The organism is Sphingobium xenophagum, assembly GCF_002288285.1.
GTDB lineage: Bacteria > Pseudomonadota > Alphaproteobacteria > Sphingomonadales > Sphingomonadaceae > Sphingobium > Sphingobium xenophagum.
Genome location: NZ_CP022745.1, coordinates 564,586 through 789,390 on the forward strand (window position 1 = coordinate 564,586; position 224,805 = coordinate 789,390).

Genomic DNA, 224,805 nt, shown 5'->3' on the forward strand with positions numbered 1-224,805 from the left:
TTGTGAAGAAGGTAGATGGTGCCGGTGATGTTGGTGTCGATGACATGGCGCCAATCGGACAGTTGCTGGTCGAGAAACGCATGTCCCAGGCCATGCCCCGCATTGGCGCAGAGCAAGTCGACCTGTCGCCCGTCGGCGCGATCGAGCAACTGATCGACACCCTGGACGGTCGAAAGGTCCACCTCCAGCGTATCGACCGCAACGCCCAAGCTTGCGAGTCCAGCCGAGGCATCGGCAAAGGGCGTGTCGGCAACGACGAGGAGATCATAGCCATCTGCGGCCGCCAGTTTTGCCAATTCAGCGCCAATCCCGCTCGATGCGCCGGTGATGATTGCGAATTTATCAGCCATGTCTTTTCTCCTCACGCAGCGACGCGATCAAGGCCGGGCTTCAGCACGATCTTGGTCACCTCATTCTGCTGGTCGTGGAACATCTTGTAGCCCTTGGGCGCATCCTCCAGCCCCATGCGGTGCGAGATGAGGAAGGTCGTATCGATCTTGCCCTCGACGATCGCATCGAGCAGCGCGGGCATATAATGCTGGACGCTGGTCTGGCCGGTCTTAAGCGTCAGACCCTTTTCCATGAAGGCGCCCAGCGGAAACTTATCGACAAAGCCGCCATAAACGGCCGGCATGGAGACGCGTCCGCCCTTGCGGCAGGCATGAATGGCCTGTCGGATCGAATGGGTTCTGTCGGTGCCAAGGAACATCGACGCCTTGATCTGATCGACCACATTGTCGAGGAAGAAGCCGTGCGCTTCAAGGCCGACGGCGTCGATGACTGCATCAGGACCGATGCCGCCGGTCATCTCCATCAACGCCTCATATGTCTTCGATTCCTCATAATTGATGGTTTCCGCGCCGAAGCGCTTCGCCAGCTCCAGCCGATGAGGAAAATGGTCGATCGCGATCACCCGCTGCGCGCCCATCAGGAAAGCGGACTGGACCGCGAACAGGCCTACCGGCCCGCAGCCCCAGACGGCGACGGTATCGCCCGGCTCGATGTCCGCATATTCGGCCGCCTGCCAGCCGGTTGGGAGAATATCGGAGAGGAACAGGACCTGGTCATCATCCAACCCATCGGGAACGACGATCGGACCAACATCGGAAAATGGCACCCGGACATATTCGGCCTGCCCGCCTGCATAGCCGCCGGTCAGATGGCTGTAGCCGAACAGTCCGGACATTGGCTGGCCATACATTTCTTGGCCAATATCCTGATTATCGGCGGGATTGCCGTTATCACAGGCGGAATATTGGTGCTTGCCGCAATGGTAGCAGCTCCCGCAGGCGATGGTGAAAGGCACCACGACCCGCTGCCCCTTCTTCAACGTCGATTTTGCGCCGGTTTCGACCACCTCGCCCATGAACTCATGACCAAGGATATCGCCCGCTTTCATGGTCGGGATGTAGCCATCGTAAAGGTGCAGGTCCGAACCGCATATGGCGGTCGAACTGATCTTGATGATGGCGTCGCGCGGATTGAGGATTTCAGGGTCGTCGACGGTATCGACGCGGACATCATGCTTGCCGTGCCAGGTGAGCGCGCGCATCAGTTCTTCTCCTCGGCAAATTGCTTTGCGGTGCGGGCGGCAGTGGCGACCTCACCGGTTTCCATAAGCTGCTTGAAACGCCGCAGATCGCGCCGCGCCTGAATGGCCGGTTCACGCTGGAACATCTTGGCGACGATCTTGCCGATGAAGCCGGCGGGCGGATCATAGGTGATGGTAGCCGTGACGATGGTGCCGCGTTCGCCTGCGTCGCGAAATTCGATTCGGCCGCTATTGGGGACGTCAGCGCCTTCGACAGAAGTCCAGGCGATCAGTTCACCGTCTATCTCTTCTGTGATCACGGCATCCCATTCGACGGTCTTTCCCGCCGGCGCCTTCACCACCCAGTGGGAGCGTCCAGCGGCCAGAATGTCCACGCGCTCCACATTATCCATGAAGCTGGGCAGCTGGCTGAAGTCGCGCCAATAGGCAAAAAGTTCGGTGCGAGGGCGGTTGATGGTCACGGACTTGCCGATGAGGCTTTCATGGCCCGCCCCCTCAACGGCGGTTGCGGCCTCTTTCTTCTGCTCGCTCGACTTTGCAGTGGCCGCAGGGGCATCGTCTGTCGCATGGCTCATGGGCATAGCTCCTTGGACATGGGAAAATAGGCTGCGCCAGCATGTATGGGCGCATCAAAGGCGATCCTCGGTCTCGCCACCCATCAACGCGACGGTCTCGACAATAGTCCCATGACCGGCAGCATAAATCTTATTGATAGAGATCAGTTTTGGCACCGCGCTATGCGCTGGGCCGCGCCACAAATGGCCCCTCAAGCCTCTTCTGGTGTAAATATCCTGCCTTGGGCTGCTGGAACGGACAGTGGCGTGAGCCGTTCGCTCGGCCATCCCCACCAGTCGAGGAGTGTTCCATGAAGACCGTAATATTCGTCCATGGCATGTTTCAAAATCCTGTCAGTTGGCAGAAATGGACCAGTTATTTTAGCGAGAAGGGCTATGATTGCGTGGCGCCGGCCTGGCCGCTTCATGCGGGAAACCCAGTCGATCTGCGTGAGAGCCCGCCTGAAGGCCTGGGCGATCTCCACCTTCGTGAGGTGATCGAGGCGATCGAGGCCCAAGTGCGGCGTTACGACCTGCCGATCATGATCGGTCATTCGGTCGGTGGGCTCATCACCCAGATCCTGCTCAGTCGCGGATTGCTGTCGAGCGGCGTTGCGATCAATTCGGTCGCGCCTAACGCGATGATCGACCTCGACTGGAGCTTCATCAAGAACAGCGCGATCATCGCAAACCCCCTGAAGGGCAATGCGCCTGTGCTTATGGATGAAAAAACCTTCCATGGCGCCTTCGCCAACACGCTCAGCGAAGCCGAGGCTACAGCCGAGTTCGAGGCGACGGCTACGCATGACAGCCGCAATGTGCTGCGCGATTGCATGGGTGAGGATGGCAGGATCGATCTCGATGCACCCCACGCACCACTTCTTCTGATTGGTGGTGAAGAGGATCAGATCATCCCTGCGCACCTCACCGAGAAGAATTTCAAGGCGTACACGGATGCCGCGAGCCTGACCGAGTTTCTGCCCTTCGCCGGTCGCAGCCACTATATCTGCAATGAACCGGGCTGGCAGGATGTCGCGGAAGCCGCCTACCAGTTTATCGAGCGCAACAGCGTCGCAACCAGCGTCGGCGCGATCATCTGATAGCCCCTGCCGGTCCGCAGGCAGGGTGCCGCGGGCCGGCGCAGACTTGTCCATTCAACCCCGGACTGCTGCCCACGGAGTGTCGAGTGGCATTCTTTACCGACGGACCGAAAGCCAGGAAGCCGTCACCCACAGGATCATGAGGATTGAAAGATGGTCATGGTGCGGAACAACGGACTGACGCTCGTCCTGCTGTTGTTGTTTGGAGCGAGCATTATCGGGCAATGGATCGCGGGCTGGCATGTTCAGGTCGAAGATGCGCACCGCCATGGCGAACAGGCGCTTTCGCTCAGCGCCTACAGCTTCAGCCCCGAATTTCTCTCCAGTGTCTTTGAAAATTGGGAGAGCGAGTTCCTTCAGATGTCAGCCTATGTGGTGCTGACAGCTTTCCTCATCCAGCGCGGTTCGGCCGAGTCCAAGGACCCGGATGGCCCGCCGCGAGACGCAGACCTCGATCTCCAGGCGAGCAAGCCCGGTGCACCGAAAATCCTGCGATGGGGGCCAATCTGGCGCGCTCTCTATGCGCAATCGCTCGGCCTGGCTCTGGCCGCCCTTTTCGTCATCTCTTTCGTCATCCACTGGAGCCAAAGTGCCAGGGTGGCAGCGCAGGATGCAATAGCACATGGGGAAAAGCCGCTGACAACGATAGCCTATCTCGGCGATCCTCAGCTTTGGTTTGAATCCTTCCAAAACTGGCAAAGCGAATTTCTCTCGACTGCAGTTTTGGTGCTTCTATCCATTTTCCTGCGCCAACGGGAATCGCCGGAATCCAAGGCTGTTGCAGCCCCTCATAACCAGACGGGCGAGTAAGCAGATGTGGATGGCTCCATACTCCCGACCTCCATCCTTTTTGCGAGTCGTTAGCGAGGAACCATAGTCTGATCTCGCGGCGAACGGCATCGCGGCCTGCGTGGGCGAGGCGAAGGAAAAATTCGGATCGCTCCGGGTTCATCTCGAGCCCAGGGTTCCCGAAGCACAACCCTATATCGCCGCAGCCGAAGAGCGGTCCGCGGTGACCTGCCAAAAATGCGGCGATCCGGGTGAAATGCTGATGCGTAATCGCATCGTTGCCACCCTCTGTCCGGTCCATGGCGCGGGCTTTTCCAAGCCAGAACGACCGCCGGTGGTCACGGTTTACATGAAGTCGGAGGACATCTCGGACGAGTAGGCGCCGCTGTTGCGGCGAAGACCAAATTCGAAGTGGCTCAGGTAGCTGAGCAAATGGAATGAAAAAAAGGGGCAAGGCGCGGCACCGCTCGGCTGCCGCGCGCCCTCAACGCGAAAGTCTCTCAATATGCAGGATAATGTTACACCGTGCTCCTTCGGGAGCGCGAACGGCTTGCCGTGGATCAAAGCTGCAACCCATCGCGCCATCATGATGCTGGCGGCAGATATTGGCGGGCCGGTCGACTTCAGCCCGGAGCGGCGCTTCCCGGACACGCAGCATGCCGTGCTGCTGGAGGGCGCCAATCTCCTGATCGTCGGGACCCGGACCGGGCCGAATATCGGGCTAAATGACGTCAGCGCGGTCGCGAGGCCGTATGGTATGGACCTGCTGCTCGCGCGCTTCTCTGGTCCAGTCGCGAAATACGACATTTACCGTTGCAAAGACGACCAGTGGTTCACCGGCTATCAGCGCGCATGGTTTGAGGATCGCTTCTGGTTCTGCCCGCCCGATGATGCCGATCAGCCATTCATCCTGGCACACAGGCGCGGCCTGCAATTCTCCTCCCATGCGCCTTTCCCCGACGCCCGGCGTTTCGAGGCCGGCCTCTCGCTGGCGGGGCAGACCAGCACGCAGTGGCAGGAGGCGGCATGAGCAAAGCCAAATCGAAGCCTGCCACGGCCGACCAACCGGGGTTCCTGTCCTTCTTTCCGCTGGATCCTGCCAAGGACGGGAGCTTCAAATATATCCGCTACTTTTACAAGCAGGATGTCCATCGTGCCGGAATAGCCGACATGGTTATGGCGAAGCTGACGCCCGCCGGGCACCAGGCATCGCGTCATGACCTGCTGCTGCCTGACGCAGCCAGCGGTGAATATATGGACCTCAACTATCTGCTGCAGCGCTATGATGCGATGCTGCCCGCGGCTGAGCGGAACGGCTACGCCCAGTTTACCCTGACACTGCCATCAGATCAGCCACCGCATGTGGGATGGGAGCAGGTGCGAGCGTGGGTTCGGAGCTATTTTGTGCGTCAGGAGCAGCTCGCCGCACTGATGGTTCTCCATCTGCCCTATCTGGCGGGGTCATCAAATGCCGCTCACATCCATATCCTGCTCCCGGGGCGCCGGCTTTCGATGAATGGGTTTACCGGCCAGGCCCGCGACGTCTGCTCGGACGGTGGCTGCCATAATGCATGGAACGCATGGCTCAGCTTTCAGAAGGAAGGCGGCTCATGCGGGAAGTGACGATGATAGATCTGCCCCATGGCTGGCGCTATGGCTTTCCCAAGCCCCTCACTCTTGGTGAGGGGCAGAGCCTGCAGGACTGGTTGATCGAAAACGGATACCCCCAGGCCGAGATCGACATCTTCGGAATCGGTCATCTGCCTTGCCGATACTGGACGCGGGAAATCGAGGAACCGCCGCCTTACGAACTGAACGTACACGACATAGGGGAGAGGAGGAAGCTCATCCTGGCCCGCCGTCATGTCGCCGCGCTTCGGGCCAATCTGGACCTCATCATTCAGGCGCAGGCGGAGAATGACCGGCAGTTGGCAAGCCGCCGCGCGACCATTGGAAATAGGGCATGGCGTCTTCTATTGAGGCGATCCATCGATGAGATAATCGCCTACATGCTTCAGAAGTCTCCGACCGGGACGATGCGGCGTTCCACCAGTCCATGCTCGATGATCCTGCAGCCCGAGCCAGAGGCCGAGCGGCGGAGGATGTGGCGGGCAGCCAAGGCTGAACTGATCGAGGAATATATCCGCGCATGACCAAGGGCTTTAATCAGTCATACCGTTTTGTGCTTGGCCATTCGAGTTTTGGCTGCAGCGATGACAGGGGCCCAATTGAGGCTTTCATATTCGATCATGTTCACCGCCTTGTGAAGTACGTTCAGTTCCGCGCCGGCGCCATATTTGCGTCCGACGCTGTCGGGTGCGTGCCCGGCTAGGAGATCTGCGACTTCCTCCTTCATCGATGTGTGCCGACAGGCCCGCCGCATGGAATGGCGGAAGGAGTGGAAGACCTTTTCCTGATCGGTAATGCCCAATCGGCGCAAATGTTTGATGAGGTCACGAGAAGCCTTCTTCGTCCGGTTGCCATATTGGTCGGCTTCAAGATCGGGGAACAGCCATTCCTGGCGAGCCTGCCGTTGCTTTTCGACATAACCAAGAAAGCCGGCTTCGATGATGACCCAGTGCAGGGCGACGTCACGATAGCTGCTGCTGGTCTTGGCGCCCTTGTTGGCGATGCCAGCCGCATCTTCTGCCTTGCGCTTCCGCCTGCTGTCTCGTTCGATCGAGGCATACCAGATACCTTTTTCGCATCGGATATTCTGAGGGCGTAGTTTGCCCATTTCCTCGATCCGCATGCCGCTTAACGGCGCGAGCATCAGGAGCCAAAAATAGCTATCAGGGAAGCTGGCATGGGGGTCGGTCATCATGTCATCCGAATAAATGATGTTCAGCTCATCCGGTGTGAACGGCAACCGAGCATCGACCTCGCTTTTGGCCCCCTTCACTTTGACGGTGGAGCCGGGATTAAACGCGATGAGACGAAGCGGATCGACGGCATGTTCCAGCGTGACCCGCAATCCGGTCACGAGCTTGCCAATCGTGGCGCCCGCCAACAGCGGTAAGTCCTGATCACGTGCAACATCGATCTGATCCAGCAGCGGCAGGCATGCCACATGCTTCTTCGGTCGCGTTGGTAGCCGTGCCATCGCCTCGCGAAAATCGATGATCATATCCCGGTTGACATCGACAACATCGATATCGCCGAAAAGTTCGACGAAACGACGGATAGAGACCCGCCATTCATCGCAGAGCTTTCGGGCTGAAGCGGGCTGCTTGGCAGCCCAGTCCTCATACACCTGGGAAATTGTCATCGCCCCTGTGGGCATGCCCATGATCCTTTGGCGGAGCGGGCTATCGTAGGCAGCCGTTCCCGCTGACGCAGCAGACGCTGGCTCAGTTTGGTTATGGGCTTTGGCTTGGGGAGCAATTGGTACAGTTCGCGCTGCAATTGAGGCTGGCGTCGGCCAGGATGCGCGCATTTCTTCCGCTTCTTTCAGTGGATATTCGTTTAACCGATCAAGGAGATAACGAGCAGCAATGGCGAATCGCGCATCATTCTGGTCGACCCTGAAGCCCGCAGCTTCAAAAGCTTCCTCAACTGTCGACTGGGTCACGGAAAGGAAATCGAGATGCAGAGCGCGTTCTACCGCTTCCTTGCCGGACAAAGCTCCCTTTCGGATAGCGGTCAATGCATCACGCCGCGAATGGATGAGTGCCTGCGTCGCAGAATCGCGATAGGCTGGGTAGGGGTTGCCCAACAGTGGATGACTATCGCCCGGCTTTAGGCCCAGATCTTCCAAGGACAGGCATTCGAGATGGTCCGCTTCGGCTAAGGCGATGCCCTCCAGCTCGTAGGAAATAGCTCTGTCCATGCTGCCTAACTCAACGGACAGCCTATTTAAATAGCCGTCGATCGCCTCGGTGCCGACAAGAGTGTCCCGTGCCTTGAGCTCAAGTTCGATTAATTCGAATTTTTTCAGCCAGTCATGCTGACGAGCGGCACACAGGCGTCGGGCCTCACCCAAGTCATCAGTGCCAAGTGATTGCTTGATTTCCGCCTTGCCAACCTGTTCCCGATAGCGGGGCGGCACGATCATGCGAAACCAATATTGCGAGGAGTTTTTGCGCTTTAAGGGGGAGATCAGTCGAGTGCTCATATGGACCACCTAAATGGACCACCAGACTTCTGTGTATGGGCGCACCTCCCGGAGTTTCTCGCAAATCTGCGGAAAATCCCCGAAATGGTGACCCCTACGGGAATCGAACCCGTGTTTCAGCCGTGAAAGGGCCGCGTCCTAACCGCTAGACGAAGGGGCCGTTGGCGGCGCCACCGGATGGCGCTGCGAAGCGAGGCGGGCATTAGGAGGAGACGGCGCAGGGGTCAACCCCCCTTTTTCCTGTGTCGGATTTCTCCACCCTCAATCCGCCCAGGCCGCGTCCTCCAGATGGAGTTCGGCGGCCGGGCGGCTACCCCAGTCGTCGATCTTCGCCCGACCCGCGACCCATAGCCGCCGGTCGCGCGGCGCGCCCAATATCGCCTGCCCCAGATCGGTCTCGGCCTGCCGGAAGGCGATGGTCTTGAATGAGCGGCCATCCTCCCCGCCCATGATCGCGCGCAAATGGCCGTTGCCCACGACATCGGCCTTGATCACGCGCATCGGCCCGGCAGCGATGCGGGGGGCTGGCCAGCCCGCGCCATAGGGTCCGCCCGCCTCGATCGCGGCGATAAAGTCGGGATTGACCCCGGCGGGGGCCAGCACGGCGTCGATCAGCAGCGCCCGGTCGTCGCGGGCGCGGGCGACGGCACCTGACAACCGATCGTCAAGGAAATCGGCCAGCGCATCGACCCGGTCCGCCGCCACGGTCAGCCCCGCCGCCATCGCATGACCGCCGCCCGCGACCAGCAGGCCGCTATCCTTGGCCGCCATCACCGCCGCGCCCAGATCGACCCCGCTGATCGATCGGCCCGATCCCTTGCCCACGCCATCTTCGTCCAGCGCGATGACGATGGCTGGGCGGCCTGCCTTTTCCTTGATCCGCCCGGCGACGATGCCAATGACGCCGGGGTGCCAGCCCTGCCCGGCGATCACCGCTATGGCGCGATTGTCCTGGGCCGTCAGCAATGCCTCGGCCTGCTCCTGCACCGCCGCCTCGATCGCGCGCCTTTCTTCATTATACTGGTTCAATTGTTCGGCGATCCGCGCGGCTTCGGCAGAATCCTGCGTGGTCAGCAGGCGCACCCCCAGATCGGCCTGCCCGACACGTCCGCCCGCATTGATTCGCGGTCCCAGCGCAAAACCCAGGTCATGGCATAGCGGGGCGCGGGTCAGGCGGCTGGCGTCGATCAACGCGGCCAGGCCAATATTGCGCCGCCGGGCCATCACCTTGAGCCCCTGCGCCACGAAGGCGCGGTTCAGGCCTTTCAACTGCGCGACATCGGCCACCGTGCCCAGCGCGACGATGTCCAGCAATTCCATCAGCGCCGGTTCGGCCCGCGTTGCGAACCAGCCGCGGGCGCGCAGCACCCGCACCAGCGCCGCGCCCAGAAGAAAGGCGACGCCGACCGCCGCGAGATGACCATGGGTTGCGGCCTCGTCCCCTTCATCCAGCCGGTTGGGATTGACCAGGGCCAGCGCCATGGGCAGCGCCGCGCTGCATTTATGATGATCGACCACGACAACATCGACTCCGGTGTCGCGTGCCATGGCCAGCGCCTCGAATGCCTGCGCGCCGCAATCGACGGTGACGATCAGGGTCGCGCCCTCGCCCGCCAGCCGCACCAGCGCCTCACCGGACGGGCCATAGCCTTCCATCAGCCGGTCGGGGATATAGGGTTTCGCCGAGAGTCCGAGGTCGCGCAGCAGGCGGATGAGCAGGGCCGCACTGGTGGCGCCATCGACGTCATAATCGCCAAAAATGCGCACATCCTCGCCCCGCTGCACCGCGTCGGCCAGCCGTTCCGCGGCGGCATCCATGTCGCGGAACAGGCTGGGGTCGGGCATGAAGGCGCGGATCGTGGGGTTGCGGTGCGCATCCAGCGCGTCGCGCGGACAGCCGCGCGCCAGCAGCAATTGCGTCACCAGATCGTCGGGCGCATAGCCCGGTTCGCGCGCATCCGCCCCCTCCCCCGCCATTTCCAGGGCTGGCCAGTGATGGAGCGGGAGATGTTGAGCGCAAATGTCATGCCGCCGCTCTAGTCGCTTGCATGCAGGGATGGAAGCGCGGGCCGTCGCGGCGAATTGCCCGCCGGACGGAACCGCGGCAACTGCTTGAGCGTATTGCTGCTTTGTGGCCGCCTTCATGGCTGGCGACCAGAGGGGCGTGACGGACATATGATAATAAGACAGGCGCATCATGTCCGGCACATGTTGGGCCTTCTTATCGCGACCGCATCCCCCCTGCCGCTGCTGGCGCAGACGCCGCCGCCCGCCACCACGCCATCCTTGCCCTATGATGCGACGCAGGCTGAAGAGCCGATCCTGCCGGACGACCAGTTCGAGGCGCGCCTGCCGCAGATGGAGGGAAGCGACCCCGCCAAGCCGCTGCCGTCGATCGACAGCTGGATTGACCAGCAAATGCCCTCGACCGGCGCAGCGGCGGAATTGCCGCCTGCCATCGAGCCGGCTGAGGAGCAGGAACTGGCGCAACCGCTGCCCCCGCTGGACAGCGTAACCGTGCCCGCCAACGTCGCGGCCGACAGCGACCCGAACGCAAAGCTGCCCGACGTCCGTTATGCCACCCGGATCGAGGGTTTTGGCAAGACGGGCCTTGAAGACGAATTCCGGGATGCATCCGCGCTGATCGACGGCGATGGCAAGGCAGAGACCGCCGCGATGGTGCAGGCACGGGCGCAGGAGGATGAGAAGCTGGCGGTACGGCTTTTCTATTCCGAAGGCTATTATGACGCGACCGCCCTCGCCAGCCTCGACCAGACCGGCGATGGCACGTTGACCGCCGTGATTTCCGTGACGCCGGGCAAGCGCTACAAGCTGGGCGACATCATCGTGCAGGCCGGGCCGACCGTGCCGCCGGGGCTGGTGCGCGACAGCCTGCCGCTCAAGACCGGGGACTATATCGTCGCGACGACGGTCGAAGGCGCGGAGGCCAATGTCGCGCTGCGCTTGCCCGAACAAGGCTATGCTTTCGCCAAGGTGGGGGAGCGCGACATATTGCTCGACCCCGCGACGGTGACGGGCGCCTATACCCTGCCCGTCGACACCGGGCCGCGCGGTACGTTCCGCAAGATTACCACCAGTGGCGACAAGCAGGCGTTCGGGGCCGATCATATCGAGGTGATCCGCCGCTACAAGCCGGGCGAGGTCTATGACAGCCGCAAGGTCGATGATTTGCGCAAGGCACTGGTCGCGACCGGCCTGTTTTCCAGCGTCGCGGTCGATCCCGTTCGCACCAACGAGGCGGGGCCGGACGGGACCGAATATGTCGACCTGCACGTCGAACAGGCTGCCGGGCCGCCGCGCACGCTGGCGGGCGAGGTGGGATATGGCACCGGTCAGGGTTTCCGCGCCGAAGGGACATGGACCCATCGCAACCTGTTTCCGCCCGAAGGCGCGCTGATCGCTGGCGTGGTCGCGGGCACGCAGGAACAGGGCGTGTCGGGTACGTTCCGCCGGTCCAACGCGGGCAAGCGCGACAAGACGTTTCAGGCCGGTGCGCTGATCAACCATCAGAAATATGACGCCTATGAAGCCTTCACCGCCGGGCTGAACATCAGCTGGGCGCGGCAATCGACGCCGATCTTCCAGAAGCGCTGGACCTATACCTATGGCGCGGAAATCCTGCTGTCGAACGAACAGACGACGATCGATCCGGCGACTGGCCAGAACAAGCGGCTGACCTATTTCATCGGCGCGCTGCCGGTGCAGGTCGGCTATGACCGGTCCGACGATCTGCTCAACCCGACCAAGGGATTCCGCGCCAGTGTGCGCGTGTCGCCCGAAGCGTCGTTGCAGGGCAATGTTTCGCCGTATGTGCGCGGCACGTTCGACCTGACCGGCTATTATCCCGTGTCGGATTCGCTGGTTATCGCGGCGCGCACCCGGCTTGGCACGATCAGTGGCGTGTCGCGCGACGATGTCGCGCCATCGCGGCGCATCTATGCGGGCGGCGGCGGATCAGTGCGTGGCTATGGCTATCAGGAACTGGGGCCGAAAGATGTAAACAACGATCCCATCGGGGGCCGATCGGTCAATGAATTTGCGGTCGAGGGCCGGTATCGTTTTGGCAATTATGGCGCGGTGGCCTTTGTCGATGCAGGTCAGGTCTATAACAGCGCGATCCCGAAATTTTCCGACATGCGCTATGGCGTCGGCATTGGCGGGCGCTTCTACACCAATTTCGGCCCCTTCCGCGCCGACATTGCAATGCCGATCAACCGGCAGCCGGGCGAATCCAAATTCGCCGTCTATATCGGTATTGGGCAGGCCTTCTAATGACTCAGGATGACACCCCCGCCCAGACCGTCCCTAGCGAGGCCGTGATCGTGCGCGAAGGTCGCCCCTTGTGGCAGAAGATCGCGATCGGGGTCGTCGGCCTTGTCGTGGCGCTGGTCGTGCTGGTGGCGGGCCTGCTGCTGGGCCTCAACACCCAGCCGGGCAAGCGATTCCTGATCCAGCAGATCGCGGCGCTGAAACTCGAATCGGGCATGGCCATCGAAGTCGGACGGATCGACGGGTCGATCTATAGCGACATGGTGATTCACGATCTTGTGCTGCGCGACCCCAAGGGCGTGTTCGCGGTGTCCCCGCGCGTGCATGTCGTGTGGAAGCCGTTTCGTTATGTGAACAACCATATTTCGGTCAGCCTGCTGGAAACCCCGCTGGTGGTGCTGGCGCGCAGCCCGCAGTTCAACGCCACGCCGACCGATCCCAATGCCCCTATCCTGCCGGATCTGGACATTGACGTCGACCGGCTGAAGATCGGCAAATTCGTGCTGGCGAAGCCCGTCATCGGTCAGAAGCGCGAAATCGCGATCGACGGCGTAACCCATATCGCCGACGGCCGCGCGATCCTGTCCGCCGACGCGATCGTCGACAGCGGCGACCGGTTACAGGCGAAGCTGGACGCGGTTCCGGCGCAAAATCGGCTGGCCATGAGCGGCACGCTGACCGCGCCCAGGGGCGGTGTCATTGCCGCCATGTCGGGCCTGACCGACGGGATGACCGCGACCTTGGATGGCAAGGGGACATGGCAGGCCTGGAACGGGCGCATCGTTGCGACCAGTCCCAAGGGCGAGATCGCCAACATCGCCGTCGCCGCGCGTGATGGCGCATTCTCCGCCAAGGGGCCGCTGCGCCCCGGCCTGATGATGGCCGGCACGGTCGATCGCCTGACTGCGCCGCAGCTGGACGTCGACCTGTTTGCAGGCCTGAACGAACGGCGCGTCAACCTGAAGGCGACGCTGCGTTCCCCTGCCCTGTCCGCCGATGCGCAGGGCCTGGTCGATCTGGGCACGAGCCGGTTCAGCGCGCTGAAGATCAATGCGGCGCTGCTGACCCCCGGCGCGATCATGGAGAAGGTCAAGGGTCGCGACGTGCGCGCCGCCATCGTTCTGGACGGGCCGATGGCCACGCCGTTCATCGATTATGACATCAGCGCCAAATATCTCGCGTTCGACGCCACCGGCATCGAAAATCTGAAAGCCACCGGCCGCGCGGTGATCGACGCCGACCGCATCCGCATTCCCGTCAACGCCACCGCGAGCCGGGTGACCGGCCTTAACGCCGCGGCTGGCGGATTGATGAACAATCTGCGGGTGAAGGGCGATTTCGCCTATGCCAGTGGGAGGTTGATCAGCGACAACCTCAAGATCGACAGCGACAAGATCGACGCGACCGCAATAATCCTCGCTGATCTGGACAACGCCCTTTATCGCGGGGCGCTGAAAGGACGGGTCAATGATTACCGGATCGACGGCGTCGGCATCGTCAATCTCAACACCGATATAGAGCTGGTCCCCGGACCCAAGGGCGGCTTTGGCCTGTCGGGCCGCTTTGGTGTGCGAACAGCGCGCTGGGACAATGCGTCGGTACGCGATTTCCTGGGCGGCAACGCCATCGCCACCGGGCGGATCGGCATGACGCCGGAGGGCAAGTTCACGCTCGCCGGGCTGAAGGGCGCGGCGCCCAATTTCACCATCCAGTCGGGTTCGGGCAGCTACGACACCAACGGCCAGATCGCGTTCGACGCCACCGCCGCCTCGCGCCAATATGGGCCGCTGGAGTTGACCGTCCGCGGGACGATGGAGCGACCGCAGGCGGTGTTGCGCGCGGCACGGCCCAATGTCGGCGTGCAGCTGAATGATGTGGTCGCGAAGCTGAACGGAGAGGCCGCAGGCTATCGGCTCGAAGCGACCGGCGGATCGCCCTATGGCCCCTTCTTCGCCAATGTGCTGATCCGTACCGCCGCTGGCCCGTTGACGATCGACATCGCCAAGGCCCGCTTTGCCGGGGTCGATATGGCAGGCACGCTGCGGCAGAGCGCGGCCGGTCCCTTTGCCGGTCAGCTGAGCCTGAACGGGTCAGGCATTACAGGCGCGGTGCGGCTGGCGGCGGTTGGCGAGGCGCAGGGCGTGGATGTGAACGCCACCGCCAATAACGCCAAGCTGCCGGGCGACGCGGACGTGATCATCGGCCGCGCCATCGTCAACGCCTCCATGGTGCTGACCGATCAGCCCCGAATCCTGGCGGACGTGCAGATCGCCAACGCTGCCTATGGCGACTATGTGGTGCGCACGGCGCGCGCCAAGGTCGATTATCAGGGCGGGCGTGGCAAGGCGCAGCTGGTGGCCGATGGCTCCAGCGGCGTCCCCTTCTCGATCGCGGCCAATGCCGCGCTGCGCCCCGATCTCTATGCCGTGGCGTTGCAGGGCAAGGCAGGCAATATACCCTTCCGCCTCGCCAACCCCGCGATCATCCGTACGGAGCCGGGGGGCTATCGACTGGAACCGGCCACGCTGATCCTGCCGCAGGGCAAGGTCGATCTGGCCGGACGGTCTGGCGACAGCACGGCCATGCAGATGCGGTTCAAGGATTTTGACCTGGCGATCATCAACATGGCCTCGCCAGGACTGGGTATTGGCGGCAAGGCGACCGGGACGATCGACTATGTGCAGACCGGCAATGCTTTCCCGACTGCGACCACGCGGCTCGCCATCTCGGATTTCCGGCGCTCCAGCCTGACCGCCGTGTCCGATCCCGTGTCGATGAGCATGGAGGGCAAGCTGTCCAGCGCGGGCGGCGACCTGCGCGGGCTGATCCGGCGCGGTTCGTCGACGCTGGGACGATTCGTGGCGACGCTCGCCCCGCCCGGCCCCGGCAACAGCTGGAGCGAGCAGTTGCAGGCGGCGCCGCTGGGCGGTGGCATCCGCTATGCCGGACCGGCCGACATTCTCTTTTCCTTCGCGGGTCTTGCCGACCAGCAACTGACCGGCGGGCTGGCGGTAGCAGCCGATTTCAGCGGGCGACTGGCTGATCCGCGTATCAACGGCGTCGCCCGCGCCAATGCGCTGACCTATGAAAATGAGACGTTCGGCACGCGGGTCACCCAGATGAAGCTCGATGGCCGCTTCACGAACGACCGGCTGGAGTTGCGCGACTTTTCCGGCCGGGCAGGCGACGGCACGGTCCAGGCGTCCGGCACGGTGGGCCTTGCCGCCGACAGCGGGTTCCCGATGAATATCGCCATCAAACTCGACCGCGCCCGGCTGGCCCGAAGCGAAGCAATCACCAGCGTCGTGAGCGGGACGCTGGCCATCACCAACAGCGCGGCCAATGGCGGCCTGATCAAGGGCGACCTGAGCCTGCCCGAAACCCGCTACAGGGTCGCCTGGCAGGGTGGCACCGAGATTCGCCAATTGCAGGGCGTGCGGCGCAAGGGCGAAGGCGCGGACATTCTGGACCAGCGCCAGGCCGCGCGTCAGGCGGCGGCGAAGCCCGCTGACTGGAAGCTCGACATCCGGGTGCGGGCCGACAATGAAATCTATGTCACCGGCATGGGGCTGGATTCGGAATGGAAGACAGCGATGCGGGTGACCGGCACCACCGCCAACCCGCGGGTTGTCGGCAAGCTGGAAGTGCTGCGTGGACGCTATAGTTTTTCGGGCAAGCAGTTCGACCTGGAACAGGGGGTCATCACCTTTAACGGACCGATGCTGAACCCGGTGCTGGCGATCAAGGCGCAGACGCGGATCGATACGGTGACGGCGGGCATACAGGTGACCGGATCAGCGCAGCAACCCGACATCGCGTTCATTTCCAATCCCACCCTGCCGCAGGACGAAATCCTGTCGCGCATATTGTTCGGCGATAATGTCGCCAACCTGTCTGCGATGCAGGCGGTGCAGCTGGCGGCGGCGCTCAACGGCCTGCGCGGCGGCAGCGGCGGGTTGAACCCGATGGGCAAGTTGCAGGGCGCGTCGGGAATCGACCGCATCGGCATTGTCGGCGGCGATGAAACGACCGGGCGCGGCACGAGCCTGGCGGTGGGGCAGCATATCTCCAACAATGTCTATGTGGAGGTGATCACCGATTCCAAAGGCTTTACCGCCACCCAGCTGGAGATCGCGCTATCGAGGACGCTGAGCCTGTTGTCGAAGACCGGGACCAATGCCGGATCGTCGGCGAACCTGCGCTATTCCAAGGATTATTGAGCGGAGCGCGGGCATCGCGCTCTTGAGATTGCCGGTTCGGGCCGAACCTGTCGAAGCCCTGTCCCTACATCAAGCAGGACGACGCTTCGACAGGCGCAGGGCGAACGGGGACGGGCTGCCTAGCCCTCGTCCACGCGCGAGACGAGGATCGACTGGGCGTTCATCATGGCGTTGCCAAAAGCGGTCATGAAGGCGATGTCGGTGGCGTCGCGGCCGACCGCGATGCGAACCATGGTTTCGACCGGGGCGAGGCCGGTAGAATCGACGATGCGCCACGCCCCGTCGAGCCAGACTTCGACAACGGCATGGAAATCGGGCGGATCAAGGTCGAGGGCATAGACCGAGACGAGCCGGGCCGGAATATCGCGGGAGCGGATCAGCGCGGCGGTCAGATGGGCATAGTCGCGGCAGACACCCTGTTGGGCAACGAAGGTATCGGCAGCGGTGGTCGTGCCGTCGGAACTGCCGGGCACATAGATGAGATTGTCGCGCACCCAGTCGCGCAGCGCCGCGACCAGCGCGCCGCCCTCCAGATCGGGGAAATGGCCGCAGACGAAGCTGACGAAGCGGTCAGCCTCGCAATAGCGGCTGGGCCAGATGAAGGGCAGCACATCCTCCGGCAGGCTGGGCAGCGGGCTTTTGGCGAGGCTGGCAAGGTCGATCGCGGGGCGGTCGACATCGACGGTGGCGCGGTAGGTGCTGAGCATCCGTCCGGTGCCGGTGCGGGTCCAAGTGCGCCGGCCAACGCCGCTGCCGCCCACCTTGTTGGTCAATGGCCCGGCATTGTTGATGATATGGGACTGGCTGACGATGCGCTGATCCGGCAGCGCGGCGGCTTCCACCGCCAGCAGCACATCGGTCGGTTCGGCGAAGTCATAGTCCAGTATCGCCTCGATCGCGACGCGCATCAGGGGAGCCTTTCAAAAGCGGGAAGGAGACGCGGTAACGCGCCAGCCGCCATTAGGGTGCAGAGCATTGCGAGAGCGCAGGCAGGGCGCAAGTGCCGGACGCACTGAACCGCTTAACTTCGCATATTTCCCGGCAAATCGGACATTATCTTGCGCTGGCCCGATCCTATCGGAAAGTCGGCGTTGATGGAGCCGGACGGTAAAAGGCCCGCTGCGCAGGGGGTGCGCGGCGGGCCTTTTCAGTGCGTGAAGCGAGGGGCGGACGAGTTGCGCCAGAGATCGTTCCGGCTGATCGGGCCGGACGAGCATCTGCGCTTATTCGTCATCATCCTCCGCTTCGGGTCCGGCCATCAACGCTTCGGCAACCTCTTCGGTCTTGCCCCGGATCGCCTTTTCCAGACGATCCGCCATCTCAGGATGCGTTTTCAGAAATGTCTTGGCGTTTTCACGACCCTGGCCGATGCGGACAGAGTCGTAGGAGAACCAGGCGCCCGATTTCTCCACGATCCCGGCCTTGACGCCCAGATCGAGGATTTCGCCAATCTTGGAGATGCCTTCGCCATACATGATGTCGAATTCGACCTGCTTGAACGGCGGCGCGACCTTGTTCTTGACCACTTTCACGCGGGTCGCATTGCCGACAATATCTTCGCGATCCTTGATCTGGCCGGTGCGGCGAATGTCGAGGCGGACCGAGGCGTAGAATTTGAGCGCATTGCCGCCAGTCGTAGTTTCCGGATTGCCGTACATCACGCCGATCTTCATCCGCACCTGGTTGATGAAGATCACCATACATTTGGAGCGCGAGATCGAGCCGGTCAGCTTGCGCAGCGCCTGGCTCATGAGGCGCGCCTGAAGGCCGACATGGCTGTCGCCCATTTCGCCTTCGATTTCCGCCCGCGGCACCAGCGCGGCGACCGAGTCGACCACCAGCACGTCGATAGCGTTGGAGCGCACCAGCGTATCGACGATTTCCAGCGCCTGTTCGCCCGTGTCGGGCTGCGACACGATCAGTTCGTCAATGTCGACGCCCAGTTTCTTGGCATAGCCCGGATCGAGCGCATGTTCCGCGTCCACAAAGGCCGCCGTGCCGCCATTCTTCTGCGCTTCGGCAATGGCGTGCAGCGCCAGCGTGGTCTTGCCCGAACTTTCCGGGCCGTAAATCTCGATAATCCGCCCCTTGGGCAGGCCGCCAATGCCAAGAGCGATGTCGAGGCCGAGCGAGCCGGTCGAGATGGCTTCAATCTCGATCTTTTCCCGGCTGCCCAGCTTCATCGCAGAGCCTTTGCCAAAGGCCCGGTCGATCTGGGCAAGCGCGGCGTCCAATGCTTTTTGTCTGTCCATAGTCCCGTTCTTCTTGGAATCGATGAGTGTGAGCATAGCGGACATCGGCCTAATCCCTGTCAAGCGGACTGCGTCGATTCTCTCGGCGCCTGGCGATGATGTATCCTGTTTGTTCTAATAGAACAAGAGGGGAACGGAAATTTCCTATTCGCCCAATATTTTTCCCAACGCCCGCTCGACCGCGCCGATCGTGAAGGGCTTGGCAAGCGTGGGACGGTCGGCATGATGGGTCGGCAGATCGTCGGCCATGCCGCCCGTCGCAAAGACGAAAGGCACGCCTTTCTGGACCAGTATGTCCGCGACGGGCCAGCTTTTCTCACCCTGCAAATTGCAGTCGAGCAAAGCCGCGTCAAAGCCGCCGTCGCGCGCATGGGCGCAGGCTTCGTCGACCGAAGCGGCGACCGCATGCAAGCGATAACCCAGCGCGTCGAGATAATCTTCCAGCATCATGCCGATCATCGCTTCATCCTCGACGATCAAAATGCTCTTGCCGTCCGACATGCCGTGGCGATCCCCTGTTGATACGCGCATGCGCTAACCCATCGGTGCGGGAATGGACAGGATAATTACCTTGATCAAGCACAACTTATTCGAGGGTCATTCCGCCACGGGTCGTGTCGCCAGTGCGTCCCGCGCCGCTTCGGCCAGTTGGTTGACCGAGAAGGGCTTGGGGAGGAAAGCGACGTTGGCGATGTCGATCGACTTGCGCAATTGCTCCTCGGCATAGCCCGACATGAACAATACTGGCAGGTCGGGGAAAGCGCGACGCGCCTGCGCCACCATGGCGGGGCCGTCCATATTGGGCATCACCACGTCGGAGATCAAAAGGTCGATCGCGACATCGCCTGCCAGCACCTCCAGCCCCTGCTCGCCGTCGCTGGCGGTCAGCACGGTATAGCCCTGCCGCACCAATGCCCGTTCTGCGACGGCACGGACCATGTCCTCATCCTCCACCAGCAGGATGGTGCCGGTGCCCCATGTCTCGCTGCGCCTGACCGGCGGCTTGACCGGCGCGACGTCATTCGCATCGGAGCCAGCATAGACAGGCAGGTAGATGACGAAGCTGGCACCGCGCCCCAGTTCGGATTCGGCAAAGATGTAGCCACCCGACTGCTTGACGATGCCATAGACGGTGGACAGGCCAAGGCCGGTCCCCTTGCCCAGTTCCTTGGTGGTGAAGAAAGGCTCGAAAATCTTGGCCAATATGTCGGGCGGGATGCCAAGCCCGGTGTCCGATACGCGCAGCGCGGTATAGTCCCCCGCCGGCAGGATTTGCTGGCGCATTTCGCGCACCTTGATCGCGGGCACGGCATAGGTCTGGATATTGAGCGTGCCGCCTTCGGGCATGGCATCGCGGGCATTGACCGCCAGATTGACGATCACCTGTTCCAGCTGGCCGGGATCGGCGCGCACCGCGCCCAGATTGCGCCCATGGCTGACGTCCAGCTTCACATTTTCGCCCAGCAGGCGTTTCAAAAGATTGGAGACGTCCGCCACGATGTCGGGCAGTTGCAGGATCTGGGGCCGCAGCGTCTGCTGGCGCGAAAAGGCGAGCAATTGCCGGGTCAGGCCGGCGGCGCGATTGCTGTTCGATTTGATCTGCTGAATATCGTCATAGTCGCTGTCGCCGGGCGTATGCCGCATCAGCATCAGGTCGCAATGGCCGATGATGGCGGTCAGGATATTGTTGAAATCATGCGCGACGCCGCCCGCCAGCTGGCCGATCGCCTGCATCTTGGTCGCCTGCGCCACCTGCCGCTTGAGCTTGGATTCCTCGCTATTATCCTTGAGCGAGAGGAGCACCGCCGCCTCGCCCAGCCCGCGCACGCCAGCCAGGCTCAATGCGATCGGCTCGTCAGGCTGGTCCCGCATGCGCACGGCTATGTCGCCCGACATTTGCGGCCCCACGGCAAAGCGCCGCACCGCGTCGGCCACCGCCGCCTGATCCTCCCGCACAACCAGATCGCCGGGATAGCTGGGCTTGTCGCCGGGTTTGAGGCCAGCGACCCGCGCAAAGGCATTGTTGAGGAACAGCACCCGCCCGTCGCGGTCGGCCATGGCCAGGCCAAAGGGCAGCAGCGACAGCAGGGTTTCGATGTAGGAAAGCGCCGACGTGCCGCCGCCGCCCGCCGGTTCGTCGATCAACAGCAGCAGCATCGGCCCGTCCTGCGCGCTGACCTGCGCCGCCATGCCGTTGCCCTGCGTCACCCGCTTCAACGGCACCTGTAGCAGGCGCAGCGGCAGGCCGCCCTGCTCTTCGCGCGCCAGGAACAGTCGCCCCTTGTCATCCACGCGCATATGGCCGGCGAAATCGCGCCCGGTGATATTGGCGTCGATCCGCCCGGCGGCGCGCAGCAGGAAGGCGCCATTGGCGGCACGGATGCGGCCTTCGCCACCGATCATCACCGCCATCACGCCCGCCTCGCCCAGCTGGCGGCCCGCTTCGCCGGTCAGGAAGCGGTTGACGTCGTCCAGCGCGCTGGGCTGGCGCACCGGGGCAAAGCGCCAGAGCAGATAATCCTCGGCCCGGCCGGTACGCACCACCTCCGCATCCAGCCGCAGCGCGCCCTGCGCGATCCCGCCGACCTTCGCCTCCCCATCGCGCCAGGCGGCGCGGGCAGCGACCGACAGGCTTTCGGTGAGTGCCGGATCGCCGGTGATGCCGGGCGGGGTGGGATAGCCGGCGAACCATTCGCCAAACAGGTCGCTGGCGCAAACCAGCCGCCCGGCGCGATCGGTAACGGCGATCGCCATACTGGATGCGTCAGCGGCAGCGCGGGCGACCGTCCAGTCGGGGATCGCTTCCTTGTCGGAAAGTTGCGGCGGATAAAGGCGGCGATACCAGGCCATGAGCGCCGCGATGGTGAGGACGGTGGCCGCAAATCCGCCAGCCAGCAGCCAATTGTCGATCGCATAGAAAATCAGCCCGGCCGAAAGTGCCGCCGCCAGCAGCAAAAGCGGCAGGGCAAAACCCGATCGCGACTGGGTCAGCCACGCATCCCCATTGCTGTTCACCCGCGCGGCCATGGGCGGCCCTTCCCCTGCATCGACACTGTCAAACCCGCTTGCCCATCCTAGAGGACAGGAGCTGGTTTCTCCAATGCGCTGCTTTTATGGGCCTTGCCAATCCTCAATTTGCGCGCCTGCCATTTGCGGCCCATGCGATGACGCCAGACCCAGTCGGCAATGACATAGCCGATCGCGGCCGCAACGATCGAGATGATCGAGAGACCCAGCAGCAAGGCGGGCGCTGCTTCGGACACCAGCCAGGCGGCCCATTGGCCAATCGTGGCATGATGATCCACCAGCGTCATGAAGCCCGATGCGTCCGCGCTGCGGCCCAGCATCCAGTTGCCGATATAGACCGACAGCCACAGGATCAGCGGCGTGGTCGCGGGATTGGACAGGAAGGTCATGGCGGCCGCGACAGGAATATTGGCGCGGAAGGGCAGCGCCAGCAGCGCCGCGCCTGCAATCTGCACACCGGGGATCAACAGGAAGATGCCGACCAGCAGTCCCAGTGCCACGCCGCGGGGCACCGACCGGCGCGTGAAGCGCCACAGCGACGGTTCCAGCACGCGGTGCGCGACGGGCGCGAGGAACCTGTTATGCTCCAGGCTTTCGCGCGTCGGCGCATTGGCGTGCCACCAGCGGCTGAGGCGGTTGTCCATGGCTCAGCCCTTGTCCCGCATGATGCGCTGCTGGTCGCGCTTCCAGTCGCGGTCCTTGATCGTTTCGCGCTTGTCGTGATTCTGCTTGCCCTTGGCCAGCGCCAGTTCGATCTTTGCGCGGCCCTGGCTGTTGAAATAGACCATCAGCGGCACCAGCGTCATGCCCTGCCGCGACACGGCGCTGTGCATCTTGTGGATCTCCCGCTCGTGCAGCAGCAGCTTGCGGGGGCGTTTGGGTTCGTGATTCTGGCGATTGCCGTGGCTGTATTCAGGGATGTTGCTGTTCACCAGAAACACCTGATTGCCCTTCACCTCGGCATAGCTTTCGGCGATCGACCCTTCGCCGCCGCGCAGCGCCTTCACCTCTGTCCCCTGCAGGGCGATGCCCGCTTCGAACACATCTTCGATGAAATAGTCAAAGCGCGCGCGCCGGTTTTCGGCGACGATCTTTTTCTTGTCGAAGGTAACGGGACGGGGGCGGGCCATTAATCTACTTTTTCATCCGTTCGGTTCGAGAATCCTGAGCCTGTCGAAGGGCGAGAACCCTTCCCGCGCAGTTCTCGACAAGCTCGAACCGAACGGAGATGGGCCTTCTATACCAGCCCCGCAATTTCCAGCGCGCGGTCGACCGCGGCCCGGCTGGATTCCGACGGCCAGGTGATTGGCAGGCGGACGTCGCCGGGCATGTCGGGCCGCACGCGCGTAAGGGCATATTTAACAGGCCCGGGTGAAGAATCGCTGAACAGGGCATCATGCAAGGGGTAAAGACGATCCTGCAACGCCAAGGCACCATCCCAGTCATGCGCAGCGCAGGCCGCCTGGAAATCGGCGGTAAGGCGCGGCGCGACATTGGCGGTGACGGAGATGCACCCCTTGCCACCCATGGCGTTGAATCCCAATGCGGTTTCGTCATTGCCCGAAAGCTGGCAGAAATCCGGGCGGCAGGCGAGACGCTGTGCGCTGACCCGCCCCAGATTCCCGGTGGCGTCCTTGATCCCCACGATCGTCTGAAATTCTTCCGACAGGCGGTGGATCACCGGCACGCCGATGTCGGTGATGGTGCGGCTGGGGACGTTGTAGAGGACGATCGGCAGCGAGCAGCGTTCGGCGAGATAGGCGAAATGCTGATAGACGCCGTCCTGATTGGGCTTGTTGTAATAGGGCGCGACCACCAGCGCGGCATCCGCCCCGGCCCCTTGCGCGGCATACATATGATCGAGCGCGATCCGCGTGTCGTTGGAGCCGCAACCCGCGATCACCGGCACGCGCCCGGCGGCCTGATCGACGCAGATGGCGATGACGCGATTATGCTCCTCGACCGTCATGGTCGCGCTTTCGCCGGTGGTGCCGCAGGGGACGAGCGCGCTTGATCCTTCGGCGATCTGCCAGTCGACCAGCGCGCGAAACGCCGCCTCATCCACCGATCCGTCGCGAAACGGGGTCACCAGAGCCGGAATCGAGCCGGAAAACATGATTAAACTCCTTCAATTCTCCGGCCGGCCGGGGCATGATCAGTCAAGCGGCGCGCTATAGCGCGTCATTCAGGCGCTGATAAGGATGCATTTGCGATAATGTCCAGCATGGCGACGCCCCGAATGATTGAAAGTTACATTATCCGTATGCCCCTTGTTGCACTGTTGCTGTTTACCGCCGGCGCAAGCGCCCAGACCGAAGGCCCAGCCCCCGCGTCAGCGCCCGCCGACCCGCCCGGCGCCGTGGTCCAGCCGCTGCCCGCGCAGGACACGCCGGGGGCGCAATGGAACAGGGTGGCGTCCCGCGTCGGCATGGCCAGCGACGGCACGATCGGCGCGACGATCGACCAGTGGCGCGCGCTGCAGCAAAGCGACGGGCTGGGCTTTTCCACCTATGCAAGCTTCATCACCGCCAATCCGGGCTGGCCGGGTGAGGACAGGATGCGGCGGCTGGCCGAAACCGGCATCAATCCTGACAGCTATGATCCCCGGCAGGTCACGGCCTTCTTCGCCCGGTTCCCGCCGCGCACCGCGACCGGCCACGCCCGCAACGCCACCGCGCTGATGCAGATGGGGCGGACGGACGAAGCGCGGGTCGCCGCGCGCAATGCCTGGATTAGCGGCAGCCTGAGCGCTGCGGACGAAGCGCGATTGCTGTCTCTCTTCGGGTCCGGCCTGACGCCTGCCGATCACGACCTGCGCGCCGACATGCTGCTGTGGGCCAACGACACGGTCGGGGCGACGCGCATGCTGGCCTATGTCTCGCCGGGCAGGCGCGCCGTCTATCAGGCGCGCATCGCCTTCCGCCGCAAGTCGGCCGACGCTGCGATGCTGATGCAGGCCGCCGAACCAGTTGGCGCGAGCGATGCAGGCTTTATCGCCGACAAGGCGTTGTGGCTGCGCGACAGCGGCAACTGGGTCGCGGCACGCCAATATCTCGCCAATCGCGGCCCGCTCAGCTATCGCCCGACCAACGTCGAGAAATTCTACGAAATATTGCTGGGACAGGCGCGCGCCGCGGCCAATGACAGCCAGTGGAGCTTTGCCTGGGGCATCGCCAGCAAGATTGACGATGCCGTGCCGCCGGGCGTCGACCTGTCCGACCAGCCGATCGGCGTGCGGGACGATTATACCAGTCTTGCCTGGCTGGCCGGGACGACCGCCTTCTACAATCTCAATCGTCCGACCGACGCGGTGGCGATGTTCCGCCGCTATGCCGATGCGGCCAAATCGCCCCAGACCAGGTCGAAAGGCTATTATTGGGCCGGTCGCGCCGCGCTTCAGGCGGGCGACGCCGCCAGCGCCAACGGCTATTTCACACAGGCGGGCGTCTATCCCGACCAGTTTTACGGTCAGCTGGCGCTCGAACGGCTGGGCCGCCCGATCCCCGCGCCCGCCACGGTCGAGCGCCCGGTGCCGATTTCCGCCGCCGAACGCGCCGCGTTCGACCAGCGATCCGTCGTTCGCGCGGTCAAGGCGCTGGGGCAGATGGGCTATTGGCAGGATCAGGGCAAATTCGCCCGCGCCATCGCCAACAATGCCGACAGCGACACCGATCATTATCTCGCCGCGGAACTGGCCGAAAAGATCGGCCGCACCGACATGAGCGTCATGGTCGGCCGTCGCGCCGTTTCCAGCGGCCTGACCGGCTATGGCGAAAGCGCCTTCCCGCGCGTGCCCGTGCCGCCCACGGCGCAATATAACTGGACCATGGTGCATGCCATCGCCCGGCAGGAAAGCCAGTTCGACAAGCAGATCGTCAGCCATGCAGGCGCGCGCGGACTGATGCAGCTGATGCCCGGCACGGCGCGCGAACAGGCGGGCAAGCTGGGTCTGGGCTACAATCCCGCCTCGCTCAACGATCCCAGCTACAATATCATGCTGGGTTCGGGCTATTTCCAGCGGATGCTGGACTATTATGGCGGCAGCTATCCGCTGGCGGTCGCGGCCTATAATGCCGGGCCGGGCAATGTGAACAAGTGGATCCGCGCCAATGGCGACCCGCGCCTGCCCGGAGCGGACATGCTTCGCTGGATCGAGCAGATCCCGATTTTCGAGACCCGCAACTATGTGCAGCGGGTGCTGGAAAATGCGGTCGTCTATGAAGCAATGAACCCGGAACGGGCGAAATTTCGCGGGACCAGCGCGGTGCTGAGCCGCTATCTGGGGAAACAGACGCCGGGTTGAGAGGCCTATCGTCGCCCCCTTCGCCCTGAGCAAAGCGCAAGGCTTCGACAAGGTCCGCCCGAACGGTTATGGGATCGAGGGATGACGACCCCCTATCCCAATTATATCTCGCCCGAAGGCTTTGCCAAATTGCGCGCGGAATATGACCATTTGCTGGGCGTCGAGCGCCCCGCCATCGTCGAAGTCGTGAGCTGGGCGGCGGGCAATGGCGACCGCAGCGAAAATGGCGACTATCTCTATGGTCGCAAGCGGATGCGCGAGATCGACTTTCAGCTGAAGCGCCTGTCCAAGAAGATGAAGGACGCCAAGGTCGTCGACGCCCGGCAGCAGGGCGACAAGAGCCGCGTCTATTTCGGCGCGACCGTCACCATCGCCGATGAGGATGACAATCACCGCATCGTCACGCTGGTCGGCAATGACGAAACCGACATCGAGGCAGGCCGGATCGGCTGGTCCTCCCCCATTGCCCGCGCCCTGCGCGGCGCGGCCATCGGCGACTTGCGCCGCGTGATGCTGCCGTCGGGCGAGAAGGAATATGAGGTGATGGCGATCCGCTATCCGGACTGAGCCGCGCTTGCGCGGTGCAAGGCGCGCGCCCGCCGCCCGATAGCAAGCCACCCATGGCGGGCGTCACGACAGGATGCCGTGCCGCCCGGTCATGGCGAACAGAAGCGAGACGGCGTCTAGTCGTGCGGGCGCAGCGAGCGGTTGAGGCTTTCGAGCACTTCAGCGATCGGTTCGGTCACGGTCACGCTGCGGCCTTCGCCAAAGCGGATGCGCGTGCCGTCATTGACCGACGAGACGAAGGTGACTTGCGACGCGTTGACGGCGGTTTCAGTGCGGTCAGTGCCCACGAACATGACGAGCATGGCTTCCTCTCCTTTTTATGGACGCACAGCCTATCGCCATTTGCGCGCGACGCCAGAGGGATTTCTACGGATCGTCAGGTCGCGCCGATCGCCATGATGAAGCCGCCCGCGCGCGCTTCCAGCCGATGAGCCTCTCCGGCTAGTCTTTGTGCCACCGACTGCATCGCGCGCGCACCCAGCACGGTCGCGTCCGCATTGCCGCTGATCGCCTGCGCGCCGGAGCGGATATGGTCGCTGGACGACCCCGCTTCCGCCACGCTTTCGGCAATGGCGCGGCTGAAAGCGGCCTGGCGGGCGACCGCGTCGAACAGCGAAGCCGACAGACGGTCGGCGCGGGCCATGGCCGCATCCATATGCATATGGCCCGCCGCCACGTCAGCGACCGTCGCGCGGACATGCGCGATCCGCCCGGCGATGCCCGCCGCGGCATCGCGCGTCTGTTGGGCCAGCGACTTTACCTCGCGCGCGACCACGGCAAAGCCCTTGCCCGCATCACCCGCCCGCGCCGCCTCTATACTGGCATTGAGCGCCAGCATCGCCGTCGCGCCCGCGATGCTGTCGATCAGGGCGACGACTTCGCCGATATTCTCCGTCTCGCTCCGCAGCGCCTCGCCCTGCGCCATGCCTGCGCGGCTGCGCGCGGCGGCATCGCGCATCGCTGCGCCCGCATCGCGCGCCTCGCTCTCCATCGCCTGGAATATCTGACCCAGTTCGACGCCGCCCGCCGCGATGCTCGCCAGCCGATCGGCCGTCTGCGCCGCGGCGACCGCCATCGCCGCACTGTCCGCGCCATCGCCCGCCGCACGCTCCGCCGCCTGCGTTGCGAGCGCCGACAACTGGTCGGCCATGGCCACCATGTCCGCGATCAGCAACGCGACATCGCCCTGAAAGCCAGCACTTTCGCGCCGTATCTGCTCGACCCGTTCCGATCGCGCCAGCGCCACCTGCGCGTCGCGCTGCGCCGTCAGGCGCAGCAACAGGGTGCCGTCCAGTACGCCTGCATAGCGCCCGTCGTCCGTGACGATCAGCCCTTCGCACCCGGTCCCCTGCGCGGCATAGAGATCGACCAGCCGATCGAGGCCCGCACCCCGGTCCACAAGGGCACAGGGGCGGACATGATCGTCCAGCCGCCCGCCGAAACTGGGGTTGCGCAGCAAGGCATGGCCGAAGGGGTTGAACAGGATGCGGCGCATGTCGCGCTCATAGATCGCGCCGACGGGCCGGTCGCGCGCGTCCAGCACCGGCAGCAGGCGCAGGGCGGAATCCCGCTGGAAGCAATCGACCGCCTCACTGAGCGGACGCCCCAGCCAGATAACCGGCTTGTCCTGCGCCAGGGGCAGGCTGACCAGGCCGGGCGCGTCCGGCGGGATTATGGGGGCATGAAACATGGCCAGAGCCTTAGCCGCCCAATGGTAAACGAGCCGATAGAATTTCATGACATTTTTGTTACAAGTAACTGTTTTCACTGAATTTTATGCGGATTTGGCCGGGCGATAGCCAAAGGCGTCCTGCGCGAGCTTGACGACCGCGGGGTCGGCCGCCGGGAAATCCATCGGGACGAGTGCTTCCAGTCGTTCCGCCACATAGGTCAGCGCGGCGATGCGACCGCTCTTGCGGTGATTATTGTCAATGACATGCCAGGGCGCATGTTTCGTGTCGGTCTTTTTGAACATGGCGTGCATCGCATCCAGATAGTCCGCGCGCCTGGCCCGGTTGCGATAGTCGTCCGCGCCGGTTTTCCAGCGCTTCCACGGGATGTCCAGCCGCTCGGCCAACTGCTTGTCCTGCGTGTCCTGAGTGATGTGGACGAAGAGTTTGACGATGTTCATGCCAGCGTCGATCTGCTGCTTTTCGAACGCGTTGATTTCGTCATAGCCGCGCTTCCAGTCGGCCTTGCTGCAAAATCCCTCGACCCGCTCCACCAGCACCCGGCCATACCAGCTACGGTCAAAGACCGCGATGTTGCCGCTGGCGGGCAGGCGCGTCCAGAAGCGCCAGAGGAAATGATGGTCGCGCTCCACCTCATTGGGCGCGGCGATGGGATGGACATGATAGTAGCGCGGATCCCAGTCGGCCGACATCCGCTTGATGATGCCGCCCTTGCCCGCTGCGTCCCAGCCCTCCAGCAGAATGACGCTGCGGCGCTTGTGCAGGATATGGGCGACCTGAATCTTGGCGAGGCGTTGCTGGAGCGCAGCCAGCGCCGCATCATAATCGCCCGTGAATTTGGGCGCATCTTCGTAGGTCGCGAGGTCGATGGTCATGGGCAGCTATCCTCAATCGTCATGCCGGACCTGATCCAGCATCCAAGGCGACAGGGACAGTGTCCGACACCCTGGATGCTGAAGCAAGTTCAGCATGACGAAAAAGGAAAACTCAACCCTTCGCCTGTGGCTCCACCACGCGCACATGCAGTTCGCGCAGCTGCTTGAATTCGGCGGCGCTGGGTGCGCCCATCAGCAGGTCTTCCGCCTTCTGGTTCATCGGGAAGAGCGTGATTTCGCGCAGATTCTGCGCCCCGCACAGCAGCATCACGATGCGATCGACGCCCGCGGCCATGCCGCCATGGGGCGGCGCGCCATATTGGAAGGCGCGGTAGAGGCCGCCGAAGCGATCCTCCACATCCTGCTGGGACAGGCCGACCAGTTCGAACGCCTTGACCATCAGTTCGGGCGACTGGTTGCGGATCGACCCCGACGCAATTTCGAAGCCGTTGCAGACCATGTCATATTGATAGGCGTTGATCGTCAGCGGGTCTTGCGTGTTCAGCGCCTCCAGACCGCCCTGCGGCATGGAGAAGGGGTTGTGCGCGAAATCGACCGACTTTGTGTCCTCATCATATTCGTAGAAGGGGAAGTCGACGATCCAGCACAGGGCGAACCGATCCTTGTCGATGAGGTCCAGCGTTTCGCCGACGCGGGTGCGGGCAAGGCCAGCCAGCTTGGCGGCCTGCGCTTCCTTGCCAGCGGCGAAGAACACGCCGTCATTGTCGCCAAGACCCAGCGCCGCGATCAGCTTTGCGGTCGCTTCCTCACCATGATTCTTGGCGATCGGGCCGCCGGGCACGCCATCCTTGATGTTGATATAGCCAAGGCCCGAATAGCCCTCGCCCCGCGCCCAATTGTTCATTTCGTCGAAGAATTTGCGGCTGCCCGCGCCAGCACCGGGTGCCGGGATCGCGCGAATCCGGGCGCCGCTTTCGACCAGCGACGCGAAGATGCCAAAGCCGGAGCCGACGAAATGGTCGGTCACATCGACGATTGCGATCGGGTTGCGCAGGTCCGGCTTGTCGCTGCCATATTTCAGCAGCGCTTCGGCATGTGGAATGCGCGGGAAGCTGCCGGCCGGGGTGACGGGCTTGCCGTCGGCAAATTGTTCGAACACCTGGGCGATCACCGGCTCCATCGTGTCCCACACTTCTTCCTGGGTCACGAAGCTCATTTCCAGGTCGAGCTGGTAGAATTCGCCCGGCAGCCGGTCGGCGCGCGGGTCTTCGTCACGGAAGCAGGGGGCGATCTGGAAATAGCGGTCGAAGCCTGCGACCATCAGCAGCTGCTTATATTGCTGGGGCGCCTGCGGCAGAGCGTAGAATTTGCCGGGATGAATACGGCTGGGCACCAGAAAGTCGCGCGCGCCTTCCGGGCTGGACGCGGTCAGGATCGGCGTCGAATATTCGGTAAAGCCCGCGCCTTCCATCCGGCGGCGCATGTCCGAAATGATCTTCGTGCGCTTGACGATATTGGCGTGCAGCGTTTCGCGCCGCAGGTCGAGGAAGCGGTAGCGCAGGCGGATGTCTTCGGGATAGTCCTGCTCGCCCGCGACCGGCAGCGGCAGTTCCGCGGCAGTCGACAGGACGGTGACGGCATCGGCCACCACTTCGATCGTGCCGGTTTCCATCTTGGGATTGGTCGCTTCGGGACCGCGCGCCACGACCGTACCGTCGATCGTCACCACCGATTCGAGACGCAGCCCCTCCAGCACGCGCAGCGCTTCGCTATCCGCCTTCGCCACCATCTGGGTGATGCCATAATGGTCGCGCAGGTCGACGAACAGCACGCCGCCATGGTCGCGCTTGCGATGCACCCAGCCGGACAGGCGCACGGCCGTGCCGACATCGGCTTCACGAAGGGCGCCGCAAGTATGGGTGCGATAGGCGTGCATGGCGTTTTGGTCTTTCAGCTTCGTTTTACGGAAATGACAAAGCCCTGACGGCAGGCTATGGGCATAAGGTCACTACGACCAGCCCGCCAGGGAGCGGGCCTGCCCATAATAAGATCGATGACCATATGCAAATCCATCCGCTGATTACCGACAGCAAGACACTTTCCGATTTCTGCGCCCGCATCGCCAAATCCCCCTATGTCGCCATCGACACGGAATTCATGCGCGAAAACAGCTATTGGCCCGAACTCTGCCTGATCCAGGTGGCCGACGCGGACGAAGCCGCCGCCATCGACCCAAAGGCGCCGGGCATCGACCTGAAGCCCCTGCTCGACCTGATGGTCGACAATGAGGATGTGCTGAAAATCTTTCATGCCGGCGGACAGGACATAGAGATTGTCTATAATCTGACCGGCAAGACCCCGCACCCGATGTTCGATACCCAGATTGCGGCGATGGCATTGGGCCTTGGCGAGCAGATCGGCTATGGCAATCTGGTCGAGGCGTGGCTGGGCGTACAGCTGGACAAGGGCGCGCGCTTTACCGACTGGGCGCGCCGCCCGCTCGACAAGCGCCAGATCGACTATGCCATCGGCGACGTCACCTATCTGATCCAGATTTTCCCCAAGATGCTGGAAGAGTTGCGCAAGACCGGGCGTGGCGACTGGCTGGACCAGGAAATGGAGCGGATCAGCGATCCCAGCCATTATGAAACGCTGCCCGAAGATGCGTGGAAGCGCGTCCGCATCGCCAGCAAGAAAGCCGATGTGCTGGGTCGCCTGAAAGCGCTGGCGGCATGGCGCGAGATCGAGGCGCAGGACAAGAATCTGCCGCGCGGCCGCATAGTCAAGGATGAGACGCTGGCCGACATTGCCAGCCATCCGCCGCGCACGCAGGATGATCTGGGCAAGGTGCGCGGCCTGTCCGCGACCTGGCGCACCAATGACATCGGCGCGCGGTTGATGGCGGCGCTGGGCAAGCAGCAGCCGCTCAGCAAAGATGAAATGCCCGACCGGGAGCCGCGGCGTCCGGGGCTGGGCAAGGATGGCGCTCTGGTCGCGGACCTGCTCAAGCTGCTGCTCAAGATCCGGTCGCGCGACATCAATGTCGCATCGCGCCTGCTGGCGCGCAGCGATGACATTGAAGCGCTGGCGGCGGGCGTGCGGAACGACCTCTCGATCCTGGAGGGGTGGCGTTACGAACAATATGGCCGCGACGCGGTCGATCTGGTCGAGGGGCGGCTGGCCTTTGCGGTCAAGGGCGGTCGGCTGAAGATGACGCGGACGGAGTAAACAACATCCGTTCGTCCTGAGTAGCCATTGAGCGAAGTCGAAATGGCGTATCGAAGGATGCGTATGCGCGCCATGCTTCGATACGGGCCTTCGGCTTCGCTCAGTCCCTACTCAGCACGAACGGTGTTTGGATAAGGCAACCTATCTATGCGACAGTTCCCAGCCATGTTTCTCGGGTCAGCTTTACTTCTGTCGGCATGTCAGACCGGCGGTATCGAACGTCGCGCAGAAGCACCCGCCGTGCCCGGCAATTGCGACCCGAACGGCCTAGTGCAATTTGTTGGAGACGTTGCAGTCGAACGCTTCATCGGGCAAAAGGCGAGCGCGGAAACCGGCGCGGCGCTGCTGGCTGCATCGGGGGCCAGAACGCTGCGCTGGGGCGGCCCCGGCATGGCGATGACGATGGACTTTCGCCCCGACCGGCTGACCGTCAGCTATGACGAAGCGATGACGATCACCTCGGCGCGATGCGGGTAAACACGACAGCCGTTCGCTTCGAGCGAAGTCGAGAAGCCGACACGCCCCGTTTCTCGACTTCGCTCGAAACGAACGGGCTTTAGGACAATCATCCATGAGCGCCACCGCAGACATCGCCATCCGCATGACCCGCGCGACCTTCAATCGCGCGCTGGCCGACGCGAATCTGGCCGCGATCGGCCCGCTGCTCGCGCCCGACGCCGTGCTGGTCGCGGGCACCGACAGCGCGCTCATCACCGGGCGCAAGGCGCAACTGATTGCCTGGAAACGCGAATTCGCGGCAGCCGAGCGACTGATCTACACCCGCACGCCCGACACGATCCTTGTTTCCCCGGTAGAACCGATCGCCATGGAGCAGGGCCATTGGCAGGGCGTGGCGAGCGGCAGCGGCGAGACGCTGGCGTCAGGCGCCTATAGCGCCAAATGGCGAAACAGGGGCGGCGCGTGGATGATCGAGGCGGAAATTTTCCTGACCCTGGCCTGACCGGCATGGAGCGCGAACTGCCTGGTGGCCGCCCGCAATAGGGGCGAGGCATGGCGTCGGCTTGCCGTCATGCCATCAACCCACCCTCCCCTGATCATGCCCCTTTGCGCTGTTGCGCGCGGCGGGCAAAGATGTTGAGACACTCCACCAGCGTCGAAAAGGCCATCGCCGCGTAGATATAGCCCTTTGGCACATGCACGCCGAAGCCATCGGCGATCAGCACCGCGCCGATCATTAGCAAAAAGCCCAGCGCCAGCATCACGACGGTTGGGTTCCTGGCGATGAAATTGGCGAGCGGATCGGCGGCCAGCACCATCGCACCCACGGCGACCAGCACGGCAATGACCATGACCGCAAGATTATCGGTCATGCCCACGGCAGTCAGGATCGAGTCGAGCGAGAAGATCATGTCGAGCAGGATGATCTGCACGATCGCGCTGCCGAAGGTCAGCGTCGCCACGCTCTTCTTGTCCAGCATATCGTCGCCGCGTGCGGGATCGACATTATGATGGATTTCCTTGGTCGCCTTCCAGATCAGGAACAGCCCGCCCGCGATCAGGATCAGGTCGCGCCAGGAAAATTCGGTTTCAAAGGTCGGCGCGCCATATTGATTGGGCGGGCCGATGATCCCCAGGTCGAACACGGGCGCGGTCAGGCCGACGATCCAGGCGATCATCGACAGCAGCACCAGCCGCATTCCCAGCGCCAGGCCAATGCCGATACGGCGCGCCTTTTGCCGCTGATGTTCGGGCAGCTTGTTCGTCAGGATCGAAATGAACACCAGATTGTCGATGCCCAGCACCACTTCCATCACCACCAGCGCGACGAGCGCAGCCAGGGCGGCGGGATCGGTAAAGGCGGTGAGCAGGCTGTCCATCATGATCCTTCCGTCCGGTCTTTCGGCACGCCAGCGCAACGACAGGAAGGCCCGCTGGTTCCAACTGACACACTTTGTCACATGGGTGCGCTATCATCGGCAAAAGCGCGGTCCAAGCGACTGGACTGGACGAGACCAGTCGCATAGCGAAGGCGCGTTCTCCTTTTCACGCGGCAGCCCCCGGCTGCGGCGCACCAGTCCCAAGCGAAAGGCAGCTCATGGCCAGAACCACCCTCACCCGTTTCCTGATCGAACAACAGCGGCTGGCCAATGCGCTGCCCGCCGAATTGCGCCTGTTGATCGAAACCGTGGCGCGCGCGTGCAAGACGATCAGCCATTCGGTGAGCAAGGGTGCGCTGGGCGAAGTGCTGGGCAGCCTGGACAGTGAAAATGTGCAGGGCGAAGTGCAGAAGAAGCTGGACGTGATCGCCAACGAACTGCTGCTCGACGCCAATGAATGGGGCGGACATCTGGCGGCGATGGCGTCGGAAGAGATGGAAACGATCCACCGCATCCCCAACCGCTATCCCAAGGGTGAATATCTGCTGCTGTTCGATCCGATCGACGGGTCCAGCAATATCGACGTCGACCTGTCGGTCGGGACGATCTTTTCGGTGCTGAAAGCGCCCGACGAATGTGCCGGTCGCGAAGTGACGGAAGAGGATTTCCTTCAGAATGGCCGGGCGCAGGTCGCAGCGGGCTATGCCATTTATGGCCCGCAGACGCTGTTGGTGCTGAGCGTCGGGACCGGCGTATATGAATTCACGCTGGACCGCGAAGTCGGCAGCTGGGTCATGACCGATCCCGACATGAAGATGCCGCAGGGCAAGTGCGAATTCGCCATCAACATGTCCAACCGCCGCCAATGGTCGCCCGGCATCGCCCGCTATATCGAAGAACGGGTGATGGGCGCGCAGGGGCCATGCGGGGTGGACTACAATATGCGCTGGACCGCTTCCATGGTCGCGGACGTCCACCGCATCCTGAAGCGCGGCGGCATTTTCATGTATCCCGCCGACCATCGCACGCCCGGCAAGGCCAAGCTGCGCCTGATGTATGAAGCCAATCCGATGAGCTATCTGATCGAGCAGGCCGGCGGCGCCGCCACCGACGGCTTCATCCCGATCATGGATGTCGACGCCACCAGCCTGCACCAGCGCGTCGGCGTGATTCTGGGCGACAAGGCGGAAGTGGAAATGGTCACAGCCTATGGACGGGAATAGCCGATCGGCGGCGTTCCTGTTCAGCGATGGTCAGAGATAGGAAAAGTGGGGGAGAGCGGAGCGCCGCTCAATCCCCCTTGCTATGGCCTCGCCCTGCCGGTCTTACCGGCGGCCCCTCTCCAGAAACATTTTATATGGCGCGGCTGTAGCGCAATTCGCCTAGACCAAGCCGGAGCCAAAAAAAAGGGCCGATCCGCAGACCAGCCCAAAAAGTTTAGGAGAGGATGCCTGAAAGGCACAGTTCTTGTGCAGCCGGGGCAGAATTTTCGCAAATGCGAAGGATGAAAGCGCGGTTGCGCCAAACGCAATCGCTTGCTGCAATTTTAACCATCCCAACATCCGTTCGAGTCGCCGGTAAAGCAAATGTCAGGGCTTTGCCCCTAAGCGGGGCCGATGCATTATCGCCGCGATATCGACGGACTGCGCGCCCTGGCGATTCTGCCGGTGCTGCTGTTCCACGCCCATGTGCCGGGATTTGATGGCGGCTATGTCGGCGTTGATATATTCTTCGTCATTTCAGGCTATCTGATCACCGGCATCATCGCCCGCGAAGTCGATGATGGCCGCTTCTCGCTCGCGCGCTTTTACGAGCGGCGATTCCGGCGGATCGTCCCTGCGCTGGGGCTGATGATATTGGTGGTGCTGGCGCTGAGCGCCTGGCTCTATCTGCCCGGTGACCTGGAGGGGGTGCCACGGTCCGCGCTGGCCGCCACGCTGTTTGCCTCGAACCTGTGGTTCTTTACCGACACCGGCTATTTCGCGGGGGGCGCGGACGTCAAGCCGCTGCTCCACACATGGTCGCTGGCGGTGGAGGAACAATATTATATCGGCTTCCCGATCCTGCTGATGCTGATTGCCCGCTTCGCCCCCCGCTGGCGAACGGCGGTGGTGATGGCGATTGCGGCAGGATCGCTGCTGCTGTCGATCGCGATGCAGCGCGATACCAGCGGTTTCGCCTTCTATCTGTTGCCGACGCGCGCCTGGGAATTGCTGGCGGGGGCGTCATTGGCGCTGGGCGTCGTGCCCGCGCTAAAGGCCCGCTGGTTGCGCGAACTGGTGGCGTGGGGCGGGATCGCCGGAATCACGTTCGCGGTCGGCTGTTATGATCGCGACACGCTGTTCCCCGGCATCGCCGCCCTCGCCCCGGTGCTGGGCGCGGCGGCGCTGATCCACAGCGCGCCGGGAACGAGCGCGGGACGGTTGCTTGGCCGGGCGCCACTGGTGGGCGTGGGTCTTGTCTCCTACTCGCTCTATCTGTGGCACTGGCCGCTGATCGTGTTCACTGAATATGCGACCGACATGGCCGTTACGGGCTGGACGCGAATCGCGGTCATTGCCGGATCATTTGTCGCGGCGATCCTGTCCTGGCGCTTTGTCGAGCGCCCCTTTCGCGATTCGCAGGCGATGCCCGCGCGCACCATCTTCCGCTTCACCGGCGCGACCATGGCGCTGCTGTGCACCTTGTCGCTGGCGTTGATGGCGGCGGGACCATGGCCATCGCGTTTCGCGCCGACGGTGTTGGCGCAGGCCGCCGGGCGCGAAGACATCAGCCCCGAGCGCAAGCGCTGCCACGACATATTCGCCCGTGGCGCGACGCCATGCGTGCTGGGCGCGGCGGTCCCGCCCGATGCGATGCTGTGGGGTGACAGCCATGGGGTCGAACTGGCCTATGCGCTGGCGCTGGAGGCCAGGGCGCAAGGATGGGCGCTGGTGCAGCGCACGACATCGAGTTGCCCGCCGGTGCTGGGCTATGATGCGCCAAGGGATGCGCGGTGCGCGGCGGCCAATCGCGCCGCATTTGCCGCATTGCGCGCAAACCCCGCCATCCGCCGCGTCTATCTGGCCGCCTTCTGGGCCAATGGCGCGTTTGACGATCCGGCATTCGTGGCGAAGCTGGACCGCAGCATCGCCGCGATCCGGGCCGAAGGGCGGGAGGTCGTGCTGATCGGCGCGGTGCCTCCGCAACCCTTCGACGTGCCGCGCCGCCTTGCCCACCTGGCACGCGCCGGGCGACTGGCAGAGGCGCAAGGCGTCGCGCGGTCCTGGCTGGATGCCCGGACCGTCCATTTGCGCGCGCTATTTGCGCGATGGCAGGCACGGGGCGTCAGGCTGATCGATCCGGCAGTCGCGCTGTGCGATGCCCGGCACTGCGCGATCGAGCAGGGCGGCAAGCCGCTCTATTTCGATTCGCACCATCTGAGCGTAACAGGCGCGCGGCTGGTCATCGCGCGCGGCGGCTGACGCCTATTCGGCCGCCAGCGCATAATCGGCGCGCGGCAATTCATTCGCCAACGCCTGGGCGATGGCCATGATGATCTCCTGTATCCGGGCGAGGCCCGGCCCCGGCTGATCCAGCACGTCATCCAGATAGAGGCTGCGATCCACCTCTATCTGGATCGCGTGCATGCCGCTTTCGGGACGACCATGGCGTTCGATCAGATGATCGCCGGCATAGGGATGGTTTTGCGCCGCGACGATGCCATGGCCCGCGGCGACATCGGCTGCGAGCGTCATCAGCCGGGTGGAGGCGCTGCGCCCGAACCGATCGCCCAGAACGATTTTGGGTGCTTCCTGCCCGGCGGCGGGCGGCGGCAGCGGCGGCATGGAATGAAGGTCGATCAGGATCGCATGGCCAAAGGCGTCGCGCGCTGCCCTCATCAGGCGGGTCAGTTCGGCATGATAGGGCCGGTGAATCGTTTCGATCCGGCGCTGCGCCTCGCTCCACGCCACAGGCTTGTGCCATAATTCATGCGCGCCGACCATGCGGCGGGGGAAAAGGCCCAGCCCGCCGCGCAGCTTGACGCTGCTCTGAAGCGCGGCGTCGCGCGGCGCACCGACGAGCATGGCAGGGTCGATTTCGCGCTCGTGACGGTTGAGGTCGATCAGCGCGCGCGGGGCGCGGGCAAGGACGACGGTGAAGCCGCGCGCGATGAGCGGATGGACCAGCAGGTCGGCCCAGCGATCTTCCAGCCGTTGCAATTGTTGCCGCCGTACCCGCGCTTGCGCCAGCAGTTCGGGCGGATAATCGCGCCCGGCATGGGGTACGGAAAGGATGATGGGCCGGTCGGGATTGGCGGGGCCGAATTGGTCGAAACCCGCCTCTGTCCGGGCGGGAGGACATGGCGCGGGACGATCCAATAAGGCTCCTTTCACCGGCCATATGAGTGGCCGCACCAAAAATGGTTACTTGGCTGGATAATGTTTACACCTTGTCGCATATATCGGACAGGGACGCCACCCTGACGGGGGCATGGGGGACAGGCCGGAAACGGCAATGAGAGTAGCTGGCGCAATGGTTCGCATATTATTGGCGGAAGATGACGAGAGTATGCGGGTCTATCTGGCCCGCGCGCTGGAACGATCCGGCTATGAGGTCGTGGCCGTCGCGACCGGCACCGAAGCCCTGCCTCATATCGCGTCCGACCGATTCGACCTGTTGCTGACCGATATCGTGATGCCCGAAATGGACGGGATCGAACTGGCGCAGCATGCGGCGTCCGTAGCCCCGGACATGCGGATCATGTTCATTACCGGCTTTGCCGCAGTGACGCTGAAGGCCGGGAAGGCCGTGCCGCAGGCCAAGGTATTGTCCAAGCCCTTCCACCTGCGCGACCTGGTGCTGGAGGTTGAACGGATGTTCGGCAGCGAAAGCCTGACCGGGCTGAACTGACCCCGCCCGTCAATCCTCGATCACTTCTTCCATATCGGCCGTGGGGTTGAGCGGGATGCCGGCCATCGCGGCGGTGAGCCGTTCGCGGTCCAGCCCTTTTTCCCACGCTGATACGACGATGGTGGCGACGGCGTTGCCGACAAAGTTGGTGAGTGCCCGAACCTCGCTCATGAAGCGGTCGACCCCTAAAATCAGCGCCATGCCCGCGACGGGCACCGACGGCACGATCGACAGCGTCGCCGCCAGCGTTATGAACCCTGCGCCCGTCACGCCCGCCGCGCCCTTGGACGAAATCATCGCGACGAGCAGCAGCAACACCTGCTGTTGCAGGGTCAGGTCGACATTGCATGCCTGCGCGATGAACAGCGCCGCCAGCGTCATGTAGATGTTCGTGCCGTCGAGGTTGAAGCTGTAGCCGGTCGGCACGACCAGCCCGACCACCGACTTGCGGCATCCCGCCCGCTCCATCTTCTCGATCAGGCTGGGCAGCGCGGCTTCGGACGAGGATGTGCCGAGTACGAGCAGCAATTCCGCCTTCAGGTAACGGATGAGGTGCAGGATATTGAAGCCGGCCAGCCGCGCGACCGTGCCCAGCACCACCAGCACGAACAGCAGCGAGGTCAGGTAGAAGGTCGCGACCAGACCGACCAGATTGGCAAGCGTGCCCACGCCATATTCGCCGATGGTGAAGGCCATCGCCCCGAACGCCCCGACCGGCGCCGCCTTCATCAGGAAAGCGACCAGTTTGAATACGGCATGGCTGGCCGATTCGAGGACCGCCATCAACGGCGCCGCCTTGTCGCCGATCATGGTCAGCGCGATGCCGAACAGGATGGCGACGAACAGCACTTGCAGGATGTTGCCGTCCGCGACCGCCGACACCATGGTCGACGGGATGATGCTCATCAGGAAGCCCGTCAGCGTGGTTTCATGCGCCTTGTGCGCGAAGTCCGCGACCTTGCCCGCGTCGAGGCTTGCCGGATCGATATTCAGGCCAGCACCCGGCTGGACCAGATTGGCGACAATCAGCCCGACAATGAGCGCGAGCGTCGAAAAGGTCAGGAAATAGGCAAAAGCCTTGGCCGCGACCCGGCCGATCGCGCCCAATTCCTTCATTCCGGCAATGCCGGTGACGATGGTGAGGAAAATGACGGGGGCGATGATCATCTTCACCAGCTTGATGAACGCGTCCCCCAGCGGCTTTAGCTGCACGCCCATGTCGGGGAAGAAATGGCCAATGCTGACGCCCAGCGCGATCGCGATCAGTACCTGAACATAGAGTTGGCGATACCATGGCAGACGCGGCGTCGTCTGGATCGGCGAAGATGGCGATGGCAGCATAGGTCTGGCGTCCCCCTGTTTGCACCGCAGCATATGGGCCGTCCCTGCCCTGTCCAGAAGAATGTCGCACCCCTGCAATTTCCCGCTTGCGCAGGTCCGGTCCCCCGGCTATTGGCCCAACTCCCGTGGGCGTATAGCTCAGTGGTAGAGCACTGTGTTGACATCGCAGGGGTCGCAAGTTCAATCCTTGCTACGCCCACCATGACAAAGCCCGTCGCCTGGTTTCAGGTGGCGGGCTTTCTCTTTTGCCACAGGCGGAGGATGATATGATCCCGGTTTGCGAGACGATTTCGGGGCAACGCCTGCTGTTCGTGATGGCGGCCGACGCGGAATATGGGCCGCAACTGCGCGCCCGATTCGCGCCGCTGATGACCGGGGTTGGCCCGATCGAGGCGGCATTGGCGACCGGCATTGCCCTGCACGACATGGCGCGCGCAAACGCCCTGCCCGATCTGGTCGTCTGCCTGGGATCGGCCGGATCGCGGATCTGCGAGCTGGGCGAAGTGGTGCAGGTGGCCAGCGTATCGTGGCGCGACATGGATGCGTCGCGACTAGGGTTCGTGAAGGGGGTGACGCCGTTCGCGGATCATCCGGTCGATCTGCCGCTGGTCACGCCCCTCGCTTTGCCGAGCGCGCGACTGTCGACCGGCGCCAATATCGTGGGCGGCGATGACTATGCGGCGATCGACGCCGACATGGTGGACATGGAGACATTTGCAGTAGCACGCGCCTGCGCCCGTTATAGCGTTCCGCTGATGGGGCTGCGCGGCATTTCTGACGGGCCGGGCGAACTGGCCCATATCCATGGCTGGACGGCGTTGCTGGGCCTGCTGGACGAGCGGTTGGCGCTGGCGGTGGACGGGTTGGCGGCCGCGCTGGCAAAATAGCGACGTGCCGGGGTCGGCTACTCGCCCGCAAACGCCATGATGGCCCGCGCGGCGACGCCTTCGGCGGCGAGCGCCGCCATGCCGCCGAGATCGGGCAGGTCGATCGCGAACAGGGCCATGAGCACGCTTGCCCCCTGTTCGCGCAGCAACTGCGCCGCAGCCACAGCCGTACCGCCAGTGGCGATCAGATCATCGACCAGCAACACGCGCGCGCCCTTGGGCACCTGGCCTTCATGCAGTTCCAGCCGGTCGGTGCCATATTCCAGAACATAATCGATGCCCACGGTCTTGCCGGGGAGCTTGCCCTTCTTGCGCACCGGCACGAAGCCCTTGCCGAGCGTGAACGCCAGCGCCGCGCCGAGGATGAAGCCCCGCGCCTCGATACCCACGATCAGGTCCGGGTCCAGCGGACGGGCAATGTCGGCCAGTCGCGCGGTCAGGTCGCGCAGCCCTTCCCCATCAGCCAGCAGCGTCGTGATGTCGCGAAACTGGATGCCCGGCTTGGGAAAGTCGGGAATGGTGCGGATGAGGTCAGTCAGGTCGCTCGTCATCGCGCCCCTATAGAGAAAGGGCGCGGCTTCCTCAAGAAACCGCGCCCTTTGCTATGCTTGTCCTGTCGGACCGGACGGTCAGGCCGCCTTCTTCTTGTCCGCCCAGATATTCTGATAGGACATATAAGCCAGGCCCGTCGCGATCAGCAGGAAGATCAGCGTCGCCAGACCCGCGCGCCGACGGTTTTCCAGCTTGGGTTCGGCGGTCCAGGTCAGGAAGGCCGAGACGTCCTGCGCCATCTGGTCGACGGTCGGCTTGGGCTGGCCCGGACCATAGGTCACCTGGCCATCAGCCGTCAGCGGCGGCGCCATGGCAAGGTTGAGGTTCGGGAAATAGGGGTTGTAGTGCAGCCCTTCCGGCGTCTTGGCATCCGGGAACTCCTTGAGCAGTTCAGCCGGCTGCGCCTGGAAGCCCGTCAGCAGCGAATAGACATAGGCGCTGCCATGGTGGCGGGCCTTGGTCATCAGCGACAGGTCTGGCGGGATCGCATTGTTGTTCGCCGCCGCCGCCGCGACATTGTTCGCGAAAGGCAGGGGGAAATGATCCGCGGGCACAGGATCACGGCTCGACGCCTCACCAGTAGCCGGGTCGACCGACGGGGTCTTGATCGCCCACTGCTTGGCGATCGCCTTCACTTCGGCTTCGTTATAGCCGAGCGCCTGAAGATCGCGGAAAGCGACGAATTTCAGGCTGTGGCAAGCCGAGCAGACTTCCTTGAACACCTGGAAGCCGCGTTGCAGCTGCGCCTGATCATATTTGCCAAGCGGCCCGTCAAACGAGAAGGACACATGCTTTACCGGCTTGTGGAATTCATGCTCCACGGTCGGCTGCGGCGGTTCGGAGACATAAGCCACCGCACCAACCAGGAAGGAGATGAACAGCCAGCCTGCAAAGAAGAGGCCGACGAGGAATGCGCCAATGCGAACCATGGTCTTATCTACCCCTTATTCGGCCGGAACCGCGACGGTTTCGCCGTCGGTCTTGCCATATTTGGCCAGCACAGCCTCGGTAATCGAGCCGGGCAGCGGGAGCGGCTTTTCAAAACGCGAGATCAGCGGAAGGATGATCAGGAAGTGGGCGAAATAATAGGCACCCGCCAACTGGCTCATCATGACATAGGGTTCTTCGGCCGGCGCGCCGCCCAACCAGCCCAGGATCAGCACGTCGAGGCACAGGATCCAGAAAAACTTGTTGAAGGTCGGCCGATACTTGCCCGACCGCACCGGCGAGGTGTCGAGCCAGGGCAGGAAGAAGAGCAGCAGGATCGACGCGAACATCGCCAGCACGCCGAGCAGCTTTGCGGGCACGAAGAAGAAGTCCACGGTGAACGCGCGCAGGATGGCGTAGAAGGGCCAGAAATACCATTCCGGCACGATGTGCGCGGGGGTCGAGAGCGGGTTCGCCTCGATATAGTTATCCGGGTGGCCCAGGAAGTTGGGGGCGAAGAACAGCAGCGCGCAGAAGGCGATGAGAAACACGCCCGCGCCGAAGCCATCCTTTGCGGTATAATAGGGGTGGAACGGCACAGTGTCCTGTGGCCCCTTCACTTCCACGCCGGTCGGGTTCGAGGAACCGGGAATATGCAGCGCCCAGATGTGCAGGATGATGACACCGGCAATCACGAAGGGCAGCAGGAAGTGGAGCGAGAAGAAGCGGTTGAGCGAAGCGTTACCAGGGGCAAAGCCGCCCAGCAGCCAGGTCTGGATCGGTTCGCCCACGACCGGGATCGCGCCGAACAGGCCGGTGATCACCTTTGCGCCCCAGTAGGACATCTGGCCCCAAGGGAGGACGTAGCCCATGAACGCGGTCGCCATCATCAGCAGGAAGATGACGAGGCCGAGCAGCCACACCATTTCGCGCGGCGCCTTGTAGGAACCGAAATAGAGGCCGCGGAAAATGTGGAGATAGACGACGATGAAGAAGAAGCTTGCCCCGTTGGCGTGGGCATAGCGCATCAGCCAGCCCGCGTTCACGTCACGCATCGTCTGTTCGACGGTGCTGAACGCGACGAGATCATTGGCGCCGTAATGCATCGCCATGATCACGCCGGTGACGATCTGGATCACCAGCGCAAGACCGGCGAGAACACCGAAGTTCCAGAAATAGTTGAGGTTGCGCGGCACGGGATAGCCCGCGCCAACGGCGTTATAGGCGAGACGCGGAAGCGGCAGCTTCTCGTCGATCCACACCATGACCGGATTTTTCGGCGTATATTGCTCAGCCCAGGGAAAGCTCATCGTTTCTTACCTCAGCCTACGAGAATGGCGGTGTCGGAAGTGAAGGCGAACTTCGGCACTTCCAGGTTCTTGGGCGCGGGGCCTTTGCGGATGCGCGCGGCGGTATCGTAGGACGAACCATGGCATGGGCAGAAATAGCCGCCATATTCACCCCGATTTTCACCTTCGCCCGCGCCCAGCGGCACGCAGCCCAGATGGGTGCAGACACCCATGGTCACCAGCCACTGCTTCTTGCCATCCACGGTGCGCTCTTCCAGCGTCTGCGGATCGCGCAGCGTGGAAGGGTCCACCTTGTCGGCTTCGGCGATTTCCTTTTCCGTCAGCTGGCGCACGAAAAGCGGCTGGCTGCGGAAGGTGGTCTTGATCGCCTGACCCGGCTGGATGGCCGAAAGATCAACTTCGGTCGATGCAAGCGCCAGCACGTCGGCGCTGGGGTTCATCTGGTCGATCAACGGCAGGACGACGGCAACAGCGCCGACCCCCGCGAAACTCACCGCAGCGATGTTGATGAAATCGCGACGACGCACCCCATCATCGCCGGATAGACCCGTGCTGTCTGTATGTTCAACGATCGCCATGCACCTTAACCCTTGCAAGAACGTCCCTGATCCCGCCGGAGCGCCGTTTCCGGCGCCTTTATGTCAAGGAATTCGGATGGCCATGCGAAACGGCCCCGCCTTCCCCCCGGCGTGGTTCGCGGGCCTGATAACCTCAGTGCGCGCTCTTTGCCAACAGCAAAGTCACTGACCCTATGACAATTTGCCCCGCTGCATTATGGCGCGGGTCATGCGTATAGCCCTTTATCAACCCGAAATAGCGGGCAATGTCGGCGCGATCCTGCGCCTGGCCGCCTGTTTTGCCGTGCCGGTGGATATCATCATGCCAACCGGATTCGCCTTTTCCGACGCGCGCCTGAAGCGCGCGGCCATGGACTATGGCGCGTCGGCCGATGTCACCCGCCACGCCAATTTCGCGGCCTTCGACGCCGAACGCCGCGCGCAGGGCCGCCGCCTGCTGCTGATGAGCGCCCATGCGTCGGAGCGGTTGCCCGACGTTGCCTTCCACGCCAACGATGTGTTGCTGATGGGATCGGAAAGCGCCGGCGTACCGGAGGCGGTACGCGACATGGCCGACATCCGCATCCGCATTCCGATGGCGGCGGGGTTTCGATCCTTGAACATCGCCGTTTCCACGGGCATCGCCGTCGCCGAAGCCCTGCGCCAGACCGGAAAGTTCCCGCAATGACCCCTGCCCCGATAACCCCAGCCCCCGTGCCTACCGTCCCCTTCGCCCTCGATTCCCGGCAGCAGGCCGCGCGCGCCTGGTTCGAATCGCTGCGCGACCGAATCTGCGCCGCGTTCGAGGCGATCGAGCGGGAGGCCGGCAGCGAGGCCCGCTTTGCCTACACCCATTGGGACCGCGAAGCCGAAGGGCAGGCGCCCGGCGAAGGCGGCGGCGGCGTGCGCGGGGTGATGAAGGGCAAGATTTTCGAGAAGGTCGGCGTCAACGTCTCCACCGTCGGCGGGGAGTTCGCCCCCGGATTCGCGCAGACGATCCATGGCGCGACCGAAAACCCCGCTTTCTTCGCCACCGGCATCAGCCTGGTCGCGCATATGGCCAATCCCCACGTTCCTGCCGTGCATATGAACACGCGCTATCTGGTGACGACCAAAAGCTGGTTCGGCGGCGGCGCGGACCTGAACCCGCCCTTGCCGCGCGAGGAGGATACGGCCCATTTTCACGATGTGCTGAAGCGCGCCTGCGATGCGCATGACGGGGACTATTATCCCCGCTTCAAGGCGTGGGCCGACGAGTATTTCTACATTCCCCATCGCGGCGTGCATCGCGGGGTCGGCGGGATTTTCTACGATCATCTGGAATGTGCCGACGATGCCGGGTTCGACGCCAACTTCGCCTTTACCCGTGCGGTGGGCGAGGCTTTTCTGGAGGCGTATCCGCCGATCGTAAGGCGGCGCATGGGCGACGAATGGAGCGAGGCGGACTATGCCCAAATGCTGGAATGGCGCGGCCGCTATGCCGAATTCAATCTGGTGCATGACAGGGGGACGCTGTTCGGCCTCAAGACCGGGGGCAATATCGAGGCGATCCTGATGAGCCTGCCGCCCATGGCCAGCTGGAGCTAAGGCGCGATGGTGTCGATCCCGGTCGAGCCGGGGATGGTGGCGGCGGTCGTCACTCATCTGGAAATGCGGGCGCGCCCCCGCCCCGCGCCGATTCCACCCGCCCCGCTGCAACTGGTGCGATGGAAGGCGCCGAAGATCGATACCTATCGCGCCCTGTTTCGCCGGGTGGGCGAACCATGGCTGTGGTTTTCACGGCTGGTGATGAGCGACGAATCGCTCGCCGCGATCATCCATGATCCGATGGTCGAGATTTACGCCGTTGCTGATCCACGCGGGATCGAGGTCGGATTGCTGGAGCTGGACTTCCGCGCGATGCCCGATTGCGAACTGACCTTTTTCGGGCTGGTGCCGCAACTGAACGGCAAGGGCCATGGCAAATGGCTGATGGCGCAGGCCAAGGCGCTGGCAGGGCGCAAGGGGGTGGAGCGATTCTGGGTCCACACCTGCACGCTAGATAGTCCCGCAGCGCTGGGATTCTATATCAAGGCCGGGTTCGTCCCGACCAGGCGCGAGATCGAGACATTCGCCGACCCGCGCCTCGCCGGTATTTTACCGCGCGACTGTGCGCCGCATGTGCCGTTGCTGGATCAGTCCGCCAACGCCTGACGATAGAGGCGGGCGATCATGACCAGCATATAGACCTGGATGGCTGTCGAAATGGCAGCGCCAGCGACTCCGCCGATCAGCCGCGCGGCTTCCGCGCCGCCGATGAGGCCGCCGATCAGACCGAAGATCGCCTGCGCCGCCGTGCTGGCGATCGCCGACACAATCAGGGTGATGAGAATGAAGGCCAGCAGCCGCCAGAAATGACCGCGCGTGAGCGACCATGACTGACGCAGCGAGGGCATGACGCCAGCGCTGCCGTCAATCACGACCGGATTGAGCAGCATCAGCCGGATACTGGCGAAGAGCGCCAGCCCGACCAGCCCGAATCCCAACAGAACCCCGCCGCCCGCTGCCAGCGGCTTCGACACCAGCGACAGCAGGATCATGACGGTAACCAGCACCATCGCAGCCGCCATCAGCGCCCCGATCACCACCAGGGCCGTACCGATCAATACGGGCAGGCGATTGAGGCCCAGGCGCAGCGCTTCGCCGACGCTGATGCCGGGACGCAGGGCCAGCGCGAACAGGGTGAGCGATCCGAACCAGACCAGAAGGACCGCCACTATCAGTCCCAGCCAGTAGCTGAGGGGAACCGCAGGCATGGTCGATGCGGTGGGCGAAAGCGACCAGGCGGCGAGTTCCGGCGGGGTCATTTCCTGCAGGATCAGGCCCGGCAGCGCCACGAACAGCAGCGCGACGGGGAAAAGCAGCGTGGCTTCGCGCGCGACGAAGGCCACGGCCTCCTCCCATGCCTTGCCAATGGACATCGTTGCCATATCTTGAACTGCCTGCCTGATCGCTGCGTAAAACCGGGTCGAGACTTGATCGCTCGCCCGGCCCAAGTCAAGGAAGGGTCATGAGCCAAATTTTGCCCTTTCCCCCTGACGTCGAATGGCGCGTGGACAGATCGCCTGTCGCTTACCCGCAAGCGCTGGCGGACATGGAGGCGCGCGCCGCCGCGATCCATGCGGGCGAAGCGGACGAGCGGGTCTGGCTGATCGAGCATCCGCCGCTCTACACCGCCGGGACGAGCGCCGATCCGGCGGAACTGATCGACCCGCGCTTTCCGGTCCATGATGCCGGGCGCGGCGGGCGTTATACTTATCATGGGCCGGGGCAGCGGATCGGCTATCTCAATATCGACCTTGGCAAACGCGGCAAGGATGTCCGCAATTTCGTCCATCACCTCGAAGGCTGGATGATCGCGGCATTGGGCGATCTGGGCATTGCCGCGCGGCGAGCGGAAGGGCGGATCGGCATCTGGACCGACGACCGCGACGGGCGGGAAGCGAAGATCGGCGCGCTGGGCATTCGGGTGCGGCGCTGGGTGACGCTCCACGGCTTTTCGATCAATGTCGATCCAGACCTGACCCATTTTACCGGCATCGTGCCATGCGGGATCAGCGAATATCCCGTCACCAGCATCGCAGCATTGGGCGGCAGCGCCTCCATGGCCGCGCTGGACGATGCTTTACGGGCGCATTTCCCTGCTTTTCTCAATCGCTTGGGCCGATGCGGCACGGGGGTTGAGCAATGCGGAACGGGCCGCTAGGGTCTGGCCTTTCGCCGGGCGAGGCTGCCGGGCCTGAAGGAGACCTGGATGCGCCGTAACGCAATGACCGTAGCTTTCGCCATGCTGTTTGCGCTTGCCGCGTGTGGCAGTGCCGACAAGGGCGGCAACAAGGTCGAGATGAAGGATATGGAAGTGGTGGACGGCACTGCGACCGATGCCATGACCGATCTGGACGGGGTGCAGAGCGAAGGCACGGCGGTCGCGATGCCGAATAGCAATGCAGCCGACAATGCGGCGGCCGCTCGTCCCAAGCCAGCCGAGCAAAAGGCGCAGGCCGAAGATGCGGAGGTTCTGGCCGATCAGTGACGGTTCAGCCCTGATATAGTTTGTCGAGAGAATAGGTGGGGGATGCAGGACGTCCCTTTGGAGAATATCGTTTCATGAGCTTCCGTTCCTCGTTGCGCCCTATCCTTGCGGGTTTCGTGCTGGCCGCCGCGCCGATGATGGCGCAGCCCGCCGCCGCGCAGTTTTTCTGGTCGCCGCCCGACCTGTCGGCCCCGCCGCTGACCGATGCGGCCGCCGCGACCGCGATGGGCCTGCCCGGCGCGACGGCGGCGGAGATCAAGGCCGGGCTGGTGTGGAACCTGCGCGCGGCGCTCAATATCGCCGCATTGCAATGCCAGTTCGAACCGACGCTCCTGGCGATCAGCAACTATAACGCGATGATCGCCCATCACGACGCGGAACTCGATTCGGCGCAGTCCGTGCTATTGGGCTATTTCCAGCGGACCGTGGGCAAGGGACGGCCCGGACAGGCCGCGTCCGACCAATATGGCACGCGCATCTATTCGGGCTATTCGACCGTGCAGGCGCAAAAGGGCTTTTGCCAGGCGGCCACTGTGGTCGGGCGGCAGGCGATCTTCGCCGATCGCGGCACTCTGCATGAAGTGGCGCGCAATGGGCTGGCCTCGATCAAGAAGTCGCTCGTGGTCGCGGGCGAGCAATATTATGGATCGCCCGGCTACGACTATAGGGTCGCCATGCCCTCCCTGGCCGCCAATTGCTGGAAGAAGGGCGTTTTGCAGCCCGAGTGCCAGCAGCAATGGAATGCGCAAAAGGGCGAGGCGCAGCCCTGACCGGCGTTACCGCAGGCCCAGATATTTATGGGCCTGCACCGTCAGCCGCCAGCGTGGGCGATCCATGACCAGCGCGATCGCAGCGCGGGCATTATCCTGTGCATGAGGATCATCGAGCGGCTGAAGCAGATGATGGGCGAAGGCCCATTGCTCCATCGCCGCCACATCGGCAATGCTGTGTCCGCCACCGGGCTGGGGCCAGACCAGCTTCAATTCATGGCCTTCGCGCTGAACGACATCGCTGCCAGCCTTGGGACTGATACAAATCCAGTCGATGCCGGGATGGACGGCCAGCGTGCCGTTGCTTTCGATCGCGATGGTGAAGCCGCGGGCGTGGAGCGCGTCAACCAGCGCATCATCGACCTGCAACATCGGCTCGCCGCCGGTCAGGACGATGTAGCGGCCAGCATCGCCCGCGCACCAGAAAGCCAGGGCTGCATCGGCCAGCGCATCGGCATCGGCGAATTTGCCGCCGCCATCGCCGTCGGTCCCGACGAAATCGGTGTCGCAAAATCGGCAGATCGCCTGCGCGCGATCCTGTTCGCGCCCGCTCCACAGGTTGCAGCCGGCAAAGCGCAGGAATACCGCGCGCCGCCCGGCCTGCACCCCTTCCCCCTGCAGGGTCAGGAACATTTCCTTGACGGCATAGCTCATCGTCCGCCGCCGTTCAGGGCCGGGCGGCGTAGATGGTGGGATCGGGCAGGCCAGCTTCCTCAAACCCCTTGGACCGCAGACGGCAACTGTCGCACAGGCCGCAATGCTTGCCGTCCGGGGTGGGATCATAGCAGGACCAGCTGACCCCGGCATCCAGCCCCAGACGATGCGCTTCACGCACGATGTCCGCCTTGCTCATATGTTGCAGCGGCGCGTTGATGCGAATCGGATGGCCCTCCACCCCCGCCTTGGTCGCGAGGGCCGCCATGGTCTGGAAGGCGTCGATAAATTCGGGGCGGCAATCGGGATAGCCCGAATAGTCGAGCGCGTTAACGCCGATGAAAATGTCGCTGGCCCCGGCCACTTCGGCCAGCCCCAGCGTCAGCGACAGGAAGATGGTGTTGCGGGCGGGCACATAGGTGACGGGAATATCGTCACCCACCCCGCCCTTTGGCACAGCGATGTCGGCCGTCAGTGCCGACCCGCCAAACGCCGTCAGATCGAGCGGGAGGACGATGTGGCGCATGGCGTTGAGCGCCTGCGCCACTCGTCCGGCCGCGCGCAGTTCGACGCGATGGCGCTGGTTATAGTCGATCGACAGGGCCAGCAGATGATAGCCGGCTTCCCGCGCCAGGCCGCCCGCGACCATCGAATCAAGGCCGCCCGACAGCAGGACGACGGCGAATTTTCGTTCATTGGAACCCATGGCCCCGCGCTACCGCCCGTGACGCGCCAGTGCAAGCGGCGCAATCATGGTCCGATTACTGGCAGTCGCCGATGCGCCGGGCTTCCATTGCAAAGGCGAAGGGGGCGCCATCGGCAATCCCCTGCGAATTGATCTGGACCAGCCGGGGCGTTTCGACGCGCAGGTCGGTGCGGCCATTGCCCGCAGCGGCGCAATCATAGGTGATGGTCGCCATGGTCGGGGCGTCGCTGACCACGAAGCTGCGGCACAGCGTGCGGCCATGGCGGACCTGAAGCAACTGGCGCAGATCAGTGATGCACAGCTTGCGGGTCTGGCCGTCTTCGCTGCCCTCCCCGCGTTCGTGCAATTCCCATTGGCCAGGCTGCAACGGACGCAGCGCCGCGAGCGACGGGCCCTGGGCAGCTCCGGCCCAACTCCCCGTCATCATCGCCGCCGCGACGGCCAGCGTCCGCAGTCCGTTCCTTGCCATGATATTACCTATGTCCCGCCATGGATTACGCGCCCGATGGGCCGCAATCCGCCTACCCGACAGATGAAGCCCAATTGCGGCATTTTGATAGCGCGCGCGGGCAAGTTTGCCCAAATTACAAATGTCGTTAGCGTAACGATCCGCTCAATGCGCCGTAAAACTGTCGAGCGCGAGCGGGAAAATGCGCGAGCAAAAAGCGCAATCGACCCCGATAATGCCATCGCTGCCCGCCATTTCGACCCGCTCTTCCGCCGGAAAGCGGCCGATCACGTCACGGATATGGGCGATGTCGCAGCGGCAGCCCTTGGCCAGCGGCGACGGCTCCATGACCCGTACTTCGGGCTCCTCATGGAACAGGCGCCAGACGATGTCGGTCAGCGGCAGCGTCTCGTCGGTCAGTTCCGCCTGGCCCAATGTGATGCCCAATGCCTGGACATGCTCCCATTCCGGGTGATCGTGACGGACATGCAGCCGTTCCCGCCCCACTTCGCCTTCCGGCAGATGCTGGATCAGCATGCCCCCGGCGATGCAGCCCTGCCCCGCGTCATGGCGGGTGCCCATGCGAATGATGCTGGGGATCTGTTCGGACTGGAAGAAATATTGTTCCGCCGCATCGGCCAGCGTTTCGCCGTCAAGCGGCACGATGCCCTGATAGCGTTCGCCGGTGAGCGACTGGTCGAACGTGATGGCGAGATAGCCCTTGCCGAACAGGCCGAACAGCGTCGGGTCCGGGCCAAGCTCGGCCAGCCGGTCAGCGTCGAACTTGGCATAGCCGCGCAGTTCGCCATTCTTATAGTCAGCGACCAGCAGCCGGACGACGCCGGTTTCGGTCTGCGCCTGTAGCGTCAGCTGCCCGCCCGCCTGCTTGAGCGTGCTGCCCAGCAACGCGGCAAGCACCAGCGCCGACGCCAGCAGCCGCTCGATCGGCGGGGGATAGGCGTGGGCGGCCAGAACCTGATCCAGCACCGGCCCCAGCCGCACGATTCGCCCGCGCGCATGACGCGACGGAATGGTGAAGCCGATGGCATGGTCGATATGAGGAGGCAGAATGACGATTCCTTGTGATCCGCCCGACCCCGGTTGCGGGATCGGGCGGCAATGCATTCACCCGAATATAGGGCGGCTCTAGAGCTTTCCAAGCGCCCAGAGCAGGACCGACTTCTGGCCATGGATGCGGTTTTCCGCTTCGTCCCAGATCAGCGACTGGGGGCCGTCGATCACGTCTGCGACGACTTCCTCGCCGCGATGGGCGGGCAGGCAGTGGAGGAAGCGGGCCTGCGGCTTCGCCCCTGCCATCAGCGCGGGTGTGACCTGATAGGGCATCATCGCCGCCAGCTTTTCTTCCGCATGGGACTGGCCCATCGAAATCCAGGTATCGGTCACGACCACGTCCGCGCCGGCCACCGCCGCCACGGGATCGCGGGTCAGGGTGATGCTGGCCCCCAGCGCCTGCGCCGCTGCCGCAAAAGCGGGATCGGGATCATAGCCCTGCGGCACGCCGATGCGGACGTCGAACTTCAGCAGGCCCGCCGCCTCGATAATCGAATGGAGGACGTTATTGCCGTCGCCCAGCCAGGCCCACTGGCCGCCCGGAAGCGCCAGCCCATGTTCCACCACGGTCAGCAGGTCCGCTACGATCTGGCACGGATGCGACAGGTCGGTCAGGCCGTTAATGACCGGGACGGTGGCGTAATGGGCCATTTCCTCGATCTTGGCATGATCATCGGTGCGGATCATGATCGCGTCGCACATGCGGCTGAGCACGCGGGCGGTGTCCGCCACCGTCTCGCCGCGGCCGAGCTGGCTGGTCGCGCCGTCGAGGATCAGCGATGTGCCGCCCAGCTGGCGGATCGCCATGTCGAACGACACGCGCGTGCGGGTCGAGTTTTTTTCGAAGATCATCGCCAGCGTGTGGCCCGCCAGCGGCGCGTCAGCATCGGCGCGGCCCTTGGGCCAGCTGGCCCGCGCGGCCTTGCGGTCGATGGCATCGGCAATCATCGCGGCAATGGCATCGCCGCCTGCGTCGGACAGGTTCAGAAAATGTCTGGTCATTGGTAACAACCCCCTCGACCGTTCGGGCTGAGCGAAGTCGAAGCCGCTTCCTTTCTTGCGGAAGAAAGACGACGCTTCGACAGGCTCAGCGCGAACGAAGGTAAAATCAGGCCGCCTGGGCCTCCGCATAGCTGCGCGCGCCCGCGGACAGCTTTTCGACACATTCGGCGATATGGCTTTCGTCAATCACCAGCGGCGGCAGGATTCGGACGACATTCTGCCCCGCCGACACGGTCAGCAGACCATGATTGTCGCGCAGATGGGCGACAAAGCCGCGCGCTTCGACACTGTCGTTGAGCTTCACGCCCAGCATCAGCCCCATGCCGCGCACGTCTTGGAACAGGCCGTCATGATTGGGGATCAACTGTTCCAGCGCAGCGCGCAGGCGCGCGCCGATCGCTTTCACATGATCCATGAAACCGTCGGCCATGACCTCTTCCAGCACGGCCAGACCCGCCGCCATGGCGAGGGGATTGCCGCCATAGGTGGTGCCATGGGTGCCAAATACCATGCCTTTGGCGGCTTCCTCCGTCGCCAGGCAGGCGCCCAGCGGGAAGCCTGCGCCGATGCCCTTGGCCACCGACATGATGTCGGGCGTAATGCCATATTGTTCATGCGCGAAGAAGGTGCCGGTCCGGGCATAGCCGCACTGGACCTCATCCAGGATGAGCAGCAGGCCATGTTCGTCACATGCCTTGCGCAGGCCGGTCAGGAACTCATGCGTCGCTGGCGTCACGCCGCCTTCGCCCTGCACCGGCTCCAGCAGGAAACCGGCGGTATTGTCGTCGATCTGCGCCAGCGCGGCCTCCAGATCGTTGAACGGCACCACGGCAAAGCCGGGCAGCAACGGTTCGAACCCGTCGCGCATCTTGGGCTGGCTGGTGGCCGAGATCGTCCCCAGCGTCCGCCCGTGAAACGCATTGTCGAAGCTGATGATCTTGTGCCGGTGCGCCTGGCCATTGACATAATGGTAGCGGCGCGCGGTCTTGATCGCGCATTCGACCGCTTCCGCACCCGAATTGGCGAAGAACACGGTATCGGCAAAGGTCGTATCGACCAGCTTCTGCGCGAATTTTTCCCCCAGCGGCATGCCATAGAGGTTGGACACATGCATCAGCGTCGCGGCCTGATCGGCAATGGCCTTCACCAGCCTGGGGTGGCCATGCCCCAGCAGGTTCACTGCAATGCCGCTGGCAAAGTCGAGATAGCGCTCACCGCGCTCACCGATCAGATAGCAACCTTCGCCTCGCACCGGACGAACATCGCACCGGGGGTAAACGGGCATGAGCGGCGTAATCGACATGAGCCTTCCCTTTCTGGGCTTGATGCGCGTCCTTGCACGAAGGACTGGTGGTACAACGCAAAAAGGCGGCCCCCGCCGGGCCGCCCTTTGCGAGCATCGCCTATACAGACGCCATGTTTGGGGTGCAACCCCGCAACACGGGCCAGTCAGACCATGCTGGCATTCCTGAAAATGCGCGATAGCGCGCATGTCACAGGCCGCATCTTATCCGATCTGATTCCAGGCGTCGGCGATTTCCGCGATCAGTTCACGCGCCTGATCGACCGGCTCCGCCGACCTTTCCTTGGCGCCGACGAGCAGCAGGCGGCGCGCTTCGCGATAGATTTGCGCCAGCCCGACGGAAATGTCGCCGCCCTTGTCGAAGTCCAGGCTCGATTCGAGCGCGAACAGGATCGACATCGCCCGCGCCTGCTTGTCGGATACTTTCATCCGGTCGCCCTGGCGTTCCGCCAGCGCCGCCGCTTCCATCGCGATCAGCAGTTCGTCGAACAAGATCTTGACCAGCGCATGAGGGGTCGCGCCTTCCGTCCGGCTGCCCGAATGGACCGCTGCATAGCGCCGCGCCGCCATATTGCCTGCATAACCCTGATTGTAGAACATCGTCCTGCCGTCCCCGATTAATTCTTGCTGTTGTTCCAGATTTCAATCTGCTGATCGAGATAGCTCTGCGTCGCCTTAAGCGCGGTCAGTCGCGTTTCCATCTTGGAATAGACGCTGGTGAGTTGCGCTTCGTAGCTGGCCATCTGTGTGTCGAGCTTTTCCAGCTGCTTGGTCAGCGTTTCGCCCAGGGTCTTATATTTGGCCTGGGATTGCGCGAAGGAACCGTCCTTCAGCTGGATCTTGTCCCGTACGCTGTCCATCAGCCCCGCCAGCCCCGGATTGGTCGCCGACGCGACCGCAGGGTTGAGCAATTGCGTGATCGCGGAAGGATCGGCCGCGATGGCCTTGTCCAGCGTGTCGGTATCAAGTTTGAGCGTGCCATCGCGATTGGTGGCGACGCCAATGTCCGACAGCGTCCTGTAGGTGCCCGTGTCGGACAAGGGCGTGGAGGTCATCGCGGACAGTTGGCGGCGCATGTCGCGGATCGAGGCTTCGCCGTTCAGCACCCCTGCGGACGATGAGTCCGCGCCGGTCGCCGTGGCCGTGTTCAGCGCCTTGACCAGCGTATTATAGGCATCGACAAATTCGACCATCAGGTCGCGCATCGACGTGGTCGGCTCGGTCGTCGCCAGCGTGACGGTGGTGCCGGGCGCGGCCTTGTTCAGGTCGATGCGCAGATTGGCGATCGCGGTGTCGATGGTGTTGGTGGCGTAATGCTGCTCCACCCCGTCGAGCTTGATGATGGCATTTTGCGGGCTGGCCTTGGACTCCATGGTCAGGCTGTCGGTACCATTCCAGGCGAAGGCAGCCAGATCATCGCCGCTGACCGAGGTCAGCGAAAAATCATTGGCCGCGCCGGTCGCGCCCTTCATCACCAGCCGCGTCCCCTGCACGTCGGTCACGACCGACGCGGTGACGCCCAGTCCCGATGCGTTGATGGCGGCGGCAAGGCCGGTATAGCTGTTGTTGCTGGCGTCGATCGTGATGGCAGCGGATGAGCCGCCGACCGTCAGCGTCAGTTCCCCTTCGCCGACCGCGCTGGCGGCGGTCGCGCCCGACACCGGGATCGACGCCAGGGTACGGCCGGAAGCGAGTTGCTGCACTTCCAGCTGGGCGGGCAATCCCTTGGGCACGCCCCCCGGCAGCGGGCTGACCGAGGCAATGCTGGTGTCGTTGGATGCGGGAACCCCCGCATAGCCAGTGCCCGACAACAAGGTGGTCAGCGCGTCGGCAAAAGTGTCCAGCGAACTGGAGGCAGACGCCAGCGCGGAAATCCGTGCGCTGTTGAGGCTCTGGCGATCGGTGATCACCTTTTCCTTCGGATCGCGCGTGGCGGCGACCAGGCTCGATACGAGCGACTTGGTGTCGATGCCCGATCCAATGCCGAGTGCGGTGGTGATATTGGAGGTGACCGATGCCATTGCGCCGTCCTTTCAGAGGAAAGAACGGCGCTAGCGGCAAGACCTTTAGGAATGATTTTCGCGCGATGTCCCGGGCGGATTATCCGTTGGCGGACGCCAGCACCTGATCGACCGTGGCGCGGCTGATCGCGCCCTGAGCAGCCTTGGCATAGGCGGCCTGTTCCACCATACGCCGGGCGATGACGGTGGCGTGTTCGACCGCTTCCTTGCTGGCGGGCGGCAACGGCACCAGAATGATAGGCACCGGCATCAGCGCCTGGATCGCGCCCGCAGCCGCTTCGACGCTGGGCGGGTTGGTCGCTGATCGCAGGTCGGCCAATATGTCGGCAATTTCGACATGAACCTTGGCATATTCGGCAACGCTGGCGACATCCTCGTCAATCGAGGCAAGGTCGACCTGCGACGCGGCGCCACGCGCGCCGGGCGCTTCGCGACCCGACCTGCCGAGCGACGCAGGCGGGACGGCCTGCACCGGGGACAGCGCGCGCGTTGCGGCCCTGTCTATCGGCGATACTTCGCTGCGTGAACCATAGTCGTTCATGACGCACCATCATAATGCGTCCCCGTGAAGAGATTACGGATGAGTGCGGCTAAACTTTAATTCACCACGATGTTTTTTTGCTGGCCCGACAGATGGAGGGCGAGAAGGATGGGGATGAGGCCCGGCCCCGGCAGCCCGGCCATGCCAGCGACGATCTGAAGCAAGGGGAGGAAGAAGGCGAGCGATGGCCCGATTCGCCCCTCCCCCGCCGCCAGAGCCAGCACTGCCACGGCAGCCAGCGCCAGCGTGTCGTAGGAGAGCATGTAGGGCGTGGCCGAAACGGCGCAGGCGAGGAACAGGAGATTGGCGCGCAGGTCGTCAGGCGCAGGGCGCTGCCGGAAACGCAGCCAGACCAGAATAGCGGCGAGCAGCGCCAGCGCCGTCTGGAGCGCGCTCGCAGCCGGGACGGGCACGCCGATGACGCGCAGGTTCATGAACAGGGTGGGCATGAACGGCCCGGCGAGATGATCGGGATCACTGAGCACCAGCGACTGGTTGGCGATGCCGGTGGCGATATAGATGTGCCAGATGTCGATGCCCCAGATCAGCGCGACGACGCCCGCCAGCGTGACGCTGGACAGGGTGGCGGCGGCAAAGGCGCGCCAGTTGCCGGTCGCGACGAACAGCAAGGGGATCAACAGGGCAAGCTGGGGCTTTACCAGCAGCAGGCCGACCAGCGCGCCTGCCAGCCAGGGGCGGCTTTCGCGCCAGCGCAGCACGGCCAGCAGGATGGCGGCGGCCAGCAGCGCGAACTGGCCCGACATGAGGCCGATCAGCGCGGCGGGCGCGGCCAGAAGCAGCGCGATGATGCGCCAGTCGCGGGTCCATAGGCGCAGGGCGACAGTGAAGCCGACAATGCCGCACGCTGTCCACAGCGACAGGGCGGGAAGATAGGGAAGCAGGCCGAAAGGGGCAGCGATCAGCAGGGCAACGGGCGGATAGGACCAGAGCTGGCCGGGATAGCCCGCGCCGACCACGGGGCCGAGCGCCGCAAGATAGGTCGGCATGTCATAATAGCGGGCCGGGTCGGCCTGCCAGGCGGCGCGGCCATACATCCAGATGTTGAGGAAATCGCGCCCGACGACCAGCGATGTGCCATCGCGGGGGATGGCTGGACCCAAGGACAGGGTCAGACAATAGGCCGGAACGAATATCAGCAGCGTAAGGCCCGCGCCGATCCATAGCAGGCGGAGCCTGTCCATGGAGGCGTTAATGCTTCTTGCCGTCGGCGTCGAAGCGCAGGTCTTCAGGAACCGTGATGAACGGCCGGTCCATCTCGCTCGCCATGCGGTTTTCGACCCGGAATACGAAGGCCAGCACGGTCGCGACCGCCATGTAGAGCCCTTCATTGACGATCTGCCCGGTGCGCGAGGTGAAATAGATGGCGCGGGCGAGTTCGGGATATTGGAGGACGGTCACGCCATTCTGGTCGGCCAGTTCACGGATGGCCGCGGCGATCGCGTCGCTGCCGCGCGCGACCACGACCGGGGCGGCATCGACGCCGGGCTTGTAGCGCAGCGCGACGGCGAAATGGGTCGGGTTGGTGATGATGACGCTGGCTTCGGCCACGGCCTGCCGGGTGGAGCCATTGAGCGTTTCATACTGGCGGCGGCGGATCTGGCCCTTGAGTTCAGGCGATCCTTCGCTTTCCTTATGCTCGTCCTTGATTTCCTGCTTGGACATGCCGAGCCGCTTGGCCCGCTGCATGATCTGCGCCGGCACGTCGATGCCGGCGATCAGGAACAGACCGCCCGCCATCACCAGGCAGGTCAGGATGAACATATTGCCAAGGTCGGCCATGGCGGGTGCGATGCCCTGCTTGCCAAGACCGATGATCGCGGTCAGCCGGTCCCAGATCATCCACACGCCGATGCTGCCAAGCAGCCCGACCTTGGCGATGGACTTGAGCAGTTCGATAAGCCCCTGGGTGCCGAAGATTCGCTTGAGGCCAGCGCCGGGATTCAATTTCGACGCCTTGGGCGCGAAGGCGCCTGGGCGGAACCCGAGCGACCCCAGCAAGGCGGGCGCGGCGATGGCGGCGAGGAAGGTCGCCAGCATGACGCCAGCCACCGGCAGGGCGATGCCGGTCAGCAGGTCCAGCCCGCGTTCGGCGGGCGAAAAATCGACAATATCGTCCCGCCTGAAGCGGAGCGCCTGTGTCAGCATGTCCGACAAGGCGTCGATCATCGAGGGGCCGGTCACCGCCAGCCAGCCGATACCCGCCATCACCACCAGCGCCGTGCCCAGTTCGCGCGACTGGAGAATGTCGCCCTTCTTGGCGGCGTCCTGCAATTTTTTGGGTGTCGGTTTTTCGGTCTTTTCGCCGCCGCCGGGACTGTCCGCCATGGTCTAGCGCCCTTCCGCGATCGACTGGGCATGATCCAGCCCTGCCTTGAGCGCGACCGTCAGCCCTTCGCCCATGATCGGCGCGGCAATCGCCAGCAGGACAAGGCCCGCCATCATCGCCATCGGCATGCCGACCGCGAACAGGTTGAGCGAGGGCGCGGCGCGCGCCAGCATGCCCATGACGATCTGCACCAGCACCAGCGCGAAGCCGACCGGCAGCGCGACGGTGACGCCAGCGCCCAGCAACGCGCCGCCAAATTCGACCAGATGCCAGACCGCATCGTTGGACAGCATCGCCGCGCCGGGGGGCAGCGCCTGATAGCTTTTGACGACATAGGCCGCGAGCAGCAGATGCCCGTCCATGCCAAGCAGCAGGAAGGTCGCCAGGATGGAGAGGAACTGCCCCACCACCTGCGTCCCCTGCCCTGACGACGGATCGACCATCGCCGCGAAATTGAGGCCCATGGCGTTGCCGATCGTTTCCCCCGCGACGAAAGCGGCGGCATAGCCGATCTGGACCGCAAACCCCATGGCGAGACCAGCCAGCACTTCGCCCGCGACCATCATCACGCCTTCAAAACTGGCGATGCCATCGGGCGGCAGGACGATGGTGACGGTGTTGAGCGCGGCAAGACCGAGCGCGAGGCTGAGGATCAGGCGCAATTGCAGCGGCACGGCGGGCGCGCCGAATACCGGGGCCGCGATGAAGGCCGCGCCGGGGCGGATCATGGCGATCAGCCAGATCCACAACTGGGCCTCTACTCCTGCGAAGCCCGGTGCGATCATTGCAGCAGGTCCGGTATCCGCTCGAAAATCTCGCGGGTGAAATCGGCGATCAGCACCATGATCGAACCACCGAACAAAGCCAGCATGCCGCCGACGACGATGATCTTGGGAATGAAGCTCAACGTCTGTTCGTTGATTGAAGTCGCGGCCTGCACCATGCCGATCACCAGACCCGCGACCAGCGCGGGCAGCAAAATGGGCGCGGCGGCCAGCGCCGTGATCCAGAGCGCCTGCTGGGCCAAGCCCATGAAGAAATCGGCGTTTTCCATCAGCCGGGCAACCCAACGCCGTTCGTTTCGAGCGAAGTCGAGAAACCTGCGCACAACCGTTTCTCGACTTCGCTCGAAACGAACGGAAGGGGAGTAAGCACGCCAATCATGTCGCGAACGACCCCGCCAGGCTCCCCATGGTCAGCGCCCAGCCATCGACCAGCACGAACAAGAGCAGCTTGAACGGCATGGAGATGATGGTTGGGGACAGCATCATCATGCCCAGCGCCATCAGCGTGGAGGCGACGACAAGGTCGATGATGAGAAAGGGCAGAAAGATCATGAAGCCGATCTGGAAGGCGGTCTTGAGTTCGCTGGTGACGAAAGCGGGCAGCAGGATGGTGAAGGGGATGTCGGCGGACGTGCGGAAGGGCGGGGCTTCGGCCAGACCGGCAAACAGCTTGAGGTCGCTTTCGCGCGTCTGCTTGGCCATGAAACCGTGCAGCACCTTGCCCGACCGACCGACCGCTTCCTCTATGCTGATCTGCCCCTTCCCATAGGGGTCGAACGCCAGCTGGTTGATCTGGTCGATGGCGGGCCGCATCACGAACAGGGACAGGAACAGGGACAGGCCCAGCAGCACCTGGTTGGGCGGGGTCTGTTGCAGGCCCAGCGCCTGCCGCAGCAGCGAGAGGACGATGATGATGCGGGTGAAGCTGGTCATCATGAGGATCAGCGACGGCAGCACCGTCAGCAGGCTCATGAGGATCAGGATTTGCAGGCTGAGCGAGAGCGAGCGGCCGTCGCCCGAAATCTGACCCATGGCGCGGCTCAATGCGCCGCCATTGTCGACCGGCGCAGCGGGTGCGGCCTGGGCGAAGGCGGGAGTGGAAAGGAGCAGGATCACAAGAAAGGCGGTCGTCAGCGCCAGCGCAATTCTGATCCCGTCATTCCGGCGCAGGCCGGAGTCCGGGGTGGCATAAGCTGCGCGCCAACGCCCTGGACCCCGGCCTTCGCCGGGGTGGCGATTGTCAGGTAGCAGGAGCAAGTCAGCGAACACGGACATGATCGCCTTCCGCGATTTTTTCGATGCGGCCGCGGGTGACCGAGAGGAGGATTTTCTTGCCCTCAAACTCCACGACGGCAAGCTTGCCGAACGCCCCCATCGGCAGGGCTTCGAGCAATTTGAGCGAACGGTCGCCCTGCGCGCCGATCATGCCCGGCTGATATTTGCGCCACAGCCACAGCGCGCCAAAAGCCATGCCGCCGACCAGCGGCAGGAGGATCAGCAATTTGACGAAATACCAGACCATCATGAAGCCGCCCGCAGATTATGGTTAATGCCCTGCGTTCCGCAGTTTCGGCCGTCAAGGCAAGCGTAAAATCCGATGCGTGCGATCAACCGCGCCGTTCGATCCCGGCCAGCCGGTTTTCGGTCGCGGCAATGTCGATGATGCGGATGCCATAACGGCCATTGACCGTCACCACCTCACCCTTGGCGATCAGCGCGCCATTGACCATGATGTCGAGCAGATCGTCGGCCTGCCGGTCCAGTTCGACGATCGAGCCTTCGGCCAGATCCATGACTTCGGCAAGGCGCAGCGAGGTGGAGCCGACCTCCACCGACATGCGCACGGGAATGTCGGCCAGCAGTTTGAACTGATGGTTATTGCTCATCCGCCCGACCGGATCATCTCCACGCTCCATGCGGGGGGCCTCGCTCATGTCACTCATTGGTCGGGTCCTTGTACAATCTTTTCAATCTGGAAGGCGGCGCGGCCATCCTGTTCGCCGATGCTGCCGCGCGCGACGATGCGGTTACCCACGATCAGCGGCAGGCTGCGGCTGATGGTGACGGGAATGACGTCCCCGACCTTGAGCTGCATCAGTTCGGCGAGCGACAGGTTGGGACGGGCCAGCACGGTGCGGGCGGGAAGGCGGATGTCGCGCATGCGGCGGGCAATGCGCGCCTGCCAGACGGGATCCTTCTGATCATCGTCGGCGGGCAATCTGGTGCCCATCAGCGGTTCGACGGCGCGCAGGGCGGCCAGCGGAAAGACGAGATCGACCGGCCAGAGCTGATCGCGGGTGATGCCGATCATGAAGCGCTGGACGACCATCTGGTCGCCCGGCTGGGCGGAGGCAGCAAAACCGACGCCGGTTTCGCGCACGATCAGCGCCGGTTCCAGCGGCAGGATGTCGGACCATGTCTCGACCAGGCGGGAAAGGAGGGATTCAGACAGCCGGGCAATCAGCCGGTCCTCTGTCGGCGTGAATTCGCCGCGCGGGGGCAAGGGACGATTGCCGATACCGCCATAGAAACAGTCAACCAGGGTGGAAATCATCGCTGCGTCCATGCGCAGCAGCACCTGCCCCTTGAGCGGAGCCACACGGTAGATGGAAATGCTGGTAAAGGCGGGCACCTGGGCGGACCAGGCGGAAAAATCGAGCAGCTGCGCGTCCTGCGCCTCCACCTGCGGGCGCACGCCGCAGATCGGTTCCACCAGCGCACGGATGCGCCGGCCGAGCTTTTCGCCCAGCCGGTCCAGCCCCGACAGCATCATTGGTGCCTGCGATTCCCCGCGCCCGAAGGCGTAGGTTTGAACGTCGTCCATCTTGGTCCCCTGCCCTTCGGGTCAGGGGATTTCCCGACCTTTCAGACAGGCCTATTGAATAACGAAATTGGTAAAATAAACGTTATCAACGCCGCCATAACCCGTTTTTTGCTTCAATATATCGTTGATAATGCCCTTGATCTTGCCCTGGAGCGCCCGCTTGCCTTCTGGGGTCGACAGCATCTCCTCCGGTTGCTGCGCGAGCATCATGAGCACCTGGCTGCGGATCGCCATTTCGTGCGTCTTGATCGCGTCGATCACGCGCAGGTCGTAATAGGTGGATACCGCGACCGAAATCTGGGCGAAGGCGTCCGTATCGGACATGTTGGAGGTGAAGGGGGTCTGAAGCTGGAAATAGGTCGCCTGATAGGCGGCCGGGTTGGCAGGCGCGGGCAGGTCTATGCCCTTGCCATGCGCGCCATGGGCCGCCGCTGCGGCTTCACCATGCGGCGCGGCATGGGCCTTGGCGATTTCCTCGGCGCTTTCGCCGGCCAGCACCAGCACGGGCTTGTTGGGGTCTTCCTTGGGCCCTTCTTCCTTGGGGCTGAAGAAACCGGCGGCGTAAAGACCACCGGCCGCCCCGGCGCCGCCGACCACCATGGCGACGACGATCAGCAGGATCATTTTCATGCCCCCGCCCTTTTTCTTCTTCTTGGCCTTAGGATCGTCGCTCATCGTTCATATCCCCCAGGATAGCGCTGGTCACGCATAGCGCGCGCGAATGGCTTGGCTGGCGGCATCACCAGTCTGCTCATGGTTAAGAACGGCCGGATCCCCGCCCGCTTTATGGGCGAGTGCGATATTTTCACGCTGTTGCCAGCGGCCTTGCTGCTGCGACTGGCCCGTGCCCTGTCCGGCGCCCCGCCAGTTGGCGGACGGGCCGTTGTGCTGGCCCTGTTGCTGTTGCGAGGGTTGCTGCTGCGACGACGGGTCGGATCGCGCCGCATCGCCGACATGCGGCGCGCGTTCGATCTTCACCTCGCTGATGCGCACGGCAGACAGACCCGCGTCCAGGCGCAGCCGGTCGCTGTCCTGTCGCAGGGCGGCTTCGGCGATGTCGCTGGAGACGGTCAGGCTGACCGCTGCGCCGTCAATGCCCTGGCGGATGCTGACGTCGATCGGGCCGAGCTGGTCGCTGCTGATCTGGAACCGGCCCTGCGCGCCATTGGCGGAGAGGCCCGCAATGTCGCGCGCCAGCGAATCGATCCACTGGCCCGACACGCCCATGTCGACGACCTGCGCGCCAAGCGTGGCGGAGAGATCGACCGCGGGAAGCGCGGGGGCGACGGTCGGGATCGTCAGCGGCGGCGCGGCGGGCGCGGGGACGGCGGGGTCAATGGCTCTGGGCATCGCGTCCGTTATCGCGGCGACGGGTGCATCAGCGGGTGCCGTGTCGCCCCCGGCCGCAGGCGACGGCGCGGACTGACGGGCCATATGCTGACGCGCAAGCTGGAGCAGCGACAGGGCTTCTGCCCTGGCCGACAGTGAGCTGGACATATTGGCGGCGTTTATGATGGGCGCCGGGTCCGACGCGGGTTCGGGAAGCGTCGGCGCAGGATCGGGCGCAAGAATGGGGCTGGGCACGGTCACCGTTCCGGTCGCCGTGGCGTCAAGCGGCCTGGGCGCGATCGCGAGCGGAGCGGCCTGCCCCGGCACTGGCGCGATCGCAGCTGGCACGGCAGCAGGATCAGCGGCATTTCCGGTCGGCGTCGCTGACGCGATGGGAGCAGCTGGCTGTTCCGCGCCCATGTTGGCAATCGATTGCGGTTGATCGCCGACAGGCTGGATTGTTACGGCTGGCGCGACGGCGGGCTGGACCGTGGCGGGAGAGGAAGCCGACGGCGCGTCAGGGGATTGGTGCGGGGGCGTAGCGGGCAGCGGCGCAGCAGGCGGCGGCATCATCACCATGGAGGACGGTTGCGGCGGGGCGTCGGGCTGTTCCGTACGCGCAGCTTCGATGTCGGATGGCTCCGCGTCCGCGTCTGTCACCGGCGTTGCGTCGGACGGCGCGATAGCGGGCGCGGGCGCAGGCATTGGCGCGCCTTGTTCCGGGATCGCATGATGCTCGGCCTTGGGGGCCGGTTTGGCGGGCGTATCCGACACGGGCGTAGCGGGCAGAGGTGCCGCAGGCAGCGGCATCGTCGCCATGGCGGGCGGTTGCGGCGGGGCATCGGGCTGTTCCGGACGCTCCGCGTCGATGTCGGATGGCTCCGCGTCCGTGTCTGTCCCAGGCATTGCGTCGGACGGCGCGATGGCGGGCGCTGGCGTTTGCTGGGGGCCGATAACGGCCGCCTCGGTAGGTGCGATGTGCGCCGCGACCAGCAGTTGCGCCACCGACTGCATGGGCGCAGCCGGTGCAGGCGGGGCCGTCTGGGGATCGTCGGATGGCTGGGTGATGGGCAGCGGGCTTGGCGCGTGCGGCTTCGGCGCGGCGGCGATCGGCGCGCTGGGGCTGGGCGGCACCGCCGGGGCGGCGGCTGGAAGCGGCAAGGCGTCGCCATCTGTCGGAACCGGCGCGTTTACGGCGGGGGCATCGGGCAGAGGCGCATTGTCGCCGGGGTCAGGCATGCTGGTCTGGGGCATCGCCAAAGGCTGAGCGCCATGGCCTTGCGGATCACTGGCGGCGGCGGGCGATCCGTTTGGCGCGAGCCTGGCGGCGTCGATCATCGCGGCAAAGTCGGCCGTGCCGTCCGGCACCGCTGAGGTATCGGCCTTGCCGGTCCCGCCAACAGGCGTGCTGGCGAAGAGTAGCGCCTTGAGGCTGGCGATCATATTCATGTCAGACTTCCCCGTTTCGCTGCATCCGACGATAGCTCGGCAGTGCCGCCAGCTTGTTTTCGCGCCATTCCTCCAGGGTCGCGCGGGCGCGGTCCTTGAGGCGGGTGGCGATTTCCTTCTCGCGGTTCGCTGCAAGAGTCATGCCTTCTTTGGCCTCCACCTTGCGCCGGGCGTCATAAAGGGCGCCGTCCAGCTGTCGCCCGGCCTGTTCCAGCCGGGTGGCCAGTTCCTGCATCGCGGCGAAGGACGCGCCGGTGGCCGCCCCTTCGGTCTCGAACAATTCGCTGCGCACTTTGTTGAGGCGCTCGATATTGCGGGCGAGCCCGTCCGCCTCGTCCCGCGCGCGGGCGGTCTCCGCGACGGCCATGGCATGCTGGACGTGGCGTACGCGCAGCACGCGCTGGCGGCGGGACACAAGCCCCTTCATGCGCTAAAGCTCGCGACGAGCGCGTTGGCGCTGGTATCGAGATCGATACGGCTCTTCTGGTCCTGCCGGATGAAGTCGAGAATTTCGTGACGGCGCTGGACCGCTTCGTCGATCACCGGATCATTGCCGGGGCGATAGGCGCCCATCAGGATGAGATCGCGATTTTCCTCATAAGCGGCCCACAGGCGGCGATAATTGGCGGCGGCCATGCGATGGTCGTCGGGCACCACGTCGGCCATGACGCGCGACAGGGACTTGCCAATGTCGATGGCCGGGAAGATCGCCTGTTCGGACAGATGGCGCGACAGGACGAAATGGCCGTCCACAATGGCGCGAGCGGCGTCGACGATCGGATCGTCGGTATCATCGCCATCGGCCAGCACGGTGTAGAGCGCGGTGATCGACCCGCCGGTGCGGGAATCCACCCCTGCCCGTTCGACCAGACGGGGGATGAGCGCGAGCGCGGAGGGCGGATAGCCCTTCATCGCGGGCGGTTCGCCAAGAGCCAGGCCGATTTCGCGCTGGGCGTGGGCGCAGCGGGTCAGGCTGTCGATCAGCAGCAGCACCTTCTTGCCACGGGCGCGGAAATATTCGGCGATGGCAGTGGCGCGCGCAGCGGCGCGCAGGCGCAGCACCGGGGGATGATCGGCAGGAACAGCAACGACGATGCTCTTGTGCATCATGTGCTTCAATTTGGTTTCGAGAAAATCGCTGACTTCGCGGCCCCGTTCGCCGATCAGGCCGACAACGACCACATCGGCTTCGGCCCCGGCGATCATCTGGCCCATCAGTACCGATTTGCCGACGCCCGACCCGGCGATGATGGCGATGCGCTGGCCGCGCCCGGCGGTCAGCAGGGCGTTGACGGCGCGGACGCCAAGGTCGAACGGTTCAGTGACGCGGCCACGATCCAGAACATTGCCCTTGACCCCGTTCAGCGGCCAGACGCCGCCCGCGATGATCGGCCCCTTGCGGTCGAGCGGCTGCCCCATGGCGTCGACGACGCGGCCGATCAGCCCTTCCCCGACCTGCACCATATTGGCCTGGCTATCGGGTTCGACCCGGATGCCGTTTTCGAGTGGCGCGTCGGCGTCGAGGGGCACCAGCAATGTGCGATCGCCGCGAAAGCCGACGACTTCGGCGCGGCAGATCGACCCGTCGCTGGCCATGACGCGCGCGCCGGAGCCGATCGGACGGCGAAAGCCGGTGACTTCGAGCATGCCCGCATCATGGCTGACCAGACGGCCCACGCGGCGGGGCGTGCGATTCTGGACCTGAAGATGATCGAACAGGGTTTCGGCCTGCGCCAGCGCGGCGCGGATCATGACTTGCCCTCCATATCGTCCATCAGCGCGCGCAGGCGGGACAGGCGAACGTCCGGGCCATCCTCCACCCAGCCGTCGGCGGTTTCGAGCCGGACGCAGCCGCGGTGCAACGCCTTGTCGGGAACCAGCGACACGCCGATCGATTCGCCTTCGAGCAGGGCGATGTCGTCGGGATGGAGGTGAAGGGCGCTCTTGCCCTGATTATCCTCGATAAAGGCGGCAACGGTGTCGCAGCGCTGCACCAGCCGTTCGATGTCGATCTCCACTTCGCCGACAATCTGTTCGACCAGCCGCACGACCGTGGCCGAGAGCATGGTGGACAACATGCCGCTGGGCGCGGGGCTGAGCATTTCGAGTGCCTGCGTCAGCCGTTCATGCGCCTCAGACGCATCGGCATGGGTCTGGGCGGTGACGCGACAGCCTTCGTCGAAACCCATGGTGAAGGCTTCCAGCCGGGCCTCCTCCAGCGGATCGGCCTCCGGCTCCATTTCGATGACGCCATGGCGCATCATGGCGGTATGCTGACCGGGGACCGAGGTATAGAGGCTGCGAAAGCCGCCGCTTTCCACCTGGCGCACGCCGGTCATCGAGACCGGCGCGACATCCTGCACTGCCTCTGCGCCCCAGATTCTGGAGCCGCTTCCGCTGGCGCGGCGCGGCTCCAGAGTCCTGGTTGCCGCATTTTCCGAGCCGTCGGCAAAGGGCCGACTTGAAAATGCTTCAGACAAAGTCATTCCCCTTGCCACCCAGCATGATGGTGCCGGCGTCGGCCATGCGGCGCGCGGTGGCGATGATGAGTTTTTGCGCGTCGATCACTTCGGCAAGGCGGATCGGGCCACGTTCCTCGATCTCGTCGGCGATCGATTGCGCCGCGCGGGCCGACATGCAGCCAAAGATCTTGGCCTTGAGCAGGTCGTTGACGCCCTTGAGCGCAACAACCAGCACGGCGCTGTCGACGGTGCGCATCAGCGTGCCGAGATTCTTATCGTCCATGTCGATAAGGTTATCGAACACGAACATCTCTTCCTCGATGGTCTGGGCGATCATCTTGTCGCGCTTGGCCACCGCCTTCATGATCCGCTGCTCATTATCCTTGCGGACATTGTTCATGATCGCAGCCGCCTCGATCGTGCCGCCACGCTGCGATGCCGCACCCTGCTTCTTGGCGGGGCCGCGCAGCAGCAGCTGTTCCAGATCATCGAGCGCCTCGTTCGACACCGGGCCGAGCGTGGCGATGCGGTAGACAATCTCTTCCTGATATTCGACCGGCAGCAATTGCAGCACGTCGGCCGCGATCGGCGCTTCGAGATGGGCCAGCACGATCGCCATGATCTGCGGATGCTCCGCCTCAATGAGCGCGGCGATTTCCTTGGCGTCCATCCATTTGAGCATTTCAAGCTGGGTGGAGCGGGTCGGCGGGGTGATGCGCGCGAGGATGGTTTCGGCCCGCTCCTCGCCCAGTGCCTTGGTCATCGCGCCGCGAATATGGCGGGTCGCGCCATAGCCGATGGTGGTGCGCTTCTTCGCCTTGGTCACGAAATGATCGAGCGCTTCGTTCACCTCTTCAGGATCGACATCGGCGACGTCATACATGGCATAGCCCAGCTGGCGCACTTCTTCAGGCTCCAGGCGCGCAAGGATCTGCGCGGCCTCATCCTCGTCGAACAGCATCAGCAGGACGGCGGCGGCGGCGCTGCCCTTGAGCGCCTCTGGCCGACCGGGAACGATCTCAGGCATTTTCCTTCTTCCCCTCCTTCAGGAGGTCGCGGACGACCAGGGCGGCACGGTCGGGGTCCTGCTTCACAAAGTTGCGAATGAGGTCGGCGCGCTGGGCATAGTCATAGGTGGAGGAAATCATATCGAGCGTGACCGGGCGGGCCGGATCGGGCGCCTCGACCGCCTGCCGGGTCAGTTCGCCGGAAATTTCGCGGCCGATGCGCTGGCCATTCTGGGCCGTGTCGGCGGCGATCGCTTCCTGTGCCGCGGCGCGACGCTTGAGCAGCGGGCGACCGATGCCGAAGATGACCAGCAGCGCGACCAGCAGGGCCGAGACGTTGCGGATGAGCGGCGAGACCCAATCCGCCTCATACCAGAGGGGCTGTTCCTCCGGCGTCTTGAGGAAGCTGCGCGAGGAGAGCGCGACCACGTCGCCACGGGCCTGGTCGAAGCCGATCGCACCCTTCACCAAGGCTTCGAGGGCAGCGATTTCCTGCGGCGTGCGCGCCTTGCCATCGGGTTCATTGTCGAGCGCGACGGCGACCGACAGGCGCTTGACGGTGCCGACCGCATCCTTGGTAACGGACACTTCACGGCCCAGTTCAAAGCTGCGGTTGAAGGTTTCCTCGGTCTTCATCAGCGGGTTGGGCGGCGTGCCGGGCGTCTGCGCGGCGGTCTGCCCCTGCTGCACGGCCTGACCATTGGGATTGGTCTGGGTCACGGTCGGGTTGACGGGCGCCTGATTGCTGAGCGCGCCGGGGATGCCCGATGCTTCGCCCGTGCCCTGACCACGCGGGTCGGAGGCCCAGGTGCCCTGTTCGGTGCGCAACCTGGCTTCGTCCTGCGGATAGGTTTCGCGGGTCGCCTGCCGCTCGGCGAAATTGAGTTCGGCATGGACTTCGGTCGAGAAATTATTGGCCCCCAGGATCGGGGTGAGCAGCGCGACGACCGACTGGCGATAGCGGTCCTCGATCCGGCTCTGGATCGCGAGCTGGCGATCGTCGCCGGAGTCGCTGTCATTCTTGCTGAGCAGGCGGCCATTCTGGTCGACCAGCGAAATCTGGTCGGGCGAAAGTTCGGGAATGGACGATGCGACGAGGTGGACGATCGCGCTGACCTGCGCATCGGTGAGTGTGCGGCCATTGGCAAGGCGCAGCATGACCGAGGCGGACGGCTTGGCCCGGTCGCGCAGGAATACGCTGGGCGGTTCGACGGCGAGGTGGACCTTGGCGCTTTCGACGCTGTCGATCGCCTCGATGGTGCGCGCCAGGTCCATTTCGCGGGCCGAACGGAGCTTTTCGCCCTCGACCGCGCGGCTGGCGCCCATGGGCAGGCTGTCGATCATGCTGTTGCCGTCGGGCGCGCTCTTGGGCAGGCCCTGCGCGGCGAGCATCATCTTCGCCTTGAAATAATCGCCCTCGCCCACGGTCATCGCGCCGCTATTGTCGAAGTCGTAGGGAATGCCGTTTTGGTCAAGAACCTGCGCCACGGCGGACTTGTCACCGTCGGGCAGGCCGCGAAACAGGTCACGCTGCGGCGGTTCGCGCAGCGCCATCCAGGCGAGGCCAGCGACGGCAAGGACGCCGAGCAGGCCAAGCAGCGGCAGGCTCTTGGCTACCGCTGGCTGTTTCATGAAGCCGGTGAGCCGCGCGCGCAGCGCGTCGACCCCCTTGGCCGAGCCGAAGCCGGACGAAGCGGTCGCCGGGAGGGCGGGCCGGGCGGCAGCGCCGCCATCGATGGTGAGTGCGTTCTCGCTCATGATTTAGACCGGCATGCTCATGATGTCCTTGTAAGCGGACAGAAGTTTGTTGCGGACCTGAAGGGTCGCTTCGAAGCTGACCGACGCCTGCTGCTTGGCCAGCATGACGGCGGCGATGTCGGTGGTTTCGCCCCGCTCGAACGCGGCGGCGGCCTCACCGGCCTTGCCTTGCAGGCCGTTGACCTGTTGCAGCGCGCTGTTGAGCGCTTCGGTAAAGCCGCCGGGCGCGGTGCCGGGCGCAGTACCGTTTGGGGCGTTCGCGCCGCCGACCGACCCGGTCGAGGCGACGTCGCGCAGCGCGGCGTTTTTTTGCAGGATGGCGTTGCGGATCGCCATCACATTGTCTGTCGGAGAAATGCCGGTCATGCCCTATCCTCCCTTCAAGCCGCAGCCAGATCACGCATTTCGGCGAGCCGATAGCGCAGCGTGCGTTCGGAAATGCCGAGCTTGCGCGCGGCGGCGGCGCGGTGGCCGTCGGTTTCGCGCAGCGCGGTGCGGACCGCTTCCAGCTTGCTGTGATGGGCAACGTCGCGCAGGCGGACGGGTTCGGCCGGTTCGGGCGAGACGATATGCAGGCCCTGGGGCCGGGGCGCGCTCGCCAGATGCAGGTCGTGCGCGTCGATCCGATCGCCATCGCGCAGCACCAGGGCGCGCTGAAGGACGTTGCCCAGTTCACGGGCATTGCCCGGCCAGGCATGGGCGGCCAGCTTGTCGAGCGCGGCGGCGGTCGGCCAGACAAAACCGTCCTTGGCCATGTCCGAAAAGCGCAGCAGCATGGCGGCGGCGATCGCGGCGATGTCGCCGGGGCGTTCGGCCAGCGGGCGCAGGTCGAGCGGCATGACATTCAAGCGCCAGTAGAGATCTTCGCGGAACCGTCCGGCGGCGCATTCGGCGGCCAGATCGCGGTTGCAGGCGGCGATGACGCGGACATTGACCGGGACGGCGTGGGTCGCGCCGACGGGCAGGACTTCGCCTTCCTGCAAGGCGCGCAGCAGCTTGGCCTGAAGTGCGATCGGCAGTTCGGCGATTTCGTCGAGGAACAGCGTGCCGCCGTCCGCCGCCAGGAACAACCCTTCGGACGCATTGGCCGCGCCGGTGAAGCTGCCCTTGCGATGGCCAAACAGCATCGCTTCCATCATGGTTTCAGGCAGCGCGGCGCAATTGACGGCGATGAAATCGCCCGACGTGCGGCCCGACTGGGCGTGAAGGAAGCGCGCCATGCCTTCCTTGCCGGTGCCGGTGTCGCCCTGAATGAGAACGGTGGCTTCGCTGCGCGCGACCCGACCGGCAAGCGTCATGAGGCGCGCGCTGGCGCTGTCGCCCACCGCAGGAATAGCCGCGGGACGAGCCAGTTCGGCGATCAGGGCGAAGGCGAAGCCCATATCTTCCAGCCCGAAGGCGACACGGGCGGGCAGTCCGTTGGCGGCGGCGACCAGCGAAGGCGCGCCGTCGACAAGCGAGATCAATATATCGCGGTGCGTCGCGTGGCCGATTTCGGTCGCCAGCAGCACGCGGCGGCTATCGCGTTCGCGCGGTGCGGCGGCATCGACGACCCGGACAGCGAACAGGGCATTTTCCAGCCAGTGCTGCAACCCTGGAACGAGCGCACAGACGCCTCGGCTCATATCGAGCGATGACATTAGTTGGTCCCCAAATGGCTGGCCAGCTTGTACCCCCGTACGCCCTGGCCTTCTTCGATGGTCCCAATGTGCGCTACCGTGGTTAGCAATTGGTTAATTGCCGGCAGGACTTGCCGCATGGCGGCAATTATTTTCCGCCACGGCAACGGCCCAAACCGACTTAATATATAACGCGCGCGCGTGGAGGGCCGGTAAGCGACGGGCAAAACACGAAAAATGCAGAAAATTCGACAGCGCCCCTAAAAGCCCGCCGCACCCCGCCGTTATCCCCTTTCGAGGCCGCAAGCGCTCTAACGGATGGCAGCGACCTGATTGACACGGAAAGGGAAACACCATGACTGTTATCGGAACCAACACCGCCGCTCTGCGCTCCGCCAACGCTTCCTCGATGGCCAGCAAGGGCCTGAGCACTGCGATGGAACGCCTGTCGACCGGCAAGCGCATCAACAGCGCAAAGGACGACGCCGCTGGCCTGGCGATCGCTTCGACCATGACCTCGCAGATCCGCGGCATGACCCAGGGCATCCGCAACGCCAATGACGGCATCAGCCTGGCCCAGACCGCTGAAGGTTCGCTCGGCGAAGTCACCAACATGCTGCAGCGTATGCGTGAACTGACCGTTCAGGCGCTGAACGGCACCAACGACACCAACGCCAAGGCGAACATCACGTCGGAACTGGACCAGCTGTCCACCCAGATCAGCACCACGATGACCAATTCCAAGTTCAACGGCATCTCGCTGTTCCCGACCACGGCTGCGACGGTTTCGATCCAGGCCGGTGCGACCGCGAACGACACTGTCTCGCTTTCGCTCGGTGGCATCGACCTTTCGCCGGTCGTCGGCGCGGCGGCCGCCACGGTCAGTGCCGGCACCGCCACCACGGCGACCCTGGCGCTTTATGACACGGCCCTGTCGGCCGTATCGACCGCCCAGGCCAAGCTGGGTGCCGCGCAGAACCGCCTGGAGTCGACGGTCAACAACCTGACCGCCAACGTCACCAACCTGACCGACGCCCGCAGCCGCATCGAAGACGCCGACTTCTCGGCCGAAACGACCGCTCTCGCCAAGTCGCAGATCCTGAGCCAGGCGTCGACCGCGATGCTGGCACAGGCCAACCAGAGCCAGCAGGGCGTGCTGAAGCTGATCGGCTAAGTCAGGCCAACCGAATTGGTCGGCTGAGGTCCTGGTCACCGGACAGCCGCGCCAAGTAGCCCCCGGCACATCAACAGTCCCCACCGTGCCGGGGGTCACAACTTCGATCTAACGACCAGTATATGCGAAACCCTCGTCCCCCCGGGCGGGGGTTTCGTCGCGTTCCTGAAAATGCGCGAAAGGGCGCATTTTGTGAGGCCGCACCGGCCCGCTCCCCCACCCGGCCACCCATAGGATACTGACGTTGGATGGCCGGGTGGGGGAGCGGGCCGGTGCGGCGGCATGTCCATCGCATAGGGATATAAGGATACGCCCTTGGCTTTGGCGGTTATGCCTTCCATGATGAAAGCCATGACCCATATCAACCGGCGCGCGATGATCGCCGCCACCAGCGCTGCGCTGGTCCTTCCTCACAGGCTGATGGCGCAGGCCGCCAGCGAGCCATTTTCCTGGGACCGGCTGATTGCGCGGGCGCAGCGGCTTGCCCGTGCGCCATTTGCCGAAACGCCGCTCTATCCCGGCGCGCAGGCGATCGACTATGACGCGCTGCATCAGGCGCGCTTTGCCGAGGATCGCACCATCTGGGGCGATTTGCCCGGCGATACCGGCGTCCGCCTGTTCCCGCTCAGCCGGACGGCGGCGCAGCCGGTGCAGATCGCGCTGGTCGACAAGGGGCGCGCGACGCCGCTGCGCTATGATCCGGCCATGTTCGATGCGCCGGACAGCAATCCTGTCAAGAAACTGCCCCCCGACGCGGGCTTTGCCGGGTTCCGCATCATGAACGCCGCGCGCGACGGCGACTGGCTGTCCTTTCTGGGGGCCAGCTATTTCCGCGCGCCCAGCCCGCAAAAGCAGTTCGGCCTGTCCGCCCGCGCGATCGCAATCAATACCAGCCTGCAGGGGAAGGAGGAATTTCCGCGCTTCACCCATTTCTGGCTGGAGCGGACGGGCGACAGCAGCGTTACCATCCACGCGCTGCTGGATGGCGCGTCGATCACCGGCGCGTTCCGGTTCGTCAGCAGCCTGGGCAAGGACGGCGTGCGGCAGGATGTGACCGCCGCGCTGTTCCCCCGTCGCGCGATCCCCGAACTGGGGCTGATGCCGATGACCAGCATGTTCTGGTATGATCAGGCCAACCGCCGGCAGGGGACCGACTGGCGACCGGAAATCCATGACAGCGACATGCTGTCGATCGCCAGTGGCGATGGCAGCGTCCATGCCCGGCCGCTCGTCAATCCCGCCATGCCGCAGATCAGCGCCTTTGCCGAGCGCGATCCGAAGGGCTTTGGCCTGCTCCAGCGGGACCGCGATTTTGCCCATTATCAGGATGATGGCGTCTTTTACGACCGTCGCCCCTCGCTTTGGGCGACCCCTGCCCGGCCGCTGGGCGCGGGGCAGGTGCGGCTCTACAGCTTTCCGACGGACAGCGAATATACCGACAATGTCGCGGCCTATTGGACGCCCGATGCTGCGCCGGTGCCAGGGCGGCGGATTGACCTCGCCTACCGGCTGGACTGGTCGGCGGCGCAAAATCCGGCCGGAACCGCGCTGGCAAGGGTCGCCAATGTCTGGCGCGGGCGTGGCGACCAGCCCGACGCGCAGCGACTGGTGGTCGATTTTGCCGATGCGCCGGATGGCGTGCGGCCGGATGTGTGGACGGACGTGACCGGAGGCAGGCTGATCAAGGCGGCGGGGTATCCCGTGCTGGGGCAGCCGGGCCTGTACCGCGCGGTCATCGATCTGGCGGCCAATGCGGGCGTCCAGTCCGAAGTTCGGCTGCAATTGCGGAGTGCAGGTCGCGTTTTGAGCGAATATGTGCATTATCCAATCACAGGATGAAGGGAACCGCCAGCGTAACGAGCGGTTCTGTCCTCTGGGTCAAAGTTAATCAGGTCTGGAACGCAAGTGACGGGAGGCGTGCTGACGGCGGATGCCGTCACCGGAGAAAAGCCCATGCCAAGGGCATTTGAGCAGGTGCCGGCGGAAACGCCGATCGCCATGCCGGTGCAGGATTTTGCCGGTCGTCCGCCGATGATCGCGCGGCGGCGGTTCAATATCGATCTGTGGGCGCGCCGCCTGCTGGTCGTTCTGCTGGCATTGCTGCCCGCCGCCATGGCCGCGCATGAAATGCGCCGGTCGATCGGGCTGGACGGGATTTCGGCCTGGGAGGGCGTCTATCTGGCGCTGTTCATCCCGCTATTCGCCTGGATCGCTTTCGGTTTTGCCACTGCGTCAATCGGCTTCCTGCTGCTGACCGTGGGCAAGGGGCGCGCCGTGACGCCGCACGCACTGACATCCGCCACCACGCTGGCGGGAAAGACCGCGATCCTGCTGCCGGTCTGTAACGAGGATTTTCTGGGCGTGCTGGGTCGCCTGTCGATCATGGAGCGATCGCTGGCGCAGGTGATGGGGGGTGAACGGTTCGAATTTTTCATCCTGTCCGATTCCAACCCCGAAAATGGCGAGGTCGAGCGTCGCGCCTATCTGGAATTGCGCGAATCCTTTTCCCGCCCCGTCCATTATCGCCGCCGGGCGCTGAATATCGGGCGGAAGCCGGGCAATATCGCCGAGTGGGTCGAGCGTTTTGGCGGCGGCTATGACTATATGGTCGTGCTGGACGCGGACAGCGTGATGAGCGGTCAGACGATGGCGCGGCTGGCCGCCGACATGGAACGGCATCCGCAGGTCGGGCTGATCCAGACCGTCCCCACCGTCGTGGGCGCCGCGACGCTGTTTGCGCGCTGGCAGCAATTTGCCAGTCGGCTGTTCGGGCCGATTTCGGCGGCGGGCATGATCTGGTGGGCCGGGTCCGAAGGCATGTTCTGGGGCCATAACGCCATCGTGCGGGTCAAGGCGTTCGCGCAGAGCTGCGGCCTGCCGGAACTGCCGGGCCGCGCGCCCTTTGGCGGGCATATCATGAGCCACGACATGATCGAGGCGGCGCTGCTGCGGCGGCGCGGCTGGGACGTGCATATGGTGAACGCGGACGACAGTTTCGAAGAATTCCCGCCCGCCATGCCCGACCTGTTCACGCGCGACCGGCGCTGGTGCCAGGGCAATATCCAGCATGTGCCCCTATTCATGAAGATTGCCGGGCTGCATCCGGTCAGCCGGTTCCAGTTGCTGGTCGGCGCGTCGGCCTATTGCACGTCGCCGCTATGGCTGGCGCTGATGCTGGTGGTGCTGGGCGGCGCGCTGGCGGGTGTGTGGCCGCCGAGCGCAGTGTTGCCGTCTGGCGGGCTGCTGGCGGTGACGGCGACATTGCTGTTTGGACCCAAGCTGCTGGCGATGATCTGGGCGATGATCGACCCGGCGCGGCGGATCGGCTTTGGCGGCGCGGCACGGATGACGCGCGGAGTGATGGCCGATATTGTGCTGTCCATCCTGATGGCGCCGGTGGCCATGCTCACGCAAACGATCAATCTTTTTGGCATATTGATGGGGCGCAAGAGCAGCTGGAACGGGCAGACCCGCGACCGTGACGGCATGGGCGCGCTCGATGCGATCTGGTTGTTCAAATGGCATATTCTGCTGGGGATCGGGCTGACCGCCATGGCCGTGCAGGCCGGTGGGCTGGGCTGGATCAGCCCGGTGGTGGCGGGATTGTTGCTGGCCCCCGTGCTGGCGGCGCTGACCGCACGCAAGGATCTGGGGCGTCGGGCGGAGCAAGGCGGCCTGTTCGTGGTCGCCGATCCATGGTGGCGCACGCAAAGCTATCGCCCGCTGCGCTTTCGCTGGCCAAATGGCGACGAGCGGCGGATGGGGCCGTTTGCCGCGAATGATGAGTGAGGCGGGCTACGGCCAAAACCGTTCAGGCTGAGCTTGTCGAAGCCTTGTTCTTCTTCGCAAGAAGGACAACCCTTCGACTTCGCTCAGGGCGAACGGAGGTTGTTTGTGCTCAATGCCAGTCGCGCAGTTTCTCGCGCAGGCGGTCGAGCGCGGCTTTCTTGATCTGGCAGACCCGCGCCGCGCCAATGTCGAGCGTGTGGCCGATCTCCTCCAGATTGAGTTCCTCGACAAAATAGAGTTGCAGCACCAGCGCCTCGCGCTCCGGCAATTCGCCGATGCCGCGGGCGATCGCAGCCTTGAGCGATTCGCGTTCCAATATGTCATCGGCGCGATCCTCCACATCGGCGAACCACATCGACTGGTCGGAATAGACTTCGTCCATGCTTGTGTGCTGGACCATTTCCACGCTGTCGGCGATTTCGCGATAGGCGGCCGGTTCCAGCCCCATGTCAGCGGACATTTCCGCTTCGGTCGGGAGGCGCCCCAGCTTCTGTTCAAGCCGATTGCGCACCTTGGCCAGATCCTTGCGCCTGGCCATGGCTGACCGGCAAATCGTCGCCTGCCGCCGCAGATGGTCGATCATCGCGCCACGCACGCGCAGTTGCGCATAGGCGGCAAAACCCAGCCCGCGATCCTCAAAACCATTGGCGGCCTCGACCAGCGCGACCATGCCGATCTGGAGCAGATCCTCCACCTCTATCGCGGTGGAAACGCGGCCATGGACGTGCCAGGCGATCTTGCGGACCAGCGGCATATATTGACGCGCGAGCCGTTCCGGGCTGTTGTCCCCCGGTCTGCCATAAGTGTGGGCGCCGGACGTGATCTTGTTCATGTACATCGGTCAGCCTCTCCTCAAGCGACCCGTTCGCGCTGCATCATGGGATCATGACGGGGCGCGGGATCGTGGCGCGGCGTTGGACGTTGTTCGCCACCGACGACGGCGGCCACCTCCACACCCTTGCCGTCCGGTATTTCCAGAAAGGACAGCACGGGCGTTTCGGGCAGATGCGGCTTGAACAGCCGCGCCATCGCCCGGCGCGCGACCGGCGAGGTGACGATGGCGAAATTGCGTGCCTGCCCCAGCAGGGGCCGCGCGGCCTGCACCACGGCTTCGACGATACGGTTGGCGAGCGCGGGTTCGATCGGGTGGCGCGCATCGCCCGCCACGCGCATGGCCTGCGCCAGCAAGGCTTCGAGATCGCCGTCGAGCGTGATGACCGGCAGCGGCATCTTGACCGGAACAAGCCCCTGGATGATCAGCGCGCCGATGCGTTGGCGGACCGCTTCGACCAGTTGCTCGTGGCTCATGTCCGGGCGGGCGGCGTCGACCATCGCTTCGCAGATGCGGCGGAAATCCTTGAGCGCAATGCCTTCGGACAGGAGGGCGCGGCAGAGCGCGCTGATCTGCGTGAGGCTGAGCGTCGCGGGCGTCAGGCCATCGACCAGCTGGGGCGCCACATCCTTCAGATTGTCGAGCAGCTTGCGCGCTTCATCGAGGCCGAACATTTCCGCCGCGTTCATGGCGATCAGCTGGTTGAGATGCGTTGCCACGACCGTCGGCGGATCGACCACCGTATAGCCCGCGACGACCGCCTCGCTGCGCTTGGCCTGCGGAATCCAGACCGCGTCGAGGCCGAAGGTCGGGTCTTTCGCCGCGCGCCCTGCGACCGTGCCTTCCAGCGCGCCACTGTCCAGGGCCAGCAGGTCGTCCGGCCAGATTTCGTCCTCGCCCACGACGACACCGGCGATGGTGATGCGATATTGATTGGGTTCGAGCGCCAGATTGTCCTTCACCCGAACCATCGGCACGACAAAGCCCAGTTCCTTGGACAATTGGCGACGAATGCCGGTGATCCGCGCCATCAGTGGCGCGCCCTTGCGTTCGTCGACCAGGCTGATGAGCCCATAGCCGATTTCCAGGCCGAGCAGCGCGCCGTCCGACACATCGCCCCATTCGATCAGCGCTGGGTTGGCGGGCGGCGGCGCAGGTTCGGGTTCGGCTGCCTTTTTCTGGCTGGCCTTGCGCAGGTTCCAGGCGATCAGCCAGGAAACGGCGGCAGCCGGCAGAATGATCATGTGCGGCATGCCGGGCAGCATGCCTAGGAATGTCAGGATCGCCGCGACCGGCACCCAGGCGCGGCCGGAGCCGAACTGGTTGGCGATCTGGCCGGACAGGTCGTCCTCGCTCTTGACGCGGGTGACGATGGAGGCCGCCGCGATCGACAGCAGCAAGGCCGGGATCTGCGCGACCAGCGCATCGCCGATGGCCAGGAGAATATAGGTTTCCGCCGCCTGCCCCATAGTCAGGCCGTGGCTGACGACACCCAATATGATGCCGCCGATAATGTTGATCACCAGGATCAGGATGCCCGCGACCGCGTCGCCCTTCACGAATTTGCTGGCACCGTCCATCGAGCCGTAGAAATCCGCTTCGGTCGCGACTTCCGCGCGGCGCAGCTTGGCTTCTTCGGGGGTCATGAGGCCCGCGTTCAGATCGGCGTCGATCGCCATCTGCTTGCCGGGCAAGGCGTCCAGGGTGAAGCGGGCGCTGACTTCCGACACGCGGCCCGCGCCCTTGGTGATGACCACCAGGTTGATGATCATCAGGATGGCGAACACGAAGATGCCGACGACATAATCGCCGCCGATCAGGAAATGGCCGAACGCCTCGATCACCTGTCCCGCCGAATCGGACCCTTCATGCCCCTGCACCAGCACGACGCGGGTGGATGCGACGTTGAGCGCGAGGCGCAGCAGCGTCGCGAACAGCAGCACGGTCGGGAAGGCAGAAAAATCGAGCGGCTTGGCGGCATTGAGCGCCACCATCAGCACGGCGAGCGAGATCATGATGTTGGTGATGAACCCGATGTCGAGCATGATCGCCGGGACCGGCACCATCATGAACAGCACGACCATCAGCGTCGCGAAGGGCAGCACCGCCCCCTTGGCGGCGCTCATCCAGATCTTCGCTTTGATTTGGTTGGGAGACATGAGGAGCCGTTACCTTCCGAGGGTGGCAAGCATGAGATAGGCGAGACGTGCGGTTTGCGGCTGGGGCCGGATGCCGACATCGATTTGCTGTTCAAGGCGCTGGGTTTCGATCCGCACATAGTCGGCGGGCTGCACCGTCTTTGCGCCGTCGGGCAGCGAAGCGTCGGCATATTGGACAGGGCCGCCCAGGCTATCGGCGCCCTTCTGCAATTTGGAGGCGAAGCGATCGCGAATGTCGGCGAAGCTGCGAGGATGGCCGGCGCGATCGTAGAAGATCGAACGGTTGGCGCGCGCCGCCGACGGGAAGAGCGAGGCTGCCGTGGCATCGGGCGCGCGGTCATGGACCGACAGGAATTTGCTCGCGCCGCCTACCCCCAGGAAATGGGCAAGATAGAGATCGACCGGCTCGGCCTCGCGGCCAAGGCGCTTTTCCAGAAAGGCCTTGTTGTCGGCGGCATGTTCCGCCGCCATCACCGACGCGGTTTCGGGATGCTTGCGCAGGTCGAGTATCTGCTGGCGCAATTCCGGGTCCGACACATAATAGCGGCCATTGCTGCCCTGGCTGATCGCATCGGCCGCCCAGCCGAGGCCATATTGGCTGCCATGCTGGTCGATGACCGCCAGCCAGCTCTGGTCGATGAACTGGTAAAGGCCGGTCGCGGACGATGTCGTCGCGCGCGCGGTGGGGTTCATGCTGGATTCGATTTTGGCCTGACCCAGCAGATAGGCGAAATCCACGCCCGTACGGCGGCTCGCCATGGCGATCGCGTTCGTGACGCGATTGCCTGTCGATGTCCCCGTCGCTGTAATGTCTGCAAAAGCCGACATCGGCACATGTTCCCCACTTGGTTCTGGGGAGCATTAGAGCAAGGCTTATGCCAAGATTTGGTTAATGCTGGCGCAACTATTTGCTTTTCTGCGATTGTGGTTACGCAGACGGAGCAGGTGCGCGGCATCGATACGGCGACACCCCTCCACCGGCTGCGCCGGTCCCCCTCCGCTTGCAGGGGAGGATTTTGATGGCGCGAACATCCGCCAAAAACGAAAAACGGCGCCGATGGGCGCCGTTATTTCCTCTTGGCGTTTGGTCGCCCTTTTTAGCGGCTGTAGGTCAGCGGGGCGTTGCGCGCGCCATGGGCGGCGAGCATCGCCAGCCGCTGATTCGCATGATCGGCGAGCAGATTGACCCGTATCCGCGCGCTGTCGATCAAAGGGAGCATCGCGCTAAGCCGCGCAACGGTCTGGGGTTCGGAACGCCATGCCCCGATGGCGCGGATGGCGGCGGCGCTGTGGCTTACCCGGTTGCTGGCGATCTCGATCGCCGCGGCATCATTGCCATCCAGCACGTCGCGCAGATCCTCGAACGCTTCGAACAGATCGTCCAGCGCAGCAAGGCCAAGCGACATCTGCCCGGTTCCTTAACCAGCGACCGGCAGGTCGAGCGCGACCATGCGCTCGGCAATGGCCGATGGGTTGACGGGGTAGTTGCCCGACGCGATCGCGGCCTTGATGGCGGCGACACGATCCATGTCGATCGGCGCGCCTTCCGCCGCCATGCGCGAAGCTGGGCTGGCCGACGATGCCGACGACGAAGCGGTGGTCGAGCCGGTGGCCGACGACGCGCGCGTCTTGCCCCCTTCACGCAGGCGGTTCGCCTCTATGGCGGCGCTGATGCTTTGGCCGACGGACTTAATCATGGGTCTAATCCTTCACTCGTCCCTTACACCTATAACGGACAGGTTCAGAAATCCTTAAATCCAGGAATACGCACAAGTCCCATTTCCACAACTTGCGCAAAAATCGGTGCGGACTTCTTGTCCTCGCGCACCCGGATGGTTTCGCCGACCGCGCCATCTTCATCCGCGATCATCACGCGAGAGACGCTGAAGGCAGCGTTGCCGGCCATCAACTGCACCGGATCGCCGCGCTTGACGACATTTTCCGCCGGGGCCGGGCGGGCAGCGGGGGTGAAACGGTTGGCGGCAGCGGTGCGCGGCACAGCGCCCGACGTGGCGGCGGATGCTCCCGCGACCAGCGGCACGCGAATGCGCCAGCCCAGCGCATCGCATTTGACGATCGCAGCGCCGAACATGGGGCCATCGACCGCGGGGGTGGTGGGGCAAGCGGCAAGCTTCAGGCGGCGGTCGACCGGCGCGACGGGGCCGCCCGGTTCACCCAGATTGGCGCCTACGGTCATCGCGACCAGACTGTCGATCCGGTCCAGATTCTCGAACTTCTGCTGCGCCAGCGCGGGTTGCGCGGCCACAAGGGCAATGGCGGCAAGAAGGATTGGCTTGGCTCGAAACACATTCTGTCTCCTGAAAAGACGGAGGGTCTTTCCGGGGAATTCAGCAATATCCGTGCCAGTTTGGGCTGTTATTCGGTCTTGGCGCCCGGCGCGATGCGGATCACCTGCCCCTGCCCGCCCCTGCCATCGGCCTGATCGAGGCCGCGAATCCGCAACCGATCCTGCGGTATGCCGTCCAGCTTGAGCGCGCGGGCGACTGCGCCGAGACGGGCGGCCGCAAGATCCCAGTCGTCGAAACGCTGGCGCGCGCGGTCGCTGCCATGGCTGCGAATTTCCACGCCACTGGCTTGCCCGGCATATTGGCGGGCAATGACGGAGAGGCGGGCGCGGCCCTGATCGGTGAGCATGGCTTCGCCTGGCACGAACAGTTCGACCGCGCGAATCTCCACGCCCGGCCGCATGACGCGGCCGCCAAATTGCTGCGCGACCTGCCCCAGCATGGCGTCGCGGCGCGATCCGCTGGCCTGCAACAGGACGAAGAAGGCCAGCAGCAGAAGCAAAAGATCGGCGAAACTGACCGCCCAGCGGTTGCGCCGCGCGGCGACGGTGGTGGGCGCGCTCATGCGACTTCGCGGATCGACGCCCGGCGCAGCGGTGCATTTTCGCGCCGCGCGATGCCCAGCATCCGGGCGACGACCTCCTGCTGCCACGCCAGTTCGCGTTCGGACAGGTCGGCCAGGCGGGCGGCAATGGGCGCTGCGATCATATTGGCGATGACGACGCCATAAAAGGTGGTGAGCAGCGCCAGCGCCATGGCGGGGCCGAGCGCGGCGGGATCATCCATCGCCGCGAACATGCCAATAAGGCCGATGATCGTCCCGGCCATGCCCAGCGCGGGCGCGGCATCAGCGATCGACAACCATACATTGCGCGCACCGGCATGGCGCTGCGCCCGGTCGGCCAGCGCCTGCGCCGCCCATAATTCGAACAGGTCGGCGCGGTCGCTGTTGGCGAGCCTGCGGGCGGCTTCGGTCAGGAAGGGATTGGCGGTCTTGACCCGGTCAGTGCAGGACAGGCCGCGCAGCTGCGCCACCTGATCGATTTTGAGCATGGCGGCGCGCGCCGCATCACGATCCCGCGTCGGATCGGCAGTGACCAGCGGCACGAGCGCCGCGATCGCCCGGCCAAGCGCCGCGACCCCGTTCTGGAACAGCGCGACCAATATTATGCCCGCGACCATGGCCAATAATGTCAGCGGGTCGAACAGATGGCCCATCATCGCGATCATGCAAATTCGTCCCCATTTTGGCCGTCACCGGACAGCGGCAAGGCAGTGCCGCCGACCGGCAATTTCTTGCCGCCCTTGCCGCCCCTATCCGCCAAAGCCCCGTATTCCGGGGATTTTCGCCCTACCCCTGCGTCACCTGCGCAAATTGGCACGGCTCTTGCGAATATCAGGCTGGATCGCCCGTATCGAACGCCATCAGGCATAAGAACGGCAGCGGTCGACCAACTTTTAGGCCTGGCAAAGGGCAAAAGGCATGTCGGTGGAAGAAAGTCTGTTCGGGATCCATGGAAAGGCGCTGGCGCTTCGTTCGCAGCGTCTGTCCCTGCTCGCGTCCAACATCGCCAATGCCTCCACCCCCGGCTACAAGGCGCGCGACATCGATTTCGACGCCGCGCTGAAGCAGGCGACGACGCAAGCAAGCGGCGGCGCGGCTGACGTGTCCAAGGCCGTCGACGACGCCATGGGCTATCGCGTCCCGCTGCAACCCAGCCTGGACGGCAACACGGTGGAACTGAGCACCGAACAGACGCTGTTTGCGGAAAATGCCGTCAAATATCGCACGACCCTCTCCTTCCTTGAGGGCCGCATCAACACCATCAACCGCGCACTGAAGGGAGAATGAGCATGAGCGGCTCTGGCCCCATGAATGTTTTTGACATTGCCGGTCGCGCCATGAGCGCGCAGCTGGTGCGTCTGAACGCGACGGCTTCCAACATGGCGAACGCGGGCAATGTCACCGGCAGCGCCGCCGAAGCCTATCGCGCGATCAAGCCGGTGTTCCAGTCAGTCACCGACAGCCCAGGCGTGTCGACGGTCAAGGTCGACAAGGTGGTCACAACCGACGCGCAGCCGACCAAGCGGCACGATCCCAATCACCCGCTGGCCGATGCCAATGGCGATGTGTGGGAAGCGGCGGTCGATAGCAATGCCGAGATGATCGACATGATCGAGACGGCGCGCATGTACCAGAACAATGTGCAGGTGCTCAACACCGCCAAGTCCCTGATGCTCGAAACCATAAGGATCGGCAAATGACGACATCCACCGTCACCGACAGCGCCGGGCTTTCGGTCTATAATCCGACTGCCAAGGTCGGCACCGGCAAATCCGAAATGGGTCAGGGGGATTTCCTGCGCCTGCTCACCGCGCAGATGCAGACACAGGACCCGTTCGAGCCGGTCAACAACGCCGAAATGGTGTCGCAGATGGCGACCATCACCAATTCGAGCGGCATTGCCGAAATGAACGCCAATCTGGCGTCGATCAAGGAACAGCTGTCGGGCACGCGCCTGGGCGATGCGGCGAGCTGGATCGGCAAATCCATGCTGGTGCAGAGCAATATCGCCGCGCCGGACGCAAATGGCCTCTATGCTGGCCAGATCACCCTGCCCGCCGCAGTCGATGGCGCATCGGTCGATCTGGTCGATGGCAATGGCAATGTCGTCAAGTCGATCGATCTGGGCGCACGGCCCGCGGGCGATGTCAGCTTCTATTGGGATGGCAAGGACGACACCGGCGCAACCGTCAGCAACGCCGCGCTTCAGGTCAAGGTCAGGGGCGCGACCCCCAGCAAGGTCGCGACCTGGGCGACGATCGCCGCCGTCCAGTCTCCGGCGGACGGCTCCGCATCCAAACTCATCACCGCGCTCGGCACCTACAGCCCGTCGGACGCCATCAGCCTGAGCTAATCCACTCGTTTTTCACGCTTATTTTCACCCCCATTTTCTGTTCACCTAGGGAGTTACGCCATGACCTTCTATGTTTCCCTGTCCGGCCTCAAGGGCGCGCAGGCCGATCTTTCGGCCATTTCCAACAACGTCGCCAACGTCAATTCGACCGCGTTCAAGAAGAGCAAGGCGCAGTTCGGCGACATTTTCGCCGCCGCGCCGATGCAGACCACGCATCAGGTCGCTGGCCAGGGTGTGCGCGTGCAGGGCATCAGCCAGCAATTCACCCAAGGCACGATCGAAACCACCGACAAGACGCTGGACATGGCCATCACCGGCGAAGGCTTCTTCACGGTCAAGGCTGAAGACGGCACGATCAGCTACACCCGCAACGGCGCTTTCTCGGTCGATGACGATCGCTACGCGCTCGACACCACCGGCGCACGCATGCAGGTTTTCCCCGTCGATCCCGACACGGGCGTTCCGACCACGACCCCCACGGCTGCCAGCACGCCTGCCGATCTGGTCGATCTGCAGGTGCCGACCACCTATCAGGGTCTGCCCGACGGCGCGCAGCTGACCAGCGTGGGCGTGGCCAAGGACGGGCTGGTATCGGCCATCTATGCCGATGGCAGCACCGTCTATCTGGGTCAGGTCGCCATGGCGTCCTTCAACAGCCTGGAAGGCCTGCGCCAGCAGGGCGATGCACACTGGTCGTCCACCGTCGCCAGTGGCAGCCCGATCCTGGGTCTGGCCAATGAAGGCATGTTCGGCGCGGTCAACACCGGGTCGCTGGAGCGGTCCAACGTCGACATCACCGACGAACTGGTGTCGCTGATCGCGGCGCAGCGCAACTTTCAGGCGAACAGCAAGGCGATCGAGGCGGCGAACACGCTGACCACCACCATCGTCAACATCCGCACCTGATAAGCGAACCGCGCCGGTCTCTGCCTACAGGGTGGGGACCGGTGCGACTTTCCAGCGAACGTAGGAATTTTCCATGGACCGGCTCGTCAATACGGCACTTACCGCGATGCGCGGCGCAATGGCCCGGCAGGCGTCGATCGCGAACAATCTCGCGAACGCCAATACGGTGGGCTTTCGCGCCGAAATCGCCAATGCCGAGACCCGCTGGATCAAGGGCGATACGTTCGACACCCGCGCACAGGCATCCGAACAGGTGATCGCCGCCGACATGGCGCAAGGCGCGGTCACCCAGACGGGCAATGCGCTCGACGTGGCCCTGAACGGTGATGCATTGCTCGCCGTTCAGGGCGCCGACGGCAGCGAAGCCTATACGCGGCGCGGCGACCTGAAGATCAGTGACAGCGGCCTGCTGACCACCGGCGACGGCATGCCCGTACTGGGTGAAGGCGGCCCCATCACCCTGCCCCAGCTCGACAGCGTGTCGATCGCGCAGGATGGCAGTATCTGGGGCGTGCCGCAGGGTGGCGACGCGGCCAATCCGCAGCGGATCGATGCGCTCAAGCTCGTCAATGCGACGGGTTCCGGCATCGCCAAGGGCACGGATGGCCTGTTCCGCGAAGTCAATGGCGGCGCATTGCCGCAAGACCCGCTGGCCACCGTCACCAGCGGATCGATCGAAGGATCGAACGTCAATCCAACCAGCGCGCTGGTCCAGATGATCGAGGCGAGTCGCGCCTTTGAAACGCAGGTCAAGCTGATCGACACCGCCAAGCAGCTGGACGATGGCGGCGCATCGCTGATGCGGCTTGATAGTTAATCTGGCACGAACCTTGCTTTTATTGAGGCATCAGGCGTCCCTTCACTGCGACGCTTTACGGAGATGAGACGATGAGCAACGCCGCCCTTCATGTCGCCCGCACCGGCCTCGATGCGCAAAACACCAAGATGCGCGTGATCGCCAACAACCTGGCGAACGTCAACACCACCGGATTCAAGCGCGACCGCGCCGATTTCGAAACGCTCGCCTATCAGCAGATGATTGCGGCCGGCGCCAATTCGGACAGCGAAAACAAGTTCGCAACCGGCCTCAACCTTGGCTCCGGCGTGTCGTTGCAGGGGACGAGCAAGATCAACACCCAGGGCACGCTGACCGAAACCGGCAATGCGCTCGACATGGCGATCGAAGGCTCCGGCTTCTTTCAGGTCCAGCGCCCGGACGGCTCCATCGCCTATACCCGCGCAGGCAATTTCAGCGTCACCGCCGAAGGCACGGTCGTCACCAGCGACGGCCTGCCGCTGATCCCGCAAATCACCGTGCCGGAAGGCGCGACGTCAGTAACGGTCGGCAATGACGGCACCGTGTCCGCGACGCTCCAGGGTGAAGCGACGCCGACCCAGCTTGGCCAGATCGAACTGGCGACTTTCATGAATGCAGCGGGGCTTTCCGCGATCGGCGGCAACCTGCTGGTCGAAAGCGCCGCCAGCGGTACGCCGCAGGTCGGCGTCGCGGGCCTTGAAGGACGCGGATCGATCCGATCGGGCAGCCTCGAAACGTCGAACGTCAATGTCGTCGAGGAACTGGTCGACATGATCGAGACCCAGCGCGCCTATGAGGTCAACAGCAAGATGATCAAGGCGACGGACGAGATGCTCCAGTACGTCAACCAGAATATGTGATCGGACTGATGCGCACCCTCCTCATCGCCTTCACCGCCACATCACTGGTCGCTCTCGCCGCCGCCCCCGCTTATGCGGGCAAGAAGCGCGATACCGAGCGCGCGCTCTATGCGCCGACCGTGGTGGCGCAGCCGGTCGCGCCGCCATCCAATGGTTCGATCTTTCAGGCATCCATGGGCTATACCCCCTGACCAGCGGCGCGCGCGCCACGGCGGTGGGCGACATCATCACCATCGTGCTGGTCGAGCGGACGCAGGCGACCAAGAGCAACAGCGCCGACACCAGCCGCGACGGCAATCTGGGCCTGACGCCGCCATCGACCGGCCTGCTGTCCAAGCTGTTTTCGGCCAGCGACGTCGCCATGGGCGGCCAGAACGGCTTTAACGGCAAGGGCGGGGCGACCCAGTCCAACGCGCTGTCGGGTGAGATTACCGTGACGATCGCGGCGACATATCCCAATGGCACCATGCTGGTGCGGGGTGAAAAGGCGCTGACGCTCAATCGCGGCGACGAGTTCATCCAGATCAGCGGTCTCGTCCGCCAGGCCGATATCGGCCCGGACAACCGCATCGCATCGACCCGCGTGGCCGATGCCAAGATCATCTACACCGGCAAGGGCGAGATCGCCCGTGCCAGCAAGCAAGGCTGGCTGCAGAGTTTCTTTTCAAAGATCAGCCCGTTTTGATGGAGCGTTTCGTGATCCTAGCCTCGCGCCCGACCTTCATCCTCCCCTTCAAGGGGAGGTGGCTGGCCAACGGCCAGACGGAGGGGTGTCGCCCTATCGTTGGCGGGACACCCCTCCACCACGCCCTACGGGCGCGGTCCCCCTCCCCTTCCAGGGGAGGATGGCATAACCGCATTCTCCTCGCGCTGATCCTGCTGCTAGCCTCCTTCGCCGTGCCCGCGCAGGCGGAACGGGTGAAGGATCTGGGCACGTTCCAGGGCGTTCGCCCCAACCAGCTGACCGGCTATGGCATCGTCGTCGGGCTGGCAGGCACGGGCGACGACAGCCTGCAATATGCGACCGAGGGCATGAAGGGCGTCGTGTCGCGCTTTGGCCTGACGCTGCCGCAGGGGATCAATCCCGCGCTCAAAAATGCGGCGGCCGTGCTGGTCACCGCAGACCTGCCCGCTTTTTCGAAGCCCGGCCAGCGGCTGGACATCACCGTGTCGGCGCTGGGCAAGGCCAAGTCGCTGCGCGGCGGCACGCTGATCCTGACGCCGCTTCGCGGTGCGGACAATGAAATCTACGCCATGGCGCAAGGCAATCTGGCCGTGGGCGGTCTGGGCGTGTCCGGCGCAGATGGCAGCCAGGTGTCGGTCAATATCCCCTCGGCCGGGCGCATCCCCGGCGGCGCGACGGTAGAGCGCGCGGTGGCGACCGGGTTCGATACCGCGCCCACGCTGACCTTCAACCTTGCGGAAGCGGACCTCACCACGGCGCTGCGCGTAGCCGACGGCATCAACCGCGCCTTTGGCGATCGCCGCGCCCGCGCCATGGACGCTGTATCCGTGACGATCGACGCCATTCCGGGGGCGGAGGACCGCATCCTGATGATGGGCATGATCGAAAATATCGAGATTGCGCCCGCCGATGCACCAGCCAAGGTCATCGTCAACGCGCGTACCGGCACGGTCGTCATCAATGGCGCGGTGCGTATTCATCCCGCCGCCGTCGCGCACGGCAAATTGACCGTCAGCGTCAATGAAAGCCCGCGCATCGTCCAGCCCGCGCCGTTCAGCCGGGGCCAGACAGCGCAGGAAGAGTCGAGCAACATCAGCATCGACGAACAGAAAAAACCTATGGTTAATTTTAAAGGCGGGGCGTCGCTGGCCGATATAGTCAAGGCGGTCAACGCCATCGGGGCATCTCCTGCCGACATGGTCGCGATCCTGGAAGCGCTCAAGCAGGCGGGCGCAATGAAAGCGGAACTGGTGGTATTGTGATGCAGATCAGCGCGACATCCTCCGCGACCGCCCCGTCGGGCGCAACGCCCGCGAACAAGGCCAGTCTGGAAAAGACCGCGCAGCAGTTCGAAGCGATTTTCCTCCGCCAGATGATCGGCGCGATGCGATCCGCCAGCCTGGCCGAAGGCATTTCCGATTCCAGCGCGACCGAGCAGTTTCAGTCGATGGCCGATTCGCGCACCGCCGACGCGATGGCGAGCGGCAACAGCCTGGGCATCGCGCAATTGCTGATCAAGCAGTTCGGCGCCAAGCCTGCGCCTGACGCACCCGCCGGGACGACAACGCCATGAGCGACCTGTTCATCATCGGCGCTTCGGGCACCCGCGCCTATCGCACCGCGATGGCGGCGATTGGCGAGAATATCGCCAATGCCAACACCGATGGCTATGCCCGCCGGTCCGTAACGACGGCCGAATCCGGCGCGTCCACATCCACCATGGCCATGTATGTGTCCAAGGCGAATTTCGGCGGCACGCAGGTGACGAGCATCAATCGCGGCACCGACCCCTATCTGGACGCCACGGTGCGGCTGACTGGCATGGGGCTGGGCAGTTCGACCGCACGGCTGCGCTGGCTGAGCGACGCTGAAAATGCGCTCAACGACACGGGCACCGGCATCGGCGCGCTGATGACCGGCATGTTCCAGAATATGGAAAAGCTGGCCGCCAGCCCGTCCGACACATCGCTGCGCGTCACCACATTGGACAGCATTTCCCGCGTCGCGCAGGCCTTCAACCAGACCGCCGCGGACCTGGAAGCCGTGTCGGAGGGCATTGCGACCGAAGCGCAGGCGTCGGTCAGCACGGTCAACCGTTCGCTCGAAGCGCTGGCCGACATCAACAATAGCCTGTTGCGCGCGCAGCCGGGCACCTCTGCCTATTCGCAGTTGCTCGACAGCCGCGACGCCGCCTTGCAGGACCTGACCGAAAATCTGAACGTCACGATCAGCTTTGGCGCGCATGACAGCGCGCAGATCAGCTATGGCGGGCAAACGCTGGTACAGGGCAATGTCGCCGCCAGCCTGGTGGCGAACAGCAATGCCGACGGCACGCTGGCCCTGACGCTGGCCGACGGCACGGCGCTCGCCACGCCAGCCAATGGCGCGCTGGGCGGCCTGTTTTCTGCGGCCAGTACCGTCACCGACCGCCGCGCAAGCCTCGACACGATTGCCGGGCAATTCGTCACCGACATGAACGCCTGGCACGCGCAGGGCGTCACCGATGCCGGCAATGCCGGCGCGGCGCTATTATCCTATGGCGGCAGCGCGGCCAGTGTCGCGGCGTTGATCACCGATCCGGCGGAACTGGCCACCCGATCATCGAACGGCACGCTGAACGGCAACCTGCTGACCGTCACGTCCACCCTGCGTGGCAATGGCAGCGTCGAACAGGCCTGGACCGCGCTGATCGCCACCCATGGCAATCTGCTGGCGGCGACAAAGTCGGAAAACACCACTGCGCAAAGCCGCAGCGACCAGGCGGTCGCAGCGCGCGAAGCGGTGAGCGGCGTCGATCTGGACATGGAAGCGGCCGACCTTCTGCGCATCCAGCAGGCCTATTCGGCCAGCGCCAAGATCTTGCAGGTCGCCAAGGAAACCATCGATTCCATCCTTCAGATTCTCTGAGCCGCGAAAGGGCTGAGCCATGGTAGGTATCACCAACAAGATCATGCTCGCCGAAATCCGCCGGCAGCAGCAATTGTCGCAGAATATCGTCGACGGACAGACCGCTATTTCCACCGGCGTCACGCTGAACAAGCCGTCGGACGACGCGCTCGCATGGGTGCAACTGTCCGACGTGGGCCGGGCGCAGGCGCAGCAGTCCGCGTGGCAGACCAATATCAGCTATGGCAAGACCCGCGCCGCCAATGCCGAAGCCAATCTGGACGAGGTCAACAATCTGCTGACCCGCGCGCAGGAACTGGTGTCGTCATCCCGCAACGGATCGGTCAACGATACCAGCCGCGTCGCGATCTACGAGGAAATGTCGACCATCCGCGCGACCATCAGCGAACTGCTGAACCAGACGGACTATCAGGGCGTATCGGTTTTCGACGATCAGCAGAGCGTGCTGGTGCCGGTCAGTCGCGGCCTCAACCTGGCCGTGGTTGCGACGAGACAGGAAGTTTCCGAAGGGATCGACGTCAACGGCACGCCGATGTCGATCGACGACATGCTGGGCCAGAGCATCGCCGCCCTGCAAAGCGGGGACGACGATGCGGTTGCGGCGAGCCTGGACGCGATGAAGATCGGGCAAAACCATATCACGGTGGAACTGGCGCGGCAGGGCGTGCGCAGCAACCGGCTGGATGTGGTCGGCGACCGGCTGACCGACATCGACCTTGATCTGACCGAACGGCGCTCCGCGCTGGAATCGACGGACCTGACCGAAGTCATTTCCAATGTGAAGGCGCAACTGATGCAGCTGGAAGCCGCGCAATCGGCCTTCGCCCGGATCAACCAGCGGACATTGTTCGACCTGATCAGCTGATCCGACGAAATTAAGTCGTCGTCCTAAACCGGACGCTAACCAGTCCGTATTAACCAGATGACAGGGCGTCGCATGGGACGCCGCCGGGGGCGAAACGCCGCCGGATCGTTTATATCGGGGAATTTCGCATGTTCGCAGCCATCGGACTGGTCGTCCTGCTTGTCATGGTGTTTGGCGGCTTCGCCTTCACCGGCGGCGATCTTGGCCCGGTGCTTCACGCGCTGCCGCACGAAATGCTGATCATCGGCGGCGCGGCAGTCGGCGCGCTCATCATCGGCAACAGCGGATCGGACCTCAAGGCGCTGGGCGGTGGCCTGGGCAAGGTGTTCAAGGGCGCCAAGTACAAGAAGCAGGATTTTCTGGACTGCATCTTTCTGGTGAGCAAGCTCATGAAAACGCTGCGGGTCGAAGGACCGGTGGCGCTGGAGCCGCATATCGAAGACCCTTCGACCTCCACCATCTTCACCGAATATCCCAAGCTGATGAAGGACAAGGCGCTGATCCACCTGATCAGCGATACGCTGCGTCTGGTCGTCATCTCGTCCGGCACGCTCGATCCGCATGCGGTGGAGGAGGTGATGGATAACAGCCTCAAGACCCACCATCATGAAGCGATCAAACCCGCCGACAATCTTCAAGGGCTGGCCGACGCGCTGCCCGCGCTCGGCATCGTCGCGGCGGTGTTGGGCGTGGTCAAGACCATGGGATCGATCGACCAGCCGCCCGCCATTCTGGGCGCGATGATCGGATCGGCGCTGGTCGGCACCTTCCTTGGCATTCTGCTCGCCTATGGCATGGTCAATCCCTTCGCCAACCGCTGCCGCTCGGTGATTGAGGCGGACGGGGCGATCTACCATGTCGTCAAGCAGATCATCATCGCTTCGCTGCACGGCCATCCGCAGCCGCTGGTGATCGAGGCGGCCCGGTCCGGGCTGACCCATGCCAACCAGCCCGGCTTTGCCGAAGTGTTTGACGGCATGCGGGGCAAATAAGCCATGGCGGAAAAAAAGCGCGGCGCGAACGAGCCGGAACCCCGGCCGATCATCGTCAAGAAGATCATCGTCGATGGCCATGGCGGCCATCATGGCGGTGCGTGGAAAGTCGCCTATGCCGATTTCGTGACCGCGATGATGGCGTTCTTCCTGCTGATGTGGCTGCTGGGCGCAACCACCGAAAAGCAGCGCAAGGCGCTAGCCGACTATTTCACCCCGACCCTTGTCGAGCTGAAAATGGCCTCGGCGGGCTCCACCGGGCTGATGGGGGGCGACAGCATCACAGGCAAGGAAAATTACCCGACCACCGGCGGCCAGGGCAACCTGTCCATCACCATCCCGCGTGACGCGACCGGCACCAAGGATCAGGGCGGCAAGGCGATGCGCGCCGCCGACCGGCAGAAGTTCGAATCGATCAAGAAGGATCTGGAAGCGCGCATGGCGCGGCAGAAGGGCATGGCGAAGCTGCGCAAGAATGTGCGCTTTACCGAAACCCGCGAAGGGTTGCGCATCGACCTGATCGACGAAGCGGATTTCGCGATGTTCGCGATGGGCACCGACCGGCTTGTGCCGCAGGCCCGCGCGCTGATCAGCGAAGTCGCGACCGTGCTGCAAACCATGCCGAACCCGCTGATCGTGCGCGGCCATACCGATGGCCTGCCCTATGCGTCGGGCCGGACCATGAACAATTGGCTGCTGTCATCGACCCGCGCCGAATCGACGCGCAAGGCGCTGGCCGACAGCGGCATCCCCAACAATCGCTTCGCCCGGATCGAAGGCGTCGCCGACCGCGAACCCTTTATCAAGAACGACGCCTATGACCCGCGCAACCGGCGCATGTCGATCATCCTGGGCTGGACCCGTGGCGGCAACAATGCGGACGATGCGGATATGGACGCGGAAACCAGGGCCGCGATCAAGGAACGCGACGACCCGACCCGCGTGGCGAAAAAGGCAGCGCAGAGCCTGGACATGGGCGGCACCGGCCTGCCCGGCGGCGCGACGCTGCTGAACCCGACGGCGCCTGGGACTTCGGGGAAGCCGGGGAAGCATTGAGGATGGTTGGGTAGCGAGAGCGAGCGGGGAGCAGATTGTCTGGTTTACAGGTGCAAGCACCGTAAAGGAGACATGCCTTTCACCGTCACCCCAGCGAAGGCTGGGGTGACGATCAAGGAAATGGCCGATTCCAAGTCGCGGCACAGCATATTCCAGAGGCAACTTTTGATCGCTTTTGGACCCTCCGTCTAACCCCTCTTCCTTTAAGGACGAGGGCGTGACACCCTCACGGCGCCGCGCGCCACCAGCGTCGATCCCCAAGGGGGAAGGGAGCCTTGCTTCGCGCTGGCGTCATCTACCCGGCGCACAAAAAAGGGGCCGTTTTGGCGGCCCCTTTTGTCTCATTCGGCTTTGCGTGTGATCAGCGCGGCGGCTGGGCGCCTGCTGCGCCTTGCTGTTGCTGCATCATCTGCTGCATCTGCATGATTTCGGCGCGCGACTTGAAGTCGTGCAGTTCGACGTCGAAGACCAGGATCGAACCGGCGGGAATCGGACCTGCGGCCTGATCGCCATAGCCAAGCTGCGGCGGGATCCAGAGGCGGTATTTGCCGCCCTTCTTCATCTTTTGCAGGCCTTCAGAGAAGCCGGGGACGACGCCGTCGATCGGCATCGGCGCCTGCGGATTTTCGTCGAACACTGTGCCGTCGAGCAGCGTGCCCTTATAGCCTACCAGCGCCACGTCGGCGGTGGTAGGGCTGGGACCAGTGCCTTCTGCCAGCACCTTATATTGCAGACCCGACGGAGTGGTGATCACGCCTTCAGCATCGGCATTCTGCGCCATGAAGGTAGCGGGCGAGGCTTTGACGCCCTGCTGCCCGGCCCAGGCCAGACCGCCAGCCGCCAGCGCAAGCGCGGCGACACCAATCCAGAGGCGCGTCAAAGACCCCCTGGCGATAGGACGAAGGGGAACGGCCGTTGTGGACATGGCGACGCTTCTCGCAATTCAGGGGCAGGCAGGCAGCAGGAAAGCGGGACGGCACGGGCCGCCCCGGCGGCGCTTACTTCGCGCCGTCGCGCTCGGCGCGCTTGCGATCCATCTTGCGGGCGCGGCGCACGGCGGCGGCCTTTTCACGGGCGCGCTTTTCCGACGGCTTTTCGTAGTGACGACGCAGCTTCATTTCGCGATACACGCCTTCACGCTGCAGCTTCTTCTTGAGCGCGCGGAGGGCCTGGTCGACATTATTGTCGCGAACGATGATCTGCATAAGTCCGTCAATCTCCAATCGAAAACGAGCCTTTTGCCGGGATTTTTCAATCCGTCCCGACAGCCCGTCGCAATAGCAAAGCCTGTGAGTCGTCGCAGGTCGCCCTACGCCGTGTGGGGCGCGCCCTACCAGCAGAGTCGCAGCAATTCAACCCTAAAGCCCGCACTATGGACTAACGGGCGCGGAAAGCGGATAGTCCTGGCCATGATATAAGAGAGGATCGCCCATGGCCAGCGCCGCAAAACGCCCCGATATGTCCGCCGCCGAATGGGAGGCGCGCCAGCAGCTGGCCGCCTGCTACCGCATATTCGACCATATGGGCTGGTCCGAGCTCATCTATAACCACATCACCGTGCGGGTGCCCGGAGAGGAAAGCGCCTTCCTGATCAACCCGTTCGGCCTGGGCTATCATGAAGTGACCGCGTCCAATCTGGTCAAGATCGACATTGACGGCGCGGTGCTGGATGGCAGCCCCTATCCGGTCAACCGCGCCGGATTTGTCCAGCATAGCGTGTTCCACCGCCATCTGCCCGACGCCCATTGCATCATCCACACCCACACCACGGCGGGCATGGCGGTGAGCGCCACCGCCGAGGGACTGCGCCCGATCAGATTCTATGCCGCCGCCTTTGCCGGGCAAATCGCCTATCATGATTTTGAGGGCGTCACGATCCGCAGCGAGGAGGGCGAGCGGTTGATCGCCAATCTGGGCGACAAGCGGGTGATGATGCTGCGCAACCATGGCACGTTGGTGATGGCGCAGAGCCTGCCAGAGGCGTTCCTCAAACATTGGCTGCTCCAGCGCGCATGCGAGATTCAGGTGGCGGCTGGCGCGGCGGGAACGCCGGTGGAACTGAGCGCGGAGGTGATCGCGGTGCATCAGCGCGATCTGGCCGGGGTGCAACTGCCGGTGGGGCCGGGCGTCCCGGATTTCCAGGCGATGGTGCGGCTGATCGACCGGGTGGACCGGAGCTGGCGGGATTAGGGAGACTTGTTGTCCTCCCCCGGCGAGCGAGGTGGCTGGCCACAGGCCAGACGGAGGGGTGCCGCCCTCACGATAGGGCAACACCCCTCCGTCATCGCTACGCGATGCCACCTCCCCTACAAGGGGAGGATGCTCACGGCGGCGGGCAGTTGTTCCCCTCATCCGCCAGCCGTCGCACCTCTTGCGCCGCGACCTGGGCCAGCCAGGCGCGGCGTTCGGCCTTGTCAGCATTTTCCTCCGCCAGCTTGCGCGCGGCCTGCGCCTCGTTGCGCTGCTGCACCGCCATGCGGGCATAGGTGAAGGCGGCGATCGACAGGCCGCTCAGCAGCAGGATCAGCAGGAAGGCGAAGGAGCCAAGCGCCACGGCGATGCGGCGGCTGCGGCGCTGGTCGCGGCGGTAGAGGCTGGCATAGGGCGTACCAAGCAGCCCGGCGATCAGCTTGAGCTTGACGATATTGCGGTCGTTTTTCTGAAGGTCGGGCGCAAGCGGTTCGAGCGGTTGGGTGCGATCCAGTTCGCCCTGGGCATCCAGCGCGAACAGCAGGGGCGCGGGGAAACAGTCCGTGTCGGGATCTCCAGGCTTGCCCGCCGCAATCAGCGCGAACACCGGCGCGTCCGGATTGATCGTCTTGAAGCTGCGAATTTCCTTGTCGACCCAGACCGACCGGGCGGCAGTGGGCGAGCAGATGACGATCAGCGCATCGGATCGGGCAAGCGCGCCCAGCAATTTGGGGCCGAGTTCGGCTGCACCCGCCAGTTCATCCTCATCGCGGAAAATCGGGCGCAAACGGGCGGGGATAGGGCCACGATCGCCCCCCGTGCCGACCAGCGCCTTTGGCACGCGATAATTTTCGATCGCGCGGTGGAGCCAGCGGGCAACCTTCATGTCGGCATGGCTGTAACTGATGAAGGCGGCATAGCGCCCCGCCCCCGCCCCGCCCACCAGCGCGGTCAATTGTTTGGCCAAGTCCGCGCCGCCGCTCAGCACTGGCTTTCCAACGGCCGTGGCAGTATCCACGGGAATGGAGATTATCTTGCTGAAAGGGTTGGACATGAAGCGTAAAATCCTAGTCGCAAGCGCTGCGATGATGCTGGCACAAGGTGGCGCGATGGCGCAGCAGGCCGCGCCCGCCGCCCAGCCCGCCGCAGTCAAGCCCGCCGATCCGTTCGAACAGGCGATTGCCGCGCGGCAAGTGGCCGACTTCGCCCGGCGCGAGGGTGATCCCTATGCGATGCTGACAGCCGCACGGATGCTGAAGCAGGTGCCCATGAGCGAAGGCGAAGCAGCGGCAGGGGACGAGGCGGCCTTTTCCCCCGACGCGCTGTTTGCCGAGGCCAAGGCGCTGGCCCGTGACGATCAGGCATTGCTGTTGCAGATTCGCCTGTCCCAGTCCGCGTCTGGGCGCGGGGTGATGGCGTCGGCGTTCGGCAAGGGGCTGGTGCGGCGGGTACAGGACGTCAATCCGCGCAACGCCTATCGCTTCACCGTGACCGCCAAGGGTGGCGAGCCGCTGCGCATCGGCGCGATCGGCGACATCGGCACCAGCATGTATATCCGCCTGCTCGATGCGTCGGGCAAGCAATTGTGCCTGGACGACAATGCCGATTATGCGCCGGTCTGCGCGGTGACGCCCCGCGCGTCGGGAGAATATCGCATCGACATCGGCAACAAGAGCGCGGCCAAGAGCCGGACGGTGATTTTGAGCAATTGACCGGACGGGCGCGACAGGCATCGCGTCAGTTGCCGGTATAAAGCTCGCCGATCGACAGGCTCGCGTGCCCCGGCGACTTGGCCAGCAATTCGCGGATCGGCGCGACCAGCCAGTTGGCGGCGCGCTGATTTTCGACCGTGCGCAGCAGGACGCGGAAGGCTTCCGGCGGCTGAGGCGTCACCAGGGCAACGACATGGTCCGCGCCATAGGGAGCGATGACCTGGCTTTCGAGGACCGGCAGCGACTGGCCGGGGGCGAGGCGACCGTCGCCGTCCGACGGCGCGACCGGGAAAAGGCGCTGGATCGTGCCGTCCGACGCTATGTTGAACACAGTGGCATATTGTGGCGCGGCGACACGCTGGCCGTCCGCCTGTAGCGCCAGCGTGACCGGCGCGCCGGACGGATAGCGCGCACCATTGTCGAGCGGGCCGACGACTAGCCGGGCGCGCTGTTCGGACAGGAGCGGTCGCATCGTTTCGATCGCGGCCCATTTGTCGATGACCCCGCGCAGCTGCGGCAGGGTTTTGACATTTTGCGCGACCATGTCGCCCGTGCGGCGGAGCATGACGTGGCGGACATTGTCCCAGACGAAATCCGCGCCTTTGCCATCACTCAGGACACGCCAGGGATGGTCAGGGCCGGCGACGCTGGCCCGCGCCTTCACATCAGCGACGTAGAGGCCGGGCAGCGGCGGCGCGACGGGGGGCGCGGGTGGCGGCGGCACGGTGGCGAACAGCCCCTGCCCTTCGCGGCCCGGCGGGATGATGATGCTGCTTTCCTGCCGCTGGCCACTCAACATGCGGACCTGGACATTGAGATAGGTGCCCAGTTCACCGATGGTCAGCTTGCCATCGCCATCCTGATCCGCCGCCATGCCCCTGCCATCGGCTCCTGGCGTGGTCAGCCCCTGTTCGAACGACCATGTAAGGAAACCGCGTGTCGGCGCGCCTTCGACCGGCAGGGCATTTTCCCATGCGATCTGATCGTCGCGGGCAGCGCCGATATAGAAAAGGTTTGGCAGATCTTCCCGCGTGGCGGTGAGCGCCGCGCCCTCGACCGAAGCCAAGGTGCTGGCGAAACGCGGCGCGGGGCGAGAGCCCAGTTCGACATTGCGGCCACCCAGCGTCAGGCGCGGGGTCATGCCCATCGCGCGCGGATCGACAGATCGGTGCAGCGTGCCCGAATGGCAGGTGTCCGCCATCATCAGCACCTGCACGCCGCGCGGCACGTAGAGGGCCAGCCAGGTGTAGAAATCCTTGTCGACGATGAAGCGTTCAGCGTCCTTGCTGTCAGGATCGAAACCGGGCAGCGGCAGGAACTGGTCGGTATCGCCGTCTCGCGTCCCCTTCACGCTGGCTTCGGCCAACGCGCCATGGCCGGTATAGTAAAGGAATATCCAGTCGCCCGGCTTGGAACGTAGCCCCAAAGCATGGAGCGCGGTTTCAACCGTGGTCCGACTGACACCTTCATTGCGCAATATTGTGACATCGCTGGCGCCCTGACCGCGAATCACTGTTTCCATCGCTGCAAGATCATTTTCGGGACCAGCAAGATCCATGATCTGGGACGAGTGGAACTGCCATGCGCCCACCAATAGGGCGCGGGTTTCGGCTTTAGCGAGCGAAGGAGATGCCATTATTGTGACAAAAGCGGTTAATACTGTTGCCCAGAGTCCAAGAAGCCCCTTCCCCACTTGGGATCTCCCGCGATTTTTTGTTGCCTGTTCAGTTATTACCCCATAATCTCATAATGGTTTGGGGAGCAATAACTATATCATGACACGGGGTGGGACGATGATAATAGTCAGAAGCTTCTTAACCATTGCTGCGGCGGGGTTTTTGTTAGGATCTTCCTCCGCCGCACTGGCGCAGGCCAACCCGCCCGCGACACCGGCGCAAGGCGGGGCGGGCAACGCGACCGATGGCGCTGCCGGGCGCGGCGTGCGCATCCTGCAACCCGAAACGTCCCCCGCGAATATCGTTACGAATGGGCAACAGGCTGCGCCTGCCAATGCGTCGCAGCCGGTCACCCCTCCCGCGGCCAATGCCATCGCGCCGGCAAAGCAGCGCCCGACCGCCCCGGCCGGCGCGGGACCAGTCCCGGCGCGCGCGCCGGCTCCGGTTCCTGCCGTGCTGAAATCGTGCGACCGTCCCTTTGCCAAACCCACCCTTCGTTTTGCCAACCCGGCCCGGTTCGACCGCGCGCTCAAAGGCGCGCTGCGGCGGGGCAAGACGGTGGTGGTCGATATCGAATCGCCCTATCCGGTCGCCAATGAAGCGCCCGCGCCGCTGGGCGCCTGGCTGAACGAGGTCGAAAAAAGCGGTGGCATGGTCACCGTCAGCCCCTATTGCCAAAAGGGTCGGGGCCTGGGTGGCTTCCTTGCCAAGCTGTTCGGCGGCGGCCCGGCTGAACCCTATAAGGCTGCGCGCGCCTATGACGCGGTGCTGCATGTCGATTCGGTAGACCAGATCGTCACTCAAGTAGAATTCGCGCCGCGCAAGGCATCCAAATGACCCCACGCCCCGTTTTGTTTCCCGCGCTCCTGTTCCGCGCCATGGCAGCGCTGAGCCTGTTCGTCGCGTTGCTGACTGGCAGCGGCGCGGCGCAAGCGGCGGACGAACCCCGGCTGGCGCTCGTGATCGTCAATGGCGCGTATCAGTCCTTCGACAAGCTGGCGTCCACCTATGCCGATGGCGACAAGATCGCCACCGCGCTCAGCGCGACCGGCTTTGTCGATGCGAATGGCGAAGGGCCGGTGCAGGTGCGGCGTGACCTGTCGCGCGAAGCGATGCTGGCCGCGATTGCCGATTTCCGCGCGAAACTGACCGCTGCCGGACCCAAGGCGTTCGGCATGCTCTATTTTTCCGGCCATGGCGCGGCGCTGGGCAGCTATGGCGACGTCATGCTGCTGCCGGTGGATGCCGGGCGCGACGTGACGGCGGAAACGGCGACGCTGACCCGCGCGGCGCTGACCCGCAATCTGCTGGGGTCCGGCGCGAAAACGATGCTGATCGTACTGGACATGTGCCGGAACGTGCTGGCCGCGCCGCCGCCGTCACTGGCGCAGATGATCGCCGACCAGACCGGGGTCGAAACGAGCGCCGTGGGTGAACTGGCCGGGAGCAAGGGCCTGCGCCGCATGGTGCGCGCGCCCGCCGCCGCGATCCGGCCCGATCAGGGTTATCTGGTCGCCTTTTCCACCAGCGCGGACCAGTTCGCGTTCGACGACGGTATCTTTTCCAAGGTGCTGGCCGAGGAAATCCGCCGCCCGCAGCAGAATATCGCCGACGCCTTGAAGCGCGTGTCCGATCGGGTCGCGCTGTCGTCGGGCAAGAATTTCCAGAAGCCGACCTTCGACTATGGCCTGCAAGGCGCGCCGCCCTGCTTCATTTCCTGCGACCGGGCCGCGAATGACCGCTTCTATGATTGCGCCAACTGCCCATGGATGCGCGCCATCCCCGCCGGCACCACGCCGTTCGGGTCGCCAGCGTCGGAACCGGGGCGCGGCAGCGACGAGCCGGTGCAGGCCGATGTCCGGATCGAACGGCCCTTTGCGATCGGCGTCTATGAAGTGACGATCGCGGAATGGAATGGGTGCGTGCGCGACAATGCCTGCGCGAAGCTGGGCAATTGGGCGAAGGAAAATCCCAACCCGCTGATCCCCGCGACCGACATCAGTTATGAGGATGCGCAGGCGTTCCTGGCCTGGCTGACCGTCAAGTCAGGCCGCACCTATCGCCTGCCGACAGAGGCGGAATGGGAATATGCCAGCCGGGGCGGCGCGCCGACCGCTTTCCCCTGGGGCGACGATATTGCGCCGAGCCAGGCCAATTATGACCATACCGCCCGCTATCGCGGATCGGACACCGCGCCCTATCGCGGTTATCCCGAAAGCGTGAACGCCTATCCCGCCAACGCCCTGGGCCTCAATCAGATGCAGGGCAATGTGTGGGAATGGACATCGGGATGCACCGACCAGTCGTGCCGGATGCGGGTGATCCGGGGCGGATCGTTCGAAAGCGCGCCCGACGCGCTGCGATCGGCCAACCGTTTCACCGTGCCGCCGACCAAGCGGCGGCAGGATGCAGGGCTGCGGGTCGTGCGGGATCTGGACCCGGACGAGATATTCGCCGCGTCCTGACAATTTTTCATGTGGGTTTGGCACCGGACGGGGAAACCGGTGCCGCAAAGGGGGTAAGAGAATGAGAATATATCTGGCGACGGCAGCGCTGATCGCGATTGTGCCGGGGATGGCGCAGGCCGCGCCCTATCTGGCGACGGTGGGCAGTCCCAACAGTCTGCAACATAGCGCGGTATCGACGGCGCTGAACCTGAATGACCTGGACTATGATGACGATCCGGACACGCCGGGTTTCGACATGGAGGGGGATGCCGACACGATCGGCGCGGCGATCACCTATTGGGGCGCCTATGGCAATGAAGGCCAGCGCTATGAGCTGCGCTATCAAAAGGCGCTGCGGCCATTCGAGGGCAGCCGCGCCCGCGTGCTGATCGACCCGGTGCTGAACGTCCTGCACGTCAACAATGGCGCGACCGCGACGATGGGGACGCTGTCCACCGGGATCGAGATACCGGTCCAGCCCAACTGGCTGATCACCCCGCGTGTCGCCTATGGCGTGACCGACGCGGGCGCCTTTTTCGGATCGACCAGCAGCGACCTCATTACCCTGTCGGCCAGCAGCCGATACAAGATCGCACAGGTCGGGCGCGGCGACCTGACCATCGGCAATATGATCGGCTGGTCGACCACCACCGATTGGGGGCTGGGGCGCGATCCCGCCTTCTATCTGAAGGAAAATGTCTTCACCTTCCGCAACGGGCTCGCCTATCAATTGCCGTTCAAGGGACGGATGTTCGGCGGGCGACAGGGATCGCTGCGCGCCAGCTATACCTGGACGAAGCTGACCGACGATCCGCAATCCTATGAAAATGTGCACGAGGCGGCGCTGAGCATCGGCGTGCGTACCCGCGAAGCCGAGCAGAAGAGCAAGGCGGAGCAACTGCGCATCGGCCTGATCTACACCCATGGCACCAGCAGCTTTTCGCATGATTTCGATTATGACGCGGTGACGCTGACCATCGGCTATCGCTTCTAGAACCAGAATTTCGGGAGGAACGGGTGATGACACGTCGTTTCGTCACATGGGGCGGTCCGGCATTGCTGGCGCTCTGTGCCGCGGGATCGTCCGCGCAGCAGGGCAATGACAGCCAGTTCATGACCGGCGCTGAACCTGTTTCTCCCGAAGATTATGCCAAGCTGCCCAAACAGGGGCGGTTCCGCGCCTATCTGCCCAAGCGGGTGGACCTGTCCAATGCCTATCCTCCGCCCGGATCGCAGGGACCGCAGCCCAATTGCGTCGCATGGGCCACCACCTATGCCGCGCGCACCTTCCTGAATTTCCGCGACAAGGCGGTGCAGCCGGCCACCCCTGCCGATCAGATGAGCCCGGCCTATGTTTATAACAGGCTGCGTCCGGTCGGATCGCCGTGCGCGGGGACGATCAGCATCGTCCAGGCACTGACATTGCTCAAGAATGAGGGGACGGTCAGCCTGGCCGACTTTCCCGACGACATGACCAAATGCGCGATCCCCGCGCCCGAAGCGCTGAAGGCCAAGGCGGGCAATTACCGCCTGCTCGACTGGCGCGCGGTTGATCGTGAGGTCAAGGACGACTGGCGCACGCCGATCATCCTGGACGATGTGAAGGGTGCGCTGGCGCGCGGCGCGCCGGTGATATTCGCCATGCCGGTTTCTGCCGATTTCAAGGCCCATCGCGGCGATGGCATCTACAGCCGCGCGGAAAAGCCCGAACATGCCAGTTATCACGCCATGGCGATCGTGGGCTATGACGAGGAGCGGCAGGCGCTGCGCATTATGAACAGCTGGGGCCCGATCTGGGGTGACAAGGGCTATGCCTGGATCGACTATGAGACCTTCCGGCTGCTGACGGGCGAAGCCTATTCGCTCGAAGCGCCGGTCGTGCCGGTCGCGCCTGGTGCGCCTACGCCAGCGCCCAAGAGCGCGGCGCAGATCCTGCGCGAACAGGCCGCCGCCATGCCATGCGGCGGCGTCAGCGTGAAAGGCGGCGCGGTGTCGGGCTTTTCCGGCGACCTGAACGCCATTGCGGCGCTGCGCGAGGCGGCGTTGAAGGCGGACCCGAATGCGAAGTTCGAGGTGCGCCATCTGCCATGGCCGCAATGCGAGGCGGCGCTGACTCTGGCGGCGCCGCTGGCCCGCACGGGAACGCGGATCGCGGCGCTGACCGAGGCGGGCATGCCGCGGGACGGCGATCCGGTGACGATGAAGGAGAATGAGATTTTCGGCGTCAGCGCCACCACCACGGCGGCGCGGCCCTATATCAGCATCATCTACCTCCAGGCCGACGGCAGCGCGGTGGAACTGCATCGCGGCCATCCCGAACCCGATGGCAAGGGGGTGCGGCAGGTGATGATCGGCCTGTCCAAAACCGCGCAGCGCTATGCGGTCGCCCCGCCGTTCGGCCCGGAGATGATCGTCGCGCTGGCGTCCGACAAGCCGCTGTTTGGCGATGATGAAGTGATCAATGGCACCGAACGGCAATTTTTGACGCGGTTGCGCGCCAAGCTGGTCGGCCAGTCCGGCGACGGCGTGTCCGCCGCCTTCGTCCGCCTGCATACCAGCAACTGATCCTGGCGATGCACTGGCGCAAGGGAGCATGGCGACCGCCCGTCGCGCCGATCGTGCGGTTCGGGGCGCTGGGGATCGCCTTTCTGCTGGGCATATGGGGTTTTTCCCAGGCCTGTGAACAGGCGGGCATCGCCTCTACCCTGCCGCAGGATGCACTTCGGTCGCTAGGGTTGGCCGTCGGCCATTTCCCGCAGGCGCTGGAGGACCGCGACCTGCCCGTCGCGCTGCATATCGCGCGCTGGGCGCTGCCGCTGCTGACTGTATGGTCCATGGCCGGGCTGGCGTGGACGCAGGTGCGCAATCCCTGGCGGCTGGCGCTTGTCCGGGCGCGCGGCGACCATCTGGTGATTTCCGGCGACGCCGATAGCGAACTGGCCGCGCGGGCGGCGCTCGGCGCGCTGGACGAAGGGCGGCGGGTGCTGCTGTGGCCACGCGATCGACGCGCCGGCTGGGTCCCCGACGCGATCGAAGCCGGGGCAGCGGAGGTCGAGCAGGCGGCGACGGACGAAAGCGTGCAGGCGCTGGCGCTGGACAAGGCGCGGGCGGCGATGCTGCTGAGCCGCGAGGCGCGGACCAACATCGCGCTGGCCGCCGTCCTGATGGCTGAGGCGGCGCGGGTACGCGCCGCCGGTGATCCGCTGGACGTCATCCTGCGCGTCGATGATCTGGACCTGCGACGCAGCGTCGAGCAGCGATTCGAGCAGGGCGACCGCAAGACTGCGCGGGTACGGATGGCGGCGCTGCCGGACATCGCCGCGCGACAGCTGGCGCTGGCCCGCCCGATCGACGCTTTTGCCCGCGCGGGACAGGCGGGGCGCGGGGTGCTGGTCATCGGCTTCACGCCGCTGATCGAACGCTATGTGCTTCGTACGCTGGCGGGCGGCCATTATCGCGATGGCGGAAAGCCGGGCTTTGTCATTCATCTGGCCGATGCGGCGAAGGCCGAAGCGGGTTTCCGCGCGCGCAATCCGGGCGCAGACACACTGTCGCCGCTGCGCTTTGTCGAGGCACGCGCCGACCCGACGGGAATTGGCGCGCTGATCGACCAGCATGTCGCGGCACATGGGGAACCCGTCGCGATCCTGATCGATGCGGGCGGCGACGATCGGACGCTGGCGATCGCGCTGGCGGTCGATGCACGCTATCGGACCGCTGCGCTGGTCGCGCCGCCGATCCATGTGCGCATGGATAGCGGGTATGACGCGCGGCTGGGCGCAGGAATATTGCCGTTCGGGGCACTGGCCAATCTGGCCGATCCCGACATGCTGTTGCAGGACCGGCATGACGTGCTGGCGCGGTCGATCCATGACTTCTATCTGGAGGGACGCTTTGCCGAAGGCGAGCGGATCGGCGTGCGCGCGTCGATGCAGGAGTGGGACGATCTGCCCGAATCCTTTCGCGACGATAACCGGCTGGTCGCTGACTGTTATAGCCTGAAGCTGCGCGACATCGGCGCGCGGCTGGTGGAAGGGAGCGGGCCGTCACTGGTGCTGACGCCCGACGAGCTGGAGGAATTGTCACGCGCCGAACATGATCGCTGGATGGCGGCCAAGCTGGTGCAGGGCTGGACATTCGGGGCGGTGCGCGACGATGCCAAGCGGCTGCACCCCGACATCATTCCCTATGACGAGTTGAGCGAGGCGATCAAGGATCTGGACCGGGAGCAGGTGCGGATCATGGCGCGGTTGCTGGGCGCGTCGGGGCGGCGGGCCTTGCGGGTGCTGCGCGTGGCCATCCTACCCGGCGGCGACGGCGCCTGCCCCGATCCGGGCGCGCTGCTGGCGACGCTGTACGCGCAATATCCCGACCGGGTGCCATTGTTCGCGGGCGATCTGGCCGATGGCTGGGCGCGCGCGATGATGGGCGCGCTGCATCAGCGGGGACATTTGGTCCAGTTGCTGCTGAACGCCCATGTTCAGGCGATCATCGACAGGCTGGACGGTGCGGATGCGCGGATGGCGGTAGCGCTGGTGCGCACGGCGGACAGCCTATACGCCACGACCGATCCGGGGGAGATGCCCGATGCGCAACTGGTCCTGACGCCCGGCCCGATCGAGGATGATCGCGCCGTGCAACTGGGCGGCGACGGCACGATCGTTCGGGCACCATGGGCACGTTGAGGGGCAGCCGCAAGATCGTCGCCGCGGTGGGCGCAGGACTGTGGCTGATCGGGCGCGCGGCGCGCGGCATGGCGCGGCGGCTGGTGGCGGGCGACCGGCTGGCGCAGCGACAACTGGCCGATAGCTTGCCGCTGCATGTGTGGCGCCCCTTGCGCACCCTGCTGCCGCTCGCCGCGCTGGCGGGGATGATCGCCGGGATCGGCGCGGCGCGGCTGCTGGCATTGTATAATGCGCAGATTCCGGTCCAGTCGGCGCTGGCCGAAACGCTGCTGCGCGACATCGTGCCGCTGCTGGTCGGGCTGTTCGCGTCGGGCAGCGTGTCGGTGGCGCTGTCATCGCGGCTGGGGGCAATGTCGCTCAACCGGGAAATTGACGCGCTGGAGGCGCTGGGGCGCGATCCTGTCGGCCATGCCCTGGGTCCAGCGCTGGTTGCGGTGCTGTTGTCGGTGCCGATCCATATGATGCTTGCCGGTCTGGCGGCGCTGGTCGGCTGTGCGCTGCCGCTGCGGTTGATAGCCAATATCGGCTGGGCGCAGTGGGCGGGCTTCGCCTTTTCCCATGAGGCGGCGGCCGCGATGCTGACCGGCATGGCCAAGGTGCTGGTCTATGCGCTGATCGCCTTTGGCGTGGGCGGCGCGGTGGGGGCAAGGCGCGTGCGGTCCCCCGCCGACATTGGCCGTCGCGCGACCACGGCCTTTACCGCCGGGTTGCTGGGAATTTTTGCCGCAGCGGTCCTGTGGACAGCCCTGGCATGAGCGAGATGCTGGCATTTGAGGGCGTCAGTCTGGTGCTGGGCGGCGCGCGGGTGCTGGACCGGATCGACCTGCACATCGGCGCAGGTGAGCGGGTCGCCATCGTGGGGGAGAGCGGCGCGGGCAAGGGCTGGCTGTTGCGGCTGGCGGTCGGGCTGGCGGAACCGGGCAGCGGCATGGTGCGGCTGATGGGGATCGCGCTGGACGAGGCGGATACCGACCAGCGCCGCTTGCTGCGCGCCCGATGCGGGTTGGCGATGCAGGGCGGGTCGTTGCTGGGCGACCTGACCGTCGAGGAGAATATGCGGCTGGCGCTGGGGCGCATGGGCGGACTCGACGCGCGAGCAAGGCGGCGGATCGACCGGCTGCTGCTGGAATATGGGCTGGAGCAGGCGGCGGGCATCCGCGCCGACATGCTGTCCATCGGCGAACGGCGACGGGCGGAACTGGCGCGGGCCTTCATGCGCGATCCGGACCTGTTGATTTTGGACGAGCCGTTCGAGGGCGCCTATGCGCGCGGCGCGGCGCTGGAGGAACAGGTGCGGCGGCGGACTGTGCCGCATGGTCGCGCGCTGCTGCTGCTGACACAGGATGCGGCGCTGGCGGAACGATTGTGCGAGCGGGTCTATCGGCTGGAGGCGGGGCGGTTGGTATGAGCCAAGCACTATGTGTTCCCGCGCAGGCGGGAACCCAGTTCAAAGGGTGGGACTGGGTTCCCGCCTGCGCGGGAACACATAATGTTGTTCAACAGGAAGCAGTAGTAACCCTGCCCGACACGGCGTCCTCGACAAAGGCCGCGACCGCCTGCTCGATTGCGCCCTGAAACGCGGCGGCGCGCGCCGTGCCTGCCGCCGAGGTGATCGGCTGGGTCGCGCAATAGCGGCCGGTCCAGACCGCCTTCCCCAGCGCCACTTGCGTCACGTCGAAGGCGATAACGGCTTGCGCTGCGCCCGCGCCGGTCACTTCCTCGAACCGGTCGAGCGTGGCGACGATTCGGCGGTCGGCAGCCAGCGACAGGTCCGGCCCGGTGACGGCGGCAAAGCGGGTGCGCAGCCCGGCGACCAGCGCGCGGGCAAGCGTGGTGGCGGGCGGTTCTTCCCAGAACAGGGTCGCGGCCTGGCGGATTTCGCCGGGCGTGGCGGCATCGACATAGGCATAGCGTGCTCCGCCGCTCAATCCCCGCGCCTGCACCGGGGCGACGGCGAGCGTGGGCGCGGGCTGGAGCGGGCCGACGGCAAAGCGCGGGGAGACCCGCATGGTGACGGGGGCGTCCCCGCCTTTCAGCGCAGCGCAGGCCGGGAGCGTGAGAAGCAGGAGGATCGAGGCGAGGCGGATCATTTCTTTCCTCCCGGCGGTGGCGGATCGGCGTAGCGCTGGCCCCGGATCGCAAAGGTCGGATCGCCCGCCAGCCGCTCGCTGAGATTTCCAAGGCTGGCACTGGTGCGTTCCAGATTGGCGCTGGTGGCGATCAGCGAGGCGGATGCCCCTTCGAGGATCATCCGTGCTTCGCTGGCGCTGCCCTTCCCTTCGGCCAGCAACCCGGCGATGCTGGTCTGGTTCTGCGCCACCATCGCCTGGGTTTCGCGCAATATGCCGTTGAGCGCAGCGACGTCGATTTCGGATGCGCGCCCGGTCGCCTTGCGGACATGGGAGAGGGTGAGCGCGATGTCACCCTGCCCCGGCCTGAAGCTGCGGTCGAGTTGGGTGCTGAGCGAGTTGAGCGCGGCCAGCGTTTCCGTCGCGTTGCGGGCGACCTTTGCCATATCGACCGCGCTGCCCGATCCGTCGCCCTGCAACATCGTGGACAGCCGCTGCGCCATGGCGTTGGCGGTGCGGGCGACGGCAGCGGCTTCGCCGATCGCGACCGATGCGGTTTCGAACAGGTCGGCAGGGCGGCGGCATCCGGCAATGGCGTCTGCGCGCTGTGGCCCGGCGACAGGATCACAGCCATAGGCACGGCGGGCAGTCGCGCATTGGGCAGTCGCGGTTTCCAGCGCGACCAGTTCGATGCGCGGGGCCGTCAGCGGATTGGCGGCGGCGACGGTGGCAAAGGCGCAGGGGGATGGCCGCCAGTCCTTCGCCACGCCCATATGGACCGCGAAGGTGCGGCTGGGGCCGTCCAGTTCGACCGAGCGGACCTGCCCGATCGGCGCGCCGCGAAAATAGACCTGCACGCCGGGGGAAACGCCCTCCACATCGTCGAGCGTCGTGGCGATCACCCGCTGGCGGAAGAAGGGATCGGGGATCAGCGCGAGGATCGCGACCAGCGCCACGGCGAGGATCGCGGCCCCGACGCCCCATCTGATCTGCGTTGCTGCGTCCGGCGTCATTCACCCCTCCCCCTGCCTGTGACAACAGCCCCGCGCGGGGCTGTTGTCAAGCGGGATCGGAAGCGCCGAAGCCGCCGCCGCCGGGGGTTTGGATGACGAATATGTCGCCTGCCCGCATGGCCGTGGTGGCGGTGGGGCCGAGCGGTTCGATGCCCCCGTCCGCCCGTTCGATCGCATTGCGGCCGGGACTGCCAGGCGCGCCGCCCGCAAGGCCGAAGGGCGGGACGGTGCGGCGGTTGGACAGGATGCCTGCGGTCATATCCTCCAGAAAGCGGATGCGGCGCAGCGCACCGTCGCCGCCGCGATGCACGCCCTGCCCGCCGGAGCCGGGCCGGATCGAAAATTCTTCCAGCAAGACCGGGAAGCGGGTTTCGAGGATTTCGGGATCGGTAAGGCGGCTGTTGGTCATATGGGTCTGGACCACCGGCGCGCCATCGAAGTCGGGGCCAGCGCCCGAACCCCCGGCGATGGTTTCATAATATTGGTGCCGGGCATTGCCGAAAGTGAGGTTGTTCATCGTCCCCTGTGCGCCCGCCATGACACCCAGGGCGCCAAACAGCGCGTCGGTGACGACCTGGCTGGTTTCGACATTGCCCGCGACCACGGCGGCGGGATGGCGGGGGCGGAGCATCGAGCCTTCAGGGACGATGATGGTGATGGGCTTCAAGCAGCCGTCATTCATCGGCACCGCTTCGTCGATCAGGGTGCGAACGACGTAGAGGACGGCGGCGCGGACGACCGAAGCAGGGGCGTTGAAATTGCCGGGAAGCTGGGCTGACGATCCGGTGAAATCGACCGTGGCCGATCCGGTGCCCTGATCAAGCTGAACAGTGACCTGAACAATCGCACCATTGTCCATCGCATAGGTGAAATGGCCGTCGGACAGGCGACCGATAAGGCGGCGGACCGCGGATTCGGCCTGATCCTGCACATGGCCCATATAGGCGGCGACAGTGGCCGCGCCATAATCGTTACTTATCCGTAACAATTCCTGACTGCCGCGTGCGCAGGCAGCGATCTGGGCCGTGAGATCGGCGATATTCTGGTCGATATTGCGCGCAGGCCATGGCCCCGACGCCAGCAGCGCGCGCATGTCGGCTTCGCAAAATGTGCCGCGATCGACCAGTAGCACATTGTCGAGGATGACGCCTTCTTCCTCGACCGACACGCTGCCGGGCGGCATCGATCCGGGGGTGATGCCGCCAATGTCGGCATGATGGCCGCGCGCCGCGACATAATAGGCCGGGGCGTCGCCGCCGACGAATACGGGCATGACCACGGTGACATCGGGCAGATGGGTGCCGCCATCATAGGGGGCGTTGAGAACATAGACGTCGCCCGGCTGCATCCCGCGCCCGTCGATCGGCGTCCCGTCCCGGCCGATGCCGCGCCGCGCCATGATCGTACGGATACTGTCGCCCATGCTGCCCAGATGGACGGGCATATGCGGGGCGTTGGCGACGAGATTGCCCGCCGCGTCGAACAGGGCGCAGGAGAAATCGAGCCGTTCGCGGATATTGACCGAAGAGGCGCTGTTCTGAAGCGCCGCGCCCATTTCCTCCGCAATAGCCATGAAGAGGCCGCCCATGACTTCAAGCCGGACGGGATCGACCGCGCTGGCGTCCCCGCTCTGCGGTGCTGGGCGCGGGGCATGGCGGGTGAGGATGAGATTGCCGATGGCGTCCAGCCGCGCGCGCCAGCCCGGTTCGACGGCGGTCGTGGACACAGGGTCGATGATGAGCGCCGGTCCGTCGATGATGCTGGCAAGGGCCAGGCCCGCCCGGTCGTGGACCGGCGCGGCTTCGCCAGCGTAATCGACATGGGCGAGCGGCGGTGCTGGTTGCGCGGCGATGGCGGCGATGTCGGTCATCGCTTCGCTCGCCCCGGCAATCGCCTCTACACGGGCCATGTCGATGAGGATGCGCCCCTGCCCGGCGAAACCGAAGCGGGCTTTATGCTGGGTCAGGAAATCCGCGCGCATGGTGTCGATGTCCGCCAGGGGCACGTCGAACAGGCTGTCGGTGCCGTCATAGCGCAGTCGCAGCAGCGTTTCGATCCGGTCGGCCTGGGGCAGGTCGGCGCGGGCGTCGGCGGCCAGGGCCGTCAGTGCATCATCGAGGTCCGCCATGGTCTGCGCGTCCAGCGGCAGCGCCAGCGTGCGTTCGCGCACCGCGCGACGATCGGCCAGGCCCATGCCATAGGCCGACAGCACCCCGCCCAGCGGATGGATCATCACCCGGTCCATGCCGAGCGCATCGGCGACCAGACAGGCATGTTGCCCCCCTGCCCCGCCAAAGCTGGCAAGCGTGTAGCGCGTCACGTCATGGCCCCGCGCGACCGAGATGCGCTTGATCGCATTGGCCATGCTGGCGACGGCGACGGCAATGAAGCCCTGAGCGGCGTCGCGCACGCTCAGGGTTTGGCCGGTTTCCGCCTGCACCTGCGCGCAGATGGCGGCGATGCGCGCCTGCGCCGCATCGGCATCGAGCGGCTGGTCGCCATTCGGGCCGAACAGGCTGGGAAAATGATCGGGCTGGATCTTGCCGAGCAGCAGGTTGCAGTCGGTGACGGTGAGCGGTCCGCCGCGCCGGTAGCAGGCCGGTCCCGGCACCGCGCCCGCCGATTCCGGCCCGACGCGGAAGCGGCCATCGACGAAGCTGCAGATCGATCCGCCGCCCGCCGCGATGGTGTGGATACGCATCATCGGCGCGCGCAGTCGCACACCGGCCACCTGTGCCTCATTGTCGCGCTCATAGGCACCGGCATAATGGGACACGTCGGTCGAGGTGCCGCCCATGTCGAAGCCGATCACCGCGCGAAAACCGGCCTGTTCCGCGGTCCGGGCCAGGCCGACGATGCCGCCCGCCGGGCCGGAGAGGATCGCGTCCTTGCCCCGGAACAGCATGCCGTCGATCAGGCCGCCGCTCGATTGCATGAACAGCATGTCGGCCCGATCGCCCAGCGCGTTGCGCAGCCCGTCGACATAGGCGCGCAGCACGGGCGAAAGATAGGCGTCGGCCAATGTGGTGTCGCCGCGCCCGATCAGCTTGATGAGCGGCGCGACGTCATGGCTGGTCGAAATCTGGGTAAAGCCGATTTCGGCGGCGATCGCTGCGATCGCCTGTTCGTGCGCGGGATAGCGATAGCCATGCATCAGCACGATGGCGATCGCGCGCAGGCCGCCGTCATAGGCCGATTGCAACGCCGCGCGGGCGGCGTCCCGGTCCAGCGCGGTCAGGACCGTGCCATCTGCCATGACCCGTTCGTCCATCTCCGCCACCTGCGCATGAAGCGGGTCGGGCAGGATGATGTGGCGCGCGAACAGGTCTGGCCGGTCCTGATAGCCGATGCGCAGCGCGTCGCGAAAACCGCGCGTGATGGCGAGCAGGGTCGGCTCGCCCTTGCGCTCCAGCAGGGCGTTGGTGGCGATGGTGGTGCCGATCCGCAAGCGACAGGGCGGGATCGGCCCTTCCCCTGCCCCCGTCAGTCGGCGCACCGCCTCTACCGCCGCGTCGACATAGCGTTCCGGGTCGCTGGACAGCAGTTTGGCGGTGTGCAGCCGCCCATCGGGGCCGCGCGCCACCACATCGGTGAAAGTACCGCCGCGATCGATCCAGAATTGCCATTGCATGGCGCGGGTGATGGCGCGATGCTGGCGCGATGGCAAGGCTTTGGGGATTGCACGCTTTGCATTGGGGCTTGCCCTGCGCGCTGCATTTAACCATGAAAGGCGCCATGCCTGCCATCCGCCCCGAACGGTCGATCATCCTGTTATTGCTTGCAATGCTGGTCGTCATGATGGCGGTAACGGGTACATTCTGGCTGTATCGCAGCCAGCAGGCGAGCGCCAATTGGGTCGCACATACGTTGCGGGTGGAAAGCCGGCTGTCGGCGATGATGGTGCAGGTCCAGGCGGCTGAAAGCAGCCAGCGCGGCTATTTGCTGACCGGACGGCCCGAATTTCTGGACAGCTATAATGGATTCGATCGCCAGTGGCGCAGGGATTTGGCGACGCTCAGCCAGGATGTGAGAGACAATCCCGTGCAGGCGCAAGCGGTCGACGGGCTGGATGATCTGATCGCGCGGCGCAGCGCCTATCTGGAACGAGCGATAGCCCGCAAGCGGGCGGGGCTTCCCATCGACCCCAGCATTTTTACGCGCGGCCAGATATTGATGGCGGGCATCCGGGCACGGATCGCCACGATGAAGGCGCGCGAGGAAGCGTTGTTGCGCGATCGCACGGCGAACAATGACCGGCTGAGCATTTTGGTGTCCGGCGGCCTTGCGGTCAGCGCTGCGCTGGCCATTCTGCTGGGCCTGATGGCGCTGCGCACCGCGCAGCGGCGCATGGGCGAAGCGGTCGCGCATGGGCGGGAACTGGAACAGGCCAACGAACGGCTGATCACCGAGGCGCAGGAGCGCGAGGCCGCCGAAGCGCAGTTGCGCCAGATGCAAAAGATGGAATCGATCGGCCAGCTGACGGGCGGCATCGCCCATGATTTCAACAATATGCTGGCGATCGTCATCGGTTCGCTCGACATGGCACGGCGGCGGCTGGGTGACGATGGCGACCCCCGCGTCATCAAGGGCATCGACAATGCGACCGAAGGGGCGCAGCGCGCCGCGCAGTTGACCGCGCGGCTGCTCGCTTTCTCGCGCCAGCAACCGCTCGACCCGCAACCGACCGACGTCAACAAGCTGGTCGGTGGCATGTCCGAACTGCTGCGCCGGACGATCGGTGAGGATGTGCGCGTGGAATCCGTGCTGGCAGGCGGCCTGTGGCGCGCGAGCATCGACGCCAACCAGCTGGAAAACGCTATCATCAACCTGTGCGTCAATGCCCGCGACGCGATGCCGGGCGGCGGCAAGCTGACGATCGAGACCGGCAACGCGCATCTGGACGATGCCTATGCCGCGACCCATGACGAGGTGACGCCGGGCCAATATGTGATGGTATCGGTCACCGACAGCGGCACCGGCATGCCGCCGGACGTGGTTGCGCGCGCGTTCGACCCTTTCTTTACGACCAAGGGCGTGGGCAAGGGCACCGGGCTGGGGCTGAGCCAGGTGTTCGGCTTCGTCAAACAGTCGCGCGGTCATGTGAAAATCTATTCGGAGCCCGGCCAGGGGACGATCATCAAAATCTACCTGCCGCGCCATTATGGGCCGGATGCGACCGGCAGCTATGTCGCCCCCCTGTCCGACAGCCTGCCCCGCGCACAGGGCGAGGAAATCATCCTGCTGGTCGAGGATGAAGAGCGGGTGCGGCATATGTCGGTCGATTCGCTGCGCGAACTGGGCTATACCGTGGTGCAGGCGTCGGACGGCGAACAGGCGTTGGCGATGCTCACGATCCAGCCGCACATCGACATGCTGTTTACCGACATCGTCATGCCGGGCATTAACGGCCGCATCTTGGCCGACCGAGCGCGCGAGGCACGGCCGGGGCTGAAAGTGCTCTACACCACCGGCTATACCCGCAACGCCATCGTCCATAACGGGATGCTGGACCCCGGCGTTTCCTTCCTGGCCAAACCGTTCACGCTGGACCAGCTGGCGGTCAAGGTACGGCAGGTGCTCGACGGCGAAGTCTGATCCGCCCACCAGTTGATCGAGATTGTGGACAGGGGGCAATTTAGAACATATCAGGAACGATATGGTCGCCCTTTCCACTCGTCAAAAGCTCGAAATCCTGGCCGACGCGGCCAAATATGATGCGTCCTGCGCATCATCGGGCACGGCGAAGCGGGATTCGCGCGGGGGCAAGGGAATCGGATCGACCGAGGGTATGGGGATATGCCATGCCTATGCGCCCGATGGCCGCTGTATCTCCCTGCTCAAGATATTGCTGACCAACAGCTGCATTTTCGATTGCCACTATTGCATCAACCGACGGTCGAGCGACGTCAGGCGGGCGCGCTTCACCGTGCAGGAGGTGGTCGACCTGACGCTCAGCTTCTACCGGCGCAACTATATCGAGGGGTTGTTCCTGTCTTCGGGGATCATCGCCTCTTCCGACTATACGATGGAGCAGATGGTCGCGGTAGCGCGCTGCCTGCGCGAAGAGCATGATTTCCGCGGCTATATTCACCTCAAGACCATACCCGATGCAGACCCCGAATTGGCGCATCAGGCCGGGCTGTTTGCCGACCGATTGTCGATCAATGTCGAATTGCCGACACAGGCGGGGCTGGAGCGGCTGGCGCCGGAAAAGGATGGCGTGCGGATCGAAGGCGCGATGGCGGGCATGCGCCATGCGATGGAGGATATGGGCGAGGCGCGGCGCAAATATCGTCATGCGCCGCGCTTTGCCCCCGCCGGGCAATCGACCCAGATGATCGTGGGGGCGGACGATGCCAGCGACAGCGCGATCATCACGCGCGCCAGCAGCCTGTATGACCGACACAGGTTGCGCCGGGTCTATTACAGCGCCTTTTCGCCAATCCCATCGCCCAGCGCCGTGCTGCCGCTCAGGCGACCGCCGCTGTTGCGCGAACATCGGCTCTACCAGTCGGACTGGATGATGCGCTTTTACGGCTATGGCGCGGAGGAGGTGGCGAGCGCGACCGATCCGGTGACGGGCTGCCTGCCGCTCGACATCGACCCCAAGCTGGCCTGGGCGCTGCGCCATCGCGACATTTTCCCCGTCGACGTCAACCGCGCCCCGCGCGAAATGCTGCTGCGCATACCCGGACTGGGGGTGAAGGCGGTCAACCGCATCCTCGCCAGTCGGCGTCACCGCCGGTTACGACTGGACGATGTCGCGCGACTGACGACATCGATCAAGAAGCTGCGCCCGTTTCTGATTGCCAGCGATTGGCGCCCCGTGCAGCTTTCCGATCAAGCGGACCTGCGCAGCCAGATGACCCCTGCCCCCGCACAACTTGATCTTTTTTCATGAAAATGACGCATTTTCCGGTTGATCGCAGGAATGGATCATGAAACTCTTGACACTCAGTCATCCAAGGGGGTCAGGGTCTTGGCGACAATGTTCGACGGTCATGCCATCGCCAGCCGGAAGGTCGGTTACGCAAAGCGGATCAGCACGCATCTCGCTGCGGCGCTGGTCACCTTCTGCCTGTTGCAGATTTTCATCGTTGCCAAGATGGGCGGATCGCTGGTGCTGCACCTGGGCATCATCGTCGCGATCGCGGGCTTTGCCGTTGCAGCGCGCGGTCTGGAAAGGCGCTGGCAGATGCTGGAGAGCAGCGACCTTTCGCGCAACGGGCTGGCGCTGCGGTTCCGCCGCGACCTGCTCCAGCTTTGGGCCGCCAGTCTGGTCGGCGCGATGCTGTGGATACCGGTGGCGATCATCTTCCGCTTCCTGTTCGGCTGACGCGGACCTTATTGCCGGTTTCGCCGTTCTCCTCCCGAACCCAAGAGGAGGATAGGTGATGGCCGACCGCACGATTTTCGACCGCCTGAAACAGGATCATGACGCGCATCGTCAGCTTTTCGCCAAGATGGCGGACGCGAAAGACGATTCCGACCGGCTGAAAAAACTGTTCGATCAGTTCAAGGTAGAGGTCAGCGCCCATGCGGCTGCAGAGGAAGAGACGCTCTATGCGACCATGCTGGCACGCCCGGACCTGCGCGAGGATGCGCAGCACAGCGTGTCCGAGCATAAGGAAATCGACGATTATCTGGAAGAGCTGGACGACCTGAAGTTCGATGGCGAAGCATGGCGCAAGAAATTCGCCAAGATGAAGGAACGCTACCTCCACCATATCGAGGAGGAGGAAGAAGAGATGTTCCCGAACGCCGCCAAGGATTTGACGGCTGACGAGGAAAAATCGCTGGCCGCCACCTTTGCCAAGCGCAAGCCCGCCGAACTGGCGCGCGCAGAGGCCGACAGCTAAAACGCCCATGTACCGCGCGTCGCTGGCCGCCCCGGATGATTTTGACGGATGGCGGGCAAAGGCGCGCGGCTTTGCGCTGGCCGGGGTCGATCCGGCCGACATCGTCTGGCAGGTCGGCGGGGATGATGGCGACCTGTTCGCCAGCGATGCGCCGCCGCCCGTTGCGGCTGAAGGCGCCTTCGGCGTGCCACGCGCCTTCGTCGATCTGGCCCAGAGCGCGATCCTGCATCGTGATCCCCAACGCTTCGCCCTGCTTTACGCGCTGCTGATGCAGTTGCGCGACCGGCCTGGCACGATGGAGGACAAGGCCGATCCGCTGCTGCGCCGGATCGAGGGACTGGCCAAGGCGGTGCGGCGCGACATCCACAAGATGCGCGCCTTCGTCCGCTTCCGGGCGCTGGAGGATGCGGATGGCACACGCTTTGTCGCCTGGTTCGAGCCGGAACAGCATATCGTACGCGCCAATGCGGGCTTCTTCGTGCGGCGCTTCGCGACGATGCGCTGGTCGATCCTAACGCCGGAATTGAGCATCCACTGGGATGGCGAGACGCTGTCCGAGGGACCGGGCGCAACGCGCGGCGATGCGCCGGGGGACGACCCGGTAGAGGATATATGGAAGGGCTATTATGCCGCCATCTTCAATCCGGCACGGTTGAAGGTCGGGGCGATGCTGTCCGAAATGCCGAAAAAATATTGGCGCAATCTGCCCGAAGCGGCGCTCATCCCGGCGCTGGTGGCGGGCGCGCAGGCACGCGAGGCGACGATGATCGGAACAGCCCCTTTACCTGAAAAACGGCCCGGCAACGCCATGGCGGCCTGGACCGCGCTGCGCGAGGAAGCGCGCGGCTGCACCCGCTGCCCGCTCCATGGCCCCGCGACCCAGACGGTGTTTGGCGAAGGGCCGGTCGATGCGCCCCTGTTCTTCATTGGCGAGCAACCGGGCGATCGGGAGGATCTGGCCGGGCGGCCCTTTGTCGGCCCGGCGGGGCAATTGTTCGACGCCGCGCTGGCGGAGGCCGGGGTGGATCGGGCGCGGGCCTATGTCACCAATGCGGTCAAGCATTTCAAGTTCGAGCCGCGTGGCAAACGCCGCATCCACCAGACCCCGCAGGCGGGCGAGGTGCAGGCGTGCCGGTGGTGGCTGGAACAGGAACTGGCGCTGGTGCGCCCGCGCGTGATCGTGGCGCTGGGCGCAACCGCGGCGCGCGCCCTGCTGGGCAAGGCGGTGACGATCGGCAAGCTACGCGGCACGGCGATCCCGCTGGCGGACGGCGCGGAAGGCTGGATCACGGTGCATCCGAGCTATTTGCTGCGGCTACCGGATGCGGCGAAAGCGGCGGAGGAGCGGGCGCGGTTTGTCGAGGAACTGCGCGTCGTGGGAGAGCGGGTGCGGGGGTTGGGGTGAGGGTGGGTGGGTTCCGGAATGTTTGCTTCCCAGCCCGCCGGCGCAGAAACGGACGTTTTGTGAGGCCGGTCAGCATTTTGTGTAGTCGGTTACCGAATAGTCTCCATTTGCTATCTAACATCGTTCGGGCAACACAGTGGACTGGTTATGAAGCACATTAAATTATCAGCGATTACTGGGTTTACGCTCGTATTTTCACCCCCGAGTTACGCCTGCACGGTGGCTTCACCCCCATTCGATCCCGCCCGCGCCAACTACGACGTTGTGTTGATCGGTAAGGTCACGAACGACGTGGCCGCGTCCGGATTTGCCCTAGCAACTCTGCGTGTCCAACAGGTAGTCTCCGGGCAGTTTCCCTATCCAACTTATCCGCTAAATTATCATGTTTATGACGGCCGGGGCATGTGCTCACCTCCCGGACCATATCTGAAAAAAGGCCAAACGGTGACCGTGTATCTATCGAAGCCAAGGCCAACCAGTATGACCTCCAAGGCTGCCCCAAATGCCCGCTTCTACCCGCAGGGATGGCAGATCAGGTCAGTTGGAAAGTGACGAAACCGCACTTTTTGGGAAATCGACGTCTGCTTCTGAGCATTACGCATTCTTGAATAAGCGACCGACTTTTTGTCGTTAGCGAACGCCCCCCTCTTCCAACTGCGCCTAACCGCACTGCGTGCGGTAAGGCTTCATATCCTTCTCCCGGCGGGGAGAAGGGCACGCGCCTCTACACCAGCCCCAGTTTTGCCAGTTCCCCCAGCAGTGCGGCGGGCATCGCTGCAGTTGCATCTTCTTCCCCTTCGCCCAGGTCGCGCGGAGCATCCTCCTGCGCCAGATAGCGCCAGCCCTGATGGGCGCGCTTTGGCATGGGATGGACCGGGATCAGCGTCGGCGCGATGCGGATCCAGTGGCGGCCCTGGCCGGTTTCGGCGAAGCCAAGGATCGGGCTGCGGCCGACGATGCGGTGGCCGTGAATCCAGTAGAGCGAACCGCCTGCCATTTCCTCGACCCGCTTGGGCAGATAGCGGGTGGTCAGCCGCGCTTCATCGGCGTGGCTTTCCAGCCAGGCTTTCAGGCTGGCGGGGCTTTCGCTCTGGAAGGCGATCTTGGTGATGTGCAGCGGCATGGCGGCGATCTGGGGACGCGCGCGTCGCGGTTCAACGCAGGAACAAGGTCGCCAGCCCCAGGAAGCTCAAAAAGCCCAGCGAATCGGTCATCATCGTCACGAACACGGCGGACGACACGGCGGGATCGACATTATTGCGTTCCAGCGTGATCGGCACCAGCACGCCTGCCAGCCCCGCGACCAGATTATTGGTCAGGATCGCCGCGCCGAACACCAGCGACAGGTCGATCCGCCCGTAGATGATGTAGGAGCCGATGCCGATCAGCGTCCCCAGCGCCGCGCCATTGGTCGCGGCAATGCGGAATTCCCGGCCGATCATCCGCACCGTGTTGGAACTGGTCAGCTGATTGGTGGCAAGCGCGCGCACGACCACGGCCAGCGTCTGCGTCCCCGCATTGCCGCCCATGCCCGATACGATGCCCATCAGCGCCGCCAGCATCGCGAAGCGCGCGATCGTCCCTTCAAACAGGCCGACGACCGAAGCGGCGAGCATGGCGGTGCCAAGGTTGACGACCAGCCAGATCAGGCGCGCGCGCACGGTCATCAATATCGGTTCGTTGATGTCGCCCTCGCCCGCGCCCGACAGGCGCAGAATATCCTCGCCCGCTTCTTCGGAAATGATGTGGACGACGTCATCGACGGTGATCATGCCGACCAGCCGCCCGCTGCCGTCGACCACGGCGGCGGAGATGAGCGCATATTTCTGGAAGCGCAACGCGACTTCCTCCTGATCCATGTCGACCGGGATCAGCGTCTGTTCGCGCTTCATCAGGTCGGCCATGGCGACGCTGCGCGGGCAGGTGAGAATCCAGCTGAGCTGGCAATAGCCGATCGGCCGGTGCATGGCGTCGACGACATAGATTTCCCAGAAATCGGTCGTCAGGTCGCCATTGTCGCGCAGATAGTCGATCACCTGACCCACGGTCATATGTTCGGGCACCGCGACCAGATCGCGCTGCATCAGCCGGCCGGCGGACTCCTCCGGGTAGGACAAAGCGCTTTCGATCGCAGCGCGATCTTCCGGGTCGAGCGCCTCAAGGACGGCCTGCTGGTCGGCCTCCTCCATATCCTCGATCATGGCGACGGCGTCGTCGGTATCGAGTTCGGAGGCGAATTCGGCGACCTGTTCGGGCGCCAGATCACCGATCAGATCGTCGCGGACATAGTCATTGAGTTCGGACAGGACTTCCGCGCCGACCAGGTCGCCCAGCGCCGTGGCCAGCTCGCCGCGCCGGTCGGCCGGGGTGAGTTCGAGAAGGTCGGCAATGTCGGCGGGATGGAGCGGCGAAACGAGGTCGCGCGCACGTTCGGCCTCGCCTTCCTCCACCGCATCCAGCACGGCGGAGACGAATTCGGGCTTTAGCCGGTCATCCTCATCATGGCGCGATTCAGCCGCAGCGGCGATCGCTTCCTCTGCATCATCCCCGTCCAACAGGGGCTGGGCTATGTCGCCGCGCTCGCTCATGGCGCCCCCTACTGTCCGGTTCCTGTTGCATTCCGATCCTTTCGCCCATGCACAATATAATTGCAATGGCGCAGACGGGCCAGAAGCCCAAAACACGGGCTTCCATCGTGACTTACAGCCTCTATATGGGTGCCAGCACTACCCCATCCCCCAAAGAGAGGATTTTTCATGGCCGACGATACCCTGACCCTTAGCCTCGACAGTGGCGGCGACGTCGTCATCAAGCTGCGGCCCGACCTGGCGCCCGGCCATGTCGCGCGCATCGTGGAAAACGCCAAGGAAGGCTTTTACGACGGCGTCGTGTTTCACCGCGTCATCCCCGGCTTCATGGCGCAGGGCGGCGACCCGACCGGCACCGGCATGGGCGGTCATCCCGACAAGCCGGACCTGAAGGCCGAATTCAGCCGCGAAAAGCATCTGCGCGGCGTCTGCTCGATGGCGCGTTCGTCCAACCCGAACAGCGCCAACAGCCAGTTCTTCATCTGCTTCGACGATGCGACCTTCCTGGACGGCCAATATACCGTCTGGGGCGAAGTGACGTCGGGCATGGAGCATGTCGACGCGCTGCCCAAGGGCGAGCCGCCGCGCACGCCCGGCAAGATCGTCAAGGCAAGCGTCGCCTGACTTTGCTGAATGAAAAGCCCGCCTCCAGACATTGGAGGCGGGCTTTTTTTATGGATGCGATCACAGGCTTCGCTCCGTCGAGGAACGAGCGGCCCGCGCGAGCATCATGAATCAGCGCTTCGCCGCCATCCCGTCGGTTGGGGAAACGGACTGTGTCGCCTGCGCCGAATTATCGGCTGCGTCGACAGTTGGCGGGGTATAAGGCCCGAAACTTTCGATATGCCAGCGGCGCTGTTCAGCGGTCGATCCGGGGACGTCATTCACCCGGCGCAATATGGCCTGCCGCAGCGCGTACCAGGGTTTGCCATTGGCCGCGAGCCTGCCGTAAATCTGCACCGGCACGCTGACGTAGAGCGATCCTGCCGCACCCTCCGGCTCGGTCGGCGCGCCGATATTGGCGTGGATTTCGCTAAAGCCACGGAAGCGCGCGACGAAATGCGCGTCGTCCTGCTGGCCGATCGCACCGGTCGGATTCCACAAATCCTGTGCGTCCTCGAACCGTTTTTCCTCCAGCAGCGCGAAATAGCCCTGCACCACCTGCGCCGCCCCCTGGCCGCTGCCGGGGTCGATCGCCCCTTCTTCCAGCGGCGTACGGTCGTCGGGCAAGCCGCCCGGCGTGCCCGGCGCTGGCGGGTTGAGCGGTTCCATGACCGCCATCGCCTCAGCGCGGACATTATTTTCCACCTGGGTCGCATTGGCGCCATTGGCGAGATTGTCGATCGCACTCTCCTCCCGCCCGTCACAGGCCGCGACGAACAGGAGGGGGAGCAGCATGATAGCCTTTACCGAACCCCGCATCAGTCAGGACGTTCCTGCCGCGAGGCGCCGGGCGCGCGCGAGCGAACGGCGCGTTCTGACGGTGCCGGACGGGTACCCCAATTACGTTGCGGACGAGGCTGGTTCATTTGCGGGCGGCCCTGCGGCTGGCGCAGACCCGGCTGCGGGGTCGGGCGCACGGCATCATTGCCGCGCCAGTTGCCGCGACCGCGCGGACTGTCCGTGCCCTGCGAAGGGCGGGGACGATTGGTCCAGTTACCAGTGCCCGGCGTGCCCGGCGTGCCCGGCTGGCCATCGCGGCCCTGCCAGCGGCCATCGCGCCCGTCACGATCCCGCCCGCGCCACTGACCATAACGTCGGTCGTCGCGCCGGTCATCGCGCCGCTCGGCACGGCGGCCTTCCCAATAGCGGCGCTGGCGGTCGTTCCAGCGCTGGCGGCGGCCATTGCGGTCGTAAACATAATAGCCGGTGCCGGGATAATAGAAATTGTCATACCATCCATTGTAGAAGCCGGGCTGATAATAGCCAGTCGGGCCATAATAGCCATCGCCATAATAGCCGCCACCGCCATAATAGCCGGTGCCGACACTCACGCCGCCATAACCATAGCCATCGTCATAGGCGCAGCCGCCCAGTGCCAGCGCGCCTGCCAGTCCGATCACGGCCAGAATCCGATGTCGGAAGCCCGTCATCGTCTTTCTCCTCTTTCCCATCTGATGATGACGTAACGCCCGGCGGTTGAATTGGTTGTGAATGGATTTGGCAGGGCAGCCGAGTGCTTATCGCAGGTTCAGATAAGTGGCATTTCGTTCATCGGGGTGACAGAAAGCGTGTTTTTTCCGCCACATAATCGTCTTTTGCGCGATATTTATAATCCGTTCAGGAAACCTTCGGGCAAGGCCGGCCATTTATCCCGCGTCGCCTGAGCCGCTTGTAGCGCTCATTCATGCGACCCGGCGGGTCCACACCGTCGCACCAATCCACAACAGAAAAGGGTCATACCCATGAAGACACTGCTTTTGACGGCAGTTGCTGCCGCGTCCTTCGTTCCCGCCGCCATGGCGCAGGATCAGGCTGGTTCCCCCAGCCGCATCGAGCCCTATGTCGGCGTGATGGGCGGTGTGCATAATTTCGATAGCGAAACCGGCAAGGAAGGCATTCCTCCGGTCGGCTATAAGGGCCGGATGGTCGAAGGCGTCGCTGGCGTGAACTATAATGTCGCTGGCCCGCTGGTCGTCGGCGTCGAAGGGTCCGCGTCCAAGGGCGTTTCGGGCGACATCGACTGGGAATATGGCGCAGCTGGCCGGGTCGGCGTGAAGGCGGGCAAGGACAGCCTGATTTTCGGCAAGGTCGGTTACAAGTGGGTCAATTTCGACGCGCTTGGCCCCGATAGCCCGGATTTCCATGGCACCACCTATGGCGCGGGCGTCGAGCTGTCGGCGGCTGATATGGGCGGTTCGGCCGCCAGCAGCAACATCCGTTTCCGGGTGCAGGCAGACACGCTGGGCAATTTCCGGTCGATCCGTCCGATGGCGGGTGTCGTCGCGAAATTCTAAAGGATCGGGCGGTCTGTAACGGCCCGCCCCACCAGCCGATCCCCGCTCAGGCTTCGCCCTGATCAGGGACTGGGTCCGGAACGGCGCATTGGACTGCCGCCGTTCCGGATTTCCATTTCATCCGCTGTTGCGCAGGGCCGTCGCGACGGCGTTGATCGACAATTCGATACCTTCCTTGATCCGCGGATCATCCTCGCCCGCGCGGTGGCGCTTCAACAGTTCGACCTGAAGCAGGTTGAGCGGTTCGATATAAGGCAGTCGGAGCCGGATGGACGTTTCCAGCGTCGGATTCTTTTCCAGCAGACGGCTCTGCCCGGTTGCGGCCATCAGCCCGTCATGGGTCAATGCCCAGCCTTCACGGATACGGCCAAACAGCCGTTCGGCCATCGCCTGATCCTCGACCAGCGGCAGATAGCGCGCCGCAATGCCCAGATCCGATTTGGCCAGCACCATTTCCAGATTGCCCATGGCCGACTTCAGGAAAGACCAGCTTTGCGCCATGTCGGCGAGCAGCGCCTTGTCCTCGAAGGCTGCGATCGCATGGCCAACGCCATACCAGCCCGGCAGCATGACGCGCGCCTGCGCCCAACTGAACACCCAGGGGATGGCGCGCAAATCCTCGATCCGGTCGCTTTTGGTGCGGCTGGCGGGGCGGGAGCCGATCTTGAGGCCCGCAATCTCCTGAATCGGGGTTAGCTGCCGGAAGAATTCCTTGAAGCCGTCCGTCCCGTAGACCAGATCGCGATAGGCATTGAAGGCGTTTTGCGACAGTTCGTCCATGGCGCCTGCAAAACGCGCTGCGTCCTTGTCCGAAATGCCTTCGGGTTCCAGACTGGCGAGCAGGGTCGCGCTCGTCATCGCCTCCAAATTGGTCATGGCGACGTCGCGCGATCCGAATTTGGCGGCGATCATCTCCCCCTGTTCGGTGATGCGGATGCGCCCCTGCACGGTGCCGCGCGGCTGAGCCTGGATCGCGGCGAAGGCGGAACCACCGCCGCGCCCGACCGCGCCGCCACGCCCATGGAACAGCTGCATTGCCGCGCTGGCTTCGGCAAAGACCGGCTCCAGCGCCTTGCTTGCCTTGAACAGGCTCCAGGTCGATGTGATGTAGCCACCATCCTTGTTGCTGTCCGAATAGCCGATCATCACTTCCTGATGGCCGCGCTGCTTCACGACGCCAGCTATTTCGGGCAGGCCGAAATAGGCCGACATGATCTGCGGCGCAGCTTCCAGATCGGCGATGGTTTCAAACAGCGGAATCGACATGATCGACGCCTGGGGCGGCGAACCTTCTACGCCGGCGCGCCACAGGCCGGCTTCCTTGAGCAGGATGTTGACCTCCAGCAGGTCCGACACGCTTTCCGCCTTGGAAATGATATAATGGGTGATGCAGGCGGGGCCATAGATGCGGTGCGCTTCGGCGGCGGCATGGACGATCGCCAGTTCCGACGCGGTTTCCTCCGAATAGTCGGAAAAGCGCGACCCCAGCGGGCGGTTATTGGCCAGTTCCCGGCGCAGCAGCGCGATACGGGCATATTCGTCGAGCGCGGCATAGTCCGGCTCGACCCCCGCTACCTTCAGCAGTTCCGCAACGACGCGCTGATGCACGTCGCTATTCTGACGCATGTCGAGCGTGGCAAGATGGAAGCCGAAGGTTTCGACCGCACGGATCAGACGGCCAAGCGCGCCCCCGGTCGCCAGCGCGCCATTGCCCTCGCTCGCCAGCCCTTGGGCCACGGTGACGAGATCGCGGCGGAAATCGGCGGGGCTGGCATAGGCCTGCCCTTTCAGGCTGGAGGGACGCGGAGGCTGATCCCCGGTCAACGCCACATAGGTGGCGACGAGCCGGGCGTAGATGCCCGAAATGGCGCGGCGATAGGGTTCGTCCTGCCGACTGGGCGACTCGTCTCCGCTGGCGTCGGCAATATCCAGCACCGCCTGCGGCACATGGGCGAGTTCGGTAGACAGCGAGAGTTCCGCGCCTAGCGCATGCAGCGCATCGAGATAATAAGCGAGCGCCGCCTGCGCCCCCCGCTTGAGCGCGAATTCCAGTTGGGGCGCCTGCACGAAGGGATTGCCGTCGCGGTCGCCGCCGATCCAGCTGCCGACCCGCAGGAAGCTTTGCGGGCGCGCGCCCAGCACCCGCTCCCACCGCGTATAAAGGGCGGGCAGGACAGGCAGGAATATGTCGCGGAAATAGGTGAGCACATTGTCGATCTCGTCCGCGACGAACAGTTTTTCACGGCGCAGCGGACGGGTTTGCCACAGCAGGGCGATCTGGCGAAAAATCGCCTCATCCAGATTTTCGCCGTGAGCCGTTTCCTGGCGACCCGCATCCTTGAGCAGCATCAGATCGGCAATGCGATTCTTGTGATCGATCATGCTCTTGCGCCGCACCTCGGTCGGGTGGGCGGTGAGAACGGGGACGATCAGCGAATGCGCCAGCAGCCCCAGAACCGCGTCACGATCAATTCCGTGCGAATCGAGCCGGGCGATCGCCGACGCCACATCGGCCCCTGGGTCCGCCGCGACCCCCTGCCGGTCCTCGGCCAGATTGGCGAGCATCGAAAACAGCATGAAGCCGCGGGTGAAGTTGAGCGTGTCGTCGAGGCTGAGCGCGTCCAGCCCGGTATCGACAAGGTCCGCGCCCTGTATGCCGCGCGCCCGATCGACCGAGGCGGAGCGGATATATTCGGTCTGGCGATAGAGGCTATCCCCGCCATAGGCGCGAATCACATCGCCCAGCAGGCGCCCCAGATAGCGGATGTCGGGGTTCTGCGTGATCGCAGGAGCGGACGGTGATGAGGAGAGAGTCGCCATGGAAACGATGCTGCATTGCAACAGTAAAAGGGTCAAGCATTTCCCATCGTTTGCGCTGCGCGATTCAAGCCGCCTTCAGCGCCTCGATCAGCCGGCCGAATTCTGCCTGCACCTGTTCCACCCCCTGTCGTACGGCCGCGCCCTGGGCACGGGTGGCAGCGGCGGCCTGCGCCGAATGCCGCAGGGCATGGGAAATCGCGTCGACCGCCTGATTGGTGGCGCCCGCATCCAGCGCGACCGAACGGGAAACGCGCTGAATATCCTCAACCGAAGCAAGCTGTTGCTGGGCGGATGAGGCCGCCGCACCGATCGTTTCGACCAGACTGGCGAGGACCGTATCGACCGAGCCGACAAGCGCGAAGGTCTGTTCCGCCGCCTGTTCGATCCCATCCGCGCGCGCCTGAATCTCCCGCGTGGTCTGGGCCGTCTGGGCCGCCAGCGCCTTGACTTCGTTGGCGACGACCACAAAGCCGCGCCCCGCCTCTCCGGCGCGGGCCGCCTCGATCGTGGCGTTGAGCGCCAGCAGGTTGGTCTGGCCGGTAATCTCCGCGATCAGCTTCGTCGCTTCGTTGACACTGCCGACATGGCGACGCAGATTATCATTGGCGTGGTGGGCGGCGGCCGACTGTCCGCTGGCGCTCGCCGCCGATTCGCGGATGTCATAGGCAGTGCCGGTGAAAGCCCCGATCGATGCCGTCAGATCGTCAATGGTCGCGGCGATCGCCTGGGCCGATCCGGCGGTATCGCGCGCGCGCGCCGTCACGGTATCGACGTGCCGCTGCTGCTCGTCGATCGTGCGCATCGTATCGTCGGCGCTATGTTCCAGCGCGGCAGCCGTTTCGAACAGCTGCGTCACCAGCAGGGCCATGGACCGTTCCAGCGCTTCGGCTATCACGCGACCGTTGCGCCGCAATTCTTCCTGATGTCGCCGTTCCTCCGCCGCGACCTGATCGGCGCTGGCGGCCAACGCCTGCCGGGCCGCTTCAGCCTGCACCAGCGCCTTGCTGGCCTGTTCGGCGGCGGAGCGCGCTTCACTTTCCGCATCGCGCGACAGCTGGACCTGCTTGCGCAAGGCCCGATGCGCCGCCATCAGACGCCATGCCAGCCAGCCAGACATGGCCAGGAATGTCAGGACGATGATGGCGACGGCGGGCATGATCTGGCGCAACGCCTTCGCCCCCGACGATGATCGGCGCCATTCCACCTGCCCCAGCACCCGCCCAGTGACATCCTTGACCCGAATACCGTTTTCGGTGTCGCCGGTGGTGCCGACATTCCAGCGCAGCGGCAATTGATTGGTGCGGCTCATGTCGGCCAGCAATTTGGCGTCGATCGGTTTGGTCAGCACCAGATAACGCACATCCCCGGACGGCAAGTGAGCGACGTCTTTCCACGGCGTGATCGCGCGGACGCCCAGGATCGCCGCCTGACCCTGCAACCGCACGAAGCGGACAACGGCCTTGCGCTCGTCCAGCGCGGCGCGGTGACTCTGCGGCAGCGCCGTCATCAGTTCATGCAGTACCGGCAGGTCCAGCGCCTGGTCCAGCGGCAGGCGGCGCGCGCGCCGGGGCAATTCGCTGCCCGCCGCCGACCAGATCGTCCGTCCACGGACGTCAAGTACGTAGGAATCGGCCACTTCCGTCGCCAGATTGCTTTCGGCCCATTGCCTGTCGAAATCGCCATAGACATGGCCCACCGCATCGTCCCAGCGCGCCGACGCCATGACAGCATCCCCCACCGCGGCCCGCTCACGCAGCAACGCGCCATTGACGACGCGATGCAGATAGGCGTCGGCATTGCGTTCGATCTGGGCACTGAGCAGGCCAAGGAGAATGGCCGTGCCGATCAAGGCCAGCATTATGACGCCGCCAAGCGGCACCATCGTATCCCCCAGATTGTTGCTACCCGCCAGCAATGCACGTTTGCGCATCATGTCGCGGACACGAACGAGGAGGGGATTCTTAACCATCCTCCCCGGTTAATGGGCACAGGTTGAAAATTGGTGAGCAAGTTCTTGCGCCAACCCGGTCCGCTGGGCCAAAGGATGAGCGTGACCGCCAGCATCAGCATAGGAACCGACAGCCACGGCAAGGACGTGCTGGTCGACGTGGAGGAATTGCTTGCCACCCGGCTGCTCGTCCAGGGCAATTCGGGGTCGGGCAAATCGCATCTTCTGCGCCGCCTGCTGGAAGAAAGCGCGCCGCTGGTGCAGCAGGTGGTGATCGACCCGGAGGGGGATTTCGTCACGCTGGCCGACCGCTACGGCCATGTCGTGATTGACGCGGGCGATTATAATGAGCGCGAGATCGTCAAGATGGCGACCCGGATACGCGAACATCGCGCGTCGGTGGTGCTGAGCCTGGAAGCGCTGGAGATCGACGCGCAGATGAAATGCGCCGCATCCTTCCTCAACGCCCTGTTCGATGCGCCGCGCGACCATTGGTATCCCGCATTGGTTGTGGTCGACGAGGCGCAGATGTTTGCGCCCGCCGCCGCTGGCGACGTATCGGACGAGGCGCGCCGGGTATCGCTGGCGGCGATGACCAATTTGATGTGCCGGGGGCGCAAGCGCGGGTTGGCAGGGGTTATCGCAACCCAGCGGCTGGCGAAACTGGCCAAGAATGTCGCGGCGGAAGCCTCCAACTTTCTGATGGGGCGCACCTTTCTGGACATCGACATGGCGCGCGCCGCCGACCTGCTGGGGATGGAGCGGCGGCAAGCGGAGCAGATCCGCGATCTGGAGCGCGGACGGTTCCTGGCGCTGGGTCCGGCGATCTGCCGCCGTCCGGTCGCGGTAAAGATCGGCGCGGTCAAGACCAGCACTCGGGGCGGCACGCACAAGCTGATGGCGCCCCCCGTCACCAGCGGCGAGGATTTTCAGGAATTGCTGTTCGCCCCCGAAGCGGCGGACGCCGTGCCGGTCGCGCCGCCCCGTGCCGATCCCCCGCCCCGCGCCGCCGAGGACATCATCCGCGCGCTGGCCGATTCGCCACAGGCGCGGCCCGCCGCGCCTGAACTGGATTTCGGCCAGAATGAGCCGGTGGTGATGACGGTGCTGGAGGAAATCGTCGCCGATCTGGGCGATGCAGCGCCCAGCATAGCGACGCTGTATCAGGATTTTGGCGTCCGCTGCCGGATGAAGGGGCTGCGTACCCCGCCGCTGGACCTGCCAGCCTTCCGCAAGCGTTTTGCCATGGCGCAGGCGGGGATGATGGACGCAGCCGACGTCCGCTGGGAACCGGCGATGCGCGCGGCGGACCCATTGCCGGAGGATATGCTGGCCCCCTTCCTGCTGATCGCGCGCGCCGCGATGCAGGGCCAGCCCTGCCCGGACGATGCGGCGCTGGCGCGGGCCTATGGCACCAGTTCACCGGGGCGGGTGCGCCGGTTGATCGACTATATGGAGAAATTGGGCGTCATCGTCGCGCGCACCGATTTTTCGGGCAAGCGCTCCATCGGCGTACCGGGACTGGGCCTGTCGACGGCGGTGGCGGAGGGATGACGGCCCCAACCATGTCATCCGTCCTTTTCGTGTGCCTGGGCAATATCTGCCGGTCGCCCCTGGCAGAGGCTGCGTTGCGGGCGGAGGCGGAACGGGCCGGGCTGGACATCATCGTTGATTCGGCGGGAACGGGCGACTGGCATGTCGATTGTCCCCCGGACCCGCGCGCGGTGCGGCAGGCGCAGCGCCACGGCATCGACATATCGGGCTATCGTGGGCGTCAGGTGCGCGCCTCCGATTTCCGCAGCTTCGCGCATATTTTCGCGCTGGATGGCGATAATCTCAAAAATCTGCGGCGTATCCGGCCATCCGATGGAAGCGCGACGCTGGCGCTGTTGATGGATATGGTGCCGGGACGGGAGGGGAGCGGCGTGACCGATCCCTATTATGGCGACGAAGCGGGCTTTGCGCAGACGTGGGACGATGTAACCCGCGCGGCGCGGGCCATCGTCGCGAAACTCCGCACCCAGCCATCCTAGTGGTCCGATTCTGACATTTGCTACCTTATGGGATAAGGCGTGTTCAAATGTCAGGATCAATCCACTAGCGCCCGTCAGTCGCCTGCGACGCGATCCCGCATCGTCTGGCTGGCGCGGAAGGTCAGGACGCGGCGCGGTTCGATCGGCACTTCCACCCCGGTCTTGGGATTGCGGCCCATGCGCTGGGTCTTGTCGCGCAGGACGAAAGTGCCAAAGCTCGAAATCTTCACATTTTCGCCGCGCTCCAGCGCGTCGGACATATGGCCCAGGATCGATTCGATCAGCGCTGCCGCTTCGGCCCGCGACAGGCCGACGTGGCGGTTGACGCTTTCAGCAAGGTCTGCGCGCGTTAATGTGCCTGTGCCGATCATCGGATTCCCCATTTCCACCCCTTGGGCCACCATAGTCGGATGGCCTTTGCGGGAATGTGCGGGATTCGCAGGGCTTTGGCAAGGTTGCGTGATTTTGCGGGATCAGACCCGCAGGACGCAGGCACCCCAGGTGAAGCCGCCGCCCATCGCTTCGAGCACGATAAGGTCGCCCGGCTTGATCCGGCCGTCGCGCACCGCGCAATCGAGCGCCAGCGGCACCGACGCAGCCGAGGTATTGGCGTGGCGATCGACGGTCACGACAACCCGGTCGGGCGAGAGTTTGAGCTTGCGCGCGGTAGCGTCCAGGATGCGGGCATTGGCCTGATGCGGCACCAGCCAGTCGATATCGCTGTTGGACAGGCCCGCCGTCGCCATGACTTCGTTCAGCACCGAGGCGAGATTGACCACGGCGTGGCGGAACACTTCCTGCCCCTTCATCCGCAGCTTGCCCACGGTCTGCGTCGTGGACGGTCCGCCATCGACATAGAGAAGGCCGTTGTGGCGGCCATCGGCGTGCAGCTTGCTGGCCAATATGCCGCGCGCGCCATCCGCGCTTTCCTCCGCGCCCAGCACGACTGCGCCAGCGCCATCGCCAAAGAGGACGCAGGTGGTGCGATCTTCCCAGTCGAGAATACGGCTGAAGGTTTCCGCACCGATCACCAGAGCGCGCCGGGCCGCGCCGGAGCAGATCATGCTGTCGGCAACGGTCATGGCGTAGAGGAAGCCGGAGCAGACGGCCGCGACGTCAAAGGCGACGCAATCATCGATGCCCAGCGCGGCCTGCACCCTGGTGGCGGCGGCGGGGAAGGTCTGGTCCGGGGTCGCGGTCGCCAGAATGATGAGGTCGATGTCCTGCGCCGCAACGCCCGCGGCATCGAGAGCGGCCTGCGCCGCATCGGCCGCCAGCGAGGCGGTGGTTTCACCCTCGCCCGCGATATAGCGATTGCGGATGCCGGTGCGCTCGACAATCCATTCGTCGCTGGTATCGACGGTCTGTGCCAGTTCCGCGTTGCTGACCGCACGCGCCGGCAGCGCCGATCCGGTCCCCAGGAGAATCGCACGACGGATCACTTGACGGGCTGCTCCAGCTTCGACGAGGCAATAAGCGCCTGAACGGCGGCCATGTCGGCCGCGATGCGGCGGGTGATGTCTTCTTCCAGCAGGCGGGCGGCAACATGAACCGCATTGGCGATGCCCTTGGCGTCCGCGCTGCCGTGGCTTTTGACGACCACGCCATTGAGGCCCAGAAATACCGCGCCATTATGATTGTTGGGATCAAGATGATGCTTGAGCAGGTGCATCGCGGGTTTCGAGATCAGGAAGCCGATCTTCGAACGGATCGAACTGGTGAAGGCGTTGCGCAGCACGTCGGTGACGAAGCGGGCCGTGCCTTCGATCGTCTTGAGCGCGACATTGCCGGAAAAACCGTCGCACACGATGACGTCGGTATCGCCCCGGCTGATCTTGTCGCCTTCGGTAAAGCCGTCAAAGCTCATCGGCAGGACGTCCGCAGCGCGCAGGATGGCCGCAGCGTCGCGGATTTCGTCCGTACCCTTAAGCTCTTCGGTACCAATGTTGAGCAGGCGCACGCGCGGCCGCTCCAGATCGAATGCGATGCGGGCATAGGCTGCCCCCATCACCGCGAACTGGACGAGATTGCGGGCGTCGCATTCGGTGTTCGCGCCCAGATCGAGCATGACGACGTCATTGTCGCCACGCGTGGGCAACAGGGCCGACAGTGCGGGCCGATCAATGCCGGGCATGGTGCGCAGCGCCAGCTTGGCCATGGCCATCAGCGCACCGGTATTGCCCGCCGACACGGCTGCACCGGCATCACCCGACTTCACGGCCGCTATGGCCATACTCATCGAGCTGCTCTTCTTGCGAATCGCAACGCTCGGCTTGTCAGCGCCATCGACGACGGTATCGGCATGGACGACGTCGGACGCCGCGCGCAAATTGGGATGGTTGTCGAGCGCCGCCTTGATGCGGGTTTCGTCACCGAACAGGGTGAAGCGCAGCCCGTCATGGCGGTGACGGGCGAGCGCCACACCCGCCATCATCACGCGCACGCCTTCATCCCCGCCCATCGCGTCTATGGCGATTCGCGGCTGGCTGGACACCCTAGATCACCCCTTTGCGGAGATCGAAAAGTCGTTACGCCCCGACGGCGACGATTTCGCGGCCGTTATAATGGCCACAGGCGCCGCACATATTGTGGGGGCGCTTGAGTTCACCGCAGTTGGAGCATTCCTGGAACGCTTCGACGCGCAGCGAATCATGGCTACGGCGCATACCGCGCTTGGAGGGGGACGTTTTCCTTTTGGGGACAGCCATATCGGCACCTTGTTCCGTAAATCTATCAGGTTGTGCGAACGGCCAGATCCAACATGAAAGCTGACGCCACAGGCGCCGCAGACCCATGCGGCCCTGGGTGATCGCGAAGCCCTGCGCCTATAGCGCTTTTTGATCGGGGCGCAAGTCCTTCCTTGCCTGCCAAGCCGCAGCGGCTAGGGTGCAGGGCATAGAAATGAAGGGAAAATCGATGCTCCTGCCGATCACGCTGACCTTCGCCGCGGCCTGCGCGCTGCTCAATCTGTGGATAGCGACGCGATGCGCGCGGATTCGCATTTCGGGCAAAATATTGCATGGCGATGCGGGCAATACGCTGCTGGCCAGGCGGATGCGGGCGCACGCCAATTTTGTCGAATATACCCCGATCGTGCTGATCCTGTTCCTGGTGGTCGAACTGGCGGTTGGCGCGTCACTATGGCTGTGGATCGGTGCGCTGGTCTATATCGTGGCGCGCGTGGCCCATGCGTTTGGCATGGATGCCGAAGCCCCCACCCCCTGGCGGGCTGGCGGTGCGCTGCTGACATGGCTGGTGACGGCCGGCCTGGCGATCACGGCGCTGACGATCGCCTACACCGCCACGCGGGAGATGCCGGCGCCGCCCACGCTGTCAGCCCATGTATAAAGGATGGGGCGCCTGACTGCGGGCGCCCGTCACATCCCCATATCGGCGAGGATCAGCCCAGCACCGAATCGGCGACGAAGGGATTCGTGCGGCGCTCATGGGCAAAATTGCTCATCTGGCCATGGCCGGGGACGAAGGCTGTATCCCCGCCCAACGGCCAAAGCTTGCCGGTGATCGCGTCGATCAATTGCTGATGGTTGCCGCGCGGGAAATCGGTGCGACCGATCGACCCCTGAAACAGCACATCGCCGACGATGGCGAGCTTGCTGGGGGCGTGGTGGAACACGACATGGCCGGGCGTATGGCCGGGGCAATGGAGGACGTCGAGGGTCAGATCGCCCACGGTCACCTGATCGCCATCGACCAGCCAGCGGTCCGGCTCGAAACTTTCGCCCGGCACGCCCCAGCGCGCGCCATCCTGCGCCAGCTTGTCGATCCAGAAGCGGTCATCCTCATGCGGTCCCTCAATAGGCACGCCAAGGTCGCGGGCCAGCACGCCCGCCTGCCCGCAATGATCGATATGCCCATGGGTCACGAGCAGCTTTTCAATCGTCACGCCATGCTGCGCCGCTGCCTGCTTCAACACCGGCAGGTCGCCGCCTGGATCGACGAACGCGCCGCGCATGGTGGCGGTGCACCAGAAAAGCGTGCAGTTCTGCTGGAGCGGGGTGACCGGGATCAGCGTCGCCCTGAGCGGGCGGTCCTGCTGGGACGTAGCTTGCGGGGATGTCGTCATAGGCCCGATGTGGCGAAGCGACGCGGTCGGCGCAAGGCCTATGCCTCACCCAGCGCCGCGAACGGCTCGGCCAGGCTGATCCCGTCCAGCACCCGCGCGGTTTCATCCCGCACGCGAAGCATCACCCGGTGCAGGCGACATTCCGATTCGGGCAGGCAGTTGGTGCAGCTTCATGGGCAAAGCGGCTGGCGCAGGGGGTGAGCGCGAGCGACCCACGGGTCAGGCGGACAATGTCGCCATAGCTGATGTCGACCGGCGCGAGCGCAAGCCAATAGCCCCCGTCCCTGCCCCGCTGCGTCGCCACCAGCCCTTCGCGCGACAATTCCGACAGGATCACCGTTAGGAATTTGCCCGGAATATTCTGGCGCGTGGCAATCTCGTTCAGCGGCACCGGTCCCTGACGATAGCGGTCGGCCAGATGCTGGAGCGCGCGGATGGCATAACGGGTCTTTTGGGACAGCATATTTCCGTTATTCGCTCAGCCGATGCGTTTGACAAGTCAGGGCGCGGCTTTCTCCAGCGCGGCGCGTGCCTGGGCGGGGAAATCGGTAAAGACCGCGTCCACCCCGGTCGCCGCCACGGCGCGAACATAGCCCGCAAAATCGCCCCGTCCTTCCGGGTCGTCGGTCCGCTGATACTGGGCGGGCAGGAACATATTTTCCATCCGCAAGGTCCAGATATGGACCTGTAGGCCGGCATCATGCGCCTGCCCCACCAGCGCGGTGGCGCCGCTGTCAGCCAGTACGCGATTGGTGGAAGGACCGATGCCGTCCGCATAGTCGGCGATCGCGCGCAGCCCCTCGACGCTCATCATGCCGTCATAGCTCAGGTCCGGCCGGTCGGCCGGGCCAGCGGTGCTATCGATCAACTGGATCAGCCGCAGCCGGGTGGCGGCGCGCAAGGCCTGAAGATTGCCGACCTCGAACGACTGGATAAAGACCGGGTCGGCCTCCGTCAGATAGCCATATTGTTCCAGCAGCGCGAGCATCGGCGCCTGATGCGGCAGTCCGATCCCGGCGAAATAGCTGGGATGCTTGGTTTCGGGATAGAGGCCGATGCGGCGACCCGCTTCCGCCTCCTTGGCGCGGACGAGCTTCAATATCTCCTCAAATGTCGGGATGAGATAGAGATCGTTGAAGCGGGTGTTGGCTGGGCGCAGCATGGGCAGCCGTTCGCGCGCACGCAGGGTACGCAGTTCGGCCAGGGTAAAATCTTCGGTGAACCAGCCGGTGACCGCTGCGCCATCAATGGTCTTGGTCGTCTTGCGATCGGCAAATTCGGGGTGATCGGCAATATCGGTCGTGCCGCTGATCTCATTTTCGTGGCGGGCGACCAATATGCCGTCCTTGGTCAGGACCAGATCCGGCTCGATAAAGTCTGCGCCCTCGTCAATCGCCCGCTCATAAGCGGCGAGCGTATGTTCCGGCCGCTCGCCGCTGGCCCCGCGATGGGCGATCAACAAGGGTTCGGCCATGGCCATCTCCACCGGCAACAGGAGCAACAGGAGCGTCAGGCAGGCGCGGATCAGGCGCCGCCCGGTCATGCTATGGCACCTGCCAGGGCGTTCTCATAGGTCGTCGCCTTGAAACCGACGATGGTTTGCTTGCCCGTGTCCAGGATCGGGCGCTTGATCATCGACGGGTTGGTCATCATCAGCAGGATGGCCTTGTCCGCATCGATATGCGCCTTGTCCCCGGCATCCAGCGCCTTGAAGGTGGTGCCGGAACGGTTGAGGATGGTTTCCCAGCCATGTTCCATCACCCATTCCTCCAGCTTGGCCTTGTCCACGCCCGACACCTTATAGTCGTGGAAGCTGTAGGAGACGCGCTCATTGTCGAGAAAATTGCGGGCCTTCTTGATCGTGTCGCAATTTTTGATGCCGTACATCGTGATCATGGCGGCTTACCCTTTGAATGCGGTGACTTCGATTTCGATTTTCATGTTCGGCTTGATTAGTCCGGCGACGACGCAACTGGCGGCGGGGCGGATGGTGCCGAATATAGGAGCGGTCGCCTGCCCCAGTTCGTCCCAATAGGCAGGGTCGGTGATGTAATAAGTGACGCGCACCACGTCTGAAAAGGCAAAGCCCGCCTCCTCCAGCGCCGCGCCGATGACCTTGAGCGCGTTGGCGGCCTGTTCGGCCACGCTGTCGGGCATGGTCTTGGTTTCCGGATCGGTGCCGGTGGTGCCGGCGACGAAGCACCAGTCACCCTGGACGACGGCACGGGAATAGCCGACCTGCGCCTCAAAGGGCGAGCCGGACGAAATAAGCTGGCGGGACATGATGGATTCCTGCTGCAGTGCGAAAGGATCGCGCCCGCCCTTGCCCCCTTGGCCTGATGCTGTCCAGTGGATTCAGCGAGGGCGACGCGGAACGGCGTGCCGTGCGGACCGTTGGGACGGGATTGAACCAGCTACAGGAGAGCGTCCATGGCCGATCCGATCCCCGATAATGACATTGATGAGAATAGCGAACAGAATGAGGCGGGCACGCAGGCGCAGGATGTAACGGAGTCCGCGCGGACGCGGACGACTGACCTCAGCGAAGAGAGCGAACATGGCGGACATGGCAATCCGGCCCAGATCATCCCCGACGACGTACCGGACCTTGTCGACAAGATGAACGCCATGAACCGATCCGGCCAGATCGACATGGACGCCTATGCCGGCGAACCGGCAATGGATGATGAGGACGGGGCGGAAAGCAGCGAGGACTGATCGGGTCGATCAGGCCGCCTCACTGCTCCCGTCGAGCGCGAAATTGATCATGCCGCGCGCCATGTGACCCAGCGCCTGCGCCATTGCGTCGCCGATCGCTGGGTCCATATCCTGTTGACCTGCAATCGCGCATGTCATCGCCAAAGCCCAGTCGTCGGCAAGCGCGGGCGTGATGGGGAAAGCGCGGTGCAGCGACATGACGCACTGACCGCGCGCGAACCAGTCGCGCGGCCCGCCCAGCCAGCCCGACAGGAAACGTGTCAGGCCCAAACGCACCGGCCCCAGATCGGCGGCGTGAACCGCGCGCAGGTCAGCGTAGAGGCTGTCCTGTTCGATCAGGTCATAGAAGCGGTTGACGATCGCCGCGACGACCGGTTCGCCGCCGATGCGGACATAGGGGCTGGGCGGCGCGGCGGCGTTCATCGACTGGCTCCGTTTCGGATGATGGAATGGCCAGCATGACGCATTGGAACCGCGCGTCATTGATCCGCGTCAAACTCGATCCTCACCGGATTGGCGAGAGGTTGGACCGGCTTTAACGCCCCCTTTGCCAATAGCCGCCTATCGTCGCGGCATGGCGAGACAGAGATATGGACGCGCGCAACGGCGCAGCTCTGGCTTCAGCGGCCCGGCGTTGATCTACACATTATGTCTGGGCCTGTTGCTTGGCTGGTACGGGCCGATTTGGATGGATCGCGGTGCCTGGCCGCCCCTGGAGCCCCCCGGCAAAGCATGGCCGCCGATGCGCTGTCCGCGCAATTCGGCTTTTGCCATAGCGGGGGCGGTGTGAATTGCGTCGTCGATGGCGACACATTCTGGTTTGGCGGCGAGAAATATCGGATCGCCGATATCGACACGCCCGAAACCCACGGGCCACGCTGCGCCGCCGAGGGTGCATTGGGCGCGCGGGCGACGGAGCGGTTGCAGGCCCTGATGAATGCGGGGGCGTTTTCTCTGGAGAGCGGGGACCGGGATACGGACCGCTACGGTCGATCGCTGAGGGTCGTGACACGCGGCGGCGAATCGATCGGCGGGATGCTCGTCGCCGAAGGGCTGGCACGCGAATGGGATGGCGCGCGTCACGGATGGTGCTGAACGGGGCGAACGCGCAGCGCCCGCCCCTTCGTCCCGCTTAGCGGCAGTTCAGGCCACCCCGGTCGATTTCACGGCCGAGCAGCGCACCTGCGCCGCCGCCGATCAATATGCCCGCGACATTGGATTGGCCGCGATCGATCTGGCTGCCGAGCAGGCCGCCCAACGCCGCGCCGACGATCAGGCCAGTGGTGCCGTCCGACCGGCGGCAATAATAGCGGTCATCATAGCCACGATAGATGCGGGTGCGGCGATCGACGCGGATCGGCGCATAGCCGGCGCGATAATAGCGGTCGGGCCGGTAGCTGCGGCCATAACGCGGATCGGGGCGGTTCCAGTCATAGCGGTACACCACGCGACCGGGCCGACGATAGGCAACGCGGCGGTCGTCCCGACGATCCCGGCGCCAGTCGCGGCGATCATCGCGCCGGTCGGCGCGTCGGTCCTGGCGATCATCCCGGCGGTCGGCCCTGCGGTCCTGGCGATCGTCGCGCCGTTCGCGATTGTCGCGGCCCGGCTGGGCGAAAGCGGGCGTTGCGGCCAGGCCGGTCAGCGTCATCGCGCCGAGTGACAGGGCAGCAATAGCCTGTCTGAAAGTGAACGTCATGGCAGAGTCCTTTGCATGGGCATATTCGTGAATGTCAGAACCCATGACGATAGAGCTTGTTGCATGAACGACACAAAACCACCCGTTCATCGTGGAGCAGGATGAGGCGGGGAGCAGGGCACCGATGGTGCAATCGGGAGAATGGCGGGATCGTGCAGCGGCGATCCGATAATCGCTGCCTCAGCCCTGATCCTGATAGGCCATCTGGAGTATGCCCCAGTGCCGGCCCTTTACATGGATCGACGCGATCACCTGTTTGAGCAGGATGACATCGCCCGCCGCAGTCAGGCGGCGATACGCCTTGATGCAGAAGGGCTGCGTCGTGCGGCATTGTTCGCGCGTATCGGCGAAATCGAAGATCAGGCCCTGCCGCGAATATTCCGCATTCCATACATCTTCGCCCGGCCGCTGCGGATGGGCGCGTTCGGGCATGGCGATCGCGCCAAAGGCATTGCGGTCGGTGAAGGTCATGCCGAACAGGCCAGTGAAGGCGCGCGCCTTTTCCTGCTGCGCGCGCGCGGCGGGCAACATCACATCCTGTACGGGATGGCTATATTGTTGCGGATTGGTACCGGGAATAGGGGTTGGCAGATCGCCGAACAACGCGGCTTCGCTGATCCGCCCGCTGTCGATCGCCTGCTCCATCGCGCGACTGACGATCTCGGCCGATTCCAGGCTGAAACTGATATAGGGCGAATCGGGAATCGCGACCCCGCTTTCGGCCAGATATTGCAGCAGCATGTTGGTATCGTCGCTGGCGGTCGATACGCGGCCCGACAGGCGTTGCAACCCGCCCGCATTGTCCGCCGACGTGCTGGCCAGCGCGGCCAGGCCAGTGCGGATTTCCCCCGCCGATCCCACGATCGACGCGATCCGTTCGGCCACGCCCTCGGTATTGCTCGACAGGTCGACCATGAGCGAGCCAAGCCGCTCCACCAGCGCCTCTATGTTGCGCGTGTCCGATTGCGCGGTGCGCGCGGTCTGCGCGCCGCGGTTGATGCTGTCGAGCATCCCGCCCGCCTCGCTGGTCAACGCCGCGATCGATTGTTCGATCGTGTGCGTGGCCGCGCCGGTTTCCTGCGCCAGTTTCTTCACTTCGGCGGCGACGACGGCAAAGCCGCGACCGGCATCGCCCGCGCGTGCCGCCTCTATCGTGGCGTTGAGCGCTAGCAAATTGGTCTGCCGCGCGATGCCGCTAATCACATTGGTGACATGGGCGACGGTCTTGAGCGCTTCGCCAAAGCCGTCCAGCCGCTCATGGATACGGCTGACCTGATCGATCAGATCGACAAAGACATGGTTGGCGGCGGAGAGTTGCCGCCCGGAATCGTCGATGATGGAACGGGCCGCCACCGCCTTGGCGCGCGCATCCTGCCCGGCATTGGCCACGCTTTCGCCATCGTGCGACAATTGCGTCGCTGCGCCGCTGATCGCCTCGATCGTGCGCGCCTGCTGCGTTACGCGGTCGGCCAGTTCGCTGATGTCGGCCTGGAGATCGAGCGTGCGTATGCCCAGGTCGCCCGACAATTTGGCCACCTTCATAACCGCTCTTGCAACGGTTTCGGATTTCGTTTCGCTACCCACGGATCGAGGGCTAGCTCAACATGGTAAAGGAAAGATTAGCGATGCGTCAGAGCGATCCGGCCAGCGCCAGCACCACCCCGGACACCACCAGCAGCAGCCCGATGGCCTCGCTCCGCTGCATCTGTTCCCGCAGGTAAAAATGCGCAAAACCCATGGTGAAGGCGACCTCGATCTGCCCGACGATCCGCACCAGCGCGACCGGCGCCGTTGCAAAGCCGGTGAACCAGCAGGCCGATCCTAGGGCCGAGAGCATCCCGACCTGTCCCGATACCCGCCAGGTGGCGAACACGCGCCGCATTTCGCCTGATTCGCGCGCCAATAGCCAGCCGCCCTGCATCAGGGTCTGAAGCGCGACCGTCACGACCAGCACGACCAGCGCCGCCAGGACCGCGTCGCCCGTGTCCACCTGCTGCGTTGCGCGGCGGATGCCGATCGCGGTCAGGGCGAAGAAAAATCCAGACGCTATGCCGCAGAGGGCAGCGGGCTGGCCCAGCGCGCGGACGAAATCCATCGCCCCCATGCGCCTGCCCCCGGTCGACAGCAGCATCACGCCCACCACGCCGCAGCCGATCCCGCCCCAGGCCAGCGGCGAGAGACGCTCGCCCATCAGCAGGAAGGACAGTAGCGCGCCCTGGACCGCCTCGGTCTTGGAATACGCGGTGCCGACGACGAAATTGCGGTATCCAAATGCCAGGATCAGCAGGTTGGTCGCAACGATCTGCGCCAGCCCGCCGCCGATGCAGAAAAGCAGGAACAACGGCCCCAGTGCAGGCAGAGGTGCTGGATTGGCCAGCCAATATCCGCCCAACAACATAATAGCGAACGGCAGTCCGTAAAAGTAGCGCACCAGCCCCGCCGCATTGAGCGACAGGCTATGACTGACGCGCCGCTGGACGGCGGTGCGCCAAGCCTGCATCCCGCCCGCCATCAGCGTCGCGGGCAACCAGATCGGGGACGTGATCATCGCGCTGCTATGGCCGCCGGACGCCCGGCGTCATCCCATCATCACCAGCATGGTGAAGAACAGCGCCAGCGCGAGACAGGCGAACATATAGAGCAGGGGCAGCCGCCACATCGCGCCAAAGCGCGACAGGCTGTAGGCGTCCTTCATCTGTCGATACATATGCCAGGCGGCGTAGAGCAGCAGCGCCGTCGTCACCAAACCGGCGGTGACATGCAGCGCCGACAACAGCATCGACAATGAAAAGAGCAGGGACATGAAGGCGATCGAATAGGTGACGTAGATCGCATGGTCGTACATCTTGAAGCGGCGGTTGAACGGGAAGAGCAGCCACACGAACGGCATGGAAAACAGGATCAACGCCCAGGAGAATTTATAGGCATTGGCCTTGAGCTTGTAATAGGCCAGTTCCGGGTCTTTCGCCGCCGCGCTGACGACCTCTCCCACTGTGGCCGCGACTCCGCCATTCATGCCCTCGCCACGCAGGGTTTGCGTCATGTTGGCAGCGAGCGTCATGCCCTGTCGCTCCTCGCGCGCCTCGCTCAAATCCTCGTTCAGCTTCTCGCGCCGCTTCGGCGTCAGGCCCGGCTCTTTCAACCGTCTTTCTATCTTCGCAATCCGCGCGTCGGCCTTGGCCTCTTCGGCGCGCAGTTCCGCGATGGCGCCATCGTCCATCTGCACCATCTTGCCCGCGCTGGCGCCATGGCCGCTGGTGAGCGAGAAGATGGCGTACATGAGGAAGGCGCTGAACAGGAACAGCGCGAAGGGCGACACGAATTTCGCGCGCTCGCCATGGATGTAGCGTCGCGTCAGCTTACCCGGACGCAGCGCCAGTTCGGGCAATGTCCGGAATATCTTGCCTTCAAAATGCAGCACGCCATGGGCCAGATCATGGCCGATCGCGCCGAAGCTGCGATGGAGATGCGCCGCCTGCCCGCATTGCGCGCAATAGGCGCCGGTCAGTTCCGCGCCACAATTAAGGCATTTGCCATGGCCATCATGATCGGATTCGCCATGCCCCGGCTCGACCGCGCGCGCGATCATGCCTCCGGTGATGGCGTCCCCCGCCGCGTCGATTTCCCCCGTCATGGGGGACAGGATAACAGCGGTGTATGGCGCTTGCCAGACAGTTGTTTGCGTTTAGCTGGGCTGGACGCCGGGCGGTACATGGTGTGCCAGGTTCCGCCCCATCGTCCAGTTCCCCTCCAGCCGCACCAGCGGATTGGGCGCGCACCAGATTTCGCCGCTGTCGGACAGGCCGGTGACCCAGATCAGATTATGTTCCTGCCCATAATCGATGACGGCAAGGGCATAGCCCTTCCCCTTGCCCTCCACATGGACGGGCAAGGGTGGGTCGAGTTGCGTGAAGGACATGGGACTGGCTCCGGCATGAAGGTGCGGAGACAATGCCGTGTAGCGGCCGGGGTTCCGGCCCCTTGATCCAGGTTGGTGCGATTAGCTGATCCCCCCACGCACGGCATGGGGGGCGGCTTGCGTCAGGCGTTTTCGAGCAACCCTTCGCGCTTGATCTTTTCCTGCCAGACCAGCGGGGCGAGATGGTGGACATTCTGGCCTTCGCTATCGACCGCAACGGTCACGGGCATGTCCTGCACATCGAATTCGTAGATCGCTTCCATGCCCAGATCCTCAAAGCCCACGACCTTGGCCCCCTTGATCGCGCGGGCGACCAGATAGGCGGCACCACCGACCGCCATCAGATAGGCGCTCTTATGCTTGGCGATGGCTTTGGTCGCCGCGACCCCGCGCTCGGCCTTGCCAACGCAGCCCAGCAGGCCTTGCTCCAGCATCATGTCCATGAAGCTGTCCATGCGCGTTGCGGTGGTGGGACCGGCAGGGCCGACCACTTCGTCGCCGACCGGATCGACCGGACCGACATAATAGATGACGCGGCCCTTGAAATCGACCGGCAGGCTCTCGCCGCGGCTCAGCATGTCCTTGATCCGCTTGTGCGCGGCGTCGCGCCCGGTCAGCATCTTGCCGTTCAGCAGCAGCCGGTCGCCATGCTTCCAGCCCTGGACGATGTCCGGCGTCAGCGTGTTGAGATCGACGCGGATCGCTTCCTTGCTCGGCGTCCAGTTGACGTCGGGCCATTCGGACAGCTTGGGCGCTTCCAGATAGGCGGGGCCGGAGCCGTCCAGCGTGAAATGGGCGTGGCGGGTGGCGGCGCAATTGGGGATCATCGCCACAGGCTTGCCCGCCGCATGGCAGGGATAGTCGTAAATCTTGACGTCCAGTATGGTGGACAGGCCGCCCAGACCCTGCGCGCCGATGCCCAGCGCATTGACCTTGTCGAAAATCTCGACCCGCATCTTCTCGATCTCGGTCTGCGGTCCGCGCGCCTTGAGCTCGCCCATGTCGATCGCGTCCATCAGGCTTTCCTTGGCCAGGGCGACCGCCTTTTCCGCGGTGCCGCCAATGCCGATGCCCAGCATGCCGGGCGGGCACCAGCCGGCACCCATTTGCGGCACCATCTCCAGCACCCAGTCGACGATCGAATCGCTGGGGTTCATCATCTTGAACTTGGTCTTGTTTTCGCTGCCGCCGCCCTTGGCCGCGACGTCGATCACCACCTTATTGCCGGGCACCATTTCGACCGACAGGACGCAGGGCGTATTATCCTTGGTATTCTGGCGGCTGAACGCGGGATCGCGCAGGATGGAGGCGCGCAGGCGGTTTTCGGGGTTGAGATAGGCGCGGCGCACCCCTTCGTCGATCACCTCCTGCATCGACCGGCTATTATCGTCCAGGCGGCATTCCATGCCCCATTTGACGAACACATTGACGATGCCGGTGTCCTGGCAGATCGGGCGATGCCCCTCCGCACACATGCGGCTGTTGGTCAGGATCTGGGCGATGGCGTCCTTGGCCGCCGGGCTTTGTTCGGCCTCATAGGCTTTGCCCAGCGCACGGATATAATCCATCGGGTGATAATAGCTGATGAACTGAAGCGCGTCGGCGACGCTCTCGATCAGGTCGGCGGTCTTGATGAGCGTCATCTTACCCAAATCCCTTATGTCTGCGGCCCGGCCCTGCACGGCGGGTTCCTGCTCGGGCAGCGGCTAATCAGGAATCGCCCGCCTGTCCAGAGAGGGGAGGCCTAGCCGTTCGCAAAGGGGAACATCGGCCACCATGGTTCCTTCTCCATCAGCACCCGCGCGAAGCTGGGCCGCGCGACAAGCCGGGCGAGATAGGCCGCGAGGCGAGGATGATCGCTGCCGATCGGCGCGATCCTGTCGGCATAGAAGAGCGCGGGGGCCGCCGCGCAATCGGCCAGGGTGAAATTGTCGCCCACTGCCCATCCCTGCGCGCCGATGCGCGTTTCCAGCAAGGCATAGGCTTTTGCGATCAGGGCGCGCGCTTGCTCTACGCCATAAGGGTCGCGCGAGTCGGCCGGGCGCAGCCGGTCGGCGACGATCGCCTGCATCGGCGTCATCACATAATTGTCGAACAGCCGGTCCATCATCCGCACCTGTAGCGCAGCGTCGGGGTTGAGCGGTATCGGCCGGAAGGTGCCCGGCTCATGCGTCGCCAGATATTCGATGATGATGCTGGCTTCGGCGACGGTCATGTCGCGGGTCGAATCGCGCAATACGGGAAATTTGCCGATCGGCCACAGCGCCAGCCATTCCTGCGCCACATCCTCGCCCTCCAGCATGCGCGGCGTGAAGGGCGTGCCATTTTCGTAAAAGGCGATCAGCACTTTCCAGCAATAGGAAGAGAGCGGGTGATAATAGAGAATCATCGGTCGGCCTCTGCATAGGGGGAACGGGGCAGTCAGTCGGAGGCGACACCATAGCCCCTTTTGCGTGCGCCCACGCATTTGCGTGGCAAGCCAAAATTATTTTTTATTCCGCTTTTCGCTCTTGTCTTTCGGGGAACGAGGAAAGTCCACGCGTCGCTGCGTCGCAACGGGTAGAAACAGCGATGAACGGAATCGGAACAGCGACGAATTGAGTCCCTAAACCGTCATTTACCCTCTTGCGCGCAAAACAGGCTATGGCACTATCTGTGGTATCGGGTAAACGGGGGTCACCCAACAGATAGTGATTGCGTCGCTGGACCGGTTTTCAGCGCAAGGGGGATTTTGTCCCTGCAATCCCGTCAGTTGGTCCCATTTCGACCCCGTTGCGATACGGTATCTGCTAGGGTGTTGGCACCTGCCGAACACCGCTTGACCGAATCGAACGGAACGGGAACATTCGGGGGCGTACATGGATTTTCGTGATAGTGGACAGGGTGGTACAAACGACGTGGCGACTGTGATGGATGATGTGATGGACCGGGTGAGCGAACAGCCTGTCGCGCCGACCAAGGCCGAACCTTTGTCCTCTTCCTCGGTGCAGGAACGACGCTTCGACGTCGTGACCGATCCGTCGCGCGACGCGCTGCTGACCGAGTTTGGCAAGGACACGCTGAACGACCGCTATCTGCTGCCCGGCGAAAGCTATCAGGATCTGTTCGCCCGCGTGGCGGCGGCCTATGCCGATGATCAGGCGCATGCCCAGCGCGTCTATGACTATATCTCCCGTCTCTGGTTCATGCCCGCCACCCCGGTCCTGTCCAACGGCGGCACCGGACGCGGCCTGCCGATCAGCTGCTATCTCAACAGCGTGGACGACAGCCTGGAAGGCATCGTCAACACCTGGAACGAGAATGTCTGGCTGGCCTCACGCGGGGGCGGCATCGGCACCTATTGGGGCAGTGTGCGCGGCATTGGCGAGCCGGTTGGCCTCAACGGCAAGACCAGCGGCATCATCCCCTTTGTCCGCGTCATGGATTCGCTGACGCTGGCGATCAGCCAGGGCAGCCTGCGTCGCGGTTCCGCCGCCTGCTATCTTGACGTCTCGCACCCGGAAATCGAGGAATTCCTTGAAATTCGCAAGCCCAGCGGCGACTTCAACCGCAAGGCGCTGAACCTGCATCATGGCGTGCTGCTGACCGACGAGTTCATGGAAGCGGTGCGCGACGGCAGCGATTTCAACCTGCGCAGCCCCAAGGACCAGTCGATCCGCGGCACCGTCAATGCCCGCGCGCTGTTCCAGAAGCTGGTCGAAACCCGCCTGGCCACGGGCGAGCCCTATATCGTGTTCAACGACACGGTGAACCGCATGATGCCCAAACATCATCGCGATCTGGGCCTTAAAGTCTCGACATCGAATCTCTGTTCCGAAATCACCCTGCCGACGGGTCGCGACCATCTCGGCAATGACCGCACCGCCGTGTGCTGCCTTTCCTCGATGAACCTGGAAACCTGGGACGAGTGGAAGGATGAGAAGCTGTTTGCCGAGGATATCATGCGTTTCCTCGACAATGTGCTGCAGGACTATATCGACCGCGCGCCGCCCGAAATGGCGCGCGCCAAATATAGCGCGATGCGCGAACGATCGGTCGGGCTTGGCGTCATGGGCTTTCACAGCTTCCTGCAGGCGCGCGGTATCCCGTTCGAAGGGGCCATGGCCAAGTCGTGGAACCTGCGCATGTTCAAGCATATCAAGAGTCAGGTGGACGAAGCCTCGATGCAGTTGGCGATCGAGCGCGGCCCCTGCCCCGATGCTGCCGATCAGGGCGTGATGGAGCGTTTCTCCTGCAAGATGGCGATCGCGCCGACCGCGTCCATCTCCATCATCTGCGGCGGCACGTCGGCCTGCATCGAACCGATCCCGGCGAACATCTATACCCACAAGACGCTGTCGGGCAGCTTCTCGATCAAGAATCCCTATCTGGAAAAATTGCTGGTCGAAAAGGCCAAGGATTCGACCAATGTCTGGAACTCGATCCTGGAGCATGGCGGCTCGGTCCAGCATCTCGACTTCCTGAGTCAGGAAGAAAAGGACACGTTCAAGACCAGCTTCGAAATCGACCAGCGCTGGCTGCTCGAACTGGCCGCCGACCGCACACCCTATATCGACCAGGCGCAATCGCTCAATCTGTTCATCCCCGCCGATGTGGAGAAATGGGATCTGCTGATGCTCCACTTCCGCGCGTGGGAACTGGGCATCAAGTCGCTTTACTATCTGCGGTCCAAGAGCGTGCAGCGCGCGGGTTTCGCGGGCGGGGTGGAAGCCGACAACACGATCGACGCACCCAAGTTCGAACTGGCCGGCGGCAGCACCGATTATGACGAGTGCCTGGCCTGCCAGTGATGTAATTCCCTCTCCCGTCGGGAGAGCGCGCTGGTCATGCTTCGGAGTGGAGTTTTAGTGATGTGGTTCGTCGTCGCTATGTCCCTCTGCTCGATTGGCTATGGTGCCCACGCCATGATCCGGTCGGAGCAGGTCGCGCGGAAAAATGCGGCGTTCATTGCTAGCGGCAAGGAAAGCTATTTTGAGCAGCGGCGGGAATGGCAAGCCTATGGCACCACTCCACCCGCTGATGAAGCGACCGTCCGAACCAAGGGTCGCAAAGAAATTCTGGCTGGCATGATCGGCCTGTTTGCCGCTGCTGCCTTCACTTATTTTGCGAACTAAGGAGTTCGATTCATGTCCCTTCTCCAAGCCTCCAAAGTCTACAAGCCGTTCGAATATCCCTGGGCCTATGAGTTCTGGAAGCGGCAGCAGCAGCTGCACTGGCTGCCCGAAGAAGTGCCTTTGGGCGAGGATTGCCGTGATTGGGCGCAGAAGCTGTCCGATCATGAGCGGAACCTTTTGACGCAGATTTTCCGCTTCTTCACACAGGCGGACGTGGAAGTGCAGGATTGCTACCACGAAAAATATGGCCGCGTGTTCAAGCCGACCGAGATCAAGATGATGCTGACCGCGTTCAGCAACATGGAAACCGTCCATATCGCCGCCTACTCGCATCTGCTCGACACGATCGGGATGCCCGAAAGCGAATATTCGGCCTTCCTCCAATATAAGGAGATGAAGGACAAGCACGACTATCTGCAACAGTTCGGCGTCGACACGGACGAGGATATTGCCCGCACGCTCGCCATGTTCGGCGGCTTTACCGAAGGGTTGCAGCTCTTCGCCAGCTTCGCGATGCTGATGAACTTCCCGCGCTTCAACAAGATGAAGGGCATGGGGCAGATCGTCACCTGGTCGATCCGCGACGAAACGCTCCATTGCGAGGGCATCATCAAGCTGTTCCACGCCTTCTGCGCCGAACGCCAGTGCCTGACCCCTTCGGTCAAGGACGACATCATGGACATGTGCCAAAAAACCGTCCGTATCGAGGATGCGTTTGTCGATCTGGTGTTCGAAATGGGTCCGGTGCCGGGCATGACGCCCAAGGACATCAAGAAATATGTCCGCTATATCGCCGACTGGCGGCTGGGCCAGCTGGGCCTCAAACCCATCTACATGATCGACGAGCATCCGCTCCCCTGGCTGACCCCGATGCTCAATGGCGTCGAACATGCCAACTTCTTTGAAACCCGCGCGACCGAATATTCAAAGGGCGCGACGCGCGGCCAGTGGAACGAGGTCTGGGACGCGTTCGACCGCCGCAAGACCCGCGCAACGCCCGCCAATGCGGACGAAGCAACCGATCCCGACATGTTCAAGGCGGCGGGCATCGCGGCGGAGTGATTGCCAAATTCGTGAAGGGCATCGGGGTGACATTGCTGTTTGCAATGGTCGCCCTGTGCCTGGCCGTCACGATCGTGCCGCCCTTCCTTGACCGCATCTATTATGAAGGGCCGGTGAGCCGTCACTATGACGGCGCGCATTTCTTCAATCCCGATGGGGTGATCGACGTGCCCGCCCCGCCGGGGACGAGTCGACGGGGCTTTATCGCCAGCTGGCTTCTGGGCCATGACGACCGGCCACAATGGCCCGACGCGATCGCCGTCAAGCCCGCCCGCCCCGCGCCCTTCGCGGCGCCGCGCGGGATGGTGGCGACATGGGTGGGCCATGCCACGGTGCTGGTGCAGGCGGCGGGCATAAACATATTGACCGATCCGATCTGGTCGGACCATGCCAGCCCCCTGCCCCCTTCGGCCCCAGGCGGATCGCGCCGCCGGGCATCCGCTTCGATGATCTGCCCCGGATCGACCTGATCGTCCTGAGCCACAATCATTATGACCATATGGACCTGCCGACGCTGAAGCGATTGTGGGAGCGCGACCGGCCCAGGATCGTCACCAGCCTGGGCAATGACACGATATTGAAGGCGCACGGCATCCCGTCGACCGCACTTGACTGGGGCCAGTCGGTCAGCGGCGCGGCGCTCAACGGGCTTGCCCCGCAGGCAGTGATCCAGTGCGGCAATTACGAACATTGCCCCGACTATCGCGTCCATGTGACCCGCAACCATCATTGGGGCAGCCGCTGGGGCACGGATCGCAACCGCGCGCTCTGGTCCAGCTTTCTGATCGAGACGCGCGCGGGCAACATCTTCTTTGCAGGCGACACCGGCGCGGGCGACATGGGCTGGCCCTATGAAGCCGCACGCTTCGGCCCGATCCGGCTGGCCCTGATCCCCATCGGCGCGTTCCGCTTCTGGAAAGGGCAGATGGCGTCGGACGCGCATATCGGCCCGCAACAGGCGGTGGAAGTGTTCAAACGGCTGGGCGCGTCGACCGCGATCCCGATCCATTGGGGGACGTTCCACCTGTCCTACGAACAATGGAATACGCCGCCCCGTATGCTGGACCTGTTCCTGGCGTGCGAAGGCATAGAGCGCCAGCGCTTCGCCCCGCTGCGGATCGGCCAGTCGCTGCTGGTGCCGCCCTACGCCGCCGTAGCGCAGGACAAGGGATCAAAGCGCAAGCGACAGTGCGACTGGCGCGCGATCAGGGCGCTGGAATAGCGCCCCGTCCGGCGTCAGCCCTTGGGGCAGTCGCCTATCCGCTTGCCCGACAGGTCATAGGTCGCGCGCAGCACCGCGCCGCCGCCTTCCGACTGCGTCATGGTTTCGCCCAGCGTCAGCGTGTCAGCGGTATAATTGCCTTCCAGCGCAATTTCCGACGTGCCCTTGCCCGCCGTACAGGCCAGGGTCGCGATCATGCGGCCCTTGCGGACCATCTTGTCCTTATAGGTGCAGTCCGTGCCATCCTTGCCCGCCATCGCCGCCACGTCCGGCAACCCTTCGGCATCGACCGAAAGGCAGACCTTATCCTCGCTCGTCTGCTTGAGCGCCGCCTGATATTGCTCCGGCGTGACGGTCGGCGTGTTGTAACCGGTGGTCTTGCGGGTCAACACCCACTCGCCCGCCTGCATCAGGATCGGCGTTTCCTCGACTTCCGGCGCCGGGGCCGGTTCGCTACAGCCACCAAGGGCCAACATCGTTACGAGCGGCATGATCGCAAGCGGCATCCCCGCCAGCACGGTCTTTCGCATAACCTCTCCCCTGTTCTCTTGGTCGGAACAGGCAAGAGGCTCTACCCGTCGCGCGCAAAGCGCAAGCGGAAATGCGTGGAGACTTATTCCGCCTTGGTGCAGTCAGGGCCGATCCACTTGCCTTCGGAACGCGCCTTCATCGCCATGGCCGCGCCATTGGGGCCACCCGCCATCTTCATGTCCATGTCCATCGAATAGGCCTCTTGCCCATAGGTGCCCGACATGCTGGCCTGCATCGTGCCGCCATCCGCCTTGCACGACACCTGCCCCTTCACGCTGCCACCGCTGACGGCAAAGCCCTGATAGGTACAATCCTTGTTTTCCTGACCGGAAAACATCTCGCCACTGGGATTGGCCGCTTCTTCAGGCGTGACGCAATATTTGAGCGACGTCTGGCTCATCATGCTCTTCATCTGGTCCTTCATGCCAGCGGGCGCGCCGGGCATATTGGACAGGTCGATATCCTGCACGGTGAAGCGCCCTTCCCACTGGCCCGCCTTCAACTGCACCTTGTCGACCGCAGCCTTGACCTCTTCCTTGGTCATGGACACACCGCCATTGGCTGGCGCGTCGCCGGGCTTGTCGCCGCAGGCAGCGAGCAACAGGGTCATGGTGGCGGCGGCAAATACAGCTCTGATCATCGCTTATCCCCTCATCGCGTCGGCATGGGCTGGGCCGTGGATAGCCGAGCATATCAAGCCGGTGCGACATTGCAAAATTTTCCCCGAAATGGATGGGCATCAGACCTATCTGGATGCCGGACGGGCCGCCAAGAACAAGTTTCTGGCCTTGGCGCATTATATGGATACGCATGGCGGAAAATCACCGCCAGACCCCGCTGATCCACCGTCGCTGGAAAGCCAGATCCTCGACAACAACTGGCGCAAGGAGACGAAGAATGGCTATGATTTCCATATTGATGTCATTGCGCGACCGAGGGAAGTCGTCGCTGAGCTTACAGACGGCCCGATTGCCGCGCGCTCACGGCGTGCTCAGGCTCAGGCGGGTCAGCCAGATCGCCGTCCGGGCGATGATGGCGGTCATTTTATCGCTGCCAGCTTCAACGGTCCCGGCGACAGCGTCAACCATTTCGCCCAGGACCGGAATTTCCACCGTGGCGCCTATCGCGCCATGGAAGATGGCTGGGCGAGGAATTTGCGAGACGGTAAAAGGGTCGTCGTCCATATCGTTCCGCTATATGAAGGAACATCCAAACGGCCCTATCGCATCCATGTCACGTGGCGCGTCAATGGCAGGGAAGAATTCAGGGATTTCTCGAACGAAAGCAAAGTCAAGCCCCGTGACCGATAAACTTGACGCCTTGGGGTCGCTCATGAACGAGATTGGACTCGAATTGGCCGCCTTGGTCGGCGGCGATCCGAATGGTGTTTTCCTTTATGTTGAAATCGGCGAGGGTTGGGTGAGTCCCAGCGTTTTTAGGGATGAGGGAGAAGTCATCCGCTATTACAATCCGCGTGAGACAAATCTTAGCGACGTGCTGTGGGAAGCTTGGTATCTGGAACCAGATGGACCAAATATGCGATGGTCGGTTCTGGAATATGCCATCCAAGACAAAAAATTCCACGTCAGCATGAAATATCCCGAAGAGATCAACGTGGAAGTTGTCGATGACGAACGGCGGGAAGCCGCCCTGCGTGCGCGTTTCGGTGACAAGCCTGTTATCTATCCACCCCCGCCCAAAGGCGCGTTCGAGTTGAAGCCCTGACGTCAATTGCGTCCTGACGCAAACACCCCATATTGCCCCCATGGCCATCCAGATCCGCACCACGCTCGACGAGCCCGACACCGAAACCAGCTTCGTGCCGCATCGCCCCGCGCGACCGGACAAGAGCGAGGGCGGGCGCCCGTTCAAGCTGGTGAGCGATTATGAGCCATCGGGCGACCAATGCACCGCGATCCCCGAACTGGTGGAACAGGCACTGGCAGGCGAGCGCGATCAGGTGCTGCTGGGCGTTACGGGCTCCGGCAAGACCTTCACCATGGCCAAGGTGATCGAGGCGTTGCAGCGCCCGGCGCTGATCCTGGCTCCCAACAAGATCCTCGCCGCGCAGCTTTATGGCGAGTTCAAAAGCTTCTTTCCCGACAATGCGGTCGAATATTTCGTCAGCTATTATGATTATTACCAGCCCGAAGCCTATGTGGCGCGGTCGGACACTTATATCGAGAAGGAAAGCAGCGTAAACGAGAGCATCGACCGGATGCGCCATTCGGCCACGCGGTCGCTGCTGGAACGGGACGACTGCATCATCGTCGCATCCGTTTCCTGCCTCTATGGCATCGGCTCGGTAGAAACCTATTCGGCCATGACCTTTTCCATGAAGAAGGGCGGGATAGAGGATCAGCGCGAGATCATCCGCAAGCTGGTCGCGCTCCAATATAAGCGCAACGACGCAGGTTTTGCGCGCGGCAATTTCCGGGTGAAGGGCGACAATCTGGAAATCTTCCCGTCCCATTATGAGGATACCGCCTGGCGCATATCCTTTTTCGGCAACGAGATTGAGGCCATCGTCGAGTTCGACCCGCTGACCGGCAAGAAGGTCGCCAGCCTCGATTATGTGAAAGTCTTTCCCAACAGCCACCATGTCACCCCCGGCCCGACGCTGAAGCAGGCGATGGAGGCGATCCGCTTCGAACTGGCCGAACGGCTCAAGGAGCTGGAGAGCGAGGGCAAGTTGCTGGAGGCGCAGCGGCTGGAGCAGAGGACCAATTTCGACCTGGAGATGATCGCGGCGACGGGATCATGCGCGGGAATCGAAAATTACAGCCGCTTCCTGACTGGCCGCCTGCCCGGCGAACCGCCGCCGACCCTGTTTGAATATCTCCCCGAAAACGCGCTGCTGTTCGTGGATGAAAGCCACCAGACCGTGCCGCAGATCGGCGCGATGGCGCGCGGCGACCATCGGCGCAAGATCACGCTGGCCGAATATGGCTTCCGCCTGCCGTCCTGCATCGACAACCGTCCGCTGCGCTTCAACGAATGGGACGCCATGCGGCCTCAGACGGTCAGCGTCTCCGCCACGCCCGGCAAATGGGAAATGGAGCAGACCGGCGGCGTGTTCAGCGAACAGGTGATCCGCCCCACCGGCCTCATTGACCCCCCGGTCGAGATCAAGCCGGTCGAGGATCAGGTGGACGACCTGATCAACGAATGCCGCAAGGTCACGGCCAATGGCTATCGCACCCTGGTCACCACGCTGACCAAGCGGATGGCCGAGGATTTGACCGAATTCATGCATGAGGCGGGAATCAAGGTCCGGTACATGCATAGCGATGTCGAGACGCTGGAGCGGATCGAACTGATCCGTGACCTGCGGCTTGGCGTCTATGACGTGCTGATCGGCATCAACCTGCTGCGTGAAGGGCTGGACATCCCCGAATGCGGGCTGGTCGCCATTCTGGACGCGGACAAGGAAGGCTTTTTGCGTTCCGAAACCTCGCTGATCCAGACCATCGGGCGCGCGGCGCGGAACGTGGACGGGCGGGTGATCCTCTATGCCGACCGGATCACCGGCAGCATGGAACGCGCGTTGAACGAAACCGGGCGGCGGCGCGAGAAGCAGGAAGCCTATAACCGCGAACATGGCATCACGCCGACGACGATCAAGCGCAACATCGGCGACATCATCGCTCATGTGGCCAACAAGGACAGCGTGCTGGTGGAAACCGGCGATGCCGACCGGCCCCACATGGTCGGCCACAATCTGCGCGCCTATATCGAGGATCTGGAAAAGAAGATGCGCGCCGCCGCCGCTGACCTGGAATTTGAGGAAGCGGGACGGATCAGGGACGAAATCCGCAAGCTGGAGGCGGAGGAATTGGGCTTGCCGCACGATCAACAGGTGGCAGCGCCCAAGGGACGCGCGACCGAAGGCAAGCCGGGTACGCGGAAGTTGCGCTATGGCAAGACCCAAAAGAAATTCGGGCGGTAGGGGTATGCCGTTTCCCAACTAGCCGTTCGTTTCGAGCAAAGTCGAGAAACGCTGTGCTTTGGTTTCTCGACTTTGTTCGAAACGAACGGATGTGGTGTGTTATCGCACCCTCTAAACCACCGCTGGATAATCTGGCGCCGCGCTCTACATAGCGCCTATGCCGCCTGACATGCCCACATCCGCGCCACTACCTCCCGTCTGGGCGACGCTCCGGCGGTTCCTGCCCTATTTGTGGCCGGCGGATGCGCCCGCGTTGCGGCGGCGGGTGGTCGTCGCCATGCTGTGCGTGCTGGCGGCCAAGGTCATCAGCCTGGCCATGCCCTTTGCCTACAAGGCCGCGATCGACCGGATGGTGCCGGGGATGGAACCGACCGCCAGCCTGGCGATCGCGCTGGTCGCGGTCTATGCAGGCGCGCGTTTTGGCAGCGTGTTGTTCGATAATCTGCGCAATGCGGTGTTCGAGAAGGTCGGGCAGGAAGCCGGGCGGCGGCTGGCCGACGATGTGTTCGTCCACCTGCACCGCCTGTCGCTGCGCTTCCATCTCGACCGGCGCACAGGCGCGGTCACGAAGATTGTCGAGCGCGGGACCAAGAGCATCGATACGATGCTCTATTTCCTGCTGTTCAACATTGCGCCCACCGTGCTGGAGCTGATCGCGGTCTGCGTCATTTTCTTCGTGAAGTTCGGTGCGTGGCTCGTCGTCGTGACGCTGGCCATGGTCGCGCTTTACATCTGGTTCACCCGCACCGTGACCGAATGGCGCAACCAGTTGCGCCGCGACATGGTCGACATGGACACCAGCGCTGTCGCCCATGCCGTCGACAGCCTGCTGAATTTCGAAACGGTCAAATATTTCGGCGCGGAAGAACGCGAAGCCAGCCGTTACGGCACGGCGATGCGCCGTTATGCGCAGGCGGCGGTGAAGAGCGAGAATAGCCTGGCCTGGCTCAATATCGGCCAGTCGCTGATCACCAACCTGATGATGGCGGGCGCGATGGCCTATACCGTGTGGGGGTGGAGCCGCGGGCAGTTCACCACCGGCGATGTCGTGCTGGTCAATACGCTGCTGGCGCAACTGTTCCGGCCGTTGGACCTGCTCGGCATGGTCTATCGCACGATCCGGCAGGGCCTGATCGACATGGAAGCGATGTACAGGCTGATAGACACGCAGCAGGAGATTGCCGACTTGGGCGGCGCGCCTGCCCTGATCGCGTCGGGCGGCGAAGTGCGGTTCGATCATGTACGCTTTGGCTATGATCCCGAACGCGAGATATTGCACGACGTCAGCTTCACCGTGCCTGCCGGGCGGACGCTGGCGATCGTGGGGCCGTCGGGCGCGGGCAAATCCACCATCGCGCGCATCCTGTTCCGTTTCTACGATATTCAATCGGGCCAGGTCAGCATAGACGGGCAGGACATCGCCAGCGTGACGCAGGCGTCGCTGCGCGCGGCGATCGGTATCGTGCCGCAGGATATGGTGCTGTTCAACGACACGGTAGGATATAATATTGGCTATGGCCGCGAGGGCGCGAGCCAGGCGGAGATCGAGGCCGCCGCCAAAGCCGCGTCGATCCACGACTTCATCCTTGGCCTGCCGATGGGCTATGATACGCGCGTGGGCGAACGGGGTCTCAAACTGTCGGGTGGGGAAAAGCAGCGAGTGGCGATCGCCCGCACGCTGCTCAAAGACCCGCCAGTGCTGGTGCTGGACGAAGCGACCAGCGCGCTCGACAGCCGGACGGAGAATGAAATTCAGGATGTGCTGCGCAACATTGCCCGCAAACGCACCACCCTGATCGTCGCGCACCGCCTGTCCACGGTGGTCGACGCCGACGAAATCATCGTGCTGGACCAGGGCCGCATCGTCGAACGGGGCCGCCACGCCGATCTGGTGCGGGCGGACGGCCTCTATGCCGTGATGTGGAACCGGCAGGCGGCCGAGCGTGAGGATATGCCGGTCGAGCCGGGGATTGGGGATGTGTTTGAGGTGGTGCGGCCTTAGCTTTTGGCAATTAGCTGGGATAAATATCCTGCTGTCGCTGAATGATATCGGACCAGAAGGGTATGTGTCGTGGAGAACTGATTTCGTAACGACCTTCAAATTCGTTGCGAAAATACTCTTCCAAGTTTGCCCCATAATAAACCGTATCAAACCCATACATCGAGAATATCGGATTGCCCGCTTCGTTCGGCACTTCGGGAATAAAGCGATGGGAAAGCAACGGGATCAGGCGCGGTGCTGATTGGAACGCGGCGCGCACGATCTCGGCTCGCTCCACCGATAGAGCAGGAATATCTCCCCAGCCTGGCCACCAGAGGCCATTTTCCACATCGAACAATAAACAGTCCAACGGCCAGTTCAGCATTTTCCTAATGCGGTCATTTTCTGATGCCCAATTGTAGCCGTCTTCCGGCTGCCGGTCCAAGAGCAAGTCGATCAGGTCTGGCGGAAAGCGTAAGGCATAACGATCCTGTGCGTCATCCAGTTCGCTCTGGGTATAGCCTGCAATCCAGCGGTGCATTTTTCACTCCCAGTCTCAACTGGCACCCAACTGCCGCATTATCGATTCACTCACCCCCAAAATTCGCCGCCACCTCCGGCGGCACGCGCAATATGCGGCCCGTGCTTTTATCCACGATCGCCCAGGTGGATCTGGCCGTGACCTTCACCTTGCCATCGGGGCCGCTGAATTCGATCAGCCGGTCGAAGCGTGCGCCGCGGGGGGCATCGGGAATCCAGGTGCGGACCGTCACCGTCTCGCCCTCCGCCACATTGCCGCGATAGTCGATTTCGTGACGGGTCACGACCCAGACATAGGCTTCGACATGCGCCGGGTCGGCATCATGGGTCCAATGTTCGGTCGCGACCTGCTCCATCCACTGGACCCAGACCGCATTGTTGACATGGCCAAGTATGTCGATGTCGGCCGGCTGGGCGGTGATCTGGGTGGTGTAGGACGCAGCCATCTCTATCCTCCGTTCGGTGCGAGCCTGTCGAGAACAATTCTCGACACCTTTGTTCTTGTCGGGCGCTTCTCGACTTCGTTCGAAGCCGCCCGAACCGAACGGATTTGGAAAAATATCACGCCCCAGCCATCCCCATCTGCCACAAGATGAAGGCAAACTCCTCCGCGCTTTCGTGCAGGCTCTCGAACCGCCCGGATTTGCCGCCATGGCCCGCACCCATATTGGTCTTGAGCAGCAGGACATTGTCGTCCGTCTTGGTCGCGCGCAGCTTGGCCACCCATTTGGCCGGCTCCCAATAGGTGACGCGCGGGTCGTTCAACCCTGCGGTCACCATCAGCGGCGGATAATCCTGCGCCTTCACATTGGCGTAGGGGTCATAAGCCAGGATCGTCTCGAACGCTGCCTTGTCCTCAATCGGATTGCCCCATTCGGGCCATTCGCCCGGCGTCAGCGGCAGCGTTTCGTCCAGCATGGTGTTGAGCACATCGACGAAAGGCACATGCGCCACCACCGCGCCCCACAGATCGGGATCGCTGTTGATGACTGCGCCCATCAGTTCGCCCCCAGCAGAGCCGCCCGAAATGCTGATCCGTCCCTTGCTGCTATAGCCAAGGTCGATCAGCCCCCTGGCCACATCGACAAAGTCGGTGAAGGTGTTGTTGCGTTTGTCGAGCTTACCGTCGAGATACCATTGCTGCCCGAGATCATCGCCGCCGCGAATATGGGCAATGGCGAAGGCAAAGCCGCGATCCAGCAGCGACAGCCGCCCTGTCGAAAAACCCGGCTCCATCGCCATGCCATAGGCGCCATAACCATAGAGGTGCAGCGGCGCGCTGCCATCGCGCGGCAGACCGGCGGGATAGACGATCGACACCGGAATCTGCGTGCCGTCGCGCGCCGGGATCATCAGTCGCTCGGTCGCATAGCGGCTGGCGTCATAGCCTGACGGAATTTCCTGTACCTTGAGCAGCTCGAACCGCTCTTGCGCGATATGATAGTCGAAGATCGTGTCGGGCGTGACCATCGATTCATAGCCGATGCGCAGGACCGTCACGTCATATTCGGGATTGTCATCCAGCGACGCGGAATAGCTTGCCTCCGGGAATGGCAGTCGCTTTGGCGTGTGCGTCGCATAATCGCGCAGCTCGATCTGATCGAGGCCGTCCAGCCGCCCTTCCGTGACGTAGAAGCGTTTGAACAGGGTGAAGTCGGTCAGATAGAAATGCGCATCGGGCGCGATCACCTCCGTCCATTGACCGGGCGCTGCCAGCGTGGCTGTCACCAGTCGGAAATTGGGATGGGTGTCGTTGGTCCTGATGTAGAGCGTACCTTCATGTTCATCGACATCATATTCCCGGCCCGCCTGCCGCGCGGACACGAGCAGGGGCGGCGCAGTGGGATTGTCGGCGGGAATCAGCCAGGCTTCGGTCGTCACATGATCGCCCGTCGCGATGACGATCCATTTTTCCGACGAGGTAAGGCCGATCGAGACGCGGAACCCCTCATCGGCCTCGTGGAACAGTTCGACGTCGGACTCGACGCTCTGCCCCAGCCAGTGCAGCCGGGCATTGTCGGTCCGCCAGTTTTCATTGGCGAGGCCGTAGAGCAGCCCCTTGCTGTCGGACGTCCACACCAGCGATGACAAGGTGTCGGGGATCGACTCCGGCAAAATCTCGCCGGTAAAAAGATCCTTGATCCGCGCCTCGAACCGTTCCGACCCGTCATTGTCGATCGCATAGGCCAGATAGCGGCCATCCGGGCTGACCGACATCGCGCCCAGCCGGAAATAGTCATGGCCCTGCGCCAGCGCCGGTTCGTCCAGTATCAGTTGGTCAGCGCTTCCATCGTCTTTTGCGGCCACGGGCCTGCGATACCATTTGCGATATTGCGCGCCGGTTTCGAATGCGCGCCAGTAGATATAGTCGCCATCCTTTTGCGGAACGGAACTGTCATCTTCCTTGATGCGCCCCTTCATCTCGGCAAACAGCGCGTCGGTCAGCCCCTTGTGCGGGGCCATCGCCGCCTCGAACCAGGCATTTTCCCGCGCCAGATAGTCCAGCACATCCGCGTCCTTGACATCGGGATAGCCCGGATCACGCAGCCAGGCATAATCATCGCTGACGGTGATGCCATGATGGGTGATGCTGTGCGGCCGCGCTAGCGCGACGGGAGCGGCAACGGGCGACATGGTGTTTACGGTCATTCACTATCCATCTGCGAGAACAAGGCGGGCGCTGGCATATAGGCCACAGCCTGCTTATGTTGTTGTCATTATGGCCTGCGCAAGAGGGCCGATACGCAAGGAAGCATGAATGTCCACCTATCAAGACCGTCTCAACGCCCTGCGCGACCAGCTTGCGCGCGACCGGCTGGACGGCTTCGTCGTGCCTTTGACCGACGAGCATATGAGCGAATATGTCGGCGCCTACGCCCAGCGCCTCGCCTGGCTGACCGGGTTCCAGGGGTCGGCGGGCAGCGCCGTGGTGCTGCCGGAACAGGCCGCGATCTTCGTCGACGGCCGCTATACGTTGCAGGTGCGCGAACAGGTTGACGGCGCGCTGTGGCAATATGAGAGCGTCCCGCAAACCTCCATCGCGGACTGGCTGAAGGCCCATGCCCCGGCGGGCGGGCGGATCGGTTATGATCCCTGGCTCCATACCCGTGCCTGGGTGGAGCAGGCGAGCGCGGCACTGGCGGACAAGGGCGCGACGCTGGTGGCGGTGGACACCAACCCGATCGACCTGGTGTGGCCCGACCGCCCTGCCCCCAGCGACGCACGGCTGGTCGTCCATGACGATCGCTATGCCGGGCAGAGCGCGGCGGAAAAGCGGCAGGCGATGGCTGACTGGCTAGTCGGGAAAAAGGCGGATGCCGCGGTGCTCTCCGCGCTGGATTCCATCGCCTGGACCTTCAACATCCGGGGCAAGGATGTGGACCGGACGCCAGTCGCGCTCGCCTATGCCATCGTCCATGCCGACGCGACTGCGGACCTGTATGTCGCGCCCGAAAAGATGGACGAAGCCGTCGCCAAGCATCTGGGCAATGCCGTGCGGGTGCATGATCGCGCCGCTTTTGCCGATGCGCTGGCGGGCTTTGCGGGCAAAAGCGTGGTGGCCGATCCCGAACGGGCGGTGGCGGCGATCTTCGAGGCGCTCGACAGCGGCGGCGCGACCATATTGCCGCTGCGCGATCCTGCTATCCTGCCAAAGGCGATCAAGAACCCGATCGAGATTGCCGGGCACAAATCAGCGCAGGCCCGTGACGGCGCAGCCTTGAGCCGCTTCCTCCACTGGGTGTCCGTGGAAGCGCCCAAGGGCGGCCAGACCGAAATGACCGCTGCCGACCGGCTGGAAGCGTTCCGCAAGGAAACCGGCCTGCTGGAGGATCTGTCCTTCGACACGATCAGCGGGGCCGGCCCGAATGGCGCAGTGGTGCATTACCGGGTCGAGGAAAAGACCAACCGCCCGATCGAGACGGGCACGCTCTATCTGGTCGATTCGGGCGGCCAATATCGCGACGGCACGACCGACGTGACCCGCACGCTGGCGATCGGCGCGCCTAGCCGCGAGATGCAGGAGCGTTTCACGCTGGTGCTGAAAGGCCATGTCGCCCTGGCGCGCGCGGTGTTCCCGGTGGGGACGCGTGGCGGGCAACTCGACATATTGGCGCGGCAGTTCCTCTGGGCGCAGGGTCTGGATTATGCCCATGGCACCGGCCATGGCGTTGGCAGCTTCCTGTCAGTGCATGAAGGACCACAGCGGATCGCGACGTTCGGCGGCGGCGACGAGCCGTTGCAGGCAGGCATGATCCTGTCCAACGAGCCTGGCTATTACAAGACGGGCGAATATGGCATCCGCATCGAAAATCTGGTGCTGGTGGAGGACCGCGCCATTGCGGGCGCGGAAAAGCCGATGCTGGGCTTTGAAACGCTGACCTTCGCCCCGATCGACCGTCATCTGATCGCGCTCGATCTGCTCAGCCCCGACGAGCGGGCATGGGTCGATGCCTATCATGCCAAGGTGCTGTCGGTCGTCGGGCCGCAGCTGGATGGCGATGCAAAGACGTGGCTGGAGAGCGCCTGCGCGCCGCTTTAATCCTTGGGGCTATCGGGCGCGGGCGGCGAAGGCAAGACTTCCCGCGCCTGCGCCTTGCGCCGACGCAGATTGGTGCGCAACGCCTGCGCCAGCCGCGCCTTGCGGTCATCCTGTTCGCTCGTCATGGCATGGCCTTAAGCAAAATGTGGCATCCGCCGCAACCCGCCTTGACAAGGGCGGCGCGCACAGCCATAGGCCCGGCTCCGCAGGCCGAACAGGCCCGCGGACATGAAATAGTGCTGCCGTAGCTCAGTGGTAGAGCGCATCCTTGGTAAGGCTGAGGTCGTGAGTTCAATCCTCACCGGCAGCACCATTTCTCCCCCGGACATCAACATGAACTTGCCGTCAGGCGGGCGGCGGTGCGCTCGATTCCGCGATCAGCAGCGGCAGGTCGACCTCGATCAGCGTGTCGACAGACCGTTTGGCGATGATATCGAACAGACAGCGGGCGGCCATCTGCGCCATCTCCCCCATGGGCCGCTGCACCGTCGTCAGCGCCGGGACGATCATCCTGGCCAACAGGCTGCCATCAAATCCTATGACGGTCAGGTCACGCGGCACCACCAGACGGCGCGAGGCAGCTACCTTGATCACGCCTGCGGCCATGATGTCATTGGCGGCAAAAATCGCGGTCGGCATCGGGTCGATCGACAGCAACCGCTCCGCCGCCGCCACGCCTGACTCAAAGCTGTAATCGCCTGCCTCCTCGCCCACCAACGCCACGCCCGCAGCCGCCAAGGCGGACAGGAAACCCGCGCGACGCTCTTGCGCCGAAAGCATTGCGGGTGGTCCCGACACATGCGCCACGCGCCTATGGCCCAGCGCCACGATATGTTCGGCCACGCGCACGGCGGCATGGCGTTCGCCCGATACCAGCATGGCGTCGAAGCCGGGAAGGCGGACCGATGAAAGCGCCACCGCCGGGATGCCCAGGGTCCGAAGGGCGTCAGCCAGGCCCGGCACACCGGAGACCGGCGCCAGAATGACGACGCCATCGACGCGGGACCGCCGCACGAAATCGAGCACATCCTCGACCGAACCGTCCTGACCCGTCAGGGTTGCGTGGGCAATGACTTCATAGCCTTGTGCGGTCGCTTCGTTCGCGACGCAGCGATGCACGTCGCCCAGCACCAGCACATTCCCGTCATTATGGATCATGCCGATCAGATAGGAGCGTCCGGTCGCCAGTCCCCGCGCACGCGCGCTGGGGCGGAAACCCAGCGCCGCGATCGCGTCCACTATCTTCGCGCGGGTTTCGGCATTGACCTTGGGCGATCCGTTGATCACGCGGGAGACCGTGCGAATGGATACCTGCGCCCGGTCGGCCACGTCCGCGATCGTGACGTCGGCCCCGATCGCCCAATTGCCCTGCTCTGTCATGACACAGCCATAGCCGGTCTGCCGACGCAGACAAGATCATGCATGATTGCCGTAAGACCGGCTTGTCAGTTGGCGAAACTGATGCCGATCCACAGCGTGCGCGGCGTGCCCAGGTCCATGGACCCGCCCGCATTGCGGGTCACGACCTTCTCGTCGAACAGATTTTCGCCCCGTGCCACCAGCGTCACGCCATGGCCGACCGGCAGCCGTGCGATGGCATCGAGTGTCAGCGCGTCAGGCAGCACGTCGCTTTGCAGGTCATCCTCATATTGTTTGGCGACATAGCGCAGCGTGGTCGACAGGGTCGGCCCCTGCGCCGGACTATAGGCAATGGTCGCACTGGCGGCATGGCGGGGGCTTTGCGCCGGGGTCAGGCCGTCAAAGGGTTCACCGGGCGCATGCACGCTGCTGTGGCTATAGGCGTAGGAGGCGGAAAGGCGCATGTCCCCCAGCGCCGCTGCCGCCGTCAGTTCGATCCCCTTCGCCACGATGCGATCGACATTGCGACGCTGGCGGGTGGTCGCATTGATGGTGACATTGGCGATGGCGTCGTCCAGCCGGTTATAGAAGGCGGTGGCCGACAGGGTGACGCCCGGTGCGGGCGTAAGGTCGATGCCTGCTTCCGCCCCCTTCAGCTTTTCCGGGGTCAGCGCGGCATTGGCCTGCGTCGTGATCGGAAAGACTACGAACGGACGGTAGAGTTCATTTAGCGTCGGTAAGCGGAAGCCGCTATAGGCCGCGCCGCGCAACGCTATCGCCTCGGTCACCCGGTAGAGCGCGCCGACCCTGCCCGACACTTCCCAGTCGGACCGGTCCGCAAAGGCGCTGTTGGTGACTGCCCCGGTCGTCGCACTGACCTGCCGGTAAAAACCGTTGCGGATCGACCAGCGATCGGCCCGCACCCCGCCGGTCAGGACCAGCTTGCCAATCGTCCAGTCATCCTCGACAAAAATACCGCTGGTCAGTTCCTTCCCTCCGGCATGGCGGCGGAAGGTCGCGGGGTTGCTGGCGATATTCGCGTTGAAGGCGTCCTCGAACATGTCGCCGGTGGCGAAGCGGGTGTCGACACCGACGCGCAGCAGATGGTTGCCACCGACGGGCGGCCGCAGTTCGATCTTGCCGCCAAGGCCGGTCGAGGGCGTGTTGCGCTGGTCTAGCGACTTGCGGAAGGTCGAGGACGACATGACGATGTTGGAAAAATTGCGCGCCTGTATGTAGGCCAGCGCATCGACCTGCCACGGCCCGCGATTGATATAGCGGATGCTGGCGTCCTGCCCCTGGCTCATACTGTCCGCACCGGCGAAACGCAGCGTGCGGTTATCTTCAAACAGGGTTGCGCGAAATTGCAGTTCGGCGTTCGCGGAGACAGGCGCGACCGCGCGTATGTTGGTGGACCATCCGTCATAGGCGGCGGGCACGGTCGCGGCGACGCGCTGTCCCTTGGGTGTCGTCTGGAACCCGTCTCCCCTGTCCCACCGCCCGGACAGCGACACATAGCCGCTGCCAAGGTCCGGCGTCAGGCTGGCGGACAATTCGGTCGAATCGCGGCTGCCATAAAAGGCGCTCGCGGCAAAGATCGGCAGTTGATCGCGCGTGGCGCTGGCCAGTTCGATCGTGCCCGCGACCGCCCCTGCACCAAATGCGCCGATACCCCCGCCGCGCGTCACCCGGACGACCGACAGCCGATCAGGCACCAGCGCGTTGAACGGAATATAGCCGAAGAAGGGATCGGCCATCGGCACGCCGTCCAGCAGCAGCAACGTCCGGCTGGACGCATTGCCGCCCAGCGCGCGCAGGGTCGCGCCTTGCGCCGAAGGGTTGGCGGACCGGCTGTCGGACCGGCGGAACTGCTGGAAACCAGCGACATCGCCCAGCACGCTTTCGATCCGGCCCGACGCGCTGTCCTGCAACCGGGCGCGGTCGATCACCACCGACCCATAGGCCGGAGTGCCGGGCGGCAGCGACAGGCCCGTGCCAGTGACGATGATCGACGGCGTATCCCCCGCATCGTCCGGCGCCTGCGCCAGCGCGGCTGTAGGTATGGACAAGAGCAAGGCGGGCAGAATGGTGGTTTTCATGACAATCCCCTCGGCGCCCCCTGTCCTGATTTTTCAGCATTTTTGCAAACGGAAAGGGACCGCACCCTTTCTAGGATGCAGTCCCCGCCCCGTAACATTGTTCCTTGGGTCGACCAGCCGGTCAGAAGAACAGGATCGCCCCGGCCGCCAGCGCGTCGGAACTGGCCTCATTGCCATTATGCGCTTTCGACGTCGTGTGGACATATTCGCCCAGCAGCGTCACCCAGCTGTTGAGGCCGTAACGCACTTGCCCGACCCAGCTGCCATTCTTGTCCACGAGCAGCGGATTGGCCAGTGCATCGGCAGCATTGGCATAATCGAGATGGCTTTCACCATAGCTGCCGCCAACCGAGATTTTGCCGAACGTCGCCAGCCCCTGCAGATAGAAGCCATGGCTGTCGCGCCGGTTGCCAAGACCATCGGTATCGAACAGGTTGAGCGCGGTCGTGCCCAGGCCCGACGCATCATAATAGGTGCCGACCAGCGTGACCGGCCCGAACGTGACCTTGGCACCCGCATCCCAGCCCCAGCCGGTATAGTCCGGACCCGCAATCACATTATGCTTTTGGCTGATCCCCGACAGCCACAGCCGCGTCGCAACCTCGCCCAGCTTGCCATCATAGACGAACTTCGCCTGGAAGCCCGGCTGCTTGTTCGATTCCGCCGGGCCGGTGAGCGAGGACAAGGGCTCGAAAATGCCGACACTGGCGGTGAAACCGTTGAAATTGGGCGTGGTATAGGTGATCTGCGGCTGGAAATCGGTGTAGATATAGCCAGTGCCGATCCGTCCCAGCGTCGTGTTGGACGGGGCGACATTGCCTGCCGGCGTGCCCGACGACAGCAGGGTGATGTCGTTGAGGATCGCTTCGGACCCGAACAGCCCGATGTCGCGGCCGATCTTCACTTCACCAAAACCGGCCCGACCAAAGGTCAGATAGGTCTGGCGAAAGTCGATCCCGGCGGTCTGGAGCGCGCGGGGATTGCCGGGGCTGTTGGCCCCGCCGCCCGCGGCATAATTGACCGAGTTGATGCCGGGATACATGCCGAAATGCGCGCCGACGTCCCAGCCGCCCTGCGTCGTCATCGCCTCGACCTTCAGGAAGCCGGGCAGCAGGCCATTGCGGATCGCCGAGCTGTTGCCGCCCACCGTCGCCACGCCGCCTACGACGGTGTTGGTCGCATTGGGTGCCTCGCCATTGTCATGGACGTAAAAGCCATTGACCGAACCGGAGAATTTGAGCGTGACATCGCCCATTTGCAGCCCCACACCGCTGTCGGCCATGCGGACCAGCGGCTTGCCGCCCGACGCATCCGGAGTGACTGGCGGCGCTTGCGCGGCCTCTGCGCTCTGGCCCTTCAGCAGCTCCTGATATTCCTCATCGGTCAGGATGCCCTTTTCATGCAGGCGCTTGAGCAGATCGGCCGTGGTGCCGGCCATGGCCGGTGCAGCGGTGGCGGCGAGCAGCAGCGCTCCCGCCGCGCTCATCAGGCGCAACGTCCCTTTCATATCATCCTCCCGTTCGTGACGCCGGTTTCCCCCCGGCCGAAGCAGGAGAGTGGCGGGTCCGAACGGACAGGAAAATTAGACTTAGGTTCTCATCCCTTCGGACAGTGCAGGCGCGCCGAAAGGGATAGCGTCAATGGCTGATCAGGCCGACGATCCGCACAAGTTGCGACTCCCGGCGACATCCGGTCTTGTCGTAGATGCTGCGCAGTTGCACCTTCAACGTCTCGGCCGATACGCCGCGCGCCGCCGCGATGTCGGCGCGGGACTGGCCGGCCGCCAGCCGGATGGCGATGTCGGCTTCGGCCGGGGTCAGGCCGAATGTCCGCATCAACAGCTGGACGTGCCGGTCCGTCGGCGCGCCAACCCGCGCGATCATGATGGCGCGCGGCGCGAACGGCAGTGCCCAGGGTCGACTGGGCAAGGGGTAGCATTCCAGCATGATGCCCACGCCCCCGCTATCATCGCGCAGCGCGACCGGATCGGCAGCGCGGCCAGGCGGGTCTATCACGGCGCGAACCGCGCGAGCGATGGCGCGGCTTTCATCGGGCCGTTCGCTGGCCAGCCAGCCATCACGGACGCGAATGCGGCTGGTCGCCAGCAGCGCGTCGGCGCGCGGGGTCATGCCCCCAACCCGCCCGGTCGCATCGAGCAGCCAGCAGGCGCGGTCCATCGCCTCGAACGTGCCGGACAACAGCGCAAATCCCTGCTGCTCGATCGCGCGCTGAAGCAACACGGCCGTGCGGACGTGCGGGGCAATCGCGCCAAACAGGTCGCGCTGCTCCTGGGTTGTGCGCCCATCCTTGCTGTCGCGCAGCAACGCCAGCCCGATCATCCCTTCCCGTCCCGCCAGAAGGCGGGTCTGACAGCCATTGAAAATGTCGAAATCGGCGCAAAGGTCGAGATAGTCGTCCGCGCGCAGCGACTGGCGCGCCACATCATATTGCGCTTCGTGGACGATGGTCGGACTGTCGCGCAAAGCGTCAGCCGCGACGCGATAATTGAGGTCAGGTCGGGACTGGTCGATCGTCGCGGTCTTGGCGACGATGCTGTCATCAATGTCGCTGATCCAGTTGAAACTGCTGGCGCCGGGACCAAAGCCGATCAGTTGGCCATGGCGCGACCCGGTCGCGGCGGCCATTGCCCTGATCGCCCTGTCCCAGTTTTCCGGGTCCAGCGCGGCGGACAGAAACAGGTCTGCCCATTCATCCCCATTCGTGGCGCGTGACGCCATCCCCCATAACCCCCACAGTCAAGCAGGCATCCGATACGCAATATTTGGTTCAAGTCAAATATACGTAAGGAAAAGGGGCAAGTGATTCTGGGCGTTACTGTTATGGATTAACCCAGATCAAGCCGCCTGCGCCAACGCTTCTTCCCGCATGGCGCAAAACATCCAGCAAGGCGGAATATTGCGCCATTCCCGTCCTTCACGGACATGCGCGAATAACGGGTCGAGCAGACGGCGGACATAGCGTGAATATTGATAGACCAGGAAAGCGCCGCCCGGCCGCAATGCGGTGCGCGTTTCAGCGCAGATGGACGCGCCCACCGTGTCGGGCAATGTCGAAAAGGGGATGCCGGACAATATATAGTCCGCCTGGACATGACCCGCTTGCCGGATAAAGCGCCGCACGTCGGCAGCCGACCCATGCACGACCTTCAGCCTCGGATCGTCGAATTGCGCCTCCAGATAGGCGACGAAATCCAGATTGAGGTCAATTGCCAACAGGATCGCGTCGGGGTGCAACCGATCAAGTATCGCCTGCGTGAAGGTGCCGACCCCCGGCCCATATTCGACGAACAGCCGCGTATTGTGCCAATCGACCTGATCCAGCATCCGGTCCACCAGCGTCGCAGAGGAAGGAATGATCGATCCGATCATGCCGGGATGCCTGACGAACTGGCGGAAAAACATGCCCCATTGCTGGAGAAACCGGCCAGCACCTGGTTTGCCGCCCGGAATATTTTTCTTTTTCAAGGGAATGGAGGCCATCACTATCCGTCTGTCTATGATCGTGGTCGGGCGTCGCAAATATCAGTGCGACTGGCAAGCCGCTTTGCATTTACATGACAAGAAACGCGCAGGCGGCATATGGTTTCCCTCGCCGCCTGCTTGTCCCTTCAACTCGCCCCTCGCAACATGCCGGGGGAAACGAAGCCGATCGGGTCGACCTGCAACGCCTTCTGCTTCAGTGTCGCCTGGATCTTTTCATATTCATGCTCCATTTCCGGCGTCACCGATGCGCGCGTTTCCTCCAGCGCCGCTTCGAAATGGGCCATCATCACCTTGTCGACCGACAGCGACTGGCGCAACGCGAACAGGCCCGCCCGTCGCGCCAGATCCTCCAGATCAGCGCCAGTGAAGCGTTCCGTCCGTGCCGCCAGTGAAGCCAGGTCGACATCATCGCCCAGCGGCATCTTGCCGGTATGGATCGACAGGATGCGCTGACGGCCCGCCCGATCGGGGACCGGCACATAGATGAGTTCGTCGAACCGCCCCGGCCGCAGCAGCGCCGGATCGACCAGCGTGGGCCGGTTGGTCGCGCCGATGACCACCACCGACTGCAATTCTTCCAGCCCGTCCATTTCGGCCAGGATGGTATTGACCACCCGCTCGGTCACTTGCGGTTCGCCCATGCCATTGCCGCGCGCGGGGACCAGGCTGTCCAGCTCGTCAATGAAGATGACGGTCGGCGCCACCTGCCGTGCGCGGGCAAACAGCCGGGCAATCTGCTGCTCGCTCTCGCCATACCATTTGGACAGAAGGTCGCTCGATTTGGTGGCGATGAAATTGGCCTGCGCTTCCCGCGCCACAGCCTTGGCCAGCAGGGTCTTGCCCGTGCCGGGCGGGCCGTAGAGAAGGAAGCCCTTGGCCGGACGAATGCCGATGCGGCGGAAGGCATCGGGGTCTTTCAGCGGCAGCTCCACCCCTTCCTTCAGCCGCATCTGCGCGTCATCCAGCCCGCCAATGTCGGACCAGCCGATATTGGGCGCCTGCACCATCACTTCGCGCATGGCCGATGGCTGGACGCGCTTGATCGCGGCCATGAAATCATCGCGGGTGACCGACAATTCCTCCAGCACGTCAGGCGGGATCGTGCCGTCCTCCAGATTGAGGCGCGGCATGAACCGTCGCACCGTCTCGATCGCCGCCTCGCGAGTCAGCGCCGCCAAATCCGCGCCGACGAAGCCGTAGGTCATGCGCGCCAGTTCCGACAGGTCGACCGTATCGCCCAGCGGCATCCCGCGCGTATGGATGCCCAATATCTCGCGCCGCCCACGCTCGTCGGGCACGCCGACGACGATTTCCCGGTCGAACCGACCGGGACGCCGCAACGCCTCGTCAATCGCTTCGGGGCGGTTGGTCGCCGCGATCACGACCAGATTGGTGCGTGCCTCCAGCCCGTCCATCAACGTCAGGAGTTGTGCGACCAGCCGCTTTTCGGTCTCGCCGGTCACTTGCCCCCGTTTCGGCGCGATCGAATCAATCTCGTCGATGAACAGAATCGACGGCGCAGCCTTCGACGCCGCCTCGAAAACCTCGCGCAGCTGCTTTTCCGATTCGCCATAGGCAGACCCGACGATTTCCGGCCCGTTGATCAGGAAGAATTCGGCTTCCGATTCATTGGCAACCGCGCGCGCCAGCCGGGTCTTGCCCGTACCCGGCGGGCCATGGAGCATCACCCCGCGCGGCGGATCGACGCCCAGACGCTGGAACAGTTCCGGATAGCGCAACGGCAATTCGACCATTTCGCGCAACTGGTCGATCGTATCGGCCATGCCGCCCACATCGTCATAGGTGACGTCAGCACGGCGCGCTTCCTTGGGTTCCTCATATTCGGGGCGCAGCTCAACCTCGGTCTCGGCGTCGATATGAACGATGCCCTTGGGTATGGTCGATACGACGACGAGCCGGATTTCCTGCAGAGCGTAAGCCGGCGCGGCCAGCATCTGCCGCAACTGGGGCGGCATGTCGCCGGGTGGCACCTGCTGCTGCCCAGCCGTCGCGACGACATCGCCCGCTGTCAGGGGACGCTGAAAGAAAACCCGCTTCAACGCTTCGGGATGCCCTTGAAGCCGCAGATTATTTTGTGCAGGCGCGAACACGACACGCTGGGCCGCGCGCGACTCCAGCTTGTCGATATGGACGAAATCGCCGGAGCCGACACCGGCATTGGCCCGTTGCAGCCCGTCCAAGCGCAGCACGTCCAGCCCTTCATCTTCCTTATAGGGGCGCACTACCCGCGCAGCGGTCGATCGCTTGCCAATGATCTCGATCACATCGCCTTCAGCTAGGCTCAGCTGCGCCATAACCGCCAGTGGCAGCCGCGCCAGCCCGCGTCCGGCATCTTCTGGTCGCGCATTGGCAACCTGAATCCGCCGTCCCGTCACGTCATCTTCCGCCATTGCGGGCCCCTCCTTTTCGCTCAATCACGAAATAGGAAACGACGCGGCCAAGGAAAAGGGGCAGGAGGCGAAGCCCTGCGCACAAAAAAAGGGCCAGCCCAAAGGCCAGCCCGGAAAGTTTTAGGAGAGGATGCCTGAAAGGCACCCCCTATGTGCACCGCGGCAGAATTTATTGCAAGTGCGAAAAGAAAAGGGGAGTTGCAGAAAATGCATCTTGCCATTTTGGAGATTTTCCTGCTGAGTGTGGACAGGATGCTTGGAACCGGCTGCCGCTGCGATCGACAAAAAGACATGATGCGACGCAGCGCACCGGCTTCGGATTAGTGAAGACAGATGCGCAGATTGCCGCCCCTTACGGCCCTGGAGGCCTTTGTTCAGGTTGCGCGCCTTGGCTCGGTCAAGGCTGCGGCGGAAGAACTCGCACTCTCGACTCCAGCGCTCAGCCGCCGCGTTCAGGCGCTGGAGCGCTTCATCGGCCGCCCACTGTTCGACCGCAAGCATCAGGCGCTGGAAATCAATGCTGAGGGGCAGAGGCTGCTGGACGATATCGCGCCAGCCCTCGATTCCCTTGCGCAGGCGCTGGAAAATATCCAGAGCGGCGGCAACCAGTTGCGGCTGCGACTGGCGGTCATGCCCCTGTTCGCAACCCAAAGGCTGTTTCCCCATCTGGGCGCGCTGCGCGCGCTGCATCCGCAATTGCACATCGACATCGAAACGACGCCCCATGCCGTCGCCCGGCTGGGTGAAGGGCTGGACGCGGCGATCGTGCTGGCCAAGGATATCGACGCCGCGCTCTATGCGCATGAACTGGATCATGACGAAGTCTATGTCATCGGCGCGCGATCTCTGCTCGAATCGCCCCATGCGCTGACGTCGCCGGGGGAACTGGCACAGCATACTGTGCTGCTCCACCGCGACATGCCGTTGGCGTTCGATGCCTGGAAGGAAGCGGTCGGCCTGCCCGACCTGCAACCGCTGGCGACGGACAATTATGATTCAGGACAGTTGATGCTGGAAGCGGCAGCACAGGGGCTTGGCGTCGCCTTCATGCACGCCAGCCATTTCAAGGAAGCTGCCGACAACCGGCTGGTCCGCCTGTTTCCGATCCGCGTCGAAAGCCCCTATCGCTATTATTTCGTCTGTCGTCCCCGCGCGCTCCAGACCCGCGCCGTGCGTATCTTCCGCGACTGGTTGATCGCCGCCGATATCTGACGGGACGCCGAGCGAATTTTTATCTGTCCTGGCTCTTAACCTTAATCCGCGACCGCCGTTATAGCCCTCATGAACGGGGCAACTTCACCTTCCGCTAGCCCGCAACATGGGCTGACCGACCGCTTGGCGCGATGGGCGAAAGGCCTGTCGGGCAAGGCCGATGACGACGAGGGTGGCGCGGAAGATCAGCGCCCCCGCGCGGGGTCCGCCGCGAACCGCGAAGTGACGCGCCGCCGCCGCCTTTATGAAGAGATTGGCGACTTCCTGTTCGCCCATGACCTGGACCTGACGCCCATCAATTTCAGCGTGGCGCTCGATTATCTGACCGGCGCGAATATCGGCGTGGAAAAGGCGATCAAGGCAGTGCTGATGGAGCGCGGCAAGATCACCAACGGCTGGATCGAATCGGTCGCGGCCAGTCAGAGCCCGGATGAAGTCACACCCGATTCGCTCGCCACGATGCTGGACAAGGTCGAGGAAAATCTGACCCAGTTTACCGGCCTGATGCACGAATCGCGCAATTCGGCCAAGGATTATGGTGCCGCATTGCAGGAGCAGGCCAAGGGCCTGGCCGAGGGCGGTGATGCCGAACCCGTGCTGGCGCGCCTTGTCGGCCTGACCCGGTCGATGGTGGAAAAGACGCGACTGGTCGAAACCCAGCTGCGCGAAAACCAGAAGCAGACGCAGGCGCTCAAATCCAGCCTGGAAAATGCCCGCCGCGCCGCCGAACATGATCATCTGACCGGCCTGCCCAACCGCCGCGCCTTTGAAGGCGTGCTGCGGGAGGAAGTGAAGCTGGCGCAGGACAATGGCGAGACGCTGTCCGTCGCCTTTTGCGACATCGACCATTTCAAGCATGTCAACGACACGCATGGGCATGAAACGGGCGATCGGGTGCTGAAATTCGTCGCTGGTCTGCTGGCCAAAGTTTCCAACGACCATTGCCATGTCGCCCGCCATGGTGGCGAGGAGTTCGTCATGCTGTTCCGCGGCAAGACCGCTGCCGAAGCATGCGAGGCCGTCGATGCCGTGCGGGAGGATCTGTCCACCCGCAGCCTGGTCAACCGCACCAATGGCGAACGGATGGAACGTGTCAGCTTTTCCGCCGGTGTTGCCAACGTGCTGGCCTATGAAGACCCGCGCAGCGCCCTGAAGGCCGCCGACCGCGCGCTCTATCTGGCCAAGGAACATGGCCGCAACCGGGTCTATCTGGCGGCGGAGACGGATTGAAGGGGGGCGCGTCCGGCGTTCCTTAGAAATCCGGCTTTTCATAATGGGGCGGGGGCGTAATCACCTCCATCCTTTCGGACAGAAGCGGCCGGAAGGACGGGCGCGATTTGAAACCTGCATACCAGCGCCGCACCGGCTCATGGCCCTGCCAATCGATGCCACCCAGATAATCCGCGACCGACAGGTGCGCCGCCGCCGCAATGTCCGCCAGGCTGAGCGTACCGCCCCCCATCCAGCTGCGATGGTCGAGCAGATAGTCCATATAATCCAGATGGACATTCGCCCGCTTCATGGCCTCCCGCAGGATGCGCGCGTCGGGCGGGGCGCGTTCGATCAGCCTTTTCTTCATCCGCTCGTGCAGCAGCGGGCCGACCACGTCGCCATAGAAATTCTGGTCGAAAAAGGCGGTCAGCCGCCGCACTTCCGCCCGGCCAGCAGCCGAGCCGGAGATGAGCGGGAACTTCTCCACCGTTTCCTCGAAATATTCGCAGATCGCCTGGCTGTCGATCAGGGTGATGCCCTTGGCCTCGTCAATCAGCACCGGCGTCGTCCCGGCCGGGTTCCGATCGAGAAATTCGTCGCGCATCTCCCAGGGCGATTCGCGTACCAGATCATAGCCGACACCCTTCTCCCCCAGCAGCAGGCGGACCTTGCGAGAGAAAGGGCAGAGCGGAAATTGATAGAGAAGCCACATAGGCGATTCCTGTTAGGCGTGCCGGAGCGCCGGGGAAAGCGGCAAAATGAAAGACGGTCGATCTGGCGCTCCGGTCATATCGACCAAAAGGATGATGATAAACGGCATGAACAGCGCTTCCGATCCTCGTGTCAGGACGATAGAAGGCCATCCAAACAACGGTTTCGCTACGGAAGGGGTGCCCGATGTCTGATGATTTTTTCCCGGTGCCGGAAGATTGGGCCAAGAATGCGCTGATGGACAAGGCCGCGCGCGCTGCCGATTATGCCCGCTCGATTGACGATGCCGACGCCTATTGGCTGGAACGGGCGCAACGGCTCGACTGGATCACGCCGCCGACCCGCGCCAATGAAAGCAGCTTTGCCGAGGCCGACTTTGGCGTCAAATGGTTCGCCGACGGCGTGCTGAACGTCAGCGCCAACTGCATCGACCGCCATCTGGCGACGCGCGGCGATCAGACCGCGATCGTCTGGGAACCCGATTCGCCCGATGCGGAGCCGCGCCGCTACAGCTATGCACAGGTGCATGAACAGGTGTGCCGCCTGGCCAATGTGCTCAAAGCCGCTGGCGCCAGGAAGGGCGATCGCATCACCCTCTATCTGCCGATGATCCCCGAAGCCGCCTTCGCCCTGCTCGCCTGCGCCCGGATCGGCGCGGTTCACAGCGTCGTGTTCGGCGGCTTTTCCCCCGAAGCGCTGGCCGGGCGCATCATCGATTGCGATTCCACCCTGGTCGTGACCGCTGACGAGGGTCGTCGCGCGGGCAAGACGGTGCCGCTCAAGGCCAATGTCGATGCCGCGCTGAAGGATTGCCCCAGTGTGAAGAAAGTGGTGGTCGTGCAGGCCACCGGCGGCACTGTGGCCATGACGCCCGGTCGCGACCTTTGGTTGCATGAGGAAGCCGCGAACGTCTTGCCCGATTGCCCGCCCGAACCGATGAATGCCGAAGACCCGCTGTTCATCCTCTATACGTCGGGATCGACCGGCAAGCCCAAGGGCGTGCTACACACGACCGGCGGCTATCTGCTCTGGGCGAGCCTGACGCACGAACTCTGTTTCGACTATCGGCCAGGCGACATTTACTGGTGCGCGGCCGACATCGGCTGGGTCACCGGCCACAGCTATATCGTCTATGGCCCGCTGGCGAACGGCGCGACCACGCTCATATATGAAGGCGTGCCCAACTATCCGACGCCAGCGCGCATCTGGGAAGTGGTCGACCGGCATCAGGTCCAGACCATCTTCACCGCCCCCACGGCGCTGCGCGCGCTGATGAAGGAAGGCGACGAATTCGTCCATTCGACCAGCCGCAAATCACTCCGGCTGCTGGGCACCGTGGGCGAGCCGATCAACCCGGAAGCCTGGCGCTGGTATCACAGCATTGTCGGCGAAGGGCGCTGCCCGATCATCGACACATGGTGGCAGACGGAAACAGGTGCGGCGATGATTGCGCCGACGCCCGGCGCCACCGACCTGAAGCCCGGCTCCGCCACCTTGCCGATGCCCGGCGTGGTGCCGCAGATTGTCGATGCGGAAGGCCATGTGCTGGAGGGCGCGACCGAAGGCAATCTCGTCATCGCGCAAAGCTGGCCGGGTCAGATGCGCACCGTGTGGGGCGATCATGATCGCTTCTTCCAGACCTATTTCACCACCTTCCCCGGCAAATATACGACCGGCGATGGCGCGAGGCGGGATGCGGACGGCTATTACTGGATCACTGGCCGGGTGGACGACGTCATCAACGTGTCGGGCCACCGCATGGGCACCGCAGAGGTTGAAAGCGCGCTGGTCCTGCATGAAAGCGTTGCCGAAGCCGCCGTCGTCGGCTTCCCCCATGATATCAAGGGCCAGGGCATCTACGCCTATGTGACGCTCAACGCGCATGACGAGCCAAGCGATGAGCTGCGCAAGACGCTGATCAAATGGGTCCGATCCGAAATCGGCCCGATCGCCACGCCGGATGCCATCCAGTTCGCGCCGGGCCTGCCCAAAACCCGGTCGGGCAAGATCATGCGTCGTATCCTCCGTAAAATTGCGGAGGGCGAAGTGTCGGCGCAGGCGCTAGGGGATACCAGTACGTTGGCCGATCCGTCGGTGGTCGACAATCTCGTCGCGAACCGGCAGGGTTGACGCCTACGCCCAAGGAGTTGCCATGGACCGCTATACCTCTGTCGCTCGCGCCCTGCACTGGATCCTGGCGGTCCTGATCATCGTCAATCTGGTCCTAGGCATCGGGCATGACGCCCTGCCCAAGGATTGGGCGGTGATGCCGGTTCACAAGTCGATCGGCCTCACCGTACTGGCGCTCACGCTGGCGCGACTGGCCTGGCGCGTCGGCCACCGCCCGCCATCGCTCCCCAGCGCGATGCCGGTCTGGGAAAAGGCGGCGGCGCACGCCACCCATGGCGTCTTTTACGCCTTCATGATCCTGGTCCCGCTGACCGGCTGGGTCATGACATCGGCGGGTACGCGGCCGCTCAACTGGTTCTTCCTGTTCGACGTGCCGAAATTCGCGGTGACCAAGGGCGACGCGATCGTCGGCCTGTCCAGCGAGGGGCATGAGGTGATGGGTTTTGCCTGGGTAGCGCTCATCATCGTCCATATCGCCGCTGCGCTGCGCCATCATGTCGTGCTGAAGGACAATGTGCTGCGGCGGATGATATGACGGTTACGATTGCTGGATGAACGGCCTGATCATCCGGCCCTGCCACCAGCGCAGGGCATGCCAAACGAACGACTAGACCATCTCGCCCGTCAGCAACCGTGGCAGCGCGCCTGATTGCCCACGCGCTTCTGCCATGAAGCGTCCCTTGAGCAGCGACGTCCGCTGCACCGCGGCCAGTCCCGCGCGCCGCGCCAAGGCAGGCAAACGCCCCGGCACATCGAACAGCCGCACCAGCCCGTCCATCGCCACGCTGACCGACAGCGAATCCAGGCTCCGCCAGCGCTGGTAGCGCGCCAGCAATTGCGCGTCGCCCGGATCAAGCCCCAGCCTCTTGCCCTCCACCAGCACCTCCACCAGCGCGGCGACATCACGGAAGCCCAGGTTCAGCCCCTGCCCCGCAATCGGGTGAATGGCGTGGGCGCTGTCGCCAACCAGCGCCAGCCGCGTATCGGTAATGCGCGCGGCGTGGTGGAAGCCCAAAGGATAGGAGGAACGCGGCCCTGCCAGACGGATTTCGCCCAGAAAGCCGCCGATCCGCTTCTGCGCTTCGGCCAGCCAGGCACGCTCGGACAGTTTGAGCATGGCGGGCGCCTGCTGCGTGGGCACAGTCCACACGATCGCCGATCGCGTGCCAGGCAGCATCGGCAGCAGCGCGAACGGGCCGCCGACATAGAAAATCTCATAGGCCGTGTTGGCGTGCGGCACTTCATGGTCGATCGCCGTGACCATGGCGGTATGTTTATATTGCCAGCGCGTGGTGCGGATGCCCGCAGCCTCGCGCGTCGGACTGTTGCGCCCCTCCGCCGCGACCAGCAGCGCGCCACAGATCACGGCACCGCTCGCCAACGTCAGCGTCACGCCATCGGCGTTGCGGTCGACATGGATGGCGCGATCGGGCTGGAAGCGGGTGAGATGGACGGCATCGGCCGCCGCCTGCGCCAGCGCAATGCGCAGGTCGCGATTGGGGATCATCGTCCCATCACGCCATCGTCGGCATCCGGCACGAAATCGAGCGCCCCCGGCTCCAGCCCGTCGCTGACCCAGATCCGGTCGATCGGGCAACCCTTCCCTTCCAGAAACGGCGCGACGCCGATCGCCGACAGCATCGCAAAACTGGTCGAACTGATTGCCGATACGCGGCCGTCAAAGCCGCTGGCGGTCGTGTCCACCGGATCGGCAGGGTCGATCACGGCACAGCGCACGCCATGGCCGGAAAGGGCGATGCCAAGGGTCAGGCCGACAAGGCCCCCACCCAATATCACGACGTCGAAGCGTTCCATGACCCGCTATCTAGGCGCTTGGGGGGCGATTGGGAAGCGACCTGAACCAAATAGCATAGTGCTCCCGCCAGCGCGGGAGCACTATGCGTCCAGATATCAAACCATCCGTACCCAGCCCGCCGGATCGGCGACCGTTCCGCGCTGGATGCCGGTAAGTTCCGCCCGCAGGGTTTCGGTGACGATGCCACCATCGCCATTGCCGATGGTGAAATCGCCATCCACGCTCTTGACCGTGCCGATCGCCGTGACGACCGCCGCCGTGCCGCAGGCAAAAGCCTCGCGCAGCTTGCCGCTGGCCGCATCGGCGCGCCACTGGGCAAAGCTGTAGGGTTCTTCGCGCACGTCATGCCCCTTGGCGCGGGCCAGGGTGATGATCGAATTGCGGGTGATGCCGGGCAGGATGGTGCCGCCGAGCGGGGGCGTGACGATCGATCCGTCATCCATGACGAAAAAGACGTTCATGCCGCCCAGTTCCTCGACCCACTTATGCTCCGCTGCGTCCAGGAACACGACCTGATCGCAGCCATGGCCGATCGCTTCCTTCTGCGCGATCAGCGATGCGGCATAGTTGCCGCCGCATTTGGCAGCGCCCGTGCCGCCCCGCGCAGCGCGGGTGTAATGTTCCGATACCCACAGGGTCACGGCCTTCTTGCCGCCCTTGAAATAGGCACCGGCGGGCGATGCGATGACACAGAAAATATAGTCGTTGGACGGGCGAACGCCCAGGAAATTCTCGCTCGCGAACAGGAAGGGGCGCAGATAGAGGCTGCCTTCGCCGTCCGGAATCCAGTCGGCGTCAATCTTGACCAGCGCCTCGACCGCTTCGAGAAAAACCTCCTGCGGCAACGCAGGCATCGCCATGCGATCGGCCGATTCGGCAAAGCGACGGGCGTTTTCCTCCGGGCGGAACATGGCGATGCTGCCATCCGCCAGCCGATACGCCTTCATCCCTTCAAAGATTTCCTGCGCATAGTGCAGCACGGCACAGGCCGGGTCGATCTGGAACGGCTCACGCGGACCGACGGCATGGCTGTGCCAGCCCTGCCCTTCAGTGTAGCGGATCGTCACCATATGATCGGTAAAGATACGCCCGAAACCGGGGTCCGCCAGCAATTGCTCACGCTCGTCCGCCGACAAAGCCCTGGGGCTTGGCGTTACGGTGAAGCGGGATGTCTGCTCGACGTCCATAGTCTGTCTCCTTGGGTTGGAGGGCGAGCCTATGTCACAAATAGACGCGCGAAACAACGTCAACTATACTGACCCATCAGGCCAGTATTGGCATGCTGGCCTCTTGGCGCTCCCCTGTCCGCCCGCTATCGCTTGGCCATGCACTTTTTTTCCGACAATGCGACCCCGCTATGCCCGCAGGTGATGGCGGCGATAGCCGCTGCCGATCTGGCCGATCATGGCTATGATGGCGACCAGTGGAGCGCCCGGCTGGATGACGCTTTCTCGGCCCTGTTCGACACGCGCGTCCGGGCACTGTGGATCGCGACCGGCACGGCCGCCAACAGCATCGCGCTGGCAACGCTCTGCCCGCCCTATGGCGGCGTGATCTGCCATGAAGAAGCGCATATCGTCGTCGACGAATGCGGCGCGCCCGGATTCTTCACCCATGGCGCGAGCCTCATGGCTTTGCCCGGCGAGGGCGCGAAACTTCATCCCGACATGGTCAGCGCGCGGCTCGCGGCGATCCGCCCGGACGTGCATCAGGTGCCAGCCCGCGCGATCAGCATCACCAACGCCACTGAATATGGCCGCGCCTACACGCCCGACGAGGTCGCAGCGCTGGGCGACATCGCGCGCACCCACGGCCTGGGCTTCCATATGGATGGCGCGCGTTTTGCCAATGTGGTGGCGCATCTGGGCTGCGCGCCCGCCGATCTGACATGGCGCGCCGGCGTCAACGCGCTCAGCTTTGGCTGCGTCAAGAATGGCGGGATGATCGGCGAGGCATTGCTCTTTTTCGGCCCGCAGGCAGACGCCCGCGCCGCCGAGGCTGCCCGCTGGCGCAAGCGGTCGGGGCATCTATTCTCCAAGGGCCGCTATCTTGCCGCGCAGATTTTGGCGATGGTCGAAGGCGACCTGTGGCTGGCCAACGCCCGCGCCGCCAATGCCGCAGCGCAGGCGCTGGCGCAGGCCGTGCCCGCCCGCCTGCTCCACCGCGTCGAAGCGAATGAACTGTTCATCCGCCTCACCGCCGCCGATGCAGCGGCGCTGCGGGCGCAGGGTTTCGACTTTTACGACTGGGGCGAAGGGGCCGCGCGGCTGGTCACCAACTGGTCACAGGACGCCGCCAGCGTCGCGCCGCTCGCCGCCGCGTTGCGGACACTCGACCATGGCTGAACCGACTGCGAAAGGCGGCATACTCGTCCCCTTCGCGCTCGTCACGCTGATCTGGAGTTCGACCTGGATCGTCATTCGCGACCAGATTGGCAGCGTGCCGCCCAGCTGGTCGGTCTGCTACCGCTTCGCGCTGGCGGGGGTCGCCATGGCCATTTTTTGCCGGATGCGCGGCGTGTCCTTGCGGATTGGCGGCGCGGGGGTGGCCTTTGCCGCGTTACTGGGCACGGCGCAGTTCGTGCTCAATTTCAACTTCGTCTATCGCGCCGAACTTACCCTGACTTCGGGCGTCGTCGCGGTCATCTACGCCATGCTGCTCATCCCCAACTCCATCCTGGCCTTCCTGATTTTCCGTCAGCCCGTCAGTCGCGCCTTCATTGCCGGGTCGGTGGTGGCGACGACCGGCATCATCCTGATGCTGACCCATGAATATCACGCCGCCGACATAGCGCCGGGCGACGTGCTGGCGGGGGTCGGCTTTGCACTCGCCGGGTTGCTCAGCGCCTCTGCCGCCAATGTCATGCAGGGGATGGATATTGCCCGCCGCCTGCCGATGATCGCGGTGCTGGCCTGGGCAATGCTGATCGGCGCGGCGGTGGACGCCGCCTATGCGCTTGCCACGGTCGGCCCGCCGGTGGCCGAATGGCGTACGGGCTATTGGCTGGGCGTGGCGTGGCTGGGCCTGGTCGGGTCGGTCATTACCTTCCCGCTCTATTTCCGCCTGATCCAGCGCATGGGCGCGGGGCGCGCGGCATATACAAGCGTCCTCATCCCGGTGATCGCGATGCTGATCTCCACCCTGCTGGAGGGCTATCGCTGGACCGGACTGGCAGCTGGCGGCGCCATGCTGGCGGTGGCTGGCATGGCGATCGCGCTGCGGGCGAAGGCGGGCTGAACCCGCCCTCGATCCATCCTATCCGCGCAGCACCCCGCCCAGCTTCTGCGCCGCCTTGACGATGGCCGCGCTGATCGTGTCCAGCTCCTCCTGGGTAAAGCTCTTCTCGCCCGGCTGGAGCGTCACTTCAATGGCGAGCGACTTGCTGCCTTCGTCCACGCCCGGCCCGGTGAAGACGTCGAACAGGCGCGCGTCCACAATCGCCTTCTTGTCCGCGCCCTTGACGGCGCGAACCAGCGCATCGGCCTCGACCGAGTCAGCCACGACAAAGGCGAAGTCGCGCTTCACCGCCTGCAAGGCGGGTGGCGCATAGGGCGCGCGCATGAAGCCCGACTTGCGCTTGCCCGGTATCGCATCGAGGAAGATTTCACCCGCCACCACCGTGCCGCTCAACCCGAATTGCTTGGCAAGGCCGGGATGCAACACGCCATATTCGGCCAGCACCACCTTGGGGCCAAGCCGCAGCGTGCCTGACTGACCGGGATGATAGGCGGCAGATGCCTCGCCGAAGTTCTGGAGGTTGGCGACCGGCGCACCCGCCGCAGCCAGCAGCGCCATGACGTCCGCCTTGGCGTCATAGGCGGTGAAGGGCTGGGCCTTGCCATCCTGCCAGCTGCGCGGTTGCTTCTCGCCCGCCAGCACGAAGCCAACGGTCGCCCGCTCACCCTGTTTGAAATAGCGCCGTCCCAGCTCGAACAGCCGCACCGACGCAGCGCCGCGATCCATGTTGCGGCGACTGGCCGACAGCAGGCCCGGCAGCAGCGAAGGGCGCATGACCTTCAAATCTTCCGAGATCGGATTGGCCAGGGTCCACTGCCCCCCGCCCACGGAAGCGGCTTCCTTTTCCGACAGGAAGGACCAGTTGATCGCCTCGGCAAGGCCGCGCGCCGCCGCCGTGCGGCGTACGCGGCGCTCGACCAGCTGCTCCGCCGTCGCGGTCGGGCGGGCGACGCCCGGCATGCGCGGCAACGGGGTGGATGGCACATGCTCCAGCCCGACGATCCGCACCACTTCCTCGACAATGTCGGGCCAGCCATCGATGTCGCGGCGCCAGCTCGGCACCGTGATCGACCAGATGCCCGGCACGGTCACCGGCACGCCATCCTCATAATCGGTGCGATTGTCCTGCCCGCTTACGACAAAGCCCAGGCTTTCGAGGATGCGTTTCTGTTCGTCCGCCGCCACATAGACGCCCGCCAGCGTCAGGCACTGGTCGGGCCGGTAATCCACAAGCTTGGGTGTTACCGGCGGCGCCCCCGCATGGGTCGCTTCGCTGGGCGTACCACCGCACAGATGCGTCACAAGGCTGGTCGCGATCGACAGGCCATCGTCCAGAAAGGCCGGGTCAACGCCGCGCTCGAACCGCCCGCGCGCGTCCGAGGTCAGGCTGAGCTTCTGGCCCGTCATCGCGATCCGTTCGGGCGTGAAATAGGCGCATTCGATCAGCACGTCGGTCGTGCCGTCCTGAGCGCCCGAATGTTCGCCGCCCATGATGCCGCCAATGTCATGGACAGCTTCATCGTCTGCGATGACGGTCATCGTCTCATCGACGGTGTAGGTCTTGCCGTTGAGCGCCAGCACCTGTTCGCCCGCCTTGCCCTTGCGCGCGACCAGGCCGCCTTTCAGGCTTGCCATGTCATAGACGTGCAGCGGTCGGCCCAGGTCGATCATGATATAGTTGGTGATGTCGACCAGGGTGCTGATCGGCTTCTGCCCGATCGCCTTCAGGCGCTTGGCCATCCATTCGGGCGACTGGCCATTGGTGACGCCGCGCACGGTGCGCGCGAAAAAGGCCGGACAGCCTTCCATATCCTCGGTCTGCACGTCCGGACCCGGCCCCACACCCGCAATATCCGGCACGATGATGGCGTTCAGCGTACCCAGCCCAGCCGCCGCCAGATCGCGCGCGATGCCGCGCACGCCCATGCAATCCTGCCGGTTGGGCGTGATCGACACGTCGATGACCGGATCATTTAGGCCCGCCCAGTCGGCATAGACCTGCCCGACCGGCGCGGCTGCATCCAGTTCGATGATGCCGTCATGATCGTCACCCAGCTCCAGTTCGCGGGTCGAACACATCATCCCGTTGGATTCGACGCCCCGGATCGCGGTCTTTTTCAGCACCATGCCATTGGCGGGAACGACGGCACCCTCGATCCCGAACACGCCGACAAGGCCCGCGCGCGCATTGGGCGCGCCGCACACGACCTGAAGCGGTGCGCCATCGCCATGATCGACGGTCAGAACCTGCAGTTTATCGGCCTGCGGGTGACGATCGGCGGTCAAGACCTTCGCGATCTTGAAGCCACCCAGCTTTTCTGCCGGATTTTCGACACCGTCGACCTCCAGCCCGATGGCGTTGAGCGTCTTGAGGATGGTGGCCAGGTCGGCATCGGTCTTGAGATGCGTCTTGAGCCAGCTCAGTGTGAACTTCATGCGCCCACTCCTCCGCTCAGCGTGGGTACGTCCAGCGCTGAAAAACCATAATGTTTGAGCCAGCGCAGGTCGCCGTCGAAGAAGGCACGCAAATCGTTCATCCCATATTTGAGCATGGCGAGGCGATCGACCCCGGTGCCAAAGGCAAAGCCCTGCCATTCGTCAGGGTCCAGTCCGCATGCCTCGATCACGCGACGGTTCACCATGCCGCTGCCCAGCACCTCCAGCCAGCCGCCATCCGCTGCATCGCCGTCGCCGCCGATCACACGCTGGCCGTTCACCAGCGTATAGCCGACATCGACCTCGACAGAGGGTTCGGTGAAGGGGAAATAGCTGGGGCGCAGCCGCAGCACGATATCCTCGCGCTCGAAAAAGGCCTTCAGGAAGGTCTCCAGCGTCCATTTGAGATGGCCGAGCGTGATCCCCTTGTCGATCACCAGCCCCTCGATCTGGTGGAACATCGGCGTGTGGGTGGCATCGCTGTCGCTGCGATAGACGCGGCCGGGCGCGATGATGCGGATCGGCGGCGCCTGCGTCATCATCGTGCGAATCTGCACCGGCGATGTATGGGTGCGCAGCAGCATCCGCTTCTGACCTTCCTCGTCGGGGAAGTAGAAAGTGTCGTGCATCGCACGCGCAGGATGCGTCTCAGGAATGTTGAGCGCGGTGAAATTATGCCAGTCGTCCTCGATCTCCGGCCCGGTCGCGACCGAAAAGCCCAGATCCGCGAAGATTTCCGCCAGTTCGTCCATCACCTGCGAAACCGGATGCACCGACCCTTGCGGCCCCACATCGGCGGGCAGCGTCATGTCGATCTTTTCCGACGCCAGACGCGCATCCAGCGCCGCCTGCTCCAGCGCCGCCTTCTTCGCGACAATCGCGGCGGTCACGGATTCGCGCAGATCCTGGATCGGCGGCCCCTTTTCCAGCCGCTCGTCCGGCGACATGGCGCCCAGCGTCTTGAGCAGCCCGGTCACGACGCCGTTCTTGCCCAGCGCGCCGACGCGGAGCGCTTCCACCGCGTCCAGCGTGTCTGCGGCATCAATGTCGGCGATCAGCCCGGCTTTCAATGCGCTAATGTCTGTCATCTGATGTCATTCCTGAGAAGCGGAAATATTGCCGCGCCTTAGCGAGACGCGCCGCGCAATGGAAGGCTTACGCCCGCGCGCCCAGCAATGCGCCGCCAAAGCCAACGAACATCACGCCGCTCGCCCGGTTGAACAGGCGCTGGCGGTTCACCGGCTCCAGCCAGCGGGCCAGCTTGACCCCGCCGAGCGCGTAAATGCTGTACCAAAAGCTTTCGATCACCACGAAACTGACCACCAGGATCGCCAGCTGCACCCCGAACGGACGGTCTGTGTCGATGAACTGCGGGAACAGGGCCGCCGCAAAGATGATCAGCTTGGGATTGGACAATCCGGTCAAAAGCCCGGTCGCATAAAGCGCATGATGGGACCGTGCAGGCGCGGCGGTGGCGGCAAGGCCGACTGGCGCGCGCCATGCCTTGATCCCCAGCCAGACCAGATAGGCGACCCCGGCATAGCGCAGCACGTCGAACAGGCGCGGCGAAGCCTTGAGCAACGCCCCAAGTCCCAGCGCCGACGCGATCAGGCACAGCAGCACCGCACTCATCAGACCCGCCATGGTCGCCAGCGCACGGCGCGGGCCATGGGCAATGCTCTGCGTCATCACATGCAGCATGTTCGGCCCCGGCGTGGCGGAGATCAGGAACACGGCAGTCACATATAGCCACCAGAGATGCAGCGACATCGGGTTGGTCCTTTTGATGTCCGGCCAACCCCAAATCCGTTCGGGCTGAGCCTGTCGAAGCCCCCGCCTGAGCGTAGCGAAGGCGCCTCACTCCGTTCGGTGGTGCCCTTCGACTTCGCTCAGGGCGAACGGGTTAGTAGGATCGCAACAAACAAAAAGGGCGCCGGAAGCATCTGCCCCGGCGCCCTTTTGACGATCTTGCGACCGACCGGCCTTATGCTGCGGGCAGCGCAGCCTTGGCCTGGGCGATGATGGCGCTAAACGCCTCGCCTTCGTGCATCGCAATGTCGGCCAGAACCTTGCGGTCCAGCTGCACGCCGGCCAGCTTCAGGCCGTGCATGAATTGCGAATAGGTCAGGCCTTCAGCGCGGACACCCGCGTTGATGCGCTGGATCCACAGGCCACGGAAGCTGCGCTTCTTGACCTTGCGATCGCGGTAGGCGTACTGGCCGGCCTTTTCGACCGCCTGACGGGCGACGCGGATGGTATTCTTGCGACGGCCATAATAGCCCTTCGCCTGTTCCAGAATCCGCTTGTGCTTGGCGCGGGTGGTTACACCCCGTTTGACGCGTGCCATTGTCCCTTACTCCTTACTTCAGGCCGTAGGGTGCCCAGAGGCGGACGTGAGCCACGTCGGCATCGGACAGCACGGAAGTACCACGGTTCTGGCGAATATATTTGGCGTTGTGGCTGATCAGGCGGTGACGCTTGCCAGCGACGCCGTGCTTGACCTTGCCGGAAGCGGTGAACTTGAAGCGCTTCTTCACACCGCTCTTGGTCTTGAGCTTGGGCATTTTCGTCTCCTTTGCGTAGCGCGACGATTGCAGACAGCCCCGGCAGCCCTAGTTAGCCGGGCGGTCCCACTGAATCGTGAAGGGCGCGCATAGGCGGGTATGCACGGAAAGGCAAGCGATTCGCGGAATTTCAATGATGATGATGGTCTGTCGCCCCAGCCATCGCTTCCAGCACATCTTCCAGCCGGGCCGGATCGCCCAGCGCCAGAACACGCCCATCGCTGTCCGCCGTCAGCGGCTCGCCATTCCAGTCGCACATCAACCCGCCCGCGCCCTCGACCACTGGCACCAGCGCGGCAAAATCATAGGATTGCAGACCCGATTCGATCACGATGTCGAGGAAGCCGGACGCAACCAGACCGTAATTATAGCAATCGCCGCCATAGACCGGCCCCTGACGCGGCGATCCACCGGAAACCGCCGCGACCAGCGCCATATAATAAGGCACATCGCCATCGTCGAAGAGGTGCGGGCTGGTCGTCGCAATGCCTGCCCCCTCCAGTGCGCGGCAGACGCGGGTGCGAACCGGCTGGCCATTGAACGTCGTCGGCTGCCCGGCCATCCCGGCCCAGCGTTCATTGGCGATCGGCTGGTCAATGACGCCGATCGTCGGCCAGCCGCCCTGTGTCAGCGCGATCAGCGTGCCAAAGATCGGCCGCCCGGCGATGAAGCTGCGGGTGCCGTCGATGGGGTCGAGTATCCACACCCGCTCGGCGCCTTCCCGCACCGATCCATATTCCTCGCCAATGATGCCGTCGCCCGGACGCTCCTTCTCCAAAATCGCTCGAATCGCCGCCTCTGCTGCGCGATCGGCCTGCGTCACCGGCGATTTGTCCGCCTTATATTCCATGTCATAGCGGGCGCGGAAAAAGGGGCGGATCGCCGCGCCGGCGGCGTCGGCAAGGTGGTTGGCCAGGGCCAGATCATCACGGGTGGTCATGCCCTTCGCCTAGCGGCTGCGCGGCCGTTGCGCTAGACTGCGGATCTATGGAGAAGGAGGGAAAAATGCCCGGTTCGCCCGTTATCCCATGCCTGCGCTATGCCGATGCCCCCGCCGCTATCGACTTTCTGTGCGAAGCCTTCGGTTTCGTGCGCCACGCCGTCTATGCCGATGATGCCGACCCCGGCATCATCCACCATGCCCAACTGGTGCTGAATGACGGCATGGTGATGCTCGGCAGTGTGCAGGACATGGCCGCCGAATCGCTCTACACATGGTCCACCGCGCGCGACCTGGGCGGGGTGACGGGGTGCGTCTATGTCGTGGTGCCCGATGTCGATGCCCATTGCCTCCATGCCCGCAACGAAGGCGCCGTGGTGGTCGATGAGCCGCATGATAATGACGGTTATCCGGGGCGCGGATACAGCGCGCTCGACCCGGAAGGCAATGTCTGGAGCTTTGGCAGCTACGATCCCTGGGCCGCTTAAGCCTTCGGCAACCTCGTCGCGCTAGTCTTGGGGACTGGATGGCGGGAGCGGGCGCATGGCGCTGATCGGCTGGTTTTTGAGTTTTGTCGGCCTGTTCGCAGGGCTTGCGCTGCGGCAGGACATGCCGGTCGGCGGCGCGGCCACCCTGTCCAACCTGCTGATCGCGCTCGCAGTGCTGGCTTGCCCCATGATCTGGCAGGGCAAGCCGCTTGGCATATCACGCGGCCAGCGCGTCGTGGCCGCGCTGATCATGATCCTGTCCTTGCCGCTGGTACTGCTGCCAGCAGGTTAGACCCCTCAATCGAACAGGCTGGACACCGAACTTTCGTCCGCAATCCGCTTGATCGCCTCGCCCAGCAAAGGGGCGATCGGCAGGTGGCGGATATGGGCGGCATTGTTGACCGCGTCCGTCCCCTGGATCGAATCGGTGATCACCAGTTCCAGCAGGTCCGACGCCTCGACCCGCGCGACCGCGCCGCCCGACAGCACGCCATGGCTGACATAGGCGACGACTTCCTCTGCCCCTGCGGCTTTCAATGCGCTCGCCGCGTTGCACAGCGTCCCCGCCGAATCGACGATGTCGTCGATCAGCACGCAGAAACGGCCCGACACGTCACCGATGATGTTCATGACTTCCGATTCGCCCGCGCGCTCGCGGCGCTTGTCGACGATGGCAAGCGGGGCATTGTCGAGCCGCTTGGCCAGCGCCCGCGCGCGCACCACGCCGCCGACGTCGGGCGACACGACCATGATGTTGCGATCGCCAAAGCGCGCCTGAATGTCGGCCGACATGACCGGCGCACCGAACAGGTTATCGGTCGGAATGTCGAAGAAACCCTGAATCTGTCCCGCGTGCAGATCGACCGACAGGACGCGGTCGGCACCTGCCTTGGTAATCAGGTTGGCGACCAGCTTGGCGCTGATGGGCGTGCGCGGGCCGGGCTTGCGGTCCTGCCGGGCATAGCCGAAATAGGGGACGACCGCGGTGATACGCTTGGCCGATGCGCGCTTGAGCGCATCGATCATGATCAGCAATTCCATCAGATTATCGTTGGTCGGATAGCTGGTGGACTGGATCACGAACACATCCTCACCCCGGACATTTTCGTGGATTTCCACGAACACTTCCTCATCGGCGAAGCGGCGGACGCTGGCGTCGGTCAGGGGAATTTCGATATAATCGGCGATGGCGGCCGCGAGCGGCTTGTTGGAATTGCCGGTCATGAGCTTCATGGCCAAGTTCCCCTGCTATTTGGCGGCGTGACGAATTGATGACGCTGCGTGAAAACGCCGCCCCTTTAGCCGCGTCCGTTCCTGCTGGAAAGGCGCTTTTGCGCGTGGCGGCAAAATGCTCTAACGGCCCGACCATGACCGACAAACTCGTGATCGCCCTTGCCCAGATGACCCAATCGGTGGGCGACCTTGCCGCCAATGCCGACGCGATGCTGGCATGGCGGGACAGGGCCGTGGGCGCGGACCTGATCGTCTATCCCGAATTGCAGCTGATCGGCTATCCGCCCGAAGATCTGGTGCTGAAACCCGCTTTGGTCGAGCGCGCGAATCAGGAGCTGGACCGGCTGGCGCAGGCGACGGCGGATGGCGGCCCGGCGATGCTGGTCGGCACCGTGGTTGCCGCCCAGGGCGTCCTGTTCAACGTCGTCGCGTTGCTGGAAGGCGGCGCAGTCACCCAGATCCGGCAGAAGCGCGAACTGCCCAATTATGGCACGTTCGACGAAAAACGCCTGTTCGCCCCCGGCCCGCTGCCCGCGCCGATCGCCTTTCGCGGGGTGAAGATCGGCGTACCGATCTGCGAGGATATATGGTTCCCCTTCGTCACCGCGCATCTGAAAGCGGAAGGGGCGGAGATTTTGATCAGCCCCAATGGCAGCCCCTATGAGGTGGACAAGGATGACCGCCGCCAGACCATGGTGGCGGGCGCGCGGGTGCGCGAAACCGGCCTGCCGCTGGCCTATCTCAACCGCGTCGGCGGGCAGGATGAACTGGTGTTCGACGGCGCGTCCTTCGTGATGAACGCCGATTTCGGCATCGCTCAGCAAATGCCTGACTGGGAAGAAGCGCTGGTGCTGACCCATTGGGAAAAATGGGACGGCCAGTGGGTCTGCCTGCCCGGCGAGGTCCATGTTCTGGATGAGCGGCCTGCCGACATTTATAATGCGATGGTGCTGGGCCTGCGCGACTATGTGAACCGCAATCGCTTTCCCGGCGTGGTGCTGGGCCTGTCGGGCGGGATCGATTCGGCGCTCTCCGCCGCAGTCGCGGTCGATGCGCTGGGGGCCGATCGCGTCTGGTGTGTGATGATGCCGTCGCGCTTCACCAGTCAGGAAAGCCTGGACGATGCCGTCGAATGCGCGCGGCTTCTGGGCGTGCGGTACGACACTATCCCCATCGAACCGGCAGTCGGCGCGTTCGACACGATGCTGGGCGAAGTGTTTGCGGGTCGCCAGCGCGACCTGACCGAGGAAAATATCCAGTCGCGTATCCGGGGCGTAACGCTGATGGCGCTGTCCAACAAATTCGGCCACATGCTGCTGACCACCGGCAACAAGAGCGAGATGTCGGTCGGCTACGCCACCATTTATGGCGACATGGCGGGCGGCTATTCGGTGTTGAAGGACGCCTATAAGACCACGGTGTTCGACCTCTGCCGCTGGCGCAACGACAATGTCCCGACGCTGGGCGAAGGCTTTGGCCCCGCCGGCCCGGTCATGCCCGAAAGGGTCATCACCAAGCCGCCAAGCGCCGAACTGCGCCCCGACCAGCGCGACGATGACAGCCTGCCCCCCTATGAGGTGCTGGACCCGATCCTCTATGGCCTGGTGGAGGAGGAATTGTCGGTGGAACAACTGGTCGCGCGCGGTTTCGATCGCGATACGGTCGCGCGGATCGAACGGCTGCTTTATGTCGCGGAATATAAACGCCGCCAGTCCCCGCCCGGCGTCAAACTGGGCAGCCGCAATTTCGGCCGCGACCGGCGCTATCCGATCACCAACGCATTTCGCACCCTTTAACAACCTCCGTTCGAACCGAACGGGGAATGAGTGATAAACATGACCGTCATCACCCGCTTCGCCCCCTCGCCCACCGGCCACCTTCATGTCGGCAATATCCGCGCCGCGCTGCATAACTGGCTGTGGGCGCAAAAAAGCGGCGGGCAATTTCTCCTGCGGCTCGACGATACCGACCTCGAACGCTCACGCACCGAATATGCCGATGCCATCCGCGCCGACCTGCAATGGCTGGGGCTCCGTTGGGACGCCGAAGCGAAGCAGTCCGACCGCTTCGCCCTTTATGAAGCGCGGTTCGAGGCGCTCAGGGCGTCGGGCCATGTCTATCCCGCCTATGAGACGCAACAGGAACTGGAGCTTCGGCGCAAAATCCTGCTGGGGCGCGGCCTGCCGCCGGTCTATGATCGCGCCGCGCTGACGCTGACGCCGGATCAGATCGCCGCCTATGAAGCCGAAGGGCGCGCGCCCCACTGGCGTTTCAAGCTGGACCATGACCAGCCCATCGTCTGGACCGACCTCATCCGCGGCGAGCAGCGTTTCGACCCCAAAACATTGTCCGATCCGGTCATTCGCCGCGCCGATGGCAGTTGGCTCTATATGCTCCCTTCGGTGATCGACGACATTGACATGGGCGTCACCCACGTCCTGCGCGGGGAGGATCATGTGTCCAACACCGCGACACAAATCCAGATGTTCACGGCCTTGGGCACGCCGCTCCCGGCCTTTGCCCATGAAGCGTTGCTGACGGGAAGCGAGGGCAAGCTGTCCAAGCGGCTGGGTTCGCTCGGCGTCGCCCATTTCCGCGAAATCGGGCTGGAGCCTGCCGCCATCGCCTCGCTGCTGGCGCGACTGGGCAGTTCGCAACCCATCGAGCCGTTCGCGGACATGCAGCCGCTGGTCGACAGTTTCGACTTTGCCCATTTTGGCCGCGCCCCAGCCCGCTTCGATGAAGGCGAACTCGCCACTCTCAACCAGAAGATCGTTCATCTGCTGCCATATGAGGCGGTTGCCACCCGTCTGCCCGATGGCATGGATGGCCAGGCATGGGACACCATCCGTCCCAATCTGGAGACGGTTGCGGGTGCCGCCGACTGGTGGCGGATCGTCACAGGTCCCGTGGACGCGCCCGCGCCTGATCCGGACGACCGCGCCTTCCTGACCCGCGCCCACGCCATCCTAACGGATGCCCCCTTCGACGCCGACATCTGGCGCACGCTGACCCATGCGCTGAAGGAGGAAAGCGGTCGCAAGGGGAAGGCGCTGTTCCTGCCGCTGCGTCGCGCGCTGACCGGGCTGGATCACGGGCCGGACATGGGACAATTGCTGCCGTTGATTGGGCGGGACGAAGCCCTGGCCCGGCTGCGAACCTAAAGGCGATCCGATCCGCTCTACGCGGGCCTGGATCGCCTCAGGCGCGCGTCAAGGCCAGCGCCTTGCCCACGGCGGCGATGCCTTCCGGGGCGGCCGCGAAACCCATATGGGTGCAATCCACCTCGATCGCGCTATCCCGCTCCCCCCGGCGCCCCTTGGCGCATTCGGGCAGGACCACCCCGTCGCGCCGCGACCAGAGCGCCACGGTCGGAACGGGCGGCTTGACCTCCCGCATGCAGGGAAAGGGCGGGCGATCGACCGGCGTACCTGACACCAGCTGATACAGCCGCCAGGCATGATTGGCACGCGGGTCGCCGGAAAAAGGCGTGCCCAGCGTCACCACGCCGCCGACCTTGGCCGTCGCCAGCTTGGCATATTCGCGCGCATATAGTCCGCCAAGGCTCCAGCCGACCAGCGTCACCGGCCCGCCGGTCGTCCGCCTTATTTCGTCCACCCGCCGGTCGATCGCGTCCAGGCTGTCCGGCTTCGGGCCATAATTGCGCCCCATGCCCCAATGATGGGCATCAAATCCGGCCTTGTTGAGGATCGCGCGCATCGGCTCCATTCGCGCATCCGATGCCAGCAGGCCTGGAATCAGCAGCAGCGTGCGACCATCGCCCTGTATCGTCCGCGCCAATATATCGGCCTGCGCCCGCGTCCGCGCCAGATCGAAGGGCAGCGCCATATTGCCGACCAGATGCTGAATCGAAGGCCGGGCGGCACGGGGGCCGGACGCCAGGCGATCCTTCCAGAAAGTGGTGACGGCAGCATAAGGAGGCACGACGACAAAATCCCTTTGGCCTGGAGGCAAAGATGACACTGTCGTGACAAACGCCGTCCGCGTCCATCGGTTTCGTCGCAACTGATAAACTGTTTATCGCAATATCGGATCAGGGGGCAAGCGGCGACGTCTGCGCGACCGGCGCGCCCTCCGCACTGCGCAACACGCGCGGTTCCAATATGGCTGCCGTTTCGATCAGGTCAAGAGCGCGGCGCGCCTCCAGATAGCGGCGGGCAAGCTGGATCCAGCGATCAGCGGCCGCACGGCCTGGCAGCCGCTCGACCTCTGCCAGCGCGGCATTGACCCGCCCGCCGTCAAGATAGTGGATTGCCCGGTCGAACCCGGCCTGCGGACGGGGCGAAGGAGACGACGCCCGGCGGATCGTCACCAGTTCGCGCGCTTCATGTTCCAGCGCGCTCCACCAGCTCGCATTGGCAGGCGGCGTCGTGGCCCGCTCGCCAATGTCGATCAGCCCCCCGCGCAAGTCGGCCAGTGTCACCGGCTCCCGCGCGGCATTGATGATGGTCGCGACCGCGCGCGGCTGGGCCTGGCCGAAGCGGAGCCGCAACTGCCCTTCGATATAGCCTAATGGCGTCCCGCTATCGAGCGCCCGGCGCGCGGCGAAGGCGACCAGCAGCCCCTCCGCTCGCGCAGCATTGCCCGACGCCGCCTGCGCCTCCACGGTGATGCGTGTCAACCGCTCCTCCAGCTGCACCACGCGCGCGTCGAGCATCTGCGCGGCGTCAATGGACAAGGAGCGCTGCGTCAGGGTCCGCGGGACAGTGCTGGCCTGTGGCGGGGCCATGCTGGCCGCCTGTGGCTGCGGTTCGTCCATGCGGCTCTGGATTTGCGGCCAGGCCCAGATGGTGACGCCAACCCCCACCACAAAGGCCAGAAGGATCAAAACCAGCAGCGGCACCATGCTCCGTCGCCGGGCGGAAGGCGGGGTCGGGGTCATGCTGCCAAGGCCATCCTCGTCGCTCATGCTGCCCCTCTTGCCTGTCATGACATCCGTCATTCGCACAAACCGCGCAAGAGAGCCAGCATGTCGTCATCCCCCGGCTGGTCGGGCGCATGACCGCTGGCCCAGCCGCTTCCGCACGCCGCCAGCGCTTTGGGGCTGATGGCCACGATATGCAGCGCAGCACGCGCAGTCGGCGCGACCTGCTCCGCCAGCCGCTCGCCCGCACGCGGGGAATGGACGAGCAGCACCGATCCCGGCGTCGCATCGTCCAACAGCGCGGGATCGGGCGGCAGACTGGTCATGCTATACACCGCGATCCGCCTGACATGCAGCGATCCTGTCGCCATGGGCGCAACCGTCGTGCCCGCCAGATGCAGCACCGTGCGATGGCCCTCGGTTGCGATCCGCGCGGCGATCGTGCTGGCGTCGGCATCGCCTGCGCTCACCCCGTCAAAGCCCTGCGCCCGCATGGCCGCCGCCGTCGCGCTGCCCACCGCATAAGCGGGCAGTCCGTGATAGGCCGCCAGTGCCGGACCCGCCAGCCGCGCCGCATGGGCGCTGGTCATCAAAAGCGCGTCGAAATCCCCGGCAGGCGGCGGCGTCCATTCCAGCGCCTGGGGCGCGAACAACGGATGCACGACCGCCTCCCATCCCAGCCGCGCCACGGCCTGCGCCGTCCTGCCCGCCCCCGGTTCGGGCCGCAGGACAATAACCCGCCTCATCCCTCGAACAGGGACCGCAGCGCCGGGCTGGCCCGGTCCAGCAGCGATCGACCCATCGCCTGCGCGGCATCGCTGTCATGCCGGTCGATCCGCGCTTCATCGCGTACCGTCTCCTGCCCGTTGGGGCTGATGATCTCTGCGCGAAGGTGCAGCCGGTCGCCATCCACCAGCGCCAGCGCGGCGATCGGCGAATGGCAAGTGCCGCCCAGACCCATCAGCACGTTCCGTTCGGCCATGACGCAATCGAACGTATCGGCGTCACTGATCGCGGCCAGCGCCGCCAGCACGGCTTCATTGTCGGCCAGCGTCTCTATCCCGACCGCCCCTGCGATGGGGCGGGCAGCATCGTGTCGAAGGGAATCGTGATGCCGACCTCCCCCTGCCCCAGCCGGTCCAGCCCCGCCGCCGCCAGCAGCGTCGCATGAACTTCGCCCGCCGCCAGCTTGGCGAGCCGTGTCGCGACATTGCCCCGGAACAGCGTGATGGTGGCGTCCGGTCGCAACCGCGCCACCTGCGCGGCGCGGCGCGGCGAACTGGTGCCGACCACCGGATTGTCGGGCAGCGCGTCGAAACTGTCTGCCCCGACCAGCTTGTCGCGCACATCGGCGCGCGGCAGCATTGCGGCGATACGCATCGCGGCGGGGCGCAGCGTTTCCACATCCTTCATGCTGTGGACGGCGAAATCTATGTCACCCTCCGCCAGCGCACGGTCCAATTCCTTGGTCCATAACGCCTTTCCGCCAATTTCCGCCAGTGCGCGGTCCTGTATCCGGTCGCCACTGGTCTGGACGGTGACGATGGCCACGGCGCTATCGGGCCAGCCATGGGTATCGCACAAAGCGCGGGCGGTCATGCGGGCCTGGGCCAGCGCAAGGGGCGAACCCCTGGTGCCGAGGCGCAACGGTCGGTCGAACAAAATCATATGCGGCTTGCTCTAATGGGCACGGGCATTAGATGGAAGCGGCAATGACAATCATCCTTGGCCTGGAATCGAGCTGCGATGAAACCGCAGCGGCACTGGTGACGGCCGACGGCAGGATATTGGCGCATCGGCTGGCCACGCAGGAAGAGGCGCACCGCCCCTATGGCGGCGTCGTGCCGGAAATCGCCGCCCGCGCCCATGTTGAGGCCTTGGCGCCCCTGATCGAAGCCGCGCTGACGGATGCGGATATGACGCTCGATCAGGTCGATGTGATCGCCGCGACCGCCGGGCCGGGCCTGATCGGCGGGGTGATGGTGGGTCTGGTGACGGCCAAGGCGCTGGCCCATGCGGCGGGCAAGCCGTTGATCGCGGTCAATCATCTGGAGGGCCACGCCCTTTCGCCCCGCCTGTCCAACCGGACGCTGCAATTCCCCTACCTGCTCTTGCTGGTGTCGGGCGGCCATTGCCAGATTTTGCTGGTGCGCGGCCCCGACGACTATGCGCGTCTGGCCACCACGATCGACGATGCGGCGGGCGAGGCGTTCGACAAGACCGCCAAGCTGCTGGGGCTTGGCTATCCCGGCGGCCCGCAGGTGGAAAAGGCGGCGGCGCAGGGCAATCCCAGGGCCGTTCCCCTGCCCCGCCCGCTGCTCGGCACGGCGGAACCGCATTTCTCCTTCGCGGGCCTGAAAAGCGCGGTCATGCGCGCGGTCCAGTCCGGGCAATATTCGCAACCGGACATTGCGGCGAGTTTCCAGCAGGCGGTGATCGACTGCCTGATCGACCGCACCCGCCGCGCGCTGACGCAGGCGGACGGCATGACCGCGCTGGTCGTGGCGGGCGGCGTCGCAGCCAATCAGGCGATCCGCGCGGCGCTCGAACAGCTGGCGGCGGACCATGGCCTGCCCTTCGCCGCGCCGCCCTTGTGGCTGTGCACCGACAATGCAGCGATGATCGCCTGGGCCGGGGCGGAGCGCTTCGCCGCAGGACTGATCGACGATCTGACCGTTCCCGCCCGGCCGCGCTGGCCATTGGATCCCGCAGCGGAAAAGGCGCGTGGCGCCGGAGTGAAAGCATGAATGGGCAAGGCATGAAGGCGGGCGTCATCGGAGCCGGCGCATGGGGCACGGCGCTGGCGCAGCTGCTCGCCGCCGACGGACAGGCCGTGACGCTGTGGGCGCTGGAGACCGAAGTGGTCGACGCGATCAATGGCGGGCACGAAAATCCGCTCTATCTGCCCGGTATCAAGCTAGCCCCGTCGATCCGGGCGACCGGCGCGATGGCCGACCTGGGCGATTGCGACATGGTGCTGGTGGTCAGCCCGGCGCAACATCTGCGCGATGTCGTCCGCCAGGCTCCAGCCGGTGTGCCGCTGGTCCTGTGTTCCAAGGGGATCGAGGCCGGCTCCGGCCTGCTGATGGGTGAAGTGGCGCGCGCCGTGCAGCCGACATCGCCCATCGCCGTCCTGTCCGGCCCGACCTTCGCCCATGAAGTGGCCAAAGGGTTGCCGACCGCGATCACATTGGCGTGCGACGATGCCGTGCTGGGCGCGCAACTGGCGGCGCGGATCGCCCGCCCGGCGTTCCGGCCCTATCTGTCCGACGACGTCACCGGCGCGGAAATCGGGGGCGCGGTCAAGAATGTGCTGGCGATCGCCTGTGGCGTGGCGGACGGCGCGGGTCTGGGCCTTAACGCCCGCGCGGCGCTGATCAGCCGGGGCTTTGCCGAAATGACGCGCTTTGGCCTGGCGCGCGGGGCGCGGGCGGAGACGCTGGCCGGACTATCGGGGCTGGGCGATCTGGTGCTGACCTGTTCCTCCACCAATTCGCGCAACTTCTCGCTGGGCAAGGGGCTGGGCGAAGGGCGTAGCGCCGCTGAACTCCTGTCCAACCGCCGTACCGTGGCCGAAGGCGCGTTTACCGCCCCGGTGCTGCGCGATGCGGCGCGCGCGGCAGGGGTCGAAATGCCGGTGGTCGAAGCGGTCTGCGCCCTGCTGGCCGACGCTGCGCCGCTCGGCACCGTGATCGACGCGCTGCTCGCGCGCCCGTTGCGGCCCGAATAAGCCATCGCGCGCCCGCACCATCATGGCTACATTTGGGTCAACAGACGCGACGACAGAGGGGAATCGATTGGCCGGGCAGCATCCTGCGCCTAAGGACGAGGATGACATCGCCGCCTTGGCGAAGGGCGGGCGGACCAATGTGTTCGGCTTCCTTCTTCGCCTGGCCGCGCGGCTGCCCTTCCTGTTCATCGCCGGTCGCGTCTATGGCGCCGAAGCGCTGGGCCGCTTCGCCTATGCCGTGCTGGTGGTGGAATTTGTCGCGCAACTCGCGACGCTGGGGCTGAAACGCGGGCTGGCGGGAGCGCTCAGCCAGACCGAACGGCCCCACGCCCATGTCGTCACCGACGCAATGCTGGTGACGATGATCGCCGCGCTGGCGGGCGCTGGCCTGCTGGTCGCCTTTCCGCAGGCCATGTTCCCCAATAGCGGCATCAACGGCCTCGACCGGCTGCTGGCGCTGGTCGTCATCGCGGTTGCCGGGTCGGACGTGGCGCTGGCCGCCTGCGCCTATAAATTCGACGTTGGCGCGACAGTGCGGGCGCGCTCTATCATAGAACCCTGGGCCATCAGCATCGGCGCCTTCGCCTTCGCCTTTTATTCGACCCGTGACGGGCTGATCCTGTCCTACGCCGTGTCGATGATCGCCGCCTTCATCGCCTCCATCATTCCGATGGCGCGCCATTATGGCCTGCCTGTGGGCTGGCGGCCTGATTCTGGCCGACTATGGCGGCTGGCGCGGCGCAACCTGCCGCTGGCGGCGGCCGACGGGGTGGAATGGGGATCGCGGCGGCTCGACATGGCCATATTGGGCCTGTTCGTCAGCCCGGCGGTCATCGGCATCTATTATGTCGCGCAACAGGTCGCATCGCTGCCGCAGAAGCTCAAGACCAGCTTCGACCCGATTTTGGGCCCGGTCATCACCCGCAATCTGGCGGAGGGCAATCTGGCCGGGATCGCGCGGCAGGTCAGCCAGGTCGGGTTCTGGATCATCGCCGCGCAGGCCGGAATTGCGCTGGCACTCGGCATCCCCGGCGAAGCGGTGATGGGGCTGGTTGGCCCGCATTTCGTCAGCGGCACCGGGGCGCTGGCCTTCCTGCTGCTGGCCGAAGTGATCGCCGCCACCGCAGTCGTCAGCGAATCAGCGCTGGTCTATATCGCGCGCCACCGCAATTTGATGATCTCGCTCGGCATGATCGGCTGTCAGGCCGTTTTCAGCTTCGCGCTGATCCTGCTCGCCCGTCGACTTGGCCTCCCGGTCATGGCGGTCGCCGCCGCCCCGGCGCTGGCGCTGTGCCTTGCGCTGGCGGTCGGCGCCTTCGTCAAGGCGCGGCTGCTCGCGCGACTGCTCGATGCGCCGATCAACGCCTGGCGCTGGCCATTGCTCAGCGCAGCAGGCGTTGCCTGCATCGTCGGCGCGGCCTTCGTCGCCCTGCCGCCGCGCCTGGAATGGGTCGAACTGGTCGTCGGCGTCTGGGCGATATTGGGCGCTTATGGCGTGGTCATCTGGCGCTGGGGCTTTGGCCCCGATGACCGCACCCTGTTCCGCAAGCGCAAGGCGGACTGATCAGGCGAACAGCCTGTCGCGGATCACGCCCAGATCATCCTCCGGTCGCGCGCCCCAGTGGGAGATGACTTCGGCCGCCGCCGCTGCACCCAATGCCAGGCAATCGGCCACGCTGCGGCCATCGATATGGGCGGCAAGGAAACCGGCGGCGAACAGATCGCCAGCGCCCGTCGTGTCGATGATCTGCGCGACCGGCGCGGCGGGTGCCTCGTAACGCATGCCATCGACGATCGCGACCGCACCATTTTCGCTGCGGGTCGACACCAGCACCGGCACCTTGGCCGCCATCGTCGCCACGGCCTTGTCGAAATCGTCGATCTGCGCGAGCGACTGGATTTCGCCTTCATTGGAAAAAAGGATGTCGATCTGGCCATGATCGATCAGGTCCAGAAAATCGGCGCGATGCCGGTCGATGACGAAATTGTCGGACAGGGTGAAGGCGACCTTGCGCCCCGCACCGCGCGCCGCGTCGATCGCCGCCCGCATCGCCGCGCGCGGCTGCTGCGGGTCCCACAAATAGCCTTCCAGATAAAGGATGCCGGCCGACCGGATCATGTCGAGGTCGAGCGCGGCTTCGGGCAAAAATTGCGATGCGCCCAGAAAGGTGTTCATCGTACGCTGCGCGTCGGGGGTCACCAGAATCAGGCAGCGGGCGGTAGGCACGTCGCCAGTCATCGCCGGTGTGTCGAACCGGATGCCGAGCGCGCGAACGTCATGGGCGAATACCGTGCCCAGCTGATCGTCATTCACCTGGCCGATAAAGCCGCACGTCTTGCCCAGCGCGGCAAGCCCCGCCAGCGTGTTGGCGGCTGATCCGCCGCTGATTTCCTTGGCCTGGGGCATGTCGGCATAGAGCGCTTCGGCCATATCGGCGTCGATCAGCTGCATCCCGCCCTTGGTCAGCGCATGTTCGGCCAGAAAGGCGTCATCGCTGCGTGCGAGAACATCGACAATGGCGTTGCCGATGGCGACGACGTCAAGCGTCGGGGCCGAAACTGAAGCGGAAGCGGTCACGCAATATCCTTATGGTACGGGGAATGTCCGGGTGCCGTCTCTATCGGCGCGCGTGTCGCCATGCAACAGCGTGCGATTGACGGGCCTCGCGACAGGCAGGATAAGGACGCGATGGTCCTGACCGCCGCGCTGCGCGCCTTCCCGCTGATCTTCCATGCCGCCGCCAGGCGGCTGCTGGTCAAGACATTGTTGCTGACGCTTCTGGTCTTTGCCCTGCTGGCGGTGGGGCTGTGGGCAGGATTCCATGCGCTGCGCCTCCATTATGGCTGGGGCGGCGGCGGCCTGGCGGAGGCGGCGGCGACCGCCCTGATCGTCGTCGCGGCAGGATGGCTGCTGTTTCGCGCGACTGCGATGGCGGTGATGGGCCTGTTCGCCGACGACATTGTCGTCGCCGTCGAGAGCAACAGTTACCCGGACGCTGCGGCCCATGCGCGCCCGGTCGGACCGGCGCGCAGCATCCGCTATGCGCTGGCCTCGGTCGCGCGGACGATCGGCTGGAACCTGTTGGCGCTGCCTGCCTATATCGCGCTGCTGGTGACAGGCGTGGGGACGATCGGGCTGTTTCTGGCGCTCAACGCCTATCTGCTGGGTCGCGATCTGGCCGACATGGTGGAACCACGCCATCCCGGCCATCCGCCGATCCCGCGCGGCAGCCGATGGCTTCTGGGGCTCGCTTCGGCGCTTCTGTTCCTTGTCCCGCTGGTCAACCTGCTTGCGCCGATCTGGAGCGCGGCTATGGCGGTCCACATGCTGCACGGCGTCAGAAGGAAGCCTGTATGAACGCCCCCCGCCTTACCCTGATCGCGCTGCTGTCGCTGCCGCTTGCCGCCTGCGGCGCTGGCAGCGTGGTGCCGCAGACCGGCATCGCCCCCCGCCCGCCGGTCCCCCGGCCAGCGCCTTTGGCAAGCCCGGCCCGCTGATGGGCGCGGACGCCCGCGCCCTGACCCAGATGTTCGGCACGCCCCGGCTCGACATTCGCGAGGCAACGGTGCGCAAGCTGCAATTTGCCAATGGCCGCTGCGTCCTAGACACCTATCTCTACGCCCCCGCGCGCGGCAAGGAGCCAGTGGTCACCCATGTGGACGCGCGCTCGCCTGCTGGCACGGATGTCGATCCGTCGGCCTGCGCGACGGCATTGCGGGCGCGCTAGACTGACAGCCGCCCGATCGCCCAGGTCGCCGCTTCCGCGACCACCGGATCGTCATCGCCCGCCAGCACCTGCAACCGGCCGAGCAAGCGCGCGTCGCCGCTATTGCCCGCCGCGATCGCCGCATTGCGCACCATGCGATTGCGGCCGATGCGCTTGATGGGGGAGCCGGAGAAGATTTCGCGAAACGCGGCATCGTCCAGCGCGAGCAGGTCGGCAAGGGCAGGCGCGGCGAGTTCGGCGCGGCCCACGAACGCCTTGTTCGCCGCCGCCTGATCGGCAAATTTGTTCCAGGGACAGACCGCCAGGCAATCGTCGCAACCATAGATGCGGTTGCCTATGCCTTCGCGCAGTTCGTGCGGGATCGGCCCCTTATGTTCGATCGTCAGATAGGAAATGCAGCGGCGGGCATCGACGACATAGGGGGATGGGAAGGCATCGGTCGGGCAGGCCGTCTGGCAGGCGGTGCAACTGCCGCAATGGTCGACCTCCGGCGCGTCGGGTTCCAGCGCGATTTCGGTGTAGATCGCCCCCAGAAACAGCCAGCTGCCATGCTGGCGGCTGACCAGATTGCTATGCTTGCCCTGCCAGCCCAACCCCGCCCCCTGCGCCAGCGGCTTTTCCATGACTGGCGCTGTATCGACGAACACCTTGAGCGCGCCGGGTTGCTGATCCACCAGCCAGCGGGCCAGGCTTTTCAGACCCTTTTTGACGACATCATGATAGTCCTTGCCCTGCGCATAGACGGATAAGCGCGCGCGGTCCGGCACGTCCGCCAGCGCCAGCGGATCGCGCCCCGGCGCATAGCTCATCCCCAGCATGACGACGCTGCGCACGTCCGGCCACAGGCCGCGCGGCGATCCACGTTGTCCCGCACGCTCCTCCATCCACAGCATGTCGCCATGATGGCCCGCATCCAGCCATTCGCCCAGCCGCTTGCCGGCCTGCGGCGCCACGTCCGCAGGCGCGATGGCACAGGCGGCAAAGCCCAGCGACGCGGCCTGCACCTTCAGACGGGTTTCCAAGCTTTCCATTTGCGTTGGCATGGGGGGACACTATCAGGAGCGGATGAACGGCGACACTCCGGCCCCGCCCCTCCGCTATGCGCTCGAAGGCCATGGCCTTGTCAAGACATTCGGCAGTTTCCGCGCGGTCGACGGCGTCGACATCGCCGTGCCTGCCGGGTCCATCTATGGCGTGCTGGGGCCAAATGGCGCGGGCAAGACGACGCTGCTGCGCACCCTGCTGGGCATCATCGACCCGGACGAGGGCACGCGGTCGCTGCTGGGCGACCCCGCCCCGCTGCGGATGGCGCGGCAGGTCGGCTATCTGCCGGAAGAGCGCGGGCTTTATCCGTCGATGAAGGCGTTTGAGGCGATCGCCTTCATGGGCGCGCTGCGCGGGTTGCCGCTGAAGCAGGGCCGCGAACGGGCGCGGGCGATGCTGGAGGGGCATGGCATGGGCGGCGCGATCGACAAGCCGATCCGCCAACTGTCCAAGGGCATGGCGCAGACGGTGCAATTGTTCGGGACGATCATCCACGAACCCCGGCTGATCCTGCTGGACGAGCCTTTTTCCGGGCTGGATGCGATCAATCAGGAGAAGCTGGAGGCGCTGATCCGTGAGCAGGCGCGTCGAGGCGTCACCATCCTCTTTTCCACCCATGTCATCGCCCATGCCGAACGGCTGTGCGAACGGATCGCCATCGTCGCGGGCGGACGCATCCGGTTCGAGGGGACAGTGGCTGACGCGCGCGATCGGCTACGCCCGCAGGTGCGGCTGCGCACCAAAGCCAGCGACGGGGCGTGGCGGCGCGCGCTGCCCACCGATACCGTCGTGGAGGATGGCGCATGGCATTTCGCCCTGCCGGATGACGGGATCGAGCCGCTGTTACGCGCACTGCTGGATGGGCAGGCGGGAATTGAAAGCCTGTCGATCGAACGGCCGGGCCTGCACGACGCCTTCGTCGCCATCGCCGGTGCCGCGACCGCGCGCCAGATGGAAGAAGCGCAGGCACGGGAGCAGGACGCATGAGAGAGATGCTGCGCGCCGCGCTGGTCATCGCCCGGCGGGACTTCACCGCCGTCGTGCTGTCGCGCACCTTCATCCTGTTTCTGCTCGGCCCGTTGCTGCCCATTCTGATCGGCATGGCCCTTGGCGGCCTGGGCGAGAAGATTGCCAGCACAGACCTGCGCCCGCTGGTGGGCATCGCCATGCCAGCAGGGGAGGCCGCGAAGCTGGAGCGCGCCCATGCCCGTCTGACCGAACGGATGGGGGATCAGGCGCTGGTCAGGCTGCGGCGCGTGCCGCTGACCCCGGCACCGCGCGAGCAGTTGGCGCGCCCTGATTCGGCGGTGGTGGCGATCCTTTCCGGATCGGTCGCGCACCCGATCCTGACCGGCAAAGCGGAAGATCTCGACAAGTTGCAGGGCGATATGAGCCTGATCGCCAGCGCGGCGCAAGCGGAACATACGCTGCGGCTCGTGCAGGTGGAGCGGCAGGAAGTCGCCAAGAGCCTTGGCGCGCAGGCGCAGGCGCGGTTGCTGATCGGCCGCGTGGCGCAGGTGGTGATGTTTTTCCTGACGATCCTGCTGGCGGGAATGATCCTGTCCAATCTGGTTGAGGAAAAGACGAACAAGATCATAGAGATATTGGCGGCCGCCGTACCGATAGACGCGATTTTCCTCGGCAAGCTGATGGCGATGCTGGCGATGAGCTTTGTCGGCATCGCCTTTTGGGGCGGCACCGCTTTCGCGATCTTCCTGGCGCTGCATGGGGGCGGGTCCAGCCTGCCAGCCCCCGCGGTGGGCTGGCCGATATTCCTGATCCTTGCCACCCTCTATTTCGCCATGGCCTATACGCTGCTGGGATCGCTGTTCCTGGGGATCGGCGCGCAGGCGGCTACGGTGCGCGAAGTGCAGACACTGAACATGCCGGTGACCATGGGGCAGATGCTGATCTTCTTTTTCGCCAATTACGCCGTCGACCATATGGGATCGCCCGCGGAAGTCGCGGCGACGATCTTTCCGTTCAGTTCACCCTTCGCGATGATCGCGCGCGCGGCGCAATCCGATGCGCTGTGGCCGCATCTGCTGGCGCTGCTGTGGCAGGCGGCGTTCGTGGCGCTGATCATCCGCGTGGGCGTGCTGCTGTTCCGCCGCCATGTCATGCAGTCGGGCGGCAGCTGGTGGAAACGCCTGTTCAGGAACACGACAGGCTGAACCATGTTTAATGGCGTCATGAACCGGCGATTCTTCCTGGGCGGCATAGCGACCGGCGCGATGGCGCTGGGCTGGTGGCGGCTGGGCCTTGGCACGGCGGAGGCCGCCTATCCTTATGCCCTGAGCGATGCGGAATGGCGCAAGCGGCTATCGCCGCTCGCCTATAATGTGTTGCGCAGGCAGGCGACGGAGCATCCCTTCACCAGCCCGCTCAACAAGGAACATCGCGCGGGCATTTTCGCCTGCGCTGGATGCGGACAAAAATTGTTCAGCTCCAAGACCAAGTTCGACAGTGGCACTGGCTGGCCCAGCTTCTACGCCCCACTGCCCAAGGCGGTGGGCACCAGTCGCGATTTCGCACTGGGCTATCCCCGGACCGAGGTTCATTGCGCGCGCTGCGGCGGGCATCTGGGCCATGTGTTCGACGACGGGCCAAAGCCCACGGGCCTGCGCTATTGCATGAACGGCGTCGCGCTCAGCTTCGTGGCGGCCTGATCCGGTAGATTTTCAGCGGGCCTTTGGTCGGCAGAGGCTCCAGCCATGGCGGTATCGTGCCGCGTGCCAGCATCGCCGCCAAACCCTTGCCATTGGCTTGGCCATAGAGGCGATATTCGTTTAGGCCGTCACAGGTCACGACATAGCGCGCGCTGGTTGCGCCGATCACTGTTCTTGCCTGGTCCGGCGCATCGACAAAGCCTTCGATCACCGCTGTAATCCCCGCTGCATTGCGGTGATGGGCAGTGCCGATGACGCTATGGCGGGTCTGGACGAGAATGTCGGGGCCAAGGTCGATCGGCGCGAACAGGGTCGTGGGCGCCAGGGTGCGCAGCGGGGCCAGCACCGTGGCCGCGCGGCAATTGGCGCTGGCATCTCGGGCCGATTCGGGCTTTGCGGCCAACGCCACCCACAGCGCGCAGAGACCAGCCGGAGTCAGCAGCACGAGTGCGACCGAACCGGCTATCCGCACCATCGCGCTGGCGGACGCCTGCACCCGGCGGAACAGGGCGAACAGCAGCCAGGCGGTGCCGGGCAGGGCGAACAGATGCGCCACGGACACGGCCCGCATGACCATGATCGCGACCAGCATCGCCCCGGCCAGCAGCAGCACCATTGTCAGCCAGCGCATCCGCACCGGGCCGCTGGCCGCGCGCGCCGCCAATAGCGTGGCAATCAGGCCGAATAGCGAGGGAAGCAGGATGACGCCCACCATCAACCGGCTCTGTTCCCAGATCGGCCGCCCCTCCATGACCTGCAAATACCAGAGCTTATAGGCCAGCGGTCCCAACGCCGCGAAGGGATCACCCGACAGGCACGCCCCGCCGGTCAGCAGGAAGGTCGCCAGCGCCGCGCCGCCCCCGATCGCGCCGATCAGGCAGCGGCGTAGCGCGGTGGACGGGCCGATCAATCTTGCGGCGGCAGGCGTCGCAACCGCCAGAGCGACCAAGGGCCAGACATAGACGAAGGAGAGCGCGTCGCACTGGCGCGCCAGTACGGCAGATGGCCCACGCAACAAGATGAGCGGGATCAGCGCCGCTGCGCCCAGTGCGACAGTGAAGCCGACGAAGCGCGGCGTTTCGGCCCGGTCGATCCAGTGGCGCAGGGCAAACAGCGCAGCGAACAGCGCCGCATAGGGCAGGCCTTCGCTCGAAATCTGGAGCCAGAGCGCCAGTGCCAGCCCCGCAACGATGCCCCCGCGCACCGGGCGCGAGTCCATCGCGCCGCCCAGTGCCAGCGCGGCGGCCATGATCTGCCAGCCATGATGGTCGATTCTGAGCGGCGTGAACTGGACCAGGATCGACGGGGCGGTCAGCAGCAGGACGATGGCCAGCAACGCCACGATCGTCCCGGCAATCCGGCGCGTGGCGACGAACAGCGCGGCGGTCAGCCCGCCCAGCAGCAGCAGCGGCACGACGGCGCAGGCGACCAGTTCCGCCGTCGCCATGCCCAGCAACGGGCGCAGCAGCAGGATCAGCGCCGCGATTGGCATATCGACGATCCGCGACCAGTGCATCGGCCCGCCTATGGGCGGGTTCACGCGATGCTGGCTGACATCCCAGAAGGCCTGCCCGCCTATCCAGTCGCGGACCTGCACCAGACGCATGGCGTCATCGGGATCGCGAAAGCCAAGCGTGGCGAAATCGCCCCGGAACAGCCACAGCATAGCCGCGCTGCACAGCAGCCAGGCAAGCAGCGCAAGCAGCGCCGCCCGCTTTCCGTCAGGCGCGGGCAAAGACGCCATATTTGCGGATCGCATAAACGGTGAGGAAGCTGACCGGCACGGACAACAATTTAGCGATCGTCGGAGCAACGCCGATCAGGCTTAGCCCGCCGACCATGGAAAGGGTAATGCCCATCCCCAGCAGGGCGCTCGCCACGAACCCGGCGCGCTGCGCGTGGGTCGGGCCGGTGCCGGTATCGAACACGAAACGGATGCTGATGGTCCAGTGGACAATCAGACCGACGGCATAACCGCCAAACGCCGCCAGCATGGGGGCGGCGCCGACATGGTCGAGCATCAGGAAAAGCGCCATGTCGCTCGACAGCGCGCAGATGCTGGCCAGCAGATAGCGGGCAAACATCAGACGCGAAACCAGCGCCACCAACATGCGCACCGGATCAGGCAGCCTTCAGGCGCGACGGGACGGCGCGGGTGCTGGCAAGCGCAGCCTGCGCGTCGGCGTCCTGACCTTCTTCCCCGGCCTCATGATATTCGGCATCTTCATTGACCGACCAGACGTCATGGATGCGTGCGCCCGCAACGATGTTGCGCACGGTCAGCATCGCCGTCATCATCGCATGGTCCTGATTATTATAGCGGTGCATGCCGTTGCGACCGACCATGTGCAACGTGGGATAGCGCGCTTCCAGTTCGGTGCGCAGCGCCTGCACATTGGCGGCATAGGCGTCGTTATAGACCGGATAGGCCTTTTCCTGCCGCACCACCGCGCCGCCCACGACATCGCCGGGGTTGCACAGGCCCAGTTGCGCCATCTCCTTCGTCGCCAGCGCGACCAGATCAGCGTCGGACGAAGCCCACAGGCCGTCCCCTTCAAAGCAGAAATATTCCAGCCCCACACAGGCGAGTGTCGGGTCCGGCACCATCTCCGGCGACCAGCTGCGGAAATTCTGGATACGCCCGACCTGCACCTTGCTGTCGTGGATATAAATCCAGTTGTCGGGGAAAATATCATTCCCCTTGACCATCAGCGCCACGGTCAGGAAATCGCGATATTTAAGGTCCATCGCCTCAGGCAGGGTAGCAGGCAGCGGATGGATGCGCCCGGCCAGTTCGCGCATGGGCGCGGACGAAATGACATGCGCGGCATTTATGATGACCTCACCCTCCGGCCCCTGCGCCACCAACCGCCAGCGATCGGTACCCTGGTCCTGCTCCAGCCTTTTGAAGCTGTGCGCCATCAACACCTGATTGCCGCCATCGACCACATGATCGCGCGCCTTTTCCCACATCATGCCGGGGCCAAGGCGGGGATAGCGGAATGTTTCCAGCAGCGTCTTGGTCGCCATGCCGTCATTGGGCTTCTTGTTGAGGCCGAGCGAGCGTTTCAGGCCGTCGGTGACCGCGCCCCAGAGCGACAGGCCCTTGATCCGCTGCGCTGCCCAGTCCGCCGACATTTCATCGCACGGCATCCCCCACACCTTCTCGGTGTAAGTCTTGAAGAAGATCGAGAAAAGCTTGTGCCCGAACGCATTGACGGTCCAGTCCTGAAAGGAGCGGACATTGCGGTTGGGCAGCAGCTTCGCCTTGGCAAAGCTCGCCATGCACAGCGTCGAGCGCCAGACGCCCAGATTCCACAGTGCCTCGAACGCGCGCAGCGGGTAACTGTAGAATTTGCCTTCATAATAGATGCGGCTCATCCGCGGGCGCTGGATGAAGTCGTCGGGCAATATCTCGTTCCACAGGTCCACGACCTGCTGCGATTTCGAAAAAAAGCGGTGGCCGCCAATATCGAAGCGGAAACCGTCCAGTTCGACTGTCCGGCTGATGCCGCCGACATAGACCGGGTCTTTTTCGATCACCGTGACGCTATAACCCTGCTTGGTCAGCAGATAGGCCGCGGTCAGGCCCGCCGGGCCTGCGCCGATGATGGCGACGTCCACGCTTTGGTCGATACGCGGCATGACAGGCAATTCCCCCGGATGGTCATTCGTGATCCTGGGAGTGAAGGAAATATTCTAAGGAGTGGTTAATGCGCGGTAAGGATCAGGCAGCAAACGCGCCATCGGGCAACAACAGAAAGGGCCGCCCCGCGATGCGGAACGGCCCCCTGCAGTCCCCTTCGTGAGGGGAACCGGGCAGATGATCAGCCCTGGCGCTGGGCCATGGCGTTAAGATCGCTGCGAGCGCCGGTCAGTGCCTCGCCAAAGCAATTGCGATAATCCTGGGTCACGGGAATGATCGAGCCATTGACGAAACCGCAGACCTGCTTGGCGGCGCGGGTGACGCGATAGTCGGCGCGGCGCAGACCGGCGGTGCTGGCCAGGTTCAGGTCAGCGACCGAAACGGCAATCGAGCGGGTTTCCGTACCCGCACGGCCATCGACGATCACATCCATATTGTCATTGCCCGCACTCGCCACGCCGGGCAGCGCAAGGGCCATCGTGGCGGCCAGCGCCACCAGCGTCTTTGCAGTCATCCTGTTTCTCCTGTCGAACATTTTTCTGTTCTTTGCCCAACACCTGACTTGGGCACCGGGTCCACGCCTAAATAGGCCTGCCCGGATAAAATGAAAAGAGGCCAATTGGCAAAAAGTGGCGGAAAACCGTTATTTTGCGCGTGCGAAAGGATTTGTTTCGCACGCGCAGATCAATTTGCGCATTGGCCGTCGGTACGGCTGAACCAGCATCAGTGCCGGAAGTGACGCATCCCGGTAAAGACCATGGCAAGGCCCGCTTCGTCAGCGGCGGCGATGACTTCATCGTCGCGGATCGATCCGCCGGGCTGGATTACCGCAGTGGCCCCCGCTTCGACCGCAGCCAGCAGGCCATCAGCGAAGGGGAAGAAGGCGTCGGATGCGACCGCCGAACCTATGGTGCGCGGTTCGCTCCAGCCTGCCTTTTCAGCCGCATCCTTGGCTTTCCACGCAGCAATGCGCGCGGATTCCAGCCGGTTCATCTGACCTGCGCCGACACCGGCAGTGCTACCACCCTTGGCATAGACGATGGCGTTGGACTTCACATGCTTGGCGACGGTCCAGGCGAAGAGGCAGTCGGCCAGTTCCTGTTCGGTCGGTTCGCGCTTCGTCACGACTTTCAGCACGTCACGGCTGATCCGGCCATTGTCGCGACTCTGTACCAGCACCCCGCCCGCGATCGTCTTGAGCTGGAGGCCGGGGCGCGCGGGATCGGGCAGGTCGCCGGTCAGCAGCAGGCGCAGATTCTTCTTCTTGGCAAAGATGGCGCGCGCCGCGTCATCGGCGTCGGGCGCGGCGACGACTTCGGTGAAGATACCGCTGATCGCTTCGGCAGTCGGGCCGTCGAGCGGGCGGTTGACGGCGATGATGCCGCCAAAGGCCGACACGCTGTCGCACGCGAGCGCAGCCTCATAGGCCTCGATCAGGGTCGCGCCGGTCGCCACGCCGCACGGGTTGGCATGCTTGACGATCACCACGGTCGGCGGGCCGTCGCGATATTCGCTGACCAGCTCCAGCGCGGCGTCAGCATCGTTGTAATTGTTGTAGGACAGTTCCTTGCCCTGAATCTGCTTCGCCTGGGCAATGCCGTTGGCCGACGGACCAGTGGGCAGATAGAGGGCGGCGGACTGATGCGGGTTTTCGCCGTAGCGCAGCGTAGTGCCAAGCGTGCTGGCAACGGCCAGCGTTTCGGGGAAGGTCACGCCCTGATCGGCAAAGGCGAACCAGCTGGCGATCATCGAATCATAGGCGGCGGTCGCCGCATAGGCCTTGGCCGCCAGCATCCGGCGGAAGTCGTAGCTGGTCGCCCCGCCCTTCTCATCCATTTCCGCGATCAGCCGGGCATAATCGGCCGGGTCGGTGACGATCGCCACGCTCTCATGATTCTTGGCCGCAGAGCGCACCATGGACGGCCCGCCAATATCGATATTCTCGATAATCTCCTCGCGCTCCGCCCCCTTGGCGACGGTCGCGGCGAAGGGATAGAGATTGACCACGACCAGATCGATCGCACCAATCTGATGCTCGTCCATCGACGCAACATGTTCCGGGTTGTTCCGCACGGCCAGCAGCCCGCCATGCACCTTGGGATGCAGCGTCTTGACCCGGCCATCCATCATTTCAGGGAAGCCGGTCAGGTCGGAAATATCCATGACGGTCAGGCCCGCATCGCGCAACGCCTTGGCCGTGCCGCCGGTCGACACCAGCTCCACCCCATGCTTCCCCAGCGCCTGCCCCAATTCGATAAGGCCAGCCTTGTCCGACACGGACAACAGGGCGCGCTTGATGGGATAGTCGGTCATGAGGAAAGGCTTTCTGGTTGCAGGACGAGTTTGCGCCGGTCCCTTAAGGGCAGATGGCGGAAAAATACAGCCCTGCCGTCAATCCCACTTGCGCCGGACTTGGAGCATCGCGTCGATCTTCTCCAAGGAACAGTCGAGACAGCTTATTAGCTCTCGGGGCATCCAATACCGGCCCCATCCCCAGTCATAATCAAAACCATACCCCATATTGGGCAGAATGGTCAGCACGGGGATAGGCATCTCCACGGCCGTATCTGCGACCCGAAACAGCGGGCGATGCGAACGGTCCCGGATTTCGACATAGGCCAGATGAATGCGATTGCGGGATAGGAGCCAAGGAAGCTTCCCCGCTCCCTCTCCCCGCCCCCATCGGCCCTCCCGCAGAAGCAGATCATAATCAGTCAGCGGCGGTTCCGCGACAAGACACACGTCGTTTGCGAGATGTTCCTCATGCAAGCGACCCAGCTTCCATCTGTCCTGTTCTGTTTCGCCAAATGGCGATCTCAAGTTGCGATCGACGGGTGGGCTTGCCGGGCATTCACTCAATGGTTTGAGCCGATAGGTCTGCGCAAGATGAGACAAGGGGGCGGCGCCACGCTGGATATCTTCGAACGACAGGCCGCTGCTACTGTTGACAGTGACGCTATGCACTGAATCCTCGAACAGGAGGGCGACACAGCGACTGTCGCAACTGAAAGGACCACGACCGAAATCGGGGATGCCGAATTCCATGCGGATATCGCCGAAGGGCTTTATCGGTCCGGCCGGCTTCACATTCGTCAGTTGATGGTCCGCCGCTAGTCGCCTGCCCGCGCTGATGGAGGGCTGCGGGATGGCCCAGACAAGCCCGGCCGTGACCACGATCGCCAGCATCGCCGCCCGCAATGGAGACAGCAGGAAGCCGCCCGCCCAGTAGAAGGCGGCCAACATCGCGCCCCACAGAAACGCTGTTGGCATGACTACTAGAAAAACGCCGGGAAGGACCATCAGCATGAAACCGAAAATCAGAATCCATGGTGCAACCAGTATGATGGCCGAGAGGGCTCCAGTGACGATCAGATACCGCTTGAGAAACAGATCAAATGAGCCGTTTCCGTTACGCACGGCCATCCTCACCCAACCCGCTTGAACAGCCACCCGATGCTCGACCCGCCGGGCAGCGCCTCGCTGGTCACCACCATCTGCTTGGTTGGGTGCGGCCTGCCGTCGCCATCGACCCACAGGCTGTCCTCGACGGTCAATATGCCGGTGCCGGTGCGGAACTGCCACAACGCGCCCATGTCGATGCGCAGCAGCGCGCCCTGATTGTCCGCGGTCAGCGTCGGTTCGACGCCCGGCGCCAGGTGAAAGCGCAAAACGGCCGGGAGTTTGGCGGGTTTGCGACGACGCTGCGCCGGGGTCAGCATATCTTCGCCGCGGATTTCCTTGCCATCGCCGCTGACGAGCAGCAGGCGGCGGTGGACATAGCCGATGCGGCGGACATAGCCGTCATGGGACAGGTCGACCCGGCTGCCATTGTCCAGTTCCTGCCGGTTCAGTTCCACTTCGGTAACGCCGCGCCCCAGCGTGCCGTCGGGCATCAGCGCGGTGCTGTTGCAATCGTCCAGCACCAGTGTGCTGTGCGCGGCGGTCGTGCGCAGCCCCTGCGCCAGATCGCGGGGTATCCATGCCCCCTCAAGTCCCGCGCCGCCGCAATTGACGACCAGGCGATGGGGTCCATCGCTGATCTCGATCGCGCCGGTCGAGGCGCAGCCTGCATCGGCCAGCCGCGCGACCGGCGGCGGCGCGGCGTCGATCTGGACCACGCTCACGCCCGCCGCGATCCGCTGATAACCCCAGTCGCGCGCCTGTCGCAGCGGCCGGGCGCGCACCCGACTGGCCGCGATCACAGCATTGACGATCGCAGGATCGATCGCGCCCGCGCCCTGCCAGTTGCCAAGGCCGCCATCGCCATGGGTCAGGCCCAGCAAGGCGGGGACGATGCGGTTCAGCCCGTCATTGAGGAAGCCGGGAGCCGTTTCGCGCCGTACGTCATAGACCGCGCGCAGCATGGACAGCGCCATGACCGCCTCTACCTGCGCCAGCGGTGACCGGGAAACGATGCCGCCATCGGGGTAGAATCCGCTGTCGATCGCGCGCTTCAGGCCCGCTTCGCCGAACAATTTGCGCGCCGCGCCGCCAGGCATCAGCATGGAAGCGGCGACGATCGCGCTCCAGCCGACGATGCGCGGCAGGCCCATGGGCGCCTTGTCGGCGATACGGTCCAGATGCCGCGCGGTGCGGGCGATGCAGTTGAGGACCAGCGAACGATAGACCAGATCGCTCGACGAGAGGATCAGCGGCGCATGGGCGGTCCAGAAAAAGAGCCGCCAGCCCGCATTGTCCGCCCGCCAGGCCTGTTCGCTGGGCGTTTCGGCATGCACGGCCAGCCATTTGCGCATGACGCTTTCGGCGATCGGCGCTGCCTGTTCGCGACTGGCGACGCTCGCCAGATCGCGCAGCCAGCGGAAACTGTGCAGATAGTCGGCAAAGGCGGGATCTAGGTCCAGCCGCGCGAAATCGAGCGTGTCGATAATCTGCTTCTTGCCGCGAAACAGGAAATAGCCCGCGCGGATCGCCTGCCCCGCGCGCGTGTCACCGGGCAATTCGTCATCGGGAACCGCAAGCAGCTTGAGCGGATATTTGCCGCGCAGCTTGCGGCCGTGGATCGGCGTTTTCCAGCTGAGCAGATAGAAATGATTGGCGATCTTCTGCGCCAGCGACAGCCCCTTGTCATCCGCGACGCGGATGAGGCGCTTGCCCTGTTCGATGCCGTCGTCGCTGCTTTCCGGAGCGGCGGGTTCGGGCACCTTGCGGGCGGACATGCGCCGGACCTCGTTCACCCGCCCCGCAGCTTCCGTATATTGTCGGCATAGGCCGATGGCCCGCCGCGGAATGTCGCAGTGCCCGCGACCAGCACGTCGGCCCCGGCGGCGATCGCCTTGGGCGCGGTGGTGAAATCAATGCCGCCATCGACCTGCAACCGTATGTCGCGCCCGCTCTTGTCGATCATCTTGCGACAGGCTTCGATCTTGCGCAGCTGGCTTTCGATGAAGCTCTGACCGCCAAAACCGGGATTGACGCTCATGACCAGGATCAGGTCGACATCGTCGATCAGATAATCCAGCATCTTGGCGGGCGTGCCGGGGTTCAGCACCACGCCAGCCTGAACGCCCAGCGACTTGATATATTGGATCGAGCGGTGGATGTGCGGCCCCGCTTCGGGATGGACGGTCAATATGTCCGCGCCCGCCTGCGCAAAAGCGTCGAGATACTGATCGACCGGGGAAATCATCAGATGGACGTCGAACGTCTTTTTCGTGTGCGGCCGCAACGCCTTGACCACTGCCGGGCCGATCGTGATGTTCGGCACGAAATGCCCATCCATCACGTCGATATGGACCCAGTCGCAGCCCGCTTCGTCAATCGCGCGGACTTCCTCGCCCAGACGGGCGAAGTCGGCAGAGAGGATGGAGGGCGAGATCAGGATCGAGGGTGTCATTAACCGTTCGCCTTAGCTATGCCTCGGTCCAAGGGCAACGGGTGATTTGGATGGGGCGCAAGGAACGCGCCCAAGCCGCTATAACATAACGAAAATCGTTGGATCGAGCCGGTGCGAAGGGGTGGTCCCGTGCGGCAGCATCTGTTTGACGCCGTGCAGGCCGATCACCTCCTGCGCATCGTCCAGTACCGGCGCGGCGATCAACCGCATGGCGCACTCCCCCATCCCGTCGGCCTGATGAATGTCGACATCCAGGGTGAAGCCGCGCTTGTGACGGATGGCATAGGTGCGCAGCCGCTCCATGGCTTCGCGCGAATCCGGGGCATAAAGCGATACGGACAGGGCGCGTGGCACGGGAATATGCCGCTCCAGCCCGAAAATATCATAGACGCCGGCCGTCCAGGTCAGGCTGTCATCGGTCAGGTCGCAATGCCACAGGCCCAGCCCCCGTTCCGCCAGCGCCGCATCGTTGCGCGCCAGCGATGGGTCCAGCATCACCGGGGCGAGATGTTCGTGCAGGTCGTAGAGCGGCCAGCTATGGTGCAAAGGCAAGGGTTCGATCGGACGCACGGCGCACCTTCCAGACAGGGAATGGTCATCCTAAGCGCTCCATGGTTAAGGCTTAGTTCGTTGCTTTTGCAAGGCGCGCGATAAAAAATCCGTCCGCGCCGCCCTGGGTCGCCAATGTGTCGGGCAGCGTGCGCAGCCAGCCTTGCGACGTGGGGGTCATGCCGTCGGGCAATTCGCCAGCCTGCGCCGGCACAAGCGCAAAGTCCGGGCGGGCGGCCAGCAATCGGGTGATCTGTTCCTCCCCTTCCGCCTGTTCCAGCGAGCAGGTGGCGTAGAGCAGCACGCCGCCAGGCTTCAGCCAGTCGGCGGCGCGAGCGAGCAACGCGCCCTGCAACTCCGCCAGCTCGGCAATCTGACGCGGGCCGATACGGTGCAGCACGTCAGGATGACGGCGATAGATGCCCGTCGCGGTGCAGGGCGCGTCGAGCAATATGGCGTCGACCGGCTGGTCCGGCTGCCACTGGCGCAGATCTGCCTGCACGACATCGGCGGACAGGCCGGTGCGGGTCAGGTTTTCGGTCAGCCGCTCCAGCCGCTTTTTCGACTGGTCGATCGCGGTCACGCGCCATCCGGCCGCCGCCAGCTGCATCGTCTTGCCGCCGGGGGCTGCGCACAGGTCCAGCACATGACGCCCTTCCCCGGCACCCAACAGACGTGCCGGGCAGGATGCAGCAACATCCTGCACCCACCACGCGCCATCGGCAAAGCCAGGCAGATCGGGAATATTGGCCCCGTCGGGCAGGCGGACATGGCCGGGGGCCAGGCTGACGCCGCCCAGTTGCGCGGTCCATTCGGCGGTGGCGGCCGGATCGCGCAGGCTGACGTCCACAGGCGGACGGATAGCATAGGCGCGCGCAGCCGCCTCCACCATCGCACTGCCCCATTGGGCGGCCCAGCGATCCGCGACGGCGGCGGGCAGGGTCGGCGGATCGGGCAGCACCGGCGCGCTGCGCGTCACCGTGCCGAACACGCCATGGACCAGCTTGCGCGGCCCGCCATCGACCAGCGGCAGCGCCGTGGCGATCGCGGCGTGCGGGGCGGTACCCAGCACCAGCACCTGCACCAGTGCGATGCGCAGCACCATGCGCGCCTTGGCATCATCGGGCAGCGGCAGCCGTGTCGCGCCGTCGATCAGCGCGTCGAGATCGGGCAGGTGGCGCAGCACTTCCGCAGTGATGGCATGGACCAGCGCCCGGTCCGCGCGGTCGGCCAGCCCCTGACAGGCGCCATGCAGCGCGATTTCCAGCGGGTCACCGCGCCGCAACACGGCATCTAGCAGTTTGAGGGCGGAACGACGCGCAGGCAGGCCGGGGACGTCAGCGGGGCGGGAAGATTGAGCCATGGGGCAGCGCCTAGGCGATTTTGGACGGATAAGATAGGTTCGCCATGCCACCCCGCCCTTGCGCTTGGATCGGCGGTCGCCCAAATGAAGGCTGGCACAGGGCGCTGCCGTAGCGCTCCGCAATCGAAAGGCGGCTTCATGGGACACTATAATGGCAAGCGCCCCGCGCATGTGCAGCCGCCCGCCCACCTGTCCAAAAGCCCGCCCGTGCCGCAGCCGGACCCGATCGACAGCCCGCCTCAGCCTCAGGAAGAGTTAAGCCCGGTTCGCTACGGCGATTGGGAACGCAAAGGCTTAGCGATTGATTTCTAAGCGATAGGCCAATCGGCTCGCCGCCAATATTGCACAATTTCCGATGTTCCGTGCCACCGCCACGAGCGATGGCGCCTGCCGCTCTGGCCTATCCGTCTCCGTCTGCGCAGGACAGGGATGAACAAGGAGAATGGGGCGTGGGCGTACATTTGGTTGCAGACGTGAGTGGAAAAACAGTGTCGGATTACGCGCCGGAGGATGCGGCGCTGCTATGCGCGGTCGGGCGACTGGTATGCGCCTGGACGATGCTGGAACAAAGCCTGGAAACCAAGATCGGTCTGATGCGCGAAAAGATGGGCGACGTTCGCACCGTGGGCGCGCGCACCCGCCCGTCCATGGCCAAGCTGATGACCGAATTGCGCACGATGGTGGCGATGCGCGACCGGCGCAACGCCAGCGCGCTGACCGAAATCGCCGCCATCGAACGCGACATCCAGCGGATCGACAGGTTCCGCGCGCTCATCATCCAGGGCTTTCACCAGCCGGAGCCTGGCGGCTTTATTTGCCGCGACCATCGCAATATCCACCAATTCGTCACATTTGAGCAATTAGATCACGAAATAAGCGATCTGGAAACGATCGCTAACCGGCTGCTGGCAGTATAGGGTGCAGCGCACACGGGAAATTCCGCCCCTGTGCTTGACCTTTTTCGCATGTGCGGCAAATCATGTCGGGCCGTGGGGGCCTTGGGGTTAAGGGGAGTCCAACTTGAACAAGCCGATTCGCAAAGCTGTTTTTCCTGTCGCGGGACTGGGCACGCGCTTTTTGCCCGCGACCAAGGCGGTGCCCAAGGAATTGCTGCCGGTGGTCGACCGCCCGCTGCTCCAATATGCCGTGGATGAGGCGCGCGAGGCCGGGATCGAGCAGATGATCTTCGTCACCGGGCGCGGCAAGGGCGCGATCGAAGATTATTTCGACATGGCCTTCGAATGCGAAACCTTGCAGCGCGAACGCGGCAAGGATCTGTCCGCGCTGGAAGGAACGCGGCTCGCGCCGGGCAATGCGGTGTTCCTGCGCCAGCAGGAATCGCTGGGCCTTGGCCATGCCATCTGGTGCGCGCGCGACATTATCGGTGACGAACCGTTTGCCATCCTGCTGCCCGACGAATTCATGAAGGGCGCGCCGGGCAATGGTTGCATGAAGCAGATGGTCGACGCCTATGAAAAGGTCGGCGGCAATCTGGTCTGCGCGCTGGAAATCCCGATGGAGCAGACGCCCAGCTATGGCGTGATCGATCCGGGCGCGCGTGATGGCGTGCTGACGGAGGTGAAGGGGCTGGTCGAAAAGCCCGCCGCCGGGACCGCACCGTCCAACCTGATCCTGCCGGGCCGCTATATCCTGCAACCCGATGTCATGAAGATATTGGAAACGCAGGAAAAGGGCGCTGGCGGGGAAATCCAGCTGACCGACGCGATGGCCGCGATGATTGGCAAGCAGCCTTTCCATGGCGTGACATTTGACGGCCGCCGCTTCGATTGCGGGTCAAAGGCCGGCTATGTCGAGGCCAATCTGGCACTGGCGCTGGAGCGCGAAGATCTGCGCGATCATATCCGGGCGTTTGCGACGCAGGAACTGGGCATCGACAGCGTGGCGACGGCGGCTTAGTCGTCCTGTTCTGACGTTCGACATCGTTGGATGCCGGGTGGCATGCGAATGTCGAAATCAGTCCGCTAAGGACTGTACCTGCGGCGATACATAGTTGGCGTCATGCGCGAAGGGCATATCGGTCCCTTCGCGCAGCGCCGCCAGCACAGACCCGAAATCCGTTTCGCAGCGAAAGCCCATGATCCGTTCGGCGCGGCTGGCGTCATAGACACGGCCGATGCTTCGCGGCAGGTGCCAGCCCTGTCGGGCATAGAGGCTGGCCGCATCGGGAAAATGGCGGGCAATGACCGCGGACGCGTCCTGCTTCAACCCCCGCACCTCGTCGCGTGAAAAGGGCGTCGGCGCGGACAGGATGAATGTTTCGCAGCTCAGGGCCGGTGCCTGTTCCAGCGCCACCAGATGCGCGCGTGCCGCGTCCTCCACCGTCAGGCGGCGATGCAGCAGTTCGTTGGCCTTCATGTTCGGGCCGGACAGCAGTTGATGGGTGTCATCATCTTCGGGAAAGAATCGCCCGGTACGCAGGATGACGCAGCCGATGCCATGTGTCAGGTGGTGGATGCGGCACAGCCCCTCCGCCGCCAGCTTGGTCACACCGTAGATGTTGCGCGGCGCCAGCGGCCCGGCACTTTCATCCAGCCAGATCGCCGCGTCCCCGGCTTCGTCGCGGATGCGCTGGTCGATCATCAGCGACGTGGTGGAGGTCATGACGAAACGATCATGCCCAGCTGCAACCGCTGCCTCCAGCAGGTTGAGCGTACCGGTTACATTGACATCGACAAAGCGCTGGGCCGGATAGCGGATGATGTCCGGCTTGTGCAGCGCGGCACCGTGAATCACCGCCTCGATGCCGCGTTCGGCAAAGACCCGGTCGATCAGGGCGCGATCGGCAACCGACCCGACGATGTCGGTATCGGCACCGGGCGCAACGTCCAGGCCAGTGACATCATGGCCCGCCCTGCGCAGCAGGGGCGCCAGAAAGCGCCCCAGCCATCCTGAAGATCCGGTCAAAAGAACCTGCATTGGACTGGATTCTTTCTTGCGGACAGAGGCCGGTCAGAACGGAACTTCATCGTCCAGATCATTGTCGAAATTGGGGCTGCCTGCGCTGCCGCGACCGCCGCTCGACGAGCGACCGCCAAAGCCGCCGCCACTATTGCCACCGCCAAAATCGTCATAGCCGCCCGACGACGCGCCCCAATCGCTGACGCCCTGCTGCGATCGGCCACCACCGCCCTGGCCGCCACCACCGGGCGCGCCATCCAGCATGGTGAGCACGGCCCCTGGCCCCTGCACCATCACTTCGGTCGAATAGCGGTCATTGCCGTTCTGGTCCTGCCATTTGCGGGTGCGCAGCTGGCCTTCGATATAGATTTTGGAGCCTTTGCGCAGGAAGCGTTCGGCCACGCCGACCAGCCCTTCGCCGCCGATCACGACGCTGTGCCATTCGGTGCGCTCCTTGCGCTCGCCGGTGTTGCGATCCTTCCAGTTTTCGGACGTAGCGATGCGCAAATTGCATATCTTGCCGCCATTCTGGAAGCTCTTGACCTCCGGGTCGGCGCCCAGATTGCCGACCAGAATGACCTTGTTGACCGAGCCTGCCATGATTCCTCCGAAAGCCTTAAAGCGGCCCTTATAGTCCTGCTGCGGTCGCGGTCCAGTAGGTCAGGCCCGCGGCGACATAAGCCAGCACGAACAGGTATCCGACCATGAACAGCGGCCATTTCCAGCCGTTCGTTTCCCGCCGCGTCACGGCGATGGTCGATATGCATTGCGGCGCGAAGATGAACCAGGCCAGGAAGGCCAGCGCGGTCGGGAGCGGCCACTGGTCCTTCAGCCGGTCGCCAAGGCTGCGCTCCAGCAGCGCCTCGTCATCGCCAGCATCGATCGAATAGACGGTGGCCAGCGCCGACACCGCGACTTCGCGCGCGGCCATCGCCGGGATGAGGGCGAGGGAAATGTCGCGGTTGAAGCCGATCGGCTCCAAAATGACATTGAGCCCGCCGGCGATCCGCCCGGCAATCGAATAATCGACCTGGCTCACCGCGCTGCCTTCGGGCGGCTTGGGGTAGGACAGCAGCACCCACAATATCACGGTGGACGTGAAGATGATCGTGCCCGCGCGCTTCAGGAAGATGACCGCGCGCTGCCACAGGCCCAGCACTATGTCCTGCGGCCGGGGCCACTGATATTTGGGCATTTCCATCAGGAAGCCGCCGCTCGCCCCCTTGGTCACGGTCATGCGCAGGATCAGCGCCACCAGCATCGCGCCGATAATGCCAGAGATATAGAGGCAGAAAAGGACGAACCCCTGAAGCCCCACACCCGGCAATATGTCGCGCGCGGGGATGAAGGCGCCGATGATGACGGCATAGACCGGCAGTCGCGCCGAACAGGTCATCAGCGGCGCGATCAGGATGGTAGTGAGGCGGTCCTTGGGATCAGCGATCGTCCGCGTCGCCATGATGCCGGGAATGGCGCAGGCGAAGGAGGAGAGCAAAGGAATGAACGCGCGCCCCGACAGGCCGACCCTGGCCATCAGCCCATCCATCAGGAAAGCGGCGCGGACCATATAGCCGGTCGCCTCCAGCATCAGGATGAAAAAGAACAGGATCAGGATCTGCGGCAGGAACACCACCACCGATCCCACGCCGTTGATGACGCCATCGACCAGGAAGGACCGCAGCATTCCGTCGGGCAGCGCATCGCGCACGCTGTTGGCGGCGGCCTCCGCCAGCCCCTCGATCATGGCGATCGGCGCTTCGGACCAAGCATAGACCGCCTGGAACATGACGAACAGCAGGCCAAGCAACAGCAACAGCCCAAATACCGGGTGCAGCGCCACCCGATCGACCGCAGCGGTCAGACGGCGCGAAGGGGTTTCGCGCACGATGGCGGCGCGGGCGATCCGCCGTGCCTCATCGCGCACCGCATCGAAATCGCGCTCCGGCAGCGGCGCTTTGGCTTCGGGCACGACGCTGCCCAGCAAGCCAGCCAGTTCCTCACGCAGATGATCAAGCCCCCGCTTGCGCACCGCCACGGTGGCGATCACCGGCACGCCCAGTTCGCGCGACAGGACGGCAGCGTCCAGTTCCAGCCCGTCGCGCGTGGCAAGGTCCACCATGTTGAGCGCGACGATGGTCGGCAGGCCAAGGGCGATCAGCTCCAGCGCGAAACGCAGATGATTGTCGAGGTTGGACGCATCGACCACGATCACCAGCGCGTCCGGCTGCCTTTCCCCCGCCTGCCGCCCCATCACGACGTCGCGCGTGACTTGTTCGTCCGGGCTGGCGGCGTTCAAACTGTATGTACCGGGCAGGTCGACCAGTTCGACCGGACGACCATCAGCCAGCGCCAGCCGCCCCGCCTTGCGCTCCACCGTGACGCCCGGATAATTGCCCAGCTTCTGCCGCGCGCCGGTAAGGGCGTTGAACAGCGCGCTTTTGCCCGCATTGGGGTTGCCGACCAGCGCGACGAGCGGCAGCGCGCTCATGGCGCAGCGTCCGGTCCGGTGCGGACAGTGACGGCGGCGGCGTGATTGCGACGCATGGCGATGGTCATGCGACCCACCTTGCAGGCGATCGGCCCCTTGCCCCACAGGCCGCCATGGTGCAGCGCCTCCACGCTCGCGCCTTCGCACAGGCCAAACTCGCGCAGACGCTGGCCTTCTGACGCGGAAAGCGCGGACCAGTCGATCAGGTCAACATAGGCGGGCTGGCGCAGAGGCAGTTCGGTCAGACGCACGGAATGGATACTCACAGGTCGGTTGCTGCGAGTGACTATCAATACCGATTAGGAAAGGCCAGAAGGAAATGTTCGCCAGCGCGACAGATCACACCGCCGGGTAGCGCAGTCGCCCGATGAAGCGCGCCAGGCTGAGCCGCTCGCCCCCACCCACGCCCTTGACCTGCGCCTTCAGCTTTTCGAACCGCATCACGCCTTCGATCCGCCGGGCCAGGAAAGCGCGGCTGTCGGCATGGGCCTCGCTTTCGTCGTCCACGAACACCAACAGCGTGGCGGCATAGACTCCGGCCAACGTCATCCGCTTG

Annotated in this window: 215 protein-coding genes, 3 tRNA genes and 7 pseudogenes (2 of these 225 cut by a window edge); 93 read left to right on the forward strand and 132 right to left on the reverse strand. The window is 64.3% G+C overall.

What is annotated here, in order from left to right:
- The 3 genes in view from CJD35_RS02780 to CJD35_RS02790 are tightly spaced (at most 11 nt apart) and all read right to left on the reverse strand, a layout consistent with a single transcriptional unit that may run on beyond the window.
- Positions 1-350, reverse strand: the start of a protein-coding gene (locus CJD35_RS02780; protein WP_095686786.1) for an SDR family NAD(P)-dependent oxidoreductase. 433 nt of this gene lie to the left of the window's left edge; only the first 350 of its 783 coding nucleotides appear in the window; the start codon lies at positions 348-350; its stop codon lies beyond the left edge, outside the window.
- Between the two features lie 11 nt (positions 351-361).
- Positions 362-1,552 carry a zinc-dependent alcohol dehydrogenase gene (locus tag CJD35_RS02785; RefSeq protein ID WP_095686787.1) on the reverse strand — a complete coding sequence of 397 codons (1,191 nt, stop codon included), beginning with the start codon at positions 1,550-1,552 and terminating at the stop codon, positions 362-364.
- On the reverse strand, positions 1,552-2,127 hold the full coding sequence (locus tag CJD35_RS02790) for an SRPBCC family protein (RefSeq protein WP_017500181.1): 576 nt from the start codon (positions 2,125-2,127) through the stop codon (positions 1,552-1,554). Before CJD35_RS02790 ends, CJD35_RS02785 begins: the two co-directional genes overlap by 1 nt.
- 149 nt (positions 2,128-2,276) lie before the next feature.
- Here CJD35_RS02790 and CJD35_RS02795 point away from each other — a divergent pair, with 149 nt between their 5' ends.
- From CJD35_RS02795 to CJD35_RS02820, 6 genes are all read left to right on the forward strand, one after another.
- Positions 2,277-3,206, forward strand: a complete 930-nt coding sequence (locus CJD35_RS02795) for an alpha/beta hydrolase (RefSeq protein WP_244917204.1) — start codon at positions 2,277-2,279, stop codon at positions 3,204-3,206.
- A 159-nt stretch (positions 3,207-3,365) separates the two neighbouring features.
- Positions 3,366-4,016: a DUF6766 family protein gene (locus CJD35_RS02800; RefSeq protein ID WP_244917205.1), complete on the forward strand. Its 651-nt coding sequence runs from the start codon at positions 3,366-3,368 to the stop codon at positions 4,014-4,016.
- Positions 4,017-4,116: 100 nt separating this feature from the next.
- Positions 4,117-4,374, forward strand: coding sequence for a hypothetical protein (locus CJD35_RS02805; RefSeq protein WP_017500178.1), 258 nt, complete (start codon positions 4,117-4,119; stop codon positions 4,372-4,374).
- Between the two features lie 207 nt (positions 4,375-4,581).
- Positions 4,582-5,025: a hypothetical protein gene (locus CJD35_RS02810; protein WP_017500177.1), complete on the forward strand. Its 444-nt coding sequence runs from the start codon at positions 4,582-4,584 to the stop codon at positions 5,023-5,025.
- Positions 5,022-5,618, forward strand: coding sequence for a hypothetical protein (locus CJD35_RS02815; protein ID WP_017500176.1), 597 nt, complete (start codon positions 5,022-5,024; stop codon positions 5,616-5,618). Before CJD35_RS02810 ends, CJD35_RS02815 begins: the two co-directional genes overlap by 4 nt.
- Positions 5,567-6,148 (forward strand): hypothetical protein, encoded by a 582-nt coding sequence (locus CJD35_RS02820; protein WP_174703636.1) that lies wholly within the window; start codon positions 5,567-5,569, stop codon positions 6,146-6,148. Before CJD35_RS02815 ends, CJD35_RS02820 begins: the two co-directional genes overlap by 52 nt.
- 17 nt (positions 6,149-6,165) lie before the next feature.
- Here CJD35_RS02820 and CJD35_RS02825 read toward each other — a convergent pair whose 3' ends face one another.
- From CJD35_RS02825 to recJ, 3 genes and pseudogenes are all read right to left on the reverse strand, one after another.
- The gene (locus CJD35_RS02825; protein ID WP_081600891.1) at positions 6,166-8,109 is read right to left on the reverse strand and encodes a site-specific integrase; all 1,944 of its coding nucleotides are present in this window, start codon (positions 8,107-8,109) and stop codon (positions 6,166-6,168) included.
- Positions 8,110-8,194: 85 nt separating this feature from the next.
- A tRNA-Glu gene (locus CJD35_RS02830) sits at positions 8,195-8,269 on the reverse strand.
- A 101-nt stretch (positions 8,270-8,370) separates the two neighbouring features.
- A pseudogene (gene recJ / locus CJD35_RS02835) lies at positions 8,371-10,136 on the reverse strand (single-stranded-DNA-specific exonuclease RecJ).
- 148 nt (positions 10,137-10,284) lie between these two features.
- Here recJ and CJD35_RS02840 point away from each other — a divergent pair.
- On the forward strand, positions 10,285-12,402 hold the full coding sequence (locus CJD35_RS02840) for an autotransporter assembly complex protein TamA (protein WP_026002328.1): 2,118 nt from the start codon (positions 10,285-10,287) through the stop codon (positions 12,400-12,402).
- Positions 12,402-16,619, forward strand: a complete 4,218-nt coding sequence (locus CJD35_RS02845; protein WP_017182827.1) for a translocation/assembly module TamB domain-containing protein — start codon at positions 12,402-12,404, stop codon at positions 16,617-16,619. The genes CJD35_RS02840 and CJD35_RS02845 overlap by 1 nt, the downstream gene beginning before the upstream one ends.
- A gap of 119 nt (positions 16,620-16,738) precedes the next feature.
- Here CJD35_RS02845 and CJD35_RS02850 read toward each other — a convergent pair whose 3' ends face one another.
- The 7 genes from CJD35_RS02850 to dapA all read right to left on the reverse strand — a co-directional run bounded on the left by CJD35_RS02850 (position 16,739) and on the right by dapA (position 24,014).
- Positions 16,739-17,527 (reverse strand): transglutaminase-like domain-containing protein, encoded by a 789-nt coding sequence (locus CJD35_RS02850; protein ID WP_017182828.1) that lies wholly within the window; start codon positions 17,525-17,527, stop codon positions 16,739-16,741.
- 315 nt (positions 17,528-17,842) lie between these two features.
- Positions 17,843-18,916, reverse strand: a complete 1,074-nt coding sequence (recA, locus tag CJD35_RS02855; RefSeq protein WP_026002329.1) for a recombinase RecA — start codon at positions 18,914-18,916, stop codon at positions 17,843-17,845.
- A 99-nt stretch (positions 18,917-19,015) separates the two neighbouring features.
- Complete coding sequence (locus CJD35_RS02860; protein ID WP_017182830.1) at positions 19,016-19,372, reverse strand: response regulator; 357 nt, start codon at positions 19,370-19,372, stop codon at positions 19,016-19,018.
- 96 nt (positions 19,373-19,468) lie between these two features.
- Positions 19,469-21,898 (reverse strand): hybrid sensor histidine kinase/response regulator, encoded by a 2,430-nt coding sequence (locus CJD35_RS02865; RefSeq protein ID WP_017182831.1) that lies wholly within the window; start codon positions 21,896-21,898, stop codon positions 19,469-19,471.
- 47 nt (positions 21,899-21,945) lie between these two features.
- Positions 21,946-22,542 (reverse strand): DUF2062 domain-containing protein, encoded by a 597-nt coding sequence (locus tag CJD35_RS02870; RefSeq protein WP_017182832.1) that lies wholly within the window; start codon positions 22,540-22,542, stop codon positions 21,946-21,948.
- A gap of 3 nt (positions 22,543-22,545) precedes the next feature.
- A complete protein-coding gene (gene smpB / locus CJD35_RS02875) occupies positions 22,546-23,028 on the reverse strand; it encodes an SsrA-binding protein SmpB (protein WP_017182833.1) in 483 nt (160 codons plus the stop codon).
- 107 nt (positions 23,029-23,135) lie between these two features.
- Positions 23,136-24,014 carry a 4-hydroxy-tetrahydrodipicolinate synthase gene (dapA, locus tag CJD35_RS02880; protein ID WP_017182834.1) on the reverse strand — a complete coding sequence of 293 codons (879 nt, stop codon included), beginning with the start codon at positions 24,012-24,014 and terminating at the stop codon, positions 23,136-23,138.
- A 99-nt stretch (positions 24,015-24,113) separates the two neighbouring features.
- Here dapA and CJD35_RS02885 point away from each other — a divergent pair, with 99 nt between their 5' ends.
- A complete protein-coding gene (locus CJD35_RS02885) occupies positions 24,114-26,201 on the forward strand; it encodes a lytic transglycosylase domain-containing protein (RefSeq protein ID WP_026002330.1) in 2,088 nt (695 codons plus the stop codon).
- 81 nt (positions 26,202-26,282) lie between these two features.
- Positions 26,283-26,768: a transcription elongation factor GreB gene (gene greB / locus CJD35_RS02890; protein ID WP_019052976.1), complete on the forward strand. Its 486-nt coding sequence runs from the start codon at positions 26,283-26,285 to the stop codon at positions 26,766-26,768.
- A gap of 116 nt (positions 26,769-26,884) precedes the next feature.
- On the opposite strand, the gene CJD35_RS02895 is transcribed toward greB, so the two are convergent.
- The 4 genes from CJD35_RS02895 to aspS all read right to left on the reverse strand — a co-directional run bounded on the left by CJD35_RS02895 (position 26,885) and on the right by aspS (position 31,231).
- Positions 26,885-27,070, reverse strand: a complete 186-nt coding sequence (locus CJD35_RS02895; protein ID WP_017182837.1) for a hypothetical protein — start codon at positions 27,068-27,070, stop codon at positions 26,885-26,887.
- 74 nt (positions 27,071-27,144) lie between these two features.
- Positions 27,145-28,458 carry a methyl-accepting chemotaxis protein gene (locus CJD35_RS02900; RefSeq protein WP_017182838.1) on the reverse strand — a complete coding sequence of 438 codons (1,314 nt, stop codon included), beginning with the start codon at positions 28,456-28,458 and terminating at the stop codon, positions 27,145-27,147.
- A gap of 84 nt (positions 28,459-28,542) precedes the next feature.
- Entirely contained in the window at positions 28,543-29,334 is a 792-nt protein-coding gene (locus CJD35_RS02905; protein WP_017182839.1) for a polyphosphate kinase 2 family protein, read from the reverse strand.
- A 112-nt stretch (positions 29,335-29,446) separates the two neighbouring features.
- Complete coding sequence (gene aspS / locus CJD35_RS02910; protein WP_017182840.1) at positions 29,447-31,231, reverse strand: aspartate--tRNA ligase; 1,785 nt, start codon at positions 31,229-31,231, stop codon at positions 29,447-29,449.
- A gap of 125 nt (positions 31,232-31,356) precedes the next feature.
- Here aspS and rnd point away from each other — a divergent pair, with 125 nt between their 5' ends.
- The 3 genes from rnd to CJD35_RS02925 all read left to right on the forward strand — a co-directional run bounded on the left by rnd (position 31,357) and on the right by CJD35_RS02925 (position 33,484).
- Positions 31,357-32,523: a ribonuclease D gene (gene rnd / locus CJD35_RS02915; protein ID WP_017182841.1), complete on the forward strand. Its 1,167-nt coding sequence runs from the start codon at positions 31,357-31,359 to the stop codon at positions 32,521-32,523.
- Between the two features lie 165 nt (positions 32,524-32,688).
- On the forward strand, positions 32,689-33,000 hold the full coding sequence (locus CJD35_RS02920) for an I78 family peptidase inhibitor (RefSeq protein WP_017182842.1): 312 nt from the start codon (positions 32,689-32,691) through the stop codon (positions 32,998-33,000).
- 94 nt (positions 33,001-33,094) lie between these two features.
- A complete protein-coding gene (locus tag CJD35_RS02925) occupies positions 33,095-33,484 on the forward strand; it encodes a nuclear transport factor 2 family protein (RefSeq protein WP_017182843.1) in 390 nt (129 codons plus the stop codon).
- 94 nt (positions 33,485-33,578) lie between these two features.
- Here the strand turns inward: CJD35_RS02925 and CJD35_RS02930 are convergent, their stop codons facing one another.
- Positions 33,579-34,364 (reverse strand): TerC family protein, encoded by a 786-nt coding sequence (locus CJD35_RS02930; RefSeq protein WP_017182844.1) that lies wholly within the window; start codon positions 34,362-34,364, stop codon positions 33,579-33,581.
- Positions 34,365-34,579: 215 nt separating this feature from the next.
- On the opposite strand from CJD35_RS02930, the gene CJD35_RS02935 reads away from it, so the two are divergent.
- A complete protein-coding gene (locus tag CJD35_RS02935; RefSeq protein WP_017182845.1) occupies positions 34,580-35,584 on the forward strand; it encodes a class 1 fructose-bisphosphatase in 1,005 nt (334 codons plus the stop codon).
- 393 nt (positions 35,585-35,977) lie between these two features.
- Positions 35,978-37,825: an acyltransferase family protein gene (locus tag CJD35_RS02940; RefSeq protein WP_017182846.1), complete on the forward strand. Its 1,848-nt coding sequence runs from the start codon at positions 35,978-35,980 to the stop codon at positions 37,823-37,825.
- A 3-nt stretch (positions 37,826-37,828) separates the two neighbouring features.
- Here the strand turns inward: CJD35_RS02940 and CJD35_RS02945 are convergent, their stop codons facing one another.
- The gene (locus CJD35_RS02945; protein WP_017182847.1) at positions 37,829-38,722 is read right to left on the reverse strand and encodes an N-formylglutamate amidohydrolase; all 894 of its coding nucleotides are present in this window, start codon (positions 38,720-38,722) and stop codon (positions 37,829-37,831) included.
- 154 nt (positions 38,723-38,876) lie between these two features.
- On the opposite strand from CJD35_RS02945, the gene cpdR reads away from it, so the two are divergent.
- Positions 38,877-39,254, forward strand: a complete 378-nt coding sequence (gene cpdR / locus CJD35_RS02950; RefSeq protein WP_017182848.1) for a cell cycle two-component system response regulator CpdR — start codon at positions 38,877-38,879, stop codon at positions 39,252-39,254.
- 9 nt (positions 39,255-39,263) lie between these two features.
- Here cpdR and CJD35_RS02955 read toward each other — a convergent pair whose 3' ends face one another.
- Positions 39,264-40,595: a dicarboxylate/amino acid:cation symporter gene (locus CJD35_RS02955; protein ID WP_095686789.1), complete on the reverse strand. Its 1,332-nt coding sequence runs from the start codon at positions 40,593-40,595 to the stop codon at positions 39,264-39,266.
- A 127-nt stretch (positions 40,596-40,722) separates the two neighbouring features.
- On the opposite strand from CJD35_RS02955, the gene CJD35_RS02960 reads away from it, so the two are divergent.
- A tRNA-Val gene (locus tag CJD35_RS02960) sits at positions 40,723-40,797 on the forward strand.
- 64 nt (positions 40,798-40,861) lie between these two features.
- On the forward strand, positions 40,862-41,482 hold the full coding sequence (locus CJD35_RS02965) for a 5'-methylthioadenosine/S-adenosylhomocysteine nucleosidase (protein ID WP_017182850.1): 621 nt from the start codon (positions 40,862-40,864) through the stop codon (positions 41,480-41,482).
- A gap of 17 nt (positions 41,483-41,499) precedes the next feature.
- Here CJD35_RS02965 and CJD35_RS02970 read toward each other — a convergent pair whose 3' ends face one another.
- From CJD35_RS02970 to petA, 4 genes are all read right to left on the reverse strand, one after another.
- Positions 41,500-42,033 carry an adenine phosphoribosyltransferase gene (locus tag CJD35_RS02970; protein ID WP_017182851.1) on the reverse strand — a complete coding sequence of 178 codons (534 nt, stop codon included), beginning with the start codon at positions 42,031-42,033 and terminating at the stop codon, positions 41,500-41,502.
- Positions 42,034-42,111: 78 nt separating this feature from the next.
- Positions 42,112-42,963 carry a cytochrome c1 gene (locus CJD35_RS02975; protein WP_017182852.1) on the reverse strand — a complete coding sequence of 284 codons (852 nt, stop codon included), beginning with the start codon at positions 42,961-42,963 and terminating at the stop codon, positions 42,112-42,114.
- Positions 42,964-42,978: 15 nt separating this feature from the next.
- Entirely contained in the window at positions 42,979-44,271 is a 1,293-nt protein-coding gene (locus CJD35_RS02980; protein ID WP_017182853.1) for a cytochrome b, read from the reverse strand.
- Positions 44,272-44,282: 11 nt separating this feature from the next.
- On the reverse strand, positions 44,283-44,849 hold the full coding sequence (petA, locus tag CJD35_RS02985) for a ubiquinol-cytochrome c reductase iron-sulfur subunit (RefSeq protein WP_017182854.1): 567 nt from the start codon (positions 44,847-44,849) through the stop codon (positions 44,283-44,285).
- A gap of 196 nt (positions 44,850-45,045) precedes the next feature.
- Between petA and CJD35_RS02990 the strand changes: the two genes are divergently transcribed.
- The 3 genes from CJD35_RS02990 to CJD35_RS03000 are packed head-to-tail and all read left to right on the forward strand — an operon-like array spanning position 45,046 to position 47,021.
- A complete protein-coding gene (locus CJD35_RS02990) occupies positions 45,046-45,516 on the forward strand; it encodes a tRNA (cytidine(34)-2'-O)-methyltransferase (RefSeq protein WP_017182855.1) in 471 nt (156 codons plus the stop codon).
- The gene (gene hemF, locus CJD35_RS02995) at positions 45,513-46,415 is read left to right on the forward strand and encodes an oxygen-dependent coproporphyrinogen oxidase (RefSeq protein ID WP_051034299.1); all 903 of its coding nucleotides are present in this window, start codon (positions 45,513-45,515) and stop codon (positions 46,413-46,415) included. The genes CJD35_RS02990 and hemF overlap by 4 nt, the downstream gene beginning before the upstream one ends.
- A 6-nt stretch (positions 46,416-46,421) precedes the next feature.
- Positions 46,422-47,021 (forward strand): GNAT family N-acetyltransferase, encoded by a 600-nt coding sequence (locus CJD35_RS03000; RefSeq protein WP_095686790.1) that lies wholly within the window; start codon positions 46,422-46,424, stop codon positions 47,019-47,021.
- Here CJD35_RS03000 and CJD35_RS03005 read toward each other — a convergent pair.
- A complete protein-coding gene (locus CJD35_RS03005; RefSeq protein ID WP_017182858.1) occupies positions 47,003-47,797 on the reverse strand; it encodes a DUF7847 domain-containing protein in 795 nt (264 codons plus the stop codon). The two genes, CJD35_RS03000 and CJD35_RS03005, sit on opposite strands and share 19 nt — an antisense overlap.
- An 80-nt stretch (positions 47,798-47,877) precedes the next feature.
- Between CJD35_RS03005 and lipB the strand changes: the two genes are divergently transcribed.
- From lipB to CJD35_RS03020, 3 genes are all read left to right on the forward strand, one after another.
- Positions 47,878-48,573 carry a lipoyl(octanoyl) transferase LipB gene (gene lipB, locus CJD35_RS03010; RefSeq protein WP_017182859.1) on the forward strand — a complete coding sequence of 232 codons (696 nt, stop codon included), beginning with the start codon at positions 47,878-47,880 and terminating at the stop codon, positions 48,571-48,573.
- Between the two features lie 48 nt (positions 48,574-48,621).
- Positions 48,622-48,900: a hypothetical protein gene (locus CJD35_RS03015; RefSeq protein ID WP_026002334.1), complete on the forward strand. Its 279-nt coding sequence runs from the start codon at positions 48,622-48,624 to the stop codon at positions 48,898-48,900.
- Between the two features lie 74 nt (positions 48,901-48,974).
- Entirely contained in the window at positions 48,975-49,670 is a 696-nt protein-coding gene (locus tag CJD35_RS03020) for a hypothetical protein (protein WP_017182861.1), read from the forward strand.
- Positions 49,671-49,676: 6 nt separating this feature from the next.
- On the opposite strand, the gene queE is transcribed toward CJD35_RS03020, so the two are convergent.
- The 26 genes from queE to CJD35_RS03150 all read right to left on the reverse strand — a co-directional run bounded on the left by queE (position 49,677) and on the right by CJD35_RS03150 (position 73,017).
- Positions 49,677-50,324 (reverse strand): 7-carboxy-7-deazaguanine synthase, encoded by a 648-nt coding sequence (queE, locus tag CJD35_RS03025; RefSeq protein ID WP_017182862.1) that lies wholly within the window; start codon positions 50,322-50,324, stop codon positions 49,677-49,679.
- 13 nt (positions 50,325-50,337) lie between these two features.
- Positions 50,338-51,030: a 7-cyano-7-deazaguanine synthase QueC gene (gene queC, locus CJD35_RS03030; protein WP_017182863.1), complete on the reverse strand. Its 693-nt coding sequence runs from the start codon at positions 51,028-51,030 to the stop codon at positions 50,338-50,340.
- Positions 51,031-51,085: 55 nt separating this feature from the next.
- The gene (locus CJD35_RS03035) at positions 51,086-51,499 is read right to left on the reverse strand and encodes a DUF3617 domain-containing protein (protein ID WP_017182864.1); all 414 of its coding nucleotides are present in this window, start codon (positions 51,497-51,499) and stop codon (positions 51,086-51,088) included.
- 144 nt (positions 51,500-51,643) lie between these two features.
- Positions 51,644-52,603 (reverse strand): Hsp33 family molecular chaperone HslO, encoded by a 960-nt coding sequence (hslO, locus tag CJD35_RS03040; RefSeq protein WP_086485762.1) that lies wholly within the window; start codon positions 52,601-52,603, stop codon positions 51,644-51,646.
- Between the two features lie 21 nt (positions 52,604-52,624).
- A complete protein-coding gene (argF, locus tag CJD35_RS03045; RefSeq protein ID WP_017182866.1) occupies positions 52,625-53,551 on the reverse strand; it encodes an ornithine carbamoyltransferase in 927 nt (308 codons plus the stop codon).
- A 106-nt stretch (positions 53,552-53,657) separates the two neighbouring features.
- Complete coding sequence (locus tag CJD35_RS03050; RefSeq protein WP_095686791.1) at positions 53,658-54,854, reverse strand: aspartate aminotransferase family protein; 1,197 nt, start codon at positions 54,852-54,854, stop codon at positions 53,658-53,660.
- A 204-nt stretch (positions 54,855-55,058) separates the two neighbouring features.
- Entirely contained in the window at positions 55,059-55,454 is a 396-nt protein-coding gene (locus CJD35_RS03055; RefSeq protein ID WP_017182868.1) for a flagellar export chaperone FliS, read from the reverse strand.
- Between the two features lie 17 nt (positions 55,455-55,471).
- Positions 55,472-56,875, reverse strand: coding sequence for a flagellar filament capping protein FliD (gene fliD / locus CJD35_RS03060; RefSeq protein ID WP_017182869.1), 1,404 nt, complete (start codon positions 56,873-56,875; stop codon positions 55,472-55,474).
- Positions 56,876-56,954: 79 nt separating this feature from the next.
- Positions 56,955-57,416 (reverse strand): hypothetical protein, encoded by a 462-nt coding sequence (locus tag CJD35_RS03065; RefSeq protein WP_086485763.1) that lies wholly within the window; start codon positions 57,414-57,416, stop codon positions 56,955-56,957.
- A gap of 56 nt (positions 57,417-57,472) precedes the next feature.
- Positions 57,473-58,618, reverse strand: coding sequence for a glycosyltransferase family 87 protein (locus CJD35_RS03070; protein ID WP_017182871.1), 1,146 nt, complete (start codon positions 58,616-58,618; stop codon positions 57,473-57,475).
- Between the two features lie 7 nt (positions 58,619-58,625).
- On the reverse strand, positions 58,626-59,762 hold the full coding sequence (gene flhB, locus CJD35_RS03075; protein WP_017182872.1) for a flagellar type III secretion system protein FlhB: 1,137 nt from the start codon (positions 59,760-59,762) through the stop codon (positions 58,626-58,628).
- A gap of 3 nt (positions 59,763-59,765) precedes the next feature.
- Positions 59,766-60,548: a flagellar biosynthetic protein FliR gene (gene fliR, locus CJD35_RS03080; RefSeq protein ID WP_026002336.1), complete on the reverse strand. Its 783-nt coding sequence runs from the start codon at positions 60,546-60,548 to the stop codon at positions 59,766-59,768.
- The gene (gene fliQ, locus CJD35_RS03085; protein WP_017182874.1) at positions 60,545-60,817 is read right to left on the reverse strand and encodes a flagellar biosynthesis protein FliQ; all 273 of its coding nucleotides are present in this window, start codon (positions 60,815-60,817) and stop codon (positions 60,545-60,547) included. Before fliQ ends, fliR begins: the two co-directional genes overlap by 4 nt.
- Before the next feature lie 106 nt (positions 60,818-60,923).
- Positions 60,924-61,823, reverse strand: a complete 900-nt coding sequence (fliP, locus tag CJD35_RS03090; protein WP_017182875.1) for a flagellar type III secretion system pore protein FliP — start codon at positions 61,821-61,823, stop codon at positions 60,924-60,926.
- Positions 61,807-62,070: a FliO/MopB family protein gene (locus tag CJD35_RS03095; RefSeq protein WP_026002338.1), complete on the reverse strand. Its 264-nt coding sequence runs from the start codon at positions 62,068-62,070 to the stop codon at positions 61,807-61,809. The genes fliP and CJD35_RS03095 overlap by 17 nt, the downstream gene beginning before the upstream one ends.
- 85 nt (positions 62,071-62,155) lie before the next feature.
- On the reverse strand, positions 62,156-62,491 hold the full coding sequence (fliN, locus tag CJD35_RS03100) for a flagellar motor switch protein FliN (protein ID WP_026002339.1): 336 nt from the start codon (positions 62,489-62,491) through the stop codon (positions 62,156-62,158).
- Positions 62,488-63,372, reverse strand: a complete 885-nt coding sequence (locus CJD35_RS03105) for a flagellar motor switch protein FliM (protein ID WP_017182878.1) — start codon at positions 63,370-63,372, stop codon at positions 62,488-62,490. Before CJD35_RS03105 ends, fliN begins: the two co-directional genes overlap by 4 nt.
- Before the next feature lie 51 nt (positions 63,373-63,423).
- Positions 63,424-64,047, reverse strand: a complete 624-nt coding sequence (locus CJD35_RS03110) for a flagellar basal body-associated FliL family protein (protein WP_017182879.1) — start codon at positions 64,045-64,047, stop codon at positions 63,424-63,426.
- Positions 64,048-64,074: 27 nt separating this feature from the next.
- Complete coding sequence (locus tag CJD35_RS03115) at positions 64,075-66,150, reverse strand: flagellar hook-length control protein FliK (RefSeq protein ID WP_026002340.1); 2,076 nt, start codon at positions 66,148-66,150, stop codon at positions 64,075-64,077.
- Between the two features lies 1 nt (position 66,151).
- A complete protein-coding gene (locus tag CJD35_RS03120; protein ID WP_017182880.1) occupies positions 66,152-66,577 on the reverse strand; it encodes a hypothetical protein in 426 nt (141 codons plus the stop codon).
- Entirely contained in the window at positions 66,574-67,902 is a 1,329-nt protein-coding gene (locus CJD35_RS03125) for a FliI/YscN family ATPase (RefSeq protein WP_017182881.1), read from the reverse strand. Before CJD35_RS03125 ends, CJD35_RS03120 begins: the two co-directional genes overlap by 4 nt.
- Complete coding sequence (locus CJD35_RS03130; RefSeq protein ID WP_051034301.1) at positions 67,899-68,489, reverse strand: FliH/SctL family protein; 591 nt, start codon at positions 68,487-68,489, stop codon at positions 67,899-67,901. The genes CJD35_RS03125 and CJD35_RS03130 overlap by 4 nt, the downstream gene beginning before the upstream one ends.
- A gap of 133 nt (positions 68,490-68,622) precedes the next feature.
- Entirely contained in the window at positions 68,623-69,639 is a 1,017-nt protein-coding gene (fliG, locus tag CJD35_RS03135; protein WP_017182883.1) for a flagellar motor switch protein FliG, read from the reverse strand.
- A complete protein-coding gene (gene fliF / locus CJD35_RS03140; protein ID WP_095686792.1) occupies positions 69,632-71,377 on the reverse strand; it encodes a flagellar basal-body MS-ring/collar protein FliF in 1,746 nt (581 codons plus the stop codon). Before fliF ends, fliG begins: the two co-directional genes overlap by 8 nt.
- Positions 71,378-71,380: 3 nt before the next feature.
- Positions 71,381-71,743, reverse strand: coding sequence for a flagellar hook-basal body complex protein FliE (gene fliE, locus CJD35_RS03145; protein ID WP_017182885.1), 363 nt, complete (start codon positions 71,741-71,743; stop codon positions 71,381-71,383).
- Between the two features lie 14 nt (positions 71,744-71,757).
- On the reverse strand, positions 71,758-73,017 hold the full coding sequence (locus CJD35_RS03150) for a sigma-54-dependent Fis family transcriptional regulator (protein ID WP_019053015.1): 1,260 nt from the start codon (positions 73,015-73,017) through the stop codon (positions 71,758-71,760).
- Positions 73,018-73,351: 334 nt separating this feature from the next.
- Here CJD35_RS03150 and CJD35_RS03155 point away from each other — a divergent pair, with 334 nt between their 5' ends.
- The 3 genes from CJD35_RS03155 to mdoH all read left to right on the forward strand — a co-directional run bounded on the left by CJD35_RS03155 (position 73,352) and on the right by mdoH (position 77,959).
- Positions 73,352-74,170: a flagellin N-terminal helical domain-containing protein gene (locus CJD35_RS03155; protein ID WP_017182887.1), complete on the forward strand. Its 819-nt coding sequence runs from the start codon at positions 73,352-73,354 to the stop codon at positions 74,168-74,170.
- A 351-nt stretch (positions 74,171-74,521) separates the two neighbouring features.
- Positions 74,522-76,009 (forward strand): OpgD/OpgG family glucan biosynthesis protein, encoded by a 1,488-nt coding sequence (locus CJD35_RS03160; protein ID WP_017183014.1) that lies wholly within the window; start codon positions 74,522-74,524, stop codon positions 76,007-76,009.
- Positions 76,010-76,123: 114 nt separating this feature from the next.
- Positions 76,124-77,959, forward strand: coding sequence for a glucans biosynthesis glucosyltransferase MdoH (gene mdoH / locus CJD35_RS03165; RefSeq protein ID WP_051034303.1), 1,836 nt, complete (start codon positions 76,124-76,126; stop codon positions 77,957-77,959).
- Between the two features lie 109 nt (positions 77,960-78,068).
- Here mdoH and CJD35_RS03170 read toward each other — a convergent pair whose 3' ends face one another.
- The 8 genes from CJD35_RS03170 to CJD35_RS03205 form a co-directional block, all read right to left on the reverse strand.
- A complete protein-coding gene (locus CJD35_RS03170; RefSeq protein ID WP_017183012.1) occupies positions 78,069-78,797 on the reverse strand; it encodes a sigma-70 family RNA polymerase sigma factor in 729 nt (242 codons plus the stop codon).
- A gap of 14 nt (positions 78,798-78,811) precedes the next feature.
- A complete protein-coding gene (flhA, locus tag CJD35_RS03175; RefSeq protein ID WP_017183011.1) occupies positions 78,812-80,950 on the reverse strand; it encodes a flagellar biosynthesis protein FlhA in 2,139 nt (712 codons plus the stop codon).
- Positions 80,951-80,959: 9 nt separating this feature from the next.
- Positions 80,960-81,778 carry a lysozyme family protein gene (locus CJD35_RS03180; protein ID WP_017183010.1) on the reverse strand — a complete coding sequence of 273 codons (819 nt, stop codon included), beginning with the start codon at positions 81,776-81,778 and terminating at the stop codon, positions 80,960-80,962.
- Positions 81,779-82,047: 269 nt separating this feature from the next.
- Positions 82,048-82,356: a hypothetical protein gene (locus tag CJD35_RS03185; protein WP_017183009.1), complete on the reverse strand. Its 309-nt coding sequence runs from the start codon at positions 82,354-82,356 to the stop codon at positions 82,048-82,050.
- Between the two features lie 12 nt (positions 82,357-82,368).
- A complete protein-coding gene (flgM, locus tag CJD35_RS03190) occupies positions 82,369-82,647 on the reverse strand; it encodes a flagellar biosynthesis anti-sigma factor FlgM (protein ID WP_017183008.1) in 279 nt (92 codons plus the stop codon).
- 44 nt (positions 82,648-82,691) lie between these two features.
- Positions 82,692-83,258 carry a flagella basal body P-ring formation protein FlgA gene (locus tag CJD35_RS03195; RefSeq protein ID WP_026002366.1) on the reverse strand — a complete coding sequence of 189 codons (567 nt, stop codon included), beginning with the start codon at positions 83,256-83,258 and terminating at the stop codon, positions 82,692-82,694.
- 68 nt (positions 83,259-83,326) lie between these two features.
- The gene (locus CJD35_RS03200) at positions 83,327-83,821 is read right to left on the reverse strand and encodes a flagellar motor protein MotB (RefSeq protein ID WP_017183006.1); all 495 of its coding nucleotides are present in this window, start codon (positions 83,819-83,821) and stop codon (positions 83,327-83,329) included.
- On the reverse strand, positions 83,818-84,486 hold the full coding sequence (locus tag CJD35_RS03205; protein ID WP_017183005.1) for a MotA/TolQ/ExbB proton channel family protein: 669 nt from the start codon (positions 84,484-84,486) through the stop codon (positions 83,818-83,820). The genes CJD35_RS03200 and CJD35_RS03205 overlap by 4 nt, the downstream gene beginning before the upstream one ends.
- 253 nt (positions 84,487-84,739) lie before the next feature.
- On the opposite strand from CJD35_RS03205, the gene flgB reads away from it, so the two are divergent.
- The 13 genes and pseudogenes from flgB (at position 84,740) to CJD35_RS03270 (ending at position 95,262) form a co-directional block, all read left to right on the forward strand.
- Positions 84,740-85,108 carry a flagellar basal body rod protein FlgB gene (flgB, locus tag CJD35_RS03210; protein ID WP_017183003.1) on the forward strand — a complete coding sequence of 123 codons (369 nt, stop codon included), beginning with the start codon at positions 84,740-84,742 and terminating at the stop codon, positions 85,106-85,108.
- A 2-nt stretch (positions 85,109-85,110) separates the two neighbouring features.
- Positions 85,111-85,521 carry a flagellar basal body rod protein FlgC gene (gene flgC, locus CJD35_RS03215; RefSeq protein WP_026002365.1) on the forward strand — a complete coding sequence of 137 codons (411 nt, stop codon included), beginning with the start codon at positions 85,111-85,113 and terminating at the stop codon, positions 85,519-85,521.
- Positions 85,518-86,174, forward strand: coding sequence for a flagellar hook assembly protein FlgD (locus CJD35_RS03220; RefSeq protein WP_017183001.1), 657 nt, complete (start codon positions 85,518-85,520; stop codon positions 86,172-86,174). Before flgC ends, CJD35_RS03220 begins: the two co-directional genes overlap by 4 nt.
- Positions 86,175-86,234: 60 nt before the next feature.
- Positions 86,235-87,080, forward strand: a complete 846-nt coding sequence (locus CJD35_RS03225) for a flagellar hook-basal body complex protein (protein WP_017183000.1) — start codon at positions 86,235-86,237, stop codon at positions 87,078-87,080.
- Between the two features lie 73 nt (positions 87,081-87,153).
- Positions 87,154-87,897: a flagellar basal body rod protein FlgF gene (locus tag CJD35_RS03230; protein ID WP_017182999.1), complete on the forward strand. Its 744-nt coding sequence runs from the start codon at positions 87,154-87,156 to the stop codon at positions 87,895-87,897.
- A gap of 71 nt (positions 87,898-87,968) precedes the next feature.
- Positions 87,969-88,757 carry a flagellar basal-body rod protein FlgG gene (gene flgG / locus CJD35_RS03235; RefSeq protein WP_017182998.1) on the forward strand — a complete coding sequence of 263 codons (789 nt, stop codon included), beginning with the start codon at positions 87,969-87,971 and terminating at the stop codon, positions 88,755-88,757.
- Between the two features lie 8 nt (positions 88,758-88,765).
- Positions 88,766-89,442: pseudogene (locus tag CJD35_RS03240) on the forward strand (flagellar basal body L-ring protein FlgH).
- A gap of 173 nt (positions 89,443-89,615) precedes the next feature.
- Positions 89,616-90,704, forward strand: a complete 1,089-nt coding sequence (locus CJD35_RS03245) for a flagellar basal body P-ring protein FlgI (RefSeq protein WP_026002185.1) — start codon at positions 89,616-89,618, stop codon at positions 90,702-90,704.
- Positions 90,704-91,015, forward strand: a complete 312-nt coding sequence (locus CJD35_RS03250; protein WP_017181936.1) for a rod-binding protein — start codon at positions 90,704-90,706, stop codon at positions 91,013-91,015. Before CJD35_RS03245 ends, CJD35_RS03250 begins: the two co-directional genes overlap by 1 nt.
- Entirely contained in the window at positions 91,012-92,349 is a 1,338-nt protein-coding gene (gene flgK / locus CJD35_RS03255; RefSeq protein ID WP_095686793.1) for a flagellar hook-associated protein FlgK, read from the forward strand. Before CJD35_RS03250 ends, flgK begins: the two co-directional genes overlap by 4 nt.
- A gap of 19 nt (positions 92,350-92,368) precedes the next feature.
- Complete coding sequence (locus tag CJD35_RS03260) at positions 92,369-93,214, forward strand: flagellin (RefSeq protein WP_017181938.1); 846 nt, start codon at positions 92,369-92,371, stop codon at positions 93,212-93,214.
- Positions 93,215-93,342: 128 nt separating this feature from the next.
- The gene (motA, locus tag CJD35_RS03265; protein ID WP_017181939.1) at positions 93,343-94,206 is read left to right on the forward strand and encodes a flagellar motor stator protein MotA; all 864 of its coding nucleotides are present in this window, start codon (positions 93,343-93,345) and stop codon (positions 94,204-94,206) included.
- A gap of 3 nt (positions 94,207-94,209) precedes the next feature.
- Positions 94,210-95,262: a flagellar motor protein MotB gene (locus CJD35_RS03270; protein ID WP_017181940.1), complete on the forward strand. Its 1,053-nt coding sequence runs from the start codon at positions 94,210-94,212 to the stop codon at positions 95,260-95,262.
- Positions 95,263-95,623: 361 nt separating this feature from the next.
- Here the strand turns inward: CJD35_RS03270 and CJD35_RS03275 are convergent, their stop codons facing one another.
- The gene (locus tag CJD35_RS03275; RefSeq protein ID WP_026002186.1) at positions 95,624-96,187 is read right to left on the reverse strand and encodes an FKBP-type peptidyl-prolyl cis-trans isomerase; all 564 of its coding nucleotides are present in this window, start codon (positions 96,185-96,187) and stop codon (positions 95,624-95,626) included.
- A 73-nt stretch (positions 96,188-96,260) separates the two neighbouring features.
- Positions 96,261-96,467 carry a 30S ribosomal protein S21 gene (gene rpsU, locus CJD35_RS03280; protein ID WP_006957190.1) on the reverse strand — a complete coding sequence of 69 codons (207 nt, stop codon included), beginning with the start codon at positions 96,465-96,467 and terminating at the stop codon, positions 96,261-96,263.
- A 226-nt stretch (positions 96,468-96,693) separates the two neighbouring features.
- On the opposite strand from rpsU, the gene CJD35_RS03285 reads away from it, so the two are divergent.
- Positions 96,694-97,452 (forward strand): class II aldolase/adducin family protein, encoded by a 759-nt coding sequence (locus CJD35_RS03285; RefSeq protein WP_017181943.1) that lies wholly within the window; start codon positions 96,694-96,696, stop codon positions 97,450-97,452.
- Between the two features lie 133 nt (positions 97,453-97,585).
- Here the strand turns inward: CJD35_RS03285 and CJD35_RS03290 are convergent, their stop codons facing one another.
- Positions 97,586-98,506, reverse strand: a complete 921-nt coding sequence (locus CJD35_RS03290; protein ID WP_017181944.1) for a toll/interleukin-1 receptor domain-containing protein — start codon at positions 98,504-98,506, stop codon at positions 97,586-97,588.
- Between CJD35_RS03290 and CJD35_RS03295 the strand changes: the two genes are divergently transcribed.
- A complete protein-coding gene (locus CJD35_RS03295; protein ID WP_241763593.1) occupies positions 98,505-99,164 on the forward strand; it encodes a hypothetical protein in 660 nt (219 codons plus the stop codon). The genes CJD35_RS03290 and CJD35_RS03295 overlap by 2 nt on opposite strands.
- 25 nt (positions 99,165-99,189) lie before the next feature.
- Here CJD35_RS03295 and CJD35_RS03300 read toward each other — a convergent pair whose 3' ends face one another.
- Entirely contained in the window at positions 99,190-100,800 is a 1,611-nt protein-coding gene (locus CJD35_RS03300; protein WP_241763594.1) for a caspase family protein, read from the reverse strand.
- 202 nt (positions 100,801-101,002) lie between these two features.
- On the opposite strand from CJD35_RS03300, the gene CJD35_RS03305 reads away from it, so the two are divergent.
- From CJD35_RS03305 to CJD35_RS03335, 7 genes are all read left to right on the forward strand, one after another.
- Entirely contained in the window at positions 101,003-101,677 is a 675-nt protein-coding gene (locus CJD35_RS03305) for a hypothetical protein (protein WP_026002188.1), read from the forward strand.
- Complete coding sequence (locus CJD35_RS03310) at positions 101,674-103,305, forward strand: SUMF1/EgtB/PvdO family nonheme iron enzyme (RefSeq protein WP_020477395.1); 1,632 nt, start codon at positions 101,674-101,676, stop codon at positions 103,303-103,305. Before CJD35_RS03305 ends, CJD35_RS03310 begins: the two co-directional genes overlap by 4 nt.
- A gap of 61 nt (positions 103,306-103,366) precedes the next feature.
- A complete protein-coding gene (locus CJD35_RS03315; RefSeq protein ID WP_017181947.1) occupies positions 103,367-104,281 on the forward strand; it encodes a hypothetical protein in 915 nt (304 codons plus the stop codon).
- A 26-nt stretch (positions 104,282-104,307) separates the two neighbouring features.
- Positions 104,308-105,852, forward strand: coding sequence for a C1 family peptidase (locus tag CJD35_RS03320; RefSeq protein ID WP_026002189.1), 1,545 nt, complete (start codon positions 104,308-104,310; stop codon positions 105,850-105,852).
- A gap of 8 nt (positions 105,853-105,860) precedes the next feature.
- The gene (locus tag CJD35_RS03325; RefSeq protein WP_017181949.1) at positions 105,861-107,972 is read left to right on the forward strand and encodes a RyR domain-containing protein; all 2,112 of its coding nucleotides are present in this window, start codon (positions 105,861-105,863) and stop codon (positions 107,970-107,972) included.
- On the forward strand, positions 107,960-108,727 hold the full coding sequence (locus CJD35_RS03330; RefSeq protein ID WP_017181950.1) for an ABC transporter permease: 768 nt from the start codon (positions 107,960-107,962) through the stop codon (positions 108,725-108,727). Before CJD35_RS03325 ends, CJD35_RS03330 begins: the two co-directional genes overlap by 13 nt.
- Positions 108,724-109,380, forward strand: coding sequence for an ATP-binding cassette domain-containing protein (locus CJD35_RS03335; RefSeq protein ID WP_017181951.1), 657 nt, complete (start codon positions 108,724-108,726; stop codon positions 109,378-109,380). Before CJD35_RS03330 ends, CJD35_RS03335 begins: the two co-directional genes overlap by 4 nt.
- An 88-nt stretch (positions 109,381-109,468) precedes the next feature.
- On the opposite strand, the gene CJD35_RS03340 is transcribed toward CJD35_RS03335, so the two are convergent.
- From CJD35_RS03340 to CJD35_RS03350, 3 genes are read right to left on the reverse strand one after another with little or no spacing between them, the layout of a single operon-like run.
- Positions 109,469-110,062 (reverse strand): ABC-type transport auxiliary lipoprotein family protein, encoded by a 594-nt coding sequence (locus CJD35_RS03340; RefSeq protein WP_017181952.1) that lies wholly within the window; start codon positions 110,060-110,062, stop codon positions 109,469-109,471.
- The gene (locus CJD35_RS03345) at positions 110,059-111,054 is read right to left on the reverse strand and encodes an MlaD family protein (RefSeq protein ID WP_017181953.1); all 996 of its coding nucleotides are present in this window, start codon (positions 111,052-111,054) and stop codon (positions 110,059-110,061) included. The genes CJD35_RS03340 and CJD35_RS03345 overlap by 4 nt, the downstream gene beginning before the upstream one ends.
- A gap of 46 nt (positions 111,055-111,100) precedes the next feature.
- Positions 111,101-114,685 carry a hydantoinase B/oxoprolinase family protein gene (locus CJD35_RS03350; protein ID WP_026002190.1) on the reverse strand — a complete coding sequence of 1,195 codons (3,585 nt, stop codon included), beginning with the start codon at positions 114,683-114,685 and terminating at the stop codon, positions 111,101-111,103.
- Positions 114,686-114,789: 104 nt separating this feature from the next.
- Between CJD35_RS03350 and CJD35_RS03355 the strand changes: the two genes are divergently transcribed.
- The 5 genes from CJD35_RS03355 to CJD35_RS03375 all read left to right on the forward strand — a co-directional run bounded on the left by CJD35_RS03355 (position 114,790) and on the right by CJD35_RS03375 (position 120,318).
- A complete protein-coding gene (locus CJD35_RS03355; RefSeq protein ID WP_017181955.1) occupies positions 114,790-116,649 on the forward strand; it encodes a CHASE3 domain-containing protein in 1,860 nt (619 codons plus the stop codon).
- A gap of 61 nt (positions 116,650-116,710) precedes the next feature.
- Complete coding sequence (locus CJD35_RS03360; RefSeq protein ID WP_017181956.1) at positions 116,711-117,955, forward strand: putative DNA modification/repair radical SAM protein; 1,245 nt, start codon at positions 116,711-116,713, stop codon at positions 117,953-117,955.
- 78 nt (positions 117,956-118,033) lie between these two features.
- Positions 118,034-118,390, forward strand: coding sequence for a hypothetical protein (locus tag CJD35_RS03365; protein WP_026002191.1), 357 nt, complete (start codon positions 118,034-118,036; stop codon positions 118,388-118,390).
- A 58-nt stretch (positions 118,391-118,448) separates the two neighbouring features.
- On the forward strand, positions 118,449-118,913 hold the full coding sequence (locus tag CJD35_RS03370; protein ID WP_017181958.1) for a hemerythrin domain-containing protein: 465 nt from the start codon (positions 118,449-118,451) through the stop codon (positions 118,911-118,913).
- A gap of 7 nt (positions 118,914-118,920) precedes the next feature.
- Positions 118,921-120,318, forward strand: coding sequence for a UdgX family uracil-DNA binding protein (locus CJD35_RS03375; protein ID WP_017181959.1), 1,398 nt, complete (start codon positions 118,921-118,923; stop codon positions 120,316-120,318).
- 724 nt (positions 120,319-121,042) lie between these two features.
- Here the strand turns inward: CJD35_RS03375 and CJD35_RS03380 are convergent.
- Positions 121,043-121,441 carry a DUF1489 family protein gene (locus CJD35_RS03380; protein WP_017181960.1) on the reverse strand — a complete coding sequence of 133 codons (399 nt, stop codon included), beginning with the start codon at positions 121,439-121,441 and terminating at the stop codon, positions 121,043-121,045.
- Positions 121,442-121,472: 31 nt separating this feature from the next.
- Positions 121,473-122,906 (reverse strand): magnesium transporter, encoded by a 1,434-nt coding sequence (gene mgtE, locus CJD35_RS03385; protein WP_017181961.1) that lies wholly within the window; start codon positions 122,904-122,906, stop codon positions 121,473-121,475.
- Between the two features lie 168 nt (positions 122,907-123,074).
- On the opposite strand from mgtE, the gene CJD35_RS03390 reads away from it, so the two are divergent.
- On the forward strand, positions 123,075-123,530 hold the full coding sequence (locus CJD35_RS03390; protein WP_017181962.1) for a peptidylprolyl isomerase: 456 nt from the start codon (positions 123,075-123,077) through the stop codon (positions 123,528-123,530).
- Positions 123,531-123,641: 111 nt separating this feature from the next.
- On the opposite strand, the gene CJD35_RS03395 is transcribed toward CJD35_RS03390, so the two are convergent.
- On the reverse strand, positions 123,642-124,328 hold the full coding sequence (locus tag CJD35_RS03395; RefSeq protein WP_026002192.1) for a hypothetical protein: 687 nt from the start codon (positions 124,326-124,328) through the stop codon (positions 123,642-123,644).
- Positions 124,328-124,999 carry a hypothetical protein gene (locus CJD35_RS03400; protein ID WP_017181964.1) on the reverse strand — a complete coding sequence of 224 codons (672 nt, stop codon included), beginning with the start codon at positions 124,997-124,999 and terminating at the stop codon, positions 124,328-124,330. Before CJD35_RS03400 ends, CJD35_RS03395 begins: the two co-directional genes overlap by 1 nt.
- A 312-nt stretch (positions 125,000-125,311) precedes the next feature.
- Between CJD35_RS03400 and CJD35_RS03405 the strand changes: the two genes are divergently transcribed.
- A complete protein-coding gene (locus CJD35_RS03405; RefSeq protein WP_017181965.1) occupies positions 125,312-125,863 on the forward strand; it encodes an outer membrane protein in 552 nt (183 codons plus the stop codon).
- A gap of 117 nt (positions 125,864-125,980) precedes the next feature.
- Here CJD35_RS03405 and ppc read toward each other — a convergent pair whose 3' ends face one another.
- Together ppc and CJD35_RS03415 are read right to left on the reverse strand one after the other, a co-directional pair.
- Positions 125,981-128,683: a phosphoenolpyruvate carboxylase gene (ppc, locus tag CJD35_RS03410; protein ID WP_017181966.1), complete on the reverse strand. Its 2,703-nt coding sequence runs from the start codon at positions 128,681-128,683 to the stop codon at positions 125,981-125,983.
- Between the two features lie 64 nt (positions 128,684-128,747).
- On the reverse strand, positions 128,748-130,616 hold the full coding sequence (locus CJD35_RS03415) for a methyl-accepting chemotaxis protein (RefSeq protein ID WP_017181967.1): 1,869 nt from the start codon (positions 130,614-130,616) through the stop codon (positions 128,748-128,750).
- A gap of 117 nt (positions 130,617-130,733) precedes the next feature.
- Between CJD35_RS03415 and CJD35_RS03420 the strand changes: the two genes are divergently transcribed.
- Together CJD35_RS03420 and CJD35_RS03425 are read left to right on the forward strand one after the other, a co-directional pair.
- Positions 130,734-132,185, forward strand: coding sequence for a helicase HerA domain-containing protein (locus tag CJD35_RS03420; RefSeq protein ID WP_026002193.1), 1,452 nt, complete (start codon positions 130,734-130,736; stop codon positions 132,183-132,185).
- Positions 132,186-132,196: 11 nt separating this feature from the next.
- Positions 132,197-132,664: a low molecular weight protein-tyrosine-phosphatase gene (locus CJD35_RS03425; RefSeq protein WP_095686794.1), complete on the forward strand. Its 468-nt coding sequence runs from the start codon at positions 132,197-132,199 to the stop codon at positions 132,662-132,664.
- A 74-nt stretch (positions 132,665-132,738) separates the two neighbouring features.
- Here the strand turns inward: CJD35_RS03425 and ihfA are convergent, their stop codons facing one another.
- From ihfA to rpmF, 4 genes are all read right to left on the reverse strand, one after another.
- The gene (gene ihfA / locus CJD35_RS03430; protein ID WP_017181970.1) at positions 132,739-133,035 is read right to left on the reverse strand and encodes an integration host factor subunit alpha; all 297 of its coding nucleotides are present in this window, start codon (positions 133,033-133,035) and stop codon (positions 132,739-132,741) included.
- A gap of 102 nt (positions 133,036-133,137) precedes the next feature.
- Entirely contained in the window at positions 133,138-134,106 is a 969-nt protein-coding gene (locus CJD35_RS03435; protein ID WP_017181971.1) for a beta-ketoacyl-ACP synthase III, read from the reverse strand.
- Positions 134,103-135,125 carry a phosphate acyltransferase PlsX gene (gene plsX, locus CJD35_RS03440; RefSeq protein ID WP_017181972.1) on the reverse strand — a complete coding sequence of 341 codons (1,023 nt, stop codon included), beginning with the start codon at positions 135,123-135,125 and terminating at the stop codon, positions 134,103-134,105. The genes CJD35_RS03435 and plsX overlap by 4 nt, the downstream gene beginning before the upstream one ends.
- A gap of 67 nt (positions 135,126-135,192) precedes the next feature.
- Positions 135,193-135,372 carry a 50S ribosomal protein L32 gene (gene rpmF / locus CJD35_RS03445; protein ID WP_026002194.1) on the reverse strand — a complete coding sequence of 60 codons (180 nt, stop codon included), beginning with the start codon at positions 135,370-135,372 and terminating at the stop codon, positions 135,193-135,195.
- A 208-nt stretch (positions 135,373-135,580) separates the two neighbouring features.
- Between rpmF and CJD35_RS03450 the strand changes: the two genes are divergently transcribed.
- On the forward strand, positions 135,581-136,012 hold the full coding sequence (locus tag CJD35_RS03450) for an MAPEG family protein (protein ID WP_167383132.1): 432 nt from the start codon (positions 135,581-135,583) through the stop codon (positions 136,010-136,012).
- Positions 136,013-136,064: 52 nt separating this feature from the next.
- Here CJD35_RS03450 and CJD35_RS03455 read toward each other — a convergent pair whose 3' ends face one another.
- The 5 genes and pseudogenes from CJD35_RS03455 to CJD35_RS03475 form a co-directional block, all read right to left on the reverse strand.
- Complete coding sequence (locus CJD35_RS03455; RefSeq protein ID WP_017181975.1) at positions 136,065-136,748, reverse strand: MBL fold metallo-hydrolase; 684 nt, start codon at positions 136,746-136,748, stop codon at positions 136,065-136,067.
- A gap of 38 nt (positions 136,749-136,786) precedes the next feature.
- A pseudogene (locus tag CJD35_RS03460) lies at positions 136,787-137,211 on the reverse strand (RrF2 family transcriptional regulator).
- Positions 137,212-137,247: 36 nt separating this feature from the next.
- Entirely contained in the window at positions 137,248-138,291 is a 1,044-nt protein-coding gene (locus CJD35_RS03465) for a glycerophosphodiester phosphodiesterase (RefSeq protein ID WP_017181977.1), read from the reverse strand.
- Positions 138,288-138,644, reverse strand: a complete 357-nt coding sequence (locus CJD35_RS03470) for an ArsC family reductase (RefSeq protein ID WP_017181978.1) — start codon at positions 138,642-138,644, stop codon at positions 138,288-138,290. The genes CJD35_RS03465 and CJD35_RS03470 overlap by 4 nt, the downstream gene beginning before the upstream one ends.
- 6 nt (positions 138,645-138,650) lie before the next feature.
- Positions 138,651-139,031, reverse strand: coding sequence for a RidA family protein (locus CJD35_RS03475; protein WP_017181979.1), 381 nt, complete (start codon positions 139,029-139,031; stop codon positions 138,651-138,653).
- A 147-nt stretch (positions 139,032-139,178) separates the two neighbouring features.
- On the opposite strand from CJD35_RS03475, the gene CJD35_RS03480 reads away from it, so the two are divergent.
- Entirely contained in the window at positions 139,179-139,466 is a 288-nt protein-coding gene (locus tag CJD35_RS03480; RefSeq protein WP_017181980.1) for a hypothetical protein, read from the forward strand.
- Between the two features lie 9 nt (positions 139,467-139,475).
- On the opposite strand, the gene CJD35_RS03485 is transcribed toward CJD35_RS03480, so the two are convergent.
- The gene (locus CJD35_RS03485) at positions 139,476-139,889 is read right to left on the reverse strand and encodes a globin domain-containing protein (protein WP_019054234.1); all 414 of its coding nucleotides are present in this window, start codon (positions 139,887-139,889) and stop codon (positions 139,476-139,478) included.
- Between the two features lie 309 nt (positions 139,890-140,198).
- Here CJD35_RS03485 and CJD35_RS03490 point away from each other — a divergent pair, with 309 nt between their 5' ends.
- Entirely contained in the window at positions 140,199-140,561 is a 363-nt protein-coding gene (locus CJD35_RS03490; protein ID WP_244917207.1) for a thermonuclease family protein, read from the forward strand.
- Between the two features lie 37 nt (positions 140,562-140,598).
- Here the strand turns inward: CJD35_RS03490 and CJD35_RS03495 are convergent, their stop codons facing one another.
- The 7 genes from CJD35_RS03495 to CJD35_RS03525 all read right to left on the reverse strand — a co-directional run bounded on the left by CJD35_RS03495 (position 140,599) and on the right by CJD35_RS03525 (position 147,473).
- On the reverse strand, positions 140,599-141,165 hold the full coding sequence (locus CJD35_RS03495) for a glycine zipper 2TM domain-containing protein (protein ID WP_026002197.1): 567 nt from the start codon (positions 141,163-141,165) through the stop codon (positions 140,599-140,601).
- A 180-nt stretch (positions 141,166-141,345) separates the two neighbouring features.
- Positions 141,346-142,707 (reverse strand): methyl-accepting chemotaxis protein, encoded by a 1,362-nt coding sequence (locus CJD35_RS03500; protein WP_017181984.1) that lies wholly within the window; start codon positions 142,705-142,707, stop codon positions 141,346-141,348.
- An 88-nt stretch (positions 142,708-142,795) separates the two neighbouring features.
- Positions 142,796-143,713: an EamA family transporter gene (locus CJD35_RS03505; RefSeq protein ID WP_017181985.1), complete on the reverse strand. Its 918-nt coding sequence runs from the start codon at positions 143,711-143,713 to the stop codon at positions 142,796-142,798.
- A 30-nt stretch (positions 143,714-143,743) separates the two neighbouring features.
- A complete protein-coding gene (locus tag CJD35_RS03510) occupies positions 143,744-144,799 on the reverse strand; it encodes a DUF3667 domain-containing protein (RefSeq protein WP_017181986.1) in 1,056 nt (351 codons plus the stop codon).
- Positions 144,800-144,850: 51 nt separating this feature from the next.
- Positions 144,851-145,084, reverse strand: coding sequence for a hypothetical protein (locus CJD35_RS03515; protein WP_017181987.1), 234 nt, complete (start codon positions 145,082-145,084; stop codon positions 144,851-144,853).
- Positions 145,085-145,206: 122 nt separating this feature from the next.
- Positions 145,207-146,727: a fumarate hydratase gene (locus tag CJD35_RS03520; protein WP_017181988.1), complete on the reverse strand. Its 1,521-nt coding sequence runs from the start codon at positions 146,725-146,727 to the stop codon at positions 145,207-145,209.
- 101 nt (positions 146,728-146,828) lie between these two features.
- Entirely contained in the window at positions 146,829-147,473 is a 645-nt protein-coding gene (locus CJD35_RS03525; protein ID WP_017181989.1) for a glutathione S-transferase family protein, read from the reverse strand.
- Between the two features lie 469 nt (positions 147,474-147,942).
- Here CJD35_RS03525 and CJD35_RS03530 point away from each other — a divergent pair, with 469 nt between their 5' ends.
- From CJD35_RS03530 to CJD35_RS03545, 4 genes and pseudogenes are all read left to right on the forward strand, one after another.
- Positions 147,943-149,874 carry a ribonucleoside-diphosphate reductase subunit alpha gene (locus CJD35_RS03530; RefSeq protein WP_037514163.1) on the forward strand — a complete coding sequence of 644 codons (1,932 nt, stop codon included), beginning with the start codon at positions 147,943-147,945 and terminating at the stop codon, positions 149,872-149,874.
- Positions 149,875-149,934: 60 nt separating this feature from the next.
- Positions 149,935-150,198 carry a hypothetical protein gene (locus CJD35_RS03535; RefSeq protein ID WP_017181991.1) on the forward strand — a complete coding sequence of 88 codons (264 nt, stop codon included), beginning with the start codon at positions 149,935-149,937 and terminating at the stop codon, positions 150,196-150,198.
- Positions 150,199-150,210: 12 nt separating this feature from the next.
- Complete coding sequence (locus CJD35_RS03540; RefSeq protein WP_017181992.1) at positions 150,211-151,260, forward strand: ribonucleotide-diphosphate reductase subunit beta; 1,050 nt, start codon at positions 150,211-150,213, stop codon at positions 151,258-151,260.
- A 44-nt stretch (positions 151,261-151,304) separates the two neighbouring features.
- Positions 151,305-152,482: pseudogene (locus CJD35_RS03545) on the forward strand (MBL fold metallo-hydrolase).
- Between the two features lie 14 nt (positions 152,483-152,496).
- On the opposite strand, the gene CJD35_RS03550 reads toward CJD35_RS03545, so the two are convergent.
- Positions 152,497-153,012 carry a DUF3617 domain-containing protein gene (locus CJD35_RS03550; RefSeq protein ID WP_017181994.1) on the reverse strand — a complete coding sequence of 172 codons (516 nt, stop codon included), beginning with the start codon at positions 153,010-153,012 and terminating at the stop codon, positions 152,497-152,499.
- An 83-nt stretch (positions 153,013-153,095) separates the two neighbouring features.
- Positions 153,096-153,623: a DUF3617 domain-containing protein gene (locus tag CJD35_RS03555; RefSeq protein ID WP_017181995.1), complete on the reverse strand. Its 528-nt coding sequence runs from the start codon at positions 153,621-153,623 to the stop codon at positions 153,096-153,098.
- On the opposite strand from CJD35_RS03555, the gene CJD35_RS03560 reads away from it, so the two are divergent.
- From CJD35_RS03560 to CJD35_RS03575, 4 genes are all read left to right on the forward strand, one after another.
- Entirely contained in the window at positions 153,622-154,323 is a 702-nt protein-coding gene (locus CJD35_RS03560) for a DNA/RNA non-specific endonuclease (RefSeq protein ID WP_017181996.1), read from the forward strand. The genes CJD35_RS03555 and CJD35_RS03560 overlap by 2 nt on opposite strands.
- Before the next feature lie 22 nt (positions 154,324-154,345).
- On the forward strand, positions 154,346-154,738 hold the full coding sequence (locus CJD35_RS03565) for a hypothetical protein (RefSeq protein WP_017181997.1): 393 nt from the start codon (positions 154,346-154,348) through the stop codon (positions 154,736-154,738).
- 40 nt (positions 154,739-154,778) lie between these two features.
- The gene (gene uvrB, locus CJD35_RS03570) at positions 154,779-156,962 is read left to right on the forward strand and encodes an excinuclease ABC subunit UvrB (RefSeq protein ID WP_017184280.1); all 2,184 of its coding nucleotides are present in this window, start codon (positions 154,779-154,781) and stop codon (positions 156,960-156,962) included.
- 157 nt (positions 156,963-157,119) lie between these two features.
- Positions 157,120-158,964, forward strand: a complete 1,845-nt coding sequence (locus tag CJD35_RS03575; RefSeq protein ID WP_026002596.1) for an ABCB family ABC transporter ATP-binding protein/permease — start codon at positions 157,120-157,122, stop codon at positions 158,962-158,964.
- Between the two features lie 10 nt (positions 158,965-158,974).
- On the opposite strand, the gene CJD35_RS03580 is transcribed toward CJD35_RS03575, so the two are convergent.
- From CJD35_RS03580 to CJD35_RS03590, 3 genes are all read right to left on the reverse strand, one after another.
- Positions 158,975-159,484, reverse strand: coding sequence for a hypothetical protein (locus tag CJD35_RS03580; RefSeq protein WP_017184278.1), 510 nt, complete (start codon positions 159,482-159,484; stop codon positions 158,975-158,977).
- A 46-nt stretch (positions 159,485-159,530) separates the two neighbouring features.
- Positions 159,531-159,929, reverse strand: a complete 399-nt coding sequence (locus tag CJD35_RS03585) for an acyl-CoA thioesterase (protein WP_017184277.1) — start codon at positions 159,927-159,929, stop codon at positions 159,531-159,533.
- Positions 159,930-160,044: 115 nt separating this feature from the next.
- Entirely contained in the window at positions 160,045-162,132 is a 2,088-nt protein-coding gene (locus CJD35_RS03590; protein WP_026002595.1) for a S9 family peptidase, read from the reverse strand.
- Positions 162,133-162,241: 109 nt separating this feature from the next.
- Here CJD35_RS03590 and CJD35_RS03595 point away from each other — a divergent pair, with 109 nt between their 5' ends.
- On the forward strand, positions 162,242-164,023 hold the full coding sequence (locus tag CJD35_RS03595; protein WP_017184275.1) for an aminopeptidase P family protein: 1,782 nt from the start codon (positions 162,242-162,244) through the stop codon (positions 164,021-164,023).
- On the opposite strand, the gene CJD35_RS23375 is transcribed toward CJD35_RS03595, so the two are convergent.
- The gene (locus CJD35_RS23375) at positions 164,020-164,148 is read right to left on the reverse strand and encodes a hypothetical protein (RefSeq protein WP_017184274.1); all 129 of its coding nucleotides are present in this window, start codon (positions 164,146-164,148) and stop codon (positions 164,020-164,022) included. The two genes, CJD35_RS03595 and CJD35_RS23375, sit on opposite strands and share 4 nt — an antisense overlap.
- A gap of 113 nt (positions 164,149-164,261) precedes the next feature.
- Here CJD35_RS23375 and CJD35_RS03600 point away from each other — a divergent pair.
- Positions 164,262-164,336 (forward strand) — tRNA-Thr (locus tag CJD35_RS03600).
- Positions 164,337-164,368: 32 nt separating this feature from the next.
- Here the strand turns inward: CJD35_RS03600 and CJD35_RS03605 are convergent.
- From CJD35_RS03605 to CJD35_RS03630, 6 genes are all read right to left on the reverse strand, one after another.
- The gene (locus tag CJD35_RS03605) at positions 164,369-165,403 is read right to left on the reverse strand and encodes a LacI family DNA-binding transcriptional regulator (protein WP_017184273.1); all 1,035 of its coding nucleotides are present in this window, start codon (positions 165,401-165,403) and stop codon (positions 164,369-164,371) included.
- A gap of 65 nt (positions 165,404-165,468) precedes the next feature.
- A complete protein-coding gene (locus CJD35_RS03610; RefSeq protein WP_017184272.1) occupies positions 165,469-167,481 on the reverse strand; it encodes a TonB-dependent receptor plug domain-containing protein in 2,013 nt (670 codons plus the stop codon).
- Positions 167,482-167,602: 121 nt separating this feature from the next.
- Positions 167,603-168,988, reverse strand: coding sequence for a porin (locus CJD35_RS03615; RefSeq protein ID WP_026002594.1), 1,386 nt, complete (start codon positions 168,986-168,988; stop codon positions 167,603-167,605).
- A gap of 130 nt (positions 168,989-169,118) precedes the next feature.
- Complete coding sequence (locus tag CJD35_RS03620; protein WP_017184270.1) at positions 169,119-170,219, reverse strand: helix-turn-helix transcriptional regulator; 1,101 nt, start codon at positions 170,217-170,219, stop codon at positions 169,119-169,121.
- A gap of 117 nt (positions 170,220-170,336) precedes the next feature.
- On the reverse strand, positions 170,337-170,981 hold the full coding sequence (locus tag CJD35_RS03625; RefSeq protein WP_017184269.1) for a class I SAM-dependent methyltransferase: 645 nt from the start codon (positions 170,979-170,981) through the stop codon (positions 170,337-170,339).
- A gap of 128 nt (positions 170,982-171,109) precedes the next feature.
- Entirely contained in the window at positions 171,110-173,395 is a 2,286-nt protein-coding gene (locus tag CJD35_RS03630; protein WP_017184268.1) for a CDC48 family AAA ATPase, read from the reverse strand.
- 150 nt (positions 173,396-173,545) lie between these two features.
- Between CJD35_RS03630 and CJD35_RS22670 the strand changes: the two genes are divergently transcribed.
- From CJD35_RS22670 to CJD35_RS03640, 3 genes are all read left to right on the forward strand, one after another.
- Positions 173,546-173,719, forward strand: coding sequence for a hypothetical protein (locus CJD35_RS22670; RefSeq protein WP_167383134.1), 174 nt, complete (start codon positions 173,546-173,548; stop codon positions 173,717-173,719).
- Between the two features lie 9 nt (positions 173,720-173,728).
- Positions 173,729-174,607 carry a LysR substrate-binding domain-containing protein gene (locus CJD35_RS03635; RefSeq protein WP_017184267.1) on the forward strand — a complete coding sequence of 293 codons (879 nt, stop codon included), beginning with the start codon at positions 173,729-173,731 and terminating at the stop codon, positions 174,605-174,607.
- A gap of 69 nt (positions 174,608-174,676) precedes the next feature.
- The gene (locus tag CJD35_RS03640; RefSeq protein ID WP_026002593.1) at positions 174,677-175,837 is read left to right on the forward strand and encodes a GGDEF domain-containing protein; all 1,161 of its coding nucleotides are present in this window, start codon (positions 174,677-174,679) and stop codon (positions 175,835-175,837) included.
- Positions 175,838-175,859: 22 nt separating this feature from the next.
- Here the strand turns inward: CJD35_RS03640 and CJD35_RS03645 are convergent, their stop codons facing one another.
- Complete coding sequence (locus CJD35_RS03645) at positions 175,860-176,531, reverse strand: glutathione S-transferase family protein (RefSeq protein WP_017184265.1); 672 nt, start codon at positions 176,529-176,531, stop codon at positions 175,860-175,862.
- A 185-nt stretch (positions 176,532-176,716) separates the two neighbouring features.
- On the opposite strand from CJD35_RS03645, the gene acs reads away from it, so the two are divergent.
- Together acs and CJD35_RS03655 are read left to right on the forward strand one after the other, a co-directional pair.
- On the forward strand, positions 176,717-178,660 hold the full coding sequence (gene acs, locus CJD35_RS03650) for an acetate--CoA ligase (protein WP_086485766.1): 1,944 nt from the start codon (positions 176,717-176,719) through the stop codon (positions 178,658-178,660).
- Positions 178,661-178,682: 22 nt separating this feature from the next.
- A complete protein-coding gene (locus tag CJD35_RS03655; protein ID WP_017184263.1) occupies positions 178,683-179,195 on the forward strand; it encodes a cytochrome b in 513 nt (170 codons plus the stop codon).
- Between the two features lie 72 nt (positions 179,196-179,267).
- Here the strand turns inward: CJD35_RS03655 and CJD35_RS03660 are convergent.
- Both CJD35_RS03660 and CJD35_RS03665 read right to left on the reverse strand, forming a co-directional pair.
- A pseudogene (locus CJD35_RS03660) lies at positions 179,268-180,475 on the reverse strand (FAD-dependent monooxygenase).
- Positions 180,476-180,571: 96 nt separating this feature from the next.
- Positions 180,572-181,663, reverse strand: a complete 1,092-nt coding sequence (locus CJD35_RS03665; protein WP_017184261.1) for a branched-chain amino acid aminotransferase — start codon at positions 181,661-181,663, stop codon at positions 180,572-180,574.
- Between the two features lie 138 nt (positions 181,664-181,801).
- On the opposite strand from CJD35_RS03665, the gene CJD35_RS03670 reads away from it, so the two are divergent.
- Positions 181,802-182,821, forward strand: a complete 1,020-nt coding sequence (locus tag CJD35_RS03670; protein WP_017184260.1) for a threonine aldolase family protein — start codon at positions 181,802-181,804, stop codon at positions 182,819-182,821.
- Complete coding sequence (locus CJD35_RS03675) at positions 182,814-183,713, forward strand: DMT family transporter (RefSeq protein ID WP_017184259.1); 900 nt, start codon at positions 182,814-182,816, stop codon at positions 183,711-183,713. Before CJD35_RS03670 ends, CJD35_RS03675 begins: the two co-directional genes overlap by 8 nt.
- 18 nt (positions 183,714-183,731) lie before the next feature.
- Here the strand turns inward: CJD35_RS03675 and pheT are convergent, their stop codons facing one another.
- From pheT to CJD35_RS03705, 6 genes are all read right to left on the reverse strand, one after another.
- Entirely contained in the window at positions 183,732-186,149 is a 2,418-nt protein-coding gene (pheT, locus tag CJD35_RS03680) for a phenylalanine--tRNA ligase subunit beta (protein WP_017184258.1), read from the reverse strand.
- Complete coding sequence (gene pheS / locus CJD35_RS03685; protein WP_017184257.1) at positions 186,146-187,237, reverse strand: phenylalanine--tRNA ligase subunit alpha; 1,092 nt, start codon at positions 187,235-187,237, stop codon at positions 186,146-186,148. Before pheS ends, pheT begins: the two co-directional genes overlap by 4 nt.
- A gap of 67 nt (positions 187,238-187,304) precedes the next feature.
- The gene (locus tag CJD35_RS03690; RefSeq protein ID WP_017184256.1) at positions 187,305-187,919 is read right to left on the reverse strand and encodes a LysE family translocator; all 615 of its coding nucleotides are present in this window, start codon (positions 187,917-187,919) and stop codon (positions 187,305-187,307) included.
- Between the two features lie 214 nt (positions 187,920-188,133).
- A complete protein-coding gene (rplT, locus tag CJD35_RS03695) occupies positions 188,134-188,496 on the reverse strand; it encodes a 50S ribosomal protein L20 (protein ID WP_017184255.1) in 363 nt (120 codons plus the stop codon).
- Positions 188,497-188,509: 13 nt separating this feature from the next.
- On the reverse strand, positions 188,510-188,713 hold the full coding sequence (gene rpmI, locus CJD35_RS03700) for a 50S ribosomal protein L35 (protein ID WP_004208916.1): 204 nt from the start codon (positions 188,711-188,713) through the stop codon (positions 188,510-188,512).
- Positions 188,714-188,843: 130 nt separating this feature from the next.
- Positions 188,844-189,653, reverse strand: a complete 810-nt coding sequence (locus CJD35_RS03705) for an inositol monophosphatase family protein (protein WP_017184254.1) — start codon at positions 189,651-189,653, stop codon at positions 188,844-188,846.
- Positions 189,654-189,718: 65 nt separating this feature from the next.
- On the opposite strand from CJD35_RS03705, the gene CJD35_RS03710 reads away from it, so the two are divergent.
- Together CJD35_RS03710 and CJD35_RS03715 are read left to right on the forward strand one after the other, a co-directional pair.
- Complete coding sequence (locus CJD35_RS03710) at positions 189,719-190,141, forward strand: VOC family protein (protein ID WP_017184253.1); 423 nt, start codon at positions 189,719-189,721, stop codon at positions 190,139-190,141.
- Positions 190,142-190,196: 55 nt separating this feature from the next.
- Positions 190,197-190,433: a hypothetical protein gene (locus CJD35_RS03715; protein WP_017184252.1), complete on the forward strand. Its 237-nt coding sequence runs from the start codon at positions 190,197-190,199 to the stop codon at positions 190,431-190,433.
- Positions 190,434-190,438: 5 nt separating this feature from the next.
- On the opposite strand, the gene CJD35_RS03720 is transcribed toward CJD35_RS03715, so the two are convergent.
- On the reverse strand, positions 190,439-191,374 hold the full coding sequence (locus CJD35_RS03720) for a ribose-phosphate pyrophosphokinase (protein ID WP_006952279.1): 936 nt from the start codon (positions 191,372-191,374) through the stop codon (positions 190,439-190,441).
- 134 nt (positions 191,375-191,508) lie between these two features.
- On the opposite strand from CJD35_RS03720, the gene CJD35_RS03725 reads away from it, so the two are divergent.
- Together CJD35_RS03725 and gltX are read left to right on the forward strand one after the other, a co-directional pair.
- Positions 191,509-193,170 (forward strand): NAD+ synthase, encoded by a 1,662-nt coding sequence (locus CJD35_RS03725; RefSeq protein ID WP_017184251.1) that lies wholly within the window; start codon positions 191,509-191,511, stop codon positions 193,168-193,170.
- Positions 193,171-193,209: 39 nt separating this feature from the next.
- Complete coding sequence (gltX, locus tag CJD35_RS03730) at positions 193,210-194,538, forward strand: glutamate--tRNA ligase (RefSeq protein ID WP_017184250.1); 1,329 nt, start codon at positions 193,210-193,212, stop codon at positions 194,536-194,538.
- A gap of 37 nt (positions 194,539-194,575) precedes the next feature.
- Here gltX and CJD35_RS03735 read toward each other — a convergent pair whose 3' ends face one another.
- The 4 genes and pseudogenes from CJD35_RS03735 to hemC all read right to left on the reverse strand — a co-directional run bounded on the left by CJD35_RS03735 (position 194,576) and on the right by hemC (position 197,927).
- On the reverse strand, positions 194,576-195,319 hold the full coding sequence (locus CJD35_RS03735; RefSeq protein ID WP_017184249.1) for an esterase/lipase family protein: 744 nt from the start codon (positions 195,317-195,319) through the stop codon (positions 194,576-194,578).
- Positions 195,320-195,428: 109 nt separating this feature from the next.
- Positions 195,429-196,337, reverse strand: coding sequence for a hypothetical protein (locus CJD35_RS03740; RefSeq protein ID WP_017184248.1), 909 nt, complete (start codon positions 196,335-196,337; stop codon positions 195,429-195,431).
- The gene (locus CJD35_RS03745) at positions 196,334-197,005 is read right to left on the reverse strand and encodes a uroporphyrinogen-III synthase (protein WP_017184247.1); all 672 of its coding nucleotides are present in this window, start codon (positions 197,003-197,005) and stop codon (positions 196,334-196,336) included. Before CJD35_RS03745 ends, CJD35_RS03740 begins: the two co-directional genes overlap by 4 nt.
- A pseudogene (gene hemC, locus CJD35_RS03750) lies at positions 197,002-197,927 on the reverse strand (hydroxymethylbilane synthase). The gene CJD35_RS03745 and the pseudogene hemC overlap by 4 nt, the downstream one beginning before the upstream one ends.
- Positions 197,928-197,971: 44 nt before the next feature.
- Here hemC and tsaD point away from each other — a divergent pair.
- From tsaD to CJD35_RS03765, 3 genes are read left to right on the forward strand one after another with little or no spacing between them, the layout of a single operon-like run.
- On the forward strand, positions 197,972-199,006 hold the full coding sequence (gene tsaD / locus CJD35_RS03755) for a tRNA (adenosine(37)-N6)-threonylcarbamoyltransferase complex transferase subunit TsaD (protein ID WP_086485967.1): 1,035 nt from the start codon (positions 197,972-197,974) through the stop codon (positions 199,004-199,006).
- Between the two features lie 11 nt (positions 199,007-199,017).
- Positions 199,018-199,989, forward strand: coding sequence for an NAD(P)H-dependent glycerol-3-phosphate dehydrogenase (locus tag CJD35_RS03760; protein WP_026002599.1), 972 nt, complete (start codon positions 199,018-199,020; stop codon positions 199,987-199,989).
- A gap of 22 nt (positions 199,990-200,011) precedes the next feature.
- A complete protein-coding gene (locus CJD35_RS03765; RefSeq protein WP_370569440.1) occupies positions 200,012-201,553 on the forward strand; it encodes a lipopolysaccharide biosynthesis protein in 1,542 nt (513 codons plus the stop codon).
- Here the strand turns inward: CJD35_RS03765 and CJD35_RS03770 are convergent, their stop codons facing one another.
- A complete protein-coding gene (locus CJD35_RS03770; RefSeq protein WP_086485768.1) occupies positions 201,554-202,567 on the reverse strand; it encodes an adenosine kinase in 1,014 nt (337 codons plus the stop codon).
- A gap of 111 nt (positions 202,568-202,678) precedes the next feature.
- Here CJD35_RS03770 and CJD35_RS03775 point away from each other — a divergent pair, with 111 nt between their 5' ends.
- On the forward strand, positions 202,679-203,347 hold the full coding sequence (locus CJD35_RS03775; protein WP_026002600.1) for an EI24 domain-containing protein: 669 nt from the start codon (positions 202,679-202,681) through the stop codon (positions 203,345-203,347).
- Positions 203,344-203,717: pseudogene (locus CJD35_RS23515) on the forward strand (hypothetical protein). Before CJD35_RS03775 ends, CJD35_RS23515 begins: the two are co-directional and overlap by 4 nt.
- Here CJD35_RS23515 and queG read toward each other — a convergent pair.
- Entirely contained in the window at positions 203,714-204,748 is a 1,035-nt protein-coding gene (gene queG, locus CJD35_RS03785) for a tRNA epoxyqueuosine(34) reductase QueG (RefSeq protein ID WP_095686796.1), read from the reverse strand. The pseudogene CJD35_RS23515 and the gene queG sit on opposite strands and share 4 nt — an antisense overlap.
- A 34-nt stretch (positions 204,749-204,782) precedes the next feature.
- Between queG and CJD35_RS03790 the strand changes: the two genes are divergently transcribed.
- From CJD35_RS03790 to msrB, 3 genes are read left to right on the forward strand one after another with little or no spacing between them, the layout of a single operon-like run.
- Positions 204,783-205,748, forward strand: coding sequence for an ABC transporter ATP-binding protein (locus tag CJD35_RS03790; RefSeq protein WP_017184294.1), 966 nt, complete (start codon positions 204,783-204,785; stop codon positions 205,746-205,748).
- Positions 205,745-206,935: an ABC transporter permease gene (locus CJD35_RS03795; RefSeq protein WP_026002602.1), complete on the forward strand. Its 1,191-nt coding sequence runs from the start codon at positions 205,745-205,747 to the stop codon at positions 206,933-206,935. Before CJD35_RS03790 ends, CJD35_RS03795 begins: the two co-directional genes overlap by 4 nt.
- Before the next feature lie 18 nt (positions 206,936-206,953).
- Positions 206,954-207,430: a peptide-methionine (R)-S-oxide reductase MsrB gene (gene msrB / locus CJD35_RS03800; RefSeq protein WP_017184296.1), complete on the forward strand. Its 477-nt coding sequence runs from the start codon at positions 206,954-206,956 to the stop codon at positions 207,428-207,430.
- Here the strand turns inward: msrB and CJD35_RS03805 are convergent.
- From CJD35_RS03805 to CJD35_RS03850, 10 genes are all read right to left on the reverse strand, one after another.
- Positions 207,411-209,174 (reverse strand): hypothetical protein, encoded by a 1,764-nt coding sequence (locus CJD35_RS03805; protein WP_017184297.1) that lies wholly within the window; start codon positions 209,172-209,174, stop codon positions 207,411-207,413. The two genes, msrB and CJD35_RS03805, sit on opposite strands and share 20 nt — an antisense overlap.
- The gene (locus tag CJD35_RS03810) at positions 209,152-209,541 is read right to left on the reverse strand and encodes a GtrA family protein (RefSeq protein WP_017184298.1); all 390 of its coding nucleotides are present in this window, start codon (positions 209,539-209,541) and stop codon (positions 209,152-209,154) included. The genes CJD35_RS03805 and CJD35_RS03810 overlap by 23 nt, the downstream gene beginning before the upstream one ends.
- A gap of 10 nt (positions 209,542-209,551) precedes the next feature.
- Positions 209,552-211,075, reverse strand: coding sequence for an NAD(P)/FAD-dependent oxidoreductase (locus CJD35_RS03815; protein WP_017184299.1), 1,524 nt, complete (start codon positions 211,073-211,075; stop codon positions 209,552-209,554).
- A gap of 182 nt (positions 211,076-211,257) precedes the next feature.
- On the reverse strand, positions 211,258-211,590 hold the full coding sequence (locus CJD35_RS03820; RefSeq protein WP_017184300.1) for a UrcA family protein: 333 nt from the start codon (positions 211,588-211,590) through the stop codon (positions 211,258-211,260).
- 209 nt (positions 211,591-211,799) lie between these two features.
- On the reverse strand, positions 211,800-213,389 hold the full coding sequence (purH, locus tag CJD35_RS03825; RefSeq protein ID WP_095686797.1) for a bifunctional phosphoribosylaminoimidazolecarboxamide formyltransferase/IMP cyclohydrolase: 1,590 nt from the start codon (positions 213,387-213,389) through the stop codon (positions 211,800-211,802).
- 78 nt (positions 213,390-213,467) lie between these two features.
- The gene (locus tag CJD35_RS03830; protein WP_095686798.1) at positions 213,468-214,499 is read right to left on the reverse strand and encodes a hypothetical protein; all 1,032 of its coding nucleotides are present in this window, start codon (positions 214,497-214,499) and stop codon (positions 213,468-213,470) included.
- A gap of 2 nt (positions 214,500-214,501) precedes the next feature.
- Positions 214,502-216,253 (reverse strand): heparinase II/III family protein, encoded by a 1,752-nt coding sequence (locus tag CJD35_RS03835; protein ID WP_017184303.1) that lies wholly within the window; start codon positions 216,251-216,253, stop codon positions 214,502-214,504.
- A gap of 14 nt (positions 216,254-216,267) precedes the next feature.
- A complete protein-coding gene (gene rpe, locus CJD35_RS03840) occupies positions 216,268-216,930 on the reverse strand; it encodes a ribulose-phosphate 3-epimerase (RefSeq protein WP_017184304.1) in 663 nt (220 codons plus the stop codon).
- A 78-nt stretch (positions 216,931-217,008) separates the two neighbouring features.
- Positions 217,009-217,500, reverse strand: coding sequence for a hypothetical protein (locus CJD35_RS03845; protein WP_017184305.1), 492 nt, complete (start codon positions 217,498-217,500; stop codon positions 217,009-217,011).
- Positions 217,501-217,552: 52 nt separating this feature from the next.
- Entirely contained in the window at positions 217,553-218,842 is a 1,290-nt protein-coding gene (locus CJD35_RS03850) for an RsmB/NOP family class I SAM-dependent RNA methyltransferase (RefSeq protein ID WP_026002604.1), read from the reverse strand.
- A 138-nt stretch (positions 218,843-218,980) separates the two neighbouring features.
- Here CJD35_RS03850 and CJD35_RS03855 point away from each other — a divergent pair, with 138 nt between their 5' ends.
- The 3 genes from CJD35_RS03855 to CJD35_RS03865 all read left to right on the forward strand — a co-directional run bounded on the left by CJD35_RS03855 (position 218,981) and on the right by CJD35_RS03865 (position 220,759).
- Complete coding sequence (locus CJD35_RS03855; protein WP_017184307.1) at positions 218,981-219,154, forward strand: DUF1674 domain-containing protein; 174 nt, start codon at positions 218,981-218,983, stop codon at positions 219,152-219,154.
- A gap of 176 nt (positions 219,155-219,330) precedes the next feature.
- Positions 219,331-219,759: a hypothetical protein gene (locus CJD35_RS03860; protein WP_017184308.1), complete on the forward strand. Its 429-nt coding sequence runs from the start codon at positions 219,331-219,333 to the stop codon at positions 219,757-219,759.
- A 103-nt stretch (positions 219,760-219,862) separates the two neighbouring features.
- Entirely contained in the window at positions 219,863-220,759 is an 897-nt protein-coding gene (locus CJD35_RS03865) for a UTP--glucose-1-phosphate uridylyltransferase (RefSeq protein ID WP_017184309.1), read from the forward strand.
- A 57-nt stretch (positions 220,760-220,816) separates the two neighbouring features.
- On the opposite strand, the gene CJD35_RS03870 is transcribed toward CJD35_RS03865, so the two are convergent.
- From CJD35_RS03870 to CJD35_RS03890, 5 genes are all read right to left on the reverse strand, one after another.
- Positions 220,817-221,779, reverse strand: a complete 963-nt coding sequence (locus CJD35_RS03870; RefSeq protein ID WP_017184310.1) for an NAD-dependent epimerase/dehydratase family protein — start codon at positions 221,777-221,779, stop codon at positions 220,817-220,819.
- Between the two features lie 33 nt (positions 221,780-221,812).
- Positions 221,813-222,361, reverse strand: a complete 549-nt coding sequence (gene ssb, locus CJD35_RS03875; protein ID WP_017184311.1) for a single-stranded DNA-binding protein — start codon at positions 222,359-222,361, stop codon at positions 221,813-221,815.
- Positions 222,362-222,389: 28 nt separating this feature from the next.
- Positions 222,390-224,249, reverse strand: coding sequence for a ferrous iron transporter B (feoB, locus tag CJD35_RS03880; RefSeq protein WP_086485769.1), 1,860 nt, complete (start codon positions 224,247-224,249; stop codon positions 222,390-222,392).
- The gene (locus CJD35_RS03885; RefSeq protein WP_017184313.1) at positions 224,246-224,500 is read right to left on the reverse strand and encodes a FeoA family protein; all 255 of its coding nucleotides are present in this window, start codon (positions 224,498-224,500) and stop codon (positions 224,246-224,248) included. The genes feoB and CJD35_RS03885 overlap by 4 nt, the downstream gene beginning before the upstream one ends.
- An 88-nt stretch (positions 224,501-224,588) precedes the next feature.
- Positions 224,589-224,805 carry the 3' portion of a COQ9 family protein gene (locus tag CJD35_RS03890; protein ID WP_019052247.1) on the reverse strand. The gene runs 449 nt beyond the window's last position, so only the last 217 of its 666 coding nucleotides appear in the window; the start codon falls outside the window, past its right edge — the gene reads right to left on this strand; it ends in the stop codon at positions 224,589-224,591.

Coding starts and splice junctions, on each gene's coding strand:
- CJD35_RS03015 (WP_026002334.1), top strand. CDS start 48,622: ATGCGCCGTAACGCAATGACCGTAGCTTTCGCCATGCTGTTTGCGCTT.
- CJD35_RS03325 (WP_017181949.1), top strand. CDS start 105,861: ATGCACTGGCGCAAGGGAGCATGGCGACCGCCCGTCGCGCCGATCGTG.
- CJD35_RS03180 (WP_017183010.1), bottom strand. CDS start 81,778: ATGTCGGCTTTTGCAGACATTACAGCGACGGGGACATCGACAGGCAAT.
- CJD35_RS03055 (WP_017182868.1), bottom strand. CDS start 55,454: ATGTTCTACAATCAGGGTTATGCAGGCAATATGGCGGCGCGGCGCTAT.
- CJD35_RS03855 (WP_017184307.1), top strand. CDS start 218,981: ATGGGACACTATAATGGCAAGCGCCCCGCGCATGTGCAGCCGCCCGCC.
- hslO (WP_086485762.1), bottom strand. CDS start 52,603: ATGCATTGCCGCCCGATCCCGCAACCGGGGTCGGGCGGATCACAAGGA.
- CJD35_RS03850 (WP_026002604.1), bottom strand. CDS start 218,842: ATGGCTCAATCTTCCCGCCCCGCTGACGTCCCCGGCCTGCCTGCGCGT.
- CJD35_RS03050 (WP_095686791.1), bottom strand. CDS start 54,854: ATGTCGATTACGCCGCTCATGCCCGTTTACCCCCGGTGCGATGTTCGT.
- CJD35_RS03250 (WP_017181936.1), top strand. CDS start 90,704: ATGCAGATCAGCGCGACATCCTCCGCGACCGCCCCGTCGGGCGCAACG.
- CJD35_RS03575 (WP_026002596.1), top strand. CDS start 157,120: ATGCCGCCTGACATGCCCACATCCGCGCCACTACCTCCCGTCTGGGCG.
- CJD35_RS03870 (WP_017184310.1), bottom strand. CDS start 221,779: ATGCAGGTTCTTTTGACCGGATCTTCAGGATGGCTGGGGCGCTTTCTG.
- flgC (WP_026002365.1), top strand. CDS start 85,111: ATGAGCGGCTCTGGCCCCATGAATGTTTTTGACATTGCCGGTCGCGCC.
- CJD35_RS02965 (WP_017182850.1), top strand. CDS start 40,862: ATGATCCCGGTTTGCGAGACGATTTCGGGGCAACGCCTGCTGTTCGTG.
- acs (WP_086485766.1), top strand. CDS start 176,717: ATGTCTGATGATTTTTTCCCGGTGCCGGAAGATTGGGCCAAGAATGCG.
- CJD35_RS03035 (WP_017182864.1), bottom strand. CDS start 51,499: ATGGCAAGGAACGGACTGCGGACGCTGGCCGTCGCGGCGGCGATGATG.
- CJD35_RS03450 (WP_167383132.1), top strand. CDS start 135,581: ATGCTCCTGCCGATCACGCTGACCTTCGCCGCGGCCTGCGCGCTGCTC.
- CJD35_RS03465 (WP_017181977.1), bottom strand. CDS start 138,291: ATGACCGGGCGGCGCCTGATCCGCGCCTGCCTGACGCTCCTGTTGCTC.
- uvrB (WP_017184280.1), top strand. CDS start 154,779: ATGGCCATCCAGATCCGCACCACGCTCGACGAGCCCGACACCGAAACC.
- CJD35_RS03555 (WP_017181995.1), bottom strand. CDS start 153,623: ATGACCCTGTTGCTCGCTGCCTGCGGCGACAAGCCCGGCGACGCGCCA.
- CJD35_RS03395 (WP_026002192.1), bottom strand. CDS start 124,328: ATGCGGGGTTCGGTAAAGGCTATCATGCTGCTCCCCCTCCTGTTCGTC.
- flgK (WP_095686793.1), top strand. CDS start 91,012: ATGAGCGACCTGTTCATCATCGGCGCTTCGGGCACCCGCGCCTATCGC.
- smpB (WP_017182833.1), bottom strand. CDS start 23,028: ATGGCCCGCCCCCGTCCCGTTACCTTCGACAAGAAAAAGATCGTCGCC.
- CJD35_RS03795 (WP_026002602.1), top strand. CDS start 205,745: ATGAGAGAGATGCTGCGCGCCGCGCTGGTCATCGCCCGGCGGGACTTC.
- CJD35_RS03515 (WP_017181987.1), bottom strand. CDS start 145,084: ATGTCCTTCACGCAACTCGACCCACCCTTGCCCGTCCATGTGGAGGGC.
- fliN (WP_026002339.1), bottom strand. CDS start 62,491: ATGAGTGACATGAGCGAGGCCCCCCGCATGGAGCGTGGAGATGATCCG.
- CJD35_RS03810 (WP_017184298.1), bottom strand. CDS start 209,541: ATGTTGGTGGCGCTGGTTTCGCGTCTGATGTTTGCCCGCTATCTGCTG.
- msrB (WP_017184296.1), top strand. CDS start 206,954: ATGAACCGGCGATTCTTCCTGGGCGGCATAGCGACCGGCGCGATGGCG.
- CJD35_RS02870 (WP_017182832.1), bottom strand. CDS start 22,542: ATGGACAACCGCCTCAGCCGCTGGTGGCACGCCAATGCGCCGACGCGC.
- CJD35_RS03065 (WP_086485763.1), bottom strand. CDS start 57,416: ATGAACGACTATGGTTCACGCAGCGAAGTATCGCCGATAGACAGGGCC.
- CJD35_RS03565 (WP_017181997.1), top strand. CDS start 154,346: ATGAACGAGATTGGACTCGAATTGGCCGCCTTGGTCGGCGGCGATCCG.
- CJD35_RS03475 (WP_017181979.1), bottom strand. CDS start 139,031: ATGTCCCGCCAGCTTATTTCGTCCGGCTCGCCCTTTGAGGCGCAGGTC.
- CJD35_RS02840 (WP_026002328.1), top strand. CDS start 10,285: ATGATAATAAGACAGGCGCATCATGTCCGGCACATGTTGGGCCTTCTT.
- ihfA (WP_017181970.1), bottom strand. CDS start 133,035: ATGATCGGCACAGGCACATTAACGCGCGCAGACCTTGCTGAAAGCGTC.
- CJD35_RS03330 (WP_017181950.1), top strand. CDS start 107,960: ATGGGCACGTTGAGGGGCAGCCGCAAGATCGTCGCCGCGGTGGGCGCA.
- fliP (WP_017182875.1), bottom strand. CDS start 61,823: ATGTCCGTGTTCGCTGACTTGCTCCTGCTACCTGACAATCGCCACCCC.
- CJD35_RS03390 (WP_017181962.1), top strand. CDS start 123,075: ATGGCCGACGATACCCTGACCCTTAGCCTCGACAGTGGCGGCGACGTC.
- dapA (WP_017182834.1), bottom strand. CDS start 24,014: ATGTTTTCCGGCTCGATTCCGGCTCTGGTGACCCCGTTTCGCGACGGA.
- fliF (WP_095686792.1), bottom strand. CDS start 71,377: ATGAGCGAGAACGCACTCACCATCGATGGCGGCGCTGCCGCCCGGCCC.
- CJD35_RS03350 (WP_026002190.1), bottom strand. CDS start 114,685: ATGCAATGGCAATTCTGGATCGATCGCGGCGGTACTTTCACCGATGTG.
- CJD35_RS03275 (WP_026002186.1), bottom strand. CDS start 96,187: ATGTCCACAACGGCCGTTCCCCTTCGTCCTATCGCCAGGGGGTCTTTG.
- CJD35_RS03185 (WP_017183009.1), bottom strand. CDS start 82,356: ATGTCGCTTGGCCTTGCTGCGCTGGACGATCTGTTCGAAGCGTTCGAG.
- CJD35_RS03765 (WP_370569440.1), top strand. CDS start 200,012: ATGGCTACATTTGGGTCAACAGACGCGACGACAGAGGGGAATCGATTG.
- CJD35_RS02955 (WP_095686789.1), bottom strand. CDS start 40,595: ATGCTGCCATCGCCATCTTCGCCGATCCAGACGACGCCGCGTCTGCCA.
- CJD35_RS03550 (WP_017181994.1), bottom strand. CDS start 153,012: ATGCGAAAGACCGTGCTGGCGGGGATGCCGCTTGCGATCATGCCGCTC.
- CJD35_RS03160 (WP_017183014.1), top strand. CDS start 74,522: ATGACCCATATCAACCGGCGCGCGATGATCGCCGCCACCAGCGCTGCG.
- CJD35_RS03405 (WP_017181965.1), top strand. CDS start 125,312: ATGAAGACACTGCTTTTGACGGCAGTTGCTGCCGCGTCCTTCGTTCCC.
- CJD35_RS02970 (WP_017182851.1), bottom strand. CDS start 42,033: ATGACGAGCGACCTGACTGACCTCATCCGCACCATTCCCGACTTTCCC.
- CJD35_RS03375 (WP_017181959.1), top strand. CDS start 118,921: ATGTACCGCGCGTCGCTGGCCGCCCCGGATGATTTTGACGGATGGCGG.
- CJD35_RS03130 (WP_051034301.1), bottom strand. CDS start 68,489: ATGACCGGCGTGCGCCAGGTGGAAAGCGGCGGCTTTCGCAGCCTCTAT.
- CJD35_RS03630 (WP_017184268.1), bottom strand. CDS start 173,395: ATGGCGGAAGATGACGTGACGGGACGGCGGATTCAGGTTGCCAATGCG.
- CJD35_RS03615 (WP_026002594.1), bottom strand. CDS start 168,988: ATGAAAGGGACGTTGCGCCTGATGAGCGCGGCGGGAGCGCTGCTGCTC.
- petA (WP_017182854.1), bottom strand. CDS start 44,849: ATGGCGATCGTTGAACATACAGACAGCACGGGTCTATCCGGCGATGAT.
- CJD35_RS03335 (WP_017181951.1), top strand. CDS start 108,724: ATGAGCGAGATGCTGGCATTTGAGGGCGTCAGTCTGGTGCTGGGCGGC.
- CJD35_RS03625 (WP_017184269.1), bottom strand. CDS start 170,981: ATGGCCTCCATTCCCTTGAAAAAGAAAAATATTCCGGGCGGCAAACCA.
- CJD35_RS03285 (WP_017181943.1), top strand. CDS start 96,694: ATGGCCAGCGCCGCAAAACGCCCCGATATGTCCGCCGCCGAATGGGAG.
- flgM (WP_017183008.1), bottom strand. CDS start 82,647: ATGATTAAGTCCGTCGGCCAAAGCATCAGCGCCGCCATAGAGGCGAAC.
- rpsU (WP_006957190.1), bottom strand. CDS start 96,467: ATGCAGATCATCGTTCGCGACAATAATGTCGACCAGGCCCTCCGCGCG.
- CJD35_RS03270 (WP_017181940.1), top strand. CDS start 94,210: ATGGCGGAAAAAAAGCGCGGCGCGAACGAGCCGGAACCCCGGCCGATC.
- CJD35_RS03205 (WP_017183005.1), bottom strand. CDS start 84,486: ATGATCGCGATGATGGGCCATCTGTTCGACCCGCTGACATTATTGGCC.
- pheS (WP_017184257.1), bottom strand. CDS start 187,237: ATGACAGACATTAGCGCATTGAAAGCCGGGCTGATCGCCGACATTGAT.
- CJD35_RS03645 (WP_017184265.1), bottom strand. CDS start 176,531: ATGTGGCTTCTCTATCAATTTCCGCTCTGCCCTTTCTCTCGCAAGGTC.
- CJD35_RS02860 (WP_017182830.1), bottom strand. CDS start 19,372: ATGTCGGACGGCAAGAGCATTTTGATCGTCGAGGATGAAGCGATGATC.
- rnd (WP_017182841.1), top strand. CDS start 31,357: ATGCAAATCCATCCGCTGATTACCGACAGCAAGACACTTTCCGATTTC.
- CJD35_RS03070 (WP_017182871.1), bottom strand. CDS start 58,618: ATGGACAGGCTCCGCCTGCTATGGATCGGCGCGGGCCTTACGCTGCTG.
- purH (WP_095686797.1), bottom strand. CDS start 213,389: ATGACCGACTATCCCATCAAGCGCGCCCTGTTGTCCGTGTCGGACAAG.
- CJD35_RS03675 (WP_017184259.1), top strand. CDS start 182,814: ATGGCTGAACCGACTGCGAAAGGCGGCATACTCGTCCCCTTCGCGCTC.
- CJD35_RS03585 (WP_017184277.1), bottom strand. CDS start 159,929: ATGGCTGCGTCCTACACCACCCAGATCACCGCCCAGCCGGCCGACATC.
- queE (WP_017182862.1), bottom strand. CDS start 50,324: ATGAGCTATGCCGTCAAGGAAATGTTCCTGACCCTGCAGGGGGAAGGG.
- CJD35_RS03095 (WP_026002338.1), bottom strand. CDS start 62,070: ATGGTCTGGTATTTCGTCAAATTGCTGATCCTCCTGCCGCTGGTCGGC.
- queG (WP_095686796.1), bottom strand. CDS start 204,748: ATGGAAAGCTTGGAAACCCGTCTGAAGGTGCAGGCCGCGTCGCTGGGC.
- pheT (WP_017184258.1), bottom strand. CDS start 186,149: ATGAAGTTCACACTGAGCTGGCTCAAGACGCATCTCAAGACCGATGCC.
- CJD35_RS03500 (WP_017181984.1), bottom strand. CDS start 142,707: ATGAAGGTGGCCAAATTGTCGGGCGACCTGGGCATACGCACGCTCGAT.
- CJD35_RS03340 (WP_017181952.1), bottom strand. CDS start 110,062: ATGATCCGCCTCGCCTCGATCCTCCTGCTTCTCACGCTCCCGGCCTGC.
- CJD35_RS03310 (WP_020477395.1), top strand. CDS start 101,674: ATGACCCCACGCCCCGTTTTGTTTCCCGCGCTCCTGTTCCGCGCCATG.
- CJD35_RS02975 (WP_017182852.1), bottom strand. CDS start 42,963: ATGGTTCGCATTGGCGCATTCCTCGTCGGCCTCTTCTTTGCAGGCTGG.
- CJD35_RS02865 (WP_017182831.1), bottom strand. CDS start 21,898: ATGGCCGCGCGGGTGAACAGCAATGGGGATGCGTGGCTGACCCAGTCG.
- flhB (WP_017182872.1), bottom strand. CDS start 59,762: ATGGCGGACAGTCCCGGCGGCGGCGAAAAGACCGAAAAACCGACACCC.
- CJD35_RS03815 (WP_017184299.1), bottom strand. CDS start 211,075: ATGCCGCGTATCGACCAAAGCGTGGACGTCGCCATCATCGGCGCAGGC.
- CJD35_RS03580 (WP_017184278.1), bottom strand. CDS start 159,484: ATGCACCGCTGGATTGCAGGCTATACCCAGAGCGAACTGGATGACGCA.
- CJD35_RS03665 (WP_017184261.1), bottom strand. CDS start 181,663: ATGGACGTCGAGCAGACATCCCGCTTCACCGTAACGCCAAGCCCCAGG.
- aspS (WP_017182840.1), bottom strand. CDS start 31,231: ATGCACGCCTATCGCACCCATACTTGCGGCGCCCTTCGTGAAGCCGAT.
- CJD35_RS03520 (WP_017181988.1), bottom strand. CDS start 146,727: ATGACGCTCATCAAGACCGCCGACCTGATCGAGAGCGTCGCCGACGCG.
- CJD35_RS02790 (WP_017500181.1), bottom strand. CDS start 2,127: ATGAGCCATGCGACAGACGATGCCCCTGCGGCCACTGCAAAGTCGAGC.
- CJD35_RS02785 (WP_095686787.1), bottom strand. CDS start 1,552: ATGCGCGCGCTCACCTGGCACGGCAAGCATGATGTCCGCGTCGATACC.
- CJD35_RS03315 (WP_017181947.1), top strand. CDS start 103,367: ATGAGAATATATCTGGCGACGGCAGCGCTGATCGCGATTGTGCCGGGG.
- flhA (WP_017183011.1), bottom strand. CDS start 80,950: ATGTCTCCCAACCAAATCAAAGCGAAGATCTGGATGAGCGCCGCCAAG.
- CJD35_RS03540 (WP_017181992.1), top strand. CDS start 150,211: ATGTCCCTTCTCCAAGCCTCCAAAGTCTACAAGCCGTTCGAATATCCC.
- CJD35_RS03510 (WP_017181986.1), bottom strand. CDS start 144,799: ATGACGGGGGAAATCGACGCGGCGGGGGACGCCATCACCGGAGGCATG.
- CJD35_RS03490 (WP_244917207.1), top strand. CDS start 140,199: ATGGCCGCCGATGCGCTGTCCGCGCAATTCGGCTTTTGCCATAGCGGG.
- CJD35_RS03115 (WP_026002340.1), bottom strand. CDS start 66,150: ATGAATATGATCGCCAGCCTCAAGGCGCTACTCTTCGCCAGCACGCCT.
- CJD35_RS23375 (WP_017184274.1), bottom strand. CDS start 164,148: ATGACGAGCGAACAGGATGACCGCAAGGCGCGGCTGGCGCAGGCGTTG.
- CJD35_RS03530 (WP_037514163.1), top strand. CDS start 147,943: ATGGATTTTCGTGATAGTGGACAGGGTGGTACAAACGACGTGGCGACT.
- CJD35_RS03605 (WP_017184273.1), bottom strand. CDS start 165,403: ATGACAGAGCAGGGCAATTGGGCGATCGGGGCCGACGTCACGATCGCG.
- CJD35_RS03745 (WP_017184247.1), bottom strand. CDS start 197,005: ATGAGGCGGGTTATTGTCCTGCGGCCCGAACCGGGGGCGGGCAGGACG.
- CJD35_RS03595 (WP_017184275.1), top strand. CDS start 162,242: ATGTCCACCTATCAAGACCGTCTCAACGCCCTGCGCGACCAGCTTGCG.
- CJD35_RS03485 (WP_019054234.1), bottom strand. CDS start 139,889: ATGAACGCCGCCGCGCCGCCCAGCCCCTATGTCCGCATCGGCGGCGAA.
- CJD35_RS03110 (WP_017182879.1), bottom strand. CDS start 64,047: ATGAGCGACGATCCTAAGGCCAAGAAGAAGAAAAAGGGCGGGGGCATG.
- CJD35_RS03020 (WP_017182861.1), top strand. CDS start 48,975: ATGAGCTTCCGTTCCTCGTTGCGCCCTATCCTTGCGGGTTTCGTGCTG.
- CJD35_RS03155 (WP_017182887.1), top strand. CDS start 73,352: ATGACTGTTATCGGAACCAACACCGCCGCTCTGCGCTCCGCCAACGCT.
- CJD35_RS03560 (WP_017181996.1), top strand. CDS start 153,622: ATGGTGGCGGCGGCAAATACAGCTCTGATCATCGCTTATCCCCTCATC.
- CJD35_RS03720 (WP_006952279.1), bottom strand. CDS start 191,374: ATGAAGCTCATGACCGGCAATTCCAACAAGCCGCTCGCGGCCGCCATC.
- CJD35_RS03320 (WP_026002189.1), top strand. CDS start 104,308: ATGACACGTCGTTTCGTCACATGGGGCGGTCCGGCATTGCTGGCGCTC.
- CJD35_RS03355 (WP_017181955.1), top strand. CDS start 114,790: ATGCCTGCCATCCGCCCCGAACGGTCGATCATCCTGTTATTGCTTGCA.
- lipB (WP_017182859.1), top strand. CDS start 47,878: ATGAGCCAAATTTTGCCCTTTCCCCCTGACGTCGAATGGCGCGTGGAC.
- ssb (WP_017184311.1), bottom strand. CDS start 222,361: ATGGCAGGCTCGGTCAACAAGGTCATTCTGGTCGGCAATCTGGGCGCC.
- CJD35_RS02825 (WP_081600891.1), bottom strand. CDS start 8,109: ATGAGCACTCGACTGATCTCCCCCTTAAAGCGCAAAAACTCCTCGCAA.
- CJD35_RS03590 (WP_026002595.1), bottom strand. CDS start 162,132: ATGACCGTAAACACCATGTCGCCCGTTGCCGCTCCCGTCGCGCTAGCG.
- cpdR (WP_017182848.1), top strand. CDS start 38,877: ATGGTTCGCATATTATTGGCGGAAGATGACGAGAGTATGCGGGTCTAT.
- CJD35_RS03635 (WP_017184267.1), top strand. CDS start 173,729: ATGCGCAGATTGCCGCCCCTTACGGCCCTGGAGGCCTTTGTTCAGGTT.
- argF (WP_017182866.1), bottom strand. CDS start 53,551: ATGACCAGACATTTTCTGAACCTGTCCGACGCAGGCGGCGATGCCATT.
- CJD35_RS03760 (WP_026002599.1), top strand. CDS start 199,018: ATGAAGGCGGGCGTCATCGGAGCCGGCGCATGGGGCACGGCGCTGGCG.
- fliG (WP_017182883.1), bottom strand. CDS start 69,639: ATGCCTGAGATCGTTCCCGGTCGGCCAGAGGCGCTCAAGGGCAGCGCC.
- CJD35_RS03415 (WP_017181967.1), bottom strand. CDS start 130,616: ATGATGCGCAAACGTGCATTGCTGGCGGGTAGCAACAATCTGGGGGAT.
- feoB (WP_086485769.1), bottom strand. CDS start 224,249: ATGAGCGCGCTGCCGCTCGTCGCGCTGGTCGGCAACCCCAATGCGGGC.
- CJD35_RS03620 (WP_017184270.1), bottom strand. CDS start 170,219: ATGGCGTCACGCGCCACGAATGGGGATGAATGGGCAGACCTGTTTCTG.
- CJD35_RS02810 (WP_017500177.1), top strand. CDS start 4,582: ATGATGCTGGCGGCAGATATTGGCGGGCCGGTCGACTTCAGCCCGGAG.
- CJD35_RS03455 (WP_017181975.1), bottom strand. CDS start 136,748: ATGACGACATCCCCGCAAGCTACGTCCCAGCAGGACCGCCCGCTCAGG.
- mgtE (WP_017181961.1), bottom strand. CDS start 122,906: ATGAGCGAGCGCGGCGACATAGCCCAGCCCCTGTTGGACGGGGATGAT.
- CJD35_RS03200 (WP_017183006.1), bottom strand. CDS start 83,821: ATGAGCGCGCCCACCACCGTCGCCGCGCGGCGCAACCGCTGGGCGGTC.
- mdoH (WP_051034303.1), top strand. CDS start 76,124: ATGCCAAGGGCATTTGAGCAGGTGCCGGCGGAAACGCCGATCGCCATG.
- CJD35_RS02980 (WP_017182853.1), bottom strand. CDS start 44,271: ATGAGCTTTCCCTGGGCTGAGCAATATACGCCGAAAAATCCGGTCATG.
- motA (WP_017181939.1), top strand. CDS start 93,343: ATGTTCGCAGCCATCGGACTGGTCGTCCTGCTTGTCATGGTGTTTGGC.
- CJD35_RS02820 (WP_174703636.1), top strand. CDS start 5,567: ATGGAACGCATGGCTCAGCTTTCAGAAGGAAGGCGGCTCATGCGGGAA.
- CJD35_RS03150 (WP_019053015.1), bottom strand. CDS start 73,017: ATGTCATCGCTCGATATGAGCCGAGGCGTCTGTGCGCTCGTTCCAGGG.
- CJD35_RS03295 (WP_241763593.1), top strand. CDS start 98,505: ATGAAGCGTAAAATCCTAGTCGCAAGCGCTGCGATGATGCTGGCACAA.
- CJD35_RS03120 (WP_017182880.1), bottom strand. CDS start 66,577: ATGAAGGGGCTTGTGTCCCGCCGCCAGCGCGTGCTGCGCGTACGCCAC.
- CJD35_RS02815 (WP_017500176.1), top strand. CDS start 5,022: ATGAGCAAAGCCAAATCGAAGCCTGCCACGGCCGACCAACCGGGGTTC.
- fliE (WP_017182885.1), bottom strand. CDS start 71,743: ATGACCGGCATTTCTCCGACAGACAATGTGATGGCGATCCGCAACGCC.
- CJD35_RS03775 (WP_026002600.1), top strand. CDS start 202,679: ATGGTCCTGACCGCCGCGCTGCGCGCCTTCCCGCTGATCTTCCATGCC.
- CJD35_RS02900 (WP_017182838.1), bottom strand. CDS start 28,458: ATGTTTCATGCCCCCATAATCCCGCCGGACGCGCCCGGCCTGGTCAGC.
- CJD35_RS02905 (WP_017182839.1), bottom strand. CDS start 29,334: ATGACCATCGACCTCGCGACCTACGAAGATGCGCCCAAATTCACGGGC.
- CJD35_RS02920 (WP_017182842.1), top strand. CDS start 32,689: ATGTTTCTCGGGTCAGCTTTACTTCTGTCGGCATGTCAGACCGGCGGT.
- CJD35_RS22670 (WP_167383134.1), top strand. CDS start 173,546: ATGTGCACCGCGGCAGAATTTATTGCAAGTGCGAAAAGAAAAGGGGAG.
- flgB (WP_017183003.1), top strand. CDS start 84,740: ATGTCGGTGGAAGAAAGTCTGTTCGGGATCCATGGAAAGGCGCTGGCG.
- CJD35_RS02925 (WP_017182843.1), top strand. CDS start 33,095: ATGAGCGCCACCGCAGACATCGCCATCCGCATGACCCGCGCGACCTTC.
- CJD35_RS02885 (WP_026002330.1), top strand. CDS start 24,114: ATGTCCAGCATGGCGACGCCCCGAATGATTGAAAGTTACATTATCCGT.
- CJD35_RS03230 (WP_017182999.1), top strand. CDS start 87,154: ATGGACCGGCTCGTCAATACGGCACTTACCGCGATGCGCGGCGCAATG.
- CJD35_RS03740 (WP_017184248.1), bottom strand. CDS start 196,337: ATGACGGATGTCATGACAGGCAAGAGGGGCAGCATGAGCGACGAGGAT.
- CJD35_RS02930 (WP_017182844.1), bottom strand. CDS start 34,364: ATGATGGACAGCCTGCTCACCGCCTTTACCGATCCCGCCGCCCTGGCT.
- fliR (WP_026002336.1), bottom strand. CDS start 60,548: ATGATCGCACCGGGCTTCGCAGGAGTAGAGGCCCAGTTGTGGATCTGG.
- CJD35_RS03525 (WP_017181989.1), bottom strand. CDS start 147,473: ATGATTCTCTATTATCACCCGCTCTCTTCCTATTGCTGGAAAGTGCTG.
- fliD (WP_017182869.1), bottom strand. CDS start 56,875: ATGGCATCGGTCACCTCCAATATCACCACCGCACTCGGCATTGGATCG.
- CJD35_RS03260 (WP_017181938.1), top strand. CDS start 92,369: ATGGTAGGTATCACCAACAAGATCATGCTCGCCGAAATCCGCCGGCAG.
- CJD35_RS03655 (WP_017184263.1), top strand. CDS start 178,683: ATGGACCGCTATACCTCTGTCGCTCGCGCCCTGCACTGGATCCTGGCG.
- CJD35_RS03105 (WP_017182878.1), bottom strand. CDS start 63,372: ATGGACGACGTTCAAACCTACGCCTTCGGGCGCGGGGAATCGCAGGCA.
- CJD35_RS03670 (WP_017184260.1), top strand. CDS start 181,802: ATGCACTTTTTTTCCGACAATGCGACCCCGCTATGCCCGCAGGTGATG.
- CJD35_RS03715 (WP_017184252.1), top strand. CDS start 190,197: ATGGCGCTGATCGGCTGGTTTTTGAGTTTTGTCGGCCTGTTCGCAGGG.
- CJD35_RS03470 (WP_017181978.1), bottom strand. CDS start 138,644: ATGATCACGATGTACGGCATCAAAAATTGCGACACGATCAAGAAGGCC.
- CJD35_RS03805 (WP_017184297.1), bottom strand. CDS start 209,174: ATGGCGTCTTTGCCCGCGCCTGACGGAAAGCGGGCGGCGCTGCTTGCG.
- CJD35_RS03425 (WP_095686794.1), top strand. CDS start 132,197: ATGTCATCCGTCCTTTTCGTGTGCCTGGGCAATATCTGCCGGTCGCCC.
- CJD35_RS02935 (WP_017182845.1), top strand. CDS start 34,580: ATGGCCAGAACCACCCTCACCCGTTTCCTGATCGAACAACAGCGGCTG.
- rplT (WP_017184255.1), bottom strand. CDS start 188,496: ATGGCACGCGTCAAACGGGGTGTAACCACCCGCGCCAAGCACAAGCGG.
- CJD35_RS03610 (WP_017184272.1), bottom strand. CDS start 167,481: ATGAAAACCACCATTCTGCCCGCCTTGCTCTTGTCCATACCTACAGCC.
- greB (WP_019052976.1), top strand. CDS start 26,283: ATGACGACCCCCTATCCCAATTATATCTCGCCCGAAGGCTTTGCCAAA.
- CJD35_RS02940 (WP_017182846.1), top strand. CDS start 35,978: ATGCATTATCGCCGCGATATCGACGGACTGCGCGCCCTGGCGATTCTG.
- CJD35_RS03345 (WP_017181953.1), bottom strand. CDS start 111,054: ATGACGCCGGACGCAGCAACGCAGATCAGATGGGGCGTCGGGGCCGCG.
- gltX (WP_017184250.1), top strand. CDS start 193,210: ATGACCGTCATCACCCGCTTCGCCCCCTCGCCCACCGGCCACCTTCAT.
- CJD35_RS03005 (WP_017182858.1), bottom strand. CDS start 47,797: ATGGCAACGATGTCCATTGGCAAGGCATGGGAGGAGGCCGTGGCCTTC.
- CJD35_RS03125 (WP_017182881.1), bottom strand. CDS start 67,902: ATGATCCGCGCCGCGCTGGCGCAGGCCGAAACCCTGTTCGATCATCTT.
- CJD35_RS03830 (WP_095686798.1), bottom strand. CDS start 214,499: ATGGCCGTGCGTAACGGAAACGGCTCATTTGATCTGTTTCTCAAGCGG.
- CJD35_RS03640 (WP_026002593.1), top strand. CDS start 174,677: ATGAACGGGGCAACTTCACCTTCCGCTAGCCCGCAACATGGGCTGACC.
- rpe (WP_017184304.1), bottom strand. CDS start 216,930: ATGACACCCTCGATCCTGATCTCGCCCTCCATCCTCTCTGCCGACTTC.
- CJD35_RS03495 (WP_026002197.1), bottom strand. CDS start 141,165: ATGACGTTCACTTTCAGACAGGCTATTGCTGCCCTGTCACTCGGCGCG.
- plsX (WP_017181972.1), bottom strand. CDS start 135,125: ATGGGCGGGGATGAAGGCGTGCGCGTGATGATGGCGGGTGTGGCGCTC.
- CJD35_RS03400 (WP_017181964.1), bottom strand. CDS start 124,999: ATGACGGGCTTCCGACATCGGATTCTGGCCGTGATCGGACTGGCAGGC.
- CJD35_RS02895 (WP_017182837.1), bottom strand. CDS start 27,070: ATGCTCGTCATGTTCGTGGGCACTGACCGCACTGAAACCGCCGTCAAC.
- CJD35_RS02850 (WP_017182828.1), bottom strand. CDS start 17,527: ATGCGCGTCGCGATCGAGGCGATACTGGACTATGACTTCGCCGAACCG.
- CJD35_RS03300 (WP_241763594.1), bottom strand. CDS start 100,800: ATGGCATCTCCTTCGCTCGCTAAAGCCGAAACCCGCGCCCTATTGGTG.
- CJD35_RS03290 (WP_017181944.1), bottom strand. CDS start 98,506: ATGTCCAACCCTTTCAGCAAGATAATCTCCATTCCCGTGGATACTGCC.
- CJD35_RS03380 (WP_017181960.1), bottom strand. CDS start 121,441: ATGCCGCTGCACATCACCAAGATCGCCTTCCAGAGCGAAAGCCCCGCC.
- fliQ (WP_017182874.1), bottom strand. CDS start 60,817: ATGGAAAACGCCGATTTCTTCATGGGCTTGGCCCAGCAGGCGCTCTGG.
- CJD35_RS03820 (WP_017184300.1), bottom strand. CDS start 211,590: ATGACTGCAAAGACGCTGGTGGCGCTGGCCGCCACGATGGCCCTTGCG.
- CJD35_RS03790 (WP_017184294.1), top strand. CDS start 204,783: ATGAACGGCGACACTCCGGCCCCGCCCCTCCGCTATGCGCTCGAAGGC.
- hemF (WP_051034299.1), top strand. CDS start 45,513: ATGACCCCTGCCCCGATAACCCCAGCCCCCGTGCCTACCGTCCCCTTC.
- ppc (WP_017181966.1), bottom strand. CDS start 128,683: ATGGCGACTCTCTCCTCATCACCGTCCGCTCCTGCGATCACGCAGAAC.
- CJD35_RS02990 (WP_017182855.1), top strand. CDS start 45,046: ATGGCGCGGGTCATGCGTATAGCCCTTTATCAACCCGAAATAGCGGGC.
- CJD35_RS03225 (WP_017183000.1), top strand. CDS start 86,235: ATGACCTTCTATGTTTCCCTGTCCGGCCTCAAGGGCGCGCAGGCCGAT.
- CJD35_RS03220 (WP_017183001.1), top strand. CDS start 85,518: ATGACGACATCCACCGTCACCGACAGCGCCGGGCTTTCGGTCTATAAT.
- recA (WP_026002329.1), bottom strand. CDS start 18,916: ATGTCCGCTATGCTCACACTCATCGATTCCAAGAAGAACGGGACTATG.
- CJD35_RS02800 (WP_244917205.1), top strand. CDS start 3,366: ATGGTGCGGAACAACGGACTGACGCTCGTCCTGCTGTTGTTGTTTGGA.
- CJD35_RS03000 (WP_095686790.1), top strand. CDS start 46,422: ATGGTGTCGATCCCGGTCGAGCCGGGGATGGTGGCGGCGGTCGTCACT.
- CJD35_RS03705 (WP_017184254.1), bottom strand. CDS start 189,653: ATGACCACCCGTGATGATCTGGCCCTGGCCAACCACCTTGCCGACGCC.
- rpmF (WP_026002194.1), bottom strand. CDS start 135,372: ATGGCTGTCCCCAAAAGGAAAACGTCCCCCTCCAAGCGCGGTATGCGC.
- CJD35_RS03835 (WP_017184303.1), bottom strand. CDS start 216,253: ATGTCCGCCCGCAAGGTGCCCGAACCCGCCGCTCCGGAAAGCAGCGAC.
- CJD35_RS03690 (WP_017184256.1), bottom strand. CDS start 187,919: ATGTCGCTGCATCTCTGGTGGCTATATGTGACTGCCGTGTTCCTGATC.
- flgG (WP_017182998.1), top strand. CDS start 87,969: ATGAGCAACGCCGCCCTTCATGTCGCCCGCACCGGCCTCGATGCGCAA.
- CJD35_RS03170 (WP_017183012.1), bottom strand. CDS start 78,797: ATGTACATGAACAAGATCACGTCCGGCGCCCACACTTATGGCAGACCG.
- rpmI (WP_004208916.1), bottom strand. CDS start 188,713: ATGCCCAAGCTCAAGACCAAGAGCGGTGTGAAGAAGCGCTTCAAGTTC.
- CJD35_RS03725 (WP_017184251.1), top strand. CDS start 191,509: ATGACCGACAAACTCGTGATCGCCCTTGCCCAGATGACCCAATCGGTG.
- CJD35_RS03360 (WP_017181956.1), top strand. CDS start 116,711: ATGGTCGCCCTTTCCACTCGTCAAAAGCTCGAAATCCTGGCCGACGCG.
- queC (WP_017182863.1), bottom strand. CDS start 51,030: ATGGGTTCCAATGAACGAAAATTCGCCGTCGTCCTGCTGTCGGGCGGC.
- CJD35_RS02845 (WP_017182827.1), top strand. CDS start 12,402: ATGACTCAGGATGACACCCCCGCCCAGACCGTCCCTAGCGAGGCCGTG.
- CJD35_RS03370 (WP_017181958.1), top strand. CDS start 118,449: ATGGCCGACCGCACGATTTTCGACCGCCTGAAACAGGATCATGACGCG.
- CJD35_RS03535 (WP_017181991.1), top strand. CDS start 149,935: ATGTGGTTCGTCGTCGCTATGTCCCTCTGCTCGATTGGCTATGGTGCC.
- CJD35_RS03505 (WP_017181985.1), bottom strand. CDS start 143,713: ATGATCACGTCCCCGATCTGGTTGCCCGCGACGCTGATGGCGGGCGGG.
- CJD35_RS03710 (WP_017184253.1), top strand. CDS start 189,719: ATGCCCGGTTCGCCCGTTATCCCATGCCTGCGCTATGCCGATGCCCCC.
- tsaD (WP_086485967.1), top strand. CDS start 197,972: ATGACAATCATCCTTGGCCTGGAATCGAGCTGCGATGAAACCGCAGCG.
- CJD35_RS03480 (WP_017181980.1), top strand. CDS start 139,179: ATGGCCGATCCGATCCCCGATAATGACATTGATGAGAATAGCGAACAG.